This window comes from Venatoribacter cucullus (genome assembly GCF_016132445.1).
Taxonomy (GTDB): Bacteria; Pseudomonadota; Gammaproteobacteria; order Pseudomonadales; family Oceanobacteraceae; genus Venatoribacter; species Venatoribacter cucullus.
Map to the genome: position 1 here is coordinate 2,542,501 of NZ_CP046056.1, position 230,686 is coordinate 2,773,186.

Annotated in this window: 206 protein-coding genes and 1 riboswitch (2 of these 207 running past the window's edge); of the genes, 125 read left to right on the forward strand and 81 right to left on the reverse strand. The window is 57.1% G+C overall.

Going from position 1 to position 230,686, the window contains the following annotated elements; translation table 11 throughout:
* Window positions 1-6, reverse strand: partial view of a tyrosine--tRNA ligase gene (gene tyrS / locus GJQ55_RS12040; RefSeq protein ID WP_228345204.1) — the beginning only. Its footprint begins 1,296 nt before the window's first position; the window shows 6 of its 1,302 coding nt (coding positions 1-6); its start codon is at window positions 4-6; the stop codon falls past the left edge of the window.
* Between the two features lie 152 nt (window positions 7-158).
* On the opposite strand from tyrS, the gene GJQ55_RS12045 reads away from it, so the two are divergent.
* Both GJQ55_RS12045 and GJQ55_RS12050 read left to right on the forward strand, forming a co-directional pair.
* Window positions 159-1,448 (forward strand): OapA family protein, encoded by a 1,290-nt coding sequence (locus GJQ55_RS12045; RefSeq protein ID WP_228345205.1) that lies wholly within the window; start codon window positions 159-161, stop codon window positions 1,446-1,448.
* Complete coding sequence (locus GJQ55_RS12050; protein ID WP_228345206.1) at window positions 1,445-2,521, forward strand: anhydro-N-acetylmuramic acid kinase; 1,077 nt, start codon at window positions 1,445-1,447, stop codon at window positions 2,519-2,521. Before GJQ55_RS12045 ends, GJQ55_RS12050 begins: the two co-directional genes overlap by 4 nt.
* Before the next feature lie 21 nt (window positions 2,522-2,542).
* Here the strand turns inward: GJQ55_RS12050 and erpA are convergent, their stop codons facing one another.
* The 4 genes from erpA to argC are packed head-to-tail and all read right to left on the reverse strand — an operon-like array spanning window position 2,543 to window position 5,174.
* Window positions 2,543-2,890, reverse strand: coding sequence for an iron-sulfur cluster insertion protein ErpA (erpA, locus tag GJQ55_RS12055; RefSeq protein WP_228345207.1), 348 nt, complete (start codon window positions 2,888-2,890; stop codon window positions 2,543-2,545).
* A gap of 52 nt (window positions 2,891-2,942) precedes the next feature.
* Window positions 2,943-3,359, reverse strand: coding sequence for a bactofilin family protein (locus tag GJQ55_RS12060; RefSeq protein ID WP_228345208.1), 417 nt, complete (start codon window positions 3,357-3,359; stop codon window positions 2,943-2,945).
* A gap of 11 nt (window positions 3,360-3,370) precedes the next feature.
* Window positions 3,371-4,102 carry a DUF6776 family protein gene (locus GJQ55_RS12065; RefSeq protein ID WP_228345209.1) on the reverse strand — a complete coding sequence of 244 codons (732 nt, stop codon included), beginning with the start codon at window positions 4,100-4,102 and terminating at the stop codon, window positions 3,371-3,373.
* 37 nt (window positions 4,103-4,139) lie between these two features.
* Complete coding sequence (gene argC, locus GJQ55_RS12070) at window positions 4,140-5,174, reverse strand: N-acetyl-gamma-glutamyl-phosphate reductase (RefSeq protein WP_228345210.1); 1,035 nt, start codon at window positions 5,172-5,174, stop codon at window positions 4,140-4,142.
* Window positions 5,175-5,301: 127 nt separating this feature from the next.
* Here argC and GJQ55_RS12075 point away from each other — a divergent pair, with 127 nt between their 5' ends.
* The 5 genes from GJQ55_RS12075 to GJQ55_RS12095 are packed head-to-tail and all read left to right on the forward strand — an operon-like array spanning window position 5,302 to window position 10,880.
* Window positions 5,302-7,023: a chloride channel protein gene (locus GJQ55_RS12075; protein ID WP_228345211.1), complete on the forward strand. Its 1,722-nt coding sequence runs from the start codon at window positions 5,302-5,304 to the stop codon at window positions 7,021-7,023.
* Window positions 7,023-7,454 carry a protoporphyrinogen oxidase HemJ gene (gene hemJ, locus GJQ55_RS12080; protein ID WP_228345212.1) on the forward strand — a complete coding sequence of 144 codons (432 nt, stop codon included), beginning with the start codon at window positions 7,023-7,025 and terminating at the stop codon, window positions 7,452-7,454. The genes GJQ55_RS12075 and hemJ overlap by 1 nt, the downstream gene beginning before the upstream one ends.
* A gap of 22 nt (window positions 7,455-7,476) precedes the next feature.
* A complete protein-coding gene (hemL, locus tag GJQ55_RS12085) occupies window positions 7,477-8,775 on the forward strand; it encodes a glutamate-1-semialdehyde 2,1-aminomutase (protein WP_228345213.1) in 1,299 nt (432 codons plus the stop codon).
* Window positions 8,772-9,332 (forward strand): hypothetical protein, encoded by a 561-nt coding sequence (locus tag GJQ55_RS12090; RefSeq protein ID WP_228345214.1) that lies wholly within the window; start codon window positions 8,772-8,774, stop codon window positions 9,330-9,332. The genes hemL and GJQ55_RS12090 overlap by 4 nt, the downstream gene beginning before the upstream one ends.
* Window positions 9,333-9,386: 54 nt before the next feature.
* Window positions 9,387-10,880: a methyl-accepting chemotaxis protein gene (locus GJQ55_RS12095; protein ID WP_228345215.1), complete on the forward strand. Its 1,494-nt coding sequence runs from the start codon at window positions 9,387-9,389 to the stop codon at window positions 10,878-10,880.
* 30 nt (window positions 10,881-10,910) lie between these two features.
* Here the strand turns inward: GJQ55_RS12095 and GJQ55_RS12100 are convergent, their stop codons facing one another.
* Both GJQ55_RS12100 and mrcB read right to left on the reverse strand, forming a co-directional pair.
* A complete protein-coding gene (locus tag GJQ55_RS12100; RefSeq protein WP_228345216.1) occupies window positions 10,911-11,369 on the reverse strand; it encodes a hypothetical protein in 459 nt (152 codons plus the stop codon).
* A complete protein-coding gene (mrcB, locus tag GJQ55_RS12105) occupies window positions 11,348-13,657 on the reverse strand; it encodes a penicillin-binding protein 1B (protein WP_228345217.1) in 2,310 nt (769 codons plus the stop codon). The genes GJQ55_RS12100 and mrcB overlap by 22 nt, the downstream gene beginning before the upstream one ends.
* Before the next feature lie 227 nt (window positions 13,658-13,884).
* Here mrcB and GJQ55_RS12110 point away from each other — a divergent pair, with 227 nt between their 5' ends.
* The 4 genes from GJQ55_RS12110 (at window position 13,885) to GJQ55_RS12125 (ending at window position 20,236) form a co-directional block, all read left to right on the forward strand.
* Window positions 13,885-15,360: a Na+/H+ antiporter NhaC family protein gene (locus tag GJQ55_RS12110; protein WP_228345218.1), complete on the forward strand. Its 1,476-nt coding sequence runs from the start codon at window positions 13,885-13,887 to the stop codon at window positions 15,358-15,360.
* Window positions 15,361-15,446: 86 nt separating this feature from the next.
* Complete coding sequence (glnE, locus tag GJQ55_RS12115; protein ID WP_228345219.1) at window positions 15,447-18,356, forward strand: bifunctional [glutamate--ammonia ligase]-adenylyl-L-tyrosine phosphorylase/[glutamate--ammonia-ligase] adenylyltransferase; 2,910 nt, start codon at window positions 15,447-15,449, stop codon at window positions 18,354-18,356.
* Between the two features lie 69 nt (window positions 18,357-18,425).
* Window positions 18,426-19,355, forward strand: coding sequence for a branched-chain amino acid transaminase (locus tag GJQ55_RS12120; RefSeq protein ID WP_228345220.1), 930 nt, complete (start codon window positions 18,426-18,428; stop codon window positions 19,353-19,355).
* A 95-nt stretch (window positions 19,356-19,450) separates the two neighbouring features.
* Entirely contained in the window at window positions 19,451-20,236 is a 786-nt protein-coding gene (locus GJQ55_RS12125) for a class II glutamine amidotransferase (RefSeq protein WP_228345221.1), read from the forward strand.
* Here GJQ55_RS12125 and GJQ55_RS12130 read toward each other — a convergent pair.
* From GJQ55_RS12130 to GJQ55_RS12140, 3 genes are all read right to left on the reverse strand, one after another.
* Window positions 20,233-21,126: a metallophosphoesterase family protein gene (locus tag GJQ55_RS12130; RefSeq protein WP_228345222.1), complete on the reverse strand. Its 894-nt coding sequence runs from the start codon at window positions 21,124-21,126 to the stop codon at window positions 20,233-20,235. The genes GJQ55_RS12125 and GJQ55_RS12130 overlap by 4 nt on opposite strands.
* A gap of 22 nt (window positions 21,127-21,148) precedes the next feature.
* Window positions 21,149-23,137: a PhoX family protein gene (locus GJQ55_RS12135; RefSeq protein ID WP_228345223.1), complete on the reverse strand. Its 1,989-nt coding sequence runs from the start codon at window positions 23,135-23,137 to the stop codon at window positions 21,149-21,151.
* A gap of 116 nt (window positions 23,138-23,253) precedes the next feature.
* Window positions 23,254-24,513: a glycerophosphodiester phosphodiesterase family protein gene (locus GJQ55_RS12140; RefSeq protein WP_228345224.1), complete on the reverse strand. Its 1,260-nt coding sequence runs from the start codon at window positions 24,511-24,513 to the stop codon at window positions 23,254-23,256.
* Between the two features lie 91 nt (window positions 24,514-24,604).
* On the opposite strand from GJQ55_RS12140, the gene GJQ55_RS12145 reads away from it, so the two are divergent.
* Entirely contained in the window at window positions 24,605-26,179 is a 1,575-nt protein-coding gene (locus GJQ55_RS12145; RefSeq protein ID WP_228345225.1) for an alkaline phosphatase, read from the forward strand.
* 10 nt (window positions 26,180-26,189) lie between these two features.
* Here the strand turns inward: GJQ55_RS12145 and GJQ55_RS12150 are convergent, their stop codons facing one another.
* The 4 genes from GJQ55_RS12150 to GJQ55_RS12165 form a co-directional block, all read right to left on the reverse strand.
* A complete protein-coding gene (locus GJQ55_RS12150; protein ID WP_228345226.1) occupies window positions 26,190-28,124 on the reverse strand; it encodes a DNA topoisomerase III in 1,935 nt (644 codons plus the stop codon).
* 63 nt (window positions 28,125-28,187) lie between these two features.
* Window positions 28,188-30,407 (reverse strand): transglutaminase TgpA family protein, encoded by a 2,220-nt coding sequence (locus tag GJQ55_RS12155; protein WP_228345227.1) that lies wholly within the window; start codon window positions 30,405-30,407, stop codon window positions 28,188-28,190.
* Window positions 30,404-31,639 (reverse strand): DUF58 domain-containing protein, encoded by a 1,236-nt coding sequence (locus tag GJQ55_RS12160; RefSeq protein WP_228345228.1) that lies wholly within the window; start codon window positions 31,637-31,639, stop codon window positions 30,404-30,406. The genes GJQ55_RS12155 and GJQ55_RS12160 overlap by 4 nt, the downstream gene beginning before the upstream one ends.
* A 19-nt stretch (window positions 31,640-31,658) precedes the next feature.
* Window positions 31,659-32,630, reverse strand: coding sequence for an AAA family ATPase (locus tag GJQ55_RS12165; RefSeq protein WP_228345229.1), 972 nt, complete (start codon window positions 32,628-32,630; stop codon window positions 31,659-31,661).
* A 129-nt stretch (window positions 32,631-32,759) separates the two neighbouring features.
* On the opposite strand from GJQ55_RS12165, the gene GJQ55_RS12170 reads away from it, so the two are divergent.
* The 9 genes from GJQ55_RS12170 to GJQ55_RS12210 all read left to right on the forward strand — a co-directional run bounded on the left by GJQ55_RS12170 (window position 32,760) and on the right by GJQ55_RS12210 (window position 42,104).
* Entirely contained in the window at window positions 32,760-33,785 is a 1,026-nt protein-coding gene (locus tag GJQ55_RS12170) for a metalloregulator ArsR/SmtB family transcription factor (RefSeq protein WP_228345230.1), read from the forward strand.
* Window positions 33,786-33,821: 36 nt separating this feature from the next.
* Complete coding sequence (metK, locus tag GJQ55_RS12175; RefSeq protein ID WP_228345231.1) at window positions 33,822-35,033, forward strand: methionine adenosyltransferase; 1,212 nt, start codon at window positions 33,822-33,824, stop codon at window positions 35,031-35,033.
* Between the two features lie 95 nt (window positions 35,034-35,128).
* Window positions 35,129-35,488 (forward strand): four helix bundle protein, encoded by a 360-nt coding sequence (locus GJQ55_RS12180; protein ID WP_228345232.1) that lies wholly within the window; start codon window positions 35,129-35,131, stop codon window positions 35,486-35,488.
* Between the two features lie 62 nt (window positions 35,489-35,550).
* Window positions 35,551-36,930 carry an adenosylhomocysteinase gene (gene ahcY / locus GJQ55_RS12185; protein WP_228345233.1) on the forward strand — a complete coding sequence of 460 codons (1,380 nt, stop codon included), beginning with the start codon at window positions 35,551-35,553 and terminating at the stop codon, window positions 36,928-36,930.
* A 114-nt stretch (window positions 36,931-37,044) separates the two neighbouring features.
* A complete protein-coding gene (gene metF, locus GJQ55_RS12190; protein ID WP_228345234.1) occupies window positions 37,045-37,869 on the forward strand; it encodes a methylenetetrahydrofolate reductase [NAD(P)H] in 825 nt (274 codons plus the stop codon).
* Window positions 37,870-37,962: 93 nt separating this feature from the next.
* A complete protein-coding gene (locus GJQ55_RS12195) occupies window positions 37,963-38,169 on the forward strand; it encodes a glycogen/starch synthase (RefSeq protein WP_228345235.1) in 207 nt (68 codons plus the stop codon).
* Between the two features lie 148 nt (window positions 38,170-38,317).
* Window positions 38,318-39,763, forward strand: coding sequence for a mannose-1-phosphate guanylyltransferase/mannose-6-phosphate isomerase (locus tag GJQ55_RS12200; RefSeq protein WP_228345236.1), 1,446 nt, complete (start codon window positions 38,318-38,320; stop codon window positions 39,761-39,763).
* A gap of 22 nt (window positions 39,764-39,785) precedes the next feature.
* Window positions 39,786-41,156 (forward strand): phosphohexomutase domain-containing protein, encoded by a 1,371-nt coding sequence (locus GJQ55_RS12205; RefSeq protein WP_228345237.1) that lies wholly within the window; start codon window positions 39,786-39,788, stop codon window positions 41,154-41,156.
* Between the two features lie 27 nt (window positions 41,157-41,183).
* A complete protein-coding gene (locus GJQ55_RS12210; RefSeq protein ID WP_228345238.1) occupies window positions 41,184-42,104 on the forward strand; it encodes a DUF6492 family protein in 921 nt (306 codons plus the stop codon).
* 21 nt (window positions 42,105-42,125) lie between these two features.
* Here GJQ55_RS12210 and GJQ55_RS12215 read toward each other — a convergent pair whose 3' ends face one another.
* The 11 genes from GJQ55_RS12215 to pilG form a co-directional block, all read right to left on the reverse strand.
* Window positions 42,126-42,851 (reverse strand): glycosyltransferase family 2 protein, encoded by a 726-nt coding sequence (locus GJQ55_RS12215; RefSeq protein WP_229367417.1) that lies wholly within the window; start codon window positions 42,849-42,851, stop codon window positions 42,126-42,128.
* Window positions 42,852-42,959: 108 nt separating this feature from the next.
* Window positions 42,960-43,979 (reverse strand): glycosyltransferase family 4 protein, encoded by a 1,020-nt coding sequence (locus tag GJQ55_RS12220; protein WP_228345240.1) that lies wholly within the window; start codon window positions 43,977-43,979, stop codon window positions 42,960-42,962.
* Window positions 43,976-45,229: an O-antigen ligase family protein gene (locus GJQ55_RS12225; protein WP_228345241.1), complete on the reverse strand. Its 1,254-nt coding sequence runs from the start codon at window positions 45,227-45,229 to the stop codon at window positions 43,976-43,978. Before GJQ55_RS12225 ends, GJQ55_RS12220 begins: the two co-directional genes overlap by 4 nt.
* A 35-nt stretch (window positions 45,230-45,264) precedes the next feature.
* Window positions 45,265-45,744, reverse strand: a complete 480-nt coding sequence (locus tag GJQ55_RS12230; protein ID WP_228345242.1) for a chemotaxis protein CheW — start codon at window positions 45,742-45,744, stop codon at window positions 45,265-45,267.
* A complete protein-coding gene (locus GJQ55_RS12235; protein ID WP_228345243.1) occupies window positions 45,725-46,756 on the reverse strand; it encodes a chemotaxis protein CheB in 1,032 nt (343 codons plus the stop codon). Before GJQ55_RS12235 ends, GJQ55_RS12230 begins: the two co-directional genes overlap by 20 nt.
* 1 nt (window position 46,757) lies before the next feature.
* Window positions 46,758-53,228, reverse strand: coding sequence for an Hpt domain-containing protein (locus GJQ55_RS12240; protein WP_228345244.1), 6,471 nt, complete (start codon window positions 53,226-53,228; stop codon window positions 46,758-46,760).
* Window positions 53,225-54,115 (reverse strand): CheR family methyltransferase, encoded by an 891-nt coding sequence (locus GJQ55_RS12245; RefSeq protein WP_228345245.1) that lies wholly within the window; start codon window positions 54,113-54,115, stop codon window positions 53,225-53,227. Before GJQ55_RS12245 ends, GJQ55_RS12240 begins: the two co-directional genes overlap by 4 nt.
* 27 nt (window positions 54,116-54,142) lie before the next feature.
* Complete coding sequence (locus tag GJQ55_RS12250; protein ID WP_228345246.1) at window positions 54,143-56,194, reverse strand: methyl-accepting chemotaxis protein; 2,052 nt, start codon at window positions 56,192-56,194, stop codon at window positions 54,143-54,145.
* Window positions 56,195-56,267: 73 nt separating this feature from the next.
* The gene (locus GJQ55_RS12255) at window positions 56,268-56,792 is read right to left on the reverse strand and encodes a chemotaxis protein CheW (protein ID WP_228345247.1); all 525 of its coding nucleotides are present in this window, start codon (window positions 56,790-56,792) and stop codon (window positions 56,268-56,270) included.
* A 1-nt stretch (window position 56,793) separates the two neighbouring features.
* Window positions 56,794-57,159 carry a twitching motility response regulator PilH gene (gene pilH / locus GJQ55_RS12260; RefSeq protein WP_228345248.1) on the reverse strand — a complete coding sequence of 122 codons (366 nt, stop codon included), beginning with the start codon at window positions 57,157-57,159 and terminating at the stop codon, window positions 56,794-56,796.
* A gap of 42 nt (window positions 57,160-57,201) precedes the next feature.
* Window positions 57,202-57,585 (reverse strand): twitching motility response regulator PilG, encoded by a 384-nt coding sequence (gene pilG / locus GJQ55_RS12265; RefSeq protein ID WP_228345249.1) that lies wholly within the window; start codon window positions 57,583-57,585, stop codon window positions 57,202-57,204.
* Window positions 57,586-57,811: 226 nt separating this feature from the next.
* On the opposite strand from pilG, the gene gshB reads away from it, so the two are divergent.
* From gshB to GJQ55_RS12300, 7 genes are all read left to right on the forward strand, one after another.
* Window positions 57,812-58,756: a glutathione synthase gene (gene gshB, locus GJQ55_RS12270; protein ID WP_228345250.1), complete on the forward strand. Its 945-nt coding sequence runs from the start codon at window positions 57,812-57,814 to the stop codon at window positions 58,754-58,756.
* Window positions 58,757-58,926: 170 nt separating this feature from the next.
* The gene (locus tag GJQ55_RS12275) at window positions 58,927-59,802 is read left to right on the forward strand and encodes an energy transducer TonB (RefSeq protein WP_228345251.1); all 876 of its coding nucleotides are present in this window, start codon (window positions 58,927-58,929) and stop codon (window positions 59,800-59,802) included.
* Window position 59,803: 1 nt separating this feature from the next.
* Window positions 59,804-60,361, forward strand: a complete 558-nt coding sequence (locus GJQ55_RS12280) for a YqgE/AlgH family protein (protein ID WP_228345252.1) — start codon at window positions 59,804-59,806, stop codon at window positions 60,359-60,361.
* Entirely contained in the window at window positions 60,361-60,813 is a 453-nt protein-coding gene (gene ruvX / locus GJQ55_RS12285; RefSeq protein WP_228345253.1) for a Holliday junction resolvase RuvX, read from the forward strand. Before GJQ55_RS12280 ends, ruvX begins: the two co-directional genes overlap by 1 nt.
* Entirely contained in the window at window positions 60,810-61,304 is a 495-nt protein-coding gene (pyrR, locus tag GJQ55_RS12290) for a bifunctional pyr operon transcriptional regulator/uracil phosphoribosyltransferase PyrR (protein ID WP_228345254.1), read from the forward strand. The genes ruvX and pyrR overlap by 4 nt, the downstream gene beginning before the upstream one ends.
* Before the next feature lie 13 nt (window positions 61,305-61,317).
* The gene (locus GJQ55_RS12295) at window positions 61,318-62,352 is read left to right on the forward strand and encodes an aspartate carbamoyltransferase catalytic subunit (RefSeq protein WP_228345255.1); all 1,035 of its coding nucleotides are present in this window, start codon (window positions 61,318-61,320) and stop codon (window positions 62,350-62,352) included.
* A gap of 2 nt (window positions 62,353-62,354) precedes the next feature.
* Window positions 62,355-63,623 (forward strand): dihydroorotase, encoded by a 1,269-nt coding sequence (locus GJQ55_RS12300; protein WP_228345256.1) that lies wholly within the window; start codon window positions 62,355-62,357, stop codon window positions 63,621-63,623.
* Window positions 63,624-63,730: 107 nt separating this feature from the next.
* Here the strand turns inward: GJQ55_RS12300 and waaA are convergent, their stop codons facing one another.
* Window positions 63,731-65,038, reverse strand: a complete 1,308-nt coding sequence (waaA, locus tag GJQ55_RS12305; protein WP_228345257.1) for a lipid IV(A) 3-deoxy-D-manno-octulosonic acid transferase — start codon at window positions 65,036-65,038, stop codon at window positions 63,731-63,733.
* 86 nt (window positions 65,039-65,124) lie between these two features.
* On the opposite strand from waaA, the gene hldE reads away from it, so the two are divergent.
* Window positions 65,125-66,558, forward strand: a complete 1,434-nt coding sequence (hldE, locus tag GJQ55_RS12310; protein WP_228345258.1) for a bifunctional D-glycero-beta-D-manno-heptose-7-phosphate kinase/D-glycero-beta-D-manno-heptose 1-phosphate adenylyltransferase HldE — start codon at window positions 65,125-65,127, stop codon at window positions 66,556-66,558.
* A gap of 24 nt (window positions 66,559-66,582) precedes the next feature.
* Window positions 66,583-67,512 carry an LpxL/LpxP family Kdo(2)-lipid IV(A) lauroyl/palmitoleoyl acyltransferase gene (gene lpxL / locus GJQ55_RS12315; RefSeq protein WP_228345259.1) on the forward strand — a complete coding sequence of 310 codons (930 nt, stop codon included), beginning with the start codon at window positions 66,583-66,585 and terminating at the stop codon, window positions 67,510-67,512.
* A gap of 71 nt (window positions 67,513-67,583) precedes the next feature.
* On the opposite strand, the gene GJQ55_RS12320 is transcribed toward lpxL, so the two are convergent.
* The 3 genes from GJQ55_RS12320 to GJQ55_RS12330 form a co-directional block, all read right to left on the reverse strand.
* Entirely contained in the window at window positions 67,584-68,084 is a 501-nt protein-coding gene (locus GJQ55_RS12320; protein WP_228345260.1) for a 3'-5' exonuclease, read from the reverse strand.
* Window positions 68,085-68,201: 117 nt separating this feature from the next.
* Window positions 68,202-69,974: a type IV pilus assembly ATPase TfpB gene (tfpB, locus tag GJQ55_RS12325; RefSeq protein ID WP_228345261.1), complete on the reverse strand. Its 1,773-nt coding sequence runs from the start codon at window positions 69,972-69,974 to the stop codon at window positions 68,202-68,204.
* Between the two features lie 26 nt (window positions 69,975-70,000).
* A complete protein-coding gene (locus tag GJQ55_RS12330) occupies window positions 70,001-71,431 on the reverse strand; it encodes a CYTH domain-containing protein (RefSeq protein ID WP_228345262.1) in 1,431 nt (476 codons plus the stop codon).
* 58 nt (window positions 71,432-71,489) lie between these two features.
* Here GJQ55_RS12330 and argE point away from each other — a divergent pair, with 58 nt between their 5' ends.
* The 4 genes from argE (at window position 71,490) to GJQ55_RS12350 (ending at window position 75,763) form a co-directional block, all read left to right on the forward strand.
* Complete coding sequence (gene argE, locus GJQ55_RS12335) at window positions 71,490-72,659, forward strand: acetylornithine deacetylase (RefSeq protein ID WP_228345263.1); 1,170 nt, start codon at window positions 71,490-71,492, stop codon at window positions 72,657-72,659.
* Window positions 72,660-72,719: 60 nt separating this feature from the next.
* On the forward strand, window positions 72,720-74,024 hold the full coding sequence (argA, locus tag GJQ55_RS12340) for an amino-acid N-acetyltransferase (RefSeq protein ID WP_228345264.1): 1,305 nt from the start codon (window positions 72,720-72,722) through the stop codon (window positions 74,022-74,024).
* Between the two features lie 9 nt (window positions 74,025-74,033).
* Window positions 74,034-74,792: a spermidine synthase gene (locus GJQ55_RS12345; RefSeq protein ID WP_228345265.1), complete on the forward strand. Its 759-nt coding sequence runs from the start codon at window positions 74,034-74,036 to the stop codon at window positions 74,790-74,792.
* A gap of 83 nt (window positions 74,793-74,875) precedes the next feature.
* Entirely contained in the window at window positions 74,876-75,763 is an 888-nt protein-coding gene (locus GJQ55_RS12350) for a bile acid:sodium symporter family protein (protein ID WP_228345266.1), read from the forward strand.
* Window positions 75,764-75,782: 19 nt separating this feature from the next.
* Here the strand turns inward: GJQ55_RS12350 and GJQ55_RS12355 are convergent, their stop codons facing one another.
* The 5 genes from GJQ55_RS12355 to GJQ55_RS12375 all read right to left on the reverse strand — a co-directional run bounded on the left by GJQ55_RS12355 (window position 75,783) and on the right by GJQ55_RS12375 (window position 79,951).
* Window positions 75,783-76,853 carry a patatin-like phospholipase family protein gene (locus GJQ55_RS12355; RefSeq protein ID WP_228345267.1) on the reverse strand — a complete coding sequence of 357 codons (1,071 nt, stop codon included), beginning with the start codon at window positions 76,851-76,853 and terminating at the stop codon, window positions 75,783-75,785.
* A gap of 79 nt (window positions 76,854-76,932) precedes the next feature.
* Entirely contained in the window at window positions 76,933-77,451 is a 519-nt protein-coding gene (locus tag GJQ55_RS12360) for a dihydrofolate reductase (RefSeq protein ID WP_228345268.1), read from the reverse strand.
* Window positions 77,452-77,550: 99 nt separating this feature from the next.
* Complete coding sequence (gene thyA, locus GJQ55_RS12365) at window positions 77,551-78,345, reverse strand: thymidylate synthase (RefSeq protein ID WP_228345269.1); 795 nt, start codon at window positions 78,343-78,345, stop codon at window positions 77,551-77,553.
* Window positions 78,342-79,151 carry a prolipoprotein diacylglyceryl transferase gene (gene lgt / locus GJQ55_RS12370; protein ID WP_228345270.1) on the reverse strand — a complete coding sequence of 270 codons (810 nt, stop codon included), beginning with the start codon at window positions 79,149-79,151 and terminating at the stop codon, window positions 78,342-78,344. Before lgt ends, thyA begins: the two co-directional genes overlap by 4 nt.
* 14 nt (window positions 79,152-79,165) lie before the next feature.
* Window positions 79,166-79,951 carry a sulfite exporter TauE/SafE family protein gene (locus GJQ55_RS12375; RefSeq protein WP_228345271.1) on the reverse strand — a complete coding sequence of 262 codons (786 nt, stop codon included), beginning with the start codon at window positions 79,949-79,951 and terminating at the stop codon, window positions 79,166-79,168.
* A gap of 99 nt (window positions 79,952-80,050) precedes the next feature.
* Here GJQ55_RS12375 and GJQ55_RS12380 point away from each other — a divergent pair, with 99 nt between their 5' ends.
* The 3 genes from GJQ55_RS12380 to mepK all read left to right on the forward strand — a co-directional run bounded on the left by GJQ55_RS12380 (window position 80,051) and on the right by mepK (window position 83,506).
* Entirely contained in the window at window positions 80,051-80,797 is a 747-nt protein-coding gene (locus GJQ55_RS12380; RefSeq protein WP_228345272.1) for an NRDE family protein, read from the forward strand.
* A gap of 216 nt (window positions 80,798-81,013) precedes the next feature.
* Window positions 81,014-82,804 carry a L,D-transpeptidase family protein gene (locus GJQ55_RS12385; RefSeq protein WP_228345273.1) on the forward strand — a complete coding sequence of 597 codons (1,791 nt, stop codon included), beginning with the start codon at window positions 81,014-81,016 and terminating at the stop codon, window positions 82,802-82,804.
* A 138-nt stretch (window positions 82,805-82,942) separates the two neighbouring features.
* Window positions 82,943-83,506, forward strand: a complete 564-nt coding sequence (mepK, locus tag GJQ55_RS12390; RefSeq protein ID WP_228345274.1) for a peptidoglycan L,D-endopeptidase MepK — start codon at window positions 82,943-82,945, stop codon at window positions 83,504-83,506.
* Window positions 83,507-83,515: 9 nt separating this feature from the next.
* Here mepK and ptsP read toward each other — a convergent pair whose 3' ends face one another.
* The gene (gene ptsP, locus GJQ55_RS12395; RefSeq protein WP_228345275.1) at window positions 83,516-85,792 is read right to left on the reverse strand and encodes a phosphoenolpyruvate--protein phosphotransferase; all 2,277 of its coding nucleotides are present in this window, start codon (window positions 85,790-85,792) and stop codon (window positions 83,516-83,518) included.
* A 2-nt stretch (window positions 85,793-85,794) separates the two neighbouring features.
* Window positions 85,795-86,286 carry an RNA pyrophosphohydrolase gene (gene rppH, locus GJQ55_RS12400; protein ID WP_228345276.1) on the reverse strand — a complete coding sequence of 164 codons (492 nt, stop codon included), beginning with the start codon at window positions 86,284-86,286 and terminating at the stop codon, window positions 85,795-85,797.
* Window positions 86,287-86,490: 204 nt separating this feature from the next.
* On the opposite strand from rppH, the gene GJQ55_RS12405 reads away from it, so the two are divergent.
* Together GJQ55_RS12405 and GJQ55_RS12410 are read left to right on the forward strand one after the other, a co-directional pair.
* On the forward strand, window positions 86,491-87,147 hold the full coding sequence (locus tag GJQ55_RS12405) for a histidinol-phosphatase (protein ID WP_228345277.1): 657 nt from the start codon (window positions 86,491-86,493) through the stop codon (window positions 87,145-87,147).
* A 9-nt stretch (window positions 87,148-87,156) separates the two neighbouring features.
* A complete protein-coding gene (locus GJQ55_RS12410; protein ID WP_228345278.1) occupies window positions 87,157-88,380 on the forward strand; it encodes an imelysin family protein in 1,224 nt (407 codons plus the stop codon).
* A gap of 31 nt (window positions 88,381-88,411) precedes the next feature.
* Here the strand turns inward: GJQ55_RS12410 and GJQ55_RS12415 are convergent, their stop codons facing one another.
* Complete coding sequence (locus tag GJQ55_RS12415) at window positions 88,412-89,608, reverse strand: class I SAM-dependent rRNA methyltransferase (protein ID WP_228345279.1); 1,197 nt, start codon at window positions 89,606-89,608, stop codon at window positions 88,412-88,414.
* Window positions 89,609-89,725: 117 nt separating this feature from the next.
* Between GJQ55_RS12415 and GJQ55_RS12420 the strand changes: the two genes are divergently transcribed.
* Entirely contained in the window at window positions 89,726-90,604 is an 879-nt protein-coding gene (locus GJQ55_RS12420) for an HDOD domain-containing protein (RefSeq protein WP_228345280.1), read from the forward strand.
* An 84-nt stretch (window positions 90,605-90,688) separates the two neighbouring features.
* Here the strand turns inward: GJQ55_RS12420 and GJQ55_RS12425 are convergent, their stop codons facing one another.
* Window positions 90,689-91,780 carry a TRAP transporter substrate-binding protein gene (locus GJQ55_RS12425; RefSeq protein ID WP_228345281.1) on the reverse strand — a complete coding sequence of 364 codons (1,092 nt, stop codon included), beginning with the start codon at window positions 91,778-91,780 and terminating at the stop codon, window positions 90,689-90,691.
* A gap of 14 nt (window positions 91,781-91,794) precedes the next feature.
* Window positions 91,795-93,978, reverse strand: coding sequence for a DNA helicase II (gene uvrD / locus GJQ55_RS12430; protein ID WP_228345282.1), 2,184 nt, complete (start codon window positions 93,976-93,978; stop codon window positions 91,795-91,797).
* Between the two features lie 154 nt (window positions 93,979-94,132).
* Here uvrD and GJQ55_RS12435 point away from each other — a divergent pair, with 154 nt between their 5' ends.
* Both GJQ55_RS12435 and GJQ55_RS12440 read left to right on the forward strand, forming a co-directional pair.
* On the forward strand, window positions 94,133-94,987 hold the full coding sequence (locus GJQ55_RS12435; protein ID WP_228345283.1) for an SIS domain-containing protein: 855 nt from the start codon (window positions 94,133-94,135) through the stop codon (window positions 94,985-94,987).
* Between the two features lie 246 nt (window positions 94,988-95,233).
* Window positions 95,234-95,413: a PA3496 family putative envelope integrity protein gene (locus GJQ55_RS12440; RefSeq protein WP_228345284.1), complete on the forward strand. Its 180-nt coding sequence runs from the start codon at window positions 95,234-95,236 to the stop codon at window positions 95,411-95,413.
* Window positions 95,414-95,552: 139 nt separating this feature from the next.
* Here the strand turns inward: GJQ55_RS12440 and GJQ55_RS12445 are convergent, their stop codons facing one another.
* The 3 genes from GJQ55_RS12445 to GJQ55_RS12455 all read right to left on the reverse strand — a co-directional run bounded on the left by GJQ55_RS12445 (window position 95,553) and on the right by GJQ55_RS12455 (window position 97,927).
* A complete protein-coding gene (locus tag GJQ55_RS12445; protein ID WP_228345285.1) occupies window positions 95,553-96,818 on the reverse strand; it encodes an ammonium transporter in 1,266 nt (421 codons plus the stop codon).
* 49 nt (window positions 96,819-96,867) lie between these two features.
* Complete coding sequence (gene glnK / locus GJQ55_RS12450) at window positions 96,868-97,206, reverse strand: P-II family nitrogen regulator (RefSeq protein ID WP_228345286.1); 339 nt, start codon at window positions 97,204-97,206, stop codon at window positions 96,868-96,870.
* Window positions 97,207-97,279: 73 nt separating this feature from the next.
* The gene (locus GJQ55_RS12455) at window positions 97,280-97,927 is read right to left on the reverse strand and encodes a TorF family putative porin (RefSeq protein ID WP_228345287.1); all 648 of its coding nucleotides are present in this window, start codon (window positions 97,925-97,927) and stop codon (window positions 97,280-97,282) included.
* A 363-nt stretch (window positions 97,928-98,290) separates the two neighbouring features.
* Between GJQ55_RS12455 and GJQ55_RS12460 the strand changes: the two genes are divergently transcribed.
* Complete coding sequence (locus GJQ55_RS12460) at window positions 98,291-98,530, forward strand: accessory factor UbiK family protein (protein WP_228345288.1); 240 nt, start codon at window positions 98,291-98,293, stop codon at window positions 98,528-98,530.
* An 8-nt stretch (window positions 98,531-98,538) separates the two neighbouring features.
* Here the strand turns inward: GJQ55_RS12460 and GJQ55_RS12465 are convergent, their stop codons facing one another.
* Both GJQ55_RS12465 and GJQ55_RS12470 read right to left on the reverse strand, forming a co-directional pair.
* Window positions 98,539-99,054 (reverse strand): DUF1569 domain-containing protein, encoded by a 516-nt coding sequence (locus GJQ55_RS12465; protein ID WP_228345289.1) that lies wholly within the window; start codon window positions 99,052-99,054, stop codon window positions 98,539-98,541.
* 21 nt (window positions 99,055-99,075) lie between these two features.
* A complete protein-coding gene (locus GJQ55_RS12470) occupies window positions 99,076-101,004 on the reverse strand; it encodes a putative bifunctional diguanylate cyclase/phosphodiesterase (protein WP_228345290.1) in 1,929 nt (642 codons plus the stop codon).
* A 271-nt stretch (window positions 101,005-101,275) separates the two neighbouring features.
* Here GJQ55_RS12470 and GJQ55_RS12475 point away from each other — a divergent pair, with 271 nt between their 5' ends.
* The 6 genes from GJQ55_RS12475 to GJQ55_RS12500 all read left to right on the forward strand — a co-directional run bounded on the left by GJQ55_RS12475 (window position 101,276) and on the right by GJQ55_RS12500 (window position 106,457).
* On the forward strand, window positions 101,276-101,506 hold the full coding sequence (locus tag GJQ55_RS12475) for a HAMP domain-containing protein (RefSeq protein ID WP_228345291.1): 231 nt from the start codon (window positions 101,276-101,278) through the stop codon (window positions 101,504-101,506).
* Between the two features lie 109 nt (window positions 101,507-101,615).
* Entirely contained in the window at window positions 101,616-102,839 is a 1,224-nt protein-coding gene (locus GJQ55_RS12480; protein ID WP_228345292.1) for an acyl-CoA dehydrogenase family protein, read from the forward strand.
* A 192-nt stretch (window positions 102,840-103,031) separates the two neighbouring features.
* Window positions 103,032-103,868 carry an SDR family oxidoreductase gene (locus GJQ55_RS12485; protein WP_228345293.1) on the forward strand — a complete coding sequence of 279 codons (837 nt, stop codon included), beginning with the start codon at window positions 103,032-103,034 and terminating at the stop codon, window positions 103,866-103,868.
* Between the two features lies 1 nt (window position 103,869).
* A complete protein-coding gene (locus GJQ55_RS12490; RefSeq protein ID WP_228345294.1) occupies window positions 103,870-104,967 on the forward strand; it encodes a phosphotransferase family protein in 1,098 nt (365 codons plus the stop codon).
* Window positions 104,967-105,659, forward strand: a complete 693-nt coding sequence (locus GJQ55_RS12495; protein WP_228345295.1) for a histidine phosphatase family protein — start codon at window positions 104,967-104,969, stop codon at window positions 105,657-105,659. The genes GJQ55_RS12490 and GJQ55_RS12495 overlap by 1 nt, the downstream gene beginning before the upstream one ends.
* Before the next feature lie 27 nt (window positions 105,660-105,686).
* A complete protein-coding gene (locus GJQ55_RS12500; protein ID WP_228345296.1) occupies window positions 105,687-106,457 on the forward strand; it encodes an SDR family oxidoreductase in 771 nt (256 codons plus the stop codon).
* A gap of 164 nt (window positions 106,458-106,621) precedes the next feature.
* On the opposite strand, the gene gdhA is transcribed toward GJQ55_RS12500, so the two are convergent.
* Both gdhA and GJQ55_RS12510 read right to left on the reverse strand, forming a co-directional pair.
* Window positions 106,622-107,965, reverse strand: coding sequence for an NADP-specific glutamate dehydrogenase (gdhA, locus tag GJQ55_RS12505; RefSeq protein ID WP_228345297.1), 1,344 nt, complete (start codon window positions 107,963-107,965; stop codon window positions 106,622-106,624).
* 407 nt (window positions 107,966-108,372) lie between these two features.
* Window positions 108,373-109,719 (reverse strand): TolC family outer membrane protein, encoded by a 1,347-nt coding sequence (locus tag GJQ55_RS12510; protein WP_228345298.1) that lies wholly within the window; start codon window positions 109,717-109,719, stop codon window positions 108,373-108,375.
* Between the two features lie 161 nt (window positions 109,720-109,880).
* On the opposite strand from GJQ55_RS12510, the gene GJQ55_RS12515 reads away from it, so the two are divergent.
* The 6 genes from GJQ55_RS12515 to GJQ55_RS12540 all read left to right on the forward strand — a co-directional run bounded on the left by GJQ55_RS12515 (window position 109,881) and on the right by GJQ55_RS12540 (window position 117,395).
* Window positions 109,881-110,510, forward strand: a complete 630-nt coding sequence (locus GJQ55_RS12515) for an NUDIX domain-containing protein (RefSeq protein WP_228345299.1) — start codon at window positions 109,881-109,883, stop codon at window positions 110,508-110,510.
* A 6-nt stretch (window positions 110,511-110,516) separates the two neighbouring features.
* Window positions 110,517-110,981, forward strand: coding sequence for a DUF1249 domain-containing protein (locus tag GJQ55_RS12520; RefSeq protein WP_228345300.1), 465 nt, complete (start codon window positions 110,517-110,519; stop codon window positions 110,979-110,981).
* A 177-nt stretch (window positions 110,982-111,158) separates the two neighbouring features.
* The gene (gene cpdA / locus GJQ55_RS12525; protein ID WP_228345301.1) at window positions 111,159-111,965 is read left to right on the forward strand and encodes a 3',5'-cyclic-AMP phosphodiesterase; all 807 of its coding nucleotides are present in this window, start codon (window positions 111,159-111,161) and stop codon (window positions 111,963-111,965) included.
* 3 nt (window positions 111,966-111,968) lie between these two features.
* Window positions 111,969-112,574: a YqiA/YcfP family alpha/beta fold hydrolase gene (locus GJQ55_RS12530; protein WP_228345302.1), complete on the forward strand. Its 606-nt coding sequence runs from the start codon at window positions 111,969-111,971 to the stop codon at window positions 112,572-112,574.
* A gap of 77 nt (window positions 112,575-112,651) precedes the next feature.
* Window positions 112,652-114,544, forward strand: coding sequence for a DNA topoisomerase IV subunit B (gene parE / locus GJQ55_RS12535; protein WP_228345303.1), 1,893 nt, complete (start codon window positions 112,652-112,654; stop codon window positions 114,542-114,544).
* 40 nt (window positions 114,545-114,584) lie between these two features.
* Complete coding sequence (locus GJQ55_RS12540; protein WP_228345304.1) at window positions 114,585-117,395, forward strand: EAL domain-containing protein; 2,811 nt, start codon at window positions 114,585-114,587, stop codon at window positions 117,393-117,395.
* Window positions 117,396-117,459: 64 nt separating this feature from the next.
* Here GJQ55_RS12540 and GJQ55_RS12545 read toward each other — a convergent pair whose 3' ends face one another.
* Complete coding sequence (locus GJQ55_RS12545; protein WP_228345305.1) at window positions 117,460-118,314, reverse strand: pirin family protein; 855 nt, start codon at window positions 118,312-118,314, stop codon at window positions 117,460-117,462.
* A gap of 191 nt (window positions 118,315-118,505) precedes the next feature.
* Between GJQ55_RS12545 and parC the strand changes: the two genes are divergently transcribed.
* The 8 genes from parC (at window position 118,506) to GJQ55_RS12585 (ending at window position 128,300) form a co-directional block, all read left to right on the forward strand.
* Entirely contained in the window at window positions 118,506-120,764 is a 2,259-nt protein-coding gene (parC, locus tag GJQ55_RS12550; protein WP_228345306.1) for a DNA topoisomerase IV subunit A, read from the forward strand.
* A gap of 84 nt (window positions 120,765-120,848) precedes the next feature.
* Window positions 120,849-121,703, forward strand: coding sequence for a polyamine aminopropyltransferase (gene speE, locus GJQ55_RS12555; protein ID WP_228345307.1), 855 nt, complete (start codon window positions 120,849-120,851; stop codon window positions 121,701-121,703).
* A gap of 121 nt (window positions 121,704-121,824) precedes the next feature.
* Window positions 121,825-124,602, forward strand: a complete 2,778-nt coding sequence (locus GJQ55_RS12560; RefSeq protein ID WP_228345308.1) for a class I adenylate cyclase — start codon at window positions 121,825-121,827, stop codon at window positions 124,600-124,602.
* A 71-nt stretch (window positions 124,603-124,673) separates the two neighbouring features.
* Window positions 124,674-124,805, forward strand: coding sequence for an LPS translocon maturation chaperone LptM (lptM, locus tag GJQ55_RS12565; RefSeq protein ID WP_228345309.1), 132 nt, complete (start codon window positions 124,674-124,676; stop codon window positions 124,803-124,805).
* Window position 124,806: 1 nt separating this feature from the next.
* Window positions 124,807-126,060 (forward strand): diaminopimelate decarboxylase, encoded by a 1,254-nt coding sequence (gene lysA / locus GJQ55_RS12570; RefSeq protein ID WP_228345310.1) that lies wholly within the window; start codon window positions 124,807-124,809, stop codon window positions 126,058-126,060.
* A gap of 11 nt (window positions 126,061-126,071) precedes the next feature.
* Window positions 126,072-126,902, forward strand: coding sequence for a diaminopimelate epimerase (gene dapF / locus GJQ55_RS12575; protein WP_228345311.1), 831 nt, complete (start codon window positions 126,072-126,074; stop codon window positions 126,900-126,902).
* 9 nt (window positions 126,903-126,911) lie between these two features.
* Window positions 126,912-127,583, forward strand: a complete 672-nt coding sequence (locus GJQ55_RS12580; protein WP_228345312.1) for a DUF484 family protein — start codon at window positions 126,912-126,914, stop codon at window positions 127,581-127,583.
* Window positions 127,584-127,586: 3 nt separating this feature from the next.
* Window positions 127,587-128,300, forward strand: a complete 714-nt coding sequence (locus tag GJQ55_RS12585) for an HAD family hydrolase (RefSeq protein ID WP_228345313.1) — start codon at window positions 127,587-127,589, stop codon at window positions 128,298-128,300.
* Between the two features lie 17 nt (window positions 128,301-128,317).
* Here the strand turns inward: GJQ55_RS12585 and GJQ55_RS12590 are convergent, their stop codons facing one another.
* Together GJQ55_RS12590 and GJQ55_RS12595 are read right to left on the reverse strand one after the other, a co-directional pair.
* Window positions 128,318-128,626: a hypothetical protein gene (locus GJQ55_RS12590; protein ID WP_228345314.1), complete on the reverse strand. Its 309-nt coding sequence runs from the start codon at window positions 128,624-128,626 to the stop codon at window positions 128,318-128,320.
* Window positions 128,627-128,827: 201 nt separating this feature from the next.
* Window positions 128,828-129,232: a c-type cytochrome gene (locus tag GJQ55_RS12595; protein WP_228345315.1), complete on the reverse strand. Its 405-nt coding sequence runs from the start codon at window positions 129,230-129,232 to the stop codon at window positions 128,828-128,830.
* A gap of 180 nt (window positions 129,233-129,412) precedes the next feature.
* On the opposite strand from GJQ55_RS12595, the gene GJQ55_RS12600 reads away from it, so the two are divergent.
* The 6 genes from GJQ55_RS12600 (at window position 129,413) to GJQ55_RS12625 (ending at window position 134,970) form a co-directional block, all read left to right on the forward strand.
* A complete protein-coding gene (locus tag GJQ55_RS12600; RefSeq protein ID WP_228345316.1) occupies window positions 129,413-130,522 on the forward strand; it encodes a transglycosylase SLT domain-containing protein in 1,110 nt (369 codons plus the stop codon).
* A 62-nt stretch (window positions 130,523-130,584) separates the two neighbouring features.
* On the forward strand, window positions 130,585-131,826 hold the full coding sequence (locus tag GJQ55_RS12605) for a DEAD/DEAH box helicase (RefSeq protein ID WP_228345317.1): 1,242 nt from the start codon (window positions 130,585-130,587) through the stop codon (window positions 131,824-131,826).
* A 70-nt stretch (window positions 131,827-131,896) separates the two neighbouring features.
* Entirely contained in the window at window positions 131,897-132,082 is a 186-nt protein-coding gene (locus tag GJQ55_RS12610) for a YnbE family lipoprotein (protein ID WP_228345318.1), read from the forward strand.
* A gap of 20 nt (window positions 132,083-132,102) precedes the next feature.
* Window positions 132,103-132,423, forward strand: a complete 321-nt coding sequence (locus GJQ55_RS12615) for a YdbL family probable chaperone protein (RefSeq protein WP_228345319.1) — start codon at window positions 132,103-132,105, stop codon at window positions 132,421-132,423.
* Window positions 132,424-132,435: 12 nt separating this feature from the next.
* Window positions 132,436-133,032, forward strand: coding sequence for a LemA family protein (locus GJQ55_RS12620; protein WP_228345320.1), 597 nt, complete (start codon window positions 132,436-132,438; stop codon window positions 133,030-133,032).
* 51 nt (window positions 133,033-133,083) lie between these two features.
* Window positions 133,084-134,970 (forward strand): M48 family metallopeptidase, encoded by a 1,887-nt coding sequence (locus tag GJQ55_RS12625; RefSeq protein WP_228345321.1) that lies wholly within the window; start codon window positions 133,084-133,086, stop codon window positions 134,968-134,970.
* 191 nt (window positions 134,971-135,161) lie between these two features.
* On the opposite strand, the gene rpoH is transcribed toward GJQ55_RS12625, so the two are convergent.
* From rpoH to ftsY, 4 genes are all read right to left on the reverse strand, one after another.
* Window positions 135,162-136,031 (reverse strand): RNA polymerase sigma factor RpoH, encoded by an 870-nt coding sequence (rpoH, locus tag GJQ55_RS12630; protein WP_228345322.1) that lies wholly within the window; start codon window positions 136,029-136,031, stop codon window positions 135,162-135,164.
* A 139-nt stretch (window positions 136,032-136,170) separates the two neighbouring features.
* Window positions 136,171-137,151: a permease-like cell division protein FtsX gene (gene ftsX / locus GJQ55_RS12635; RefSeq protein WP_228345323.1), complete on the reverse strand. Its 981-nt coding sequence runs from the start codon at window positions 137,149-137,151 to the stop codon at window positions 136,171-136,173.
* Window positions 137,141-137,824, reverse strand: a complete 684-nt coding sequence (gene ftsE, locus GJQ55_RS12640; RefSeq protein WP_420907167.1) for a cell division ATP-binding protein FtsE — start codon at window positions 137,822-137,824, stop codon at window positions 137,141-137,143. The genes ftsX and ftsE overlap by 11 nt, the downstream gene beginning before the upstream one ends.
* An 18-nt stretch (window positions 137,825-137,842) precedes the next feature.
* Window positions 137,843-139,072 (reverse strand): signal recognition particle-docking protein FtsY, encoded by a 1,230-nt coding sequence (ftsY, locus tag GJQ55_RS12645; protein WP_228345325.1) that lies wholly within the window; start codon window positions 139,070-139,072, stop codon window positions 137,843-137,845.
* Window positions 139,073-139,214: 142 nt separating this feature from the next.
* On the opposite strand from ftsY, the gene GJQ55_RS12650 reads away from it, so the two are divergent.
* Together GJQ55_RS12650 and rsmD are read left to right on the forward strand one after the other, a co-directional pair.
* On the forward strand, window positions 139,215-139,985 hold the full coding sequence (locus GJQ55_RS12650) for a hypothetical protein (protein WP_228345326.1): 771 nt from the start codon (window positions 139,215-139,217) through the stop codon (window positions 139,983-139,985).
* A gap of 10 nt (window positions 139,986-139,995) precedes the next feature.
* Entirely contained in the window at window positions 139,996-140,550 is a 555-nt protein-coding gene (gene rsmD / locus GJQ55_RS12655; protein WP_228345327.1) for a 16S rRNA (guanine(966)-N(2))-methyltransferase RsmD, read from the forward strand.
* 2 nt (window positions 140,551-140,552) lie between these two features.
* Here rsmD and GJQ55_RS12660 read toward each other — a convergent pair whose 3' ends face one another.
* Window positions 140,553-141,602, reverse strand: a complete 1,050-nt coding sequence (locus GJQ55_RS12660; protein WP_228345328.1) for a DUF3080 family protein — start codon at window positions 141,600-141,602, stop codon at window positions 140,553-140,555.
* Window positions 141,583-142,266: a TetR/AcrR family transcriptional regulator gene (locus GJQ55_RS12665; RefSeq protein ID WP_228345329.1), complete on the reverse strand. Its 684-nt coding sequence runs from the start codon at window positions 142,264-142,266 to the stop codon at window positions 141,583-141,585. Before GJQ55_RS12665 ends, GJQ55_RS12660 begins: the two co-directional genes overlap by 20 nt.
* 175 nt (window positions 142,267-142,441) lie before the next feature.
* Between GJQ55_RS12665 and GJQ55_RS12670 the strand changes: the two genes are divergently transcribed.
* From GJQ55_RS12670 to elyC, 7 genes are all read left to right on the forward strand, one after another.
* Window positions 142,442-143,890, forward strand: a complete 1,449-nt coding sequence (locus GJQ55_RS12670; RefSeq protein WP_228345330.1) for a coniferyl aldehyde dehydrogenase — start codon at window positions 142,442-142,444, stop codon at window positions 143,888-143,890.
* A 9-nt stretch (window positions 143,891-143,899) separates the two neighbouring features.
* Window positions 143,900-144,448, forward strand: coding sequence for a hypothetical protein (locus tag GJQ55_RS12675; RefSeq protein WP_228345331.1), 549 nt, complete (start codon window positions 143,900-143,902; stop codon window positions 144,446-144,448).
* Between the two features lie 32 nt (window positions 144,449-144,480).
* Window positions 144,481-146,112 carry a GMC family oxidoreductase gene (locus tag GJQ55_RS12680; protein ID WP_228345332.1) on the forward strand — a complete coding sequence of 544 codons (1,632 nt, stop codon included), beginning with the start codon at window positions 144,481-144,483 and terminating at the stop codon, window positions 146,110-146,112.
* A 186-nt stretch (window positions 146,113-146,298) separates the two neighbouring features.
* Window positions 146,299-146,778 (forward strand): pantetheine-phosphate adenylyltransferase, encoded by a 480-nt coding sequence (gene coaD / locus GJQ55_RS12685; RefSeq protein ID WP_228345333.1) that lies wholly within the window; start codon window positions 146,299-146,301, stop codon window positions 146,776-146,778.
* Between the two features lie 25 nt (window positions 146,779-146,803).
* The gene (locus GJQ55_RS12690) at window positions 146,804-147,061 is read left to right on the forward strand and encodes a YfhL family 4Fe-4S dicluster ferredoxin (RefSeq protein WP_228345334.1); all 258 of its coding nucleotides are present in this window, start codon (window positions 146,804-146,806) and stop codon (window positions 147,059-147,061) included.
* An 82-nt stretch (window positions 147,062-147,143) separates the two neighbouring features.
* A complete protein-coding gene (ggt, locus tag GJQ55_RS12695) occupies window positions 147,144-148,877 on the forward strand; it encodes a gamma-glutamyltransferase (protein WP_228345335.1) in 1,734 nt (577 codons plus the stop codon).
* Window positions 148,874-149,611 carry an envelope biogenesis factor ElyC gene (gene elyC / locus GJQ55_RS12700; RefSeq protein ID WP_228345336.1) on the forward strand — a complete coding sequence of 246 codons (738 nt, stop codon included), beginning with the start codon at window positions 148,874-148,876 and terminating at the stop codon, window positions 149,609-149,611. Before ggt ends, elyC begins: the two co-directional genes overlap by 4 nt.
* Before the next feature lie 71 nt (window positions 149,612-149,682).
* On the opposite strand, the gene GJQ55_RS12705 is transcribed toward elyC, so the two are convergent.
* From GJQ55_RS12705 to radC, 5 genes are all read right to left on the reverse strand, one after another.
* Entirely contained in the window at window positions 149,683-150,507 is an 825-nt protein-coding gene (locus GJQ55_RS12705; RefSeq protein ID WP_228345337.1) for an outer membrane beta-barrel protein, read from the reverse strand.
* An 85-nt stretch (window positions 150,508-150,592) separates the two neighbouring features.
* Window positions 150,593-151,402 carry a bifunctional DNA-formamidopyrimidine glycosylase/DNA-(apurinic or apyrimidinic site) lyase gene (gene mutM, locus GJQ55_RS12710; protein WP_228345338.1) on the reverse strand — a complete coding sequence of 270 codons (810 nt, stop codon included), beginning with the start codon at window positions 151,400-151,402 and terminating at the stop codon, window positions 150,593-150,595.
* Window positions 151,403-151,602: 200 nt separating this feature from the next.
* Window positions 151,603-151,761, reverse strand: a complete 159-nt coding sequence (gene rpmG / locus GJQ55_RS12715; protein ID WP_145467589.1) for a 50S ribosomal protein L33 — start codon at window positions 151,759-151,761, stop codon at window positions 151,603-151,605.
* Window positions 151,762-151,772: 11 nt separating this feature from the next.
* Window positions 151,773-152,009 carry a 50S ribosomal protein L28 gene (gene rpmB / locus GJQ55_RS12720; RefSeq protein ID WP_228345339.1) on the reverse strand — a complete coding sequence of 79 codons (237 nt, stop codon included), beginning with the start codon at window positions 152,007-152,009 and terminating at the stop codon, window positions 151,773-151,775.
* A 218-nt stretch (window positions 152,010-152,227) separates the two neighbouring features.
* Window positions 152,228-152,902 carry a RadC family protein gene (gene radC, locus GJQ55_RS12725; RefSeq protein ID WP_228345340.1) on the reverse strand — a complete coding sequence of 225 codons (675 nt, stop codon included), beginning with the start codon at window positions 152,900-152,902 and terminating at the stop codon, window positions 152,228-152,230.
* Between the two features lie 64 nt (window positions 152,903-152,966).
* On the opposite strand from radC, the gene coaBC reads away from it, so the two are divergent.
* From coaBC to slmA, 5 genes are all read left to right on the forward strand, one after another.
* Complete coding sequence (coaBC, locus tag GJQ55_RS12730) at window positions 152,967-154,187, forward strand: bifunctional phosphopantothenoylcysteine decarboxylase/phosphopantothenate--cysteine ligase CoaBC (RefSeq protein WP_228345341.1); 1,221 nt, start codon at window positions 152,967-152,969, stop codon at window positions 154,185-154,187.
* A gap of 29 nt (window positions 154,188-154,216) precedes the next feature.
* Window positions 154,217-154,672 (forward strand): dUTP diphosphatase, encoded by a 456-nt coding sequence (gene dut / locus GJQ55_RS12735; protein WP_228345342.1) that lies wholly within the window; start codon window positions 154,217-154,219, stop codon window positions 154,670-154,672.
* A gap of 70 nt (window positions 154,673-154,742) precedes the next feature.
* Entirely contained in the window at window positions 154,743-157,238 is a 2,496-nt protein-coding gene (locus tag GJQ55_RS12740; protein WP_228345343.1) for a phosphomannomutase/phosphoglucomutase, read from the forward strand.
* Window positions 157,239-157,355: 117 nt separating this feature from the next.
* Complete coding sequence (gene argB, locus GJQ55_RS12745) at window positions 157,356-158,258, forward strand: acetylglutamate kinase (RefSeq protein WP_228345344.1); 903 nt, start codon at window positions 157,356-157,358, stop codon at window positions 158,256-158,258.
* 10 nt (window positions 158,259-158,268) lie between these two features.
* Window positions 158,269-158,889, forward strand: coding sequence for a nucleoid occlusion factor SlmA (slmA, locus tag GJQ55_RS12750; protein WP_228345345.1), 621 nt, complete (start codon window positions 158,269-158,271; stop codon window positions 158,887-158,889).
* 53 nt (window positions 158,890-158,942) lie between these two features.
* On the opposite strand, the gene GJQ55_RS12755 is transcribed toward slmA, so the two are convergent.
* Both GJQ55_RS12755 and pyrE read right to left on the reverse strand, forming a co-directional pair.
* Entirely contained in the window at window positions 158,943-159,626 is a 684-nt protein-coding gene (locus tag GJQ55_RS12755) for a hypothetical protein (RefSeq protein WP_228345346.1), read from the reverse strand.
* A 2-nt stretch (window positions 159,627-159,628) separates the two neighbouring features.
* Window positions 159,629-160,276: an orotate phosphoribosyltransferase gene (pyrE, locus tag GJQ55_RS12760; protein ID WP_228345347.1), complete on the reverse strand. Its 648-nt coding sequence runs from the start codon at window positions 160,274-160,276 to the stop codon at window positions 159,629-159,631.
* Window positions 160,277-160,424: 148 nt separating this feature from the next.
* Here pyrE and GJQ55_RS12765 point away from each other — a divergent pair, with 148 nt between their 5' ends.
* The gene (locus GJQ55_RS12765) at window positions 160,425-161,198 is read left to right on the forward strand and encodes an exodeoxyribonuclease III (RefSeq protein WP_228345348.1); all 774 of its coding nucleotides are present in this window, start codon (window positions 160,425-160,427) and stop codon (window positions 161,196-161,198) included.
* A 111-nt stretch (window positions 161,199-161,309) separates the two neighbouring features.
* Here the strand turns inward: GJQ55_RS12765 and rph are convergent, their stop codons facing one another.
* Entirely contained in the window at window positions 161,310-162,026 is a 717-nt protein-coding gene (rph, locus tag GJQ55_RS12770; protein WP_228345349.1) for a ribonuclease PH, read from the reverse strand.
* Window positions 162,027-162,124: 98 nt separating this feature from the next.
* Between rph and GJQ55_RS12775 the strand changes: the two genes are divergently transcribed.
* From GJQ55_RS12775 to GJQ55_RS12795, 5 genes are all read left to right on the forward strand, one after another.
* Window positions 162,125-162,988 (forward strand): YicC/YloC family endoribonuclease, encoded by an 864-nt coding sequence (locus GJQ55_RS12775; RefSeq protein WP_228345350.1) that lies wholly within the window; start codon window positions 162,125-162,127, stop codon window positions 162,986-162,988.
* Between the two features lie 9 nt (window positions 162,989-162,997).
* On the forward strand, window positions 162,998-163,615 hold the full coding sequence (gene gmk / locus GJQ55_RS12780; RefSeq protein ID WP_228346794.1) for a guanylate kinase: 618 nt from the start codon (window positions 162,998-163,000) through the stop codon (window positions 163,613-163,615).
* A gap of 71 nt (window positions 163,616-163,686) precedes the next feature.
* Complete coding sequence (gene rpoZ / locus GJQ55_RS12785; protein WP_228345351.1) at window positions 163,687-163,917, forward strand: DNA-directed RNA polymerase subunit omega; 231 nt, start codon at window positions 163,687-163,689, stop codon at window positions 163,915-163,917.
* 21 nt (window positions 163,918-163,938) lie between these two features.
* Complete coding sequence (spoT, locus tag GJQ55_RS12790; RefSeq protein WP_228345352.1) at window positions 163,939-166,068, forward strand: bifunctional GTP diphosphokinase/guanosine-3',5'-bis pyrophosphate 3'-pyrophosphohydrolase; 2,130 nt, start codon at window positions 163,939-163,941, stop codon at window positions 166,066-166,068.
* Window positions 166,069-166,076: 8 nt separating this feature from the next.
* Window positions 166,077-166,460, forward strand: a complete 384-nt coding sequence (locus tag GJQ55_RS12795; RefSeq protein WP_228345353.1) for a RidA family protein — start codon at window positions 166,077-166,079, stop codon at window positions 166,458-166,460.
* Between the two features lie 33 nt (window positions 166,461-166,493).
* On the opposite strand, the gene GJQ55_RS12800 is transcribed toward GJQ55_RS12795, so the two are convergent.
* The gene (locus tag GJQ55_RS12800; RefSeq protein ID WP_228345354.1) at window positions 166,494-167,345 is read right to left on the reverse strand and encodes an SDR family oxidoreductase; all 852 of its coding nucleotides are present in this window, start codon (window positions 167,343-167,345) and stop codon (window positions 166,494-166,496) included.
* A gap of 152 nt (window positions 167,346-167,497) precedes the next feature.
* Between GJQ55_RS12800 and GJQ55_RS12805 the strand changes: the two genes are divergently transcribed.
* From GJQ55_RS12805 to GJQ55_RS12820, 4 genes are all read left to right on the forward strand, one after another.
* Window positions 167,498-168,415: a hydrogen peroxide-inducible genes activator gene (locus GJQ55_RS12805; protein WP_228345355.1), complete on the forward strand. Its 918-nt coding sequence runs from the start codon at window positions 167,498-167,500 to the stop codon at window positions 168,413-168,415.
* A gap of 9 nt (window positions 168,416-168,424) precedes the next feature.
* Window positions 168,425-170,524 (forward strand): ATP-dependent DNA helicase RecG, encoded by a 2,100-nt coding sequence (gene recG, locus GJQ55_RS12810; protein ID WP_228345356.1) that lies wholly within the window; start codon window positions 168,425-168,427, stop codon window positions 170,522-170,524.
* Between the two features lie 73 nt (window positions 170,525-170,597).
* The gene (locus tag GJQ55_RS12815) at window positions 170,598-171,992 is read left to right on the forward strand and encodes an HDOD domain-containing protein (protein WP_228345357.1); all 1,395 of its coding nucleotides are present in this window, start codon (window positions 170,598-170,600) and stop codon (window positions 171,990-171,992) included.
* 218 nt (window positions 171,993-172,210) lie between these two features.
* Window positions 172,211-172,837: a TetR/AcrR family transcriptional regulator gene (locus GJQ55_RS12820; protein ID WP_228345358.1), complete on the forward strand. Its 627-nt coding sequence runs from the start codon at window positions 172,211-172,213 to the stop codon at window positions 172,835-172,837.
* Window positions 172,838-172,843: 6 nt separating this feature from the next.
* Here GJQ55_RS12820 and htpX read toward each other — a convergent pair whose 3' ends face one another.
* Entirely contained in the window at window positions 172,844-173,731 is an 888-nt protein-coding gene (gene htpX / locus GJQ55_RS12825; protein WP_228345359.1) for a protease HtpX, read from the reverse strand.
* A gap of 167 nt (window positions 173,732-173,898) precedes the next feature.
* Window positions 173,899-174,037: riboswitch (TPP riboswitch) on the forward strand.
* A 123-nt stretch (window positions 174,038-174,160) separates the two neighbouring features.
* On the opposite strand from htpX, the gene GJQ55_RS12830 reads away from it, so the two are divergent.
* The 4 genes from GJQ55_RS12830 to GJQ55_RS12845 all read left to right on the forward strand — a co-directional run bounded on the left by GJQ55_RS12830 (window position 174,161) and on the right by GJQ55_RS12845 (window position 178,230).
* Complete coding sequence (locus GJQ55_RS12830) at window positions 174,161-176,248, forward strand: TonB-dependent receptor (protein ID WP_228345360.1); 2,088 nt, start codon at window positions 174,161-174,163, stop codon at window positions 176,246-176,248.
* A 113-nt stretch (window positions 176,249-176,361) separates the two neighbouring features.
* Window positions 176,362-176,628 (forward strand): YkoF family thiamine/hydroxymethylpyrimidine-binding protein, encoded by a 267-nt coding sequence (locus tag GJQ55_RS12835; RefSeq protein ID WP_228345361.1) that lies wholly within the window; start codon window positions 176,362-176,364, stop codon window positions 176,626-176,628.
* A 112-nt stretch (window positions 176,629-176,740) separates the two neighbouring features.
* A complete protein-coding gene (gene pnuC / locus GJQ55_RS12840; RefSeq protein WP_228345362.1) occupies window positions 176,741-177,421 on the forward strand; it encodes a nicotinamide riboside transporter PnuC in 681 nt (226 codons plus the stop codon).
* Complete coding sequence (locus tag GJQ55_RS12845; protein ID WP_228345363.1) at window positions 177,415-178,230, forward strand: choline/ethanolamine kinase family protein; 816 nt, start codon at window positions 177,415-177,417, stop codon at window positions 178,228-178,230. The genes pnuC and GJQ55_RS12845 overlap by 7 nt, the downstream gene beginning before the upstream one ends.
* Window positions 178,231-178,491: 261 nt before the next feature.
* On the opposite strand, the gene GJQ55_RS12850 is transcribed toward GJQ55_RS12845, so the two are convergent.
* Complete coding sequence (locus GJQ55_RS12850; RefSeq protein ID WP_228345364.1) at window positions 178,492-179,427, reverse strand: homoserine kinase; 936 nt, start codon at window positions 179,425-179,427, stop codon at window positions 178,492-178,494.
* 54 nt (window positions 179,428-179,481) lie between these two features.
* A complete protein-coding gene (locus tag GJQ55_RS12855) occupies window positions 179,482-179,763 on the reverse strand; it encodes a DUF2782 domain-containing protein (protein WP_228345365.1) in 282 nt (93 codons plus the stop codon).
* A gap of 120 nt (window positions 179,764-179,883) precedes the next feature.
* Here GJQ55_RS12855 and polA point away from each other — a divergent pair, with 120 nt between their 5' ends.
* Entirely contained in the window at window positions 179,884-182,667 is a 2,784-nt protein-coding gene (gene polA / locus GJQ55_RS12860) for a DNA polymerase I (RefSeq protein ID WP_228345366.1), read from the forward strand.
* Window positions 182,668-182,752: 85 nt separating this feature from the next.
* Window positions 182,753-183,514, forward strand: a complete 762-nt coding sequence (locus GJQ55_RS12865) for a S1/P1 nuclease (protein ID WP_228345367.1) — start codon at window positions 182,753-182,755, stop codon at window positions 183,512-183,514.
* Window positions 183,515-183,542: 28 nt separating this feature from the next.
* Here GJQ55_RS12865 and GJQ55_RS12870 read toward each other — a convergent pair whose 3' ends face one another.
* From GJQ55_RS12870 to GJQ55_RS12885, 4 genes are all read right to left on the reverse strand, one after another.
* Window positions 183,543-185,222: an acyl-CoA dehydrogenase family protein gene (locus GJQ55_RS12870; RefSeq protein ID WP_228345368.1), complete on the reverse strand. Its 1,680-nt coding sequence runs from the start codon at window positions 185,220-185,222 to the stop codon at window positions 183,543-183,545.
* A 92-nt stretch (window positions 185,223-185,314) separates the two neighbouring features.
* A complete protein-coding gene (locus GJQ55_RS12875) occupies window positions 185,315-185,986 on the reverse strand; it encodes an SLC13 family permease (RefSeq protein WP_228345369.1) in 672 nt (223 codons plus the stop codon).
* 27 nt (window positions 185,987-186,013) lie between these two features.
* Window positions 186,014-190,333, reverse strand: a complete 4,320-nt coding sequence (locus GJQ55_RS12880; protein WP_338149181.1) for an InlB B-repeat-containing protein — start codon at window positions 190,331-190,333, stop codon at window positions 186,014-186,016.
* A gap of 137 nt (window positions 190,334-190,470) precedes the next feature.
* Window positions 190,471-192,237: an SLC13 family permease gene (locus tag GJQ55_RS12885; protein WP_228345371.1), complete on the reverse strand. Its 1,767-nt coding sequence runs from the start codon at window positions 192,235-192,237 to the stop codon at window positions 190,471-190,473.
* Between the two features lie 191 nt (window positions 192,238-192,428).
* Here GJQ55_RS12885 and GJQ55_RS12890 point away from each other — a divergent pair, with 191 nt between their 5' ends.
* Window positions 192,429-193,334 (forward strand): prenyltransferase, encoded by a 906-nt coding sequence (locus GJQ55_RS12890; protein WP_228345372.1) that lies wholly within the window; start codon window positions 192,429-192,431, stop codon window positions 193,332-193,334.
* Window positions 193,335-193,337: 3 nt separating this feature from the next.
* On the opposite strand, the gene nudE is transcribed toward GJQ55_RS12890, so the two are convergent.
* Window positions 193,338-193,901 (reverse strand): ADP compounds hydrolase NudE, encoded by a 564-nt coding sequence (gene nudE / locus GJQ55_RS12895; RefSeq protein ID WP_228345373.1) that lies wholly within the window; start codon window positions 193,899-193,901, stop codon window positions 193,338-193,340.
* 45 nt (window positions 193,902-193,946) lie between these two features.
* Between nudE and yrfG the strand changes: the two genes are divergently transcribed.
* The 4 genes from yrfG (at window position 193,947) to GJQ55_RS12915 (ending at window position 198,040) form a co-directional block, all read left to right on the forward strand.
* Window positions 193,947-194,603, forward strand: coding sequence for a GMP/IMP nucleotidase (gene yrfG, locus GJQ55_RS12900; RefSeq protein WP_228345374.1), 657 nt, complete (start codon window positions 193,947-193,949; stop codon window positions 194,601-194,603).
* A 145-nt stretch (window positions 194,604-194,748) separates the two neighbouring features.
* On the forward strand, window positions 194,749-195,150 hold the full coding sequence (gene hslR, locus GJQ55_RS12905; protein WP_228345375.1) for a ribosome-associated heat shock protein Hsp15: 402 nt from the start codon (window positions 194,749-194,751) through the stop codon (window positions 195,148-195,150).
* 1 nt (window position 195,151) lies between these two features.
* A complete protein-coding gene (gene hslO, locus GJQ55_RS12910) occupies window positions 195,152-196,006 on the forward strand; it encodes an Hsp33 family molecular chaperone HslO (RefSeq protein ID WP_228345376.1) in 855 nt (284 codons plus the stop codon).
* Window positions 196,007-196,504: 498 nt separating this feature from the next.
* Window positions 196,505-198,040: a phosphoenolpyruvate carboxykinase gene (locus tag GJQ55_RS12915; RefSeq protein ID WP_228345377.1), complete on the forward strand. Its 1,536-nt coding sequence runs from the start codon at window positions 196,505-196,507 to the stop codon at window positions 198,038-198,040.
* 72 nt (window positions 198,041-198,112) lie between these two features.
* On the opposite strand, the gene GJQ55_RS12920 is transcribed toward GJQ55_RS12915, so the two are convergent.
* From GJQ55_RS12920 to GJQ55_RS12930, 3 genes are all read right to left on the reverse strand, one after another.
* Window positions 198,113-198,832 (reverse strand): fibro-slime domain-containing protein, encoded by a 720-nt coding sequence (locus tag GJQ55_RS12920; protein WP_228345378.1) that lies wholly within the window; start codon window positions 198,830-198,832, stop codon window positions 198,113-198,115.
* Window positions 198,833-198,922: 90 nt separating this feature from the next.
* Complete coding sequence (locus GJQ55_RS12925; protein WP_228345379.1) at window positions 198,923-199,591, reverse strand: outer membrane beta-barrel domain-containing protein; 669 nt, start codon at window positions 199,589-199,591, stop codon at window positions 198,923-198,925.
* On the reverse strand, window positions 199,561-200,325 hold the full coding sequence (locus tag GJQ55_RS12930; protein WP_228345380.1) for an SH3 domain-containing protein: 765 nt from the start codon (window positions 200,323-200,325) through the stop codon (window positions 199,561-199,563). Before GJQ55_RS12930 ends, GJQ55_RS12925 begins: the two co-directional genes overlap by 31 nt.
* A 252-nt stretch (window positions 200,326-200,577) precedes the next feature.
* Here GJQ55_RS12930 and GJQ55_RS12935 point away from each other — a divergent pair, with 252 nt between their 5' ends.
* The 13 genes from GJQ55_RS12935 (at window position 200,578) to gshA (ending at window position 216,899) form a co-directional block, all read left to right on the forward strand.
* Window positions 200,578-201,138 carry an AraC family transcriptional regulator gene (locus GJQ55_RS12935; RefSeq protein WP_228345381.1) on the forward strand — a complete coding sequence of 187 codons (561 nt, stop codon included), beginning with the start codon at window positions 200,578-200,580 and terminating at the stop codon, window positions 201,136-201,138.
* A 5-nt stretch (window positions 201,139-201,143) separates the two neighbouring features.
* Window positions 201,144-202,820: a tetratricopeptide repeat protein gene (locus GJQ55_RS12940; RefSeq protein ID WP_228345382.1), complete on the forward strand. Its 1,677-nt coding sequence runs from the start codon at window positions 201,144-201,146 to the stop codon at window positions 202,818-202,820.
* Window positions 202,817-205,615, forward strand: a complete 2,799-nt coding sequence (locus GJQ55_RS12945; RefSeq protein WP_228345383.1) for a tetratricopeptide repeat protein — start codon at window positions 202,817-202,819, stop codon at window positions 205,613-205,615. Before GJQ55_RS12940 ends, GJQ55_RS12945 begins: the two co-directional genes overlap by 4 nt.
* Entirely contained in the window at window positions 205,602-206,348 is a 747-nt protein-coding gene (locus GJQ55_RS12950) for a tetratricopeptide repeat protein (protein WP_228345384.1), read from the forward strand. Before GJQ55_RS12945 ends, GJQ55_RS12950 begins: the two co-directional genes overlap by 14 nt.
* A gap of 4 nt (window positions 206,349-206,352) precedes the next feature.
* Window positions 206,353-206,637 (forward strand): hypothetical protein, encoded by a 285-nt coding sequence (locus GJQ55_RS12955; RefSeq protein ID WP_228345385.1) that lies wholly within the window; start codon window positions 206,353-206,355, stop codon window positions 206,635-206,637.
* Between the two features lie 15 nt (window positions 206,638-206,652).
* A complete protein-coding gene (locus tag GJQ55_RS12960; protein ID WP_228345386.1) occupies window positions 206,653-207,327 on the forward strand; it encodes a MotA/TolQ/ExbB proton channel family protein in 675 nt (224 codons plus the stop codon).
* Window positions 207,327-207,815, forward strand: a complete 489-nt coding sequence (locus tag GJQ55_RS12965) for an ExbD/TolR family protein (protein WP_228345387.1) — start codon at window positions 207,327-207,329, stop codon at window positions 207,813-207,815. Before GJQ55_RS12960 ends, GJQ55_RS12965 begins: the two co-directional genes overlap by 1 nt.
* Window positions 207,816-207,822: 7 nt before the next feature.
* Window positions 207,823-208,323, forward strand: a complete 501-nt coding sequence (locus GJQ55_RS12970; RefSeq protein WP_228345389.1) for an ExbD/TolR family protein — start codon at window positions 207,823-207,825, stop codon at window positions 208,321-208,323.
* Window positions 208,323-209,234 (forward strand): AgmX/PglI C-terminal domain-containing protein, encoded by a 912-nt coding sequence (locus GJQ55_RS12975; protein ID WP_228345390.1) that lies wholly within the window; start codon window positions 208,323-208,325, stop codon window positions 209,232-209,234. The genes GJQ55_RS12970 and GJQ55_RS12975 overlap by 1 nt, the downstream gene beginning before the upstream one ends.
* A gap of 208 nt (window positions 209,235-209,442) precedes the next feature.
* Window positions 209,443-212,139 (forward strand): hypothetical protein, encoded by a 2,697-nt coding sequence (locus tag GJQ55_RS12980; RefSeq protein WP_228345391.1) that lies wholly within the window; start codon window positions 209,443-209,445, stop codon window positions 212,137-212,139.
* A 348-nt stretch (window positions 212,140-212,487) separates the two neighbouring features.
* Window positions 212,488-214,827, forward strand: a complete 2,340-nt coding sequence (locus tag GJQ55_RS12985; RefSeq protein ID WP_228345392.1) for a Tex family protein — start codon at window positions 212,488-212,490, stop codon at window positions 214,825-214,827.
* Between the two features lie 148 nt (window positions 214,828-214,975).
* Window positions 214,976-215,248: a hypothetical protein gene (locus tag GJQ55_RS12990; RefSeq protein ID WP_228345394.1), complete on the forward strand. Its 273-nt coding sequence runs from the start codon at window positions 214,976-214,978 to the stop codon at window positions 215,246-215,248.
* An 82-nt stretch (window positions 215,249-215,330) separates the two neighbouring features.
* Window positions 215,331-216,899: a glutamate--cysteine ligase gene (gene gshA, locus GJQ55_RS12995; RefSeq protein ID WP_228345395.1), complete on the forward strand. Its 1,569-nt coding sequence runs from the start codon at window positions 215,331-215,333 to the stop codon at window positions 216,897-216,899.
* A 59-nt stretch (window positions 216,900-216,958) separates the two neighbouring features.
* On the opposite strand, the gene GJQ55_RS13000 is transcribed toward gshA, so the two are convergent.
* Window positions 216,959-217,399: a flagellar basal body-associated FliL family protein gene (locus GJQ55_RS13000; RefSeq protein ID WP_228345396.1), complete on the reverse strand. Its 441-nt coding sequence runs from the start codon at window positions 217,397-217,399 to the stop codon at window positions 216,959-216,961.
* A 132-nt stretch (window positions 217,400-217,531) separates the two neighbouring features.
* Here GJQ55_RS13000 and GJQ55_RS13005 point away from each other — a divergent pair, with 132 nt between their 5' ends.
* The 3 genes from GJQ55_RS13005 (at window position 217,532) to GJQ55_RS13015 (ending at window position 219,645) form a co-directional block, all read left to right on the forward strand.
* Window positions 217,532-218,056 carry a disulfide bond formation protein B gene (locus tag GJQ55_RS13005; RefSeq protein WP_228345397.1) on the forward strand — a complete coding sequence of 175 codons (525 nt, stop codon included), beginning with the start codon at window positions 217,532-217,534 and terminating at the stop codon, window positions 218,054-218,056.
* A gap of 104 nt (window positions 218,057-218,160) precedes the next feature.
* Entirely contained in the window at window positions 218,161-218,634 is a 474-nt protein-coding gene (rsd, locus tag GJQ55_RS13010) for a sigma D regulator (protein WP_228345399.1), read from the forward strand.
* A gap of 54 nt (window positions 218,635-218,688) precedes the next feature.
* Window positions 218,689-219,645: a WD40 repeat domain-containing protein gene (locus GJQ55_RS13015; RefSeq protein WP_228345400.1), complete on the forward strand. Its 957-nt coding sequence runs from the start codon at window positions 218,689-218,691 to the stop codon at window positions 219,643-219,645.
* A gap of 12 nt (window positions 219,646-219,657) precedes the next feature.
* On the opposite strand, the gene GJQ55_RS13020 is transcribed toward GJQ55_RS13015, so the two are convergent.
* A complete protein-coding gene (locus GJQ55_RS13020) occupies window positions 219,658-220,113 on the reverse strand; it encodes a DUF4124 domain-containing protein (RefSeq protein WP_228345401.1) in 456 nt (151 codons plus the stop codon).
* A gap of 116 nt (window positions 220,114-220,229) precedes the next feature.
* Here GJQ55_RS13020 and GJQ55_RS13025 point away from each other — a divergent pair, with 116 nt between their 5' ends.
* Together GJQ55_RS13025 and GJQ55_RS13030 are read left to right on the forward strand one after the other, a co-directional pair.
* Window positions 220,230-220,991: a ParA family protein gene (locus GJQ55_RS13025; RefSeq protein WP_228345402.1), complete on the forward strand. Its 762-nt coding sequence runs from the start codon at window positions 220,230-220,232 to the stop codon at window positions 220,989-220,991.
* Between the two features lie 53 nt (window positions 220,992-221,044).
* Window positions 221,045-222,136 carry a hypothetical protein gene (locus GJQ55_RS13030; RefSeq protein WP_228345403.1) on the forward strand — a complete coding sequence of 364 codons (1,092 nt, stop codon included), beginning with the start codon at window positions 221,045-221,047 and terminating at the stop codon, window positions 222,134-222,136.
* Between the two features lie 18 nt (window positions 222,137-222,154).
* On the opposite strand, the gene GJQ55_RS13035 is transcribed toward GJQ55_RS13030, so the two are convergent.
* A complete protein-coding gene (locus GJQ55_RS13035) occupies window positions 222,155-222,655 on the reverse strand; it encodes a TIGR02444 family protein (protein ID WP_228345404.1) in 501 nt (166 codons plus the stop codon).
* Window positions 222,656-222,683: 28 nt separating this feature from the next.
* Between GJQ55_RS13035 and GJQ55_RS13040 the strand changes: the two genes are divergently transcribed.
* A complete protein-coding gene (locus GJQ55_RS13040; RefSeq protein ID WP_228346795.1) occupies window positions 222,684-224,597 on the forward strand; it encodes an ATP-binding cassette domain-containing protein in 1,914 nt (637 codons plus the stop codon).
* Between the two features lie 70 nt (window positions 224,598-224,667).
* Here GJQ55_RS13040 and GJQ55_RS13045 read toward each other — a convergent pair whose 3' ends face one another.
* Entirely contained in the window at window positions 224,668-224,865 is a 198-nt protein-coding gene (locus tag GJQ55_RS13045; RefSeq protein ID WP_228345405.1) for a hypothetical protein, read from the reverse strand.
* Between the two features lie 297 nt (window positions 224,866-225,162).
* Between GJQ55_RS13045 and paeA the strand changes: the two genes are divergently transcribed.
* A complete protein-coding gene (paeA, locus tag GJQ55_RS13050) occupies window positions 225,163-226,473 on the forward strand; it encodes a polyamine export protein PaeA (protein ID WP_228345406.1) in 1,311 nt (436 codons plus the stop codon).
* Window positions 226,474-226,497: 24 nt separating this feature from the next.
* On the opposite strand, the gene GJQ55_RS13055 is transcribed toward paeA, so the two are convergent.
* Both GJQ55_RS13055 and cydD read right to left on the reverse strand, forming a co-directional pair.
* The gene (locus GJQ55_RS13055; RefSeq protein ID WP_228345408.1) at window positions 226,498-228,117 is read right to left on the reverse strand and encodes an amino acid ABC transporter ATP-binding/permease protein; all 1,620 of its coding nucleotides are present in this window, start codon (window positions 228,115-228,117) and stop codon (window positions 226,498-226,500) included.
* On the reverse strand, window positions 228,114-229,805 hold the full coding sequence (gene cydD / locus GJQ55_RS13060; protein WP_228345409.1) for a thiol reductant ABC exporter subunit CydD: 1,692 nt from the start codon (window positions 229,803-229,805) through the stop codon (window positions 228,114-228,116). Before cydD ends, GJQ55_RS13055 begins: the two co-directional genes overlap by 4 nt.
* 174 nt (window positions 229,806-229,979) lie before the next feature.
* Between cydD and GJQ55_RS13065 the strand changes: the two genes are divergently transcribed.
* Window positions 229,980-230,686, forward strand: partial view of an FG-GAP repeat domain-containing protein gene (locus tag GJQ55_RS13065; protein ID WP_228345410.1) — the 5' portion only. It continues 658 nt past the right edge of the window; the window shows 707 of its 1,365 coding nt (coding positions 1-707); it begins with the start codon at window positions 229,980-229,982; the stop codon falls past the right edge of the window.

Consider the following 230,686-nt stretch of genomic DNA (forward strand, 5'->3'; position numbering starts at 1 on the left):
TGTCATGGTTCGCTCTTGATTATCGGGTTGTAAAGAAAGGTGGGTGAACATACCTGATCATTGGGCAAAATCAAGTTCAGGGGGTAAAATGCCGGCGTTTTGTTTACACTCGTACAGCATTTAAATGTTTCAAAAATAACAAGGACAAGCATCTGATTATGGCTTTGTCGGGACGCCTGCAGTATTTCCCTGCCACACATCTTGTTGGTTTAGCTCTGGCGGCCATAGTACTGACCTTAATCGCGTTATGGCCGGCCAGCACCGATCATGCACGACTGGAAGAAACCCGTTACGTTATTGAAATGCCGGAACCGGCAGAACTGATTCCGGAAGCGCCACCGGTGCGCTGGGAAACCGATGAAATACGTTCCGGTGACAGCCTCTCTACCCTGTTCAACCGCCATAACCTCAGTGCTGCCGATGTTATCGACATTGCCGCCATCGCCCCACGGGGTGCATTGACACTGCGGCCGGGGCAGAAAGTTCACTGGGTACGGACCCAAAACAACAGCGTGCAACAGCTACAGCTGGAAGTAACGGCACTGGCCCGGCATAGCTTCAGCCGCAATACGGAAGGGTCACTGGTATACGAACTGCAAGAACGTGATGCCGATTATCTGCCCCGCCACGCCAGCGTCGTGATTAAAAACTCCTTATTTCTGGATGGTAACCAGGCCGGTATTCCGGACCAGATCCTGATTGAAGTAGCGGCTATTTTTGGCTGGGATATCGACTTTGCGCTGGATATCCGCCAGGGCGACAGCATCAGCCTGATTTACGACGAAGTGTTTGTCGATGGCGAGCGCATCAGTAACGGCAACATCAAAATTGCCCGCTTCAATAATCAGGGCCGGGAAATCACCGCCATCCGCTTTACCGATGACAAAGGCAATACCGGCTATTACAACCCGGCCGGCCAAAGCATGCGTAAAGAGTTCCTGCGCAATCCCATCGACTTTGCCCGCATCAGTTCGCGCTTTAACCCTAACCGTCGGCATCCGGTACTGAATACCATCCGGGCCCATAAAGGCACTGACTACGCGGCGCCGACCGGCACACCGATTAAAGCCACCGGCGATGGCCGCATTATCCATGCCGGCAAAAAAGGCGGTTACGGTAACACCGTGATTATTCAGCACGGCAGCACTTATAAAACCATTTACGCCCATTTAAGCCGTTTTAACCGCAACACCCGGGTCGGCCGTAGCGTTAAACAAGGCCAGATCATTGGTTACGTAGGCAGTACCGGCCTGGCCACCGGCCCGCATTTGCATTACGAGTTTCTGGTTAATGGTGTGCACCGGGACTCGCTGCGCATTCAGCTGCCCAAAGCACAATCCATTCCGGCCAGTCAGAAAGACGCCTTCAACAAGCACAGTGACAGCCTGTTAACCATGCTGGACAGTTTTGGCGACGGCATCACCAATCCGGTCGGGGCACGTCAGTGACGCTGTATATCGGCCTGATGTCCGGCACCAGCGCCGATGGTATGGATGCCGCACTAATTGACTACGATGCTGGCGTCACCTTAAAAGCTGCGCTGTGCCTGCCTTACACCGATGATTTCCGCCAGCAGCTGCGCGATGCGGCCATCAGCGCCAGCGCCGACATCCGCTATCTTGCTCAACTTGATCGCCAGATTGCTGTGCATTCCGTGCGGGCCGTACAGACACTGCTGCAACAACAGCAACTGTCCGCCAGTGCCATTACAGCCATTGGTTCACACGGCCATACCCTGCGCCATCAACCACAACCGCAAGGCTTCAGCTGGCAAATCGGCGACCCGTCCTGGATTGCCGAACACACCTGTATTACTTGTGTGGCCGATTTTCGCCGCCGCGACATTGCCGCCGGCGGCCAGGGCGCGCCTCTGGTACCGGCCTTTCACCGGGCTTGTCTGCCGGCGGGCAGCATGGTGCTGAACATTGGCGGCATTGCCAACCTAAGCATTCTGCCGGCCACGGGGGGGCGGCTGATCGGTTTTGATACCGGCCCGGGCAACGCCCTGCTGGACGAATGGTGTCAGCAAGTGTTCCACCGCAGTTGTGATGCCGGCGGCCAGCTGGCCGCACAGGGGCAGGTTCTGCCGGATCAGCTGCTGCAATGGCTGGATCACCCTTACTTCCGCCAGCCGCCACCGAAGAGCACCGGGCGGGAAATGTTCCGCCTGGATGCGCTGGGTGACCTGACCGCACTGAATCCGCTGGATGTTCTGACCACGCTCACCGAACTGACTGCTGTGAGCATCCGTAACGCGGTGCAGCACTATGGCCACCGGCACGGGGAATTACTGATCTGCGGCGGCGGTATTCACAACCACTATTTATTACAACGGCTGCAGGCGTTATTGCCAGCGCTGCGCATCGGCAGCACCGCTGACTATGGTGTGGCTCCGGACTGGCTGGAAGCGATGGCATTCGGTTGGTTAGCCGCACGCACGCTGAACCAGCTGAGTGGCAATGCTCCGGATGTTACCGGCGCCAGCGGAGAGAGAATTCTGGGGGGAATTTATCCGGCCTGACGACCGGACAGATCCGCGGGATCAGATAGAAAAGGACGAACCACAACCACAGGTTGAACTGGCGGCCGGGTTGGTAACCACAAAACGAGAACCTTCCAGCCCTTCTTTATAGTCCAGTACCGAGCCGACCAGATAGCCATAACTCAGCACATCGACCAGCACCCGCACGCCATCGAGCTCAATCAGCGTATCGTCTTCGGCACGCTCATCATCGAAGGTAAAACCGTACTGAAACCCGGAGCAGCCGCCACCGGTGACAAAGACGCGCAAACACAGCTCGTCATCAGCCTCTTCCTGCAACAGCTCACGGATTTTTGTTTCAGCCGCCGCCGATAATTCGATCGGGCTGGCTTGTTGTACTGCACTCATACGGATTCCGGATTTAGTAAACCTGCGGCGATTATCTGTTTATCCGACTGTTTCAGTCAACTTTAGCCTCAGCGGCAACGTCAGACTCCGGCTTTTTCCGGGAATCGCCTTTGGCCTGATGATGCAGTTTGCCGTTAACCTCCGCACCCAGCACCATTTCCATGGCCAGGTAGTAAACATCACCACTGACCTGGGCTTTTTTCGCCAGCTCAATGTATTCACTGGCATGTACGTCGCCAATCACGCGACCATTAATAATCACGTTCGGTGCCGTAATCTGGCCCTCAACACGGCCTTTATCACTGATGCGCACCACCGCACCACTGCCGGGTTCTGCGACCAGATTCCCTTTAATGACACCATCCACATGCAGGCCACCGGTGAACTTCACATCGCCGACAATTTCAGTTTTTACTGAAATCAGTGTGTCGTAATGGGTATTCGCACCCTTATCTTTACTGCTGAACATGAAGCCTCTCCTTACTGGGGCCAATCGATGGTTTGTTCGACACGCTGTGCCTTGCCGCCCGTTGACTGCAAGACAACCTGCACTTGTTCCGGTACAAATTGTTCCGGCAGTTGCAGTTCTCCGGAAATTTCCTGGAAATAACGGAAACGGAATTTTACACCCAGATCGGTCACTGAACTGTCCAGATCACGCAGCGGCAGAATCACCCGCTCACCATTGCGCAAACCGACAAAATTCACCGCCGCCAGCCCGGAAATATACGAGCTGTTATCCGCCACCTGCGTAAGCATGATGGAATAACGGAAACTACCGACATTTTCCAGCGCGGCAATATCAATTTTACTGACCCGCAGGCCGCGATCATTGCTGCTGGGCGCCATGATTCCTTTATAGAAGGAAACCTCTTCCTCCAGTGTGGAAATCTGCGCTTTCAGTTCCTTGACCGTCTGCCGGATACCTTCGGTGGCTTTGCGATCAACCTCGCCACCTTTTTCCAGCACATTAACGCGCTGGGTGAAGCTGGCAATGCTGCGTTCGGCCGCCTGCAGTTCGGAACTCAGAGAGTCACGCTCCAGCGTCAGCTGCTGAATCCGGCTCATGCTGTCGTACAAACCGCCGTAATAGCCACCAACACCCACCAAAGCAATCAGCAGCAAGAAATAAACAGCGCGGCGAAATCGTTCCCAGGGCTGATACTGGCGTATCACCAGCCGTTCCTGTTGGCTTCCTTTTACCACCGCCATAAGCTGTTACTCTCCTCTGTTGTTGTCATTCAGTGAATCAGGGTAGCAAAGCTACCTGTTGCAGACCGGCATTTTCAGCCAGACCAAACATAATGTTCATATTCTGCACCGCCTGACCGGAAGCCCCTTTGACCAGGTTATCAATCACTGACAGCACAATAATTTGGCCAGTCGCGGCATGATAATGCACGGCGATACGGCAGACGTTGCTGCCCTTCACACTGCGGGTGGCCGGATGGCTGCCGGCCGGCATCACATCCACGAAAGGTTCGTTGGCATAACGCTGCTCGTACAATGCCTGCAGTTTTTCCTGGGTCAGGCCCGAAGCGCTGGCGTACAAGGTCGAGTGAATGCCCCGGATCATCGGCGTTAAATGCGGCACAAAGGTCAGCTGCACTTCTTTACCAGCCGCGCGCTTCAGGCCCTGACGGATTTCCGGCAAATGCCGGTGGCCTTTTACGGCATAGGCCATCATCGATTCACTGGCTTCACACAGCAGCGAACCAACACTGGCACCACGGCCGGCACCGGATACGCCGGACTTACAGTCGGCAATCAGCATCTGCTCACCGAGCAGATTGTTTTCCAGCAGCGGCAGCAAGCCCAGCTGCACCGAGGTCGGGTAGCAACCCGGCACCGCAATTAAGCGGGCCTGTTTGATCTGTTCACGGTTCACTTCCGGCAAACCATACACGGCCTGCGGCAGAATACCCGGCGCGCCGTGTGGCTGACCGTACCACTGCGCCCATTCATCGGCGTCCTGCAAGCGGAAGTCGGCAGACAAGTCGATAACCCGGGCGCCGGTATTCAGGATTTCTTCCGCCATGGCATGGGCAACACCGTGCGGGGTGGCAAAGAACACCACATCGCATTCGCCCAGCTTCTGCACATCCGGCACGCTGAATTGCAGATCGGTATGGCCGCGCAGGTTGGGGAACATATCGGCAACGCGCACGCCTTCTTCGCTGCGCGAGGTGATCACTTTCAGCTCCACGTCCGGATGATTGACCAGAATTCTGAGCAATTCGACCCCGGTATATCCGGTGCCACCAACGATACCGACTTTAATCACGCCCTGTTCCTCACTGATGTCTGGCCGCCGCAGCGGTTAAAAAAATTCAGATGGGTATAATACTGATTCGCGCACTCCGATGACACCATAGCAATCCGTTTTGCACCCGCTAAGGAAAAAATCACCCGTGAAGCTGCAACAGCACTGGCAAAACCTGATCGCTCTGTCGGACAACCAGATTGGCCTGGCGTTGCTGGCATTATTGGCCGGGCTGGCCAGTGCCCTGGTGATTACCCTGTTCCGGCTGGCCATCGAGTGGCCCCTGATTTACAGCTTTGGGCTGGATAATCCTGAACACCTCGAACAACTGAGCCAATGGACACGCGTTGCCTTATTGCTGAGCGGCGGCGTCCTGCTGATCGTTATTTTCCAACGCCTGCCACCGGCGCAACGCAGCGTAGGCGTTACCCATGTGCTACAACGTATGGAGCTGCATCAGGGCTATATGCCACGCAGCAATATGCTGCTGCAATGGCTGGCCGCCGTGATTGCCATTGTCAGTGGCCACAGCGGCGGCCGTGAAGGGCCGGCCATTCACCTGGGGGCCGGTACCGCCAGCCAACTGGGCCAGGCCGCCGGGCTGGCCCATCACCGCCTGCGCATTCTGGCCGGAGCCGGGGTCGCCAGTGCCATTTCGGCTTCTTTTAATACGCCCATGGCCGGGGTGATTTTTGCCATGGAAGTGGTGCTGCTGGAATACAGCATCCGGGGTTTTATCCCCATTATTCTGGCGTCGGTGGCTGGTGCCATTGTCAGCCGCGTCGTGTTTGGCAGCGCCACCGCCTTTGATGTGCCGGCGCTGGATATGCATTCACTGCTGGAAGTGCCCTTTATTCTGCTGCTGGGTTTATTAGCGGGTGTCGTGGCGGCCGGCTTTATCCGGCTGATGACACAACTGCAACGGCTGAACAGCTTGCCGCTGGTCGTTAAATGGGGCGGCTTAACCCTGACCACGGTGCTGCTCAGCCTGTATTTACCCGAAGTGCTGGGCATTGGTTACGACACCGTAAACGATGCGCTGGCCGGCAAAGTCGTTATCGGCATGCTGGCCGGCTTATTACTGGCGAAATTATTTCTCGGGGCCTGGGCTGCCGCCGTCGGTTTTCCGGTCGGGCTGATCGGCCCCACATTATTTATCGGCGCCGCGCTGGGCGGTTTATTCGGCCAGCTGCTGGCCAATTTGTTCAGTAGTCTGCCGCTGTCGGTCGGTTTTTACGCCATGCTCGGCATGGGCGCATTAATGGGCGCCACCCTGCGCGCACCGCTGGCGGCTCTGGTGGCGCTGCTGGAGTTAACCGCCAACCCCAACATTATTATGCCGGGCATGCTGGTGATCGTGGTTGCCGGCTTAGTGGTGAGTGAAGGCTTCCGCCTGCCGTCAGTATTTGAGGCGCAACTGGGTGGCGGCCACAATTACCAGTTGCCACAGCCGGTACAGCAGATGCTGCGCAATACCTGGGTGGCAGAAGTAATGCAGCAATCTTTTGTCAGCACGCCGGTGGAGATCACCACCGAAGCGGCCGGCTTTATGCTGCAACGGGAGCCGGACTGGTTACTGCTGGAACAGGAAAATCTGATCATGCCACCGTCGGCACTGGCCGAAGCCCTGCAACAGCAGGAGGCCGACAACAACAGTGACCGTATTAACCTGCTGAAAATTCCTGCCGACCGGGAACCGGTGGCGCGTATTTCTCTGAAAGCCAACCTGCAGGATGCCTTAGACCTGATGCAGCAGCATGACCTACAATGGCTGGCCGTTTACCGTGATAACGAACTGACCCGCTGCGCCGGACTGGTATCGCGTACGCACATTGACCACTTTTATCAATACCAACCGCGAGGCCGCTGATGACCTTCCTGTACGTCAAAGCTTTTCACATTATTGCCGTGGTTACCTGGTTTGCCGCTATTTTTTACCTGCCGCGCCTGTTTGTATACCACGCCAGTGCTGATGACCAGGTATCACGCGAGCGCTTTAAAATTATGGAGCGCAAACTCTACCGCGGCATTATGACTCCTTCGATGGTAGTGGTGGTGGCATTGGGCAGCTGGCTGATCAGTTTTAACCCGCAGTACTACCTGATCGAAAGCCACTGGCTGCACGCCAAATTAACTCTGGTTACTCTGCTGATTGTTTACCACTTTTATTGCGGCCACTTATTAAAAGTGTTCCGCGACGACAACAACCAGCGCAGCCATGTTTTTTATCGCTGGTTTAATGAAGTCCCCGTTTTTCTGCTGATCGCCATTGTTATTCTGGCCATCGTCAAACCCTTTTAATGCGTAAGAAAAAGAGAATTGTATGACCTATTCCATTACCCAATCCGAAGCTTTATTTGCCGCCGCTCAGAAACACATTCCCGGTGGCGTGAACTCGCCGGTCCGTGCCTTTAAAGGTGTGGGCGGCACCCCGATTTTCTTCGACCACGCCAAGGGCGCTTACGTATTTGATGCCGACGGCAACCGCTACATTGATTACGTCGGCAGCTGGGGGCCAATGATTCTGGGCCACAGTGCCGATGAAATCCTTGATGCCGTAAAAGCACGCATGGACAAAGGCCTGAGCTTCGGCGCACCGACCCATATCGAAATCGAAATGGCGGAAGAAGTGTGCAAATTAATTCCGTCCATGGACATGGTGCGCATGGTGAACTCCGGCACCGAAGCCACCATGAGTGCCATCCGTCTGGCGCGGGGTTTTACCGGCCGTGACAAACTGGTGAAATTCGAAGGCTGCTACCACGGCCACGCCGACTCCCTGCTGGTAAAAGCCGGCTCCGGCATGCTGACCTTAGGTGTGCCGACCTCGCCGGGCGTACCGGCTGCCGTGGCCGCCAACACCATTACCCTGGACTACAACAACCTCGACAGCGTCAAAGAATGCTTCGCGCAAATGGGCGATGAAATTGCCTGCGTGATCATTGAGCCGGTGGCCGGCAACATGAACTGCATTCCGCCAAATAAATCCTTCCTGCAGGGCCTGCGGGAGCTGTGCACCGTGCATGGCATCGTGCTGATTTTTGATGAAGTAATGAGTGGTTTCCGCGCCGCCCTGGGTGGCGCGCAGGAATATTACGGCATCGTGCCGGACATGACCTGCCTGGGCAAAGTCATCGGCGGCGGTCTTCCAGTCGGTGCCTTTGGTGGTAAGCGCGAAATTATGGAATATCTGGCGCCGCTGGGCCCGGTGTATCAGGCCGGGACCTTGTCCGGCAACCCGCTGGCCATGGCCGCCGGTCTGGCGATGCTGAAAGCCATTCAGAAGCCCGGTTTCTACGACCAGCTGAACGCCCGCGTGCAATTATTGCTGAACGGTCTGCAGGCGGCGGCCGATGCGCACGGTATTCCCTTTACCCACAACAGCGCCGGTTCCATGTTCGGTATTTTCTTCACCGAACTGCAAAAAGTGACCACCTACCGCGATGTGGCTGACCACTGCGACACCCAGCGTTTCAATCAGTTTTTCCACGGCATGCTGAAAGAAGGTGTGTATCTGGCACCGTCAGCGTTTGAAGCCGGCTTTATGTCCATCGCCCACAGCGAACAGGACATTCTGGAAACCATCGCCGCCGCCGACCGGGTAATGGCGACACTGAAATGATCTGGCTCGGTTCTGTATTACTGCTGAGCGCCAGTGCGTTATTGCTGTGGCTTAACCGCCCGGCCGCGCACTGGCCAGGCGCTGCCGCGGCTCGCTTTGCCGCGGCGCTGATCACAGCGCTGTACGCCCTGCTGGCTCCCTGGCCGGCCAGCGAACTGACCACCAGCCAGTTATTACTGCAACAACTCAGCCTCTATGCCGCGCTGCCGCTGCTGTTATCGGTGGCGGCCGCCACCGCGTTTGGCTATGACTGGTCGCGGATGATCTGGGGACGGGTGTTACTGGGCTGGTGCGTGGTGTTTGAATTGTGCCGGCGCAACGATGTGCTGGCAGCCTGTCTGCAGCTGGAAATTCTGGCGGGTCTGCTGATTACCCTGCTGCCGCTGATGATTAATCGTCGTGTTATTTATTCCGCGTTGCTCTGCAGCACTGGCTGGCTGATTCTGGTGGCTGGCGTCTGGCTGCAACCCGCCTGGCTGAGCCCGCTGATTATTCTCACAACAGCGCTTTTACTGATATTTATCAATCCGGCGCAACGACAGCAAACAACCCGTTAACTAAAATTAAACGGCTGCCGATAACGTCAGCAGGTTTAAGAGGTTGTTACGGGTATGAGCACACTGCGCGATGAATTTTATCAACAAGCCGACCGTTTTTTTCTGGGCGTTACCAGCGCCCTGTTTGGCGTGTCATTATTATTAGCCAACTGGTACAACACCTGGACCGTGGCCTTGGTTATCGGTCTGCCCGCCGTGTTAGTTCCATATCTGGTCAGTAAGCTATCCCCCGGCAGCCGACTATCACGCATCGCTTATGCTGCTGCGCTGATGATTTTAACCGGCCTGCACATCCATCAGGCGCACGGCCTGCTGGAAATGCACTTCGGTATTTTTGCCCTGCTGGCACTGCTGCTCTATTACCGCGATTCGCTGCCCATTCTGGTCGCTGCCGGCGTTATTGCGGTGCACCACCTGCTGTTTAATTATCTGCAGGAACAGGGCAGCAATGTGTGGGTGTTTGAGTCGCGCACCGGCATCGACATTGTGTTGCTGCACGCCGTGTTTGTGGTGGTGGAAGCTGCCGCCCTGGTGTATCTGGCGCGTAAAAGCTGGCAGGAGTTTCAGCAAAACATGGAACTGGCAGAAATCGGCCAGCACATTTCCCGTGAAGGCGAAGTGGATCTGACGTTCCGCATTAACAACCCGGAAGGCCGCTTCACCCGCTCGTTCAATGATTTTTTCGCCTTAATGGAACAACTGGTGCGCGAAGCCAACCAGATGTCGGCACGCCTGCAGGAACTGAGCGACACCTTCCGTACCTCCACTCAGGCCATGAACGATGGCGCACAACGGCAATTTCATGAAACCGATATGATTGCCACTGCCACGGAAGAAATGAATGCCGGCATGCAAACCATGCAGCAGCACGTTAATGAAGCCGCTCAGCATACTGAAACCGCCGAAACCCTAAGCCGCCGCAGCGGTGACAGCATGGCGCACAGCAGTCGCGATATTCAGCAACTGGCGGGCGATATTCAGCGCGCCAGCGAGGTTATTCATAACCTGCATGCCGAGAGCAATAACATCGGCACGGTATTGGCCGTGATCCGTGGTATTGCCGAGCAAACCAACCTGCTGGCGCTGAACGCCGCCATTGAAGCCGCCCGTGCCGGTGATCAGGGCCGGGGGTTTGCTGTGGTGGCGGATGAAGTCCGCACATTGGCATCGCGTACGCAAAACAGCACTGAAGAAATTCAGCGCATGATTGAACGCTTACAGAAAGGCTCCACCGAAGCGGTGAACGCCATGACCGCCAGCCGTGAGGGCGCGGAAAAAAGCGTGCAGCAAATTCACAGCAGCACCGAAGACCTTCAACAAATGGCGGCCGCCATGGCTGAGATTTATGCCATGAGCCATCAGATTGCCCGCGCCATGGACGAGCAGGGCCGTGCGATTGCGGAGGTAACCGGTAATCTGGCGGTGATCCGCGACATCAGCGAACAAACCTCCGGCCAGAGTGCCGCGGCGGCCACCGATTCCGGGCGTTTGTCGGCCATGGCCAAAGACTTACGCAGCCTGCTGAAACAGTTCCGCGTCAGCGGCTAGCGGTTAAACAGCGGCGTTTAACAGGACAGATTAATAGGATTGCTGACGGGCGGCATCGGCTTCTGCCGGTCGCCCCTGAGCGTCCAGCGCTTCCGCCAGCAGGGCATACAGGCGCCGCTTTAACGCTGCATCTTCACCGGCAAACACCAGCGCCCGGCGCAATAAGTGCTCGGCCTGTTGCGGTTCATTCTGCTGCAGTCGCACCCAGGCCTGACGATAAAAAATGGCCGGATTACGCGGCTGAATCTGGCGCGCCTGATCCAGGTACGTATGCACCCGGTCCCAGCGCCGTTGTTGCCGGGCCTGCTCGGCCTGCCGCAATAAACTGGCCACCGCCGGATGATGCTGGCCTTCGTCCAGTGCGGTTAAGGTGCCCGCCTGCCAGTCGGGCAAATCGTCGGCACCAGCCGGCTCTTCCAGTTGCCGCAGGGGCGAAGGCGCGCAACCGGCCAGGGCCAGTAACAGGCTCAGAACAACCAATCGAACCATGAACGTTTTTCCTTTATCGGATGGTCAGCAGCAGGTGCGCTGACGCAGGGCGTTACCCCGGCCGGCATGCGACTGGCGGGCATGGGGTAACGCGCTCCCCCACAACCTTCGCCCTGCACGCGGCCAAGATTATCCACCGTTATCCACGACCAGGGGATAGCTGGCAAGGGTTCACTGCCCATTTTCACAAAAGCATCCCGCCACACCGGCAGTGCCGCGCCGCTGCCGGCAAAGGGCATCGGCTCGTTATCATCACGCCCTACCCACACCACCCCCACATGCTGGTTATCGAAACCGGCAAACCAGGCGTCGCGCTGGTCATTACTGGTGCCGGTTTTGGCCGCCAGCGGCAAGGACAACGCCGGCGCCAGCGCTTTGGCGGTGCCGCGCTCAGCCACCTGCTCCAGCCCCCAGCGCAGCCAGCGCATCAGGCTGGCATCAAAGCGTTGCTCACCGCGCAAACCGTAGGACGACAGCGTCTGCCCCTGCAGATCGGTAACCGCTTCAATACTGCGCAACGGCATCACAAACCCCTGCGAGGCGATGCCCTGGTACAAACCCGCCACCTGCAGCGGCGACATCGGAATGGCACCCAGCAACATCGACGGATAAGGCGGTACCTCGTCTTCCAGCCCCAACCGGCGGAAGGTATCGGCTACTTTGCTCAACCCCACATTCATCCCCAGCCGGGCGGTGGACTGGTTCAGCGACAGCGCCAGCGAATCCACCAGCGGCACCGGCCCGTAAGAGCGGCGGTTATAGTTTTGCGGCTGCCACAGCTGACCACCGGGCCCGGATACCGTCACTTCTTTGTCTTCAATCAGCGTGCCCCAGTGCCAGCGGCCACTGTCCAGTGCCGCCAGAAACACCACGGGCTTAGACAGCGAACCAATCGCCCGCCGGGCATTCAGGGCCCGGTTGAAGCCAAAAAATTCAGCCTCGCGGCCACCCAGTAACGCCCGCACTTCGCCGCCATCGACACTGGTAATAACAGCCGCGGTCTGCAACTGGCCGCGTTGTTGCGGATGGCGTTGCTCCAGCCGTTGCAAATGGGCAGCGGCCGCGCCTTCCACCGCATGCTGGGCCCAGGGATCGAGGGTGGTGAAAATATGCAGGCCTTCGCTCTGCAGATCTTCCAGCCGGTAGTCGCGTTGTAATTGCCCCCGCGCCAGCTCCAGAAAGGCCGGATACTCACGCTGGCCAGCGCGGTTGGCATCGGCCGTCTGCAACGGCTGCGCCTGAGCACGGATGCGCTCGGCGCTGGTGATAATCTGCTGGTTTTCCATTAACGCCAGCACCAGATCACGGCGCTCTTTGGAGCGTTGCGGATTGCGGCGCGGGTTGTAATAAGAAGCCCCTTTCACCAGCCCCACCAGGGTGGCGATTTCGGCATGGTCGAGTTCGTTCAGCGGTTTACCGAAATAAAAGCGCGACGCCAGCCCGAAGCCATGAATGGCCCGGCGGCCGGCCTGGCCCAGATACACTTCATTTAAATAGGCCTGCAGAATCTCTTCTTTGCTGTAGTGCAGCTCCAGCAGCAAGGCCATTAAGGCTTCCTGACCTTTGCGGATAAGAGTGCGGTCACTGCTGAGGAAGAAGTTTTTTACCAGCTGCTGGGTCAGGGTGGAGCCGCCCTGCACCACACCGCCGGCCTGCAGGTTGGCCACCAGCGCGCGGGCAATACCGCGCAACGAAATACCAAAGTGGTCAAAAAAAGCTTTGTCTTCGGTGACGATCAGCGCCGCGACCAAAGCCGGCGGCACATCCTCCAGCCGCACCAGCTGACGGTCTTCGTTATGCGCCGGAAAAATCCCGCCAATGTATTGTGGTTCCAGCCGCACAATGGGCAGCGACTCTCCATTTTCACGGATCTCCGCCACCCGGTTATCCTGCAAGCGCACCGCTAACCGCCGCGCCGGCTCCGGGCCATCCCAGAACGGAAAGGCGCGGCGATGAATGCTGAACACCAGCCCTTCACGCCGATAAGTGCCGGCCCGCCCGGTATCGCTCACCGCCCGGTAATCGGCCCACTGCAGTTCGGCACTGAGCTGTTCCGGGCTTAACAAGCGCCCGGGGTACAGGGTTAGGGGGCGCGCGTACACCTTGGCCGGCAAGGTCCATTTATTGCCATCGAAGCGCGCCCGCACCTGGGCATCCAGCCATACCAGCCAGACACTCAGCAATACCAGCCCCAGCAGGGCAAGGCGCAGCAGCCACACCAGCCAGCGCGGCCAGCGGGTGGCCGCAGAGCGGGCAGGTTTCCGTGATACAGGTTGACGGCGTGGCACAGTGACTCCGGAACAATAAAAAACAGGGCGGCATCATAACAGCGACGTTATGACCGTGATAACCCGCGTATTACGCCCCGCAGACCAGCGCCTGTGGCGCAAAAACATTGATCGTGACAATCCAATCTATTGTCTGTATTTTTCGCCGGATATTGCCATTATTGCGCGCTGCAATTGCCCCCCAACGACCATCCGGCCTGCCGGTAGAACGATGAGAACAAACAAATATGACAACAGATGCCCTGGTTGAAAGCCTCGCCGAACCTGTTGCCGCGGTGGCAGAAGCCGCCGCCGTTGAGCCCACTGCCCTCAGTCTTATTCCGCCGGTATTGGTGTTGTTGTTTGCCGTGTGGCTGAAACGTCCGATTCTGGCACTGGTGCTGGGGTCGGCCGCTGGTCTGCTGCTGTTGGGTGGTTCACCGCTGGATTCCTTATTCAACCTGGGCGATACCTCGTTGCGGGTAATGCAGGACGAAACCATCGGCTGGCTGATTCTGGTCTGTGGTGGCTTTGGTGCCCTGATTGCCCTGCTGGTGCACACCGGTGGTGCCTTTGCCTTTGGCCGCATCGCCCAGCAATACGCCAGCGGCCGCAAGCCTTCGTTATTAATGACCTACTTCCTCGGTCTGCTGATTTTTATCGACGACTACCTGAATGCGCTGGCCGTGGGTGAAACCATGAAACGCATTACCGATAAATTCAAAGTATCGCGGGAAATGCTGGCCTATGTGGTGGATTCCACCGCCGCCCCAATGTGCGTACTGGTGCCTATTTCGACCTGGGCGATTTTCTTCGGTGGCTTACTGGTGGCCAATGGTATTGCGCCGGAAACCGACCCCAATGGCATTAAAACCTATATGTCGGCCATTCCTTATATGCTCTACGCCTGGCTGGCGCTGATTATCGTGCCGCTGGTTATTTTCGGCATTATTCCGTTGCTGGGCCCGATGAAAAAAGCCGAACTGGCGGCCCAGCAGGGTGGTGTTCTGCGCGATGCCTTACCGGCGGCCACCGCTGCCGATACCCCGGCCACCAGCGATGACTTTGCCGTGGAAGCCTTTGAAGAAGAGTTCGACGCCGCCAATAAAAAAACCGGCCGTCTGCATAACTTCCTGCTGCCGATGCTGATGCTGATTGGTTTTACCATCTGGTTTGATGCCGATATCTGGCCGGCCCTGATTCTGACCTTTATTGTGACCATTCCGATGTATATGGTGCAGCGCCTGATGCCCTTCACCGAAATGATGGAAACCATGATGCACGGTTTTAAAACCATGCTGCCGGCCATCTGCACGGTGATTGCGGCCTTTGTATTCAAAGATATTTCCGACCAGCTCGGTCTGCCACGTTACGTTATCGACAACATGGCCCCCTACATGACCCCGCAAATGCTGCCGGCACTGGTGTTCGTCGCCATGGCGGTGCTGGCCTTTACCACCGGTTCCAGCTGGGGCATTTTTGCGGTGTCTATTCCTATCGTGATGCCACTGGCGGTAGCGGTAGAAGCCGACATTCCGCTGGTAATCGGTGCGCTGCTGTCGGCCAGCTCGTTCGGTAGCCAGGCCTGTTTTTACAGTGACTCCACCATTCTGGCGGCGCAGGGTTCCGGCTGTGATCTGGTCAGCCATGCGGTTACCCAGCTGCCCTACGCATTAATCGGTGCAGTGCTGGCGTTCTTCGGCTTTATTGTTCTGGCGCTGTAATACCAACAGCGCTCGCCGGACGGGAAGCCCTGAACCCCACCGGCGTGCTAAATTAGCCCTTCTTTTCCGCACCGGAGCCCGGCCCTATGTTGCCCGCCAGCCTCGCTGCCCACTGGCAGCAGATTCAGACCCAACTGACCGACCACGGCGTACACCACGGGCTGGACTGGCCGGGATTATGGGCACAACTGCCGGAACAACAACAGCAACAGGCGCAGCGGGTACTGACCATCAGCCGCTATGTGGCCGATGCCCTGCCCCGTGAAGCCGCCTGGTTTACCAGCGCCCTGCTGGAAAACCGTTTTCTGCAACCCCTTACCCGTCCCACCATTGCCCGTTGGCTGGATGAACTGAGTGCCGGCGCCAGCAGCGAAGACGACTGGAGTAAAGCCCTGCGCAAACTGCGCCGCCGCGCCATGGTACAGATTATCTGGCGCGACCTGTTACGGCTGGCGCCTACTCTCGAAACCACCCGCGCGCTGTCCGACCTGGCCGATGAATGTGTGGTGCGCTCGCTGGATTTTTTAACCGACATTCTGGCCGCACGTCATGGCCGCCCCATGGGCCGCCAGAGCGGTGCCGAACAAAGCATGCTGGTGCTGGGCATGGGCAAACTGGGCGCCTATGAACTGAATTTAAGCTCTGATATCGACCTTATTTTCACCTACCCGGAAAGTGGCGATACCAGCGGCCCCAAGGTCATCAGCAATCAGGAATTTTTCGTTAAGCTCGGGCAAAAACTCATTCAGGCGCTGGATAAACCCACCGCCGATGGTTTTGTATTCCGCACCGATATGCGCCTGCGCCCCTACGGCCAGAGCGGCCCGCTGGTAATGAATTTCCGTTCGCTGGAAGAGTATTACCAGGACCAGGGCCGCGACTGGGAACGCTACGCCATGGTGAAGGCGAGGGTAATGAACGGCGAACACCAGCCGGCCGCGCGCGAATTACTGAATATTCTGCGCCCCTTTACCTATCGCGTGTACGTCGACTACAGCGCCTTCGATTCACTGCGTTCCATGAAAGCCATGATCAACGCCGAAGTGCGCCGGCGCGGGCTGGAAAATAACGTCAAACTCGGCTCCGGCGGCATCCGCGAAGTGGAATTTATTGTGCAGGCCTTCCAGCTGATTCGCGGCGGCCAGGATAAAAGTCTGCAAACCCGCGAAATTATCAAAGTGCTGGAAATACTGGCGGCGGAAGGTTACCTGCCGGCCGCGGCCTGCACCGAACTGCGTGACGCCTATTTATTCCTGCGCGACAGCGAACATGCCCTGCAGGCCTTAAACGACGAACAAACCCAGCTGCTGCCGGAAGAGGCTAGCGCCCAGGCGCGGGTAGCGCTGGCCATGGGCTGCGAAGACTGGCCACAGTACCTGCAGCAACTGGAACAGCACCGCGCGCGGGTACGCCACCATTTTGCCCAGATCGTTGCCAGCGACGAAGACGACCAGCACAACAGCGACGAACTGCTGCAATGGGCGGATATGTGGCTGGATGATCTGGACGAGCAGGAACAGCAGGCTTTTTTGCAGCAACATCCTTGCCCCTGCGATGGCTTTACGGACGTACAGGAACAACTGCATCAGTTTCGCGAATCCCGCGCGGTACTGGGTATGCAGCAAATCGGCCGCGAACGGCTGGATGCCTTAATGCCCCTGCTGCTGCGCGAACTTTGGCAACAACCGCAACCGGTGGTCACCTTGCAACGGGTGATGCCGCTGCTGGAAGCCGTGGTGCGCCGTACCGCCTATCTGGTGCTGCTGAAAGAAAACCCGCAGGCACTTACCCAATTACTGAAACTCTGCGGTGCCTCCAGCTGGGTGGCCGCCTATATTGCCCAGACCCCACTGCTGCTGGACGAACTGCTGAACACCAGCAGCCTCTACCACCTGCCCACTCGGCAGGAGCTGGCGGAAGAACTGCATCTGCGCCTGCTGCGCATTGATGAGGAAGATCTGGAACAGCAGATGGAACAGCTGCGCCAGTATGTGCGCGCGCACAAACTGCGCGCCGCCGCCTGCGAGGTAATGGACGCGCTGCCGTTAATGAAAGTAAGCGATTACCTCACCTGGCTGGCCGAAGTAACGCTGGAAACCGTGCTGAACCTGTCCTGGTCTCAGATGGTAGCCAAATACGGCTATCCCACCGATGAGCAGGGCGACCCCGTTACCGGCCCGGAAATGGTGGTGATTGGCTACGGCAAAGTCGGCGGACTGGAACTCAGCTACAGCTCTGACCTTGATCTGGTGCTGCTGCACAACAGCTACAGCATGGGCAGCACCACCGGCGAGCGCAGCCAGGAAAACGGCGTGTTCTACACCCGCATGGGCCAGCGCATGATCCACATTCTCACCACCCAGACCCGCGCCGGTGATTTATACGATGTGGATATGCGCCTGCGCCCGTCCGGCAACTCCGGCATGATCGTCGCCAGCGTCAAATCCTTCGGCGAATACCAGCAGCAACACGCCTGGACCTGGGAACATCAGGCGCTGGTGCGGGCCCGGGTACTGTGCGGCAGCGCCAATGCCGCGGAGCAATTTGAACAGATCCGCCGCGCCACCTTAAGCCGCCCGCGCGAGCTGCCCTCGCTGCGCGAAGAAGTGCGGGCGATGCGGCAGAAAATGGTGGATAATCTCGGCTCCAAAGATGCAAGCGGTCAACATTTTCACCTTAAGCAGGATGCCGGGGGTATTGTTGATATCGAGTTTCTGGTTCAATACGGCGTTCTGGCCTGGTCACACCACTATCCAGAGCTGCTCGACGTTACCGACAACATGAGGTTGCTGGATGCGTTCGAGGCAGCGGGCCTGATGGATCCACAAGATCGTCAGACCCTGCAGGAAACCTACCTGTCCTACCGTGCCGAAACTCACCGGCGTGCATTACAGAAACAAGATCTGCTGCTGGATGCAGAAACCCTGACCAGACTTGGCTTTGATGCGCGGCGCAATGATGTGACCCGACTGTGGAAATTGTGGCTGGAGGCGTAGACGGCGGCATCTGAAGCACCCGAAACGTCCCCTGAATTAATCTTGTCTGAAATTTTGAGTGAGGTCCTTATGCTACCTTCCATGTCCGACCGCGATGGTCTGATCTGGTTAGACGGTGAGTTGGTTGACTGGCGCGAAGCCAAGGTTCACGTACTGACTCACACACTGCACTACGGTATGGGCGTTTTTGAAGGCGTGCGCGCTTACGAAACTCCGCAGGGTGCGGCTATTTTCCGCCTGCAGGAACACACCGACCGGCTGTTCAATTCGGCGAAAATCCTGGGCATGAAAATGCCGTTCAGCAAAGACGAAATCAACGAAGCTCAGCGTGCCGCCGTGCGTGAAAACAACCTGAACAGCGCCTACCTGCGCCCGATGGTGTTTTTCGGTTCAGAAGGCATGGGTCTGCGTGCCGAAAACCTGAAAGTGCACGTGATGGTTGCGGCCTGGGAATGGCCGGCCTACATGGGCGAAGAAGCCAAAACCCAGGGCATTAAAATCCGTACCTCCAGCTTTACCCGCCACCATGTGAACATCACTATGTGTAAGGCCAAAGCCAACGGTAACTACATCAACTCCATGCTGGCGCTGCGCGAAGCCATCGACAGCGGTTGTGAAGAAGCGCTGCTGCTGGATCCGGAAGGCTACGTGGCCGAAGGCTCTGGTGAAAACTTCTTCATCGTCCGTGACGGCGTGATTTACACCCCGGAGCTGACCGCCTGTCTGGACGGCATTACCCGCCGCACCATCATCGAAATGGCCAAGTCACTGGGTTACGAAGTGCGCGAAAAACGCATCACCCGCGACGAAGTGTACATTGCTGATGAAGCCTTCTTTACCGGTACTGCCGCGGAAGTTCTGCCCATCCGCATGCTGGATGGCCGCGCCATCGGTATCGGCAGCCGTGGCCCGGTAACGGAAAAGCTGCAAACCATGTACTTCGACCAGGTTACCGGTAAAGCGCCGTACAAACCTGAGTGGCTGACGCTGGTTAAATAATTCAGGGTTTTTATAAATTCTGAACATAAAAAACCCCGGGATTCCGGGGTTTTTTATTTCTGGTTACACTGCGCCGAAACAGAAAGGGAAACAATATGTGCGAACTCCTGGGCATGAGCGCCAACACCCCCACCGACCTGTGCTTCAGCTTTACCGGCTTAACCCAGCGCGGTGGCAATACCGGCCCGCATAAAGACGGCTGGGGCGTGGCCTTTTATGAAGGCAAAGGCGTGCGTTTGTTTCTGGACCCGCAACCCAGTGTCAGTTCGCCGGTGGCGGAACTGGTGCAGAATTATCCGATTAAAAGCAAAACAGCCATCTGCCATATCCGCCAGGCCAATGTCGGGGATATTTGCTTAGCGAATACCCACCCCTTTGTGCGTGAACTCTGGGGCCGTAACTGGGTGTTCGCCCACAACGGCCAGCTGCCGCATTTTACCCGCCAGCCCGGCCCCTATGAGCCGGTGGGCGACACCGACAGCGAAACCATTTTCTGCGATTTAATGAACCGCATTCATCATGTCTTGCCCCGCGATGCCATGCCGCACCAACTGGCCGCCACCCTGGCGGAGTTAGCGGAAGAATACGCCGCACAAGGGGTATTTAATTGTTTACTAAGTAACGGCGACTGGCTGTTTACCTATTGCAGCACCAAACTGGCCAGCATCACCCGCCGCGCACCGTTTGGTGCCGCACAATTAAAAGACGCGGATGTCACCGTCGATTTCAGCGCCGTCACCACTCCCAACGATGTGGTCAGCATTATTGCCACCGAGCCGTTAACCACCGATGAGCAATGGGATATTTACCAGCCCGGCGAATGGAAACTCTGGTCGCAGGGTGAAGTGATTGCCCATGGTGGTGATGGCAGCCGCGCTTAGCGCGGCAACGTAAATTCATAGCGATGACGGGCAAGTGCTTCGCGCTTGCCTGTCTGATAGGTTTCGACCAACACATTGCCACCGGCGTCGATACTGAATACCCGGAACATCGGTACGTGGCGGTTTTCATCCGGAATTTTCGTGCGTTCAAGCGCCGGGATATGCAGATAATGCACATGACCGATTTGTTTTGAATGCTGAGTGCGGTTCATATCCATATGCAGATCACCGGAAATAACCGCTGCCAGGTTAGATTGTTCAATCACCGCAGAAAAGTTCGCATTATGAATGCCTTTTTCAGCATTTTCCGGATACACGCCGGCCTGAGCGCCATGCACAATCAGCAGTACCGGCTTAGGTGCCAGGCGCTGAATTTCCTGCTGTATCCAGGCCACACCGTCATCATTAAAATCACGGCCGAAATCCGGCGAGGCGTACACCAGCGCCACGCTGTCGTATTCCTGTATGTAACGCGGGCTGTTGATCATCGCTTTGCCGTTATTCCAGCGATTGGCGTATTCCAGAAAGCGCTCCACCGTACTGCCGTGTTCTTCATTGCCCATAATGGGGTAAAACGGCAGGCTTAACTGCTGCAGAACCGGGGTGACGTTGTCGTATTGCAGTAAAGTGCCTTTGTGCGCGATATCACCTACTCCCACCACAAAATCCAGCCGGCTTTTTTCTGCCATCGCATTAATATCCTGCACCGCCGCTGCAACACCGGGAAACTCAGCTTTGGGTTTTGGTTCGGCATCGCCCAGCACGGCAAAGCGCAACACCGTGCCTTGCTGCTGAGCAGCTGAAGCGGTATTTATTTTCTGTGTTGCGGACGTTCCACAAGCGGACAACACCACCGCCAGTAATACCGGCAATACGTTCATTAATTTCATTTTATAAGCTCCTTTAAAAAAATTACGCACCGATTTTTTTGCCATTTATACGGCGTATGGCCACCGTGGCTGAACGCGGACGCGAGCGGCCACCATCCGGCCAATGGCTGGTAAAATTCGTGGGGGTTGAGCCTTCGCCGGGGTGCTGGATATTCACAAACAGCGTGGTCTGATCGGGCGTGCTGACCACGCCGGTGACTTCACAGCCATTGGGTCCGGATAAAAACCGGCGTAATTCACCAGTGCTTGGATCGGCCGCGTACATGCCGTTATGGCCGAATGCGGCACTGCCCAATAAGGCACTGGAATTACTGATATCGGTCTGAATCCACAGACGGCCGTCGGCGTCGAACCATAAACCATCGGGGCAGGCAATTTCGCTGGCAGCGGACGTTGTGGTCTTGTGCTGCGGCTGTGCTGTGCCGGCAGGGCCGCCGAACCAGAATACATCCCACGCAAAATGTTGCGCCTGCGGTAAACCCTGCTCACGCCAGCGGATAATATGGCCGTATTGATTGCGCGCGCGCGGATTCACCGCATCGGTTTCATCAGAACGGCGTTTATCGTTATTGGTCAGAGTGAAATACACCTCGCCGCTGTGCGGATGCACCGCGCCCCACTCCGGCCGGTCCATTTTGGTGGCACCCATCACATCGGCCGCCAAACGGGTATTCAGCAACACATCCGCCTGATCGGCGAAGGTAACGCCCGCCTGCGCAGCACGCTGCTGGAATTCCGTATTATTAATATCCAGCGCCCGCCATTCGCCACGGCCGTCGTCATGAAATACCGCCACATACAGAGTACCGTTCTCGAGCAAATGCGGGCCGGCACTGGCCTGGAAATAGGCCTCGCGGCTGACAAATTTATAAATGTACTCAAAGCGGGAATCATCGCCCGAGTACGCCACCAGTGGCTGACCTTCCACGGCTTTATGGAAAATAATGCCCTCATGCGCGAAACGCCCTAGCGCCGTGTGTTTGCGTGGTGTGGAATCCGGATTAAACGGATCAATCTCCACCATCCAGCCAAACTGATGCGGTTCGTTGCGGTAATCCTGCATGGCAGTATCTGCCGTTGCGGTGGCATCAAAACGGCGCACAATATCGGCTTGTGGCTGTGCCGTATGCCAGTGATATTTGCTGTTATCGGCACGAATACCGTAACGGTAGTGGCTGCGTGGAATATCGGTATCGCGATTAATAAAACAATCGGCCCAGTTTTCTTCGCAGGTTAAATAAGTGCCCCAGGGCGTTACGCCCATCGAGCAGTTATTCAGCGTGCCACGGGCAGAAATACCTTCCGGACTGAACGCCGTCTGCATACAGATATGACCACGCAACGGCCCGGCAATGTCCATTTTCGTAGTACCGGTAATACGGCGATTAAACCGGCTGTTACGCACCAGTTGCCACTGGCCGGCATCATCCAGTTTGATGTGCGCCACACTGACGCCGTGGGCCGCCAGTTCTTTTTCCACCTGTGCCAGCGGCCGCGGTAAGCCCAATGCGCCTTGCGTATGCAACAGATCCGGATCGCAGTATTCGTGATTCATCACCAACAGCCCTTCCGCTGAGCTGTTTCCACCCGCCGGTAAATCAATCGGGAAAAAATGCATACCATCGTGATGCGAGCCAACCTGCAGTGCCTGCTCAGCCGCACTGTCCGATGCATCGGTTTTGAAATCGGCAGCACCCGGCAATAACGGCGTTCCCCAGGGCAGTAGCGTTTGCGTGGTGTAACCCGCGGGAACCGTTACCTTATCCAGCGTGAGTGCCGGTATGGCCTCAAACCCCAGTAAAGATTTAGCCGCTGCGACTCTGGTTGCGGCACAGGCCGTCAATAAACCCGGCAGTGTCAGCGCCGCAGCCAGTGCACCGCCACCGCCCAATAAACGCCGGCGACTGATGCGGGTGGCCAGTAAGTCACTGAAATGCGGATTATCCGAGGCGTTGGATAACGGCTCGTCTGCTGCCAGATCAATAAGAGGCACCGCTGGTTGCTTGTGCATAGAAACACCCTGAATTACCTGAATATCAGGGCGGTATCCTGAACTACGAATATGACAGGGCAATTACAGGAATGCCGAAAGACGTGAATCAGGCTGAGCTGATATCACCCCGGGGGTTACAGCATGCAATTGGCATAAAAGGTGGTGGTCGCCGGCCAGTCAGAAAATACGCCGATGACGCCGACATCCTGAGCCAGCACATGCAGCAGCTCCAGCGTCACCGCATCACTGCGGGTAATTTCCCCAATGCTCTGGTAATACCAACCTCCTCCCTTTTGCTCTGCGCCTGCAGGATATAGAGGACCAGAGCGTTCCAGTGACCAGCTGATGATCTGTAATCCGGCCTGCTTCGCCATAACCGCAAAATCCGATGGTGCGATGCGCCCATTCTGATTCTGCACCAGCATCCACTGCGCCGGAGCAATAATATTCAGACCCTTGGCTTTCCGTTGTTTTAATTCTTCAGGCCAGGTTTTCGGTTGCTGCGGATCAAAACCCGCCGCCGCGTAATCCTCCACCAGCCACACCGCCTGACGGCCAAATTCCGGTTCCCGGGTCAGCCAATATTCAATATCCGGCCACTCAAAGGACTGCAGCCAAACATCCGATGGTGACACACCAGCGGTGCGCAATTCATCCACCAACTGTTGGGCATTTTGCTCACGGCTATACGGCTGGGTGATCTGCGCCGAGGTGAACGGCATATTCACCTGCGGTGCTTTTAATTCCGGTGTCATTTTCCGGCCCAGCTGCTGAAACAGCGCCACACTTTCTTTATGCGACAGAACGGTGCCGCACTGGCTGTATAAATCGGTACGCCAGCCCGGTGTGCCCTGCAAAAATTCTTCTGCTGTTTTCGCTGCCGGGTTAAAGCCATCCATTTTGCCGCACAGGGTTTTGAATTCCGCCAGCGTAATGTCGCTGGTGCAGCATTGTGCCGATGCCGGCTGGTCACCCTCTGCCGGCACAAAAGGCTGACGGCATTTTTGTGCCAGTTCCGGTTTTAACAGAATATCGGTGGTCTGATGCAAATCGCATTGAGCATGGCGGCACACCAGTTCGCCATCGGCCGTGAACGTAACATCACATTCGAGAATACCAGCGCCCATAATGGCCGCCGCTTCATAGGATTCTTTGGTATGTTCCGGAAACTGCATCGGTGCACCGCGATGACCAATGGAAAAATCGTGCGCCACAAAGGGGCCTTTTGTGCAGGCCTCTAAACGGGATTTTAATTCCCCATCCGGCAAGGTATTCAACAAATAAAATGGCCGTGGCCCCAGCTGAGCCGTCTCGTTATCAACGGCTGGCACGGAGGCACAACCGGTCAGTAACAACACCAGAACGATGGCTGGTAATATGGGCAATGACGTCATAAGCAATATCCTTAACCGGGATGCAGACAGTATAGTAACGCGAATATAACCACCGACTATGACAAAGCGTCGTTCCAGCAGGTATCTGCCGATGAAATTAATACTACTGATCACCAGCCTGTTACTGCTGGGCTGCAGCCCGGCCCATGAGCCAGCAGCGCCAGCGAAAGTAAAAAATATTATTCTGCTGATTGGTGATGGCATGGGACCGGCGCAATTCGGCTTGCTGGAAACCTATGCCCGCCGAGCGCCCAACAGTATTTATGGCGAACGACCCACAGCCGTCAGCCAGTTAATGCAGCAGGGTAAAACGCTGCTGTCCGATACCGGCCCGCACAATGCGCTGGTGGTGGATTCGGCCTGCTCCGCCACCCAACTGGCCATTGGCGAAGCCTCTGGCAGTGAAATGATTGGCCTGAACGCACGCGGCGACCGGGTAGAAACGGTATTGCAGCAGGCTAAGCGCCTCGGCAAAGCCACCGGATTGGTGTCGGACACCCGCATCACTCACGCTACCCCCGCCAGCTTTGCAGCGCATCAAACTCACCGGCGCTTTGAAAATGCAATCGCCACCGATTTATTACACAGCGGCGTGGATGTGATGCTGTCCGGTGGGCTGCGTTATTTTTTACCGGATAATCCCGCGTTAATCAGTCCGCAACAGCAGAAGAACATTGTGGCGGCTGGCTTGCCAGTGCAGTCCAAACGCACCGACTCGCGCAATTTATTAACCGTCGCCCAACAACAGGGTTATCAACTGGCGTTTAACCGCGAGCAACTACAGACGGTAGACACATTTCCGGTGTTGGGATTATTCGCCAGTTCCGCCCTGCCGGATGCCCTGCTGGAAAATTCACAGCCACAACGCACGCAACCCAGCCTGACAGAAATGACCGAAGCGGCGCTGAATTTACTCAGCCAGCATGAGCAGGGATTTTTTCTGATGGTGGAAGGCGGCCAGATTGACTGGGCTGGCCACAATAATGATGCCGGCGGTTTATTGCATGAATTACTTCGCTTTGACGAAACCATTCAGGTGGTGGTGAACTGGGCTGAAAAGCGCAACGATACGCTGGTGATATTAACGGCCGACCATGAAACTGGCGGCTTCGGTTTCTCCTACAGCGCAGCGGATATTCCTGCACCCACAACCCTGCCTGGCGTAGCGTTTGCCGGGCAGGAATTTGCGCCCAACTTTAATTTTGGTGAACTCTCGTTGCTCGACCGTCTGTATAACCAGCAGCAGAGTTTTTACACGCTCTGGGCTGAAGCCAGCCGTAACGGTGAGCATGGTAAACCCACACCAGCGTCATTAATAAACGCGGTCAATAACAGCATGGATTTCCGCATTACCGAAGAACAGGCGCAGCGCATTCTGCGTCGCTCGCCCAACCGCTTTTATCGGGCGGGGCACAGCGATCTGAGCGCACAGGAATTTCCGCACATCCACGACTTTTCTGCTTTTTATGTGTATGGCGATGATGTGCATCTGAACCTGCTGGCACGTGAGCTGGCCGCTCAACAGAACGTGGTGTGGAGTACCGGCACCCATACCGCCAGTCCGGTGCCGGTGATTGTGGCCGGGCCCGATTATGCGCTGGAACAATTCAGTGGCTTTATGACCCACGCCCAGGTGGGGGCGCTAATGAAACAACTGCTGCATTGATGCCGCAGCATTATCCTTTGGCTGGGCGAGCCGCCTTTTTGCGCGCACCGCTATAACGCTTTTTACCCGCCGCCTTTCCGGCCGGCAACGCCACCGCCCGAATTTGTGTGGTCAGCGCCTGTTGCACCAACTGCTGTAATTGCTGCTGCATGGGCTGCATAAAATCGTCGTAACGGCACTCGCGCTGGGCAATATCGTTCAGCTGACGCTCCCACTGTGCAGTCATATCCGGGCGGCTGGTTTGCTCCGGCAGTGCGGTAATAAGTGCCCGGCCCAACTCGGTAGAGCGGATACTTTTGCCCTCGCGCTGTAAAAACCGGCGTTTGAATAATAATTCGATAATGCCGGCGCGGGTGGCTTCGGTACCCAGCCCGTCCGTTTCTTTCAGAATGGCGCGCAGAGCACTGTCCTGCACATAGCGGCCAATATTGGTCATGGCGGCTAACAGGGTGGCATCGGTAAAAGGCGCTGGCGGCTGGGTATGTTTTTCCTGCACCTGCGGCTCGCCGCTCCACAATATTTGACCGGCGTTTAATTCCGGCAAATTGACAGCCCCGCCCGCTTCGTCCTGCTGTTTTTTACCCAATATAACTTTCCAGCCCGGCGCGGTGGTTTGCCGCTGGCTGGCGGTGAATAAGCCACCGCTAATGGTCAGGCTGATTTTGTAGTCGGCGTACTGCCAGGGTGGAAAAAACTGCGCCGCGTACTGGCGTGCAATTAATTCATAGAGTTTCGCTTCATAGCCATTTAAGGCTGATTTTCCGGCCATTTTCTGCGTCGGAATAATGGCATGGTGAGCACCCACTTTGCTGTCATCAAAGGCGCGGCAACGGCCACTAACATTGGCCTGGGTTAATAACGGCTGCAACGCCGGGCAATGCGACGTTACCGCCTGCAGTACGGCGGCGGCATCGGCCTGATGTTCTTTGGGTAAATAACGACAGTCGGAACGCGGGTAGGTAATCAATTGGTGTTTTTCGTACAACGACTGCGCCGTATCCAGCACTTGCTGGGCGCTCATGCCCAATGCTTTGGCGGCATCAATCTGCAACGCCGACAAGCTGTACGGCAGCGGCGCCACCTGCTTGTGCGCTTTGCGCTCGGCACTCTCAACCTGGGCTGGCTGGTTGCGGATACGCGCCGCGACGTTGTGCGCCAGTTTCGGGTTCAGTACCCGGCCATCTTCGTCCTGATGGGCGGCACAGGCTTCGCTGGGTTGCCATTGCGCGTAAAAACTCAGCGGCTGTTGCTCGCTCAAATGAATGGCGGCCTGCACTTCATAAAATGGCCGGCTGACGAAGCGGTTAATCTCCTCGTCGCGGCGTACGACCAAGCCCAGCACCGGCGTTTGTACCCGCCCCACCGACAACACCGCATTCATCCCGCTGGCGCGACCACGTAAGGTAAAGGCGCGGGTTAAATTAATGCCGTACAACCAGTCGGCGCGTGAACGCGCCAGGGCCGATACCGATAAGGGAATAAACTCGCTGTTGGGGCGTAATTGCTGCAAGGCCCGGCGCACCGCCTCGGGGTTCAGGTCGCTGATCAGCAAGCGCTGCATACTGTCGCGCTTGGCGGCGGGTACTTTCAGATAGCTGATCACTTCATCCACCAGCAACTGACCTTCGCGGTCGGGGTCGCCGGCATGCACCAGCTGGCTGGCCTCTTTTACCAGCCCGCGCAATACGCTCAGTTGTTTGCGGGTTTGTGACTTGGGCTGCAGTTGCCACTGCGGCGGAATAATGGGCAGATGCTCAGCGCGCCATTGTTTAAACACCGGATCGTAGGCTTCAGGCTCTGCCTGCTCCAGCAAATGTCCGATGCACCAGCTCACCACATCGCCATTGGCCGCGCGCACAAAGCCTTCACCTTTGCTGTGCGGCTTCGGCAACACCTCGGCAATGGCCCGGCCCAGGCTGGGTTTTTCGGCAATGATTAAACGCATAGCAATCTGCAGACACTGTATTTACGTCCAGTATAGTGAACCATGCCGTTAATACAACGCTGCTCATCGCAGCAACGCTGACACCTGCAATACCAGTTGCTGCAATTCGCGCACATCTACCTCGTCGTTCTGATACACCAGCCGGTTTACGGCAGCGGCCAGCTGCTGAAATTCGGCATGGTCGCCGTATTGTTGCTGCAGCGCAGCGGTCCAGTGCTCGATCAGTTCATCCAGCTGGCGCGGCGGTAACCGCTGTTCCGCCATACGTTGTAAATGGTGCAGATAAAAATCCAGTGCCAGCCGGCTGTGCAGCGGCTGGTAGCGCTGAATGCGCCGGTTACTGAGCCAGGCACGAGCATGCACCTGCCAATAGGGACGGGTCAGCCAGGCAATGGCCACGACCACCAGCGCAGTAACCCATAGTGGCAACAGCGTGATCATCAGCCATTGAAGTCCGGCTAATACCAGCACCACGGCGGTATAAATCTGCAGCCATAACGCACTGATTAAACCAGTTAGCGTCCACTCGCCGTCGGCATTGCCCTGCTGATTGCGCTTAATAAAATCCTGCGCGTAACGGCTGATTTGTTCGGCGGTAAAACGCCCCTGATCCGGCGGCGGTAAATCGTAATAAGCCGTGGGTTCAAAGGTCACCCAGCGGCCATCAATCCAGGCTTCGGTCCAGGCATGGCCATCAATGGCGCGAATATCAAAATAGCCGGTCAACGGGTTGCGCGTGGTGGCGCTGAAACCGGTCACTAAGCGCGCCGGAATATTCAGTGTGCGCAGCATAATGGTCATGGCGCTGGCAAAGTATTCGCAATGCCCTTGTTTATCTTCAAACAAAAACTTCGCCAGCGGAGTTTGCCCCTGCGACTCGGTAATGGAGGCAAAACTGTAGGCGTACTGCGTGCGTAAATGCTGCTCCAGCAATTGCGCTTTCTGGTATGGATTCTGGCCCGTTTTGGTTACCTGCATAGCCAGGTTTTTAATACGCGGATCCTGATCGTCCGGTATCTGCAAATCGGCAGCGTCCGCCGCCGGTGCGCGCGACAGCGGCCGGTTATCCTGTAATTCCCGTGCTGACTGTACCGTATAGCGGGTGCCCGGCAGCAGCGGGCCCGGTAACAGTGGCTGAGCAAACATATCCAGCGCGATGGCACTGGCCGGTACCCATAAGGCGACCGGATCGGCCGCCGCCGGCAGCCAGGCCGGCATGGGTTGTTCAATGGTAATCACCTGCTGAAAAGCCCCATCCCGGCTGCTGTTCAGGCTGGCATGGCCACGACGGTCGGTGGTTAATTTGCGGGCGATATCCGCATTACTGACCGACCAGCTGACGCCATCGAAGGTATCGAAGGTGCGTATTTTTAAATAGGCGCCCTGCTCGGCCTGCAGCCGCGCCACAATGGCATTTAAATCGACGCCGCCACTGCGGTCGCTGCTGCGGATATCAAATTGATCGCCAAAGCCATCGTAACGATACGCACCGTCGCCGCTGCTGTTTAAATTGGTTAATTCCTGAAATTTCTGCTGCGCGCGCTGCGGATTAAAATCCGCTTCCTGTTGCGGTTTTTGCTGCAGATTATCGTGACGATCACGGCCCTGCTGCTGCCACTGTTCATTGTGATAAAAATCGCCGGCTGACGATTCCTGCCCACCCCAGTTCAAGGCATCCGGACGCGGCATCAGCACATAAATCATAAAGGCCACCAGCATGGTCAGCAGACCGGCCACTGCCCGCGCCCCGGCACCCGGGCCCTGCCGGGCAGCCCGGCTTTCGCCTCTTTCACCTCTGTCGCCAACAGAACGAATATCACCCTGATCCAGCCAGGCTTCACTGAGCGAGAACGCCGCCGCCAGACAGTACAGCGCCATCACCCATAAATAATGGCCACTGGTGGCGTCGCCGGCGCCGGCCAGCAATAAAACAAAGCTGATTAATTGCGCCACATAGAATTTTCGCCAGCGGTTTAATTGCGCATTCATCGCCAGGGTCGCCAGCAATAATAACGCCACCAGTGCCGGCATTAAACTGGCGCTGAGTAACAGCACTAAAAATAGCGCCAACCCGGCCACGGCAATGGCATCGGCCAGTGGTTTGTTGCGCTCAATCTGTTCCCGCGCCTGCCAGGCTTTGCGCAACACCATAAAATTGGCCGGCAAAAAAATCAGCCCGGCCAGCACACCCAGAGCGGGGGACAACATTGTGCCCAGCACCCCCGCCGCGGTAATAGCCAATTGCAGGCTTAACCAGAAAAACACCGCCGGCCGCCGGATCATAAGGCCCCCTTGCCGCTGGCAAATATCTGCGCCAACTGACTGCGCCGGTGTAACTGTAATTGCAGCACCCCCGGCTTCAGGGTGCGCCAGCCTTCCGGATAGTGCTGTAACGGATGCACAAAACTGTCGTCGGCGTACACCACATCCAGATGCCCGCCCCGGGGCGTTACGGCCAGCGGTTGACTGCTGCGCCGCACGGTCAGCAGCACCGGCTGCTCCTGCAATGCCGCCAGCTCCTGCTGAATAATCTGGGCGTAGGGCGTATCGCCATCATCAGTTACCCGCGCCAGCGCATCGAGGTGATCGCGCAGATCGCGGGTGCCCGGCTCCAGCGTTAACCGCAGGGGCTGCCGGCCACTGATCACCAGCGTCAGCCGCAAATGGTTTTCCTGTGCGTAATGCAGCAACGAAGCCGCTATTTGCAGCGCGTATTCAAAGGTAGTGTCGGCGCCCTGCCCCAGCGCATTACCAGCCTGCGCATCAACAATCATTAACCAGGACGGCGTGTCGTAACTGTGAAATTCCCGCACCACCAGTTGCTGCTGGCGGGCCGAAGCCGCCCAGTGCACCAGCCGCATGGAATCGCCATCGCGGTAGGGCCGCACGCCGGCAAATTCACTGTGCGCGCCCCGGCTTAAAAAGGAATCAGCGCCTTCCATCACCGGATTGTCGGTCGCCGGCTGCGGCAACTGACGCACCGGAAACCACTGCGGCCACACCAATAATTCCAGCCCGGGGCCAGTGGCGGGTAATTGCCGTTCAATAAACCCAAAAGGCCAGGCGCAACTGAGCTGCACCGGTGGCAGCGTGAACACACCGCGCTGCGGCGTGGTGTATGACAGCGTCAGTTCATCATCGGGACGAATCTGCGCCAGAAAATGACCATCCGCCTGCTCCGTTCCCGGCAGCTGTTCGCGGATATGCAGATAAAACACCGGCCGGCGGCCCGCAAAGCGGTAGCGCAGCCGTACCGCGCCCCCGGCCACCGCATTACCCAGCACCTGCCGCTGCACCTGCAAACCGCGCATCATCCAGCCGGGCAACACCCAGCTGACCAGCAACAAGGCCAGAATTAAGGCCAGCAGCCCGTACAGCAAGGCAATACCCCGGTTCCAGGCAATCAGAAAACACAGCAGCGCCAGCAGCCACAATAAACGCGGGGCGGTAATGTGCTGCGCCAGCCACTGCAGTAACGGATGTTGTGGGGCCTCCAGCCCCGGTGCACGATTCATCAGCAATTTATCCGTCTACTTATCCGGCTACAGCCGCCGGAAAATCCGGCACCGCAACGCTGGCAATAATCTGCTGCCAGAATTCAGCGCGGGCGGCCGGTTGCTGCAACATGGCATCGCGGAAGATCAGCCGGTGTGCCAGCACCGGCTCCAGTAATGGCCGCACAAATTCCGGCGTTACCGTTTTTTTGCCCGACAGAATCGCCATGGCCCGGGCCGCCCGCATCAGCGCCAGCGAACCACGCGGGCTGGCGCCCAGCCGCACCTGCTTGTGCTCACGGGTAGCCCGCACCAACTGGCTGATGTAGCGCACCATGGCTTCGTTCAGCGTTACTTTTTCGACCATGGCCTGTAACGCCAGCAGCTGCTGTTCGGTCATCACCGCCTGCAGCTTGTCGAGCGGATGGCCGGACTGCTGTGCCAGCAACATGGCCACTTCCTGCTGCTCATCGGGATAACCGAGGCTGATGCGCATAAAAAAGCGGTCGAGCTGCGCCTCCGGCAAGGGGTAAGTGCCGCTGAATTCCACCGGGTTCTGGGTGGCCAGCACCATAAAGGGATTGGGCAACTGGTAGGTTTTACGATCGGCCGTGACCGTGCCTTCGGCCATGGCTTCCAGCAACGCCGACTGCGTACGCGGCGTAGCGCGGTTGATTTCATCCGCCAGCAATACGTTGCTGAACACCGGCCCCGGCATGAAATGGAATTTATGCTCTTCGCTGTTGTACACGCTGATGCCGGTAATGTCGGACGGCATTAAATCTGGCGTGCACTGCAAGCGTTTCATCCGCAACTGCAGCGACTGCGCCAACGCCCGCGCCAGCGTGGTTTTGCCTAGCCCCGGCGCGTCTTCCAGCAATAAATGGCCACGGCACAGCAAGGTGACCAGCAGCAGTTTCAGGTTATGCGGCTGAGTCTGAATAACCCGGCTGAGGTTTTGCTGCAGGCGCTGCAGCGCCCCGATCAGTTCTTGTGTGGTGAGTTCTGACATGGTTCATCCCTGTAATCAAAGCGGCCCCGAGTATGCCGGTTCCGCGGGTTCTGTAAAGTGATGTAATTCCTGAAAATCTATATCGAAAAAAATTGATATACCCTGCGCACAGGGCTAAACTCCGCCCTTATGAATGCCAAGCAACCCTCTGTTACTGCCGCAATGCCCGCCCCGGCGCTGGGTATTGCCGAACTTGCCCAGGCCAGCAAAGCCGCTGGTGATCCGTTGCGCCTGCACATTCTGCAGCTGCTGGGGCAAGGTGCGTTCGGGGTGCTGGAGCTGTGCCAGGTGTTCGACATTAAGCAATCGAGCCTGAGCCATCATCTGAAGGTGCTGGCCCAGGCCGGGCTGGTGAGCACGCAGCGCGAAGGCAACAGCATTTTTTACCGCCGCCCGCTGCTCACCGCCGATGACGACCGCAGCCGTTGGCTGAAGGCGCTGTTTCAGGCCATTGATGCGGCTCAGGCTGAAACCGATATCGCGCCGGCGGTGGCGCAGGTGTTAAGCAGCCGCGCCGAAGCCTGCGCCGAATTTTTTGCCCGCCACGCGCACGAGTTTAAAGAACAGCAGGATTTAATTGCCTCGCACGACCAATACGGCGATGCCTTAACCGCTCTGCTGACCTCCCTGAGTGGTAAAGCCAAACGCTTAAGCGGCAGTGGCGAAGCGCTGGAAATCGGCCCCGGCGAAGGGGCGTTTTTACCGGTGCTGGCAAAACATTTTGCCGGCGTAACCGCGCTGGATATTTCCCCGGACATGCTGCAGAAAAGTGCTGCCCGGGTGGCGCAGGAACAATTAAATAATGTGCAGTGTGTGGCCGGCGATACCGCCAGCCTGCTGCCGCATCAGGCCGGCCGTTATGAATTTGCCGCCGCCAATATGGTGCTGCACCACGTACCGGCACCGAAAACCATTTTCACCGACGCGGCGCAATTACTGGCACCCGGCGGTACGCTGCTGATTACCGATTTATGTCACCACGATCAGGTGTGGGCGCGGGAATCCTGCGGTGATTTATGGCTGGGTTTTGAGCCGGCCGATTTATCGGCCTGGGCACAGGAAGCCGGCTTAGTGGAAGGCCAGAGCCAATACTCCGGTTTGCGTAACGGCTTTCAGATTCAGTTTCGTTTATTTCATCGTCCGCCGGTTCATTAACCCGGGCGTTTACTGTTTTTAAATAAGGAGTCAACCATGAGCGAATATTCGATTTTTACCTCTGAGTCGGTATCCGAAGGACACCCGGATAAAGTCGCCGACCAGATTTCTGATGCCGTCCTGGACGCCATTATTGCCCGCGACCCCTATGCCCGCGTGGCGGTAGAAACGCTGGTAAAAACCGGTATGGCCATCGTTGCCGGTGAAGTAACCACCTCCTGCTATGTCGACCTTGAAGACATCGTGCGTAACGTCATTACCGGTATTGGTTATAACAGCTCATTCGTGGGCTTCGACGGTGCCACCTGTGCGGTGCTGAACGGCATTGGCAAACAGTCTGTGGATATTAACCAAGGTGTTGACCGCGCCAAACCGGAAGATCAGGGCGCTGGCGACCAGGGCCTGATGTTCGGCTACGCCACCAACGAAACCCCCAACCTGATGCCGGCGCCGCTGTACTACTCGCACCTGCTGGTACAACGCCAGGCCGAACTGCGCCGCAACGGCACCCTGCCGTGGCTGCGTCCGGATGCCAAATCTCAGGTAACCATTAACTACGAAGGCGACCAGCCGAAAATCGACGCCGTGGTCCTGTCGACCCAGCACGACCCAAGCATCAGCCTGGAAGACCTGCGCTCTGCCGTGCTGGAAAATATTATCAAGCACGTCCTGCCGGCCGAAATGCTGCACGAAGGCACCCTGTACCACATTAACCCGACCGGCAATTTCGTGATTGGCGGCCCGGTGGGCGACTGCGGTTTAACCGGTCGTAAAATCATCGTCGACACTTACGGCGGTATGGCCCGTCATGGTGGCGGTGCCTTCTCCGGTAAAGACCCATCCAAAGTAGACCGTTCTGCTGCGTACATGGGCCGTTATGTGGCGAAAAATATCGTTGCTGCGGGTCTGGCTGACCGTTGTGAAATTCAGGTGTCTTACGCCATCGGCGTGGCCGAACCGACCTCGGTATCGGTGAACAGCTTCGGCACCGGCAAACTCAGTGATAAAGAACTGGCCAAAGTAATCCGCACTGTATTCGACCTGCGCCCGTACGCCATTCAGAACCAACTGGAACTGCTGAACCCGATGTACCAGGCCACCGCCGCCTACGGTCACTTCGGTCGCGAACCGTTCGAAATGACCTACGAATACAGCGAAAACGGCGAGAAAAAGAGCAAAACCTTTACCGCTTTCACCTGGGAACGGACGGATAAAGTGGAAGCGCTGAAAGCGGCGGCGGGAGTCTGAACGTTAGGGGTTGAGCGTTCAGCGTTCAGCGTGTCCGGTGGTAACTCCGGACTTTTGCTTAACCCTCACCCCGAATGTTAAACAAGGAGGTTGGCATGAGAAATTATCAGGAGTTAGAAGCCTGGCAGCATTCGATGATATTAACGGAATCTATTTATCGTATTACTGCCAGCTTCCCTGAGAATGAAAGATTTGGACTGACCAGCCAGATGCGACGGGCTGCAATAAGCATCCCCTCTAACATCGCGGAAGGCCACGGCCGTGAGTCCGGACAGGATTTTAAGCGTTTTCTGCTGATTGCACGCGGTTCATTATCAGAGCTAGAGACGCAACTAAAAATTGCACAAAGAATTGGATTGTATGTTGAGGATGAAACGGTTGAGACACAGATTCAGCGTGTATTCTCGCTGCTTAATGGCCTCATCAACTATCTGAAACGAAAATTTAATCCGTAACTTCGTTGGACTAAGGTGCACGCAAAACCTTGAACGCCCAACCCTTAACGACGAGAGATAACATGACCTTCACCGACTACAAAGTTGCCGATATGTCCCTGGCCGACTGGGGCCGTAAAGAAATTAAAATCGCCGAAAGCGAAATGCCGGCACTGATGGCGCTGCGCCGCAAATACAAAGAATCACAGCCGTTGGCCGGTGCCAAAATCATGGGCTGTATTCACATGACCATTCAGACCGCGGTGCTGATCGAAACCCTGGTCGATCTGGGTGCCGACGTGCGCTGGTCTTCCTGCAATATTTTCTCTACCCAGGACCATGCCGCTGCCGCTATTGCGGCCGCCGGTATTCCGGTATTTGCCTGGAAAGGCGAAACCGAAGAAGAATTCCTGTGGTGCATTGAGCAAACCATTCTGGCCGAAAAAGACGGCAGCGCAGTCTGGGATGCCAACATGATTCTGGACGACGGTGGCGACCTGACCGAAATGGTTCACGCCAAATATCCGGCCATGCTGAACAGCATTCACGGTATTTCGGAAGAAACCACCACCGGCGTGCACCGTTTGCTGGACATGCTGGCCAAAGGTGAGCTGAAAGTACCGGCGATTAACGTCAACGATTCTGTAACCAAATCCAAAAACGACAACAAATACGGTTGCCGCCATTCTCTGAACGACGCGATCAAGCGTGGTACTGACCACCTGCTGAGCGGTAAAAAAGCGCTGGTTATCGGTTACGGCGATGTGGGTAAAGGCTCTGCCGCGTCCCTGCGTCAGGAAGGCATGATCGTAAAAGTCACCGAAATTGACCCGATCTGCGCCATGCAGGCCTGCATGGACGGTTACGAAGTGGTTTCACCCTATATTAATGGTGAAAACCTCGGCACACTGGAATGCGTAGACGGCGACCTGCTGGGCAAAACCGACCTGCTGGTGACCACCACCGGCAACATCAACGTGTGCGACCAGTTTATGCTGCAAAAGCTGAAATCCGGCGCTGTGGTGTGCAACATCGGCCACTTCGATAACGAAATCGATACCGCCTTTATGCGCAAAAACTGGGAATGGGAAGAAATTAAACCCCAGGTACACAAGGTTTACCGCAACAAAGCGGCCGACGATCACCTGCTGCTTCTGTCTGAGGGCCGCTTAGTGAACCTGGGCAACGCCACTGGCCACCCATCCCGCATTATGGACGGTTCTTTCGCCAACCAGGTACTGGCGCAGATTTATCTGTACGAGCGTAAATTCGCCAACCTGATGGAAGCCGAAAAAGCCGAAAGCGTGTACGTAAAAGTACTGCCGAAAAAACTGGACGAAGAAGTCGCCAAAGACATGGTGGAAGGTTTCGGTGGCGTAATCACCAAACTGACGCCGACTCAGGCGAAATACATCAACGTAAAAGTGGATGGCCCGTTCAAGCCGGAAGCGTATAAATACTAATTGCGCGTACGGCGTTAAGCGTTCCGGGTTCAGCGTGCTGCGATCATCACCAAACATCGCAACACCTGGCTGCGGAGCGCGCCAAACGCTCAACGCCTAACGCGGAACGATAATATGACAACTTTAAGTTTTGAATTTTTCCCGACCAAAACCGACGAAGGTACAGGCAACCTGCTGAAAGTGCGCGATGAACTGGCGCCTTTTAATCCGGAGTTTTTTTCGGTGACTTACGGTGCCGGCGGTTCTACCCGCGACCGCACTTTTGCCATTGTAAAAGCCATTCAGGAACGAGGCATTGCCGCTGCCCCGCACTTGTCCTGCGTGGGCGACAGCAAAACCGATCTGCGCGACCTGCTTACCCGCTATAAAGAACTGGGCATTAACCGCATCGTTACCCTGCGCGGCGACCTGCCCAGCGGCTCTGGCCTGGCCAGCAGCGAACTGCGCTACGCCAACGAACTGGTGGAATTTATCCGGGAAGAAACCGGCGACCACTTCACCCTGGAAGTGGCGGCTTACCCGGAAATGCACCCGCAAGCGACCAGCTTTGAAAAAGACCTGCAGAACTTTGTCCGCAAAGTAAAAGCCGGTGCCGACAGCGCCATTACCCAGTACTTTTTCAACGCCGACAGCTACTTCCACTTTGTTGACCGTGTACGGGCCATGGGCGTGGATATTCCGATTATCCCGGGCATTATGCCGATTACTAACTACAGCAAGCTGGCGCGCTTTTCCGACAGCTGTGGTGCTGAAATTCCGCGCTGGATCCGCAAGCAGCTGGAAGCCTACGGCGACGACAGCGACAGCATCGTGAAGTTTGGCGAAGAAGTGGTGACCGATATGTGCCGTCGTCTGCTGGATGGCGGCGCACCGGGGCTGCATTTCTATACGCTGAACCAGTCTAAACCCAGCCTGGCGGTGTGGAAAAATCTGATCTGATGGGTGCGGCATACCTCTACCGGTATGCTGCGCACTTCTTTACAATACCTGCTGGTCGTTTACAGTAGCCCTTGTTACGGCGGCAGGTTATTCATGAAGATTCTGTTACAAACCCCAACCGCTATTCCGCCTTATAAATATGGCGGAACCAATCGGGTTGTCTGGAGCCTGGGTAAAGAACTGGTCAAGCAGGGCCATGATGTCACCTTTCTGGCACCAGTAGGATCAACCTGCGCATTTGCGCCGGTTGTGCACTTCACAACGGATATACCTTTGCAGCAGCAGATTCCGGATGGTTAGTCTTAAACCAACACGTAGACAACTGCCGTTAAGTAAATAAATGATCGATATATGTACTACAAAACAGATAAAAACTGATCCATTTGATACTTTCAAATCTTAGTTTCAAATAGTATGAACATCATTCACCATTAGAAAAGGAAGAATCATGATCCCGGTAATTATGGCTGGAGGCTCTGGAACTCGGTTATGGCCATTGTCACGAACTTCTTTTCCAAAACAATTCTTAAATCTCAACGGCGTCGATACCATGCTGCAAAGTACAGTATCCAGGCTAGACGGACTTCCAGTTGATGAACCCATTGTTATTTGCAATACCGAACATCGTTTTTTAGTTGCAGAACAGCTTCGACAAATACAAAAAAAAGCCAGCATCTTACTGGAACCCATTGGAAGAAATACTGCACCAGCCATCGCACTGGCCGCATTACACGCCTTACGCAACAATAAAGATCACAACCCAGTTTTGTTAATTTTAGCTGCAGATCACATTATAAATGATGGTGATGCATTCCGAGCCGCCGTAAAAAAGTTATTACCTGAAGTAGAAAATGGAAAATTTGGAACACTGGGTATTGTTCCAACAGAAGCTGCAACTGGTTATGGTTATATTAAAGCGAATACAACATCAACAGACGAATTATCTGATGTTGAACAGTTTGTTGAAAAACCTGACCTGAAAACAGCCCAGGAGTATCTAAAAGAAGGCGGGTACTTTTGGAATAGCGGAATATTCATGGTTCGTGCAGACCGGTACCTAGAAGCACTAAAAGAATACCGCCCAGATATTTTCAACATCTGCCAGCTTGCCATTGAAACAACAACAACCGATTGTGACTTTATCAGAGTTAATGAGGAAGTTTTTTCAAAATGCGCTGATGAATCCATTGATTACGCCATAATGGAACCTTTATCACAAATATCCGGTGATTCTCAAATTGTCGTTTCACCTCTAATTGCCGGCTGGAATGATATTGGAAGCTGGTCGGCATTATGGGAGATTGGCAACAAAGACAATGATGGCAATGTAATAATGACGGGAAATTCAACCAGCAAAAATGACATTATAATGAAGAACAGCCAAAACTGTCTGGTATCGGCTAATCACAAGCTGGTTGCAACTATTGGCATTAAAGATTTAGTTATTGTGGACACACCCGATGCTATCTTAGTGGCTGATAGATCAATGGTTCAGGATGTTAAATCCATCGTGGCGGAATTAAAAAAACGCGAAAGAACAGAACATTATAGTCACCGAGAAGTCTATCGACCCTGGGGAAAATACGACTCCATCGATAATGGTGAACGCTACCAAGTAAAACGAATTACCGTTAATCCAGGAGCCAAGCTCTCACTACAAATGCATCATCATAGAGCAGAGCACTGGATTGTCGTTTCAGGAACGGCAAAAGTCACAAATGGAGAAAAAACGTTTATAGTTACAGAAAATCAGTCGACTTATATTCCTATTGGCCAGATTCACTGCTTGGAAAATCCAGGGGTAATACCGCTGGAAATGGTGGAAGTACAATCTGGTTCATATTTAGGAGAAGACGACATTGTTCGCCTGAAAGATCAATACGGTCGAACCTGAGTTGTTACCAATGAGTAAAAATATGACAACACTCACATGCTTCAAGGCCTATGACATCCGCGGTCGTCTATATGAAGAATTAAACACTGAGATTGCATATCGAATTGGCCGCGCATATGCTCAGTTTTTAAATGCCAGAAAAATTGCCATTGGTGGCGACATCAGATCGACAAGTGAAGAACTAAAAGAAGCACTTGCAAATGGTATTATGGATGCAGGTTGTGACGTCATTGATTTAGGCATGACGGGTACAGAGCATGTTTATTTTGCTTCATTTCACATGGACGTTGATGGAGGCATTGAAGTTACTGCCAGTCATAATCCAATAGATTTTAATGGGATGAAGCTGGTAAAACGCAATGCTCAGCCGGTTAGCGGGGACAGCGGACTAAAAGATATCCAGAAGATTGCTGAAAGTAGTTCATTTAAAAATATTAAGAATAGAGGAACACTTACTAAACTTGATCTGATGGATGATTATATAAATCACATCCTAAGCTACATTCGTCTGGAAAATATCAAACCAATAAAATTAGTTGTGAATGCAGGAAATGGTTCCGCTGGACCTACCCTAGATGCTCTGGAGGAAATGTTTCATAGAAAGAAAATTCCTGTTGAATTTGTAAAGATACATCACACCCCAGATCCAACTTTTCCAAATGGTATCCCCAACCCTCTATTACCAGAAAATCGTTCAGCAACTTCAGATGCCGTGAGAACTTACAAGGCAGATATTGGGGTTGCTTGGGATGGTGATTTTGATCGTTGTTTTCTTTTTGATGAAAATGGAGATTTTATTGAAGGTTATTACATTGTTGGATTACTAGCGGAAGCTTTCCTCAAAAAAAAATCCGGGGAAAAAATCATTCATGACCCACGACTAACATGGAATACTATCGACATCGTAGAAAAGAATAATGGTATTTGCATACAGTCGAAAACCGGCCATGCCTTTATAAAAGAACGAATGCGTCTTGAAAATGCGGTCTACGGCGGAGAAATGAGTGCTCACCACTATTTTCGTGATTTTTCATATTGCGACAGCGGTATGATTCCGTGGCTACTAATTATCGAGCTGATCTCTGTTACCAACACCCCTCTATCTTCGATGGTACGCGAACGCATGCAAGCTTTTCCATGTAGTGGAGAAATCAATTTTAAAGTTCACAATACAGATTCTGTTATAAACGCAGTAAAGAGCCACTACAAATACCTTAATCCAGTTGAGGACTATACTGATGGGCTTAGTTTAGAGTTCGACAGCTGGCGCTTAAACATACGGTCATCCAATACTGAACCTTTATTAAGGCTTAATGTAGAAAGCAAGAATAATGATCAGTTAGTTAAGGACGCTGTACACACCATTAAGCGAATTATTAAAAATTGCATGTAAAGCTTTATTTAATTCAGGAGACTAGCGATGTCAATTAGTGCGGTTTTACCATTAAAAGCCACAGGAAGCTATGGCGCTGACGACCTCAATCGTGCGCATATTCTTTTTAAATCATTAACAATTTTCGCTGAACCAAATCTTTTCTCAGAGTTTTATGTTGTTGTCCCGGATGACGAAGTTATTTTGGTAAAAGAGACTTTTTCTCGCTGGAATACACTACCAATCATTGTCATTCCTGAAAGTCAATTACTACCAGAACTTAAAAACTATCCAAAAATGCGAGGCTGGCGAAAGCAACAACTAATCAAAATTGCTGCATCCAAACTTATCAGTTCTGATTTTTATCTTACATTTGATGCTGACATTGTTGCTTTACGAAAATTTTCCGAGAAAGATCTTATTGTAAGTGGCAAGGCAATTCTTCAGTACGAGCCAAGAAATCGCCATCCTAAATGGTGGAAAGCATCTGCACGTCTTTTAAAAACATCACACAAAATCGGTGATAAAACTCGTGGAATGAGCGTAACACCAGCAATACTGGCCACCAAAATCTGCCAAAAATTGATGACTGATATTCAAAGCCAAAGTAAAAAGTACACCTGGGCTGAAATAATTTGCAACCTGCACATTCCTTCAAACCCAAGAAATTGGTGGATTGGAAATTACCTGAAATTAAAATGGACTGAATATTCGTTATATTATTTATGCTCACAAAAGCATGATTTATTTGACCGATATCATATTGAAGCAGGTACAGACTCATTACCACAACTATTGTTTGTTAACGACACTTTAGATTATGACAACTGGGATCCAGCTAACAGCTTCATCGACACCAATCCGGGATTATTTTGCATTATTGGCAGCAAAACAGCCACCAATCCCAAAAATGTCTGGGAAAAAATATATCCATTCCTCTCGCCAGATGATCCGCATCTTCTTCAATAAAAAAACCGCTCCTGCGGTTTTTTATTGTTGGTTAAACTCAAATAGTTTAGCTTCTTTTAAAAACGCATACATAGAATCTACGCATGAGTAAACCAGCCCACGAATACCAGACAAGAACATTCGCTTAAAAAAATAAACCTTAATAAAATTCATCGGAAATATTAACATTAACTTCAAAATCGAGGCTTTCTTGCCATGATCATATTTATCCAATGCCTTTAGGGTTGAATATCTATTTTGCTTAAGCATCAAGGTCTCAGTTGAATTGTAACCATAATGTTTCACCAGGCCAGAAATACTTCCAACTTTGGCTGATTTATTTAGGATCAGGTTTTCATGTACTTTCCTATCATGTGGATATCTAGCCACATGTTTTTTAAAAAGCCTTACAATAGATCTTTTTGAAGAGTAACGAGACATCGGTTTATTCCAGAAAAGATCTTCAAAGTGAAGCCTGTATGCCTCGAAATCATTGCTTACAACTGATTTTCTAATACTCTCAACAACAGCTTCATTCAGAACCTCATCACCATCAATATTAACAACCCATTCGTTTTTACATAAAGACATGGCATATTCTTTTTGCTTAGAAAACCCCATCCAATCCTTATGAAAAACTTTTGCTCCATTTTTCTTAGCAATATCAACTGTTGAATCTGTACTGCCAGAGTCTACAAGAATGATCTCATCAAATTGCTTCAATGGTTCCAGAACTTCCTGGAGATGCTCAGCTTCATTTAATGTCACCAGGTAAACACTTACAGGAATGTTTCTCTCCACGGCGAATACTCCAATTCAAATAATTTCTAGCCATTTCTTCATGACACTATCGATATCATATTGAGCAACCATTCTTTATGCTGAAATAGACATTTCAGAATAGTCATAATCATCCATATGTATTAAATGCAAGATACCCTTGCTGAGTTCAAAAACATTATCGGGCTCTATCAGAAGACCATTCTGACCGTTAGAGATCATTTCCGATGGGCCAGTTGGACAATCAAAGGCTACTACAGGAAGGCCGAACTGCTGGGCCTCCAAAAGAACCATAGGAAAGCCTTCATAGCGCGAACTAAGACAATATATTGATGCTGAGGAATAATGATCATCAATTGTCTTTGTTGCTGGCTCAAAAACCACCCTTTTATTTAATTGATTATCCTCAACATATTTCTTGAGTATATTCTCTTGACTACCACTTCCTACAATTTTCAACACCCAATCATTATTAACATTACACACCAGCTTCCAAGCCTTCAGGAGAAGATCGAATCCTTTTTGATCCTCTAGTCGGCCTACTGATAATACAGTTTTATTTTTTTTACTTGGTTTGGATTGAACAAGCTTTTTTTCTACTGGATTTGGTATGGGAAAAATTGAAGAATTGATTTCTTTTAGCCCCTTCCGCCAGTAATCAGCATCTGTATGTGTCAGCGTCACGACTACATCAGAGTATTTAGCTGCCAACTTTCTACCGAGCCCACGTCGTTTCGTAGAGGACCTCGAATTAAAATTAAAATGTTCCCAAGCAATTTTTTTTACGTTCAACCCCATGCAAGCCGTGGCAACATAACGAAACAAAGTAGTGTCAACAACAACCAAGGTTTCAAACTCCCCATTCCTTACTATTCGCCTAAGCTTCCATGCGACGGTGAGGAAATGCCGAGTAAATGAAACTCTTTTTTTTAACGGAAATAAACTGATAACCTTAACTTTTTCATCTAATTTAAAATACGGATGATCACCTTGCACTAAACTCAGAAATGTCACATCAAATCCAAGTGATGCAAACTTACTGGCTATAATACTAGAAACGCACTCTGTGCCCCCAGTACTATTAAGATTAGTGATACAAAACAAAATCTTCTTCAAGAAAGACCCCTAACATTATATTCATACATGGCATTATCATCAGAATCAAAGGTCAAAAGCATCACTATCAAAAATGAATAAATCATGACTCCGTTATTATGCGCAAAGAAAACCTGCGTAATACCAAAATCAATATAAGAAAAAACCAAAACCAGTCCAGCAACAGCTTTCGGAGAGCCTGGATTTCGTCTTAACATCCGATAAAAAATCAACGCAGGAATAAAATACAGAGCAAACAGACTGAGAATTCCTATCAGTCCTCTTCGGGCGCCAGCATCTAGAATCTCATTGTGTGAGTGACTGACGATGGATGGTGCAATAGCTCCCTCTTTACGTAACTCAGCTATGCGAGCCTCATAGCCAGAGCGCCCCATACCCCATAAAGGGCTTTCTGATATAACAATCATACTTCCACGCCATAGTTCAAAGCGGGTTCCGGTCGAAGTGCTACTCACTCCTTCAGAATACACTTCAATATCATGAAAAATCTCAAGAACACGCCCCTGCACCCCAGTGGCTGGTAAAAAATATATTGTCGTCAATAAGAGTGTGACGGATAAAACCACTACGGTAATGATTCTTTTTGACACAACCCCAAAGTATTGCTGGCCAATAAAAAACAATATCAACGGCAAGCCGATCCAGCCTCCTCTGCTCCCGGAAAGGAATGATGCAACAATACCCAGCAAGAATCCTATACTCATTACTGCAATCCATAACGACCTGAATTGCTGTTTGTGCATTGCCCAACGTATTCCAACCAGACACAGCAATCCGAATAGCATGGAGATATTTCCGAACTGAATAGCATTGGTAAAGCCATCAGCTCTGGGCACTCCTATAATCACTCGCTCATACAGCGCTATTGTACCGGCGGCAACAGCAGCAAAAGCGATACCAGACCAGAATGCTGTTTCCCTGGGTGGATATTTCAGGAAATAGAAAATGACGAATATTGCAGCAATAAACCGAAACGGTTTGTCATGCTCTCTCAGTGCCTGATCATGCCAGAAAACCTCCAGATGCCAGAGCAGTGAAAAAACCAAAAAGGTAGCGATGATTTTTTTAATGTCATCTGTTGTTTCAAAGAAACGCCTATTGGAGATTACAACGTATATTCCTGCTAAAAACATGATAATTGCCGGATAAACATACCCGGATGGATAAGTCAGAGACAGAGCGAAAAAAAGAAATACCAGCACGGACGAAATATTGTCTGAAAGAAAGGACATCCTGATGAATCGGGCCAAAATCAAATCCCTTAAATTTTAACAGGGTTAAAAAATCAAATAGTTGCCAGCAAAGCTTCTTCCACTTTATCCAGATCCGGAATCATGGCCGGGTCCTGCCCCAGCGTTACCGCGCGCGCATCGTAACCGCCCATATTCATGGCGTCCACATCCTGTATATCTTTTTCGTGGATGTGTACCAGTTTAGGAATACCCTGAATCAACAGGGCATAGAAAGGCATTTTCTTATTCGCACCGACACCGTTAATAATGGCAAAGCGGGCATTGGGGTTCGGGGCCGGGGCGGTCTGGCGGTTGAGCATTTCGTAGCACACCACAGGAACGGTGACGCCGCGCCAGTCAATACGGCCCAGAATCCAGTCCACGCTGGAGGCGGTGGTCAGCAGGTGTGAGAACGGAATAATCTCAGCCACCGACACGTTAGGCAGCAGCAGCTGTTTGTCTTTCAGCGGAATCAGCAGGCAATCCACCTGGTCTGGTGCGGCCGGTAAGGTTTTAGTGAGCGATTGATTCATGGTTTTGTATCCAGCTGTGTTTAACACGGTTTACCAGCTGTAAGGCCAGCTGGTAAGGATCGCCAATGTAATTTACGCGCCGGGTGGCGATAGCGCTTTCCGGCATGGAAGAGTTGCCGCAGGTGGCCGGGGTTTGTACCCACACCGGCACATCGGGGTCGGTCAGGGTAGCCAGCGCTTCGGCCCCGTCATTGCCCATACCACTGAACAAAATGTATCCGGCTTTGTGGCCATAGCTGCGGCTGATATTGAGTATGACCTGGTCAATGGATGGGCCATAGGGGCCAGGCCAGTCGGTGCCCAGGGTTTGCGGTAACCCCTTATCGTCAAAGCAGAATTCGTGCTGAATCGGTGCCACCAGCACTTCACCGCAACGCAGCGGTTCGCCGGCGCGGAAGTTTTTCAGGCTGTATGCAGCGTGCCGGCCGATGGTTTTGCACAGGCTTTGTTCAAAGCGCGGGTCAATGTGCTGGGCATACACAAAAGCCACCGGCAAGCCGGCGGGTAAGGCATCGAGAAAGGCTTTTACGGCTTCCGGGCCGCCCAGTGAGGCACCCAGCACCCATACGCAGCTTGCTACCTGCTGGCTGAAATCCTGCCCGGCTAAGCTGGCGGGTAGCGGTATGCGGGGGTTTTGCTGCCCCGGCAGCTGCTCCAGTGCCTGGCTGTTTTCGGCCAGCAAAGGGGTTACCTGGGTCAGTTCCAGCAGTTTGCTGTAGAGTTTTTTTTCCCATTTCGGAAAGGTCGGGCAGGTTTTTTGCGGGGCTTTTTCCAGCCCGATCAGCACCGGAATATCGCCATCCAGCAGGTTATCCAGCCAGTGCAGGTTTTCATCGTCTTCGTGGCGGATATCCACCACCCAGGCATCCAGCCTGAGTTCCGCCCCCAGCTCCGGCAAGCGCTCGGGGTCGGTGCTCAGCACCACGTCAAAACCAAAGTGCACTAAGGCGGTTTTGAGCAGGTGCTGCTGCAGCCGGTCGTCGGCCAGTATCCCGACCCGGGGCAGCGCCATATCAGTGCTCCCCGCGTCCCAGCAGGCGGTTCATGGTGCCCAGCAGAATATCTTCCTGGAACGGCTTACCGAGGTATTCGTTCACCCCAATCGACATCGCCCGTTCGCGGTGTTTATCACCGGTACGCGAGGTGATCATGATGATCGGAATGTCTTGTAAGCGTGAATCGTGGCGCACCAGCGAGGCCACTTCAAAGCCGTCCATGCGCGGCATTTCAATATCCAGCAGCATCAGGTCGGGTTTGTGGTCCTGCAGGGTGGCCATGGCATCCACACCGTCTTTGGCGGTGAATACTTCCATGCCGTTACGTTCCAGCAGGCGCGTGGTTACCTTCCGTACGGTTACCGAGTCATCCACCACCAGAATGCGTGGCAGGCGGCTTTCCAGTTCATGACGACGTTCCGCTTCCTGGTGATCCAGCAGTTTGGCCTGCTGGTATTCCAGGCTGGACTGGGTACGGATCATGGCCGGCAGGTCGAGAATGATGACCACCGAACCGTCACCCAGAATGGTACCGCCAGACACACCCATCACGCCGGCGAATTGCGGGCCGAGGGTTTTTACCACAATTTCCCGCGAGCCCAGCAGACTGTCGACCTGCAGGGCAAAGGGTGTGGTGCCCCGCACCAGCAAGACCGGCAATGGCATGGTCTGGGCACTGAACTTGGGTGAGGCTTCGTTTTCCAGCATCACGCCCAGGTATTCAATGCGGTAATCGGTGCTGGCGTAGTGGTACTTACGCTCAGCCTGCGGCTGTTCATACAGGGCCTGCATCTGGTTAACCGGCACCCGCACAATACCCTGAATGTTGTTCAGCGGTACGGCGTACAGGTCGTCGCCGACTTTCACCATCAGGGCGCGGTTGACCGATACGGTGAACGGCAGACGCACCACGAAGCGGGTACCCACACCGGCTTCGGACTGAATTTCGACCGAGCCGCCCATCTGTTTGATTTCGCTGGCCACCACGTCCATGCCGACGCCACGGCCGGAAATCTGGGTAATGGCTTCGGCGGTAGAGAAACCGGCCTGCAGAATAAACTGCAGCACTTCCTGATCCGGCAGCTCGTTCTCATCGCTCATCAAGCCACGTTCAATGGCTTTTTTGCGCACGGCGGCCAGGTTAATACCGCGACCGTCGTCGGTCATGGTGATCAGTACATCACCACCGTCACGGCTGATCTCGAGGTCAATGCTGCCCACGTCCGACTTGCCGGCACTGGCGCGCTGTTCGCGGGTTTCAATACCGTGGTCCACCGCGTTACGCACCATGTGCTCAAGCGGGGAGATCATGCGTTCCAGAATGGTGCGGTCCATTTCGCCGTCGGCGTTGTAGACGCGCAATTCCACCTGTTTATCCAGCTCCAGACTCACCTGCCGCACAATACGGCGCAGGCGCGGCACCAGCCGCTGGAACGGTACCATGCGGGTTTTCATCAACCCTTCCTGCAGTTCCGTGTTCACACGGCTTTGCTGCAGCAGCAGGGTTTCCGCATCGCGGGTCTTGTAGCTGAGGGTTTCTTTCAGATCGAGCAAGTCGGAAGCCGATTCCACCAGCGCCCGCGACAGCTGCTGAATGGTGGAGTAACGGTCCATTTCCAGCGGGTCGAAATCTTCGTATTCCGGGCCGTGACGTTCCTGGCGGAACAGTACCTGGGCTTCGGTTTCCATATCCAGACGGCGCAGCTGGTCGCGCAGACGATCCAGCGTCATGTCCATTTCGTCGAGGGTGTGGGCGAAGTCAGTCACCTGCTGTTCCAGACGGCCACGGCCAATGGAGGTTTCACCGGCCAGGTTCACCAGGCTGTCGAGCAGGTCGGCAGAAACTTTTACCAGTTCCTGCGGTGCTTTGTTGCGCGTCTGCTGTTGTACTTTTTGCTGCGCTTGCGGCTGCGGTTGCTGCGGTTTGTCTGCAACCGGTACCGGGCTTGTGGCCGCAGCAGCCGGACGCAGCGGCACCACATTGGTACCGGCAACAGGCTGTTCCTGTTCCGGTTCCTGCTCTTGCGGTTCGTCAGCCTCAGCAGCTGACGGTACGTCTGCCGGTGGTTGCGGTGCCAGTGTCAGCGAGGCTTCGCCCAGCACCACCAGGCCATCGCCCTGCAGCGCGGCAGCGACCTGATCAACCTCTTGCATCAGCTCATCCTGACGCTGGTAAGCGCCCTGGAAGAAAGCCGCATCGCGGTTAATCTGGCCCTGCTGGGCGCGCAGAATATGGGTTTCAAAATCGTGCGCGAGGTCACCAATCCGGCTGAGGCCAGCCAGCCGCGCCCCACCTTTCAGGGTATGCAATACACGCTGAGCCTCTTCCGGCCCGGCATGCTCGTCCGGTTCCTGTTCCCAGTCATGCAGCGCACGGTCGAGTGCTTCCTGCAGTTCATGAGCTTCTTCCAGGAAAATTTCCAGAATTTCGCGGTCCGATTCGTCCAGCGTTTCGGTATGAATGGCGGCAGAAATGGCCGGAACCGTTTCGGTGGCACTTTCATCGTCCACATAGTCCGGTACTTCGGCATAGGCCTGGCCACGCAGAAAACCACGGATTTCCGCCATCATGGCATCGGCCGGTTCCGGTACTTGCCCGCCACGCACGGCATCCAGCTGCACACCCAGTTCGTCATGGGCGCGGTCGAGCAATTCAAACAACGCTGGTTCGGTACTTAAGCGGCCATCACTGACGTTTTCGTACAGGGTTTCCAGCTCGTGACAGAGATCGGCCACGGCGGCAATTTCCGCCATGCGAGCGCCACCCTTTAAGGTGTGCAGCTCGCGCTGCAGCTGAGCTACCTGCAGTAAATCGTCCGGGTTTTCGCGCCAGCGCAGCAAAGCGGTTTCAACCGATTCACCAATTTCCTGGGCTTCTTCGAGGAAGATTTCCAGGATTTCATCGTCGATGCTGTCGTCGTCAGCGGCGGCCGGCGATTCAGCCAGGGTGATGTCTTCGGCCAGAACATCTTCAGCGAGAACATCTTCGGCCAGAGCATCTTCAGCAGTAAGCTCTTCAGCTTCCGGCGCAGCATTATCATCCGACAACCAATCAGGAACCGCCGCCGGCTCTGCTTCCAGAGTCAGCTCATCAGCGGCCCAGTCATCGGCCGGAATAACCTCTGTGCCTGCGGCCGTATCTTCTGCGGCGGTATCTTCTGCAGCCAGATCAAATGCACTGAAATCAATTTCTTCCGCATCATCACCGGCGTTGAAAGCATCGGCCAGCGTGGTGTGGTCGTCCGCTTCCGGAGCGGCAGCATCGATAAATTCCCAGGTCCGCAGACGTTCCAGCAGGGCTTCCGGGCGCTGGGTTTCCTGACCAGCGGCCAGACAATCCATCAGCGTCAGCATTTCTTCGTGCGCATCGGATGCCAGTGCCAGCAAGCCTTCTTCCGGGCTGGCCTGTTCATCTTCAATACGCTGATACAGTTCGTTCAGCACTTCGGCCAGCAGCTGAATGTGTGGCACTTCAGCTTCGGCGGCACCGGCGGCCACATCCTGCAGATCGCGCCGCAAACCCTGCAGCACGGCCGGATCCTGTTGCTGCTGCCATTGCTGCAGCAGTTCATCAGCATCCAGCAAGGAATCCATACCCTGCGCCAGGAAGCGGGAAATCGCCTGCGGATTCGGGCCGCGGCGTTCCTCATTGCTGCTCTGAATATGCTCCAGCAGTTCGTGTTCCAGCTCGGCCAGGTCGGCCAGATAATCAGCACTGCCGCGCAACGCCTCGGCCTGCATAGCGGCCCGGTCGCCCAGCGCATTACCAATTAACTGGGCGCCGGATGCCAGCATATCGACGACGTCGGCGCTGTTATTCACCTGATAAGAACGCAGCTCTTTAACCAGTTTTTCCAGGGGCGACGCGACTTCAGCAATGGCACCGATACCGGCCATATGGGCGCTGCCCTTTAGGGTATGCAGGGCGCGTTGCAGGTTATCGCTGAGCGGGTTCAGGTAATCCTGTTCGCGCGACGCCTGTACAAAGTCATCCATGGTTTGCAGATGCGAACGGGCTTCGCCTTCAAAGATGTCCAGCAGGCTGTCGTCTTCATCGGCTTCGTCGCTGAGGTTGTCGGCGGTGGCCGTTTCAGCGTCATCAGCGGCCGCGGAAGGCAGGGCTCCGGTAATATCACTCAACGGACCAACCGTTTCGCCCGCTGCCAGTGCAAAGGCGTAATCCATCAGCGGCTGGGTATTCACCCCGGCTGGCCGCTGGTTACGGAAATCGTCAATCAGACCCGGCAACAGGGTAATAACGTGGTCGACCAGGCCAATCAGTTCCGGAGTGATGACGATGGTGTTGTCGAGCACCCGGTTGAACATATTTTCAATTGACCAGGCCAGCTCGCCAATGGTCGCGGCCTTTACCATGCGGCCGCTGCCTTTCAGGGTATGGAAGGCACGCCGCACGGTGGTCATGGCTTCTTTATCGTCCTGATCGGCTTTGAATTGCGGCCAGTATTCATTCAGGGTTTCGGTAACTTCGTCGGCTTCTTCGAGGAAGATTTCGATGATTTCATCGTCGATAAGGTCATCATCGTCGTCTGCCGCGGCGGCCGGTTCAACTGCCGGCGCTGGCGCGGCATCAGACACCTGCCCGGATCCGGTTTCAGATGCGGTTTCCGGTTCTGCCTCAGGAGCGGCTTCAGGCCCATCTTCAGGCCCATCTTCCGGCATGGCGGCCGGTTCAGGAACCGCTGCCGTCAGCATTACTTCTTCTTCATCCGGGCCGGCGGCGGCATCGAATTCACCGGCTAATGGCAGGCCAAGGTGTTCGTCGCCGTCAAGGCTGATTTCTTCCGCCACCACGTCAGCAGGCGCGGCCGGCAGCGGCGCGGTCAGGGGCAGATCGCCCAGTGCCCGTTCGGACCGCTGCAATAAGTCATCACCGGCACTGCGCGGATTTTCGCTGTAGCGCTCGAGGAAATATTCCACCCCGCTGAGCACATCGGCAAAGGTGTCCAGTACCGACCACTGCGGTTTCAGACCCGCATCGATCAGTTGCTGCTGCACAAAGGCCGCGGCATGACGCAACACCGCCGCTACCCGTGGCAGCGGAATCATATTCAGCGAGCCTTCAATGCTGTGCAGCTGCCCCGGTACGTCCTGCAGCTCGGCGACGGCCCACTGGTTGGCGATGTACGCCACCACAGAGTCTTTAACCTGCTCCAGCACATTGCGGGCTTCACGCAGTACGGCTTTCTGGGCATCGGACAGCGCACTCTGGCCCACTTTCATGGTCAGATCGCCTTCGCGCTGCATGCCACTGAGCGTGGCTTCGATGTACAGCAAGGCACCGGCCACATCCAGCAGCGCTTCATCCGTGGCCTGGCCATTCGCCAGCATCTGTTCAACCGTGCTTTGTTGTTCCTGCATCACCTTGCGCGGCATGCCCAGACCGAGCATACCCATGGTGTCGCCGATTTGTTTCATGCTGCCGGTCAGATCACGCAGGGCATCGATGCGGTTGTCATCACTGCGCACCAGTAAATCAAAGCGGTCTTTCAGCGCGGCAATTTCTTCGACCAGCGCCCCCAGCACATGGCCAACAGTAGCGCGGTCAGGCCCGGCCAGCGCATGGCGTTCCTGTTCAATTTCTTCTTCGCTCGGCAGCGCCTGACGCAGACCAAACTGTTCTTGCACCTGGCGGATGGCTTCACCCTGGGCATCGGTCCGGGCTACATAAAACAGCAGATTTTTCAGCAGCTCAGCCGGTGCCGGCTGATTAATAGCGGCCACACCTTCTTCAATGGTGGCTTTCAGCAGGTGGTCCAGCTGCCGCAGCAATTGCTTGGCGCTGGAGGGCAGGTGCTGTTGTTTCTGCAACCATTCGCTGAACGCCAGCGCCGGCAGCCAGACAATCCCCTGCGGCGTATGGCCGAGGGTTTTGTGCAGGCGGGCAAAGGCTTTGTTCAGGTATTGCTTGGCTACATCCGGTTGTTTGTTTTGCAGTAATTGCAGCGTGGCGGTCTGCAGCATCTGCCGCACTTTACGCGCCCACTGGGCAAAATCAGCCGAGCCAACGGCCTGCGCCTGCTGCGGACTGAGTGGGGCGTTATGGCGGATAACCGGGGCAAACAGTGAGGTTTCTGACAGGAAGGCTTCGCCCCGGGCGGAGCGCAGTTCGTTCAGAATAGGCAACAAGACCACCGGCAAATCGCGTCGGCCGACTTTGACGTGTTCCAGATAATGCGGCAGCTGAATAATGGCCTGCATGAGGATCTCCAGACCCTCACGCTCATTCTTCAGTGCAGCGGATGACAGGGCAGAGGCAACGGCTTCCATTTCTTCGGCCAATAAGGCCGCGCCATAGAATTCGACCATCTGCAGCGTACCGTGAATCTGGTGCAGGTAGCTCAGGCAAAACTTCAGCCGGCTTTTATCCTGGGGATTCTCCACATAGGCTTCCAGCGCTTGCTGTGCCTGTTGCAGGGTTTCTTCGATTTCCCCTTTTACCCACTCCAGAGCGATGTAATCCTGGCTCATCGCCTTGCGCTCTCCCCTTCAGAATTCGTTTTTTTCCGCACGAATGCGGATACCCGGCTGCTGTGAATCTGCTCCAGCAGCGGATGCTGGTAATCCACCATCTCGCCCAGACCAATCACCAGAATGCCACCCGGTGCCAGGCGCTCGGCCAGCACGTTCAGGATTTCCCGGCGCCGCCAGCGGCGGAAATAAATAAGCACGTTCTGGCAATAAATAACGTGCTGCGATTGCAGCGGACAAGCGGCCAGATTAAGAATATTGACCTGACTGAAACAGCTGCGCTGACGCAGCTCGTCGTTGATCTGCAGCGGCTCACCGGCCTGCTGCGGTTTAAAACCAATGGCCGCATAGGCCTGCGGCACCCATTGCAGCGCCCGGGGCAGATAACGGCCGGCCCGTGCTTTGCGCAATACAATGGTGGAAATATCCGTACCGGTTACCGCGTAACGTTTGCCGGCCGGGGTTAAGAAACGCTCACCCACCATGGCCAGACTGTAGGCTTCTTCACCGGACGAACAACCCACGCTCCAGAATTCCAGTGTTTCGTCGGCACCCAGCTCGGTGGCCTTTTGCTGCACATATTGTTCAACAAAGGCAAAAGCATCCGGGTCACGGAAAAACCGGGTTTCCTGCACGGTCAGGCGATCAACCAGCGTGGTCCACTCAATGGCACCGGACGGCCCGGCCGTAATGCGCTCGTAATACTGCTCGTAACTGTCGCAGCCCACTTCGCGCATCCGCAAACCCAGGCTGGTTTGCAGGAATGAACGGCGCTGGGAAGCCAGACACATACCCGTACGTTCTTCCAGCAGGCTCTGCCAGCGCAAGAACTGAGTATCGTCCAACTCCGGCACAGCGCTCATGGCAGCCCGTAACGGTTGGTTCATAAGTGGTTACCCGGCCAGCCGCTGTGCTTAAAGCACCTGCCGCTGGTCGCCCAGGCCGGATTCCGGCAGCTTAAAGCCGGCTACCGATTCACGCAGCTGGTTGGCCATTTCGGCCAGGTTACCAATCGACTTCGCCGTAGCCGTGGTACCGGCTGAGGTCTGCGAGGTAATTTCCTGAATAACGTTCATCGTGTTGGAAATATGACCCGCAGAAGAAGCCTGCTGACGGGCAGCGTTGGAAATGTTCTGAATCAATTCCGCCAGGTTTTTCGATACGTTTTCAATTTCTTCCAGGGCCACACCGGCGTCCTGCGCCAGACGGGCACCACGTACCACTTCAGAGGTGGTGGTTTCCATCGAAATAACCGCTTCGTTGGTGTCGTTCTGAATCGTTTTAACCAGCGCTTCAATCTGCTTGGTTGCCGCGGCTGAACGCTCCGCCAGACGCTGTACTTCGTCCGCAACCACCGCGAAGCCCCGGCCGGCGTCACCGGCCATGGACGCCTGAATGGCGGCGTTCAGCGACAGAATGTTGGTCTGGTCAGCAATGTCGGTAATCAGGGAGATGATGTCACCAATCTCCTGCGAGGATTCACCCAGACGTTTAATCCGCTTGGAGGTTTCCTGAATCTGTTCACGGATGTTATCCATGCCGTTAATGGTCGCCTGTACCACTTCCGCGCCTTTGTTGGCGATCGCTACCGACCGCTCCGCTACCGCAGACGATTCCGAGGCGTTGGCCGATACCTGGTCAATGGATACCGCCATTTCGTTAATCGCGGCAGAAGCACCGGCAATTTCCTGCGCCTGGTGCTCAGACGCTTCGGCCAGATGCATCGCTGTGGCCTGGGTTTCCTGGGCCGCCGAGGATACCTGTACCGCCGTATCGTTAATGGCAGATACCAGCGCGCGCATCTGGTCGATGGCGTAGTTGATAGAGTCGGCGATGGCGCCGGTAAAGTCTTCGGTTACCGTGGCTGAGGCGGTTAAGTCACCGTCCGCAAGGTCAGCAATTTCGTCCAGCAGACGCAGAATCGCCATCTGGTTCTGTTCGTTTTTGCTGGCGGTCTGGTCCAGGTCACGACGGGTTTCGCGGTAAGACAGCACCCCGAAGGCCACCATCATCACAATCGCCAGCAGCGCGGCAATATAGCCAACCGCCTGCAGCACGTTACGCTGCGTGGCACCGGCCTGAATGTTGCCGGTCAGAATAGAGGTTTGTTCCAGCAGGGCGCGGGAATCTACGAAAATCGCGTCAGATGCTTCCCGCACCTGGAACAGTTCCGGTGAGGTTTCCAGAATTTCATCGACGGAACCGGATACGAATTCGAACAGCTCAGCGACTTCTGCCAGCGCAAAGACCGCTTCTTCGTTGGTTACCTGGGAAATGTTCATGGCCACGTTGCCCTGAATCATACCGTTCAGAACCCGGCCAAACAGCGAGGCGTCACGACCGAAGGCGTCCGCCGCCATTACCGCGTCTTCGCCACCAGCCAGTACTTTAACAACAGACCGTACAATACGCTCCGCCAGCCATGACTGACGTTGTGCCACAGCGACCTGCTCCGCCGGAGCGCCACTGTCGAGCAGAATTTCTACAATTTCGTCGTATTCCACCTGCAGCTGCGGAATGGTTTCCGCCAGTGTCGCGGCTACTTCGTGCAGCGACAGAATTACGTCCTGAGTGCGGATAATCTGGTCAGCGTTGCCTTTTACTTTATTCCACAGCGTCTGTACGTCCGGCATGGCATCCAGCTTGGCGGCCGACAGGCCCGTTTCGGCATTACCTTTGGACAGGTAACCCCAGCGCTGCTCGAAGTTGTCACGGGCAGTACGCAGTTCGGCGAAGGCCTCGCGTTTACCACCGGCCGCTTCTACCGCGTTCTTTGCCACTTCCTGCGACAGCACGCGTAACTCACCGGCGTGTTCAAGGTACTGATCGTCGCGGTTTGCCAGGGCGTTCACATACACCGTAATACCGATGAACACCGCCAGAAACACAAACAGCAATCCGGCCAGAATACCGTTAAGGCGATTCCGGAAGACTGCTGATAAGACGCTTCCTGTATTTCTGCTCATGCCAATTTCTCCACACTCACTGCATGCAATTTATAGTTATCAGCTGCCCGTCGGCAGATTCGGTTGCGACTGCTTAAACAGCAATCTGCAGAAATTCCGGTGCCTGAATCAGCTCGCGCAGCTGAAACACCGGCCATTCCTTTCCGTCACGGTCAAACCCATCCGCAGCAAACTTGGCCAGCGCCGGGTCGGTCTCGTTCATTTCGCGCCGGGTATCCACAGCAAACTGCTGCATCCCCAGCACCGCATCCACCAGCAGGCCGGTAAGGTGGTCATCCTGCTCGACCACCAGCACCCGCCGGCTGCGCCAGCTGGCACGGGACGGCAGCCCCAGCAAACCGGCCAGATCCATTACCGGCACCAGCCGGCCACGTACGTTAGCAACACCCAGCACCCAGCTGCGCACACCGGGCACCTTGGTTAAACGGGGAGGTTGCAGAATTTCGGCGACATCATTCATATCGGCGGCAAAGACTTGCCCGGCCAGCATAAAGCCCACGCCCCGCCAATACGTAACGGCCTCTACCTGTTGTGGCAGAGCCGAGGCATTGCGGCGACTACGGTCAGCAATATCCAGCAGCAGGGCAAAAGGATGCATATCAGCCCGCCATAACCGAGGCGATTTCTGACAGCAGGGTCGCTTCCGGAACCGGCTTCACCAGGTAGCCACTGGCCCCCTGACGCTTGCCCCAGACGCGGTCAGTTTCCTGATCTTTGGTGGTCACAATAATCACCGGAATATGCTTGGTTTCCGGGTCTTTGGTCAGCTGACGGGTAGCCTGAAAGCCATTCAGGCCCGGCATTACGATGTCCATCAGAATGACATCGGGTTTTTCCTGCCGCGCCAGCGCCACACCATCAGCACCGTTCTCTGCGGTCAACACCTGATGCCCGTTTTTTTCCAGCATGGTACGGAATGCTTCGGTTTCTGTCGGGGAATCATCTACTACCAAAATGCGGGCCATGCCACTCTACCTCTTTAAAAATTCAAGTCTGTGCTGATTGGGTCAGGATTTTACATACTGACGGATGGATCCCAGCAGCTCTTCCTTGCTGAAGGGCTTGGTCAGATACTGATCTGACCCGACAATGCGTCCCTTAGCTTTATCGAACAGGCCGTCCTTACTGGACAGCATGATGACGGGTGTCGACTTGAACTTGGAATTATTTTTGATCAATGCGCAGGTCTGGTATCCGTCCAGACGGGGCATCATGATATCGACAAAGATGATGTCCGGGTGAGTATCAGCGATCTTGGCCAATGCGTCGAAACCATCGGTGGCAGTGATGACGTCACATCCGACTTTTTTAAGCAGCGTCTCGGCGGTACGACGAATGGTTTTACTGTCGTCGATGACCATGACTTTGACGTTCTGAAAGTTATCTTCCATAGGGTGGCCTAACCATCCGTTTCTTTTAATGGTGACAGCACCTTAGGTTCCATAAAAAAAGGAGGTGCCTTTGCGTGCGTTTGTATCACACATCATGCAACAAAGGCTAGGCTGCTGCCATGATGCACCGCACACAATTCCGATGCGCCTATAAAACAATGACTGAGGTACACTGCGCAACCAACACAACGCACCTTACAACGCACCTTGTTATGACGGAGTCGCTATGACCATCAAAGTCGGTGTGGTGATGGACCCTATCGCCACCATTCACTTCAAGAAAGACACCTCGCTGGCTCTGCTGCACGCAGCCCAGGAGCGCGGCTGCGAACTCTGGTACATGGAACAGGGCGACCTGTCGATTCAGAACGGTCGCGCCATGGGCCGCATGGCACCGCTTACCGTGGCCATGAACCCCGACCACTGGTTCGATCTGGGCGAGCGGCAGGAGCTGCCGCTGAACAGCCTGAACATTATCCTGATGCGCAAAGACCCGCCGTTCGACAGCGAGTTTATTTACAGCACCTATATATTGGAACGTGCCGAGCAGGAAGGCGTACTGGTCGCCAACAAGCCGCAGAGCCTGCGCGATTGTAACGAAAAAATCTTTGCCACCGCCTTCCCGGAGCTGATGACGCCCACCATCGTTACCCGCCGGGCCGACCTGCTGAAAGCCTTCCATAAAGAGCACAGCGATGTGATTTTCAAACCGCTGGACGGCATGGGCGGTTCGTCAATTTTTCGCCTGAAACAGGACGATCCGAACGTCAGCGTCATTATCGAAACCCTCACCAACCATGGTCAGCAACAGATCATGGCGCAGCGTTTTATTCCTGACATTGTGAAGGGCGACAAGCGCATTCTGATGATTGACGGCGAACCCGTGCCCTACTGCCTGGCGCGCATTCCGGCCAGCGGCGAAACCCGTGGCAACCTGGCCGCCGGCGGCAGCGGTGTAACCCTGCCGTTAAGCGACGAAAACCGCGCCATCGCTGAAAAAATCGGCCCGATTCTGAAAGAAAAAGGGCTGTATTTTGTCGGCCTCGACGTGATCGGCAACAACCTCACCGAAATCAACGTCACCAGCCCCACCTGCGTGCGCGAAATCAGCCGCGATTCCGGTATTGATGTGGCCGGGCAGCTGATTGAGTGTTTGTTGGGGAAGCTTTGACCATTGATCGTTAGGGGTTGAGCGTTCAAGGTTCAGCGCGCACGGCGATAATGACCGGAGCACGCCCAACCCTGAACGCCGAACGCCCAACGTGCTGTATGGACAAATCCCCCCCAAAAGCGCAGACTTGCTGCGCTTTTTTCAACTGCTGAACAGGTATTTTTAACCGCATGACTGCCACGGTTGTTACCAGCTCTGATCGCCTGTCGTTTGCGCTGTTTGTGGCGGTGTTGCTGCATGCTCTGGTGGTGTTTGGCGTGACCTTTCAGGCCAGTGACCGCGACAACCTGTCGAAAACCCTGGAAGTGACCTTAGCCACTTATAAAAGCGACCAGGCTCCGGAAAAAGCCGATTTTCTGGCTCAGGAAAATCAGCAAGGCAGTGGCACGCTGGATGAAGCGCGTATGCTGACCACTGATATGGAAGCTATTTTCCAGGCCAACACCATCAACGAAACCTCCCTGCAGGAACAGCAGGCCAGTGCGCCGCGCCGGCCGGAAGGTCAGCGTCAGCTGGTCACCACAACCGCCAGCAGCCGCAATAAAATTGACACCGAACAACGCCAGCAGACCATGCAGGTCGACCTGCCCGATGGGCCGCAAAAAACCCTGCTGGAGCGCAGCCTGGAAATGGCCAGCCTGGAAGCCAAACTGGATTCCCTGCGCCAGACCTACGCCAAACAACCACGCGTGCAGCGTTTAACCGCCGCCTCCACCATGAAAGCCAGCGATGCCTACTATGTGAACAGCTGGCGCCGCCGCATTGAAGACAACGGCGCACGCAATTACCCGCGTGAAGCAGAAAGCTGCTTCGACGACTGCCGCCTGCGTCTGCTGGTTGCTATTAATGCCGACGGCACCATTAACGAGCTGCGTATTCTGGAATCGTCCGGCCGCAAAGTGCTGGATGACGCCGCCCTGCGCATTGTGCGCATGTCGGCCCCCTTCGCCCCCTTCACCGAAGAGATGAAGAAAACCACCGACGTGCTGGAAATCATCCGCACCTGGCAGTTCAAGGGCAACCGTTACCTTTCTGACGCCAATTAATATGCAACAACTGACCAGCCTGAAAAATCACCTGCTGATCGCCATGCCGCAACTGGAAGATTCCTGGTTTGCCGGCAGCGTTACCTATTTATGCGAACACAGCGACGAAGGCGCCATGGGTCTGGTGCTGAACAAGCCGCTGCCGGTGCACTTCGATGAAATCTGTGAGCAGCTGGATATTCCGCGCGTTACCGGTATCGACCCTGAAATATACGCCGGTGGCCCGGTCAGCCCCGAGCACGGGTTTATTCTGCACCGCCAGCAGGGTAACTGGGGTTCCACCCTGAACATTACCGAACAAACCCACCTGACGTCGTCGAAAGACATTCTGAAAGCCATTGCCGCCGGCTCCGGTCCGCGCCATTTCCGTCTGGCGCTGGGCTATGCCGGCTGGGACGAAGGCCAGCTGGAAGCCGAACTGCGCGCCAACAGCTGGCTGACCGTGGAAGCCACCCCGGAACTGCTGTTCGATACCCCGAACGAACAACTGTACGACGCCGCCCTGAAAGTGCTGGGTGTCAGTGCTGAATTTCTCAGCAGCGACGCAGGACACGCCTGATGAGCCAGGCACCGGCCGCCAAAATCCGCAGCCTGATGGCCTTTGATTTCGGCACCCAGCGTATTGGCATTGCCATGGGTCAGCGCCTGACCGGTACCGCCCAGCCATTGAACCCCATGAAAGCCCGCGACGGCATTCCCGACTGGGAGGCGCTGCAGCGCATTGTCGATGAATGGCAACCGGATGCCTTTGTGGTGGGCTTACCGCTGAATATGGATGGCAGTGCCAGCGACATGAGCCGGCGCGCTAAGAAATTCGCCGGCCGCCTGGAAGGCCGTTATCATCGCCCGGCCTATACCCACGACGAACGCCTGACCAGCTACGAAGCCAAAGGCATGGTCATTGCTCAGGGTGGCAGCCGCGACTTCGGCGCCAACTCGGTCGATGGGCTGGCGGCACAACTGATTCTGGAAAGCTGGATGGCCGCCTGGCCGTTAAAGGACCCTCTATGAACCTGCCCGATATTGAACAAACCTGTCTTGAACTGGGCCAGCGACTGGCCGCTTACCTGCAGGACCAGCAACTGGAACAACCATTGTTGGTCGGCATCCGCACCGGCGGCGTGTGGGTAGCGGAACGGCTGCAGGAACAACTGCACACCGAAGACGGCGTCAGTTCATTGGACATCAGCTTTTACCGCGATGATTTTACCCGCCATGGCCTGCACCCGCAGGTAAAAGGCTCGGAACTGCCCGACAGCATCGAAGACCGGCACATTATTCTGGTCGATGACGTCATTATGAGTGGCCGCACCATCCGCGCCGCCATGAACGAACTCTTTGATTACGGCCGCCCGGCCAGCATCACCCTGGTGTGCCTGCTGGATATTGGCCGCCGCGAACTGCCGGTACAGCCGGATCTGTGCGGCGTACGCCTGCCGCTGGAAGAAGGCCAGCTGGTCAAACTGAGCGGCCCGCAACCGCTGGAACTCACCTTAGCCTGACGAGTCTGCCACCATGAATCACTTGCTCACCAGCACCGACCCCAGCCAGGTACAGCTGACCGCAGACGGCCGGCTGAAGCACTTCCTCACCACCGAAGGCTTAAGCCGCGAGCTGCTGACGGAAATCCTCGACACCGCCGACTCATTTATCAGCACCCAGGAACGCGACGTTAAAAAAGTGCCGTTGCTGCGCGGCAAAACCGTGGTGAACCTGTTCTTTGAAAACAGCACCCGCACCCGTTCCACCTTTGAGCTGGCGGCCAAGCGCCTGTCGGCGGATATCCTCAATCTGGACATCGCCAAATCGGCCACCGCCAAGGGCGAAACCCTGATGGATACGCTGTGGAACCTGGAAGCCATGTACTCGGATATGTTCGTGGTACGCCATGCCGATTCCGGCGCTGCGCACTTTATTGCCGAGCACGTAACGCCTAATGTCGCCATCATTAACGCCGGTGACGGCCGCCATGCCCACCCGACCCAGGCGATGCTGGATATGCTCACCATCCGCCGTCATCAGGGCAGCATTGAGGGCAAAATCGTCGCCATCGTCGGCGATATTCTGCACTCCCGCGTCGCCCGCTCGCAGATTTATGCCCTGAATACGCTGGGCGCCGCCGAAGTGCGGGTGATCGGCCCCGGCACCCTGCTGCCACGCGACATCGAAGCGCTGGGTTGCAAGGCGTACTACCGCATGGAAGACGGCCTCAAAGACTGTGATGTGGTGATCATGCTGCGGCTGCAGAAAGAGCGTATGCAGAACGCCCTGCTGCCGAGTGAAAGCGAATTTTTCAAACTCTACGGTTTAACCGAAGAAAAACTGCTGTGGGCCAAACCGGATGCCATCGTTATGCACCCCGGCCCGATCAACCGCGGTGTCGAGATTGAATCCAACGTCGCCGATGGCCCGCAATCGGTCATTCTGCATCAGGTCAGCTACGGCATTGCCGTGCGCATGGCGGTGATGGCTATGGCCATGAGCGGCCAGCAGCAGGAAAAAAATGAACTGGCCGAACAGGCCGCGGTGAACGATCAGGAGGAAGCATAAGCATGCGTTACTTGCACATTCACAATGCCCGTCTGATCGACCCGGCTCAGCAGCTGGATCAGGTGGCGGATATTTACGTGGCCGAAGGCCGTATCAAAGCCATTGGCCACAAACCGGCCAGCGGTGAAATTGAACACAGCGTCGATGGCAGTGGCCAGTGGCTGGTGCCGGGACTGGTCGATCTGGGTGGCCACCTGGCCGAACCCGGTTTTGCCCACAAAGGTTCCATCGCCAGCGAAACCCGCGCCGCCTGCGCCAGTGGTTTTACTCATGTGTGCTCGTTGCCGGATACCAAACCGGTGGCCGACAGCGGCGCCGTGGTGCAGCTGATTCTGGAAAAAGCCGCCAAAGCCGGTTACGCCAAAGTGCTGCCGCTGGGTGCCTTAACCCAGGGCCTGGCCGGCGAACAGCTGGCCGCCATGTTCAGCCTGCACGAAGCCGGTTGTGTGGCGTTAAGCAATGCCCGCGCACCGTTCAAAGACAGCTATGTGCTGCGCCGGGTGATGGAATACGCCGCCACCTACGACATTCCGGTATTCCTGAACCCGGACGATGCCGCCCTGTCCGCCGCCGGCTGCATGCACGAAGGCCCGGTCGCCACTCGCATGGGCTTAACCGGTATTCCGCGTACCGCCGAAACCATCGCGCTGGCGCAAATGCTGTTATTGATTGAACAGACCGGCGTGCGCGCCCACATCAGCCAGATCAGCTGTGGCCGCAGCCTCGATATGCTGCGCCAGGCCCGTGCCGGCGGCCTGAAGATTACCGCCGACACGCCACTGGCCAACCTGGTGTACACCGATGAAGCCGTGGCCGGTTACAACAGCCAGTTCAACGTGCGCCCGCCGCTGCGTGCCGAGGCTGACCGTCAGGCCTTACTGGCGGCGGTGAACGCCGGTGAGCTGGCGATCAGCTCTAACCATCGTCCGCACGAAGTGGCGGCGAAAAAATCGACCTTCTCCGACGCCGAACCGGGCATGAGCATCTACGATGCGTTCCTGCCGCTGGCACTGCAGCTGGTGGAACGCGGCGAACTGCAGCTAAACGCGCTGATCACCGCCGCCAGCCAGCTGCCGGCCGCCGTCACCGGCTTAAGCCAGAGCCTGCAGGAAGGCCAGTGGTTTAACGCCGCGCTGATCAACCCGGCCAGCGAACGCACCTTCCGCCGCTCGCAGCTGCTGTCGAAAGGCCGTAACACGCCGATTGCCGGCCAGACGCTGAAGGGCGCGGTCAGCGCGGTGTTTGTGGATGGCCGGAAGGTTTTTGGCTGAGCGCTTTTATCCGACAGCAAGGTGGCGCTGCATGCCGTAACGACACCGCCCGTTTTCGCCCTGTTCAGGAATTACTTCCTGAACGGCGACCGGGGCGCACAGCCCAATCAACGCAGCCGCATCAATTCTTCACAATGACCGACCAGGCGCGCCACGGCGCCGCGGTTCGCCTCGACCGCCGCCAGACCCGCAGCCCCCATGGCCTGCCGGCCAGCGTCATCCGCCAGCCACTCACGCAACGCCGCCAACAATTCCTGCGGTTCGGCCGGCACGGTTCGTAACGCGCCCAACTGCTGCAAATCGGCCACGATCTGAGCGAAATTATGATGATAAGGACCCATTAAGGTGGCCTTGCCCAGCGCCGCCGGCTCAATCGGATTATGGCCGCCACGCGGAATCAGGCTGCCGCCCATCAGCACCAGATCGGCCGCCGCCAGCAACGTGAGCATTTCGCCCATGCTGTCGGCCACATACACCTGTACCGCCAGACTGACGGCCCCTTTGCTGCGCCGCTGCACTTTCAGCTGGCGTGTCAGCGCGGCGTTGGTCACGGCTTCAAAACGCTCGGGGTGACGCGGGATTAACAGCAACAGCAAATCCGGGCAGGTTTCCAGCAGGGCCGGATACAAATCCAGCAGCTGCTCATCTTCATTGTCATGGCTGGACGCCAGCGCCAGCACTGGCCGCTGTGCGCCCCATTGTTCACGCAGGGCGGCACCCTGCTCGGCCAAGCCCTCGGGTACATCAATATCAAATTTGACCGAACCCGTGACTTCCAGCCGCTGTTCCGGCAAGCCCAACTGCAGATAACGCTCACCGTCGGTGGCATCCTGCACCGCCACCCGGGTCAGCTGTTGCAGCATTGGCAACGCCAGTTTGGGGTATTTCCGGTAAGTCAGTGCTGACTTTTCTGATAAACGCGCGTTGGCCAGCAGCACCGGTACGCCCTGCTCTTCGCAGGCGGCCAGCATATTCGGCCACAGCTCGCGTTCAATAATCACCAGCAAACCCGGCTGCAGAGTGCGCAGAAAACGCCGCACCATCCAGGGCAGATCCAGCGGCAGATACATGTGGTACACGCCGGTGCCAAACAGCCGCCGCACCTGCTCAGAGCCGGTCGGTGTAAAGGTCGTCATAATCAGCGGAATGGTCGGATGCTGACGGCGGAAGGCCCGCACCAGCGGTGCGGCGGCCAATACCTCGCCCACCGACGCCGCGTGAATCCACAGGCCACCGGGTTGCGGGCGATGCACCACCCGGCCAAAACGCTCGCTCCAGCGCTGGCGCCAGCCTTTATTTTTCCGCCCCTGCCAGGCCATAAACAGCAGAATCAGCGGCAGCAACAATGCGAATAACAAGGAATAGAAAAAACGGGCCACGGTGATCATTCCGCCATAAAAAAGGGCGCGCATCATACCACAGCAGACTTTACCGGCAGCACCCAGCGCGCCAAGCCTGTGATAAACTGCGGCCTTTTCCACCACCGAAGAAGCTCTGGTTTATGGATATTACCCTGCCGAATTTTCACAATGCCCGCGTCCTGGTCTTTGGCGACGTTATGCTCGACCGTTACTGGCAGGGTTCCACCTCGCGTATTTCGCCGGAAGCGCCGGTGCCGGTGGTCAAAATTCAGGATATCGAAAACCGCGCCGGCGGTGCCGGTAACGTGGCGCTGGGAATTTCCGTTCTGGGCGCCAAAGTGGATCTGATCGGCCTGACCGGGGCGGATGAGAATGGCAACATTCTGGAGCAGCTGCTCAGCCAGGCCGGAATCCGGACCCATCTGCAGCAGCACCCGGGCTTACCCACCATTACGAAATTACGGGTGTTAAGTCGTCATCAACAATTGATCCGGCTGGATTTTGAAGAGTCCTTTACCGGCGCAGATCTGCCGGCGCTGGAACAAGCCTTTGCCGGGCTGTTGGCTGATTGCGGCGTGGTCATTCTGTCGGATTATGGCAAGGGAACATTAACCGATCCTCAACCCCTTATTCGTGCTGCGGCCAGCGCCGGCGTTCCGGTTCTGATTGACCCCAAGGGTACCGATTTTGAACGCTACCGTGGCGCCACCCTGCTGACCCCGAACCTGAGCGAATTTGAAGCCGTGGTTGGCCATTGCGCCGATGACGACACCTTAATTGCCCGCGCCCAGCAGCTGATTAATACCTACGACCTGCAGGCCCTGCTGGTTACCCGCAGTGAAAAGGGCATGACCCTGATTCAGCGTGACCAGGAGCCTTTTCATCAGCCCACCCGGGCCCGCGAAGTGTTCGATGTTACCGGCGCCGGCGACACCGTAATTTCGGTACTGGCCGCCGCACTGGCCGCCGGCACGCCGCTGGTGCAGGCCACGGTGCTGGCCAATACCGCCGCCGGTGTGGTGGTGGGCAAACTGGGCACCGCCACCGTTACCACCGAAGAACTGCGCCATGAACTGCGCCAGGAAAACCATCTGGGTGCCGGTATTTTTGACGAAGACAGCCTGCTGCAACTGGTGCAGGAAGCCCGCGCCCGCGGTGAAACCCTGGTGATGACCAATGGCTGCTTCGACATTATTCACCCGGGCCATGTGCAGTATTTAAAAGAAGCCAAAGCGCTGGGCGACCGCTTACTGGTAGCGGTGAATTCCGATGCCTCAGTAGCGCGGTTGAAAGGCCCGACCCGCCCGATTAACCCGCTCGATCACCGCATGGCCGTGCTGGCCGGACTGGAAAGCGTGGACTGGGTGGTGCCGTTCGGCGAAGACACACCAGAACGCTTAATTTGCCGGGTATTGCCGGACATTCTGGTAAAAGGTGGTGATTACAGCATTGAACAAATCGCCGGCGGTCAGTGCGTGCAGGATAATGGTGGCGACGTCATTATTCTCAGCTTTAAAGATAATTGCTCAACCTCGGCAATTGTTAAAAAAATTCAGGCAACTGAAGCGAAATAACCGGGCAGAAGGTAATTAAAAAGCATGAATAAACCGCAATTTACCACCGCGATGCTGCATCCCCGTTATTGGATTCTGTGGTTTTTTATCGGCTGCGCCGCGGCAATTACCCGGCTGCCTTACCGCTGGCAAATCAGCATCGGAAAATATTTTGGTTTGCTGCTGCATAAAATCGCCCGCAGCCGCCGTCATGTAGCCGAAGTGAATATCCGCTTATGCTTTCCGGAGCAATCACCGGCGGAGCAGGCACAGCTGGTGCGGCAGATTTTTATTGATAACGGCATTGGGTTTATGGAAACCATGATCAGCTGGTTCCGGGCCCCTGATTATCTGCTGCCCATCTGCCGTATTAACGGCCTGGATAAACTGCAGGCTGCACATGCTACCGGCCGCGGCGTGCTGATTCTGGGCGGGCATTTTTCTATGCTCGATCTGGCCGGCACCCTGGTTGGTAATCACGCGACCGTCAGCATTACCTATAAGCCCCAAAAAAATGCCGTGCTGAATTTCATTATGAAACGCGGCCGCTCGCGCACTTATAAGAACCAGTTTGTCAGCAAAGATATCCGCGGCATGATGCGCGCCCTGAAACAAGGGGATGCCGTGTGGTACGCACCGGATCAGGATTTCGGCCCGGACAACAGTGTCTTTGCCCCGTTTTTTGGTGTGCCGACGGCAACCCTGACAGCCACCTCGCGCATAGCCAAAGCCGGTAATGCGGTGGTTATTCCCACCAGCTTTTTCCGCTTACCGGGAAACACCGGCTACGAAATCAATTTCTTTGATCCACTGCCGATTCCGGGAGAAAGTGACGAAGCCGATGCGGTGGTGGCGAATCAGTTTCTGGAGCAGCAAATACGCCGTTATCCGAGCCAGTATTTATGGCTGCATAAGCGCTTTAAAAGCCAGCCGGGGGAAGCGGGGGAGCGGGGAAGGTTGTATCAACGTCGTTGAGGGTTAGGCGTTCATGGTTCAGCGGGCTCGGAGAAAATATCAGTGCTCGCTGAACGCTGAACCCCCAACGCTCAACCTGCCGCCTGCATCACCCTTAAATAGGTTTCCTGCAGCACTTTCACATCATTAGCCGCGCGGTGGCGGTTAACGCCTTCCTGCTGTTGCCACAGCATTTCTTTGGTGTCGTGCCACACTTCCATTTGCTCCGGCGTCAGCAGTTTGTTGATGGTTTCTATGCGGAAGCGCTGCACTAATTCGGCTTCGTCGAACAGGCGCGCCAGCCACGAACTGTCGAAACTCCAGGCGTCTGAATACAGCACTTTTCCGTACAGTAATTCGTTCATAATCAGGGCGATTTCGCGCGGGGTTTTGCCTTCGCGCTGCAGCAGTTCACGGGAAATGCCGTGCACCTGTTCGGCGTCGTCACTCCAGTGATCCCAGCCCGCCGGGGGTTTGATCAGAAAGCTGTGTACCAGCCGGTCTTCCAGCGCAAAGCCTACCTCAATCGGGTAACTGCCACGGCCGAACCCTGAGGCTTCCAGATCAATAATGGCAGGTAGGCTGTTGCTCACCGGTTTTATCCCTTGCTGTTGTTTTTGCCCGCTCTGGCCGGTTTGTCCACTTTGGCCAGGCGCTGATTGTAACCGCAATTGACCGGTTTGTGTTGGCCACCGCGCTCAGCGCCCGGACTAGCCCTGCCCGCGAACCTGCGGCGCCACCCGCATGACTTCCGCCACCGTGGTCATGCCCGCAGCCACTTTATGCGCGCCGCTTAAACGCAGGCTGTGCATGCCTTCTTTCATCGCCGCCTGGCGCAGTTTGCTGTGGTCGGTGGTGTCGGTAATCAGGGTTTCGAGGCTGTCGTTCATTGGCATCACTTCGTAAATGCCCATGCGCCCCATATAACCGGTACCGCGACATTCCAGACAGCCTTTGGCACCGTACACAAACTCCGGCGTCTTCACCAGCCAGGGCGCTGTGAGTTGCTTCCAGCTTTGCTCATCCACCGGCTGTTTCACCTTGCAATGCGGACAAAGCGTCCGCACCAGCCGCTGCGCCATCACGCCCAGCACACTGGAGCGGATTAAATACGACGGCAGGCCCAGTTCCAGCAGACGGGTAATGGCCGAAGGCGCATCGTTGGTGTGCAGGGTGGATAACACCAGGTGGCCGGTTAAGGCCGCCTGCACCGCGATTTCGGCGGTTTCGAGGTCACGCACTTCGCCCACCATGATGATGTCGGGGTCTTGCCGCAATAAGGCCCGCACGCCACTGGCAAAGGTTAAATCAATACCCGGCTGGACCTGCATCTGGTTAAAGGCCGGCTCTACCATTTCTATCGGGTCTTCGATGGAAGAGACGTTTACTTCCGGTGTGGCCAGTTGTTTCAGGGTGGAATACAGGGTGGTGGTTTTACCCGAGCCGGTCGGGCCGGTAACGAAAATAATGCCGTGGTTATGGCGTGTCATCTGGTTCCAGCGGCGGTGATCTTCCTTACTGAAACCCAGCTCAGAAAAACTGCGCACCAATACCTGCGGGTCAAAAATCCGCATCACCAGCTTTTCGCCAAAAGCGGTCGGCAGCGTGGATAAACGCAATTCCACTTCCTGACCGGACGGGGTTTTGGTTTTTAAGCGGCTGTCCTGGGGTTTGCGCTTTTCCGCAATGTTCATGCGTCCCAGCGATTTGATGCGGGCGATGACCGCCAGCCCAACCTGCGCCGGCAGGTCGTAGACATTGTGCAGCACACCGTCGATGCGGAAGCGCACATGCCCTACTTCGCGGCGCGGTTCCAGATGAATATCACTGGCGCGCTGATCAAAGGCGTACTGCAGCAACCAGTCGACAATATTAACGATGTGTTCGTCATTGGCGTCCGGTGCTTTGGCTTTGCCCAGCTCCAGCATGGATTCCAGATTCTGCACCACACTGGCGCCCTTGTGGCTCTGGCGGGCGCGGTTAACGGAATTGGCCAGCTGGTAGAACTCCACCCGGTAGCGTTCGATATCACCCGGTGCCGCCAGTACCCGTTTAACCTGGCGGCGGGTAACGTGCTCAACGTCGGTTACCCAGCTGTTTACCAGCGGTTCGGCACTGGCCACCACCACGCTGTCGACGCTGACCTTTACCGCCAGAATGCCGTGGCGCTCAGCAAAGGCGTACGACATCACCTCAGTAACTGCCGGTACATCCACTTCCAGCGGGTCGATCTGCACACAATCCAGCTGGTACTTAGCCGCCAGCCATTCCACCAGCACCTGCTCACTCAGCAAGCGGCCGGGCTGGCGCGCATCGGCATAGCCCTGCCGGCCTAACAGGGTAATGGCATGCAGGCTCTGTTCATCGGCTTTACGCCGCAGACTTTGCGCCAGCGCATAATCATCCGGATTGAGCAGCTGTTCGCGGCGCAGTTCATCAATTAACGCCGGTAAAGTCAGCAATCGTTCGGCCTTGGCCTGCATAAATATCCCCGCTGGTGTTCAGTCGTTCAGAGTTCCCGCGCCAGCTGCGCCAGATGCTCCACCGCCCAGCCGGCATAATCAGCCAGCGGGCGCAGTTCCTGGCCATCCGGCCCGGTTAAGGGTGCCAGCGGCCAGGGTCTTTGTAGCAAAGTTTGCGCGTGCAGCATATCGACCAGTACCCGTAATGTACCTTCGCCGATGCCGGCGCCGTTAATCCCCAGCCCCTGCCCCAGTTCCGGCCGGCCGCGCAGGTAATCGCAGCTCTGACACAGCAGCGCCATATCGTGCTGACGGCCGCGCCATTGTTCTTCATCCTGCGGGCGCTGATCGTGCAGGCGCTGTAACAGCGGCGCCTGTTGCTGTAACGCATGGCGTAACCAGCGGGCGGCGGTGGCCCCCGTTGATTCTGGCCAGACCAGCGTATGCAGCGCACCGGCAGCAGCACTGCCGGCCTGTGCCAGCTGAGCGTCGTTGCGGATGGTCTGCAGTTGTTGCTGTACCTGCTGTTGCAGGGCTTTGCGCTCGGCGGCGGTCTGGCCAGGTTCATCGGCGCTGTTCAGATAAGCCAGCAGCTGTGCCCGGGCGGCCAGCTGCTGCAGCGGCGCCTGCCAGACATCCAGCGCCTCACGCAGCGCTTTGGTGTCGCGGCGTTTCAACACTTTGCCGGCCTGTTGCGGCAACTGGCGTAACGCCTGCCAATGTTGCAACGCGGTTAACGCCGCCGCGCTGTCGTTGTCCCACAGGCAGGCTTCCAGTGCCCGCTGCCATTGCTGCAACCCGGCACTCAGCCAGCGCGGCAGTACCTGCGCCAGATCCTCGTCACGGCTGAAGCTGACAGTCTCCTGCCAGCTGCGGCTTAACCCGGCCAGCCGGTAACCGCGCTCGGCTTTGCTGACATCACTCAGCCACAGCGGTACCTGTTCACTCAGCTGTTGCAGCAGTTGCCACAGCACAGCGGCGTCGCCCTGTTGCAGTTCCAGTTCCAGCTCACACAGCGGCACGCTTTTTTTACCGGTACTGACGGTGCCGGTATCAATCACAATTTCGACCTGCGCGTTATCCTGTTGCCACAGCCAGCGCTGACGGTTGAAATCGGTAGCAAAAATTTCCGCCAATTCGCTGGCCTGTACTCCGGCCGGCCAATGGGCGGTAACCTCATCCTGCTGCAGCAGGGTAAGATCCAGCGCGGCACCGGTTAAGGGCCAGTTCCATTCACCGCGTTGTTGTAAGCCGGCAACACTGGTGCCCCGGGTTTTCAGGGTTTGCTCACACTGGCCGTTATTGTCACGGATGCGCAGTGCGGCGCGGGCGTTGGCCAGCGCATTCTGTGGCGTATCGAAATAGCGGTTTTTCAGCGTAGAATGGCCTTGCGGCTGCGCCAGTGTGTCCAGCAGGGTGGCTAAGGCAGCAACCTGTTGCGGCTGCAGACGACATTTAATTTCGGTTTCTGTTGGCATAGTGACCTGATAATAACCGGCCGCGAACGGCCTGATGAATTGCAGTGCGGAGAATACTATGAGTGCGCCTGTTGTGCCCGATCTTGTCAGCTGTTTACGCACATTAGTGGCGCATAACAGCATCAGTTCCGTGTTGCCGGAATACGATCAGAGCAACAGGCCGGTGATCGACACGCTGGCGCAGTGGTTTGGGGCGCTGGGTTTCCGCTGTGATATCCAGCCCATTGCCAACTTTCCCGGCAAGGCCAATTTAATTGCCACCCTCGGCAGCGGCCCCGGCGGACTGGTATTCAGTGGCCATACCGACACCGTGCCCTGTAACCCGGAAAAATGGCAGTCGGATCCGTTCACCTTAACCGAACGCAACGGCCGTTATTACGGGCTGGGCACCTGCGATATGAAAGGCTTTTTTGCGCTGGTATTGGAAGCGGTTAAACATTACCGCGCTGCCGATTTTAAGCAGCCGCTAATTGTATTGGCCACCGCCGACGAAGAAAGCTCAATGTGCGGCGCGCGCGCCTTAGCCCGTGACGGCCAGCTGCAGGCCCGCTACGCGGTGGTGGGCGAACCCACGCGGCTGCAGCCCATCCGTATGCACAAGGGCATTATGATGGAGAGCATTCGCTTAACCGGCCGCAGCGGCCATTCGTCTGACCCCGCACTGGGCATTAACGCCCTGGACGCCATGCACAGCGTGATGGGCGAGCTGATGAACCTGCGCCGCGACCTGGCCAGCCGCTATACCAATGCGCATTTTGCCGTGCAAACGCCGACCATGAATTTCGGCTGTATTCACGGCGGCGATAACCCCAACCGTATTTGCGGCACCTGTGAACTGGCGTTCGATTTACGCACCCTGCCGGGCATGAGCAACGATGACCTGCGCGCCGAAATTCAGCGCCGCGTGCACCCCATTGCCGAACAAAACCGGGTGGAACTGAGCTACGAATCGCTGTTCCCCGGCATTCCGTCGTTTGAAACCCCGGCCACCAGCGCCTTGGTAGAAGCCGCCGAACGCTTAACCGGCAGCCACAGCGACGCCGTGAATTACGCCACCGAAGCGCCGTTCCTGCAGCAGCTGGGTATGGAAACCATTGTGCTGGGGCCAGGCAGTATTGATCAGGCGCATCAGCCGGACGAATATCTGGCCCAGGACCAGATTGAACCCTGCGTGCAGTTATTGCGCGGTTTGATTGAGCGCTTCTGCCTGACGCCGGCGCGTGCTTAAATCCCTGGCCAACCATCCTTAATACGAATAAACCGGCCACCGCCACAAGGAGCCAACCGCGTGCAACCCGACACCACCGCTTACGTTCAATGGTTCCGCCAGTCGTCGCCCTATATTAATGCGCACCGCGGCAAAACCTTCGTCATCATGCTGGAAGGCGATGCCATTGAGCATGAGAATTTCCCCACCGTGGTGCAGGATATTGCCCTGCTGAACAGCCTGGGCGTGCAACTGGTGCTGGTGCACGGCGCGCGGCCGCAAATTGATGCGGCGCTGCAATTACTGAACATTGAAAGCCGTTTTCATAATGACCTGCGCATTACCGATGCAGCCGCGTTAAACGCCGTGAAAGCCGCCGTGGGCATGGTCAAAGCCGATGTCGAATCGCGCTTATCCGTCGGTCTGCCGAACTCGCCCATGCACGGTGCCCGTATCCGTGTGGTCAGCGGCAATTTTGTTACTGCCAAACCGCTGGGCGTGATCGATGGCGTGGATTTTCAGCACACCGGTGAAGTGCGGCGTATTGAACATCAGGCCATTGCCGAGCTGCTGGCGCAGCGCAATATTGTGCTGCTGTCGTCGGCCGGTTATTCGCCCGCCGGCGATATGTTTAACCTCGCCGTGGAAGATGTGGCCCAGCATGCGGCGGTCAGTTTACGCGCCGACAAACTGATTATTCTCGGCCGCCATGCCGGCCTGCTGGATGCCGACGGCAATACTCTGGAAGACCTGACCTGCCTCGATCTGGAACAACTGCTGCCGGGCCTGAAAGGCGAGCCGCGTAATCATGCCGATGCCGCCTTAAAAGCGGTGCGCAAAGGCGTACCCCGGGTGCACCTGCTCAGCTACGCCGAGGACGGCGCGTTATTGCAGGAATTATTTACCCGCGCCGGCCACGGCACCTTAATCAGTCAGCACGCCTACGACCAGTTACGCGCGGCCCGCAGCGACGACGTCGCCGGCATTCTGGAATTATTACGGCCGCTGGAAGAACAGGGCATTCTGGTGCGGCGTTCACGCGAATTACTGGAAAGCGAAATTCAGCGCTTTTATGTGATTGAACGCGACGGCATGATTACCGCCTGTGCGGCACTCTACCCCTATTCCGACGATCAGGCCGAACTGGCCTGCGTGGCGGTGCACAGCGATTACCGGGGTACCAACCGCGGCGCCCAGCTGCTGGAGCAAATTGAACAGGAAGCGCGGCGGCGGCAGTACAAACAATTATTTGTGCTCACCACCCGCACCGCGCACTGGTTTATTGAGCACGGTTTTGTCGCCGGCAGCGTCAGCGAATTACCGCAGGAGCGCCAGCATCTGTATAACTGGCAACGTAATTCCAAGGTCTTTTTCAAAAGTCTGTAAATTGTGGAAATGATTACCCACCTGGGCCGGGAACTGCATCGTCGTTACGATGAGTTCGGCCCCATTCTGGTGTTCGACGACGGCAATAAACGCTATTTAAGTTTTGGCACTGCCGACGAACAGAGCTGCCAGCTGAACAGCGCGCCGCTGCAATTGCAGCACGAATACGCCCGCGCTATGGCAGCGGTGCTGGTGCAATTTTCGGATGCGGCGCTACCCACACAGATCACCCTGCTCGGTACCGGCGGCGGCACGCTGGCGGCGGCACTGCATCATGTATTACCCCAGGCGCAGATTCAGGCGGTGGATTTACGCACGGCGGTTTTGCAGGTGGCGTACCAGTATTTTTCCCTGCCGCGCGGCCCACGTTTAATTACCCACTGCTGCGATGCTGCGGATTTTTTACGTCAGTCCGACGCCGCAAGCTGTGAGTTATTAATTACCGATTTATATCAGGCCGGCGGCCTCGACCCCTTGGTATTACAGGCCGATTTTCTCGACGCCTGCCAGCGCCATCTGCAGCCCGACGGCTGGCTGGTGCTGAACCTGTGGAAAGAACACCGCGAACAAACGGATTGCCTGCTGCAATTAAAACAGCGTTTCACCACCGTCCTGCAAACCACCACCGCCGACGGTAACTGGATACTCTGGGCCAGCCGGGCCGCAGCCACCGATAAAAAAACCGCCCAGACCCGCAGCAAAGCCTTATCTCCGGCTGCCGGTTTTAACCTCTGGAACGCCGTGAAAGGCTTTTACCGGCACCGGTAACAAAGCCTCACCATTCAATTATTGAGGCCCGCCACCCTTTCCGGTACTTTCTGGGCACACAACAATAACAAGAGTAGGTTTCCATGTTCGAGGCTCTGACTCAGATCGGTCTGCCCATTGCGTTAATTCTGATTATGGCGGGGGTGGGGCTGGGCCTGACGCCGGCCGATTTCTGGCGGGTTTTCCGTGAACCACGGGCATTTCTGCTCGGTGCTTTTTGTCAGTTTTTATTGCTGCCGCTGATTGCTCTGGGGGTTATTGCGTTAACCGGTTTACAGGGCGAACTGGCCATCGGCTTGTTTATTCTGGCGCTCTGCCCCGGCGGCACCACCTCCAATTTATACAGCCTGCTGGCCCGTGCCGACGTTGGTTTATCGGTATCGCTGACCGCCGTTATTGGCTTTATTACCCCCTTCACCATTCCGCTGCTGGCGGTCTGGGCCATTGAGTTTTACGGCGATGGCCGCGCGCAGTTTGAACTGCCGATTGCCAAAACCTGGCTGCAGCTGATGATTATTACCGTGGTGCCAGTGGTGGTCGGTATGCTGATCCGGGGGCGTTGGGAGCGCTTCGCGCTGAAGATGGAACCCTTTATTACCCGCTTTTCGGCGCTGGTGTTGTTGCTGCTGATTATTTCCATCAGCGTTAATCTGGGCAGCCGTATTATTGATTTCGCCATTCAGGCCGGGCCGGCAGCGGTGCTGCTGAATTTAATCACCATGGCGCTGGGCTATTTTGCCGGCAAGGCGTTGCTGCACCGCGAGGCGCAGGCGCGCGCTATCAGTCTGGAAGTGGGCTTGCAGAACGGTACGCTGGCACTGCTGATTACCACCGGCATTCTGCAAAGCGCCGAAATGTCCGTCGCCCCCAGTATTTACAGTCTGGTGATGTTTATCAGTGCCACGCTGTTTACCCTGTGGGTATTACGCCAGGACCGCCGTCGCCGTTTCCGTGGCGCGGCACAAGCCTGAGAAACAATGCTGCCTGTGGTTACCAGGGCAGCGGTTCCGCCACTTCCGCCCAGCGCTGGCGCTGATCAATATCGGCCAGCGCATCCCCCAGCCGTTCACACTCGCCCACCGCTTTGTTCCAGCGCGCGCGGCGTTCGTTATAGTCGGTAAACTGGTAAAAATCCTGCAGGTCAGGAATGCGGCCACCCGGTAAGGTGGCGGCAAATTCCCACGACGGCGCCACAATAATGGTGCGGCGGTAATGCTCGCGCGCCGCTTGGCGCCAGCGCAGTTTTTTATCAAACCAGCCACCTTTCGGTGGGCTGGCAAAATAATGCGGATACAGCACAAAGCCCTGTTCCGGCAGCACGGGTAAATCAAACTGGTAGTCGGTAATACCGCCATCGCGGTATGTGCCGCGCGGGGCACCGGGAATATCCTGCACGCCGCTGATGGCCACCGGAATGGCACCGGTGGCGAGAATGGCCGGGGCAATATTCTCCGCTGTCAGGGTCACCTGCCGGGCCGGCAAATGCGGGAAATGCGTCACCGGTGGTTTATCCGGATGATGAAACAGCACCCGCTCAACAAAGGGCCGCATGGCACTGCGACTGACTAAGTTGGAAGCCATGGCGCCGGCCATGCCCAGTGTCTGCAGCCATTTCTGCTCCGACCCACCCAGGCCACGGCAACGCGCCACCAGCGTGTGATAGCGCACGACCGGGTTGGCAATAATTTCCTGCGCCCCGGTTTTACCCAGAATTTCCTGCAGAATCACCCGACAACCGGCACCCACTTCCTGCGCCGTGGGTTGCAGCGAATATTGCTGCGCCATATAGGCTTCCTGAAAACGGGCGTGCGCCGCCAGCGGATTATTCTGGGCGTAACAGGCCAGCCGCCAACCGCCGGCCGAGGTGCCCAGCAGGTGCAGGGGTTCGGTACGGCCGGCAAACCACTCACTGAGTAAATAGCGGTCAATGGCCGCCAGCGACAGCCATTTAGGGCCACCGGAAGCCCCCAGCACCATACGGATATCGGCAGCACTCAGGCCATGGTTGCGGATATGCGCCAGCGCCTCGGGGCCGGCAAAGATTTTCAGGGCAGATAACATACAAGCCTCAGCAAACGACAGCACGGCGGCCGTTGTACGCCGGCCGCGCGTTCAGGTTAAGGGGCATTCGTGCTGAACCTCAGGCGCGGCGCTGATACACCACAAAGCTGTAGTCGTAGGGGTTACCGCCTTCGGCGGCGAAGTCTTCGCGTGCCATTTCCTGCCACACGCTGCGGTCAAATTCCGGAAAAAAGGCATCGCCGTCCACCTCGGCGTGCACCTCGGTCAGGTACATACGATCCACCAGCGGCAGCGCCTGAGTGTAGATTTCCGCGCCGCCGATGATCATGGCCTCGTCCTGGCCGTTAATCAGCCCCAGCTGTTCTGCCAGCGCCTGCGCCGCGGCCAGCGAAGCAACCACTTTCACGCTGTCGTTGGCATTGGGCGGTACGTAATCCGGCTGGCGGGTAATCACAATATTGGTGCGGCCCGGCAGGGGCTTGCCGATGCTTTCATAGGTTTTGCGGCCCATGATGATGGTTTTGCCCATGGTCACCTGCTTGAAATACTTCAGGTCATTGGGCAGATACCAGGGTAATTTATTGTCGATGCCAATGGTGTGATTGCGGGCCAGCGCCACAATTAAAGACAGGCTCATAAGGAAAGACTCATAAGGAAAGCCTCACGGCAGATATTCGGTAACAAGAAAGCCGCGATGATAACGAATCAGCGCGGCAGAGGGCCAGCCGGCGCGGTGTCAGACCGCGACCGGCGCCTTGATATGCGGGTGATGCTGGTAGCCTTCGATGACAAAATCATCGAAGTGGTAATCGAACAGGCTGGCCGGTTTACGCTGGATTACCAGCTGCGGCAACGGCAGCGGTTCACGGCTCAGCTGCAGATCGGTCTGCTCCAGATGGTTGGCGTACAGATGCACGTCACCGCCGGTCCAGACAAAATCACCCACGTCCAGATCACATTGCTGCGCCACCATGTGCACCAGCAAGGCATAGCTGGCGATGTTAAACGGCACACCGAGAAAAATATCGGCACTGCGCTGATACAGCTGGCAGGACAATTTGCCATCGGCGACGTAGAACTGGAAAAACGCATGGCAGGGCGGCAGGGCCATGTTCTGAATTTCGCCCACGTTCCAGGCCGACACAATCAGCCGGCGGGAATCCGGGTTGTTTTTAATCTGCTCCACCACCTGGGTAATCTGGTCAATATGGCGGCCATCGGCGGTTGGCCAGCTGCGCCACTGCGAACCGTATACCGGGCCCAGATTGCCCTCGGCATCGGCCCATTCGTCCCAGATGGACACGCCATTTTCTTTCAGATAACGAATGTTGGTATCGCCGCTTAAAAACCACAGCAGCTCATGAATAATCGAACGCAGATGCAGTTTTTTGGTGGTGACCAGCGGAAAGCCCTGGCTCAGATCAAAGCGCATCTGGTAACCGAAACAGCTATAAGTGCCGGTGCCGGTGCGGTCTTCTTTAAAGGTGCCATGCTCACGCACATGACGCATCAGATCGAGATACTGTTTCATACCTGTTGTCCTTTCGGGTCAGCACTGCGGTAAGCGTGCACCAGCAGCACCGCACCAATAATAATCATCGGGATGCTCAGCAACTGGCCACGGCTGAGCCAACCAAACATATCAAAACCAATGTGCGCATCCGGCTCGCGGAAGAATTCGGCAATGGTACGGAATATCCCGTAGCCGAACAAAAATGCGGCCCCCACTGCCCGCTGCGGGCGCGGCCGCGACGAGTAAAACCACAAAATAACAAACAACAAAAAGCCTTCCAGTGCCGCCTGATACAACTGCGACGGGTGCCGGGGCAACTCACCGCCCCGCGGAAAGACCATGGCCCAGGGTACCGAAGCCGGGTCGGCCACGCGCCCCCACAGCTCGCCACCGATAAAGTTACCGATACGGCCGAACATCAGACCAATGGGCACAAAGGGCGCAACAAAATCGCCCACCGCAAAGAAATTCTTTTTATAACGGTGCCCGAACAGCGCCACAGCAATAAGCACGCCCAGCAAACCACCATGGAACGCCATACCACCTTCCCACACCCGGAACAGCCATAACGGGTCCTGCAGAAACTGCGGGAAGTTATAAAACAGAACGTAGCCTACACGGCCGCCCAGAATAATCCCCATGGCGCAGTAAAACAGCAAGTCGGATACCTGCGCCTCAGTCCAGCCGGAACCGGGCTTGCGCACCCGGTAAACCGCCAGCGCCCAGGCGGTGGCAAAGGCCAGCAGATACATCAGCCCGTACCAGTGAATTTTCAGCGGCCCGATGGCAATGGCCACCGGATCAATTGCAGGGTAAGTCAGCATCAGACAGTCCTTGCTTACAACAACAAAAAGTTAAGCCCCACCACCACCAGCAGCAAAGCAAAGAGTTTTTTCAGCAGTGCCTGATCCAGCCGGTGCGCTAAGCGCGCACCGATTTTGGCGCAGGGCATACTGGCCAGGCCGATACCGATAATGGCCGGCCAATACAAAAAGCCACTGCTCCAGGCTGGCAAATCCGCATGATTCCAGCCTGCCACCACGTTACTGATGGCACCGGTCAGCGCAATCGGAATGCCGCAGGCCGCCGACGTGGCCACCGCATGGCGCATCGGCACTTTCATCCAGGTTAAATAGGGCACCGTTAACGTACCACCACCAATACCAAACCAGGACGAGGCAAAGCCGATGACGCCGCCCGCACCCACCAGCCCCGCATTACCCGGACGCTGACCGGAACCCGGCGGCTCAATACCAAAGTACATTTTGGCCGCTACCAGCAGGGCAAACACCCCGATAATACTTTGCAGCACATGCCCGGACACCCCGGCAATCACCGTTACCCCCAGCGCCGTGCCGGCCAGAATGCCGACCGTCATAACGCCCACCAGCGACCAGTCGATGGCGCCGTGGCGATGATGCTCGCGCACCGAACTGGCCGAAGTCAGCACAATGGTCGCCAGCGAGGTCGCGACCGCCATATGGGTAAGTACTGACTCACTCACGCCCTGCGCGGCAAAGGTAACCACCAGTACCGGCACAATAATCAGACCGCCGCCGATGCCGAATAAACCGGCCAGCACCCCGGCCACGGCGCCGACCAGCAGAAATAACAGAAACAGCATAATCCGCATCACCCTCTACAAAGGCCGGGCATTATGACTTAGTCTGACAGCAGTAAGAACCCCATTAAAAGACGGCAGGCAAGACGGGAACTGAGCTTTATGTGTTTAATCGCCTTTGACTGGCAACCCGGCGAACGGCTGGTACTGACGGCCAATCGTGATGAGTTTTTTCAGCGCCCCAGCGCGCCACTGAGCGTTTGGGAGGAGCAGCCACAGATTATTGCCGGCCGCGACCTGCAACAGGGCGGCACCTGGCTGGGCCTCAGCCGCGACTACCGTGTTGCCGCTCTTACCAATGTGCGTGCCCCGGGTATTGGCCCGGCGCAGCCGCGTTCCCGCGGTCATCTGGTCAGCCAGTTTCTGTTACAGCCGCACAGCCCGGCCGCTTATGCCCGCACTCTGCAGCAACAGGCCCATGAATTTGCCCCCTTCAACCTGCTGCTGGGCGACCGGCAGCAGCTGTGGTACCTCAGTAATTATCCGCACTGGCGCTGTGAAGCCTTGCCGGCCGGTCTTTATGGTCTGAGTAATGCCAGCCTGAACACCCCTTGGCCGAAAACCCGGCTGGCGCAACAACAATTACAGCAATGGCTGCGCCAACCGGCGGATATCCGCTCGCTGGCCGGACTGCTTAACCGACGCCAACCCTTTGCGGACCATGAATTACCCGCCACCGGCGTACCGCTGGAGTGGGAGCGCCGGCTGTCGGCCCAGTTTATTCAGACACCCGGCTACGGCACCCGCTGTTCCACGGGCCTGTGGCTGGACAGCCGCGGGGCCGGCATCGCTGAAATCAGCTGGGATGAAACCGGCACCGCCCAGGCGGAACACAGCCTGCAGCTCTGAAATCCAGAGCGGGCAGCGGGTGATTCAGAGGCTCCCCCAGCAAAACGACAAGAAATCGTCATACTGACGCAAAGCATAAAAGATGAACGCTAATTCACTGTATTTTTTGACACATAAGTCAGAAAGAAAAATAAGGTTGCGATAACTTACAAAAAAGTTCCGTCAGAAGCGGTTTTTTTCATCACATTTTTGCCGGATGGCGTCCATAATTCAGTTATGAAACGAGTGACAGAAACCCGGAAACCGCATCGTGCAGTGGCACTCACCGGCATTATTGGTCTGGTGTGTATTGTCCTGTTGTTTGCGGCTCTGGCAGCCAGCCTCAACACCAAGCCCTATATGCCGCCCAAAGTGGCACAAAAGTATATGGAGCAATGGTTGATTGAATCCTCCCGCGAGGTGGCGGGCGTGGTGCGCCTGAAACATGCCAAAGCTCTGGAGCCCTTTTATCTGCGCCGTGACTACCAGCCGGTGTGGATGGACAGTTACGAATTAACCCCCGCCGCCATGGAATTACTGCAGGTGCTGCGCGAAACCGCCGCCGATGACTGGCGTAACTATGGTTACGAGCTGGCTACCCTGGAACGTGAAGCCAACCGTTTATCCAACATTCCCAAGCAAGCCACCGCCGTTGAAGTGCTGCTGACGGATGCCTTTATCACCTATGCGCAACAGTCACTGAACGCGCAGTTACTGCCCGACACCGGGGAGGGAGACCACCCCAGCATCCGCCGGGTAGCCGCCATCAGCCAGGAGCCGTTAGTCGGTGAAGAGCAGATTATTGATCTGCTGCACGATTCTGTCCGCCGCAATGATCTGAATGCTCTGGTTGCGCGCCTTACCCCCTCCCATCCGGGCTATCTGCGCCTGCGCAAAGAACTGAACCGTTATCTGGCCATTGCCAACTCCGGCCAATGGGTGCCGCTGCCGGATAAGCTCAGCCTGCAACTGCAGGATCGCCACGCCGCGGTTCCCCAGCTGCGCTGGCTGCTGACCCAGACCGGCGATATGCCCAAACCGGCGTTATCCTGGCTGTTCAAACAGGAAGAACAACAGCCCCGCGTGCCGGCTGCCGGCGCCGAGGCCGACCTGTCACTGAACGAATATCTGTTTGATAACGACCTGGCCAATGCGGTGAAATCTTTCCAGCGCCGGCATAACCTGCCCGATACCGGCCATGTTGATGCCCGCACACTGGTCTGGCTGCGGGTGCCGCCGCACCAGATGGCACAGAAAATTGCCCTGAATATGAAACGCTGGCGCCACCTGCCGGCCGAATTAGGCAACCGTTATGTGATGGTCAACATGGCCGATTACCGCCTGCAGATGATTAACGGCAACTCGGTTGAGCTGGATATGAAGGTGATTATCGGCAATCTGCAGCGCCGCACCCCGGTGATGGCGCAAACCATCAGTACGCTGGAGCTGGCGCCCACCTGGTCAGTGCCGAAGCGTATCGCCATTAACAGCCTGCTGCCGAAAATCCGCCGTAATCCCAATTATCTGGACGAAAAGGGTTACCAGATTATTGGCAAAGTAGACGGTATTGATCAGTTTATTTCCCCGCACGATATCGACTGGAACAAAGTGACACCGCAGAATTTTCCTTACCGCCTGATTCAGAAAGCCGGTGATGAAAATGCCCTGGGATCGATCAAATTCCTGCTGCCGAACGATAAAGACATTTACCTGCACGACACCTCACAGCCCGAGCTGTTCGGTCTGCACAACCGCGCTCTCAGCTCCGGTTGTGTACGGGTAGAACAGCCACGCCTGCTGGCTGAAAAATTATTACGCGGCCAGCAGGGCTGGACCCGCCGCCATATTGATTCGGCCATTGACCAGAACCGCACCACCCGTATCCGCCTGCAGGAAGAAGTACCGGTTTACCTGATGTACTGGACCACCTGGGTGGACGAAAAAGGCACCCTGCAGGTACGTGATGATGTGTACCAGCGCGACCTGATCGCCGGGCTGCCGCCCATCAACCCGGAAGTCAGCCTGTAAACCGGCTCAGCCGGTTACACTTCCGCGCCTGACAAATGTAACAAGCCTCTGAATGTGCGAATCATGACCGTTTATTTTCCGGTCGCTTTGGCATACTGCCGGCTGTTTTTAATCATCCAGCCGGAGAATTAACGGGTTATGCTGAACCGTCGTCATTTCCTGCGCCAGGCAGCCTGCCTGGGTGCGGCCGGGGTTGCCGGCCTGTCTTCCGCACCATTACTGGCTCAGCCCCAGAGCGGAATGACAGATCAGGCCGAACGCACGCTGCGGGTGTACAACATCCATACCGGCGAATACCTGACCACCACGTTCTGGGCCGACGGCCAGTATCAGGATGAGGAAATTCAGGCACTGGATTTATTATTGCGCGACCACCGTGCCAATCAGGCCATGGCCATGCAGCGCGAACTGTATGAAAAGATGTTCCATCTGCAGGAGCTGTTCAGCAGCCGCGAACCACTCTATGTTATTTCCGGCTACCGCTCACCAGGCACCAATTCCGGTTTGCGCCAGGTAAGTAACGGCGTGGCCGAAAACAGTCTGCATATGCAGGGCCGCGCGGTGGATATCCGTATTCCCGGCGTGTCGCACCGGCATCTGCACAAAGCCGCGCTGGCCATGCGTTCCGGTGGCGTGGGGTATTACCCGAAGAGTGGTTACATTCATCTGGATACCGGCCGCGTACGCAGCTGGACGATATAAGTTAGGCGTTCAGCGCGCCGGGCCGATAATGCGGCCAAAACCGGCTTTTTCCAGCGATAACTGCAGGGTAGCAGTAATCACCGGCGCGCTTTCCAGCGTCAGAACCTGTTGCATCAGATCTTTGGCCCACGCCATGTTCACGCCCCGGATAACGGATTTCACTTTCGGCAGGTTGGTGGCATTCATCGACAGCATGTCGTAGCCCATCGCCATCAGCAGCACCGCCCCCATCGGGTTACCCGCCAGTTCACCGCAGACACTTACCGGCTTACCAATGGCATGGGCGCCATCGGCGATTTGTTTCAGGGCATTGAGTACGGCCGGATGGAAGGCCTGATACAGATCAGCCACCCGGGGATTATTACGGTCCACCGCCAGCAAATACTGGGTCAGGTCGTTACTGCCAACCGACAGAAAATCGACCCGCTGCCCCAGCTCACGGATCTGGTACACAGCCGCCGGAATTTCAATCATCACCCCCACCTGCGGCATCTCGACATCGAAGCCTTCTTCCAATACTTCGGCATGGGCGCGGTAAATAAGGTGCAGCGCTTCATCGACTTCATTCACGCTGGAAATCATCGGCAGCATCACGCGCAGATTGTTCAGCCCTTCACTGGCTTTGATCATGGCGCGGATCTGCACCAGAAAAATTTCCGGGTGATCCAGGGTGACCCGGATACCGCGCCAACCGAGGAAGGGGTTAGCTTCGTTAATCGGAAAATAGGTCAGTGATTTATCACCACCAATATCCAGCGTGCGCATGGTAACCGGCGCCGGAGCAAAGGTTTCCAGCTGCTGGCGGTAAATTTTTTGTTGCTCGTTTTCGCTGGGGAAGCGGTCCTTCATCATAAAAGGCACTTCGGTGCGGTACAGGCCGACGCCTTCAGCACCGCGGTCGAGGCTGCGCACCGCATCGGTTATCAGGCCGGTATTTACCCACAACGGAATCCGATATCCATCCCGGGTTTCAGCGGGCAGATCACGCAGTATCTGCAGATCCTGTTGCAAGGCCTGTTCTTCATCGTAAATGGCCTGATACTGCTGGCGCAGTTCATCGGTCGGGGAAGAGAAAATCTGCCCGCGATAACCATCGACAATCAGCTCCAGCCCATGCAACTGGGTATAGGGCACATCCACCACACCCATCACGGTCGGAACCCCCATCGCCCGCGCCAGAATGGCCACGTGCGAGTTGGAAGACCCTTTTACCGACACCAGCCCGCGCAGCTTGCTGGCCGGTACTTCGCCCAACATAGCCGGTGTCAGTTCTTCGCTGACCAGAATGCAATCGGCGGGAAAATCACGCTCCTGCGCATGCGCATCACTGCCCTGTAAATGCGCCAGAATTCGGGTGCCGAGATCCAGAATATCGGTGGCCCGCTCCCGCAGATAAACGTCTTCCATTAACTGAAAATGGCCGACGTACTGCATAACGACCTGGCGCAACGCGCCTTGCGCCCAGTTATTGGTTTCGCGGATACGGGTGCGTACTTCGGCGCCCAGCGCATTGTCGTCGAGCATGCTCAGGTAGACATCGAACAGAGCCATTTCTTCCGGCCGCAATTCGCCACTGAGTTTCGCTGCCAAAGCCCGCACTTCGTCACGGGCAGCCTGTAAGGCGGCATCGAAGCGCTGCACTTCCTCATCAGCGGATTCAGCCTCACGATCCACCACGCCACTGAGATCGGCCGGTGGTGACAACACATAGACGGTACCGATACCAACACCGGGAGCGCCGGGGGCGCCGTTAAAACGGGTACTGCGGCGCTCTTTGGTATGGCCGGACATTTCCAGAATATTGCCGGTGGCTTCAGCATGGGCAATAACCCCGGCCAGCTGCGCCGACATGGTCACCAGGAAAGCCTCTTCGCTTTCATCAAACTGACGGCTGTCGCGCTGCTGCACCACCATCACGCCCATCAGGCGCTTATGGTGGATAATCGGCACGCCCAGGAAAGACAGAAACGGATCTTCACCGGTTTCGGACAGGAAATGAAACTTGGGGTGTGCAGGCGCGTTATCGACGTTGATGGGTTCTTCACGCGACCCCACCAGACCGACCAGGCCCTGCGACGAACTGAGGCTGACCCGGCCGACGGCTTCGGGGTTCAGGCCTTCGGTGGCCATCAGCACATAGCGTTTGCTGTCGGCATCGAACAGATACACCGAACACACCTCGGTGTGCATTGCCTCGCGGATGCGGGCAACCACCACATTCAGGGCGTCACTCAGATCGGTGGCTGAGCTGACTTCCTGAACGATGCGCCGGAGTATATCGAGCATGGTTAACCTGCCCTGCGCTGAAGTTTGGCAATGCGTGGCGCCAGCTCGGTCATGGCGCGACGGTAAACATCGCGTTTGAACGCCACCACATTACCCAGCGGGAACCAGTAACTGACCCAGCTCCAGCCGTCGAATTCGGGTTTATTAGTGGCACTGACGTTAATACTGGAATCATCGCTGATGAGTTTCAGCAAAAACCACTTTTGTTTCTGCCCCACACAGACCGGGCGACTGTCGTGACGAACCATGCGGCGCGGCAGCCGGTAACGCAGCCAGCCCCGGGTGCAGCCCAAAATCTGTACCTGCTGCGGGCTCAGGCCAACTTCTTCCTGCAGTTCACGGAATAAGGCTTTTTCTGGTGTTTCGCCTTCTTTAATACCGCCCTGAGGAAACTGCCAGGCATCCTGACCAATGCGCCGCGCCCACAGCACCTGGCCATGATCATTACAGAGGATAATGCCGACGTTCGGGCGGTAACCATATTCGTCTATCACAATGCGATCCGTAAGGTCGTAAAAATAAAAATTTGCTGATTTTCAGGCTCCGGTCAAGTGCTGCGGCCAGGGCAGACAGGGGGCTTTAAGAACCCGGAACAGCAGATTATTTTTTCATTCAGGAGCCATAATTATAGGGAAAGTATGCTCTGTTGCCCTTAGAATAGCGACTAATTTTATCACCCTGCGAAAAGGCTCAACCCCGTGGCACTGGCAATTTTTGATCTTGATCACACCCTGCTCGACGGCGACAGCGACCATGCTTTTGGTCAGTTCCTGGTTGATCAGGGCATGGTCGATCCTCAGGTTCACAAACACCGGAACGACCATTTTTACCAACAATACAAAGCCGGCACGCTGGACATTCACGAATATCTGGAATTTGCCCTGCGCCCGCTCACCGAATATTCGCTGCAAGAGATGCTGGACGCCCGCCAGACCTTTCTGCAGGAACGGGTAGTACCGCTGATTTCGCAGAAAAGCCGCGACCTGATCGCTCATCACAAGCGCCTCGGTGATACCTTGCTGATTATCACGGCCACCAACGGTTTTGTGACCTATCCCATAGCCGAGCTGCTGGGAATTGAGCATATTATTGCCCCGCATCCGGAATTTATTGACGGTGGCTATACCGGCAAAATTACCGGGACGCCCAGTTTTCAACACGGTAAGGTCATCCGTCTGCAGGACTGGCTGGCCGGGCAGGGTTTTGATCTGACCGGCAGCTGGTTCTACAGTGACTCGCATAACGATCTGCCGTTATTGGAAGTGGTCGATCACCCGGTCGCTGTCGATCCGGACGAACGCCTGGAAGCCATTGCCCGCCAACGCGGCTGGCCCATCATCAGTCTCAGGGATTAAGGAACTGTCATGCACCGCCTCCGCCTGCCGGCCCTTCTGCTTGCTGCATTACTGGCCGCCTGCGATCAGAACCCACCGACCACCAGCCTGCCGGCTGCACCGGAGCAGGAACAGCGCCTGCCCGACAGCAGTGGGTTTTCCGCTCATCTGGGCCTGACGGCTTACACCCGCATGTCGCTGGCCGCGCAAAGTGCCCAGGAACTGGACAGCAAACTGGCTGCGCTGCTCTATAACCCCGGTGAAGAATCGCTGGCGGCGGCACGCCATGCCTGGCGCACAGCTTATGATGCCTGGCTGGAAACCCTGCTGTACGCCTATCTGCCCATCAATGATCCGCCCGACTGGGCCAGCAAGGGCATTGATTACCAGCAAACCATCGCGCTGCTCGACAGCTGGCCGATTGAAGGCGGCTATATTGATTATCTGCCGGGTTATCCGTTCAGTGGCATCGTCAACGACCTGACCCTACCGCTGAATGAAGACAGCCTGCTGGCTCAGCACCGCTTCTCTGACCCCACCTACGCCAGCCTGGGCTATCACGCACTGGAATTTATGCTGTGGGGTGCCGATGGCGAACGACCGCCGCGGGATTTTCTGCCGCAGGAAAACACCGCCCCGGTGGTCGCCAGCAGCGATGAAGAAGGCACCGCTGCCAACCCGGAAACTGACAGTGGCGATGCCGACCTGCCGGTTTCCGTCAACACCGTGCAGAACCATAATCGCCGCCGGCAGTATGTGCAGCTGGTGAGTGAGCAATTACAAAAGCATCTGCATCGCCTGCAACGGCGCTGGGAACCCAGCAATGGTTACTACGCGGGCTTGCTGCAGCACGCCCGCCCGGAGCAGGTACTGAATGCCAGCCTGATGGCCATGCAACAATTATTGTCGGAAGAATTATTGGGTAAGCGCCTGAGTGGCAACAGCAGTGAATTCAGCAACAGCAGCTGGGCAGATGCCCGCGCCATTGTGAATGGTATCCGTCTTTTATTTGTACCGGACAGCAGCAACGAAGACCCCAACGGCCTGGCGACGGTGCTGCGCAACCGCGACCAGGCATTGCAACAAGCCTGGATACAGCAACTGGATTTGATTGATGCCAGCCTGAGCGACTGGCAACAACAGGGTGACAGCGAGCCGGTACGCCAGCTGTGCCGGCAACGCCTGATTGAACTGCTGTCGCTGCTGCAACGTACCGCCGATGCTCTGGGCATGCAGTTACCCGATACTCAGTAACACTAACCCCAAGCAACCGTAGCGCCAACCCTTAGCGGGTTGGCAGTACGCGGGCAAACACCGCTTTCAGATAACGGGTTTCCGGAATGGCCGGCACCACCGGGTGGTCGGCGCCCTGGCTGCCGACATGCTGAATCAGCACATCCCGGTCCAGTTCACGGCCCATGATCCGCAGCATATCCGGCAAGCGCTCTTCACCCAGATGCATGGAGCAGGAGGCCGCTACCAGCAGGCCGTCTTTGCTCAGCAGACGCATGGCCAGTGAGTTCAGACGATGGTAAGCCTGTTCGCCGGCTTTAATATCTTTGCGCTTAGGAATCAGCGCCGGCGGGTCCATTACCACCACATCAAAGCGTTCGCCGTTGTCTTTCAGCTGCCGCAGCGCGGCAAAGGCATCGCCTTCCCAGCACTGCACTTTTTCGGCCACACCGTTTAACGCCGCGTTCTGCTCTACCCAGTCCAGCGCCTGAGCTGAAGCATCGACACAATGCACTTCGGCCGCACCATGGTTAGCGGCCTGCACACCCCAGCCACCGATATAACTGAACACATCCAGCACCCGCTTGCCCTTCACCAGCCGGTTCAGCTGCGCACGGTTTTCACGGTGGTCATAAAACCAGCCGGTTTTCTGGCCGTGAATAACCGGCGCCATAAAGCGGGTATCGTTTTCAATTAACGGCGCACAGTCGTCTTCCAGCGCGCCCTGCACCACTTCCACGTATTCCGGCAGGCCTTCCACGGCGCGTAACTTGCCATCGTTTTTCAGCACAATGCAGTGCGGTTTAGCGACCTTGTTGACGGCATCAATAATGGCCTGACGGCGCTCTTCCATCGCCACCGAGGAAATCTGCACCACCACCACGCCACCAAAGCGGTCAATCACCAGGCCCGGCAGGCCATCGCTGTCGCCGTACACCCAGCGGTAACACTGATGCGGATACCAAAGTTCGCGGCCACTCTGCGCCACCTGCAGACGATGCACGATCATCGACTGATCCAATACCGCATTGGCATCACGGCTGAACAGGCGCGCGCAGATCAGCTGCTCCGGGCTGACCACCGCCGCCCCCAGCGCTTTGCCAGAGGCTGTTTCCACCACCACTTCAGTGCCCGCCGCCAAACCTTTCAGGGGCGTTACGGCGGTATCCACCTCGTTGCTGTAGACCCATAAATGGCCACCTTTTAAACGGCGTTCTGCTTTAGGATTCAGACGCAGGGTATGACGCATAGGGTTCTCCGCAGGCGGTTACAAAAATGGCGGGCATTATACCCCTGTTGCTACAAACTTCCTCTGTAACCGGTGCTATTCTTGAGCCTTATGTGATTAATCAATTGTGTGTGAACCATGGCCAAGGAACTTTCCGAAGAACAGATTCTGCGCATTATGCAGGGCATCAAAATCCCACCGCAGCCGCAGATTCTGGTGGATCTGCAAATGGAACAGGTCATGCCCGACCCGGATATGGGCCGTATTGCCAAACTCATCAGTCAGGATGTCGGGCTGTCGGGTACGGTACTGAAGGTGGTGAACTCGCCCTTTTATGGCCTGAGAAACCGCATTACCTCGGTGCAGCAGGCCGTGTGCCTGATCGGCCTCGACAGCGTGGTGAATATCATTAATGGCCTGTCCATCAAAAGCCAGATGAGCGATGAAACCATCGTTAACATGAACCGCTTCTGGGACACCGCCAACGACATTGCCCAGGTCGCCACCACCGTGGCCAAACAAGTGGGCTTCCCCAACCCCGATCTGGCTTATCTGCTGGGGTTATTCCACAACTGCGGTATTCCGCTGTTAATGAGCCGTTTCGATAATTATCTGCAGGTGATGGAAGAGTCTTACGCCCACCCGGAATTACGGGTGGTGGATGTGGAAAATCAGCATTTAAATACCAACCATGCGGTCATCGGTTATTACACCGCCAAGTCATGGAATTTACCGAAAGTATTGTGCGATGTTATTGCCGAACACCACAGCGCCACCCGCTATTTCACCAGCGACCATATTAAAGATTCGGAAGGCAAAACCCTGCTGGCTATTTTAAAACTGGCTGAGCATATCTGTGGTAATTACCACATTCTCGGGCGTCAGCAGGTGGATCTGGAATGGGAAAATATCGGCACCGAAGTGCTTACCTATCTGGGGCTGGGTGAATACGACATAGAACAAATGCAGCTGAACTTTTCAGAAATGGGCATTGGTTTCCAGAACTATCGTTATTAAACAATTTATCGTTATCAAACAATAAAAAAGCCGGAACCTGACACACAGATTCCGGCTTTTTTATTCGTGAGACGACGCCGGGCGTTAATCCCGGGCGTTCATATAGGCCTGTTCGGTTACCGCATGATAAGCGCGGATCTGGTCGGTGTAGGTGCTCATTGAATCGTAAACCTTCTGCGCCATCGGATCCGACGCAGCAATATCGTTCAGCACCTCGGCAGAAATGCCTTTTAAATGCTGCAGCACATCATCCGGTAATGGCCGTAATTGCACCCCATGTTTTTGCTGCATATCGTTCAGCGCCTGCATGCTGCGGGCCGTCATTTCTGCCAGCATTTTATCGTTCACGGCCTGCGCCGCAACGCGGACAATGGCCTGCAAATCGGCCGGTAAGCGTTCAAAGGCCGGTTTATTAATCATTAATTCAATCAGCGAACCGGGTTCGTGCCAGCCGGGGTAGTAATAATATTTGGCTGCCTTGTGCAGACCAAAGGCCAGATCGTTATAAGGGCCGACCCACTCGGTGGCGTCAATCGCACCGGTTTGCAGGGCGGTAAAGACTTCGCCACCCGGCAGCATCACCGGCGTACCACCAGCACGGGCCAGCACTTCGCCACCGAGACCGGGAATACGCATTTTCAGACCTTTCAGATCCGCCACGCTGTTAATTTCTTTATTAAACCAACCGGCCATCTGAATGCCGCTGTTACCCGCCGGAAACACCACCAGATTAAACGGCGCGTACAGCTCAGTCAGCAGCTCCTGGCCACCGCCGTATTGCATCCAGCTGTTCATTTCCAGCGCCGTCATACCAAAGGGCACGGTGGTAAAAAACTGCGCCGCGACGGCCTTGCCTTTCCAGTAATAAGGGCTGCTGTGGCCCATTTCAGCAGTGCCTTGCGACACCGCATCAAAGACCTCCAGCGCCGGTACCAGTTCGCCCGCCCCGTAAACTTTTATCTGCAAGCGGCCGGCTGACATCTCATTTACAACCTGAGCAAAATGCTCGGCTGAGGTGCCCAGACCGGGAAAGTTTTTCGGCCAGGAGGTGACCATTTTCCAGCGGAAGGTTTGTTGTTCAGCCTGCGTCTGGTTAGCGGCCTGTTCCTGCTGACAGGCACTGAGCAACAGCACCGACAGCATCGGCAACAAAAACCGGATAACTATTTTTTTCATTATTTTATCTCCCGTTATAACGGCTGTAATTTTGCAAAACTGACCACCAGCCATTTACTGCCGGCTTCTTCAAAATTCACCTGCACACGCAGGCCGTTACCCTGGCCTTCAAACTGCAGCACCGTCCCTTCACCAAATAATTCATGCCGCACCAGCTGACCCAGGGTGTAGGGTAAATCGCCATGTACGAACGACGGCTTACCCGTCACCGGGCTGCGTGCGGTTAACGGCCGGCTGACGGTATTTTTTAACCGCACTTCCTGAATTAAAGCGGCCGGAATTTCTTTAATAAAGCGTGACGGATTACTGAAGTTTTCCTGGCCATGCAAACGCCGGCTTTCGGCGTGGGTAATGACCAGTTTTTCCATGGCCCGGGTGATGCCGACATAAGCCAGCCGGCGTTCTTCTTCCAGACCGTCGGGGTCATCCATCGACATTTTATGCGGAAACAAGCCTTCCTCCAGACCGGCCAGCACCACCTGCGGAAATTCCAGACCCTTGGCCGAGTGCAGCGTCATCAGTTGTACGGCGTCTTCGTATTCATCGGCCTGACCATCGCCGGCATCCAGTGCCGCCCGGTCAAGAAACTGCGCCAGCTCACTGCGGGCGGCGTCTTCGGTTTCGTCCTCTTCTTCGGCAGCAAACTGGCGGGCGGCGTTAATTAATTCTTCCAGGTTGTCGATGCGGGCCTGACCTTTTTCACCCTTTTCTTTGCGGTGATGTTCAATCAGCCCACTCTGGGTAATCACCTGATCGACGATTTCATGCAGGGCCAGCCCCTGGGTCGCGGCTTCCAGTTCCGTCACCAGATCGACAAAACTCTGCACCGCGGCGGCGGCCCGTTTGGGCAACATATTGTGGGTTAAGGCCAGCGCCAGCGCTTCCCATAATGAACAGCCCTGATCACGGGCTACGGTGCGTAATAATTCGACGGTTTTTTCACCAATGGCCCGGGCCGGTACGTTAATAACGCGCTCCACCGACGGATCGTCCATGGGGTTCAGCAATAAGCGCAGATAAGCCAGCGCATTTTTAATTTCCAGCCGTTCATAGAACCGCTGGCCACCATAAATACGGTAGGGAATGCCGGCCTGTAAAAAGGCTTCTTCCAGGGTGCGTGACTGGGCGTTGGAGCGATAGAGAATCGCCATTTCGGTGCGCTGACGGCCGCTACGTGCCCAGCTATCCACCAGGTCGGCAATGTAACGCGCTTCATCCTGCTCATTAAAGGCGCTGTACAGGGCAATGGGCGCGCCTTCTTCGCCTTCGGTAATCAGGTTTTTACCCAACCGGCCGCTGTTGTTGGCAATAACCGCGTTGGCGGCATCCAGGATGGTGCGGGTGGAGCGATAATTCTGCTCCAGTTTAATTAATTCAGCGCCAGGAAAATCCTGCTGAAAATGGCGGATATTATCAATGTTGGCACCGCGCCAGCCGTAAATGGACTGGTCGTCATCGCCCACCGCCATCACCGAAATTTTGTCGCCGGCCAGCATGCGGATCCAGGCGCACTGAATGTTGTTGGTATCCTGAAATTCGTCGACCAGAATATGGCGGAAACGCTGCTGGTAATGCTGCAATAAATCCGGATGCTGCAGCCATAATTCATGCGCGCGCAGCAGAATTTCGCCAAAATCCACCAACCCGCCCTGCTGGCAGGTTTGTTCGTACAGGTGGTACACCTCAAGCATGGTGCGGCCGAAGGGATCGTTGGCGGGCATAACATGGGCAGCGCGGCGGCCTTCGTCTTTCTGGCCGTTAATAAACCACTGGATCTGCTTCGGCGGGTAGCGGCTGTCGTCGATATTGGCTTCTTTCATCACCCGTTTAATCAGCCGCAGCTGGTCATCGCTGTCGAGAATCTGAAAATTCTGCGGCAGCCTGGCTTCACGCCAGTGCAGTTTCAGAAAGCGGTGTGCCAGTCCGTGAAAGGTCCCCACCCACATGCCATTCGCCGGAATGCTCAGCAACTGCTCCAGGCGGTTGTTCATTTCCTTGGCGGCTTTATTGGTGAAGGTTACCGCCATTACCGCAAAGGGTGATACGCCCTCAACCTGCAGCAGCCAGGCAATGCGATGCACCAGCACCCGGGTTTTACCCGAGCCGGCGCCGGCCAGTACCAGCTGGTGCCGGGAGTTGGCAGCCACCGCATTACGCTGGCCGTCGTTAAGCTGATCGAGTAATAAAGAAATATCCATAGCGCGCCACTTCGTGTTGAGCGCGCAGTCTAGCAAAAGGCTGGATATCTATACACCCAGGCCAATGGACAATTTTCAGCCAACACCAAGGATTTGTTACGCGTCGCCACCGCCCGTGCTTATAATCCGGCCATCCCTGTAACGGAACCCGACTGTGAGCCATCGTCCGATCCTGACCGACATTACTGCCGCCATCCCTTCCCTGCGTAAATCCGAGGTGAAAGTGGCGGAGTACGTGCTGAAATACGCCCAGCAGGTGATCCACATGCGGATTGTCGACCTGGCGCAGGAAGCACAGGTGAGCGAGCCCACCATCGTGCGATTCTGCCGGGCCATTGGCTGCAACGGGTTTCAGGAATTCAAAGTCCGTATCGCTCAGGAGATGGCCGTCGCCAATAATATCGGCCAGTTTGCCATTGCCGAAGACGACAGCATCGGCGATATCTGCGACAAAATTGCCGATACCACCATCCAGCGTCTGCATCAGGTGAAAGCCCAGCTGCAAAGCCCGCAGGTGGCCGCTGCCGCCATTGCCCTGAGCAACGCCCGCCGGGTGGAGTTTTACGGTTTTGGCGCGTCCGGCGCCGTGGCCATTGACGCCCAGCATAAATTTTTCCGTCTGCAGGTGGCCACGGCGGCCTACAGCGATCCGCACATGCAGGCGATGTCGGCCGTTACCCTCAGCGAACAGGATGTGGTGGTGGCCATTTCCCAAAGTGGCCGCACCAAAGATTTGCTGCATTCGGTGCAGCTGGCGCAGCATTATGGCGCGCAGGTGGTCAGCCTGGCGCCGGCCAACACCCCGCTCAGTCAACTGGCTGACCTGCCCATTGATATCAATATTGAAGAAGACACCGAACAGTTCACGCCGATGACGTCGCGCATCGCCCACCTGATGGTGATTGATATGCTGGCCGTGGCGGTAACCCAGCGCCGCGGGCCGGAATTTATCACCCACCTGAATGCCATTAAGCGCAGCATTCATTCCCTGCGTATTGAGCCGGATTGATTCTTTTGAATAAGACTATTCGCGCCACAATCTGATATTGCCATTGAGTTTTTTCTTAAAAACGCCCTTTCCCTGACGGATGTAATCCGTACTTTTCCCGTCCTTTCTACGCTTCCGGCTCATTAACGCCGGATCTTATCGGTGCAAAAAATTTGGCGATTTAATGCTCTGCTGTCATGCTACTGCAACCAATAAGAAGAAAAATCGCAACCGGATCTGTTGTGATCAAAACCCGAGGAGTCGACGATGGAAGTTGCTGCAAAAATTGAAGCGCACGAAGAAGTGGTCTCATTTGACCAACAAGGAAATGTGGTTGTGAACAAAGACAGCTGCATGTCGAAAAAACTGATGGCCCGCCGGGCTATTGAAGCCCACCTCGAACGTAAACGCCTGGAGCAGAATATCGAAGATTATTATTTCGATTAAATGCTCTGAGAAAACCGCCAACCGGCGGTTTTTTTATGTCTGCTGAATATTCTCCGCCGTCACAACAATAAAAAAAACCGGTCAGCATGCTGACCGGCTTTCCCCTTATGCCCCGATACGCGGGACGCTTTTGCAGAACTTACTTGGTAGTGAATTCCGGGTACGCTTCCATGCCGCACTCGGTAATATCCACACCAGAATATTCCTGATCTTCGGTTACACGCAGACCAAACAGTGTTTTGATGATCAGCCATACGATCAGTGATGCACCAAATACCCAGACAAAGATGGTCAGTGCGCCGGCCAGCTGGCCGAAGAACGAAGTGCCATCGGCAGTGAACGGTACCACCAGCAAGCCATACAGACCCACCACACCGTGGACAGAAATCGCACCCACCGGATCATCGATTTTGACTTTATCCATCATCAGAATCGACAGGACTACCAGTAAACCACCACCAAAACCGATCAGGGTTGCTACCAGCGGCAGCGGAGTATCCGGGCTGGCAGTAATGGCAACCAGGCCAGCCAGAGCACCGTTCAGCGCCATGGTCAGATCCGCTTTGCGGAAGAACAGATAACCCAGCAGCAGAGCACCGATCAGACCACCGGCGGCAGCCGCGTTGGTGTTCAGGAATACCAGAGCTACAGAATGTGCATTGCCGATATCGCCGAGTTTCAGCACCGAACCACCGTTGAAACCGAACCAGCCCATCCACAGGATGAAGGTACCCAGAGTGGCCAGCGGCAGGTTAGCACCCGGGATGGCACGGATTTCACCGTTCGGGCCGTATTTGCCTTTACGGGCACCCAGCAGAATTACACCCGCCAAAGCCGCAGCAGCACCCGCCAGGTGAACGATGCCTGAACCGGCGAAGTCTTTGAAGCCCATATCGCCCAGATTGTACAGACCGAATACAGACTCACCGCCCCAGGTCCAGGAACCTTCCATCGGGTAAATAACAGCAGTCATCACCACCGCGAAGGCCAGGAAAGCCCACAGCTTCATCCGCTCAGCCACCGCGCCGGATACAATCGACATAGCGGTTGCTACGAATACCACCTGGAAGAAGAAGTCGGATGCACCGGAGTAGATAGAACCCCCCTGGAAACCGTCTTCACGGGCCGCAAATTCGCCCAGCACGGCTGCTGTATCCACTTCGGTAATACCCGACAGGAAGTAACCGCCGCCGTACATAATCTGATAACCGCACACCAGATACATGGTGCAGGCAATAGAAAAGAGAGCAACGTTTTTGGTAAGAATTTCAGTGGTGTTTTTAGAACGGACCAGGCCCGCTTCCAGCATGGCGAAACCTGCCGCCATCCACATTACTAACGCGCCACACACCAGAAAATAAAAGGTGTCCATGGCGTATTGAAGTTCATAGATATTGTTTTCCATGATAAGCCCCCCGCATAAGGCTCTGATTCATTCAAAAAGAAAAGATCGATCAGATCGCGTCTGCGCCGGTCTCGCCGGTACGGATACGGATAATCTGTTCCAGATTGGTAACAAAAATTTTGCCGTCGCCGATTTTGCCGGTGTTGGCCGCTTTGGTAATGGCTTCAATTACTTTGTCGGTGAGGTCATCAGAAACAGCCACATCGATTTTTACTTTGGGCAGAAAATCCACCACATATTCAGCACCACGATACAGTTCAGTGTGACCTTTCTGACGGCCGAAACCTTTCACTTCGGTCACTGTGATGCCCTGAACGCCGATTTCGGACAGTGCTTCACGCACATCGTCCAATTTGAACGGCTTAACCACAGCAGTAATGAGTTTCATAGAAAAACCCCTTTGTTAAATGCTTTAAAGTTGATTCACAGCCCGTGCGGGGGCACGGGCTATTGTAAGCGTTTTACAGTTCAATAGGCAGGCTGTAGCTCACCTGGAACAGGGCGCGTTGAGAAATATCGCCGTCTACAATCTTGCTGACACCAAAGGCAATGTTGTCGTTGTATTGGTAAGACAGATCAACGTGGGTGTACTCAGAGGCTGCATCAGCAGTCTGATTGCCGATAACAACACCAAACTTGTCATAGCCGTAAGAAAGCTTTGCATACAGGTAGTCTTCGCCGCCCATGGCATTTTTATCATCAGCAACAGGCACAGTCAGAGACAATCCCAACCCTGAAAAACCAACACTTGCGGTCAGCTCAACAAATTGGCCAAGATCGATTTTAGTGGTTGGGTATACATATCCCAGCACATTCACATCGTAGGAGAAGTCACCAGACTCACCACCAAAACCGAAATACACATTGTATTCATCACCAGCAGCGGTATCACCAGAAGTACCCCACACACCGGCGTAAGCACCGGAGTCATGTGCATAATCCAGAGCACCGGAAACAGCAGGAGTGCCTGACCCCATCAATAAGCCACGGAAGATGTAGTTATTGGCAACAGCAGCCGATGCCGACACTTCCGCCTGAACAGCCTGAACACCCACCAGACCTGCAGACATAACACCAGCCAGAGCGATTACTTGAGACAGTTTCTTCATGGTTCATTCCTTTATACAGTTAAGGATTTCTTTCGGTTAAACCCGTTTGGTGCGCACTGTTTTATTTCCGCGCTCACCACGTAACTGTCCTATAGCAGCCGCTGTGCCAACTTTTAAAAACAATCAGCCAGCCCGCATAAACACTGGCTTTAATAATTTAATTTCGGGATTTAAGACAGCGCAGCGGATCAAAAACGGACCACCAAAGAAATAAATGTGCACTTAAAGTGCATCGCTTTTTTCAGGCATGCACCAAAGCCGTGCAATTCTGCTGAGGGATTTGTCAGGGGTTCAGAAGAAGCGCCTAAACGGCTACCTGCATGCTAAGATCGCAGCCAGATTCACTGACTGAGACTCTTGACTATGATGAACCCGGAACAGATCCGCCAACGCATCCAGGACATGTTGCAACAAGGCCCGCTGGCCGGCTTGTCGGGTGAAATAAAACTGCTGCTGCAAAGCCAGCTGCAGGCGCTGCTGACCAGTGCGGATCTGGTCAGCCGGGAAGAGTTTGACGTGCAGAGTGAAGCGCTGCGCCGCACCCGGCAACGCCTGGAAGAGCTGGAAGCACGGCTGAGCGTACTGGAACAACAACAGCCGTAGCAGCCAGGTCAGACCGCTACCAGCGCATCCAGATGATTACGCACATGCAGCCAATGGGCGGCGGCATAGGCCTGTTTATCCAGCGCACCGTAAGCAAAGTGCGGCTTTAATGGCCCATCGTAACGCTGAAAATCCGCTAACGCCTGCAGCAACAGGTCACGCGCCTGCGTTACCGGCAGGCTGGCATCCAGTGCGGCGGCACCGGGAATGGCTTCGTTCAGATCATGGCGCATAGCACCCGCAGCACGGAATACGGTTGCTGCCGCGCGCCCGGCGGTATGCTGAAATAACGACGAAAAGGGCCGCGGATAACCATCCAGTGAATAACGCACACTCTGGGCGCAGTGCTGCAGCATCTGGCTCAGGTTCCAGCTGCCCGGATTCTGCAAACTCAAGGGTAAACGGGCTAATTCAGCCTGCAGGGCAGGCAGATCATAATGGCGCTGACGCGCAATAACGGCGGGCGCAGCCACCAGCGCCACGGGCAGCGCAGTGCCCAGCAGCAAAAATTGACGGCGGTTCATAAGTATCCTGTGGTGATGTTCTTATTGTAATAACGGTGGCCGTGAATAGGCCGGCTGACGATTGTTGGTATTCTGCTGTAAATAGTCCAGCCATTCCGGCATCGGTAACGCCTTCGACCATAACCAGCCCTGACCATCATCACAGCCCAGTAAACGCAGCTGCTGCAGGGTGTCTTCATCCTCCACGCCTTCCGCCACCACCTTCAGATCCAGGCTGTGGGCCATCTGAATCATGGCCCGCACCAGCGGTTTATCGCGGTCAGAGACACCCAGCGCCGACACAAAAGATTTATCAATTTTCAGCCGGCTGGCATTAAAGCGGCGCAAATACCCCAGGTTGGAATAACCGGTACCGAAATCATCGATGGCCAGCGTCACGCCCATAGCGTGCAGGCGGTCAAGCTGCTGCTGAATGCTGTTATCGTCACTGATCAGCAGCGACTCAGTCAGCTCCAGCTCCAGCAAGTGCGCCGGCAACCCGGTACGGCGCAAGATGGTTTCCACCAGCTCCGGCAGATTACCGCCCCGGAATTGCACCATGGAAATATTCACCGCTACGCCAACGTTGCCAAAGCCCTGGGTGCGCCAGTTCATACAATCGGTACAGGCCCGCTCCAGCACCCAGCGGCCGATTTCATGGATAATGCCACTGCTTTCTGCCAGCGGAATAAACTGATCCGGGTTAATAAATTGCCCGCCTTTCTGCGGCCAGCGCAACAAGGCTTCACAGCTGTGAATCCGGCCATCGCTCAGATCGTACTGGGGCTGGTAATAAAGGTGGAACTGCTCTTCTTTCAGGGCGTCCCGCATCAGCTTCAGCAGGTAAAATTTATCCACACTGATACGGTTAAGATCATCGTGGAAATAACTGAAGGTATTGCGCCCTTTTTCTTTGGCATCGTACATCGCCAGATCAGCCGAGCGACAGAGTTCAGCAAAGCTTTCACCGTGCTCCGGCGCCAGCGCAATACCCACCGAACCGGAAATATCAATATGCGTCTGCATAATAAAAAATGGCCGCGTGGCCGCTTCCAGTAATTGCTGTGCGCGCTGTTGTGCCTGCTGGGTAACCGGTTGTTTCCGGTCAGCCAGCACCAGCCATAAAAATTCATCACCACCAAAACGGCACAGCACTTCACCGGGCTGCTGTAATTCCTGCAACCGGGCCGATAATTCCTGCAGTAATAAATCGCCGGCCGCATGGCCAAGGGAGTCATTCACGGGCTTAAAATTGTCCAGATCCAGAAATAACAGCAACAGTGAGCGGTGTTGCTGTCTGGATTGTTCCAGCAATAAATCAAACTGCTGTTCGGCATAGCGACGGTTCGTTAAGCCGGTTAGCTGATCTTTATTGGCCAGCCGGGCAATCATCTGTTCGCGCTCGGTAACGCGCTGGTTTTCTTCGCGCAGCGAACCCATCAGGCGGCGCATATCCATCAACAGCAAATACACACTGAAGCCGGTCAGAATCAGAATAACGTTGGTAAAAATAAGGTGCGCCCAGGACAGCGGCGGAATCACCATAATGAAATGACCATTAATGGTCAGCACCGCCAGCAACGAACAATAAGCAACAATGGCGCTCAGCAGCGAGAAAAACAGCAACGGACTGCCCAGAATGGCGGCAAACACCAGCAACACCGGGTACCCCAGCACCGCCAGATCCCGCACACCGGCCGAGTGCCAGGCCAACGCCGACAGCATCACCATTAACGTCCACAGGAATACCGTTGCCGCCACGGAAACTTTTTTCTGCCAGGCAAAATAACCGGCCAGCGTCATGGCCAGCACCCCGACGAACAACGCTTTTTGGGTGTAGCCCTGCGCCACCAGCATCGCCAGGCCAAGGCCCAGCAGGGTAAAACCAATAATCTGTAACAGGCGCCGCGCCCGCACATCGGCTGAGGCAGCTGGCGCGGGGGCATGATTTATTGTTGTTTGCATACTCATGTCACCTCCCGGATGCATTCACTCTAGCGCACGCCCTGCCCCCCGTCATGTTTTTCAAATGGCAACTTTGCCGACCAAAGTTTCTTTGTCGCGCTGCGTGAGTCCGGCGCCTATTACCATAACAACGCCGCCAACGAATTTGCCGGTCAGGAGCTGCGCTACCGCTTACAGCCCGGCAACCCGGATGACTACTGGTTTTACCGCATCATTGAACAAAACCGTGACCTGCACCTGAATGTGAACCCCGACATTCCGCTGCTGGCGACCCCTGGTGATCTTCCACCTGGCCCTCAATCGCTATGTACTGAACCCGCTGAATCTGCTGGAACAAGCCATTGTGCGGCTGCGCGCCCAGCAGCCCAGCTTGCCCGATCTGCCACAACACAAAAACGGTGAAGTCGGCCGCCTGCTGCAGCATTTTCAGGCCATGGCCGATCAGGCGCTGTACCGCGCCAAAGCGACCGGGCGTCATCGCTATTGCCAGACCCAGGCGCCTGACTGACGCCACAATCATCCGCTGCATGAATATTAAAATATAAAAACCATGCAGTTCATTAATGCCAACATCTTCCGTAGAGTGTTGGCATTACTCAGACCCCAGGAGAGCCACGATGGATTTTCAGCATTCCCCCAAAGCGCAGGACTTCCTGAAGCGCGTTAAAGACTTCATGAAAAACGAAATCGAGCCGGTGGAAGAAGCCTACCTGCGCGAACTGCACAGCCTGGATAATAAATGGGTGGTACTGCCCATCATCGAAGAGCTGAAAGCCAAAGCCAAAGCCGCCGGCCTGTGGAATATGTTTCTGCCCGATGAACATTACGGTGCCGGCTTAAGCACGCTGGAATACGCCGCCGTCGCCGAGCTGACCGGCCGCTCCTTTATTGCCCCGGAAGTGTTTAACTGCAACGCACCGGATACCGGTAATATGGAAGTGCTGGAAAAATACGGCAGCCCGGAGCAACAGGAACAATGGCTGAAGCCACTGCTGGCCGGTGAGATCCGCTCCGCCTTCTGCATGACCGAACCGGGCGTAGCCTCCTCCGACGCCACCAATATGGAAGCCACCGCCATTGTTGAAGGTGACGAAGTGGTACTGAACGGCCGCAAATGGTGGAGCACCGGCGTCGGCCATCCGAACTGCAAAGTCGGCATCTTTATGGCCCTCACCAACCCGGACGCCCCGCGCCACCAGCAGCATTCCATGGTGCTGTTTCCGTTCGATGCCCCGGGCGTAAAAATTGAGCGCATGCTGCCGGTATTCGGTTACTACGACGAACCTTACGGCCACGGCGAAGTAAGCTTTACCAACGTGCGCGTACCAGTCTCCAACATCATCGCCGGCCCCGGCCGTGGGTTTGAAATCGCCCAGGGCCGCTTAGGGCCAGGCCGTATTCACCACTGCATGCGTTTAATCGGCATGGCCGAAAAAGCGCTGGAGCTGATGTGCATCCGCGCCGCCAGCCGCACGGCTTTCCACAAGCCGCTGATGAATTTAGGTGGCAACCGCGACATCATCGCCAACGCCCGCATGAACATCGAACAGGCGCGCCTGCTGGTATTCAAAGCGGCGTGGATGATCGACAAAGTCGGTGCCATGGGCGCCATGAGCGAAATTTCCCAGATCAAAGTCATCGCCCCCAACATGGCGCAGCAGATTATTGATGCTGCCATGCAGATGCACGGTGGTGGTGGTTTGTCTGACGACTTCCCCCTCACCGGCCTGTTCACCGCCGCCCGCGCCCTGCGCCTGGCCGACGGCCCGGACGAAGTGCACCGTGGCCTGATCGCCAAGCTCGAGATGATGAAATATAAGAAGTATATGAAAGAGGCGTGAGAGTCTGGGCAAGCTTTATCGTTCAGGGTTAGGCGTTCAGCGTTAGGCGTGCTTTGGAGTTTAACTCCGACCGCACTGAACCCCTAACCCCCAACCTATGATTTGGCACTATCGCCCCTTAACAGGCCATTCGTAACAGAATAATAATCAGCGGCAGACACACTGCCGCTTATGCATTTTTGAGGAGTCCCCATGAATAAGGTATTAATCACCGGTGCCGCCAGCGGCCTGGGCCGGGCACTGGCTTTACGCTACGCCCGCGAGGGCGCGGCTATCTGCATCGCCGACATCAACATGGGCGGCGCGGCTGAAACCCTGAACATGGTGGAAAGCGCCGGCGGCAGCGGCTGGATTTATGAGCTGGACGTGCGCAGCGAAGCCAACTGGAACGCACTGCGCGACGAAGTGATAAAGCGCTGGAATGGCATCGACCTGGTGATTAACAACGCCGGCGTGGCCACCGGCGACCGCATCGACGCCGGCGACTGGGAATGGTGGAACTGGATCATCGACATCAACCTGAAAGGCGTGGCGCTGGGTTGCCGCACCTTTACCCCACTGATGAAACAGCAGGGCAGCGGCGCGTTTATTAACGTGGCGTCACTGGCCGGATTATTGAAAGCGCCGTCCATGGCATCGTACAACGCCACCAAAGCCGCGGTGATTGCCATTTCTGAAACCATGCATTTTGAACTGCTGCCTTACGGCATTAACGTTACTGCGTTGTGTCCTGGTTTTTTCCGCACCAACCTGAATCACGGCATGAAAACCTCCGACCCGGATATGCTGAAATTCGTCGACAAAGTGTTTGAAGCCTCGGCACTGGATGCCGACGATATTGCCGATGCAGCTTATAAAGCGGTGCAAAAAAATCAGATGATCTGTAACCCGCACCCGGTCGGTCGCCGCACTTATTTTATTAAGCGTTATTTACCCTTCCTGTACCGTCAAGGCGTGCTCAAAATGGCTGAAGGCCTGAAAAAACGTGAAGACCAGCGCCGGGCATTTAAAGAAGAAAAGGACAGCTGATATGAGCGCTCAGTTTATTGACGAAGCCAAAGCGCTGCGCGACAGCGATGCCTTTGACATTCAGGCGGTACACAACTGGCTGAAAGCGCAGGGGCATGATTACGGTGATGAATTACCGCAGGTGAAACAATTTTCCGGCGGCGCGTCGAACCTCACCTATCACCTGCAATACCCTGACCAGTACGCGCACAACGATTTAATTCTGCGCCGCCCGCCCGCCGGCCATAAAGCCGCTGGCGCGCACGATATGAAACGCGAATACAGCATTATGCAGCGGCTGAAACCCGTGTATCCGTACGTGCCGGAAATGATCGCCTTCTGCGAAGACCAGAGCGTGATCGGCAGCGATTTTTACGTTATGGAACGCATGCGCGGTATTATTCCGCGTGGCAACCTGCCCCGTGGCATGACACTCAGCCAGGAGCAGGCGCGTGAGCTGTGTATTTCGGTATTCGACAAACTGATCGACCTGCATCAGGTCGATTATCAGGCCAATAAACTCGATGATTTAGGCAAAGGCGCGGGTTATGTGCAGCGTCAGGTAGAAGGCTGGAGCAGCCGTTATACCAAGTCGAAAACCTGGAACGTACCGTCCTTTAAAAACACCATGACCTGGCTGCAGCGCAATATGCCGGCGGATGTTAAAACCTGCATTATTCACAACGATTACCGCATGGATAACGTAGTGCTGAACCCGGATAATCCGGGCGAGATTATTGGTGTACTGGACTGGGAAATGGCCACTCTGGGCGATCCGTTAATGGACCTGGGTGGCGCACTGGCCTACTGGGTGCAGGCCGATGACGACGCCTTAATGCGCTCGATCCGCCGCCAGCCAAGTCATTTACCCGGCATGCTCACCCGTCAGGAAATTGTGGACTATTACTGCAATAAAATGGGCCTCGACGCGAAGCTGTGGCCGTTTTACGAAGTGTTCGGATTATTCCGTTTAGCCGTGATTGTGCAGCAGATTTATTACCGCTATCACCACAAACAAACCGACAACCCGGCGTTTAAAAATTTCTGGTTCTTTGTGCACTACCTGAACTGGCGCTGCAACCGCATTATTAAACATGCACGCAAAAACGGGTTTCAATAATGGCCAGTATTTATCTGGTGCGCCACGGCCAGGCTGGCTTCGGTAAACTGAATTACGATCAGCTGTCCGACACCGGCCACCAGCAGGCAGAACTGGTCGGCAAAGCACTGGCACAGCGCAACCTGGAGGCCGGCCTGCTGGTGCAGGGTGCTATGCAGCGCCACCGGGAAACCCGGCAGGGGGCACAGCAACACTGGCACAGTTACGGGCCGTTAACAGAAGCCGCCGGCTTTAACGAATTTGATTCTGACGATGTCATCGCCTGCGCCTTTCCGCAATTTAAAAACAAAGCGGTATTAGGCGCGTGGATTCTGGCCCAGCCGAATAAGCGTAAAGCCTTTCAGGAATTATTCGCCAAAGCGGTAGAGCGCTGGACCAGCGGTACACAGGATAACGACTATGCCGAATCCTGGCCGCACTTTACGCAACGGGTATTGCAGGCCCTGCACAATCTGGTGCAACAAGCGGACGGTAAGCATGCCGTGGTATTTACCTCAGGCGGGCCAATTACCGCGGTGGCGCAATACTGTCTGGGGCTAAGTAACAGCAAAGCCTTTGATATGAACTGGACTCTGCTGAACGGCGGCATTACCCAATTGCTGTATAACAGCAGCGGTAAAATCAGCCTGGCATCCTTTAATGAACATCAGCATCTGGCGCAAGCCGGGCAACATTTTCTGACGTACCGCTGAGCGGTAATAATAACCAGGGAGATCGTTATGAACCCACAAGAACTGTTTAATCTGTCCGGCCGTGTAGCACTGGTCACCGGCGCCAGCCGTGGTATCGGCGAAAGCATTGCCAAGCTGCTGGCCGCCAGCGGTGCGCACGTCATCGTTTCCAGCCGTAAAATTGATGGCTGTCAGCGCGTAGCGGATGAAATTACAGCAGCCGGCGGCAGCGCTGAAGCACTGGCCTGCCATATTGGCGAAATGGATCAGATCGACGCCTGTTTCAAAGCCATTGAAGAGAAACACGGCAAACTGAATATTCTGGTAAATAACGCTGCGGCCAACCCGTATTTCGGCCATGTGCTGGATACTGATTTAAACGCCTTCCAGAAAACCGTGGATGTGAATATCCGTGGTTATTTCTTTATGTCGTCCGCGGGCGCTAAATTAATGAAGAAAAGCGGTGGCGGTTCCATTATTAACGTGGCCTCGGTGAACGGCGTCATTCCCGGTGATATGCAGGGTATTTATTCCATCACCAAAGCGTCGGTTATTGCCATGACCAAAACCTTCGCCAAAGAATGTGCGCAACTGGGCATCCGTGTAAACGCCCTGCTGCCGGGTCTGACCGACACCAAATTCGCCAGCACCTTAACCAGCAACGAAGCCATTCTGAAAATGGCCATGATGCATATTCCGATGAAGCGCGTGGCGATGCCGGATGAAATGGCGGGTACCGTGCTGTATCTGGCCTCTGACGCCTCCAGCTACACCACCGGCGCAGCCATTAACGTCGATGGCGGTTATCTGCTGGTGTAATACTACACCTCGTTCCCACGCTCCCGCGTGGGAATGACCCCGCACAACTCGTTCCCACGCTCCGGCGTGGGAATGCCACCGCTCCCGCGTGGGAACGATCCGGTTGCCAGCCATTCAGGCAGGCATCAGGCAGCGGCCGGTAAACCAGCCACTACCAGGGTGGATCAGATCACACCCTGAGCCAGCATGGCTTCTGCCACTTTTACGAAACCGGCAATGTTGGCACCGTCGGTGTAGCTGACAGTACCGTCTTCGCGGGTGCCGTATTTCAGGCAGGAACGGTGGATACCCTGCATGATTTCCAGCAGACGCTCGTCCACTTCTTCAGCAGTCCAGGACATACGCATGGCGTTCTGGCTCATTTCCAGACCAGAAGTGGCCACACCACCGGCGTTGCTGGCTTTACCCGGTGCGTACAGCACGCCATTTTTCTCGAAAATGGTCACGGCTTCAGCAGTACAAGGCATGTTGGCGCCTTCGGCGACGGCTTGTACGCCGTTCTTCACCAGCATCAGCGCGTCTTCTTCGTTCAGTTCGTTCTGGGTGGCGCACGGCAGGGCCACGTCCATCGGCAGGTGCCACGGCGTTTTGCCTTCCAGATATTCCACACCGGCTTCTTCGGCGTACTGGGAAACACGGGCGTAATGCTCGTTTTTCACTTTCATCAGCAGTGCCAGTTTTTCCGGGGTGAAGCCATCCGCGTCGTACACAGTGCCGGAAGAATCGGAAACACAGATCACTTTGCCGCCCAGCTGCATCACTTTCTCGACCGCAAACTGCGCCACATTACCGGAACCGGATACACCCACGCGCAGACCTTTCATTGAACGGCCGCCGTGCAGCAGCATTTCCTGGGCGAAGTACACCGTGCCGTAACCGGTCGCTTCCGGACGGATCAGCGAGCCACCGTAGCTCAGACCTTTACCGGTCAGTACGCAATCCGAACGGTTGGTAATCTTTTTCAGCATGCCGTTCATAAAGCCAATTTCACGACCGCCGACACCGATATCGCCGGCCGGTACGTCGGTGTCAGAACCAATGTGACGGTACAGTTCGGTCATAAAGGCCTGACAGAAGCGCATGATTTCGCCACGGCTCTTACCTTTCGGATCAAAATCAGAACCGCCTTTACCACCGCCCATCGGCAGGGTGGTCAGGGCGTTTTTAAAGGTTTGTTCGAACGCCAGGAACTTCAGCACCGACTGGTTCACGGACGGGTGGAAACGCAGACCACCTTTGAACGGGCCAATGGCCGAGTTGTGCTGAATACGGTAGCCACGGTTTACGTGAACATCGCCCTGATCATCAACCCAGGATACACGGAACTGAATGATGCGCTCCGGCTCTACCAGACGATCCAGCAGACCATGCTCGGCATAGCGCGGATGTTGGGAGATGAAAGGCCATAAGCTTTCCATAACTTCGGCCACTGCCTGCAGGTACTCAGGCTGACCGGGATTACGCTGGGCAACAGTGTGAAGAAACTCGTGAACAGACTGATAACGCATAGGTAGGTCTCGCTTTGAATAACAAACCATCAGGGTGCGGACACCGCGGCATGGCAAAAAAGGGCCGACATTCTTGCCAAACGAGCGCAAAAAATCATCATTTTTTTGCCAAAAAAGCCAATTCATATCGGCAAAGAGTGCCAGAGTTGACAATTTTTACGCGTGTCGTTTTTTAATAACCTATTGATTTATAAAGGAAAATCGAAAGTCTGATCGTCAAGTGACGCAAAATATGTCAGCTGTATGAAAGTTCCACGAACAAACCCACACTTTGTCATGATTGCCAGCATCTTTCGCTCAATAGCCGTTATTTGCTGCCACAGGAGTCTGCGGGGAAAGCAGTGGCTGCAAATGCCAGGCATAAAAAAAGCAGCCCGGAGGCTGCTTGCAGCGGGTTACAAATCGGCTCAGGCGCCGTTGGCTAACCAGCCATTCAGTGCCTGCAGGTCACCCTCGTTCAGGGTACCGGCAAAGAACTTCAGATTGAGCAGATTCAGAATGTAGTCGTAACGGGCGTTGGCATAGTCACGCTGGGCACGGTACAGATTTTTCTGCGCATCCAGTACTTCCACAATGTTACGGGTACCCACCCGGTAACCGGTTTCGGTGGCTTCTACCGCACTCTGGGCCGAGGTGATGGCCTGCTTACGCGCCTTGATGTTCAGGGTATCGGTCTGCACCTGACGGAACAGACTGCGGATATTCTGGCGCACATCGCGGCGTTGTTTTTCCAGCTGGTAATCCGCAGCAGCAAAGTTCAGCGCCGCCTGCTTGCTCTGACCGTACAGCGAGCCACCGGCCAACAGCGGCACGGTTAACTGCACACCGACAACGGTTGCCTTAGAATCTGTCGGATCTTTAAACGTGCTGAAAGGAGCCTGTTCCGCATCGCTATACGCAGCAGTCAGCTGCACGGTCGGTAAGTGATTAGAACGGGCCGCATTACGCTGCAGACGCACACTGTCTTTACCGGCTTCGGCCAGTAACACACCAGCGTACTTGCTTAAACCCGACTGCACCCAGTCATCGGCATTGGCCGGCTCCGGCAATTCCATCGGTACTTCCGCTTTCAGCGGCACCACACGGTCAAAGCGCTGGCCGGTCAGTTGTTCCAGGGCTTCGTAGCTGATATCCAGCGCCGCTTCCTGGCCCAGCAGGTTCACGTAACTGAGGTCATACGCAGCCTGCGCTTCGTGCACATCGGTAATGGCAATCAGACCCACATCAAAACGCTGTTTGGTTTGCTCCAGCGAGCGCTTCACGGCTTTCTCCTCCGCCTGCGCAGTGGACAAATTATCCTGCGCCCGCAGCACGTTAAAATAAGCCTGCGCGGTGCGCAGCAACAGCTGTTGTTCGGCCAGCTGCAATTCCAGACCGGCAGCGCTGTCGCCGGTAACGGCAGCCTGATAGTTGTACCAGCTGTTCAGGTTAAACAACGTCTGGGACGCCTGAACCTGCAGTGCTTTCAGGTCATAATCCTTTTCAATATCGATATAACCGGCACCAGCACCACCGGCAAGATTGATTGACTCGGCTTCAGTATCGTACTTGTTAATGCCATAACTTAACTGCGCCTGCGGCAGCAGCGCCCCGCGGGCGATGGTCACGTTGTAGCTGTTGGCTTCACGGGTGGCACGGGCAGCAGCGATTTCCGCATCATTGCTCGCTGCCTGCTGATAAATGGTGCTCAGATCGGCAGCCTGCAGCGATGCAGAAGCCAGCAGAGCTGTGGTCAGAGAAAGCAGTTTGTTCATAGTGTTGCCTTTCGCAGCGGGTATGAAGTGGAATGTTGCCGGATTCTAACAGAAAACAATTGGTGTAATCCTTCGGGATTGTTCCATCAATAAGAACACAGCGTGCTGATGGCTCGCGCCAGTGCGGCATATTCTTGTTCAGTAATATAGGTAGGTCAAGCGTGAAACTCACCCCGTTATTTACCCGGCAGGATACCGAGGTTATCAGCCAGGAAGTGCTGTATCAGGGCTTCTTCCGGATGGAAAAACTGCAACTGCGGCACCGTACGTTTGCCGGCGACTGGACCCCGGTTTTTACCCGTGAGCTGTTCGAGCGTGGCCAGGCCGTGTGCGTCTTGCTGTATGATCCGGCACTGGATTGTGTGGTGCTGACCGAACAATTCCGTGCCGGCGCCCTGGGCGATGAGCGCTCCCCCTGGCTGCTGGAACTGGTGGCCGGCATGGTGGAACCCGGTGAACAATACGAACAGGTCGCACGGCGCGAAGCGCTGGAAGAAGCCGGCTGTGCGGTCGGGCAACTGCTGCCGATCTGCCATTACTGGGTGTCGCCGGGCGGCACCAGCGAGTGGGTGCAGCTATACTGCGCCCTGATCGACAGCGCCCCACTGGGCGGGTTACATGGCCTGGACGAAGAGCAGGAAGACATCCGCCTCGTAACCCTAAGCTTTACCGAAGCCTGGCAGGCCCTGCAGCAAGGCATCATCAATAACGCTGCTACTATCATGGCGCTGCAGTGGCTGAAAATTCAGCACCACAGCCTGCAAACCCACAATGCACCGGAAACCCCCTGAGAGCCTATGACCTTACGCCGCCGTTATGTCCCCGACCTGCAGGAAATGGCCGCCCTGTGTGACGCCAATTACCTGCGCCTGCTGAAGCTGCTGCCCGAGGGCCAGAGCGAGCGCGAGTTTCTGCTGGGCGATGGCGAACAACAGGCCAGTGTGCGTCTTTATATAGAAGAAGATCACCGTTACACCACCATGCTGCGGATTGAACAGCAGGGCTACAGCCCGGCCTGGCTGCAGCCACAGGCGATGCAGGTGCGCCTGTACCACGATGCCGACATGGCCGAAGTGCTCAGTTACCAGCAGTCACAGCGTTTTCATGGCCGTTATCCCTACCCGAATCCGGCCATGCGGCTGCCCGATGAAAAACTGCAACTGAACCGCTTCCTGGCCGAGTGGCTGACCCACTGCCTGCAGCACGGCCGGGCGGCGTCACCCTTGGTTTTTGGCCGGGAACAACCAGCCGGCAACCCATAATTGTGAACCCTGTCAAAGCAGCATTGCCATCGGAGCAGTAAAGTTAGAAACTGACGCAAAATAGCCAAACGTACCGGTTGACCGGCTGCCATAGTGCAAACTGCCTGTAACCGATTTTTTCACCGCAAACAGGCCTGCTTTCATCACCAAAACAGGCTCTAAGGACAGAGGTGCCGTTTGTATTCACTGGATACAACAACAACACTGCGGCTGGTACAGATCACGGATACCCACCTGAATGGCCCGGAAGATGGCCATTTGCTGGGTATGAAAACCCTGCACAGCATGAATTGTGTGCTGGATATCGTCCGCAGTGAACAACCCCGCATGGATGCCATACTGGTTAGCGGTGATCTGGCGCAGGATGGCAGCGTGCGCGCCTATCAGCACCTGCATCAAGCCCTGCAACCCTTTGCCTGCCCGGTATTCTGGTTTGAAGGTAACCACGACAACCCCGACAACCTGCAACAGGTGGCGGCCGGCACTGAACATCTGCAACGGGTTATACGCACCCCGCACTGGCAACTGATTCTGCTGAACTCACAGGTAATCGGCTCGGTACACGGCCATCTGGCCGCCGATCAGTTACAGCTGCTGGAACACACCCTGCAGGAACGCCCGGATCTGCACACACTGGTCAGTTTTCATCATCACCCGCTGTCCATGGGCAGCCGCTGGATTGATACCATTGGCCTGCACAATGCTGACGAATTGCTGGCCATCGTACGCCGCCACACCAATGTCCGCTGCGTACTCTGGGGCCATGTGCATCAGGAAAGTGACCAGATAATCGACGGCGTGCGGTATTTATCCACACCCTCAACCTGTGTGCAGTTTATGCCCGGCTCGGACGACTTTGCCATCGACACCCTGGCGCCGGGTTACCGCTGGCTGGATCTGCACCCCGATGGCCGCGTTGATACCGGCGTCAGCCGAGTGGAAGACATTGCCTTCGATATCGATTATTCCGTTAAAGGATACTGACGCTTGTACCCCAAGGATCTGGGCTGCCTGTACCTGCATGGTTTTTTAAGCTCGCCCCAATCACAGAAAGCCCGCGAACTGAGTGCGTTGTTTGAACGCCACGGCCACCCCGGGCAGCTGCGCATTCCGGCCCTGCCCTTTGCCCCGGCCGCCGCCATCGAACTGGCCCGCGAGGAACTGGCGCGGCTGCAGCAACAATTCCCCCGCGTCCTGGTCATTGGCAGTTCCCTGGGCGGCTTTTACGCCACCCATCTGGCCGAAACCTTTGGCGTGAAAGCGGCGCTGATCAATCCGGCGGTGCGGCCGTTTGCTTTGTTTGAACATTATTTAGGGCCAAACCGGCATTTTTATACCGGCGAAATCCACCAGCTGACCGTGGAACATATCCAGCAACTGCAACAGCTCGATTGCCCAACCATTCAGCACCCGGACAACCTGTTTCTGCTGTTGCAGACCGGCGATGAAACGCTGGATTACCGGCTGGCTGCCAGCCTGTACCGCCACTGCCCGGCCTGGCTGGAAGGCGGCGGCAACCACAGCTTTGCACACTTTACCGAACGCCTGCCCATGCTGCTGCACTGGGCCTGCCGCCAAGGAGCCTCTGAATAACTCTGCACGAGTAACTCAGAGGCTCCTTAAGTTATACTCGGCCGCATTACTGCACTACCGCCCAACCAGAGGTTTGAATGTCCAAACAATACACCGCGTCGTCGATTGAGGTTTTAAGCGGCCTCGACCCCGTCCGTAAACGTCCGGGCATGTACACCGACACCACCCGCCCCAACCATCTGGCGCAGGAAGTCATCGATAACTCGGTTGACGAAGCGCTGGCCGGCCACGCCAGCTTTGTCGAAGTTACCCTGCACGGCGACGGCTCTATGACCGTACTGGACGATGGCCGCGGCATGCCCACCGATATTCACCCGGAACATGGGGTATCCGGGGTAGAACTGATCCTCAGCCAGCTGCACGCCGGCGGTAAATTCTCCAACGACAACTACCAGTTTTCCGGTGGTCTGCACGGCGTGGGGGTGTCGGTAGTAAACGCACTGTCACAGGTGCTGGAAGTCACCATCTGGCGCGATGGCCAGGTCTCTCGCATCGGCTTCAAAGACGGCTACAAAGCCCTCGATCTGCAGGTGGTGGACAGCTGCGCCAAGAAGAAAACCGGTACCAGCGTGCGCTTCCTGCCCGATCCGAAATATTTTGATTCACCCAGGTTTTCCGTCCCACGCCTGAAACACGTCCTGCGCGCCAAAGCGGTGCTGTGCCCGGGCCTGCGCATCCGCTTTAACGCTCCCAATGCCGAAGACAGCGCCGAGTGGTACTACGAAGACGGCCTGAAGGATTACCTGAAAGTGGCCAGCACCGGTTACGAGGTATTACCGGCCGAGCCCTTTACCGGCTCCATGTCCGGCTCCACCGAAGGCGTCGACTGGGCCGTGCACTGGCTGCCAGACGGCGGCGAACTGCTGCAGGAAAGCTACGTTAACCTGATCCCCACCGCCCAGGGCGGTACCCACGTTAACGGTTTCCGCTCCGGCCTGCTGGATGCGCTGCGCGAGTTCTGCGAATTCCGCAACCTGCTGCCACGCGGCATCAAACTGACCCCGGAAGACGTCTGGGAACGCTGTTCCTATGTACTGTCAGCCAAGCTGGCCGACCCGCAGTTTGCCGGCCAGACCAAAGAGCGCTTGTCCTCCCGCGAAGCCTCCAGCTTTATTGCCGGCGTCGTAAAAGACTCGTTCGCGTTATGGCTGAACGAGCACACCGCCGAAGCGGAACTGATTGCCGAGCTGGCCATTTCCAGCGCCCAGACCCGGTTGCGTAAATCCAAAACCGTGGCGCGCAAAAAAATCACCCAGGGCCCGGCACTGCCCGGCAAACTGGCCGATTGTTCTGGCCAGGACAGCGAGCGCGGCGAACTGTTTCTGGTGGAAGGGGATTCCGCCGGTGGCTCCGCCAAGCAGGCGCGCGACCGTGAATTCCAGGCCATTCTGCCGCTGCGCGGTAAAATTCTGAACACCTGGGAAGTCGATTCCAACGAAATTCTGGCCTCGCAGGAAGTGCACGATATTGCCGTCGCCATGGGCATCGACCCCGGTTCCGATGACTTATCCGGCCTGCGCTACGGCAAAATCTGCATCCTCGCCGACGCCGACTCCGACGGCCTGCACATCGCCACGCTGCTGTGCGCCCTGTTTGTACGTCACTTTCCGAAACTGGTGCGCGAAGGCCATGTATACGTTGCCATGCCGCCGCTGTACCGTATCGACATTGGTAAAGACGTTTACTACGCCCTGGATGAAGCCGAAAAAGAAGGCGTGCTGGAACGCATCCGCGCCGAAAACAAGCGCGGCAAAGTGAACGTGCAGCGCTTCAAAGGGCTGGGTGAAATGAACCCGCTGCAACTGCGCGAAACCACCATGGACCCGAACACCCGCCGGCTGGTGCAGCTGGGATTGGAGCCGGACGATGGCACCAATGAAATGATGGATATGCTGCTGGCCAAGAAACGCGCCGGTGATCGCAAAAACTGGTTGGAAACCCGCGGCAACGAGGCTGATATCGCCCTCTGAACCGCAACACTGCGCCTTGGCGGCCGGAGAAGGAACGATGATGTGCAGCAAAAGACGGCCATTCTGGCTGGCCGTACTCTTACTGAGCTGGTCATCCTGGCTGCCGGCCGACACTACCCCACCGGCAGCGGCAAAAACCACCAGCATTCTGTTATTGCTGGCCTATGAGCCGCTCTATCCGGCCGCCCAGTCACTGGTACAGGCACTGTCCGGCCAGCTGCGCCAGCAGGTTAAGCAACCACTGCAGCTGCATGTGGAATATATGGACAGCGACCTGCTGAACAGCACCACCTACCTGCAGCAGTTCGGTAATCTGCTGCACAGCAAACAGCAACAGGGCGAACGCTACGATCTGGCCATTGTCGCCGGCAACAGCGCACTGCAACTGGCGGCGCAGGAACAGCAGCGGGTGCTGGCCGATACACCAGTCGTCTTTATGAACGTCAGCGACACCGCCCTTATCCGCCGCCTGCTGCCGGGCGGCAACCTCACCGGGGTGCCCGAACTGCCGTTCGTGTATGAATTTCTGGCCCTGTGCCGTTCCTTGTTTGCCGATAGACAAACCCTGCACGTTATTGTCGACAGCCGCTCTGGTCAGCGCGACTTCCTGCCGCTGCTGCAACAGGCCACCGACAGCCTGGGCAAAACCCTGCAGGTGCATTCCCTTACCGATCTCAGCTGGGACGAACTGGCCAGCGAACTGCAGCAATTGCGGCGCCAGCCGGTACTGCTGTTATCCGCTTATCAGGACCGCCTGCAGCAGCCCAAAGCCTTCCGCGATGCCATTGCCTTTCTCAGTGAACAATCCGCCAGCCCCCTGTGGCATTTATGGCCACAGGGTATTGGTGAGGGCCTGACCGGCGGCGTGGTCAGCGACCGCGATTTCAGTGTGCAACAGGTTGCCGCCATGGCCGGCCAGATTCTGCAGGGCACCCCCGCCGCCAGCCTGCCGGTACACTGGCAGCTGACGCCGGTAACACTGGCCGATGCCCGCCAGCTGGCGCGGTTTGATATCAGCGCCAGTGATCTGCCTGCAGCCGCACGACTGCTGCATCAGCAAAACAGCTTCTGGCAGCGGTATGGCTGGGTATTGCTGCTGATGGTCACCGCCTCCGGCCTGACCGGGCTGGTGTTATTCCTGATCTGGAGCGAAAGCCGCCGGCGTCAGCTCAGTGACGAACAACTGCGTGACCGCACCCGCCTGATCCGCAATATTCTGGACTCCATTCCCGACCTGATTTTCTACAAAGACAACCAGGGCGTGTATGTATTCTGCAACAAACCCTTTGTGCGGGTGATGGGCACCAACCCCGTCGGTAAAACCGATTTCGATGTCTTTGATCAGCAAACGGCGGAGTTTTTCCGCTCTAAAGACAGCGAAGCGGTGGCGCGTAAAAATATGAACGCCAACGAAGAATGGGTACACAGTGCCGATGGCCGGATCATCTTACTGGAAACGCAGAAAACCCCTATTTACGACCGCAAAGGCCGGCACATTGGTGTTTTTGGTTTAAGCCGTGACGTTACCGATCTGAAAAAAGCCCAGCAAAACCTCGAGCATATTGCGCATCACGATGCCTTAACCAACCTGCCCAATCGGTTGCTGCTGAATAAAAAACTGGAATATGCGCTCAATCTGGCCCGCCGCGCTGAAGAGCATCTGGGCATTCTGTATCTGGATCTGGACCGCTTCAAAGATATTAACGACACCATCGGCCACGATATCGGCGACCTGCTGCTGAAAGATGTGGCGCACCGCCTGCACAATAATATCCGCGATTCCGATATTTGTTCGCGCCTCGGTGGCGATGAATTTATTGTCGTACTGACCAACGTCAATGATGTACAGCGCATTCAGGAAAAGTGCGAACAATTACTGCAGTTAATTGCCCAGCCCTACAGTCTGCAGGGGCATTTACTCAGTGTGTTTGCCAGCGCCGGCATCAGTGTATTTCCGCAGCATGGAACCAGCGTCGATGAACTGATCCGCAACGCCGATGCCGCCCTGCACAAAGCCAAAGAACTGGGCCGCAACCGCAGTTATCAGTATGAGCGCCAGCTGACCGACAGTATTCATTCGCGCATGTCACTGGAACAGGATCTGCGCTCGGCCATGGAAACCCGGCAATTTACCCTGGCCTTCCAGCCACAATTTAAACTGGGCAGCCTACAACCCTTGCGTGCGGAAGCCTTATTACGCTGGCCACACCCGGCGCGCGGTATGATTTCCCCGCTGGAATTTATTCCGCTGGCGGAAACCAGTGGCATGATTATTGAGCTGGGTTATTGGGTATTGCGCAGCGCCTGCCAGCAGTTTTTATTCTGGCGCGAGCAGGGACTGAGGCTGGAAAAAATTGCCGTTAACGTCTCGCCGGTGCAGATTAATTCCAGCTTTGCCAACACCGTAGCCGATATTCTGCAGCAGCTGAATTTTGACCCGCACTGGCTGGAACTGGAAGTGACCGAAGGACTAATGATGTCAGGCACCACCGAAGTGTCGCAGCAAATAGAACAGCTGCGAGCACTGGGGGTGGAATTTGCCATCGACGATTTCGGCACCGGTTATTCCTCACTCAGCAAGCTGAAAAGCATGCCGGTGTCGGTACTGAAAATTGACCAGTCTTTTGTGCGCGATATTAACGACGATATTAACGACTTTGAAATTGTCCGCGCCATTGTCGCCATGGCCGGCAGCCTGGGGTTAACCGTAGTGGCCGAAGGCGTGGAAACCGCCGCCCACGAAAGCACATTGCAAGACCTTGGCTGTGAATGGATGCAGGGCTATTACTACGCCAAACCCATGGCGGCGGATGAGTTTTATCAGTGCTATCGGAACACGCCGGACGCTTAACGAACCGCAATGCGGTTCGTTAACGGGAGACGGGAGACGCCCGCCTTAAAACAACGCAACATAATTACCCCGGCAACGGCGTGTATTCGTCGCTATCACCCGGCACGGGTGGAAAGCGCTGTTCACGCCAGTCGTCTTCCGCCTGTTTAATGCGCTCACGGCTGTAAGCAACAAAATTCCAGCGAATATAGGGCACGCTGGCGTAAGCATCGCCGCCCAGCAACACCAGCCGGCTGTATTCGTTCACCTGAATGCGGTCGCTGTTATCCAGCAGCACAAAAGCGCCGGCCTTAAAATCTTCGCCGTTAATACGGATCGAGCCTTCCTGTAAATACAGCGCGGTTTCCTGCGTTGCCGAGGGCAGCTCAATGATTTCACCCTGCTGGCTGACCACATCAATAAAAAACATCGGCGCATGGCTGCGCACCGGCGAGGTCATACCATAAGCCTCGCCTGCCACCAGCCGCATCATGGTGTTGCCCTGGTAGCGGTGCGGCAGCTGGTGTTTTTTCACATGCTGAAAGGCCGGTTCTATTTCGGCTTTTTCCGGCGGCAAGGCCAGCCAGAATTGCAGACCGTTCAGCTCATGCTCGCGGGCGCGTACCTCAAGGGTTTCCCGTTCCGAATGCACAATGCCGCGGCCGGCGGTCATCCAGTTCACCTCACCGGGCAGAATTTCCTGCACATTCCCCAGGCTGTCGCGGTGCAGCATGCTGCCGCTGAATAAATAGGTGAGGGTCGCCAGGCCAATGTGCGGATGCGGCCGTACATTCACGCCCTCACCGGCGGCAAAATGCGCCGGGCCAATATGGTCGAGGAAGATAAATGGCCCCACCATTTTCTTCACCCGGCTGGGCAGAATGCGGGTAACGGTAAAACCATCCAGATCTTTGTCTTCACCCTGAATAAGACTGGCCATAACCATCTCCTGTAAGCGGTAACCACCCCAGTGTACGCAATCCGCCCAGAATTACTTTGGCAAAATCCGGCCGCTTTCTTTCGACTTTATCGAACCAATCGCCCATCGTGGCGCCGCTGCCCCATTGTTCAAAGCGGCCGGGTCGGTCACAATCAGGCCCATCTTTTGTCTGAGCCTGGCTTGCGGGAATTATGACCAATCAGATCATCTACACCGATGACGGCGTTGAACGTCAGTCGTTAAAGCAATACACCGAAAGCGCGTACCTGAATTACTCCATGTACGTGATTCTCGACCGCGCCCTGCCGCACGTTGGCGACGGCCTGAAACCGGTACAGCGCCGCATTGTCTACGCCATGAGCGAGCTGGGCCTGAAACACACCGCCAAATACAAGAAATCGGCCCGTACCGTGGGTGACGTGCTGGGTAAATACCACCCGCACGGCGACAGCGCCTGTTACGAAGCCATGGTATTAATGGCGCAACCGTTTTCTTACCGTTACCCGCTGGTCGATGGTCAGGGCAACTGGGGCGCGCCGGACGATCCGAAATCTTTCGCCGCCATGCGTTACACCGAATCGCGGCTGGCCCCTTACGCCGATGTGCTGCTCAGTGAACTGGGTCAGGGCACGGTGGAATGGCAGCCCAACTTCGACGGCACCATGGACGAGCCTTGCACCTTGCCGGCGCGACTGCCCAACGTGCTGCTGAATGGCACCACCGGTATTGCCGTGGGGATGGCCACCGACATTCCGCCGCACAATATCCGCGAAATCGCCAGCGCCTGTATTCACCTGCTGGACGACCCGGAGGCCAGCCTCGATGCTCTGTGCGAGCACGTTATCGCCCCGGATTTTCCCACCGAAGCGGAAATTATTACCCCGCGGGCCGACCTGCGTAAAATCTACCGCGATGGCCGTGGCAGCGTAAAAATGCGCGCCGTGTACACCATCGAAGACGGCGATATTGTGATTACCGCGCTGCCGCACCAGACCTCCGGTGCCAAGGTGCTGGAACAGATCGCCGCGCAGATGAACGCGAAAAAACTGCCGTTGGTTACCGACCTGCGCGACGAATCCGACCACGAAAATCCGACCCGGTTGGTGATCGTGCCGAAATCCAATCGTGTCGATACCGATGCCCTGATGGCGCACCTGTTCGCCACCACCGATCTGGAAAAGAATTACCGCGTTAATATGAACGTGATCGGTCTGGACGGCCGGCCGCAGGTAAAAGACCTGAAAACCATGCTCAGCGAATGGCTGACCTACCGCACCGAAACCGTGCGCCGGCGTCTGCAGTTCCGCCTCGATAAAGTGCTGGCGCGCCTGCACATTCTGGAAGGTTTATTGGTCGCCTTCCTGAATATTGATGAAGTGATCGAAATTATCCGCCGTGAAGAAGAACCGAAAGCCGTGCTGATGCAGCGCTTTGGTATTTCCGATATTCAGGCCGAAGCCATCCTCGAATTAAAACTGCGCCATCTGGCCAAACTCGAGGAAATGAAAATCCGTGGCGAGCAGGACGAGCTGGAAAAAGAACGCGATAACCTGGAAAAAACCCTGGGTTCTGAGCGTCGCCTGAAAACCCTGATTAAAAAAGAAATCAGCGCCGATGCTGAGCAATACGGCGATGACCGCCGCTCGCCGGTGGTGGTACGCGGTGAAGCCAAAGCCTTCAGCGAAACCGAACTGGTGGCCACCGAACCCGTTACCATAGTGCTGTCCGACAAAGGCTGGGTGCGCGCCGCCAAAGGCCATGATATTGATGGCGAAAACCTCAGCTATAAATCGGGCGATAAATTCCTGATGGCAGCCTGTGGTAAATCCAGCCAGAACGCGGTGTTTATCGACACCACGGGGCGCTCTTACAGCCTGGCAGCGCACAGTCTGCCGTCGGCGCGTGGTCAGGGCGAACCCTTAACCGGCCGCTTAACACCACCGGCCGGGGCCAATTTTATGGCCACCTTAATCGGTAACGATGACGAGCAATACCTGCTCAGCACCGACGCCGGCTACGGTTTTATCGGCACGCTGGCCGATATGCAGAGCAAAAACAAAGCCGGTAAAAACCTGATTACCGTGCCCGACAATGCCCGCATTCTGAACCCGGCGAAAATCACCGACCCGGACAACAGCTGGATTGCCGCAATCAGCAATCAGGGTCGGTTACTGGTGTTCCCGGCTGCCGACCTGCCGCAAATGGCGCGCGGCAAAGGCAACAAGATGATCGGAATTCCCACCGAAGCTGCCAGCAAACGTGAAGAGCTGATGATCGCCGCCGTGGCCTTCAGCAAAGACGACACTCTGCTGGTGTACAGCGGCAAACGCCACCTGAATATGAAGTTTGCCGATCTGGAACACTACCTGGGCGAACGGGGTCGCCGCGGTAATAAACTGCCGCGCGGTTTCCAGAATGTGGACGCCATGGAAGTGGTACGCAAAGACTGACCCGCCGGCCGGCGTCCCCATACCGGGACGCTGGCCCCCATCTCCGCTATAATCCCGCCAATTTTTTTGCTTACAGGCCTTGTTATGTCCGTTACCGCGACCGTCAGCGAAACGCTGTACCCGGGTTATGCCCAGACCTTTACCGTTGAAAAAGTGCTGTTTGAAATCAAAACTGAACACCAGCATCTGCAGATTATTGAAACCCCCTTTATGGGCCGCGTGATGCTGCTCGATGGCGTGGTGCAAACCACCGAACGCGATGAATTTATTTACCACGAAATGATGGTGCACGTGCCGCTGTTCGCCCACCCGAACCCTAAGCGCGTACTCATTATCGGCGGCGGTGACGGCGGCATTCTGCGCGAAGTGCTGAAGCACAAAAACGTTGAGCACGTTACCCAGGTCGAGATCGACGGCAGCGTGATTGACATGTGCAAAGAGTATTTCCCCAACCACTCCGCCGGTGCCTATGACGACCCGCGCGCCACCATCGTGATTGCCGATGGCAAAGAATTTGTGGCGCAGTGCCAGGACACTTTCGATGTGATCATTGCCGATTCCACCGACCCTATTGGCCCGGCCGAAGTGCTGTTTACCGCCGACTTTTATAAAGACGAAAAAACCTGCCTGAACCCTGGCGGCATTATGGTGGCGCAGAACGGCGTGCCCTTTATGCAGGGCCAGGAAGTCACCAACACCTTCCAGCGCCTGAGCAAGCTGTACCGTGATGCCAGCTTCTATGTGTCACCGGTGCCGACCTACATCGGCGGCCTGATGGCACTGGCCTGGGCCAGCGATGACGCCAGCCTGCGTCAACAAAGTGCAGACGTCATTCAGCAACGCATCGACCGCGCCGGCTTCCCTACCCGCTTCTACAACGCCGACGTTCATGTGGCCGCGTTTGCGCTGCCGAACTATATTCGCGCGTTGATGGTTTAGTTTTCTGGTTGAGGGTTGGGCGTTAAGCGTTGGGCGTGCTGCGGAAATGATCACCGGGCACGCAGAACCCTGAACGCCTAACCTTGAACGCAATCGTCCATACCGCGATATACTTCTCCCCATGACAACCGCATCCCGCACCAGCATCGCTCCACAGCAGGTCATTCAGTGGCACAGCAACTTTCTGCAACTGAATCAGGCCCGGCTGGATGCTGCCCGCAGTTTGCTGCTGCCACGTCAGCAACTGGTGCTGGACGTACTGCCGTTATTGCTGCACCTGAACCATCCGCGCCTGCCGGGCTTTGTCGATTTCCGCACCGCTGCCGGTATCCGTAATTACTCACCCACCCAGCAACAACTGCAAAGTTTGCAGGCGCTGGCCCGTGGCGTGCAGATTCCGCGTGGCAGTGGCGGTGGTGATATTCTGGGTCTGTACCTGATGGGCAGCATCGGCTCGCTGGCGCAGGCGCGCAGCAGCGATCTGGATATGTGGCTGTGCCACGATGAAACCCTGCCTCCCCAGGCACTGGCAGGCCTGCAGCAAAAATGCCAGTTGCTGGAGCGCTGGGCCGCCGAACAGGGCATCGAGCTGCACATTTTCCTGATGAATTTAACCGAGTTCCGCCAGGGCCAGAACCGCTCAGCGGAAGGTGAAGACTGCGGCACCACCCAACACCTGCTGCTGCTGGACGAGTTTTACCGCAGCGCCGTGTGGCTGGCCGGCTGTATGCCGCGCTGGTGGCTGATTCCCAATCAGGAAGAACGCAATGCCGACCGTTTCTGGCAACAGCTGGCCGACCAGCACCGCGTCAACCCGGTGCAATGGCTGGACTTCGGCGCCATTCCCGCCATTCCACCGGCTGAATTTATCGGCGCCGGTCTGTGGCAACTGAATAAAGGCCTGTCCGACCCCTACAAATCGCTGCTGAAGCTGCTGCTCACCCGCCATTACGCCAGCCAGTATCCGGTCATCCGGCCGCTGTGCTGGGACCTGAAAGAACAGGTTCACAACGGCAATATTGAGCTGCAACCCAACGACGCCTATTTGCTGCTGCTGCGGCGCATTACCCAGCAGCTGGAACAGGAAGGCAATCCGGAACGGGTACAGCTGGCACGGCGGGCGTTATACTTTAAAGCCCAACTGCCCCTCAGCCAGCTTGGCCCCAGCCAGCGCAGCAGCTGGCGCACCGCCGTGCTGCAGGCACTTTGTCACGACTGGGGCTGGCAGGATGCGCAACTGGCCGAGCTGGATGCCCGCCCGCACTGGAGCCCGCAGCGCATCGCCAGTGAGCGCAACTCGCTAATCAGCGAAATGCTCAGCAGCTACCGGTTTTTGTCGGCCTTCAGTCAGAAATACGCACCGCGCCTGCACATCAGTAAACAGGATATGCAAAGCCTGGGTAATCAGCTGTACGCCGCGTTCGACAACCGGCCCGGCAAAATTGTAAACATTAACCCCGGCATCAGCCCGTCGCTGGCACAGGAAAAAATCACCCTCAACCTGCAGCAGGATATCTGGCAGCTGATTCCGGGGCTGGTCAATCCAGTCACCGACAGCCTGCGGCCGGACCATATCCTGAAACAGTCGCCCAGCCTCACCGAGTTACTGTGCTTTGCCCGCCTTAACGGCCTACTGCAGGATCACACCCGCATCGCCCTGTACCCGCAGCACAACCCGCTCAGTGCCTACGAACTGAAACAGATTTTGCAGGTGGTACAGGGTATTCAGCCGCCACAACCCGACCACGCCGACTTCCTGCAACCGGCGCAGCCGCTGCAATGGCACCTGCTGGTAAACGTCGGCGTTGACCCCCAGCATCATCTCAGCCGGCTGGGCATGCAGAAAATCAGCAACCGTGACGATGCTCTGGGCTTCAGCGCCGCGCGGGAAAATCTGGTGCTGACCATTGACCTGGTTACCCTGAACAACTGGGGGGAATGGCAGGTAGAACGCTTTAGCGGCGATGCCTGCCTGCTGCATTGTCTGCAACATCTGCTGCAGCATTTACCCAAAGTCGCCGAGCAGGGCTGGCCGCAGTGGCAGGTGCATTGCCATTGCGCCAGCCGCGCTGCGGCCATTCGCCACCGGGTCGAACAGGTGCTGCAGGATGTGCTCGGTCATTTTGTCGAACAGCCACGCTCGCCTTACCTGCTGGAAGTGGCAGAATGCTATTACCTGCTGGAAAACACCCGTCGCGGCGTCGAACTGCGCATCGCCGATACGCCAATGAAACTGCTGGCGTTGCTGCAGCGGCCGGCGCGCTCGTTTATTCAGTACACCCTCGACCGCTCAGCGCTGCAGAACAGCCCGCTGCAGCTGATTTTTTCCCACAGCAAAGCTGGTCTGTGGCAACTGTTTTACTGGCGCAAAGACGGCCGGCTGTATTTTTATTTTCTCGATGAAAAGGGCGTATTGCTGCACCAGCAATGGCCAGACACCAGCTCCGACCCGCACAGCCTGCCGTGGTTATTACCGCTGCTGCGCTTTCTGCGCCAGCTAGACCAGCGCTGGCAACGCCTGAACGGCCGCAGCCAGGAACGCAAAATAATGCTGTGGGAACTGCGCCGCAAAGCGCAGAGTTTTGACTTTGAAATTGCCCGCCGGCGCCTGCCCGAACTGGCCGCCCAGACCACCAGCATCGACCTGCGCGCCGTCCTCAACAGCCAGCAACAGGCCACGCTGTACTGCAACGGCCAGGAATTTAACAGCTGGGAATACGGCAGCGACCTCTACCCGGCCGTTATCCGTACCGTACAGGCGTTGCGCAGCAGCCATGGTAATTACCCACTGGCACTCAGTGATCTGGAACTGCCCGACAACCAGAACATCATCACCCACCTGCAAATCCGTCAGCGCTTGGAAAACCGGCTGGCGCAGGCCCAGCAAGACGCCGGATAGCAGGCTCGGCACGGCGGAGACAGCCCGCCCGAATCTCCGTATAATGCCGGCCAACTGCGGAGAACCAGACCATGCTGAAACAGCCTTTATTCCTGCTGCTATTGTCGCTGCCCCTGTTACTGGCCGGTTGTGGCCAGAAAGGGCCGTTGTATCTGCCGGAAAGCTCTGCCGCGCCCACCGAATCTATGGAAACCCCGTCCTGATATGTCGATTTTCAGTTACCAGAATGGCGTGTTACACGCCGAACAGGTGTCACTGGCCGCGCTGGCTGAACACTATGGCACGCCGCTGTATGTGTATTCCCGCGCCGCGCTGGAACAGCATTTCCGCGCCTATACCGACGCGCTGGGCGACTGGCCGCATCTGGTGTGTTACGCGGTAAAAGCCAACTCCAATATTGCCGTGCTGAACGTGCTGGCCCGTCAGGGCGCCGGCTTCGATATCGTCAGCCTGGGCGAACTGGAGCGGGTGCTGGCCGCCGGCGGCGAGCCGCACAAAATCGTCTTTTCCGGCGTTGGTAAGCAAGCCGCGGAAATGGCCCGCGCGCTGGACGTGGGCGTGTACTGCTTTAACGTCGAGTCCGAAGCCGAACTGGAACGCCTGAGCAGCGTTGCCGTACAGCTGGGCAAAACCGCGCACATTTCCCTGCGCGTTAACCCGGACGTGGACGCCCAGACTCACCCGTACATTTCCACCGGCCTGAAAGAAAACAAATTCGGCATCGATATTAACGATGCCCCGCGCGTGTACGCCAAAGCCGCCAGCCTGCCGGGGCTGGTGATTAAAGGCGTGGACTGCCACATCGGCAGCCAGCTGACCGAAATCCGCCCGTTCCTTGATGCGCTGGAGCGCGTGCTGGCACTGGTCGACAACCTGGCCGCACAGGGTATCAGCATTGAGCATCTGGATCTGGGCGGTGGCCTGGGCGTGCAATACCGTGATGAACAACCGGCCAGCGCCGGCGACTACATTGCCGCCGTGAAAGCCCGCGTGGGCGAACGCCGCTTCAAACTGATTTTTGAGCCGGGCCGCTCCATTGCCGCCAACGCCGGTGTGTTCCTCACCCGGGTGGAATACCTGAAGCTGAACGAGCACAAAAATTTCGCCATCATCGACGGCGCCATGAACGACCTGATCCGCCCGGCCCTGTACAGCGCCTGGCAGGATATCCGCCCGCTGCAACAGCACAGCGATGCCCCGCGCCGCAGCTATGACCTGGTCGGCCCGGTGTGCGAAACCGGCGACTTCCTCGGCAAAAACCGCGAGCTGGCACTGGCCGAAGGCGATGTACTGGCGGTGATGTCGGCCGGTGCTTACGGTTTTGTGATGGCCTCCAATTACAACACCCGCGGCCGTGCCGCCGAGGTGATGGTGGATGGCGCGCAGCATCATCTGGTGCGCGAGCGCGAAAGCATCGCCAGCCTGTTCGCCAACGAAACCCTTCTGCCCTCTGACTGAGCATCCTGCACATGTGGTTAAAGTTCAGCAAAATGCACGGCCTGGGTAACGACTTTATGGTGCTGGATCTGGTGACCCAGAGCGGCATCATCCGCCCCGAACGGGTGCGTGAACTGGCCGACCGCCATTTTGGTATCGGTTTCGATCAGCTGCTGATCGTCGAACAACCCAGCCGGCCGGACGTGGATTTCCGCTACCGTATTTTCAATGCTGATGGCAGCGAAGTGGAAAACTGCGGCAACGGCGCGCGCTGTTTCGCCCGCTTTGTGTACGATCAGCATTTAACCGGCAAGCGTGATATCCGTGTCGAAACCGCCGCCGGCATTATGGAATTGCACCTCACCGACGACCGTCAGGTGGTGGTGGATATGGGCCGGCCCATTCTGGAACCGGCACAGGTGCCGTTTCTGGCCGACCAATTCGCACCGGAATACCGCATTCAGGTCGACGGCGTCGGTGACGTAGCGCTGGGCGCGGTGTCCATGGGCAACCCGCACGCCGTGATCCGGGTCGATAATATCGATACCGCACCGGTTGAACTCTGGGGCCCGAAAATCGAACCGCACCGTCTGTTCCCGCGCAAGGTCAACGTCGGTTTTATGCAGGTGGTGGATGAACACCATATTCGTCTGCGCGTGTACGAACGCGGTGCCGGCGAAACCCTGGCTTGCGGTACCGGCGCCTGCGCGGCAGTGGTATCCGGTCAGCTGCGTGGCTGGCTGCAGCCCGGCGTTACCGTGTCACTGCCCGGCGGTGATTTGTTTATTGAATGGGATGGCCAATCAAACGTGCGCATGACCGGTCCGGCGGTCACGGTGTTTGAAGGCCGGATTAATCTGTAAGGAACCTTTATGAGCCAGCAACCGCGTTTAACCGATGCCGATGTCATGCAATACCTGCAGGACCACCCGGATTTCTTTATCGGCAAAGACGATTTGCTGGCCGAGCTGCGCATTCCGCACAACACCGGTGCTGCCGCCAGTCTGGTAGAACGTCAGCTGGCGGTGCACCGCCAGCGCAATGTCGAGTTGCGCCAGCGCCTGTCCGACTTGCTGGAAAACGCCCGCCGCAACGATCAGCTGTTCGGCAAAAGCCGCCGTCTGGTGCTGGCGTTAACCGAAGCGGAAAACTGGCTGGCCATTCAGGCCGCACTGGATGATTCGCTGCGCAAAGATTTTGGCGTCGATGCCTGGGCCCTGCTGCACTTTACCGAACGCCAGCTGGAGCAGCCGCTGGTGGTGATCCGCAGCGGTGAGATGCAGCGTACCCTGCACCGCTTATTCAAAGGCCACCGCGCCCTGTGCGGCCAGCTGGCCAAAGACGATATTGCCCGCCTGCTGGGTACCAGCAGCACCGAAGCCCGCTCGGTGGCGGCGGCGCAGATCCGTGGCCAGAGCAACAGCGGTATCCTCACCGTCGCCAGCAATGACCCCGGCTATTATCGCAGCTCCATGGATACCCTGTTCCTCGACTACATTGCCGACGTTTTGGCACTACGTCTGGCCCAGATTCCGGTGTCCTGAGTTATGCCCATCCGCCTGCTTACCCTCGACCTCGACAATACGCTGTGGGACACCGACCCGGCCATTGCGCGGGCCGAACAGATCACCCACGACTGGATCAGCAGCCACTGTCCGCAAGCGGCGTCCTTTTATACTCTCGATGCCATCCGTGAATACCGTCAGCAAATTGCCGAGTGCTATCCCGAGCTGGCCTTCCGGGTATCTAAATTGCGCGAAGAAGTGCTGCGCCGGGTGTTTCTGCAAAGCGGACTGGAGCGCGAACAGGCGGCCTTAATGGCCCGGCAGGCGTTTCAGGTTTACTACCGCGAACGCAGCAACGTCAGCCTGTTTGAGGGGGCCCGCGAAGCGCTGGAAACCCTGGCCAGCCGCTATCCGTTAATGGCGGTCAGTAACGGCAATGCCGATCTGGATATTATTGGCATCCGTCATTTGTTTGCCGGCCATTTCAACGCCGAGCAGGTGGGTGCGCCCAAACCACAACCGGAAATTTTTCTCACCGCGGTACGCGCCGCCGGCGTGAATGCCACCGAGTGCCTGCACATTGGCGACCATCAGCAACAGGATATTGCCGCCGCGCACCGGCTGGGGATGAAAACCATCTGGGTGAATCTGGGCGATGCGCCCTGGACTGAAGAAAGTTGCCGGCCGGACCAGGAAATTACTCACCTGGCCCAGTTACCGGCGGCGGTACAGGTGCTGGCAGACCGCAACACCTGAACCACCCGGGCCGCGCCTCAGATCGGGCGGCTGCCATAGCTGGAAGTCGGTTTACGCGGTGGGTCAGCCATCACATTATCGTCAATGGTCTGAATCTTTCCGCCGCGGGCCAGGAAGGCTTCAATTTCCGCCTGCATGGATTCGCGTACTTTGTTGCGTGCCGCCAGCGACGCGCTGGCCGCGGCCGCAACCAGATCTTCTACCGATTCGGTTTCGGCTTCCGCCTCACCATCACTGTCACCCGTTACGTCGCTGTCATCAGCGTCTTCCATCTCCTCGTCTTCTTCGAGGTTATCGTCCTGCATATCCAGTTCTTCGTCTGCCATGGTCATTCTCCTGCTAAGGCGTTTTCAGGCATAACATATAGCCAAGCTTTGCCGTTATGCCAGATCGGTTAAAAAAATTTTGTTACCGTCTGAAACGACGGCGAAAGCAGGGCCGGAGCCGGCCACCGCAGCACCCGGCATAAACGCCGGGCACAAAAAAAGCCGCACCCGGAGATGCGGCTCGGGTCCTGCAATCCGGGCTCAGCGTCCGGACATAAACTTAATCGCAGCCAGCAGCTCGTCGTCAGAGCAGTTCAGGCAGTTGCCTTTTGGCGGCATGGCATTAATACCTTTGATAGCGTTCTGCAGGGAAGCGTCCAGACCTTTGGCCAGCTTGTCATCCCAGGCAGCCTTGTCGCCTTTTTTCGGGGCATCCAGTACGCCCACGGCGTGGCAAGCCATACAGGCGGTGTTGTAAACCTGTTCACCGGAACGCGGTTCGGCGGCGGCGGTTACCGCAGCGCCACCACAGTCAGCACCCACACACACGGTGCCAACCGGCTTGATGCGATCACGGATTTTATCGGCCTGCGCATCATCGGCAGCCCAGGCTTGTGCGGCTACCAGTGTGGCAGCAGCCAGAATCAAAGCTTTCAGTTGTTTCACAGATGTGTCCTCTCTATAAGCGTTCACGGCAGGCCGTCTTTTAATCGGCGGCGATTATAGCGACATTTTGTGTGGGGTTAAATTAAAACTCCGGACTGCCGGGCAAAAGACACTGGCCCGGTCTGCAGGGCTGGGCTACCCTGCGCCTTTACAATCGTCACCGGATAAGGAATACCGCCCATGCTGAAACGCCGTCTGTTTTTGCAATTGACCGCCAGCCTGCCGGCGCTGCTGTTGTCTGCCGGCAGCCGGGCCGAAACCGAATTTGAACGTTATCAGCGCGAGCAACGCGCCGGCGTGCAGAATATTAAAAACGCCTGGCAGGATTACCGCAGCAATTATCTGGCCGCCTATCGTGATTACCGCCAGCAGCTGGAAAAGGTGTGGAGCAAGCCGGAACTGTCCGACAAAAAAGTCTGGGTCGAATACAGCGATAACCTGCGTACCCGCCGCACCGTCGATTTTGAGCGCAACGAAGTACGTCTGTCGTTCACTGGCGAAGAAGCGGCACGTCTGAGCGATGCCCGTATCCGCGCTGAATTTGAAAAAGTCATTAACGCCAGTCTGGAGCAGGCCTACAAAGCCGACCCGGTGCTGGCCCGTACCGGCGGCGCACAACCACCGGCCAGCCGCCAGCCAGTGGCCGGCATTAAACCGGAACAGATTACCGAACTGTTGCAGCAGGCGCGCCAGCAACAGCAGCGCACCGGCAAAGGCGAGGTGGTGACCATCACCATTCCGCTGAACCGCGATGCCGTACCGCAACGGGCGCAAAACTTCCTGCCCATTGTGAAACAACAGGCGCAAAAATGGCGGGTTGATCCGGCGCTGGTGATGGCCATTATTCAGAATGAATCGTCGTTTAACCCCATGGCCCGCAGCCATATTCCGGCCTTTGGTTTAATGCAGATTGTGCCGGCCAGTGCCGGCCGCGACGCCACCCGCAAAGCCTGGGGCAAAGAAAAACTCCTCACCGGCGCCGAGCTGTTCCGCCCGGAAACCAATATTGAGCTGGGCTGCGCCTATCTGAACATTCTCGATACCCAATACCTGGCTGCCGTAAAAGACCCGCAGAGCCGGCTGTACTGCGTGATTGCCGCCTACAACACCGGCGCTGGTAACGTAGCCCGCTCTTTCACCGGCAATACATCGGTGCGCGATGCCGCTCCGCGCATTAATGCGTTAAGCCCAACTCAGGTATACGCGCATCTGCGCCGCCGCCTGCCCTACGAAGAGACCCGCAACTATCTGGAAAAAGTGAATAAGTCGCTGACCACCTACAAAGCCTGACCCCACCCCGCCATGCTAAACTGAGCGCCATTCCTTTCTGTGCTGGCGCGGAGTTTTACCCCATGACCTTTGCTTCTCTGGGATTGCACGAGCCGTTGCTCGCCACCCTGCATGCGCTTAATTATCAGCAACCCACTGCCGTGCAACAGGCGGCGATTCCGGCCATTCTGGCCGGGCGGGATGTGCTGGCCGGCGCCCAGACCGGCACCGGAAAAACCGCCGCGTTTCTGCTGCCCAAGTTGCAGCAGTTGTTAAATCAGCCGGCAGCCTCTGCCGGACAGCCTTTATTACTGGTGGTCGCACCCACCCGGGAACTGGCCCAGCAGGTCGCCGACAGTGCGCAACGCTACGGCGCTGGCAGCCGATTACGCACCGGCGTGGCCTATGGCGGCGTCAGCCTGCGGCCGCAAATTCAGGCATTACAGGAAGGGCTGGAAATTCTGATCGCCACCCCCGGTCGCTTGCTCGACTTAATCAACCAGCAGGCGCTGACCCTCAGTGCTGTGCAAACCCTGGTACTGGACGAAGCCGACCGTATGCTCGACCTGGGTTTCAGCGATGAAATCCGCGCCCTGCTGAAATTGCTGCCGGCCCAGCGACAAACGCTGTTTTTTTCCGCCACCTTTCCCAAAGCGGTGAAAGACCTGGCCTACAGCCTGCTGCGTGACCCGCAACTGATTGAAGTAACACCGGAAAACAGCACCGTCGACAGCATTAAACAAACGCTGTATCAGCTGGATAAAAAGCGCAAAGCCGCCGCACTGGCCTATCTGATCGGCGCCGGCAACTGGCAGCAGGTGCTGGTGTTTGTGCGCACCAAGCAAGGCGCCGATGCGCTGGTAAAAGAGCTGGCGCTGGACGGCATTAAAGCCGATTCATTGCACGGCGATAAAAGCCAGGGCGCCCGCCAGCGCGCGCTGGACGATTTCAAAGCCGGTGCCATCCGCGCCCTGATCGCCACCGATGTCGCCGCCCGCGGTATCGACATTGTGTCGCTGCCCCATGTGGTGAACTATGAACTGCCATTCAATGCCGAAGACTACGTGCACCGCATTGGCCGCACCGGCCGCGCCGGTAACGATGGTCACGCCATCAGCCTGGTCAGCCGCGATGAAGAAAACTTACTGGCCGGTATCGAACAGCTGATTAAACGGCCGCTGCCGATGATCTGGCTGACCGGTTTTGAACCAGCCTTCGACGAAGACCTGAGCCGTAACGGCAACCCGCGTAAAGCGCGCGCCAAAGCCAAAGCGAAGGCCAAAGCGCAGGCGGTGTACGGTATCCGCAAAACGAAAAAACAATAGGCCAACTGGCATTGCAATCAGCCGCGCGCCGGTTAGAGTAGAACGCACATTACCGAAGGAACGCCCATCCATGCTCCGAACTCACTCCCTGCTGCTGGCCGCGCTGCTGCTGCCACTGAGCGCCTGCACCCTTAAGGTGGCGGCGCCGGAAAAACCCATCACCATCAACCTGAACGTGAAAATCGAACACGAAGTCCGGGTCAAAGTCGAAAAAGACCTGGAAAACCTGTTCGAAGAAGAAAGCGATCTGTTCTGAACCCACGCAAGGAAACTGCCATGCATAAGTTAACCGTATTGCTCGCCGCCCTGCTGGTATCCTTCAGCAGCTGGGCTCTGGAACTGGATGCCGCCAAACAAATGGGGCTGGTCGGTGAACAAACCAACGGCTATCTGGGCCTGATTGCCAGCAGCCATAACGAAGCGGCGGTGCTGGTCAGCGACATCAACCAGCAGCGCAAACAGCGTTATCAGGACATTGCCAACCGCCAGAACACGGCGCTGGCCACCATTGAAAAGCTGGCCGGCGATAAGCTGGTACAAAAAGCCGCGGCCGATGGCCATTACTACCAGACTGCCAGCGGCAGCTGGGCACGTTAAGGAGCGCCCTGAATGGAAACCTCAACCATTGTTTTACTGGTCGTTGTGGCGTTGTTGCTGGTCTACGGCATCAGCATCTACAACACATTGGTAACCCTGAAAAACCGCTACGAAAACGCCTTTGCCCAGATCGAAGTGCAGCTGAAACGCCGTTACGACCTGATCCCGAATCTGGTCGAAACCGCCAAAGCCTACCTGAAGCACGAGCGTGAAACCCTGGAGGCCGTTATCAGCGCGCGTAATCAGGCCATGGCCGGATTGCAGGCAGCCGCCGGTCAGCCGGGTGCGGCCGGAGCCATGAAACAACTGGCCGGCGCCGAAGGCGCACTGGCGGGTGCGCTGGGCCGTCTGAACGTGGTGATGGAAGCTTATCCGGACCTGAAAGCCAACCAGAACATGATGCAGGTGTCGGAAGAACTGACCAGCACTGAAAATAAAGTGGCCTTCGCCCGTCAGGGTTTCAACGATGCCGTAACCGCCTACAACACCTACCGGCAGTCGTTCCCTCCGGTACTGCTGGCCGCTAAATTCGGTCATCCGACCGATGCTACGCTGCTGGAATTTGCCGACAGCGCGCAGATTCAGAGCGCCCCGAAAGTCAGTTTCTGATCGGCCGCCGGGCCACTGCGCCCGGCCACTCCCACCTGCAGGTTGCAGCCTATGGATTTTTTTTCGCATCAGGATCAGGCGCGTAAACGCACCACCCAACTGGTATTGCTGTTCGTTGCCGCCGTAGCGTCGCTGATTGTGGCGCTGAATCTGCTGATTGCGGCGTTGTTTATGGGAGCCGAAGGCAACCCGGACGCCAGTCTCTTTGATTATGTAACGCTGGAACAATGGCTGTGGATCAGCGCCGGCGTGATTGCGGTCATCGGCGGTGCCAGTCTGGTGAAATGGCTGCTGCTGCGCGGCGGCGGCCGGGTGGTGGCCGAATCGCTGGGCGGGCGGTTATTACTGCCCAATACACAGGATTTTTACGAGCGCCGGCTGCTGAACATTGTCGAAGAAATGGCCCTGGCGGCCGGTATGCCGGTACCGCCGGTGTATGTTCTCAGTGATAGCAGCATCAATGCCTTTGCGGCCGGTTATCAGCCCTCTGATGCGGTGATTGGCGTCACCCAGGGTTGCATGGAGCAGCTCAGCCGCGACCAGCTGCAGGGCGTGGTGGCGCATGAATTCAGCCACATTCTGAACGGCGATATGCGCCTGAATATCCGCCTGATGGCGGTGCTGTTCGGATTGCTGTTTATTGCCCTGATCGGGCGCTTCATGCTGGAAGCCTCAGCCCGGGGTTCGCGCGTACGCACCAGTAATAAAAATAATGGCGCCGCGGTATTTATGCTGCTGGGGCTGGGGTTGCTGATTATCGGTTACGGCGGCGTGCTGTTCGGCAACCTGATCAAAGCGGCGGTGTCGCGCCAGCGCGAATTTCTGGCCGACGCTTCGGCCGTGCAGTTTACCCGCAACCCCGCCAGCATCAGCGGTGCGCTGAAAGTGATCGGTTATGGCAGTGGCAGCGAAATCAGCAGCCCCGAGCGGGAAGAAACCGCGCATCTGTTTTTTGGCCAGGCCATTCCCTTTCATATCCGCCTGTTTGCCACTCACCCACCACTGGAAGAACGTATCCGCCGCGTCGATCCACGCTGGGATGGCCGCTATCTGCCGCCGCAAACCCGGCAGGCCGCCGAACAGGAAACTCCGGCCGCCGTGCCCGCCGGCACAGCCCAAAGCGCCGGGCTCAGTGCGCTGGCGGCCACCGCCGCCATTGCCGATGCCATCGGCACTTCTCAGTCAGCAGATACCACGCCGTCCAGCGCTGACGCCTGGCCCATGCTGCTGGAGACGGCCCACGACAGTTATCAGGTACGCGCCTTAATCTGCACGCTGCTGCTGGCCGATCCCAGGCGGCCGGTGCACGAACAACAGCTGGAGCTGCTGCGGGTACAGCAGGGGCAGGATTTTTACCGGCAGGTATTACGCCTGCTGCCGCCTACGCAAACACTGCGGCCAGAGCAACGCCTGCCTTTGGTGGAACGCGCCATGCCGGCGCTGAAACAACTGTCGGCGCCGCAGTATCAGGATTTCCGCCAGACCTTAATGCAACTGGCCAAAGCCGATGGCGAAATTGATATTTTTGAATGGTGCCTGTACCGGCTGATTCTGCAGTATCTGAACCCGCACTTCGGAGAAGTACGGCCGTTAGCGGCACGCTACAGCGCAGTGAAGGATATCCGTGACGAAACGGCCACGGTGTTATCCGTTCTGGTGCACTTCGGTCACGACACCGGCGAAGCCGCCGCCCAGGCTTTCGATAAAGCCTGCACCGCCGCAGGCTTTACCGGCCTGCAGCTGCAACCCCGCAGCAACAGCCTGAAACCGCTGAATCTGGCGCTCAGCAAACTGAGTGAAGCCTACCCACACCTGAAAGGCCGCCTGATCAAAGCCATGCAGGCCGCCATTCACAGCGATGGCGAGCTGCGAGCGGTGGAGCTGGATCTGGTCCGCACCATCGCGGCCATTATGGAAGTGCCGGTGACGCTGGATTGATGCGGCTTCCGGGGACGACTTAGTTTCGGATTACAGCTCACAGACACGCCGTAAATACTTCCCTGTAGGCTCGAATGCCGCATCCATGCGGCATACGGTCTGATCACTGTATTCCAAAACATCGCTGCGGAAGCCGCACCAATAAAAACGGCCTGCAGTGCAGGCCGTTGTCGTCAGAACCAAAAGCCCACTCAGGCAGGCAATAACGCGCCACCCATAGCGTCTTTCAGCTTCTTCATGGCGTTCTTTTCCAGCTGGCGGATACGCTCAGCCGAAACGTTATAAATGGCTGCCAGATCGTGCAGTGTGGACTTTTCATCCGCCAGCCAGCGCTGTTGCAGAATGGCACGGCTGCGTTCGTCCAGCTGGGCCAATGCCACATGCAGACGGTCGCTGGCGTCCTGCTCGAAATTATCGCTTTCCACCTGCAGTGCCGGGTCGGCGCTGTGGTCTTCCAGATAATAGGCCGGGGCTTTGTAGGCGGTTTCGTCGTCGTCATCAACACCGGCATCAAAGGCGGCATCGTGCGCGTGTAAACGACCTTCCATTTCAAACACGGTGCGGGTTTCCACGCCCAGATCATCGGCAATGGATTGCGCCTCAGCCTGGCTCAGCCAGCCTAAACGCTTTTTCTGACTGCGCAGGTTAAAGAACAGTTTGCGCTGCGCCTTGGTGGTGGCCACTTTCACGATGCGCCAGTTGCGCAGAATAAACTCGTGAATTTCGGCTTTGATCCAGTGCACCGCAAAAGACACCAGACGCACGCCCACTTCCGGGTTAAAGCGTTTCACCGCTTTCATCAGGCCGACGTTACCTTCCTGAATCAGGTCTGCCTGATTCAGGCCATAACCTGAGTAGCTGCGGGCAATGTGCACCACAAAACGCAGGTGTGACATAACCAATAAGCGGGCGGCTTCCAGATCCTGATGATAATGCAGACGATCAGCGAGTTCGCGCTCCTGCTCCGGAGTGAGAACCGGAATGGCGCTGACAGTGCTGATGTAAGACTCCAGATTGGCGCCGGGAGTCAGAGCATTGACCGCTTGCAAAGCTTTATTCATAGGGCTCTCCTGTAGTTGTTTGCCGGGCCTGTCATAACCACCGGCAATCAATGTGGCGACTGAGTTTAGCACTGCGCATTCAGACCGCCAACGGCCTTAACAGTTCAATTATGGAACAATCAGGCTCAAAAATTATTGATCAGGGTTCAATCTGATCTAAATGCCGGCTCACTGACCACCAGGCACCCAGCCACCCCAGCAGCATGGCGCTCAGCAGCAACACCATGGCGGCACCGGCATCCAGCGGCTGCAGCACAAAGGCCGAACCATACAGCTGCGCCAGGTCCGCCACCGGTCCACGCAGCACCAGCCAGCAGATAATCAGCAGCAACCAGGCCAGTAAGCCGCCCACCATGCCGTACCAGAGGCCGGTGTATAAAAACGGCCGCCGCACCCAGGCGTTGGTACCGCCCACCAGTTTGACCACGCGGATTTCATCGACCCGGGCGGCGATGGCCAGACGGATGGTATTACCCACCACCAGCAGAATGGCCAGCGCCAGCAATAAGCCCAGCACGCCAATCAGACGCTCGGCCAGCGCCAGCATGGCCAGCAGCCGTTCGACCCAGGCCATGTCCACCTGCACGCTGTCGACCAGATGGTAAGACTTCAGCTGCTCCAGCAGCTCTAATAACTGCGCCTGCTGCAAACCGAGCGGTGGCTCGACCAGAATGACCGATGGCAGCGGGTTTTGCGGCAGAAAATCCAGTGCCGCTTCCAGACCGCTGTTGGTGCGGAATTCATCCAGCACGGTATCGGCATCAATAAATTCGGTGGACGCTACCGACTCCAGCCCGGCAAGACGGTCGCTTAACGCTTGTCCGTCTGTGGCCGGGGTTTGCGGGGTTAAATAAAGGGTGATGCGCCCGGATTCCTGAAAGCGGCCACTCAGCTGTTCCATATTATCCAGCGCCATCCACAACGCGCCGGGCAGGGTCAGGGAAATCGCAATCACCAGCCAGGTGAGCAGACTGCCGAGCGGATTGGCGAGCAATTTCAGCAGAGTTTCCACGGCCACCAGCTGATGATGGGCCAGCCAGGCACTGAGGCGTTTGCTGAGGCCAATTTCCTGCAACGATGCACCACTGGGCGGGGTTTTCTGGGTACGGTTATCCGACATGCCAGTCTCCTGCGCCGCCGGCTTCGTGCATCTGGCCGTGGTCGAGAATAATGCGCCGGCTGCCCATGCGTTCAACTAAGGCAATATCGTGGGTGGCGATCAGTACCGTTACGCCGACCTGCTGAAAGCGGGCAAACAAATTCATGATTTCAGCGGAAAGTTCCGGGTCAAGGTTACCGGTTGGTTCATCCGCCAGCAGCAGCGCCGGCTTGTTCACCACCGCCCGGGCGATGCCGACCCGTTGCTGTTCGCCGCCCGATAATTCAATGGGGTTGCGCTTTTCCATACCCAGCAGACCGACCGAATCGAGGGCGGCACGCACCCGCCGGCCCGCTTCCGCCGGGGTGTAACCGGCAATCTGCAGTGGCAGGGCGACGTTTTCATACACCGAGCGGTCAAACAGCAACTGGTGATTCTGGAACACCACGCCGACTTTGCGGCGGTGGTAAGGGATCTGCCCGGATGACATACGGCCGAGGTTCTGGCCATCCACGAACACCTGCCCGCGCGACGGCCGCTCCATCAGCATCATCAGTTTCAGCAGCGTACTTTTACCGGCCCCGCTGTGGCCGGTTAAAAAAGCAAACTCGCCGCGCTGCAGTTCAAAGCTGACGCCGGTCAGCGCTTCCTTGCCGCCGGGGTAGCGTTTGCTGACCCGGTCGAACCTTACCATGGGCATAGGCGTTCCCGTTTAGCCGGCCTGTTCCTGCTGGAACAGGGCTTTGGTGAATTCTTCAGCGTTGAACGGGCGCAGGTCATCAATGCCTTCGCCAACGCCGATGTAACGCACCGGCAGTTCAAACTGCTGCGCCAGTGCAAAGATGATCCCGCCTTTGGCGGTGCCATCGAGTTTGGTCAGGGTTAAGCCGGTGACCCCAACAGCGGCCTGGAATTGTTTGGCCTGATTAATGGCGTTCTGACCGGTACCGGCATCCAGTACCAGCATCACTTCATGCGGGGCGGTCGGGTCGAGTTTTTTCATCACCCGCACCACTTTTTCCAGCTCCTGCATCAGGTTGTCTTTGGTGTGCAGACGGCCGGCGGTGTCGGCAATCAGTATATCGACCTTACGCGCCTGCGCCGCCTGCAGCGCATCGAACAGCACCGAGGCGGAATCGGCACCGGTGTGCTGGGCAATCACCGGCACGTTGTTGCGCTCGCCCCACACCTGCAGCTGCTCAACCGCGGCGGCCCGGAAGGTATCGCCGGCAGCCAGCATCACGCTTTTACCGGCCTGCTGAAATTGCTTGGCCAGCTTGCCGATGGTGGTGGTTTTGCCCACGCCGTTAATGCCGACCATCAGAATCACATAGGGTTTGTGGCCGGCGTTAATGTCCAGCGGCGCCTGTACTTTTTCGAGCGTTTCCTGCAGCTCAGCAATTAAAGCGTTGTACAGCGCGCCGGAATCCTTCAGCTCTTTGCGGCCAACCCGGGCGGTTAAACGGGCCATGATGGCGCGGGTGGTTTCCACGCCAACGTCCGCCATGATCAACTGGGTTTCCAGCTCTTCCAGCAGATCGTCATCAATTTCTTTTTTGCCCAGCAGCAGATTGGCCAACCCATCGGTAAAGCCGTGGCGGGTTTTGCTTAACCCGGCGCGGATACGGCTGAAAAAACCAGGCTTTTTCTGGTTATCCAGCGGTTTATCCTGCGGTTGCTCGGTCGGCTGTGCCGGTGCGTCAACCGGTTCGGGACTGGCGGCAGGTTCGGGGGCGGCTACCGGGGTAACCTTATATTCGGCACGATCTTCGGTATTTACCTGATTAGCGACATCTGCCCCGGTGGTTTCTGCAGCCTCGGCGGTTACCGTACCGGTATCGGTAGCAGACTGGCCGGATTCCGTCTCTGCCGGCGCCGCTTCAGGTTGCTTAGGCTCTGCTTCTGCGGCGGCCGCTTTTTTGCGTTTAAAAAAATCAAACATGCTCAAATCCGTACTCTTTGCGCTACTCGGTGCAACCCCATCAGGGGCAGATTCCGGCCGGCGGTGTCAGCGGATCATTCCACACCGGGCGGGCGGCCGTTATCCTACCATCATTCCCCCGGAATCCTAACGGCAGCACCCCATGTTTCACGGACTCAGCCGCACCACTCTGAACATTATTGTTTTTCTCTGCCTGCTGCTGATCAGCTGGATTCATCTTGGTGGCCGTGATGCCGAAGAGCAGCCACTGGAGGCCTTGCACCTGCCAGAGCTGAGCGCCGCCGGTTGGTCTTTCTGGCCGAATACCGAACAGGTCAGTGTCTGGTTACGTGCCGGCGGCACCCTCAGCGGTGGCCGGCTGCAGTTACGCAGCCAGCACGGGGCGCAGACATTGACGCTGCCCACGCAGAACTGGCTGCCGGCATTGCAACAGGCGTTACCAACACTGGCGCAGAATGAACCAGCCGTGATTGTTATCAGCGGCCCCTGGCCGGCCAGTGAACAACAGTTAATAGCGGCCTTTTTAATCCGTGAGCAGCATTTGCAGCCTTTAACCCGGACCGTTAACGACTGGCCGGCCTGTCTGCGTGAACACCCCGCCGGCGCACTGTGGCTGGGCCAGCAATATGGCTTAGCGTGGACGGCGCTGGCCCAGCTGCCGGAAACACTGACGAACCAGCCGCTGCCCATTCTGCCGACCCGCGACCAATGGGCGCAGTGGCGACTGCAGCACAGCCGGCAGCTGCGCCAACAATGGCAGGATGAGCAAGGCCAGATCGACATTCAGGCCGCACTTGCCTACCATCGCCTCCCCGCGGATACCTACCAGCTGCTGTACAACGCGCTGAGTGACGCGCAGAAAACCGCGCCGGCCACGACCCTGAATTGTTTGGCATCCCGGCCCCTGAATTGAGAACTTTCGTATGAGCAAAATTCCGTCGCAGCAATTACGCATTATCGGTGGCCAGTGGCGTTCGCGCCGGCTGCGTTTTCCCGCCATCGACGGTCTGCGCCCCACCCTCGACCGTATCCGTGAAACCGTCTTTAACTGGCTGCAGTTTGATGTCGAAGGTGCGCGCGTGCTGGATGCCTTCGCCGGCAGTGGCGCGCTGGGGTTTGAGGCGCTGTCACGCGGCGCCAAAGAAGTGATTTTTCTGGAAAAGCATCCGGCCGCGGCGTTGCAGTTAAAAGACAATCTGCAGTTACTGGAGGCACGCAACGCGCAGGTGTGGGCCGGCGATGCGCTCCTGTGGCTGGAACAGAATCCGGAGCCGTTCGATCTGGTCTTTCTCGACCCGCCGTTCCATAAAAACCTGCTGCAACCGGCCATTGATGCGCTACGCCTGCTGCCCGGCGCGCTGATTTATGTGGAACACGAAGCCAGCCTGCAACCGCAGTGGCCGGCCAACTGGCAGGAGCGCAAAAGCAAAGCCACCAAAGAATTCTGCTTCCGGCTGTTTGAAGTCGTGGCGGCTTAAGGTTATTGCCCCGGCATCATCCCGCACTGCCGCAGCTGCGCCTGCCAGGCTTTCACGTGGCGCTGGTTGGCCTGCGCCAGTTCGTGGCGGAGGCGTTGTAATTCTGCCAGCCAGTCAGAAAATCCCGCTGGCGCTTCCGGCATAAGCAACGCCATCTGTTCCAGCCGCGGCAACAGCTCCCGCCCCACCCGATCGGTCACCGCCAGGTAGGGCTGCACCTCACCGGCGTAAAACTTCACAAATACGTTCTGCAGTATTTTGGCACTGGCCGTTGGCTTGCCAGCCGGGCATAAGCCACCGCGCTGCAGCCGCTGTTCCAGCACGGCCGCACTCTGGTGCAACGCCGGAATCAGCGCATAGGTACTGCTGAGCCAGCGCCCCAGCAGCTTGCCCTGCCCCAGTTGCTGCAGATGCGCTTCTGACATTGTGCTGCCCTGCAGTGCCGCGGCCAGCTCGTCACGCTGCAGCTGACCAGCCTGCGCCAGAGCAAAATCGAGCGCCAGCAAGGTGCTTTCCAGCGCCGCCGGCTCCTGTGCCATCCAGTCCAGCGGCGTGTGGCTGCCGCTGAATTGCTGCCATTCGTCACTGCCGGGCCAGGCGTTCCACCAGTAATGCAGCCGCGCGGCCTGTTTCTGCGCCAGGGCCGTTGCTAGTTTCGCCGCCAAACGCTCATCGCCATCCTGCTGTAAGGCGGCCACACAGGCCGGGCCGTGAGTCAGGAGTTCCAGTTCCATCAATAATTGCTGGCTGGGCAGCGCCACGCGCCCCAGGCTGCTGTTTTTCTGCGCCACCGTCAGACCAATACGGCACTGATCCAGCCGCAGCAATTCCAGCAGATTGATATCGGCCTGCGGCAGCGCTAAACGGTTGTGTTGCACCGGGCGGCGCGCCACCCGGGTAACGCTCTGCGCCGTCGTTTGTTCATCCAGCACCCGGTTCAGGCGGGCCTGATAATCGTCCAGCTGGTCATTAACGCTGGTGCAGCCGCTGCTGGCAGCCACCAGCAGCAACAGACCGGCCAGGGCGTAATAACTAGACCGCAGCCGCTTCATCCTCAGCTCCGGGAGTCAGAAAATCCGGCCGCGGCATAAAGGTCGCCTGCAGCTCATTCATCACCTCGCGGTACTGCTCGGTCAGATAGGGGCGCTCCAGGGTAAACACCTGATAAATACCGGCCTGCAGCTGCGCCGGGGAAATACTGTCGCTGTCGTGACGCAACAAATTGCAGCGTAAAAACGAAAACCAGGAGGTCACCACAATCCAGGTGTTCAGCGCCAGCGCCACCACATCCTCTTCGCTGACGCGGATAATGCCGGCTTCGCCCAGGCCACGGAAAATGGCTTGTACGCGCAGCTGGCAGGTACGGAAAAACTGCCGGTAACGGGCGTGCAGCTGCGGGTCTTCCAGCAACAGATGCTCCATATCGCGGTGCATAAAACGGTAATCCCACAGGCCCCGGAAAATGGCCTGCAGGTAGTTGAGCTTATCCATGGGTTGCAGGGTACGGTTGGCCGGTACCTGCAGAATCCCCAGCACCCGCGCTTCGTAGCGTTCAAACAGGGCAAAAATAATCGCCTGCTTATTTTTGAAGTGGTAGTACAGATTACCCGGTGAAATCTGCAGATGGGCGGCGATGTGATTGGTGGTGACTTTGCGCTCGCCCAGTTCGTTAAACAGCGCCAGCGCCGCGTCCAGAATGCGTTCTTTGGTACTCATCGGGGTTCCGTTTCAAGGCCTGTTACCCATCTGCCGACGGGTCGGTTTTTATCTGCCGCCAGCCTCACACAATCTGGCCGCAAATGCCACGCTGCCACACTTGATCTTTTAGAGCAATGGCTCTAATAATGCCGGAAACCATAATAATCATCTGCCCAACGCTCAGGAGCCCGCCATGGTTGCCACCGTTACGTCCTTGCAGACCCCGCAACAGGATCAGGAACTGCAACGTCTGCAGCATATTTTTGCCGAGCAACGCCAGGCGTTCCGCCAGCAACCGATGCCGGATGCCGCCAGCCGTATTGCCGACCTGCAACGTTTGAAGGCCGTGGTGCTGAAGTACCAGGACGAGCTGGCCAGCGCCGTGAATCAGGATTTCAGCTGCCGCTCCAAAGACGAAACCCTGATCGCCGAAATCATGACCAGCGTGCAGGGTATTAACTACGCCTGCCGCCGGCTGCGTGGCTGGATGAAACCCTCGAAGCGCCATGTGCACATGTTGTTTGCACCATCGCATAACCAGGTGGTGTACCAGCCACTGGGCGTGATCGGCATCATGGTGCCCTGGAACTACCCGGTGCAGCTGACCCTGCTGCCACTGATGACCGCGCTGGCGGCGGGCAACCGCGCCATGATCAAGCTGTCGGAATTCACCCCGGCCACCAATAAAGCCCTGAAAGCCATGCTGGCCGAAGTATTCAGCGAGCAGCAGGTCGCCGTTATTGAAGGCGAAGTGGACGTCTCTTCGGCCTTTGCCGAAACCCCCTGGGATCATCTGATATTTACCGGCTCCACCGCGGTGGGCAAAATTGTGATGAGCGCGGCGGCGAAAAACCTGACCCCGGTCACGCTGGAGCTGGGCGGCAAATCTCCTGCCATTATCGCCCCCGGCGCCAATATGAAAGATGCCGTCGAGCGCATCTGTTTCGGCAAATCCCTGAACGCCGGCCAGACCTGTATTGCCCCCGATTACGTCCTGCTGCCGGCCGGTCAGGAACAGGCTTTTATCGACACCTATCAGGCTACTTTTGCGCGCATGTACCCGACCCTGCGTGACAACAATGATTACACCGCCATCATCAACGAACGCCAGCAGCAGCGTCTGCAAGCCTGGGTAAAAGAGGCCGCCGACAAAGGCGCCAACATCACCGTAATAAACCCGGCCAACGAAGATTTCAGCGGTACGCGCAAAATGCCGCTGCACATTGTTCAGAACGGCACCGCCGACATGAAAGTGATGCAGGAAGAACTGTTCGGCCCGATCCTGCCCATCGTGCCGTACCGCTCGCTGGATGACGCCATCGGCTATGTCAACGACCGCGACCGGCCGCTGGCGCTGTATTTCTTCAGCTACAACAAAGCCGAGCAGCAGCAGATTCTGCAACGCACCCACGCCGGCGGTGTGACCATCAACGACACCTTAATGCACATCGCCCAGGACGATATGCCCTTTGGCGGCATCGGCCCTTCCGGCATGGGTCACTACCACGGTAAAGAAGGCTTTGTGGCGCTGTCGAAGGCCAAAGCGGTGCACCGCAAAGGCCGGTTTAACAGTGGCATGTTCATCTACCCGCCTTACGGCGGCGCGATTCAGGCCCTGATCCGTAAGCTCTTTATCCGCTGAGATTTTTGTATGCTGAAAACAATAACAACAACCCGGCGTGGTTTTATGCAGCTGAGCGCCAGCTCAGCAGCGGTTCTCACCCTCGGCGCCTCCATCGCCGGTCTGACCGGCTGCAGCAAAGCACCGGTGGCCAGCGGCTATAAGGTGTTGCGCCCGGGTGATATTGAGATTCTGCGCGCCCTGGCACCGGTGATTCTGGGCGGCAGCTACCCGGGCAGCCTGCAGGACAAAGCGCCGGACACCCTGCTGCATGCACTGGATTCACTGGTACTGACCCTGCAGGACTACGCCCGCAGCCAGCTGGTGATGCTGTTTGATGCCCTTCAGGTTGCACCGGTGCGTGCCCTGATGGGCGCGCCCTGGACAGGCTGGAACGAGATGCCGGCGGACGATATTGAAGCCTTCCTGCACAGCTGGAAAACCAGCCGCATTCAGCTGAAACGTATGGGTTATGGCTCATTGTGCAAACTGCTGACCATGTGCTGGTACAGCCAGCCGGCCACCTTTGCGCTGACCGGCTACCCCGGTATGCCGCAGAAAATTCCGGCCCACAGCTGATTCCGGCCCCCAGAATAATAAGAGAATCCGATATGCAGAATCACACCCCCCGCCAACCCCATATTCCCGTGGTGGCCGGCATTAAAGACCCGATCCGTGACGGCATCCGCAGCGGCTGGAACGTGCGCGCCTCCACCAGCATCGCCGATGGCACGGTGCTGGAAGCCGATGTCATTATTATTGGTACCGGTGCCGGTGGCGGCACCACGGCGGAAATTCTCGCCAACGCCGGCCTGAAGGTGCTGATGCTGGAAGAAGGCCCACTGAAAAGCAGCGACGACTTCCGCATGGACGAACGCGAAGCCTACCGCGATCTGTATCAGGAAAGCGCCGGGCGCATGAGCAAAGACGGCGCCATGTCGATCCTGCAGGGCCGCTGCGTGGGCGGCACCACAGTGATTAACTGGACCTCCAGCTTCCGCACCCCGGAGCCGACGCTGCAACACTGGGCCAGCGAGTTCGGCGTGCAGGGCATGAGCAGTGCGGAAATGGCGCCCTGGTTTGAAACCATGGAACAGCGCCTGAGTGTGGCCCCCTGGCAGATTCCGGCCAACCCCAATAACGCCGTCCTCAGTCGTGGTGCTACCTCACTGGGCATCGACTGGCAGACGATTCCGCGTAACGTCTCGGCCTGCTGGAACCTGGGTTACTGCGGTACCGGCTGCCCCACCAACGCCAAACAGTCCATGCTGGTCACCACCATTCCGGCGGCGCTGCAGCAGGGTTCTGAACTGGTGTACAGCGCCCGTGCCGAGCGCCTGATTATGGACGGCCGCAAAGTGCTGGGCGTGGACATCACCGCCCTGAACGACGACTACCAGCCCAGCGGCAGCCGTCTGGTGGCCAAAGCGCCGCACGTCATCATGGCCTGTGGCGCCATAAATGGCCCGGCACTGCTGCTGCGCTCAAAAGCCCCCGATCCGCACCAGCGCATCGGCAAGCGCACGTTCTTCCACCCCACCACCTTCTGCTTTGCCGAGTTCGATGAACTGATCGATCCGTACTACGGTGCGCCGCAGTCGATTTACTCCGATCATTTTCAGTGGCCGTCAGTTACCGGTCCGGTTGGTTACAAACTGGAAGTACCACCACTGCAGCCGGGCTTAACCTCGGTGTTGCTGCTGGGGCATGGGCATCAACATTTTTCGGATATTCAGAAACTGCCCAACCTGCACGCCATGATTGCCCTGCTGCGCGATGGCTTCCACCCGCACAGCGAAGGCGGCAGCATTGAACTGGCCGGCGATGGCACGCCGATTATCGACTACGTCATCAACGATTACCTGTGGGATGGCGTGCGCCGCTCCTGGCTGAGCATGGCGGAAATCCAGTTCGCCGCCGGTGCCAAATCGGTGCGGGTCTCGCACGTGGATTCGCCCTGGTTTACCAGCTGGGAAGAAGCCAAAGCCGGCATTAACGCGCTGGAATTCCGTTCCAATGCCTTTACCGCCGGCTCCGCTCACTGCATGGGCGGGCTGGCCATGGGCGAAGACACCACCCGCTGCGTGGTCGACAGCGATGGCAAATACCACCACCTCGACAACCTCTACGTATTCGACGGTTCGGTATTCCCCACCAGCATTGGTGCCAACCCGCAGCTGTCGATTTACGGCATGGCCTGCAAGCAGGCCAACAAGTTGCTGGAGAAATTGCAGCAAGGTTGAGGGTGGGTGTTGAGGGTTAGGCGTTCAGGGTTCAGCGAGCCCGGAGCCAAACACCCAGGCGCGCCTAACGCTGAACGCCCAACCTTGAACGATATAGCCTCTCGTCAACGCCCCGCATCTGGCGCTATCTGCGCCTTTTGTTTACTATGCGCCGCATTTACTGCCCCTAAAACAGGCTGCTCTGTTATGAATACTGTGGTTTACCCCGGCACTTTTGATCCGATTACCAATGGCCATACTGATCTGGTTGAACGCGCCGCGCGCCTGTTCGACCACATTATTATTGCCGTGGCCGATAACCCGAAAAAGCGTCCGCTGCTGGATCTGGAAACCCGGGTGGATCTGGCCAAAAGCGTGCTGGGCCATCTGGCCAATGTCGAAGTCGTCGGTTTTAACAACCTGTTGGCCGACTTCGTCAAAGAACGCAACGCCAAAGTGATTTTGCGCGGCCTGCGTGCGGTGTCGGATTTTGAGTACGAATTCCAGCTGGCCAATATGAACCGGGTACTGGCCCCCAATGTGGAAAGCCTGTTTCTGACCCCGTCCGAACAGTATTCCTATATTTCATCTACCATAGTGCGGGAAGTGTCTGCACTGGGCGGCGATGTCAGCAATTTTGTGCATCCGCTGGTAGCCAAAACCCTGAAAAAATACGCGACCCTCTAATAAACGCCCCTGACGGAGGTATGTCATGGCACTGATTATTACAGACGAATGCATCAACTGTGATGTGTGTGAACCGGAATGCCCGAACGAGGCCATTTCCGCCGGCGAAGAAATCTATGTGATTGATCCGTCCAAGTGCACCGAATGCGTTGGCCATTACGATGAACCGCAATGTCAGCTGGTGTGCCCGGTCGATTGCATTCCGCAAGACCCGGAGCGCATGGAAACCCAGGAAGAACTGGAAGCCAAATACGAAAAACTGACCGGCAAGAAAATCGCCTGATTTTCACCGTCCCGGCCCGGCAGGCTTGAACTGCACCGTTAACCTGCCCAGACTAAGGCCTCCCGAACCGGAGGCCTTTTTTATGCTTGCTTCTCTGCGCCGGCAGCGCGGCTTACTGCGTACTGCTGTGTCTTTTTTTCTGCTGCTGAGTCTCAGCAGCTGCACGCTGTTTGATCCATGGTTTTCCCCATCGACTGATACCAGCGCCCGCATTCCGGCCGCGGTGGCCAGTGCCCATCCGCTCGCCACTCAGGCTGGGCTGGATATTCTCGCTGCCGGTGGCAACGCCGTGGATGCCGCCATTGCGGTGGCCGCCAGTCTTGGGGTGGTAGAACCCTACAGCGCCGGCATCGGCGGCGGCGGTTTCTGGTTGCTGTATGACGCCGGCGAAGATCGCTACCGCTTTATCGATGCCCGGGAAACCGCACCGGCGGCCGCCCACCGTGATTACTATCTGGATGCCGATGGCCGCGTTAATCGTGATCGCGCCATCAACGGCCCCAGCGCCGCAGGTATTCCCGGCCAACCAGCCGCCTTTGCTCACCTGAGCGAACACTATGGCCAGCTGCCGCTGACCCAAACCCTGGCCGCCGCCATTCAGCAAGCCCGCGATGGCTTTGCCGTGGATGAAAAATACCGCAGCTGGCTGGGCTTCCGGCTGGAAACCCTGCGCCGCTATCCGGAGTCGGCCCGTATTTTTCTGCAACAAAATGAGATTCCCGCCGTTGGCCATATCATCCGCCAGCCGGATTTAGCCGACACACTGACCGCCCTGGCCCGTCAGGGCCATGCCGGCTTTTATCAGGGGCCGGTGGCCGAACGCCTGTTGACCGAGGTGCGCCGCCATGGCGGTGACTGGAGCGCCGCGGATCTGGCAGATTACCGTGTTATTGAACGCCAGCCGCTGCAAGTGCAGTACGGCGAGCTGAAGGTGATCAGTGCGCCACCGCCGTCGTCCGGGGGCATAGCCCTGATTCAGATGCTGAATATGCTTAACCATTACACCTGGCAACAACTGCCGGCAGTGCCACAGACCCACCTGCTCACCGAAGTGATGCGCCGCGCTTACCGCGACCGGGCGGAATTTCTGGGTGACCCCGACTTTACCAAGGTACCGGTGTCCATGCTGCTGGCCGAACAACGGGCTGCCGACTGGGTAAAAAGCATCAATATGGACAGCGCCACGCCAAGCCTGAGCCTGAGCGGCAGCAAAACCCACGATGGTGGCTTCCACACCACTCACCTGTCGGTCATCGACCACCAGGGCAATATGGTGTCGGCCACCCTCAGCATTAACCTGCCGTTCGGCTCGGCCTTTACTGCCGCCGGCACCGGCGTGCTGCTGAACAATGAAATGGATGATTTCTCTGCCAAGCCGGGCGAACCCAATGCCTATGGACTGGTCGGTAACGAAGCCAATGCCATTGCGCCGGGCAAACGGCCGTTATCCAGCATGACCCCGACCATCATCAACAGCCCGCAACAGGCCGCGATTCTGGGCACGCCCGGTGGCAGCCGCATTATCAGCATGGTGTTCCTCGGCGCCCTGGAGCACCTGCAGGGCAAACCGGTGGAAGATTGGGTCAGCCGGCCACGTTTCCATCACCAATACCTGCCCGACCGCATTGAGCACGAACCCGATACTTTCAGTGCCGATGAGCAGGAAGCCCTGCAGGCGCTGGGCCACCAATTGCATAATGTCGGTCGCGATTACGGCAATATGCAGGCGATTTTATGGAACAAAGCCACTAATAGGGTCAGCGCCGCCGCCGACCCGCGCGGCCTTGGCCATGCTGAAGTAAAACCCCTGCCATGATCGCGTTTTATCTGAAAAAAGTGCTGGGCATGCTGCTGATGCCCATTCCGCTGACGCTGATCCTGATGCTGGCCGGGCTGGCGTTACTGCGTCGCCGGCCACGGCTCGGTCGCGGGCTGATCGGTGGTGCAGCTCTGTGGCTGGCACTGACCAGCTGGCATCCGGTTGCCGACCGGCTGCTGGCGCCCTTCGAGGATAACTACCCGGTCTTTGATCTTAGCCAGCCGGTCGAGGTGGTGGTGGTACTGGGCGGTTGTCATGCCACCGACAACTCGGTGCCACCGGCAGGCCAGCTCTGTTCCAGCTCGCTGTTCCGCCTGACCGAAGGCTTACGCATTCTGGCCGCCAACCCGCAGGCGCTGCTGACGGTTTCGGGTTACGCCGGCCCGGATGCGCGCCCGCATGCTGAGGTGATGCAGGAGATTGCCATCAGCATGGGCGTTGCCGCCGGGCGTATCCACGCCTTCCCACAAGTACGGGATACCGCCGAAGAAGCCGCCTTACTGGCGCCGCTGCTGCAGGGCAAAGCCTTTGCGCTGGTCAGCGAAGCCTCGCACCTGCCCCGGGCGCTGCCGTTTTTTACCGCCCGGGGCTTAGCGCCGCTGCCGGCGCCGGCCATGAAGATGAGCAGCCCCGATTCTGACTGGCGACTGGAAGCCCGGGCGGCACTGAAAAGTGAGCGGGCATTTTACGAAGGGCTGGGGCGGCTGTGGCAATGGCTGCGGCACGGCTAAGTCTGATACAACCGGCATAAAAAAACGGCCGCGGGTAAAACCGGCGGCCGTTTTTTTTGCACAGTATCAGATCAGAACATAATGCTCAGATTCAGGTCAGCCGCATCAATAACGCTGTCGTAACCTTTATCGCTGTCCTGCATATCATAGCGGGTGTAATCCAGCCCCAGACGAACGGAATCCGTCAGCCAGGCATCCAGACCAACGCCATATAAGAAATCCAGACCGCTGGCTTCACCTTTGGCTGCACCCACCTCACGATCGGTGTTCCAGTAGTGACCACCCAGCTTGAACATCAGGTCGAAAGCACCCAGATCCCGACCGAAGCGGGTCACAATCTGATACGACAGGGTGGAATCATTAACCTTGGTGCCGCCAACGGTCAGATCAGCGTCACCCAACTGTTTGGCACCCAGCATCACATCAAACCGGCTCTTGTCGCTGAGCGCAAAATGCGTACCCAGATACAGACCATAAGACGGGCCAGATTCGCTCTCACCAAGTGTATCGACAAACCCCATACCGCCACTGAGGGTGACGAAATGCTGAATCCGCTTGCTGCCATCGCTGTCACTCAAACGACTGACCTGGTTATCCACCTGACGGCAGCCCAGACAGCGGATAAAACCCGCCTGCAGCGGTGTGACCACCAGCGTCTCAGCGGCCTGGTCGGCGTTACCGCCCAGCAGGGTAAACGGCAACGTGACGGCATAGACGGCGGCCCCTACCTGCGACAACAGGAAATACACCGGGCGCACCACCACGGCATCGGCAACCATGGCACCGGCACTGGGGGTTTCTTCAATCCGCTGGGCATTGGCCAGCGGGCTCAACGCCAGCAGTGCGCTGACCGTTGCAATGGATACTGTATTCCGTAAGGTCACCATCGGTTGCATTGTTATTCCTCTTCAGATGCAGGTGCTGATACAGGGCGACTATAACAGCCGCCGCTAACGCCGTCACGACTGACAAACAGGCGCCTCAGCGCTGACAGCGCGGGCAATAGACCGTGCTGCGCTGGCCCAGCCGTATTTCTTTCAGGGTTGTGGCGCAGTCCTTACAAGCCTCACCGCCACGCCCGTACACCAGCAACTGCTGGGCAAAGTAACCGGGCTTGCCATCGCCACCGACAAAGTCGCGCAAGGTCGTGCCGCCCTGGGTAATGGAGCGGTCCAGTACGGTTTTAATTTCCGTTACCAGCCGTTCATATCGGGCCAGGCTGATTTTACCGGCTGGGGTCTGAGGGCGGATACCGGCGCTGAACAGGCTTTCGTTGGCGTAGATATTCCCCACCCCCACCACCACACTGCCGTCCATCACAAAGGTTTTAACCGCCTGTTTTTTACCCCGTGACTGCTGGTACAGATACTCTGCTGTAAACGCTTCCGACAGTGGCTCCGGCCCCAGATGGGCCAGATGGCTGCTGAATTGGCCCGGCGGCACATACAGCAACGCACCAAACCGGCGCGGGTCGTGGTAACGCAGCACCTTGCCGTTCGCCATTACCCAATCAATATGGTCATGCTTACCCGGCTCGCTGCCCGGTTCCACCAGCCGCAACGAACCCGACATGCCCAGATGCCAGATGGCCGTGCCGGCGGCGGTTTCCACCAGAATATACTTAGCGCGGCGGGTAACCGCTTTAATGGTCTGGCCAGTTAAGGTCTGAATGGCATCCTCCACCGGCCAGCGTAAGTGTGGCTGGCGGATAACAATCTGCTCAATACGTTGCTGCTGCAGCCAGGGTTCTATACCACGACGGGTGGTTTCGACTTCGGGGAGTTCGGGCATGGCGGATGATGTCGTTTGAAGATGAAAGACTCAGCGGCTTTTGTCGTTCAGCGTTGGGCGTTGGGCGTTGGGATTTTCTGCTGAGCACGCCGAACCCTTAACCCTGAACGCTCAACATTGTTGCAAGCTGAACCCTCAACCTTGAACAAAGCCTATAAAAAAACCCGGCCGAAGCCGGGTTTTTTCAGAGCCAGTATCAATTACTTGATCTTGGCTTCTTTGTACATAACGTGCTGACGGATCACGGGATCAAATTTTTTGATCTCCATTTTTTCCGGCATAGTACGCTTGTTTTTGTCAGTAGTGTAGAAGTGGCCGGTACCGGCACTGGACACCAGACGGATTTTATCGCGTGGCATAGCAGGTCTCCTTAGACTTTTTCGCCGCGGGCGCGCAGTTCAGCCAGGACAACATCGATACCTTTCTTATCGATGATGCGCATACCCTTGGTTGAAATACGCAGACGCACAAAACGGTTTTCACTCTCTACCCAGAAACGGTGATGTTGCAGGTTAGGCAGAAAACGGCGCTTGGTTTTAATTTGGGAGTGGGAAACTTTGTTTCCGACTGCAGGACCCTTTCCTGTTACTTGGCAAACCTTAGACATTGATCTTAGCCCCGATTTTAACTGTATCGAACAAACTCAAATTCGTTACCAACCGTGGGCATTCGCCATCCTGTGGATGACAATTTACGGCCCTGGCTGAAATGAGCTGCGCTTTATACCAAAACGACCAGAGGGTAGCAAGCGAAAGCTTATTTTTTCGCCAACGTCGCCAACAACTGAATCCGGCATCCCCGTCTCCCGCCCGGCGTTCAGCGCGGCTACATCCAGCCGCGCTCAGCAAACGACTCACAGTACCCGTCACCAACAATCAGATGATCCAGCACCCGCACATCCACCAGCGCCAGCGCCTGCTGCAACCGTTCGGTAATGGCGCGGTCGGCCTGGCTGGGTTCGGCAATGCCGGACGGGTGGTTATGCACCAGAATCACGGCGGCGGCGCTGTGCGCCAGCACCAGCTTCACCACTTCGCGTGGGTATACGGCGGCGCCGTCGATGGTGCCGCGGAACAGTTCGCTGTATTTCAGCACCCGGTGCTGGTTATCCAGCATTAATAGGGCAAAGACTTCGTAGTCACGGTCACGCAGCTGTGCCTGCAGATAACGGCGGGTCAGTTCCGGGCTGGTCAGCGCTTCGCTGCGGTTCAGTTGTTCCGCCAGATGACGACGGGCCATTTCCAGCACCGCCTGCAACTGGGCAAACTTGGCGGCCCCCAGTCCCAATGGCTGACAGAACGCTTGTTGATCAGCGGTTAACAGACTGCGTAAGCCACCGAACTCCTGCAGCAGCTCGCGGGCCAGGTCAACAGCGCTTTTTCCTTTCACGCCGGTGCGCAGAAAAATCGCCAGCAATTCGGCATCCGACAGGCTGCCGGCACCCTGTAATAACAGCTTTTCCCGTGGTCGTTCCTGTTCCGGCCAGTCACTGATTGCCATGCCTACCTCCCTGCAGGTCTGTGTTATATACTTGCCGGCCATTCTAGGCAGCCCGGATCCGACCATGCAACAACTCTGCAACAAGCGCATTCTGCTTGGCGTAACGGGTGGTATTGCCGCCTATAAATCAGCCGAACTGATCCGTTTGCTGAAGAAAGCCGGAGCGGATGTGCAGGTGGTGATGACCGCTGGCGCCATGGAGTTTATAACCCCTCTTACCCTGCAGGCGCTGTCCGGCAATCCGGTGCACCACGCCCTGCTCGACCCGGAAGCCGAAGCCGGCATGGGCCATATTGAGCTGGCGCGCTGGGCCGATCTGGTACTGGTGGCACCGGCGACCGCCAATTTTATTGCCCGTCTGACCCAGGGTCTGGGCAACGACCTGCTCACGACCCTGTGCCTGGCGACCGAAGCCCCGCTGGTATTGGCACCGGCGATGAATCAGGCCATGTGGCGTGATCCGATGACGCAGGCCAATCTCGAACGTCTGCAGGATCTGAAAGGCCCGCAAGTGTCACTGCTCGGCCCGGCCGATGGCGTACAGGCCTGTGGCGATACCGGCCCCGGCCGCATGCTGGAGCCGGAGCTGATTGCCGAAGGGATCGCCGGCCTGTTCCAGAGCGATATTCTCAGTGGCGTGCGGGTGGTGATTACCGCCGGCCCGACCCGCGAAGCCATCGACCCGGTGCGTTATATCTCCAATCACAGCTCCGGCAAAATGGGCTTTGCGCTGGCCACCGCCGCCATGGAAGCCGGCGCCCGCGTCACCCTGATCCGGGGCCCGGTTAACCTGCCCGACCCGGATCGTATTCAATGCCTGCGGGTCGAGTCGGCCCGCGATATGCTCGAAGCCTCGCTGCAGCAGCTGGGCGAGTGCGATATTTTTATCGCCGCCGCCGCCGTCGCCGATTACCGCCCGCTGCAAACCGCCGACCAGAAAATTAAAAAGTCCGCCGCCTCCGACACCCTGGAGCTGACGCTGGTGAAAAACCCCGACATTGTGGCCACCGTCGCCGGTCACGAACAGCGTCCTTTTACCGTTGGTTTTGCCGCTGAAACTCAGGATGTGGAAAACTACGCCCGCCACAAACTGCAGCAGAAAAATCTGGATATAATCGTCGCCAACGACGTCTCGCGCAGCGATATCGGCTTTAACAGTGATGAAAACGCCGTTACCGTATTCTGGCAGCAAAGCCAGCAGGCGTTTGGCCAAATGAGCAAAACCACGCTGGCGCGCGAGCTGGTGCGGCTGATTGCTCAACGCTACCGGGCGGCTACCGAATAATACCTACCATTACGACACAGGGATTTTCCATGCATAAGTTACAGGTCAAACTGCTCGATCCACGGCTGGGCAACAGCATCCCGCTGCCGCAGTACGCCACCGCCGGTTCGGCCGGGCTGGATCTGCGCGCCTGCCTGGACGCACCCATGACATTGCACCCGGGTGATACCCAGCTGATCCGCACCGGCATGGCCATTTATATTGAAGACCCGTCGCTGGCCGCGGTTATTCTGCCGCGCTCCGGCTTAGGGCATAAACACGGTATTGTGCTGGGCAATCTGGTTGGCCTGATTGACTCTGATTATCAGGGTGAGCTGATGGTCAGCTGCTGGAACCGTGGCCAGCAAAGCTTCACCATTGATGTGGGCGAACGTCTGGCCCAGCTGGTGCTGGTACCGGTGGTGCAGGCCGCCTTTGAAGTGGTGGATGAATTTGTCGCTACCGAACGCGGCACCGGCGGCTTTGGCCATTCCGGCCGCGGCTGAAAGGCCAGATCACCACGATGAATAATAAGGCTCCGCACACTGACGGAGCCATGTGCAGGAAGGGATATCTATGAGCAAAGCCGCATCCGGGCCACAGCGCACCATTATTTTTTACAGCCGCATCACCATCTGGCTGGCCTTGTTATTCATTGCCGGCGGCATGGCCGTGCAAAGCCTGCAGGTGAACCTGTTTACCCAATCCGACGTTGACCGCGCGTTTGCCAACGCCATGGCCGAGCAGATGTCGCACGCGCTCAGTATCCGTCTGCAGGACACCCGCCGCCTGCAGCAGGCCGCCAGCAATCACCCACAAACCCTGCAGGCGCTGCGCGAAGACAACCCGGCCTGGCGCGCTACCCTGCGTCAGTTTCTGGCCGGTGCCAGCCAGCTGCGTCTGATCCGCCGCGACGATGCCATGGGCCTGCACACCACCCTCGGTTATGCGGTACAGGATCTGGTCAGCCGTACTCTGAACGGCGCCGATATGCGGCTGGAAGCGGTACAGCGTAATGGTGATCTGCACTTCTACTGGGCCTCGCCGGTGCGCGACGAACAACAGCGCATCGCCGGTGTGCTGCTGGCCGAATACGGCCCGGCCTGGCTCAGCCAGTTTCAGTCCGGCGCCAGCCAGACCCTCGGCCAGGTGGTGGTAACCCAGTACGTCGATAACGACCGCTCGCGCGGGCTGGAAATTTTCCGCACCGGTAAAGATGCTCCGCGCACCGGTACGCTGGTGACCTTGCCGATCAATGACTTCTGGTACCTTACCTACATTCCGGCCGAAGAGCGGCCGCAGCTCAGTCTGATGCCGATGGTCACGCCCTGGGTGGTGGTATTGCTGGCAACCCTGGTTGGTCTGTTTATTCTGGTGGGCCTGCAGAAACGTGAAATTCTGCGTAATCAATTGCAACTGCTGACCTATGTGCGCGGGTTAAGCCGCCGCGGCGTGGACGAACAACCCACCTTTACCCTGCGCCTGTTTCATGAACTGGCCGGCAGCATGCAGCACCTGATTCACACCCTGCGCCCCTCAGTCAGCACCAGCGTCACCAGCAGTCGCGACAACAGCCGCAACAAGCCGGATATTGTCTTTGAACCGGTACGAAAAACCCCGGTCAGCGCCCGCTTGGCGGCCACAGATAAAGGCTTGCCGGAACTGATGGTGGAAGAAATGGAGCATGAAGAACCGGCGTCGGTCAGCCAGAGCATCTTCCGTGCTTATGACATCCGCGGCATTGTCGGCCAGGATTTAACCCCGGAAATCACCTATTGGATTGGCCGGGCACTGGGGGCGGAAGTGCGCGAACGCGGTTTCAGCAAACTGGCGCTGGCCTGGGATGGCCGCCTGTCCAGCCCGTCACTCAGCAGTGAGCTGCAGCGCGGTGTGCTGGAAGCCGGCTGTCATGTCATCAGCCTCGGCGCCCAGCCCACCGGCCTGCTGTATTTTGCCACCCACGAACTCGATACCCCTTGCGGTGCCATGATTACCGGCAGCCATAATCCGGCCGAGTTTAACGGTATTAAAATCGTTATCGACCGCCATACGCTGGCGCAGGAAGAACTGATGGGGCTGTATCACCGCATCAAACGTGGAGACCTGCCGCGGGGTGAAGGCCAGCTGGAACAGCGGGATTTAAGCCCCGCTTACCTGCAGCGTATTGATGACGACATTCAGCTGGCCCGGCCGCTGAACATTGTGGTGGATGCCGGTAACGGTATCGCCGGCCCGCTGGCCGAACAATTACTGCAGCGACTGGGGGTTAACGCCACCTGCCTGTTCTGCGATGTCGATGGCAGCTTCCCCAACCATCACCCTGACCCGGGCGTACCGCACAATCTGCAAAGCCTGCAGCAAACCGTACTGGCCAACAAAGCCGATCTGGGCCTGGCCTTTGACGGTGACGGTGATCGGGTCGCGCTGGTCGACAACCATGGCAAAATCATCTGGCCAGACCGCCTGCTGATGCTGCTGGTGGAAGATATTCTGCCGCGCCATCCGGGCCGGGATGTGATTTACGACATAAAATCTTCGCGCCATCTGGCCACCTTAATCAGCCGTCACGGCGGCCGCCCGGCGATGTGGAAAACCGGCCATTCGCTGATGAAGCGCAAGATGCAGGAAACCCAGGCGGTAGTGGGTGGTGAATTCAGCGGCCACCTGTATATTCAGGATCGCTGGTACGGCTTCGACGACGGTCTGTACGCCGCCGCCCGCCTGCTGGAAATTCTCAGTCAGCGCAGCCAGAGCTGTGCCGAAGTGTTTGCTGCTCTGCCGGAAGATGTCAGCACCCCGGAAATCACCATCAACACCGATGATGTGCGCAAATTCAGCATTCTGAAAACACTGTCGGAAGATGCCCAGCTGACCGATGGCGCCCGGGTGTTCACCATGGACGGCCTGCGTATCGAATTCCCCGATGGCTGGGGTCTGGTGCGGCCGTCCAACACCACACCCAAACTGACGCTGCGCTTTGCCGGTAATAACGAAGCGGCGGTGGCGCGCCTGCAACAGCGGATGAAAGAAGCCCTGCAGCGCCACGCGCCGGAACTGCAGATTCCGTTCTGACCCGGGGCAACGCCGGCCGATTTCCGGTTGGCGGGCACAGCCCGGCTGACGCTATAATGCCGGGCCGGCACTCTCTGCCGGTCTGTTGTTTTTTTCTGCTCATCAAGGAGCCTGCCCATGCCGCTGTCGCGTGAAAACGCCGTTAATGCTTCCAAAGTTCTGAGCGAAGCCCTGCCCTATCTGCAGCGCTTTGTCGGCAAAACCATCGTCGTCAAATACGGCGGCAACGCCATGATCGACAACGATCTGGAGCGCAGCTTCGCCCGCGACATGGTGATGCTGAAACTGGTTGGCATTAACCCCATCGTGGTGCATGGCGGCGGCCCGCAAATCGGTGAGCTGCTGGAAAAACTGAATATTGAAAGCCGCTTCGTTAACGGTATGCGCGTCACCACCAGCGAAACCATGGACGTGGTGGAAATGGTCCTGGGCGGCCAGGTGAACAAGCAGATTGTGAACCTGATTAACCAGAACGGTGGCAAAGCCATCGGTTTAACCGGTACCGATGGCCAGCTGCTGAAAGCGCGCAAGCTGCACGTTACCCGTATGTCGCCTGAGCTGCAGAAGCCGGAAATCATCGACATCGGCCACGTCGGTGAAGTGGAATCGGTGAATACCGAAGTGCTGGATATGCTCACCAAGAGCAACTTTATTCCGGTGATTGCGCCCATTGGCGTGGGTGAAGACGGCACTTCCTACAACATCAACGCTGACCTGGTGGCGGGCAAAGTGGCCGAATTCCTGAAAGCGGAAAAACTGCTGCTGCTGACCAACATTGCCGGCCTGATGGATAAAGAAGGCAAGGTATTAACCGGCCTGACCACCCAGCAGGTGAATGACCTGATTGCCGACGGCACCATTTACGGCGGTATGCTGCCGAAAATTCAGTGTGCCCTGGATGCCGTACACGCCGGCGTTACCAGTGCCCATATTATCGACGGCCGTGTGGCCCACGCCACGCTGCTCGAGCTGTTCACCGATGAGGGTGTGGGTACCCTGATCACCAACAGCCGTCGCTGAGAGGCTTTTCATGACCGAAACAGGCGACAAACTGTCCCGCCGCGATCAGATTCTGCAGGCGCTGGTCACCATGCTGGAAAACAACCCCGGTGCGCGCATTACCACCGCCAACCTGGCGAAAGAAGTGGGCGTATCGGAAGCCGCGTTGTACCGGCATTTTCCCAGCAAAGCCAAGATGTTTGAGGGGCTGATCGCTTTTATTGAAGAGACGGTATTCTCGCGCATTACCCGCATCATGCAGGATTTCGAGCGTGCCGATGATCGCTGCGAAAAAACCTTAACACTGGTGCTGACCTTTGCGGAAAAAAATCCGGGCCTGTGCCGGCTGTTATCCGGTGATGCACTGGCCGGTGAGACCGAACGCCTGCGCGATCGCATGCAGCAGTTCTTCGACCGCATTGAAGCTCAGCTGAAACAGATTTTGCGTGAAGCCGAAATGCGCGAAGGAAAAGTACCGGTACAAACCGCCAGTGCCGCCGCCAACCTGCTGACGGCGCTGCTGGAAGGCCGTATCCGCCAGTATGTGCGCAGTGAATTCAAAGCACTGCCGACGACCTACTGGGACGAACAATGGCCAATGCTGCGCGTCTCTCTGCTGCGCGATAAAGACCTGAGCCGGATGCCGGTTTAACCCCATAAAAAACGGCGCCACGGCGCCGTTTTTTATGTCTGTTGTCTGCCGGTTCAGGGATTTTCCCGACCCGCTAACGTGCGGTCGACATGGTCCAGATCAACATCTTCGTCCAGCGTACCCGGTGCATACACCCGCAGAATCCGCACCCGTTCGTACTGATCGGCCATATCACGCGTCATTGCCTGCATCTCTTGCTGGCGCTGGCGAATATTGTTTTCACTGTCGCGGATACCATTCTGTAACTGCACCACTTCCAGGCGCAGGTCTGCCGGTACTTCCTGACCACGACGCTCGAAATTAGCGGCCGCATTCTGTGCCTGCCCGAGCTTCTGCTCCAGGTCGACAATACGCCGGCGCTGCAGCTGAATATAAGAGTCAATTTCATCCGCCTTGCGCTGCCGCGCGCGCTCCACATCGGCCGGACTGGCGTACAACCTTAATAAATCCAGGTCCTGCCGGCGCTGTTCGGCAATGGCTTCTTTGCGTGCTTTGGCAGCTGCTTCTGCGGCACGACGCTGCTCCAGTTCTTCTTTGGTAGGCGCTGGTTCCACCGTGCGCACCACCATGCCCTGACTGTTCAGTACCTGATACCCCAGATGGCTGTATTCAGCCGGAACGTGATCTTTCAGAACCACAGCACCATCGACGGTAAAACGATACAACTGGCGGGCCTGAGCGTGACTGGCCAGCAGTACACCCGACAACAGCACCGTTAACAGCAGGCTTGCTTTCATACTTATGAAACCCCGTATTGATCCCGGTAGGCGCGAATAGCAGCCGCATATTGCTGCAGCTCCGGCTGTTCCGATACATAATCCAGCACCTGATTCAGGCCCACGATACTGATGACTTTCATACCGAAGTCGCGTTCGACTTCCTGAATGGCCGACAGTTCACCCTGGCCTTTTTCCTGCCGGTCCAGCGCAATCAGCGCCGCCGCTGGCACCGCACCGTCGGCGCCCTGAATAATGGCCATGACTTCACGAATGGCGGTGCCGGCGGTAATGACATCATCGACAATCAGCACCCGACCCTGCAGCGGTGCCCCCACCAGCGAACCACCTTCGCCATGGGTTTTGGCTTCTTTGCGGTTAAACACATAGGGCACATCTTTGTGGTACTGATCAGCCAGCGCCACGGTTAATACCGCCGCCAGCGGAATACCTTTATAAGCCGGGCCAAACACCACATCGTAAGCCACGCCGGAATCTTCCAGAGCCGCAGCATAGAAGCGGCCTAACTGTGCCAGCGCTTTACCGCTGTTAAATAACCCGGCATTAAAAAAATAAGGACTGACACGACCGGATTTAAGGGTAAATTCACCGAATTTCAGCACGCCCTGAGCAATGGCAAATTCAATAAAGTCTTTCTGATAACTCTGCATAACAGATCCGCAACCGATGGCCGCAACCGGCCGGATTAAGGGGATAACGGCGCATCGCCTGACGCACAAAAACACAACATTCAGTGCCAATGTTAGCGACCCGCTCAAGATGGGTTATCATACACACAACGCCTGTCTGGAACCATGTATGAGGATTATCAGTTTACACGTCAACGGCCTGCAGCAAGCGGTCGAAAAAGGGTTGTATGCCTGGCTGAAAACCGCCGATGCGGATGTGGTTGCTATTCAGAACCTGAAAGCCAAAGAGTACCAGCTGCCCGATGCCGTGCTGTACCCGGAAGGCTTCAACGCCTACTTCTTTGATGCCGAAGCCGAAGGTTATTCCGGTGTGGCGATTCTGACCAAAGAAGTACCCAAGGCCATTATGACCGGCCTGGCCTTCCCGCAGTGCGATATGCAGGGCCGCTTTATTCAGGCCGATTTTCCGCACGTCAGTGTCGGCTCCGTGCTGTTTCCGGCGGTGGATGAATACAACAGCCTGGAAGACAAACTGGCCTTCCAGAAAGCCTTCCTTGACCATCTGAATAAAACCCGGCGTAAGCGCCGCGAGTTTATTTTCTGCGGTAACTTTGAAGCGGCGCATAAAACCGTGGATCTGGATAACTGGCAGGAACAACAGAGTACGCCCGGTTTTTTACCGGAAGAGCGCGCTTTCTTTGATCAGATGTTTGGCCCGGTCGGTTATGTCGATGCCTTCCGCGAAGCCAACTTCGGCGAAAACCAGTACACCTGGTGGCCGGACGCCGACAGCGCCCGGCGCAACCAGAATGGCTGGCGTAAGGATTATCAGATCTGCACGCCGTCCATTCGCCAGTTTGTGGTGGATGCCAAACTCGACACCAGCCTGCGCTTCGGCGATCACGCCGCGGTGATGGTGGAGTACGAGTTTGATGAGGACTGAGGCTCGCTGAGCGAGCCTTATCGTTCAAGGTTGAGGGTTAAGCGTTGAGCGAGCTTTTGTATCGAATACCGAGCCCGCAGAACCCTTAACCCTGAACGCTCACCCCAGAAACTAACCCGCCAACGCCGCCTTCTGCGCCGCACTCAGTTCCACAATGGCCTTCTGGGCCAGCGCCAGCATGGCGTTCAGTTCGTCCGGTGTGAAGGCTTCGCCTTCCGCCGTGCCCTGAATTTCCACAAAACCGCCGGTCTCGGTCATGATCACGTTCAGGTCGGTTTCGGCACTGGAATCTTCGGCGTAATCCAGATCCAGCACGGCTTCGCCCTTATAGATACCCACGGATACCGCCGCGATCATCTGCTTCAGCGGCTCGCCTTTGACTTTACCATTGGCTTTCAGCCAGTTAATGGCATCGGCCAGCGCCACACAAGCACCGGTAATAGATGCGGTGCGGGTGCCGCCGTCAGCCTGAATCACATCGCAGTCGATGGCGATGGTGTTTTCACCCAGTGCCGTCAGGTCAATGGCGGCGCGCAGGCTGCGGCCGATCAGGCGGGAAATTTCCACCGTACGGCCCTGCTGTTTGCCTTTGGCCGCTTCACGCTGCATGCGGGAACCGGTGGAGCGCGGCAGCATGCCGTACTCTGCAGTTACCCAGCCCTGGCCCTTGCCGCGCAGGAATGGCGGTACACTGGTTTCCACCGAGGCGGTACAGATCACTTTGGTATCACCGAATTCCACCAGCACGGAGCCTTCCGCGTGTTTGGTGTAGTTGCGGGTAATGCGGACGTCGCGCAACTGATCGGGGGTGCGACCACTGGGTCTCATACGGGAATCCTCTGGTTAACAATCGTATCGGGCCGGCATTATAGCGGCAAAAGCCCCCAGCCCTTACAATGAGCGGCAGTTTTTACGGAGTTCAGTGCATGGTATTCAGCATGACCGCCTTTGCCCGGGCCAGCAGCGAATGTCCGCAAGGGCGTTTCACCTGGGAAATCCGCTCGGTCAACAGCCGCTATCTGGAGCTGCATTTCCGCCTGCCGGATGCCTTCCGCGATCTGGAGCCGGCCCTGCGCGAACGGCTGCGCCAGCAGCTCAGCCGTGGCAAAGTCGAATGCGGGCTGCGTTTCCAGCCTATTCAGAGCAGCGAACGCCTGCAGGTAAACAGCGCCATGGTGCATGAACTGGTGCGGGCGGCTGATGAAGTGCAGGCGATTATTGGCCCCGGCAATGCCATGGATGTATTGGACGTGCTGCAATGGCCCGGCGTGCTCAGCAGCGAAGACGCCGACAGCAAAGCCCTGCAGGCAACGGCGTTACAGTCTTTTGATGACTGCCTGCAACAAAGCAAAACCGCCCGCGCCCGCGAAGGCACTGAACTGGCCGCCCTGATTCAGCAACGGCTGGCGACCATGCGCAGCCTGGTAGCCGGGGTACAGGAACAAATGCCCGCCGCACTGGCCGCGCAGCGCCAGCAGCTAGCCGATAAACTGGCCGCGCTGCAGGTACAGGCCGACCCGCAACGGCTGGAGACCGAACTGGTGTTACTGGCCCAGAAAGCCGATATTGCCGAAGAACTGGATCGCCTGAACACCCACCTGCAGGAAGTGGAACGAATTTTACAGGCCGGCGAACCCATCGGCCGCCGGCTCGATTTTATGATGCAGGAGCTCAACCGCGAGGCCAACACACTGTCGTCCAAATCCATTACTACCGGCATCACGCAGACCGCGGTCGATCTGAAAGTCCTGATCGAACAAATGCGCGAGCAGGTACAAAACATTGAATAACCGGACCTTATTATGATCGGCACCCTGTTTATCTTTTCTGCGCCCTCCGGCGCCGGCAAAACCAGCCTGGTAAAAGCCCTGCTGGAATGCACCCATCACATTGGCGTGTCGGTTTCCCACACCACCCGGGCGCCGCGCCCCGGTGAAGAAAATGGCAAGGACTATCACTTTGTCAGCACCGCCGAATTTCAGCGCATGATCGGCGAGGCCGCCTTTCTGGAGCACGCACAGGTGTTCGATAACTACTACGGCACCTCGCAGGCCTGGGTTGAAGCCGAGTTAGCCGCCGGCCGTGATGTGATTCTGGAAATCGACTGGCAGGGCGCGCAGCAGGTACGTCACTTAATGCCGGAGGCGGTCAGTGTCTTTATCGCCCCGCCATCCATTCAGACTCTGCGCGAACGCCTGGAGCGCCGGGGTCAGGACAGCGCTGACGTGATCGAGCGGCGGATGCGTGATGCCCGCACGGAAATGAGCCATTACGGCGAATATGACTACCTGATTATTAACGATAATTTCGACAACAGCCTGCAGGAATTGCGCTCAGTGGTGGTCGCCCGCCGGCACCGGCTGGCCGCCCAGCAACAACGCCATGCGGATATTCTGCAGGCTTTACTCAACGGCTGACTTCCCTTATGGCAGCATTCCGTTAAAATACCCGGTTCCACCGAATTCATCTGTCCACAGGATCACCCTCCATGGCACGCGTAACCGTAGAAGATTGCTTAACCAACGTTGATAACCGTTTCGAGCTGGTCATGCTGGCCACCAAGCGCGCCCGTCAGATCGCCGTTCAGGGCGCCGAGCCCCTGGTAGCGGAAGAAAACGACAAGCCCACCGTGCTGGCACTGCGTGAAATTGCCGAAAACCTGGTAACTCCGGCCACCATGGCGGCGCAGGAAGAAGCGGCGCGGGCCGAGCAGTACTGAGCAGAACGGGGTTCTGCTTAAGTGCCCACCATTGATACGCTGTCGGAGCGGCTGAACCAGTATCTGAGCCCGGCTCAGATTCAACAGGTTTGCCGCGCCTACTTCTATGCCGAACAGGCACACGAAGGACAGCGCCGCCGCAGCGGTGAACCCTACATTATTCACCCGCTGGCCGTGGCCAACATTCTGGCCGACATGCACTTAGACCATCAGAGCCTGATGGCCGCCATGCTGCATGATGTGATTGAAGACACAGGGGTACCCAAAACCGCCCTGGCCAGTCAGTTCGGTGATGTCGTCACCGACCTGGTTGACGGTGTTTCCAAGCTCACCAACATCAATTTCGAAAGCAAAGAACACCAGCAGGCGGAAAACTTCCAGAAGATGGCCATGGCCATGGCCAAAGACATCCGTGTGATTCTGGTAAAACTGGCCGACCGCCTGCACAACCTGCGCACCCTGGGCTCACTGAAACCCGAAAAGCGCCGCCGCATCGCCAAAGAAACTCTCGATATCTACGCCCCTATCGCCAACCGCCTGGGCCTGAACAGCATCCGTGTAGAAATGGAAGAACTGTGCTTTGAGGCCATGTATCCGATGCGCTCGGACATGATCCGCAAAGCGGTTAAGGCGGCGCGCGGCCATCGCTCAGAGATGGTGAACAGTATTCAGGCCGCCATCCGTAACCGCCTGAATGAAGTAAGCATCAGCGCCCGCGTTATTGGCCGCGAAAAGCACCTGTTCAGCATCTACACCAAGATGAAAGAAAAGCGGAAATCCCTCACCGATATTATGGATGTGTACGGGTTCCGCATTATCACCGACAGCGTCGACACCTGTTACCGCGTGCTGGGCCTGATGCACAGTCTGTATAAACCGGTACCGGGACGCTTCAAAGATTACATCGCCATCCCGAAAACCAACGGTTATCAGTCGCTGCATACCACCTTAATCGGCATCGGTGGCGTACCGATTGAAATTCAGATCCGTACCGAAGAAATGGAATCCATGGCCAACCACGGCATTGCCGCGCACTGGCTGTACAAATCAGAAAGCGACCAGCTCAGCGGCACCCAGCGGGCGCGCCAGTGGGTACAAAACCTGCTGGAACTGCAGAAAAACGCCGGCAGCCCACTGGAATTTGTTGAGCACGTTAAAGTCGATCTGTTCCCGGATGAAATCTATGTATTTACGCCGAAAGGCAAAATCATGGAATTACCGGCCGGCTCCACCGCCATCGATTTTGCTTACGCCGTACACACCGATGTCGGCAACCACTGCATTGCCTGCCGCATTAACCGCCAGCTGGCGCCGTTAAGCGCGCGCCTGCAGAATGGCCAGACGGTGCAGATCGTCACCGCACCGGGCGGCCAGCCGAACCCGGCCTGGCTCAATTTTGTTGTTACCGGCAAGGCCCGCTCCAATATCCGTAATTACCTGAAAAGTCAGCGCCGCTCTGAATCGGTGGCGCTGGGCGAGCGGCTGCTGAACAAAGCCCTGGATGTGCTGGGCAAAACCATTACCGATATCGACGACCAGCACATTGAGCTGGTGCTGAAAGAAACCGGGCTGCCCTCGTTTGAAGACCTTCTGGAAGACATCGGTTGTGGCAACCGTATGGCGCCGCTGCTGGCACGACGCTTACTGGTGGCCAATAAAGGCTCGGAGATTCAGCTGGAAGCCGGCGACCAATCGCCACTGGCAATCAAAGGCACCGAAGGCCTGATGGTGAATTTTGCCAAGTGCTGCAGCCCCATTCCCGGCGATCCAATTATTGGCTATGTCAGCTCCGGCCGCGGCCTGGTGATTCATACGGAAAATTGCCGCAACGTGGAAGAATTCCGCGACAACCCGGAAAAGTGTGTGATCCTCAGCTGGGATAAAGACATCGACAGCGAGTTCACCCTGGACCTGAAACTCTATCTGGAAAATCGCCGCGGCATTGTCGCCGAGCTGGCCGGCGCCATTACCCAGGCGGAAGCCAATATCGAAAAAATCAGCGTGGAAGAGCGCGATGCCCGCTTAAGCGTTACCTACTTAACCCTGAGCGTGCATGGCCGCAAACATCTGGCGCGGGTGATCCGTCGTCTGCGTACCATTCGCGGCGTCAATAAAATCGTCCGCAGTAAAAATCAGCAATCCGCATCTTAAGGAAATTTATGAGCCGCGAAATTATCTCTACCGCCAATGCACCGGCGGCCATCGGTACTTATTCACAGGCCGTTAAAGTGGGCAACACCGTGTATCTGTCCGGCCAGATTCCGCTGGTACCGGAGACCATGGAAATTATTGAAGGTGGCATTGAAGCGCGCATTCATCAGGTGTTCAAAAACCTGAGTGCTGTGTGTGAAGCCGCCGGTGGTTCGCTGCAGGACATCGTGAAGCTGAATATCTTCCTCACCGACCTGGGCAACTTCGCCACCGTAAACAAGATTATGGCGGAATACTTTGAACAGCCTTACCCGGCCCGCGCTGCGGTGGGTGTGGCCCAGCTGCCGCGCGATGCGCAGGTCGAAATGGATGGCGTACTGGTGCTGGGCTAACGCCGCAGCAGCCAATACCAGCATGGGGCTGGCTTACACCAGCCCCATCTCGGTCAGCAATAAGTCATACCCTTCGCGGTAATTCCGGTACTGCAATTCATACCCCAGCTCATGCAGGCGTTTATTCGAGCAACGACGGTTGGCGCGGCGGGTTGCCTCGGGCAAATCATGGTCCGGCTCCACATCGCCGATACGGTCTTTCATCCATTCCAGCACATCAAACAGGGTGGCCGGTTCATCGTCGGTGGCCAGATACACAGGTTCCAGTGCTTTCCCGGCCAGTGTCTGTTCAATCATAAACTTCAGCACGCCTACGCAATCATCGCGGTGAATGCGGTTGGTCCATACCGGCGGTTCCGGGTCGCAATGACCGCCCTGACGGGCCTGTTCAATCATGCGCGTACGGCCGGGGCCATAAATACCGGTAAAGCGCACCACCGTGCCCGGCACATCGGCTTTCAATAGAGCTTCTTCCGCGGCCAGCATTTCTTTGCCGGCAAAACTGCTGGGCCGGGTTTCGGACGTTTCATCCACCCATTCGCCATCCATCTGGTGATACACACTGGAACTGGACACAAAGAAGGCGCGCTGCAGCTTCTGGCCCTTCAGGGCTTTCAGAATATGGCGCAAGCCACGGTAGTAGTAAGCGTGATAGCCCTCTTTGGAAAACACCGGCGAGGCCACGCAATACACCAGAATATCGAGATTATCCGGCAGATTTTGCAGGGTTTCGGTATCGGCCACATCGGCCTGAATCAGGGTAACGCCATCGCCCACCGGTTTGTCCGAGCGGCGTAAGCCCCATACGCTATGGCCAGCCGCCGCCAGCTGTACGGCCAGATGCCCGCCGATATCCCCGGCTCCGACAATAAGAATCCGCGCCATGCTGTACTCCTCCGCGCTTTTTTATTCTGTTACCGCTGCAAGACACACGCCCTGCTTTGCGGCCGGCCTCAGGTAAGCTACCTTATAGGCCTTATAAATCAACTCAGCCTGCCCCATACAGGCGAGCAATCAACGACCGCCCGGGAACAACCATGACCCTGACTGAACTCAAGTACATCGTGACCCTGGCTCAGGAGCGGCATTTCGGCCGTGCCGCTGAAAAATGCTTCGTCAGCCAACCGACCCTGAGCGTAGCGATAAAGAAACTGGAAAGCGAGTTAGACATTGCGATATTTGAGCGCTCGAAAAGCTCGGTATCCGTCACCCCGCTGGGCGAGCGTATTGTGCAGCAGGCCCAGCGCGTGCTGGAAGAAGCCCGGGTGATTAAAGAACTGGCCAGCTCAGGGAAAGATCAGCTGAGCACGCCGTTGAAACTGGGCGCCATTTTCACCATTGGCCCGTATCTGTTTCCGCATCTGGTGCCGCAGATTCACCAGCAGGCGCCGGCTATGCCGCTGTACCTGGAAGAAAACTACACCGGCGTACTGCGCCGCCAGCTGCGTGACGGTGAACTGGACGCTATCATCGTGGCCCTGCCATTCACCGAGCCGGATGTCTTAACCCGGCCGCTGTACGATGAAAACTTTGTGGTGGTATTGCCAAAAAATCACCCCTGGAGCAAACAGGACGCCATCGATCCGGAACAGCTGGCTGACGAAGACTTACTGATGCTGGGCGAAGGCCACTGCTTCCGCGACCAGGTGTTTGAACATTGCCCGGCGCTGGCGCGCAAGCACCATACGCGGCTGGGCAGCGTGCTGGAAGGCAGCTCGCTGGAAACCCTGAAACACATGGTCGCCACCGGGCTGGGCATTACCGTATTGCCGGAATCGGCGGTCAGCAACCTGGATCAGACCCTGGTGACCACCCGCCCGTTCCGCTCACCGGCGCCGTTCCGTACTGTGGCGCTGGCCTGGCGGGCCAGTTTCCCGCGCGGTCAGGCGATTGACCTGTTGCTGAGCACGGCGCGCCAGTGCCGGCTGCAACCCAAACCCGACAGCAAACATTAAGGCAGGGGCGTGGCCAAAGTCAGCCGCATTACCGAACTGAAAGGCGTCGGCCCCAAGCTGGCCGAACAGCTGGAGCAAAAGCTGCAGATCCGCACCCTGACGGATCTGTTCTTTCACCTGCCGTTCCGTTACGAAGACCGCAGCCGCATTACCCCCATCGGTATGGTGCAGCCAATGCGGCCGGCGGTGATTCAGGGCGAAGTGCGCGGCGCCAGCGTCTTATTCGGCAAACGCCGCAGCCTGCTGGTAAAAGTGCAGGATCACACCGGGCTGGTGAACCTGCGTTTCTACCACTTCAACGCCGCGCAAAAGAATCAGTTCCGCACCGGCGCCATGGTGCGCTGCTACGGCGAACCGCGCCGCGGCGCCAGCGGGCTGGAGCTCTATCATCCGGAATACAGCATTATTGACGAAGGGCTGGATGCCGACCTCGAACCCAGCCTCACGCCGGTGTACCCGGCCACCGACGGCATCAGTCAGCAACGCTTGCGGCTGCTGCACGAACAGGCACTCACGCTGCTGGCCGCTGACCAGGTCGAACTGACCGATCTGCTGCCGCCACAATGGCTGCAACAGTGGCGGCTGCCTACGTTAAAAGACGCGCTGCTGTTTCTGCATAACCCGCCCCGCGATACCCGGCTGGAACTGATGGAAAGTGGTCAGCATCCGGCCCAGCGGCGGCTGATTCTGGAAGAGCTGCTTGCGCATCAGTTGTCGCTGCACAAATTACGCGCCCAGGTACAGGCCGATGCCGCGCCGGCCATTCACAGCGCCAAACAGCTGCAACAAGCTCTGCTGGCCAATCTGCCCTTCACGCCCACCAACGCACAGAGCCGGGTAGTGGCGGAAATTGAACAGGACCTGCAGCAACCCTACCCCATGCTGCGGCTGGTGCAGGGCGATGTCGGCTCCGGCAAAACCTTAGTGGCGGCACTGGCGGCCTGTGATGCACTGGAAGCCGGCCATCAGGTGGCGCTGATGGCCCCCACCGAAATTCTGGCCGAGCAACATTTCAATAACCTCAGCGGCTGGTTTAACCCACTCGGGGTGCAGGTCGGCTGGCTGGCCGGCAAAGTAAAAGGCAAGGCCCGCACACAGGCACTGGCGGATATTGCCGCCGGCAGCGCACAACTGGTGGTCGGCACCCACGCGCTGTTTCAGGACGAGGTGCACTTTGCCCGACTGGGGTTGGTGATTATCGACGAACAGCATCGCTTCGGTGTGCACCAGCGCCTCGCCCTGCGCGAAAAAGGCGCGCACCGTAATCTGGCACCGCATCAGCTAATCATGACCGCCACGCCCATTCCGCGTACCCTGGCCATGAGCGCTTACGCCGATCTGGACACTTCGGTGATTGATGAATTACCGCCTGGCCGCAGCCCCATTACCACGGTGGCCATTTCTGACCAGCGCCGTCACGAAGTTATTGAGCGGGTTAACCGCGCCTGTGCCCGGCCAGAACAAGGCGGCGAAAACGCCCAGGCCTATTGGGTCTGCACCCTGATTGAAGAAAGCGAAGCGCTGCAATGTCAGGCCGCCGAAAATACCGCGCAGGAACTCACCGCCGCGCTGCCGCATCTGCGCGTCGGGTTGGTGCATGGCCGCATGAAAGCCGCAGAAAAAGCCGACGTGATGGCGCGCTTCAAAGCGCACGAGCTGGATTTACTGGTCGCCACCACGGTCATTGAAGTGGGCGTGGATGTGCCCAACGCCAGCCTGATGATCATCGAAAACCCCGAGCGCCTCGGGCTGGCTCAGCTGCACCAATTGCGTGGCCGGGTAGGACGCGGCGCGGCCAAAAGCCATTGTGTGCTGCTGTACAAGTCGCCGCTGTCCTTCACCAGCAAACAACGGCTGCAGGTGCTACGCGACAGCCAGGATGGTTTTTACATCGCCGAGCAGGACCTGGCCATTCGTGGCCCGGGCGAATTACTGGGCACCCGCCAGACCGGGCTGCAGATGCTGCGCGTGGCCGATCTGCAGCGCGATGGCGAGCTGCTGCCGCAGGTGCGCGATATGGCGCAGCAGCTGTGGACGCAGCATCCGCACACGGTCGAACCCCTGATTCAGCGCTGGCTGGGTGACGCCGAACGCTTTGCCAGTGTGTGATGTAAATCTGCGCAAGCCGCTGTCGCATACGGCTATAATCGGCCCACCTGAATAAATGCAAATGGATGTCACCATGGCCATTCCCGCCACCGTACTGAAAGTGCTGGATGACTGGCACATCAACTATCAACTGACCGACGATCAGGAACTGTTCCAGCTTATGCAGAGTAATCCTCCGGCCTCCTATTCCGCCAAGGTCGCCAACGTCGTCTTTCTGAAAGACACCATCGGCCAGGTGCAGGTGGTTATTCCCGGTAACCGGCTGCTGGATCTGAACCAGCTGGCGCATCAGCTGGGGCGGCAGTTCACCGCGCTGTCCGGAGCGGAGCTGGAAAAACTGAAGCGTCAGCACGGCCTGACGGCGTTTCCGGCACTGCCACAGGTAACCGGCATTGAAAGCCTGATCGACAGTCACCTGCTGGAGCAGGAAGAGCTGTTTATTGTGTCTGGTGGTGGTGAAGAATGGCTGAAACTGCCGATGGAGCAGTTCCGCACCTTAATTACCCGCTCCCGCATCGGTGACTACACCGCCACGCTGCACACCGACATTCATTATCAGGACGCCCATCAGGATCTGGATGATGTGCACGCCGCGCTGAAGCAGTTCACCCCGCTGCGCATCAGACAACGCCTGAACGAAACGCTGGATTTACCGCCGCTGCCGGAAACGGCCCGCCGGATTATTGAACTGCGGATCGATCCCAACGCCGATACCACCTCGCTGGCACAGGTGATCGAGCTGGACCCGGGTATGTCCGCCCAGGTCATGAGCTGGGCCCGCTCGCCCTATTACGGCACCCGCACCGAAATCAAAAGCATTGAAGAAGCCGTGATCCGGGTACTGGGGTTTGATCTGACCATCAACCTGGCACTGGGGTTATCGCTGGGCCGCAGTTTGTCGGTACCGAAAGAAGGCCCTCACGGTTACGCCCCTTACTGGCAGCAATCGGTGGTCACCGCCAGCCTGTGTGCCGAACTGGTACGGCAGATTCCCACCCGCCTGCGTCCGAATCAGAGTCTGGCGTATCTCTGTGGCCTGCTGCATAACTTCGGCTATCTGGTGCTGGGGCATGTATTCCCACCGCAATTTACGCTGGTAAACCGCCATATTGAAGCCAACCCACACGTTAACCGCATGTATGTGGAACGGCACCTGCTGGGGCTGACCCGGGAACAGATTTCTGCCTGCCTGCTGCAACAATGGCGGATGCCGGACGAACTGATCGCCGCGGTGCGTCAGCAGCACAATCCGTTTTATGAAGGCGAGCACGCCGAATACGCGCGCCTGCTCTACATTGCCACGCGCAGCCTGCGCCGGCATGGATTTGGGGATGGCCCGTCCGAGCAAACAGAAGACTATCTGCTGGATACGCTGGGTCTGACCGCCGACAAGGTAGAGGAAGCCACCACCAACCTGATCGCCCGCATGGACGATCTGCAGGTACTGGTGCAGATGCTGAATCGTTAACCGCTGTCTGCCGCGCAGCAGAACAACCTGTTGCGCCGCCGGCGTACTGCCGGGGCTGCATGCGCTGTGCTAGAATCGCCGCTCTTTCCGCCGGGGTAACCAGCCCCGGCTGCCAACAAACCGCCCCTGAGGCGGTGTCATAAGAAACTGTCTGCAGGTCACCTTAACCCCCATCCACTGCATGTGGCGGGCCCCGTATTGCCGGTGAGGAGCGAACCATGACACAACCCGGTTTAACCCCGGCGCAGCGCCGTATTTATCGCGCCGCGCTGTATTTGTTTGCCGAAAAAGGCGTTACCCAGGTCAGCGTGCGGGAACTGGCCGAACAGGCCGGCGTGGCCCGCGGCACGGTGTACAACCATGTAGATTCGGTTGAAACCCTGTTCGAGCAGGTGTCCGAAGCCCTGACCCGGGAAATGAACCAGCGCATTGTGCAAAGCTTCCGCCACTGTCACGACAGCGACAGCCGGCTGGCCACCGCTATCCGCCTGTACATTAAACGCGCCCATGAAGAACCGGCCTGGGGACAATTTATCAGCCGCTTTGGCTTTACCAGCCCAGCGTTACGCCGGTTGGGTGCCGGAGCGCCGGTGCAGCTGTTGCTGGACGGCATTCAGCGCGGCCATTATCAGGTGCGCACCGATCAGCTGTCGGGCGTTATCACCATGATCGGCAGCTCGGTGCTGGGGGCGATTTATCTGGTGCGGCAAGGGCTGCGTACCTGGCGCGATGCCGGCAGCGATTGTGCAGAGCTGGTATTGCGCTCGCTGGGCGTCGCGCCGGAACGGGCGCAACAACTGGCGCAGGGAGAATTGCCAGCGCTGCCGGAGCCGCGCTGGCAATAACCTTACTTAACGGCTGTAACGCTCACGCAGCGCCTGAATACGACGCTCCAGCGGCGGGTGGGTGGAGAACAGCGCCGAGAATTTACCCTCACCGCCAATACCGAAAGCCACCAGCTCACCGTTCAGCTCACTGGGCTGATCGTAGGTTTGCTGCAGAGCCGCCAGCGCACTGATCATAGCGGCCGGGCTGACCAGCTCGGCACCGGCCTGATCGGCACGGAACTCACGGCGACGGCTGAACCAGGCGACGATGGTGGACGCCAGAATGCCCAGCACAATTTCCGCCGCAATGGTCGCTACATAGAAGGCAATACCGGGGCTGTCGCTTTCGTTTTTCAGAATGGCGCGGTCAACAAAGTTACCGATGATACGGGCGAAGAACATCACAAAGGCGTTTACCACGCCCTGAATCAGGGTCAGGGTAATCATATCGCCGTTGGCGACGTGGCCGATTTCATGGCCCAGTACCGCCTTCACCTGATCTTTATCCATACGCTGCAGCAAGCCGGTCGACACGGCGACCAGCGCGTTATTGCGGTTCCAGCCGGTGGCAAACGCGTTGGGCGATGCCGAGCTGAAAATACCCACTTCCGGCATACCGATACCGGCCTTTTCCGACAGTTCTTTTACCGTGCTTAACAGCCATTGCTCACCGGCATTATGCGGGCGGTCGATGATCTGCACGTTCATGGATTTCTTCGCCATCCACTTGGACAGGAACAGCGACACCAGCGAGCCGGCCATACCGAACACCAGACAGAACACCATCAGATTGGCCATATCCAGCTGGCCGCCCTGGGCGTGATAACTGCCCACGCCCAGCAGCGACAGCGTAATACTGGCCACCAGCACCACCGCCAGGTTAGTGGCCAGGAATAAAATAATCCGCATCATCTGCGTTACCTCGTTTGTGTGATTCAGGAGTGGGTTTTTTGCCCATTTTTCTGAGTGCAAGAATGGTGATTTTTACGCCATTTTCAAGCGCTTTTATTGTCAGGAAGGGTAATTCCTGCTGCCACTTTCGGCGTGGGTTTCCTTCACCGCAAAAAAGCGTATTATGGCCGCGTCCCAGGGGGTGGCCGGTGCTGTTAAACCCGGCCTGAGATACCAGAGTTGCTGTCGGCCGAATGGCCGCACAACGGTGAACCCCTAGAACCTGATCCGGTTAGTACCGGCGTAGGAATGGGGGCGCAGTCCGGCTGTTATTCCGCGCACAATGCTGCCGAAAAACCGCTGGCTGGGCATCACAATCGAGAGGCGGCGCAGTCCGCCCCTACGCACGTAACCGGGTTTTTCTTTAGTATTTTTTAAGGATTAACCCCAATGAAAAAAACCTCTGCCGCCTTGCTGGCACTGCTCACACCACTGGCCACCCATGCCGCTGACGCCGTCAATCTGGGCACTCAGACCGTAACCGCCGACTTCCGCAACACCGATGTGCAGCAACTGCCCGAAGCCGTTACCGTGGTGGACCGTGAGCAGATCGAAGCCCGTTCGGCCGAGCATCTGGAACAGATTTTAAGCTTTGCTCCCAACGTGAACTTTTCTTCCGGTTCCTCGCGTGGCCGTTATTACCAGATCCGTGGCATTGGTGAACGCAGCCAGTTTATCGACCCGGTGAACCCGTCGGTGGGTTTGCTGATTGATGGCATCGACATGACCGGCCTCGGTGCCGCCGCCACCTTATTCGATGTGCAGCAGGTGGAAATTCTGCGCGGCCCGCAAGGCACCCGCTTTGGTGCCAACGCCCTGGCCGGCATGATCAACATTACCACCGCCGCGCCCACCACAGAGACCGAAGGCTATGTGCGCGGCAAGTTGGGTAATTACAACAGCTACGGCCTCGGCGGTGCCTTATCAGGCAGCCTCAGCCATAACCTGCAGGGCCGCATTGCGGTGCAGGGTTTTCAGTCCGACGGCTACATGGATAACGCGTTCCTGAACCGCGATGACACCCAGAACATCGACGAACAGCTAGTGCGCGCCAAACTGGCCTGGCAACCCGATGCCCTGACCGACATCGGCCTGACCTACCTGTACGCCAATATTAACAACGGTTACGACGCCTTTACCGTGGATAATTCCCGTACCTCGCTGGCCGACGAACCGGGAAAAGACACCCAGGAAACCCATGCCTTAGCGCTCAATTTACAACGCCGGCTGAACAACGCCGTAACGCTGGAAACCACCGTTACCGGCAGCCGCAATGATGCGCTGTACAGCTATGATGATGACTGGGTAAACCCGGGGTATGGCGAACTCTGGGGCGCTGGTTTCGATGAATATCAGCGTGAATTCCGCCGTCACAGCCTGGATGTGCGGTTACTCTCCGGCACTGACGGTCGCCTGTTTAACAACAGCACCGACTGGGCCGTTGGCGCCTATCTGCTGCAACGCGAAGAAGATCTGCAGCGTAACTACAGCTGGGACCCGGCACCTTACCTCAGCGACCTGAACACCGATTCCGTTTCGGTTTACGCCGAACTGCAAACCCAGTTCAGCGCCACTACACGGGTTATTTACGGCATCCGTGCCGAGCAATGGCAAAACGATTTTACCGATAATGCCAACGCGCTGAATCCGGCCGACAATAACATTGCCGAAAATACCGATGAGACGCTGTACGGTGGAAAATTGGTGCTGGAACATCAGCTGCACACCGATCATCTGCTGTATGGCTCCGTCGCGCGCGGCTACAAAGCCGGCGGCATTAATACCGACCCGGATATCAGCGCCGCCCGCCGCACCTTCGATGCGGAATACAACAATACTGCCGAGCTGGGGCTGAAATCGTCCCTGCAGGACGATCGTCTGCAAACCCGCCTGGCACTGTTTTATATTCAGCGCAAAGACCAGCAGGTTAAAAGCTCTTACCCCATTCCGAACTCCAGCAACTTTATGGACTATCTGGCCAACGCCGCCGAAGGCCGTAATTACGGTCTGGAACTGGAAAGTAACTGGCAACTGAGCAACCGCCTGCACTGGGAACTGAGTTACGGTTATCTGAATACGGAATTTGTCGATTACCGTTACACCAACGAAGACGGTGACCTGGTGGATAAAACCGGGCGTTCGCAGGCGCACGCACCGGAACACAGTCTGGCGACTGCGATCACCTGGAACTTCACCAGCGCGCTGGCCTTACGGGTGGAAACTGAAGCCAAATCCGGTTTTTATTTTTCCGACAGCCATGATGAAAAATCCTCCGGCTATGCGTTATGGCATGCCCGTTTAAGTTACCAGCGGGCCGCCTATGAAATTGCCCTCAGCGGCCGCAACCTGGCCGACCGCGATGTCGCTACCCGCGGCTTTGGTGGTTTTAATAATGACAGTAAAAACCCGGCTTCCAGCCGCTATGTGCAGCTGGGCGAACCGCGTTTAATTATGCTGGAAGGAAAATATTCCTTTTAAACTTCATTGGTTCAGAGTTGGGCGTTCAGGGTTCGGTGTGCACGGGCATTAATTGCAGCGCACGCCCAACGCTCAACCCCATACTCTGAACCCCAACCTGTTAAGGAAAAACCATGCAAATCTCCGTTGAAATCAGCAGCTACCCATTAGCCGATGACTATATTCCGGCCATCAAAACCTTTATCGACATGATGAATCAGGTGCCGGGTTTAACCGTGGTTACCAACACCATGAGCACGCAGGTGTTCGGCGAACTGGAACTGGTGATGAACACCTTAAAAGAGGCCATGGCCTACAGCTGGCAAACCTTTGGCAAAAATATTTTCGTGTGCAAATTTATTGGTACCAATCTGGATCCGGCGTTAAAGCCGCATGGCTGAAGCGTTGGGCGTTGGGATTTTCTGCGGTGCACGCCGAACCCTCAACCCTGAACGCTCAACCCCTAATCCTCAGCGAAAATAATCGATCCTCTGAAATCTCCGGAGTCATGCCATGACTGAACTCACCAGCAACATCCAACACGCCATCGCCGCCATGAGCGGCTGGGAAGTGCTGGCCGTTATTTCAGGGGTTGCGTATCTGTTGCTGGCCATGCGCAACAATATTCTCTGTTGGTATGCGGCGCTGGTCAGCAGCACAATTTATGTTTTTTTATTCTGGGATGTCAGCCTGCCAATGGAATCGGCGCTCAGTGTGTATTATGTGGTGATGGCCTTCTATGGCTGGTGGCAATGGCGCGGCGGAGCGGCACCGGCGGCGACCGATCTGCACAGCCATCAACCCATTGTGCGCTGGAGCCTGCCGCGCCATGCAGTGATGATCAGCGCCGTATTATTGCTGAGTTCAGTCAGCGGTTATTTACTGGAAAAAAACACCGCAGCCGCGCTGCCCTATCTGGATTCTTTTACCACCTGGGGCGCGCTGCTCACCACCTGGATGGTGGCCAAACGGGTGCTGGAAAACTGGCTGTACTGGATTGTGGTCGACAGCGCCGCCATTGTTTTGTACCTCGACCGTGAGCTCTATTTAACCGCGTTATTAATGGCGGTGTATGTGGTGCTGGTAATTATCGGCTGGTTCCAGTGGTTGCCGCTGTATCGTCAACAGCAGCAAAAAAAACAACAGCTACAAAATACCAGCCAAAATGCAGCTGTGGACAACGCCTTATGCTGAGCATTTTAAATGACTGGGAACAGTGGCCCTTTTGTGCCGAACAGCCACGCCCGGAACACATCCGGCCGTTACCCGGCGGTTTAACCAACCAGTGTTTTTTACTGCAGCTGGACGGTGGCCAATATGTGTTGCGGCTGGAAGGCCATAACAGCCAGGCACTGGATATTAACCGCGATGCCGAATTCCGTATCCATCGCTTACTGGCCAGCAAAGGCCTGACGCCAACCATCCGTTACCGAGCGCCGCAGCAGCACTACTGGATTCGTGATTACATTCCCGGCCGCACACTGCAGCCGCAGGATTTAACCCTGCCAAGGCTGCAGAATATGGCACTGCAATTACGTCAGATACACCAGCTGCCAACCCCCGCCGACATACCGGTATTAAGCATTGGCGATAAAGCCGCCCATTACTGGGACAGCATTGCCGCGCAAACCAACCACAGCCCGCTGCTGGATTTACGCCCGCTGCTGCAAAGCCGGCTGCAGGGCGCACCGGATGCCCGCCGCACGCTCTGCCACATGGACCCGACGCCGGCCAACTGGATTGAAACGGCCGACGGCAAACTGGTGCTGCTGGATTGGGAATACGCCGCTCTGGGCCACCCGCTGTGGGATTTGGCCGCGCTGCTGCAACAAACGACACTCAGCCCGCCGGAAGAAGCACAGCTGCTGCACAGTTACGGTGTCAGCAACCCGCAGCACTGGCAATTTGCCCAGGCACAAATGCGCTACCTTGCAGCCCTGTGGTACCGGGCGCAGGGGTACTGGAGTGATGAAGAATTATTACCGGTGTTAAGGAGCCTCTGAATAACTCGGTGCCCGCTCTGGATTACAGGAAAGTTCTGAATCACGAAGCCGGGTTGCAGGCATAGCGGGTTCTGTCAAAACCCGGCGACACCGAGTCAGGGCTTTCCTGCAATCCCCGTAGGGCGCGGCTTTCCGGGCCGTATAGCGGCGTTGGCGAACTTGAAAAGGGCTCGCCATTCTCTGCGCTCACCGCCTTGCTCTACAGCCCGGAAAGACTCGCGCAGAGCTGTGCAGAGTTATTCAGAGGCTCCTTAATTCAGCTTACTGAGCCCGCCGGCGCAGCAATTTTTGCATAAACTCAGCCGGGTCTTTTTGCAGCGCCAGCTCACCAGCCTGTTGCTGTTGCAGCCGGCGGGTTAATAAGCGGCTCAGCCAGAAACGCAGCGCAGCGCCCCGCAACACCAGATTCCAGCCGGCCTGCTCGGCAGCGGTTAACGGCCGCACAGTCTGGTAGCCACTCAGCAGCGCCTCAACACAGCCGTCTTTCCACACACCATTCACATCACAGCACCAGTCGTTGGCCACCACCGCCAGGTCGTACAGCAACGCGCCGGCGCTGGCGTTGTATAAATCCAGAATGGCAACCTGGCCGTCATCGCTGAACAGCGCATTGTCGTGAAATAAATCGCCGTGAATCCAGCCCTGGGGTAACGCCAGCCAATCGGCCCGGTGCGCGGTCTGATAAGCCAATTCATCTTCCAGCAAGCCACGTTCCTGCTCATTCAGCGCGCTCACCAGCTGCGGGCCGGTGCTGAGCCACCAATGGTAATCACGGTTATCCGGCCGCATGGGCGATAAATCGGCCGCTGCTATGTGCAGCTGCGCCAGTGCGCTGCCAATGGCGGCGCAATGCTCAGGCTGGGGATTGGAAATATGCTCACCGGGTAAGCGCGGGCACAGAATGGCCGGTTTGTGTTTCAGCTGGTGCAGCCACTCACCCTGGCGGTCAGCCACCGGCGCCGGCACCCGCAGGCCCTGTTGGCCCAGATGCCGCGCCAGCCGCACAAAATCCTGCACTTCGTCAGCAGTATGATGCTCAAAAATTGTAAGCACATACTCACCAGCGCCGGTGCTCACAAAGAAATTGCTGTTTTCAATACCGGCAGTAATGCCACGAAAGCTCTGTAGCGAACCAAGGGCAAAGCGGCTGAGGAAATGCTCAAGCTCAGCGGTGCTGAGCGGGGTATAGACCGACATAAAGATTACGACCGTTGCTGGCAGCCGCACGGACGCTGCCGCCTGAAGACGCTGTTACCAGCGGAAGATGACCCACTTGGGTACGCGCATTTCCGGCTGGTCTTTGCGCACAAACTCACCGTCTTCCTGAGCAGAGGGCACCAGATAATACGCCGGGCCTTTTTTCGGCACGACTTTGATTTCGGTAATTTCGCCATTCACACGGTATTCGTAATAGGTGTTATCGCCATCGTTGCGAATAATCACCGTTTCGTCCGCCGGGTTGGCCGCAAAGACAGAGGCAGACCACAACAGGCTCGGCAACAGCAGCATGGAAGCAAAAGAACGGAGTTTCATAGCGGGCGCCCCGGTTGGCTGAAAGTGGCTGTATTGTACGCCGGCAGGGTCGAAATGCCTATGCAGCGCCTGTAAACTGCGCCTTTGCTGTTCCATTCACCACCCGCCGGGGAATTCCTTATGTCCAGGCCTGTCGTTCTTGTAGACGGTTCTTCTTACCTGTTCCGCGCCTTTCATGCCATTCCGTTGCTGACCAACTCCAAAGGTCTGCACACCAATGCGGTGAAGGGCGTGATCAGCATGATCCGCAAACTGCAGAAAGACTTTACCGATTCCCAACTGGTGGTGGTATTCGATGCCAAGGGCAAAACCTTCCGCAACGATATTTACCCGGAATACAAAGCGCATCGTCCGCCCATGCCGGACGAACTGCGCGAACAGATTGAACCCATTCACGACATTATCCGCGCCATGGGTTTACCGCTGCTGATTATCGACGGCGTGGAAGCTGATGACGTAATCGGCACGCTGGCCAATCAGGCGATTCAGCACAATCAGGAAGTGGTGATTTCCACCGGCGATAAAGACATGGCACAGCTGGTGAATTCCCATGTATCACTGATCAATACCATGACCGATACCCGTCTGGACGAGGCTGGCGTACAGGAAAAATTCGGCGTGCCACCGCAGCACATCGTCGATTATTTAGCCTTAATGGGCGACAAGGTCGATAACATTCCCGGCGTGCCGAAAGTGGGTGAAAAAACCGCCGTCGGGTTAGTGGCGGGCTTAGGCAGTCTTGAGGATATTTACGCCAATCTGGATAAGGTGGCGACGCTGGATTTCCGTGGCGCCAAAACCCTTGCGCCGCGATTGGAAGAACATAAAGACGACGCCTTTTTATCCAAAACCCTGGCAACGATTAAATGCGATGTGACATTGGATTTTTCCCTGCCGGATATTAAAAGCAGCGCGGCCGACAACGACCAGCTGCTGGCCTTATTTCAGGCGATGGAATTCAAAGCCTGGATTGCCGAGCTCAGTAACCCGACTGACAGCAGTAAAGACAGCGCCCCGGCGTTTGAATTAACCGCCTCCGCCGGCCCTGCCAGTGCCGCCGCAAAACCGGCCCCGGCCGCTCCTGCCGTAAGCGATGTTCAGTACGATATTATTCTCGAACAGGCTGGGCTGGAGCGCTGGATCAGTGTGCTGAAAAAAGCTGAACTCTTCGCGTTCGATACCGAAACCACCGCGCTCAATTACAAAGAAGCGCTTCTGGTGGGTTTATCCTTTGCCGTTGAACCGGGCAAAGCCGCCTATGTGCCGTTGGCGCATGATTACGACGGTGCCCCGGCGCAATTAAACCGCGAAGCCGTGCTGGAACAACTGCGGCCGTTGCTGGAAAGTGAGCAGCACAAAAAAGTCGGTCAGCACATGAAATACGACATGCACATTCTGGCCAACCATGGCATTGCCCTGCGCGGCGTGCAGTTCGACACCATGCTGGAATCCTATGTGCTCGATTCCGTTGCCAGCCGTCACGACATGGACAGCTTAGCGCTGAAATATCTGGGCCATAAAACCACCAGTTTTGAAGACATTGCCGGCAAAGGTGCCAAGCAACTGACCTTCAATAAAATCACCGTTGAGGTGGCCGGCCCCTACGCCGCCGAAGATGCCGATATCACCCTGCGTCTGCATCAGCATTTATGGCCGCAATTACAGCAAACGCCGGAACTGGCCGGGGTGTTTACCGAGATTGAAATGCCGGTAATGCCCATTTTGTGCGCCATGGAAGAACAGGGCGCCTTAATTGATGCCGATTTACTGCACGAGCAAAGCCAGCAGATTGAACAGCGCCTGCAACAATTAGAGCAGGAAGCGCACAATGTGGCCGGCCAGGTATTTAATCTGGGTTCACCCAAACAACTAGGCGAAATTCTGTTTGAAAAACTGCAGCTGCCGGTACGCAAAAAAACCCCGAAAGGCGTGCCTTCTACCGCTGAAGAAGTGTTGCAGGAACTGGCCGATGAAGGCCATGAATTACCCAGCCTGTTAATGGAACATCGTGGTCTGGCGAAATTAAAAAATACCTACACCGATAAGCTGCCGACCATGATCGCCGCCAGCACTGGCCGCGTACACACCTCGTACCATCAGGCCGTGGCAGCGACGGGCCGCTTGTCGTCTACCGATCCGAATTTACAGAATATTCCCATCCGCTCGGAAGAAGGCCGCAAGATCCGGCAGGCCTTTATTGCCGCCCCCGGCTGCAAACTGGTGGCTGCCGACTACAGCCAGATTGAGCTGCGGATTATGGCGCATTTATCCGGCGACCAGAGCTTATTAACCGCCTTTGCTGAAGGCCGCGATATTCATCGTCATACCGCCGCCGAAGTTTTCGGCGTACCAGAGCAGGACGTTACCGATAACCAGCGCCGCGCTGCCAAAGCCATTAACTTCGGTCTGATTTATGGCATGTCGGCCTTTGGTCTGGCCAAACAAATTGGCTGCAGCCGGAGTGAGGCGCAGGAATATGTGAACCTGTATTTCCAGCGCTACCCGGGCGTACGCGACTATATGGACAACACCCGCGAGCAGGCCAAAGACAAAGGCTATGTCGAAACCATTTTCGGCCGCCGCTTGTATTTACCGGAAATCCGCAGCAGCAATGCCCCGCGTCGTCAGCACGCCGAACGCACGGCCATTAACGCGCCCATGCAGGGCACGGCGGCCGATATTATTAAGCGCGCGATGATCCGTGTGCAGGGCTGGCTGCAAACCGCCGGTTATGATGCGCGCATGCTGATGCAGGTACACGACGAACTGGTGTTTGAAGTGGCCGCCGCTCAAGCCGAAGATTTTGCCACAGCGGTACGCACTGAAATGGAACAAGCCGCCACGCTCAATGTACCCTTGGTGGTGGAAGCAGGCATTGGTGATAACTGGGAGCAAGCTCACTAAGGTTGAGCGTTCAGGGTTGAGGGTTTGGCGTGCACCGTAGAAAACTCTAACGCCTAACGCGCAACGCCCAACAAGGAAAATGGTTATGCGATTTTTATTGGTAATGACTCTGACATTGATGGCTCACACCACCCAGGCCTTTGATTTTCAGGGCCATGCGCTGGTGTGCCAGATGGCCTATGCTCAGCTCAGCGCAGCCACGCAGAAAAAAGTCGACGCGCTGGTGGCCAAAAGTCCGGAAAAACACTTTTCTGTGGCTTGTGCCTGGCCGGATAATGTCCGCGATCAGAAGCGCTATGAACACACCAAGCCCTGGCATTTTGTGAATGTTCCACGCAGCGCTACCAGTGTGTCGACCAGCGATTGCCCCAAACAGGGTTGCCTGTTGTCGGCGATTACGACGATGCAGCAACGCCTGCACAACAAACCCGACACAGACTGGCAGGCGTTGTTATTTCTGAGTCATTTTATAGCTGACCTGCATCAGCCGATGCACGTCAGTTATTTCGATGACCGCGGTGGCAATCGCACCAGCGTACGTTTTCTGGGGGATAAAACCAATCTGCATCACCTGTTCGACGGCGACATTCTGGGTAAACGCAATTTCCGTAAACAAGCACCGCAATGGCTGACAACGATTTCAGGGCAGAAACAGCAGTGGCAGCAGGGCGATGCGCTGAGCTGGGCCAATGAGTCGCTGCAGATCACCCGCGCGGTTTATGCACAACTGCCGGCCAGCCATAACATTGGCCCGGATTACCGCGACACCTTTGCCCCGCAACTGGAGCTGCAACTGAAAAAGGCCAGCGTGCGGCTGGCCTTGGTGTTGGAAAAAGCACTGAAATAAATACGCTGTCATCACAGCGCCATTACGCTTACAACTTCGGCTGTGCGCGCTGCATGATGGCGCGGCAGTCGATGCCCGGCTCCAGGGTGCCGTAATTAAACGCACCGTTACGGGCAATGCGTGAGCGCACAAAGGCATCGGCAATTAAAGCATCGCCTTTCTGAATCAACACACTGGCCTGCAACGCCACGGCGAGCTTATCCACCACCGTACGCGAGCGGTATTCCAGCGTCGCCAGATCGGAAAATTCGCCCTGTAAATCCTGCAAAAACTGATCGTAAACCGGGTAGTGTCCCAGACCATTTTTCAGTTCATTAAAGAAAGCCTCGACGACTGCCGGTTCTTTCTGCATGGCGCGCAGCACATCTAAACACTGCACATTGCCCGAGCCTTCCCAGATGGCATTGACCGGCGCTTCGCGGTAAATGCGCGGCAGAATATTGTCTTCCACATAGCCCACGCCGCCGATGCATTCCATGGCTTCGTAAGCAAAATGCGGTGCACGTTTGCAGATCCAGTATTTGCCCACGGCGGTGGCTAAGCGGGCGAATAAATTCTGTTGTTCATCCTGCAGATTATCCAGCGCATGACCCACGCGCATGGTGATGGCCAGCGCGGCTTCGCTTTCCAGCGCTAAATCGGCCAGTACGTTCTGCATCAGCGGCTGATCGTGCAGATTGTTGCCAAAGGCACTGCGGCCGGCGGTGTGGTGTATGGCTTGTGCCAGCGCGCCGCGCATCAGTGCCGCCGAGCCGATCATGCAGTCGAAGCGGGTCATCGACACCATTTCAATAATGGTGCGCACACCACGGCCTTCGTCGCCGATCATCCAGGCAAAGGCACCGCGGAATTCCACTTCCGACGAGGCGTTGGAAATATTACCGAGTTTATTTTTCAGACGCTGAATAAACAGAGCATTTTTACTGCCATCCGGACACCAGCGCGGCAGCAGAAAACAGCTTAAGCCGTTGTCGGTATGCGCCAGCACCAGAAAGGCATCGCACATGGGCGCGGAGCAGAACCATTTATGGCCGATCAGTTCGTATTCCGCCCCGTTACCGGTTTGTTCACCCAGCGGATAAGCGCGGGTGGTGTTGGCGCGCACATCGGAGCCGCCCTGCTTTTCGGTCATCGCCATACCGATGGTGACGCCCTGTTTGTCAAAATACGGTACGTTGCGTTCGTCATACACCGGGGCGAAGATTTTCGGCAGCCAGTCTTTGGCAATGGCCGGTGCGTGTTGCAGCGCCGGAACCGCCGCGAAGGTCATGGTGAGCGGGCAACCGGAACCGGCATCGGCGTTCATGTGCTGATACACCAGCCCGGCGCGGGCGACGTGCGCGCCTTTATTTGACTGCAACCAGGGCAGCGAATGCATCCCGGCCTCAATCGCGGTGCGCATCAGCTCGTGATAGGCCGGATGGAATTTCGCTAAATCGACGCGGTTGCCAAAACGGTCGTGCGGGTAAAACACCGGCTTGTTTTCGTTGGCCTGAAAACCCGCCTCAATTAAATCGCCGCCACAGCGTTGGCCGTAAGCCATTAATTGTTCATTGGCCCAATCGCCACCGTAAGCCGCCACCCAATATTGCAGCGTGGTATCGCTCAGATAGGTGTTGAAATTTTCCAGCGCCGTCGGCTGGTTGAACACCGGATGGGTATCGGCCTGCGCCATGTGTTCGGCGCGGTTCGGTCCGCTGTTGCTCATTCTTGTTATCCTCTGGCTACAACATCAGTGCCGGCAGTGAAGCATGCTCACTGCAGCAGAACAAGCCAGGGGAAATTCACCAGACAGGCCGCTTACAGCGGCCACAGCACCAGCAGCACCGCGATGGTAGCGGCGCCGATAAGGATATTCATGGGCACGCCCACGCGCAGGAAGTCGCTGAATTTATAACCGCCCGGGCCGTACACCATCAGGTTGGTCTGATAGCCCAGCGGCGTGGCGAAGCTGGCCGAGGCTGCCATCATAATGGCGAAAATAAAGGGCTCCGGTGTGACGCCGGCTTTTTCGGTAATTTCAATCACAATGGGCACCATAATCACGGCGGCGGCATTGTTGGTAATCACTTCAGTCAGCAGGGAAACCGCTACATAGGTCAGCACCAGCATCAGCCAGGGGCGGTAATCGCTCAGGTGCACAATGTTGCCGGCAATCCAGGCCGCCACACCGGTTTTTTGCAGCGCAGCTCCTAAGGCAAAAGAGGCAGCAATGGTAATAATCACGGTCAGATCGAGGCTGCGCTCGGCCTGGTTTACATTCAGACAGCCGGTGATCAGCATCAGGCCGGCACCCACCAGCGCGGCATTGAGCATGGAAATCACATTGCAGCCGGCCAGCCCCACCACCGTCAGCAGAATAAACCAGGCCAGATCCCGGCGGCTGCTCAGGGGGCCGCGCTGGTAACGGGCATTACACCGTGTGCGGGTATAAAAAAACCCCGCTGGAGCGGGGTTGGGAGCAATCAGCAAGGTGGCCGGGTGCGGTATTTCCGCCCGTCAGGGCAGGTACTCGCCCTCCGGAGTGATGGTGAACAGGGGATTGCCGTCACTAGATTCCTCTCGCCCTCCCAGAATCTGCCCATTGTCAATGATCAGGGAACGAACAGTTGAGCCGCTGCCCGGGTTCCAGTTCAGCACAGTGCCGGTATCTCCGGAGGTTGCCCCATTCGCCACCGTAAACGCGGCTAAGTAGTAACGCGTCTGGCCGCCGGCCTGAGTAAAGTAGCCGCCGGCGTAGAGCACATTATCGTGCACTGCGAGGGTTTCTACCCAGTTATTGGCGCCCGGGTTCCAGTCCAGCAGGGTGCCCGGGGTGGCGACATTCGCCACCGTAAACGCGGCTAAGCGGTTACGCGTCTGGCCGCCGGCCTGAGTAAACCAGCCGCCGGCGTAGAGCACGTTATTGTGCACAGCGAGGGTGCGTACCTCGTCATTGGTGCCCGGGTTCCAGTCCAGCAGGGTGGCGGGGTTGCCCGGAGTTGCCCCATTCGCCACCGTAAACGCGGCTAAGCGCTCACGCGGCTGGCCGCCGGCCTCAGTAAACCTGCCACCGGCGTAGAGCACGTTATTGTGCACGGCAAGGGTGTTTACCGAGCCATTGGCGCCCGGGTTCCAGTTCAGCAGTGCCCCATCAGCCAGCGAAAACGCGGCTAAGGTGTTACGCGTCTGGCGCGTCGGGCCGCCGGCCCGAGTAAACTCGCCGCCGGCGTAGAGCACGTTATTGTGCACGGCGAGGGTGCGAACAGTGCCACTGACACCCGAGTTCCAGTCCAGCAGGGTGGCGGTTTCCCCGGGGGTTGTTCCATTAGGCACACTAAACGCGACTAAGAACGCACGCGTCTGGCCGCCGACCATAGAAAACCAGCCGCCGGCGTAGAGCACGTTATTGTGCACGGCAAGGGTGCTTACCGCGCTGTTGGGGCCCGGGTTCCAGGGCAACAAATTACCCTGACGATCGAATGCCGCCAGATAAGGCTGGGCCTGATGGCGCCCACGACCGACTAAACCACCATCGCCGCCGGCCAGAATGGCTCCGGGGCTGACCGCCAGTGCCGCAATCCGACCGTCAACACCCGGGTTCCAGTCCAGCAGGGTGCCGGGGGTTGCCCCATTCGCCACCGTAAACGCGGCTAAGCGGTTACGCGTCTGGCCGCCGGCCAGAGTAAACTGGCCGCCGACGTAGAGCACGTTATCGTGCACGGCGATGGTTTCTACAGAGCGATTGGCGCCCGGGTTCCAGTCCAGCAGGGTGCCCGGGGTGGCGACATTCGCCACCGTAAACGCGGCTAAGCGCTCACGTGGCTGGCCGCCGGCCTGAGTAAACCCGCCGCCGGCGTAGAGCACGTTATTGTGCACGGCGAGGGTGCGTACCTCGCCATTGGCGCCCGGGTTCCAGTCCAGCAGGGTGGCGGTATTCCCAGAAGTTGCCCCATTCGCCACCGTAAACGCGGCTAAGTAGTTACGCGTCTGGCCGCCGACCTGAGTAAACCAGCCGCCGGCGTAGAGCACGTTATTGTGCACGGCGAGGGTGTTTACCCGGCCACTGGCGCCCGGGTTCCAGTCCAGCAGGGTGGCGGCATCTCCGGGGGTTGCCACCGTAAACGCGGCTAAGCGGTTACGCGGCTGGCCGCCGGCCTGAGAAAAGCTGCCGCCGGCGTAGAGCACGTTATTGTGCACGGCGAGGGTGTTTACCCAGTAATTGGCGCCCGGGTTCCAGTCCAGCAGGGTGGCGCTATTCCCAGAAGTTGACCCATTCGCCACCGTAAACGCGGCTAAGTAGTTACGCGGTTGGCCGCCGGCCTGAGTAAACTCGCCGCCGGCGTAGAGCACGTTATTGTGCACGGCGAGGGTGAGCACCGTGCGATTGGCACCCGGGTTCCAGTCGGTCAGTTGCCCCAGTGCGTTGACATGCGCCAGCCGGGCGCGTGGCTGACCATCCACTTCGGTAAAGTTGCCACCCAAATACCACCCCCCCTGTCCATCACTTGCAATGGCGAGTGCTGTTCCATTCACCAGCGGAAACGCCAGCGCATGCTCATTACCTGAGCCTGCCGGTGGTAATGCCGTGGCATTCCCTGTAGGCGCTGCAATGTGGGTAAAAGAGCCGCCCACATAGCGCACGTCGTTCAGCATGGCCTGGGTGAGCACCTCTCCGTTGAGTTGGGGCTCTGTTGGGGTTGAACTGGTCCAGCCGATCAGATGGCCATTTTTTTCCAGCGCCAGATACAGCGGTTTATTTTTGATCACATCGGGCAACACGAAGGGCGGCTGAACATTCAGGTGCAACGTTGCGCCATCGGCGGCGTAATGATCCAGATTGGTGGTCGGCTGAGTGGCAACATAAAGGGCATAATCGGCATCCGGTTCTTCCGGCCAGCTCAGTTGCAGATGCCGGAAAGGATCGCCGCTTGGCTCATCGGTGAAATAGGCCACACTGAGGTTGCCATAATGCAGTCGGGTGGCCCAGGGCGTTGCTGGTATGGGGGTGGCGCTGCGCTCATGGCTGATGAGCACCAGGCCTCTTCTTGGCAGTTCTGCAGTAACGGCCACATAGTATGTGGTCATATTGTTCAGGTTATCAAGGCGGTATTGCGTGAGCGGGGCGTTGAAACAGGTGCGCCCGCCCGTTTCATAGCTTGCAGGAACCTTGGGATCGATGTCCGGGCTGGTGGCGTGATAAATGCAATACCTCGAGACATCTGTATCTAGCACCGCCTGCCAGCTCAGATCGATCAGTGCGTCGCCGGCGCTGGCTGTAAACTGCTGCAATAGGTTGGTAAAGGTGGCGTTGATCTGACACGGCCCGGTCACAGGCCCGATGGTAAAAGTGTTGCCGCTCAGAGTGCCGTTACAGCCGGATACGGATGCAATGGCATAACCGGCATCCGGTGTCAGAATCAGCGTGCCAGTGCTGCCATATCCGATGCTCTGGCTGGCCGGGGTAACAGAGCCACCATTGCCGGCGGTTGCGGTTACGCTGTACTGGTTCTGGCTGAACGTGGCCGTTACTACACAGGCGGCCGTCACCGGCCCGGTGGTAAAGGTGTTGCCGCTCAGAGTGCCGTTACAGCCGGAGACCTGATCAATGGCATAACCAGTATCCGGTATCACACTCAGCGTGGTGGTGCTGCCATGTCCGATGCTTTGGCTGGTCGGGGTAACAGAGCCACCGTTACCGGCGGCTGCGGTTACCTCATATTGATTCAGGCTGAACGTGGCCGTTACAGCACAGGCGGCTGTCATCGGCCCGGTGGTAAAGGTGTTGCCGCTCAGGGTGCCGTTACAGCCGGAGACCTGATCAATGGTATAGCCAGTATCCGGTGTTACGGTTATGACGCCGGTAGCACCCTGTTGCACTTGTTGCCCGGAAGGTGATACCGACCCACCAACGCTGGCGTTGGCGTTGATGGTGTATTGCACATCATCGGTTCGGGTGCTGAAGGTTGCAGTAATGTTGCATGCTTCGGTCACCGGCCCGGTGATAAAGGTGTTGCCGTTCAAAGTGCCGTTACAGCCAGATACGGATTCAATGGCATAACCGGTATCCGGTGTCAGAATCAGCGTGCCAGTGCTGCCATGACGGATGGTCTGGCTGGTCGGCGTCACAGAGCCGCCATTACCGGCGGTTGCGGTAACGCTGTACTGGTTCTGGCGGAACGTGGCCACAACCTCACAGTTCCCAGTAGCCGGACTGGTGGTATAGGTGTTGCCGCTCAGGGTGCCGTTACAGCCGATGACCTGATCAATGGTATAGCCAGTATCCGGTGTTACGGTTATGACACCGGTAGTCCCCTGTTGCACTTTTTGCCCGGAAGGTGACACTGATCCGCCACCGATTGCGCTGGCGTTGACGGTATAGCGCTGATCTCCTGTCTGAGCGACGAAGGTGGCAGTAATGCTGCAGTCATTGTTAACCGGTGCGGTGATAAACAGATTGCCGTTGAGTGTGCCGCTGCAGCCATCAACCGAGCCAATATCGTACCCCGTTGAAGGCATAATGTGGATTTGGCCCTGCTGGCCCTGATCAAGGCTCTGTAACGGTGGGAAAACAGTGCCTCCAGCACCCGCAGTGGCGCTGACGGTGTACCGCGGCTGAGCATCGTTGCTGCTGTCGCTATCACTGCCGCCGCCTCCGCCACCGCACGCGGTTAATAACAGTAGCGATGAGAGTATAACAATGGCCGATTTCATTCCTTTCTCCTGACCAGGGCTTATTCCGGACGCAATAACGCCAATACCAGAAGCCGGTTCGTGGTGCCGGTCGTATCTGGTGAGCGAGATATTGCTGCGAGTGTTATGACAAAAGACTGCATCCATTCAGTTGCCGCAGGCGGCATGATGGGGGTGTAATCCTTTACGGGGGCGGAATGTAAACGAGCAATGGCAGTGATGCAAGAATGAATGGCACCGGTTGCTGTCATTGTGAACCGGTGCACAGCGGAGTGTTGCTGATATTACAGCGGCCACAGCACCAGCAGCACCGCGATGGTGGCAGCACCAATAAGGATATTCATGGGCACGCCCACGCGCAGGAAGTCGCTGAATTTATAACCGCCCGGGCCGTACACCATCAGGTTGGTCTGATAGCCCAGCGGCGTGGCGAAGCTGGCCGAGGCGGCCATCATAATGGCGAAAATAAAGGGCTCCGGTGTGACGCCGGCTTTTTCGGTAATTTCAATCACAATGGGCACCATAATCACGGCGGCGGCATTGTTGGTAATCACTTCAGTCAGCAGGGAAACCGCTACATAGGTCAGCACCAGCATCAGCCAGGGGCGGTAATCGCTCAGGTGCACAATGTTGCCGGCAATCCAGGCCGCCACACCGGTTTTTTGCAGCGCAGCTCCTAAGGCAAAAGAGGCAGCAATGGTAATAATCACGGTCAGATCGAGGCTGCGCTCGGCCTGGTTTACATTCAGACAGCCGGTGATCAGCATCAGGCCGGCACCCACCAGCGCGGCATTGAGCATGGAAATCACATTGCAGCCGGCCAGCCCCACCACCGTCAGCAGAATAAACCAGGCCAGATAGGCGCGGTTATGGCGCGGGGTTTCTTTGCCCAGGTCATTCACCAGCAAAAAGTCTTTGTTAAAGCGCTGACGACTGACGAACGCCGGCCGCGCTTCCAGCAATAAGGTATCGCCGGCCTGCAACTTAATAGAACGCAGATTGCCCTGCACCCGTTCGCCGTTACGCGCTACCGCCAGCACCACCGCACCGTAACGGTCGCGGAACTGGGCATCACGAATGGCCTGACCAATGGCCGCACAGTGCGGTGACACCACGGCCTCCACCAGGCAACGCTCGGCGCGCTGTTTACTGAGGGCGTTATCGTTTTCCAGCGCCGACGGCACAATGCCGTTAATGCGCAGCAGTTCAGAAATGGCTTCGGTATCACCGGCGAACACCAGCCGGTCACCGCCCTGCAAAGGTTGCTCAGAGGCCACCGCCGTCAGTACCGTTTCGCAGCGCTCAATCTCCACCAGATACACCCGCTCCAGCTCGCGCAGGCCGGCTTCTTCAACGGTTTTGCCCACCAGCGGGCCATCGCTGGCCACCGACACTTCGAGGGTAAATTCGCGCAGGTTGGTAAAGGCTTTCTTATTGCTGCGGTCGGGCAGCAGACGCGGAAATACCAGCCACATAAACAGCAGGCCAACCAGTGCCACCGGCAAACCGACGGCGGTAATGGAAAACAGCGACAACCCATCACGGCCGGTGAGCGCCTGATACTGGCCATTCACCACCAGGTTGGTGCTGGTGCCGATTAAGGTCAGGGTGCCGCCGAGAATGGCGGTATAGCTGAGGGGAATCATCAGCTTGGATGGGGCAATGCCGATTTTCTGCGACCAGCTGTTAATGGCCGGAATCATGGTCGCCACCACCGGGGTGTTGTTCAGAAAGGCGCTGAGAAACACCACCGGGCCGAAAATCCGCAGCATGGCCGAACGCAGAGTACCGGGCGACCCCAGTAAACGGTTGACCAGAATATCGATACCGCCCGAGCTGTGCAGACCGGCGGCCACCACAAACATCGCCGCCACGGTAATGAGGCCGCTGTTGCTGAAACCCGCCAAAGCCTCAGCGCTGGTCAGAATACCGGTGGCACTGAGCAGGGTCAGGGCCGCCATCATGGCAATATGCGGCTGCACGCGGGTAAAAATCAGCGTCAGTAACACACCAGCAGTCAGAGTAAGAGCAAACCAGCCTTGCCAATCCACGGCCAAATCCTCGGGGTTTTTGCAGGCTGGCATAGTAGAGCAGGCTTAAGATTACAAAAAAGAATATAAATTTATTAAATTAGACCCCAATGGAATAAAAAATAGCTTTGCCAGTCCGCCTACTGGCGCTTTTTACAAATTCGGCCAAGATAGCGCCCTTATTAAGATTCTCTGCAAGCAAGGAAGTCATTGTGAACAGCATCGCCCTCTCCCGGCCACTGGCCGTGGTGAAAACCATGCGCGGCAACTTTTTACTGCTGCCGCCGGTGTGCATTGCCCTGGGGTTGGCCACCAGCCTGCAGGCCGGGGCGGGTATGGACTGGCTGATGCTGGGGCTGATTATGCTGGGCGGCGTACTGGCGCACGTCAGTGTAAACATGCTCAACGAGTATCAGGACTTCAGCAGCGGGCTGGATTTCAACACCCGCCGCACTCCCTTCAGCGGAGGCACCGGCGCCTTACCGGCGCAACCGACCGCGGCCCGCCTGGTGCTGGCCGGCGGCATTGTTACCCTGCTGTTGGTGATTGCTATTGGTCTGTTTTTTATTGTCCGCAGCGGCTGGAGCATTCTGCCCTTCGGCCTGCTCGGTGCCGCGTTGATTGTGCTGTACACCGGGCCGATTAACCGCAACCCGCTGCTGTGTCTGATTGCTCCGGGGCTGGGTTTTGGCGTACTGATGGTCGCCGGTAGCCATTTATTGCTGGCCGGCAGCGTCGACAGCCGTGCCTGGCTGGCGTCCTTACTGCCGTTCTTTCTGGTGAATAACCTGCTGCTGCTGAACCAGTTTCCGGATATCGACGCCGACCGTCAGGCCGGCCGCTACCATGCCCTGATCGCCTGGGGCGTTAAGCGCTCAGCACAGATCTTTACCGGCTTCTGGCTGGCCGCGATTGCGGTGGTGGTGGGGGGGATTCTGGCTGGTTTATTCCCGGCCGCATCCTGGCTGACCCTGATCGGTCTGGCACCGGGCGTGGTGGCGGTGCGCGGGGCGTTCGTGCAGGGCGCGGCACTGGGTGAGCACCCGCCCTATCTGGCCGCCAACGTAATCTGTACGCTGCTCAGCCCGCTGATTCTGGCGTTAACGCTGTTGTTGTGACACTTACAGCGGCGTGCCGCTGAAGCGGCCGGCCAGAAACTCCTGGGTTAAGGCCAGCGCCGCAATGGCGCGGCCTTCGGTGCAGTCTTCCTGGGCGTACAGTTCGTGCAGACGCTCCAGCGACCAGGGCACCAGTTCCAGCGGCTCGGGTTCATCCCCTTCCAGCTGCGACGGGTACAGATCACGCACCAGCACCACATCAATGCCGCTTTTCATATAGCTTGGCGACAGGCTGAGTTTTTTCAGCCAGATAAACTCGCGTCCGGCGTAGCCGATTTCTTCCTGCAGCTCACGGTTGCAGGCATCGCGCAGGCTCTCACCCAGATCAATGGCGCCTTTCGGCAGGGTTAAGGTGTAATCCTCGATGCCGCCGCCGTACTCACGGATCAGAGCCACCGTCTTATCGTCCAGCAGCGCCACCAGCATCACCGCGCCGGAACCACCGGGCACCAAACGCTCATAAGTCCGCTCAACCCCGTTGCTGAAACGCAGATCAAAAGACTCCACCCGGAACAGGCGGCTCTGGGCTACAACATGCCGTTGCAGAATTTCAGGTTTTTTATGCATGGCTACCCTGCTTACAATGTCGGTCTCGCACCGGAGTATAACCCTATGAGTCTGCCTGACTGGCAACAAATTGATACCGTGCTGCTGGATATGGACGGCACCTTGCTCGACCTGCATTTTGACAACTATTTCTGGCTGGAGCACCTGCCGGCCCGCTATGCCGAGCACCACGGCCTGAGCGAAGAAGAGGCCCTGAGCGAGCTGAACAAAAGCTTCGTTGGCCTGCGCGGCACCCTCAACTGGTACTGCCTGGATTTCTGGACCGACCTCACCGGCCTGCCGGTGGCCGAACTGAAACGCGATGTGCAGCATAAAATCGGCTTCCGGCCGCACGTCCATGATTTTCTCGCCCGTCTGCGCGAGCTGGGCAAGCGCACGGTGATTGTTACCAACGCCCACCGCGACAGCGTGCAATTAAAAATGGAGCGCACCGGCCTCGATAAACTGGTCGACCGGGTGATCAGCTCGCACGATTACCGTGAACCGAAAGAAAGCGCCGGCTTCTGGGACCATCTGCACCGTGACGAAGCCTTCGACCCGGCCCGCACGCTGCTGATTGACGACAGTCAGGCTGTGCTAGAATCCGCCGCCCGCTGGGGCATCGGCTGGTTGCTGACCATTTTCCATCCGGACAGCCAGAAAACCCCGCAGCGCGGCGGGCAATTTCCGGGCATTGATCATTTTGATGAGTTGGAATGGTAGTTTTTTGAAGGTTAAGCGTTCAGGGTTGAGGGTTTGGCGTGCTCCGCAGAAAATCTTAACGCTTAACGCTTAACGCTTAACGCTTAACGCTTAACGCTTAACGCCGAACGCCGAACGCCGAACGCCGAACGCCGAACGAGGCACTATGACCGACAGCAACAACAAAATCCGCCTCGATAAATGGCTGTGGGCGGCACGCTTTTTCAAAACCCGGGCGCTGGCCAAAGACGCTATCGAGGGCGGCAAGGTGCATTACGAAGGCCAGCGCTGCAAGGTCAGCAAAACCCCGGAACTGGGTGCCAAACTGACCATCCGCCAGGGTTTCGATGAAAAAACCGTCATTATCAAAGCCCTGTCCGGTCAGCGCCGCGGAGCCGCCGAAGCGCAGCTGTTATATGAAGAAACACCCGCCAGCATTAAGGCCCGTATGGACGCCGCCGAGCACCGCCGTATTATCCGCGCCAGCCAGCTGGTGCCCGACCACAAACCGAACAAAAAAGAGCGCCGCGACCAGCGCCGCTTTGAACAGATGAACCAGGATTACTGATATGAGCCACACCGACCAACTGCAGCGCTTCAGCTTCGACAACACCGATATCCGTGGCGAAATCGCCCATCTGGAAACCGCTTATCAGGAAGTGGTGCGCCGCCATAATTACCCGCCGCTGATCGCCGGCGTGGTCGGCCAGCTGATGGCCGCTACCGCTATTTTAAGTGCCAACCTGAAATTTGCCGGTCGCCTGACCTTACAGATGCGGATGCCGGGCAACATCACCTTGCTGCAGGCGGAAACCAACGAAAAAGGCCAGCTGCGCGCCATCGCCCGTTACGACGAAAACGCCACCACCGCCGACCTTAACTTTACCGACGGTTCGCTGGTCATCACCATGGAACCGGATCAGGGACAGCGTTATCAGGGCATTACTGCCATCGCCGGCGGCAATATTGCCAGCGCCCTGGAAGACTATTTTGCCCAGTCAGAACAACTGGCCAGCCGCTTCTGGCTGGCCGCCGATGGTGAGCGCTTTGCCGCTGGCCTGATGCTGCAGAAACTGCCAACCCCGGCCGGTAAAGAAGCCGACCTTGATGCCTGGGACCGGGTCAACCACCTGGCCGGCACGATTAAAGAAGAAGAACTGCTGCACCTGCCGGCCGCCACCGTTCTGCACCGGCTGTTCCATGAAGAACAAACCCGCATCTACCCGGCCTCGGAACTCAGCTTTTTCTGCACCTGCTCCAAACCGCGCATCGCTGCCGCCATCGCCCAGCTGGGCCAGGACGAACTGAACAGCATGGTGCAGGAACAGGGCAAAATCGACATCACCTGCGAATTCTGCCAGCAGCATTACAGCTTTGATCAGGCGCAGGTGGATGCGCTGTTCAGTTCGCAGCCGTTGCACTGACGCTGGACGCTGGACGCTGGACGCTGGACGCTGGACGCTGGACGCTGGACGCTGGACGCTGGACGCTGGACGCTGGACGCTGGACGCTGGACGCTGGACGCTGGACGCTGGACGCTGGACGCTGGACGCTGGACGCTGGACGCTGGACGCTGGACGCTGGACGCTGGACGCTGGACGCTGGACGCTGGACGCTGGACGCTGGACGCTGGACGCTGGACGCTGGACGCTGGACGCTGGACGCTGGACGATTTTTGGCTTCTCCCGTCTCCCGTCAAGCGCAGCGAGCGTTTTTTGCTTCAAGCCTCAAGCCTCAAGCTTCCGGCCCCAAACGCAGCGAGCGTTTAGCCGCCAAAAGACACTGTTTAGCATTTAGCCAACCTCTGCTATACTCGCGCGCCTTCACTGAGACCTCTGCCCCAGCTCCATCCGGGCATAGGCAGAAATCAAAGCCTGGCCCTATGTCAGGCGAGACTGACGAGGATCCCACTGGGCACCGATATGAGTACTGTTTACACCGATTTGTCGACTCCTTTCCTGGTAGAACAAGCCATCCTGCGTGGCGAAGGCACACTGCAGGACAATGGCGCACTGGTTGTTGAAACCGGTGTCCGTACCGGCCGTTCTCCGATGGACCGTTTCATCGTTGAAGAGCCAAGCAGCAAAGACGCCATCGACTGGGGCAACATCAACCGCCCGTTCGATGCCGACAAATTTGATGCACTGTGGGATCGCGTGGAAGAGTACCTGGCCCAGCACGACAGCTTTGTATCGCACGTGCACGTTGGCTCCGACCCGCAGCATTACCTGCCGGTTAAAATGGTTACCCAGACTGCCTGGCAAAACCTGTTCGGCCGTAACCTGTTTATCCTGCCGGAAACCTACAACCCGTCTGCCAAAGAAGAGTGGACCATCCTCAACGTACCGGGCTTTGAATGCGTACCGGAACGCGATGGCACCCGTTCTGACGGCACCGTAATTCTGAACTTTGCCCAGCGCAAAGTGCTGCTGGCAGGCATGCGCTACGCCGGTGAAATGAAGAAAGCCATGTTTGGCGTGCAGAACTTCCTGCTGCCGGAAAAAGACGTGCTGCCGATGCACTGCTCTGCCAACGTCGGTGAAGACGGTGATGTGTGCCTGTTCTTCGGCCTGTCCGGTACCGGTAAAACCACCCTGTCCGCCGATCCGGAGCGTTACCTGATTGGTGACGACGAGCACGGCTGGGGCAAAGGCACTGTGTTCAATATCGAAGGCGGCTGCTACGCCAAGACCATCGATCTGTCCCAGAAAAACGAACCCATCATCTGGAACGCCATCCGTTTTGGCGCCCTGGTTGAAAACGTGGTGATCGATCCGGTTACCCGCGCGGCCGATTACACCGACGTGTCCAAAACCGAAAACACCCGTTGTGCTTACCCGCTGAGCCACGTGGAAAAGCGCGTGCTGGAAAACATGGCCGGTGAACCGAAGGCTGTAATCTTCCTGACCTGTGACATGACCGGCGTTCTGCCTCCGGTGTCTATCCTCACCAAAGAACAGGCGGCTTACCACTTCCTGTCCGGTTACACCGCTCTGGTCGGTTCTACCGAAATGGGCGGCAGCAAAGGCCTGAAGTCTACCTTCTCTACCTGCTTTGGCGCGCCGTTCTTCCCGCGTCCGGCCGGCGAATACGCTGAGCTGCTGATGAAGCGCGTCACTGAATTTGACTCCCAGGTGTACCTGGTCAACACCGGCTGGACCGGCGGCCCGAACGGTGGCGGCGGTCAGCGTTTCAGCATCCCGGTTACCCGTGCCGTTATCGCTGCCATTCAGAATGGCAAGCTGCGTGGCGTGGAAACCGAAACCGTACCGGTGTTCAACCTGCTGGTACCGAAGACTCTGGAAGGCGTCGACAGCGTGCTGCTGAACCCGCGCAACACCTGGGCTGACCCGGCCAAGTACGACGAAGCGGCCCGCAGCCTGGCCGCTCAGTTCGTGGAAAACTTCAAGAAGTACGACGTATCCGACGCCATTCTGGCTGCCGGTCCGCAGCTGTAATACAGCAGCGCGTCATAAAAAACGGGAGCTTCGGCTCCCGTTTTTTTTACCTGAATAAAACCGCCGGATGCTTTACAGACATTCCAGCTGCATGGTGGTCTGGAACTGGAAGTTGGATTCCACGGTATGGCGTTCGGCGAAGAACAGATCGAAATTGTAGGTTTCCCCCACCTCAATGCCCAGTTGCTCTGCCATCTCATCCAGATGAATGGTGCGGGTCAGTGCATCGTGCACACCGCCAATATTCACCGCCAGTTTGTTATTAATGTATAAAAACAAATCATCATCACCAGTAAAGGTGAAGCTGGTACCCGGCACATAGGTAAATTTCAGGTGCATTTCCAGCGTAAAGTGGTAATTTCGGCCATTAAAGGAATTGCCAAAGCCTTCGTTATTAATGGGGAAAAAATGATCGCTGTGGTATTCCCACAACCCCGGCTCTACCTCGGTTAATTCCAGGTTTTTGGTAATGGCAATGTTCACGCCCGGCACATCGCGGTACCACTGATCGAAATTGGCTTTGCCGGTCGTGGTATAGCTTTTGGTCTTCGGCTTATAGACCGGGCGGCCATCGTTGCCGAGTGTATCGGTAACAATGTCGTAATCCTCACTGATGCGGTATTCAAAGTCCGGATGGGAGGAATGGAAATCGCGGATCAGCACCGGTACGGTAAGCTTCGGCGGTACAAATTTGCACTCGCACAGTTCGTCATACACATCATTGCTGTCGGTGGCCAGAGCCGCACCGCTCAGCAGCAACAGGGTTGCCAGGGTCAGGGATGGTCGCAACATAAAACGTCTCCGGCTTTTATTCAGGCGGCCAGCATAGAGCAGCGCCGCCCCCCGAAATGCGATGCGCTCCTCAAAGCAGCAGGCATGGCGTTAAAAGAACACTGTCAGCCCGGTGGTCAGCTCAATATTGTGGCTGTTTTTTTCCCGGCCGAGTAATTCGGTCTTAAAAATATGGTCGCGATAATCCAGGTTCCAGGTCAGCCAGTCGCTGAGTATCACGCGGTAACCACTGCCAATCACCAGGGTAAAATGATCATCACCGGCAAAGCGGGTATTGCCGGCACCGGCGACCAGATAAAAGGCGGTGTTCAGGGTTAAATTGCGGGTAATAAAGGCTTCACCGGGGAACAGGTTGTAACCCACCAGCAGGTCGTAATAACGGAATTCACGGTCACCGTCAGTCAGAATGTTTACGCCATTACCATTAATAGTTTCGTAACTGGTCCGACCCGCTTTGCTGACACCGTAATTGGCCTGCAGAAAAAAATCTTCGGTGGCATGAAACGAGGCTTTTACGCCATAGAGCGGTTGCGTACCGAAATCTTCAATACTGATAACCCCGGCAAAAACTCCCGCCTCAAACACTTCATCGTCTATTTTGGCCTGAGACGTTTTTCGTAGTGTTATATCCGGTTCAATAATCTGAATCGGCTTAATCACCACCGTGCCATCATTATTGCTGCTGTCCTGCTGCGCCTGCACCGGCAGCACGGTCAGCGCCGTCAAAATTAAAAAAAGCTGCTGAAACCAAGACGCCATAGGTCGTTACTCACCGTTTGATTATCCGAGAAAATATCCAGCGTGCGGTATTCGCCCCGCAGTACAAAATTAAAACCGATATACCAGTTCACACCAGCACCGATGCTGCGGAAGTTATCTTCCAGCGGGCGGTTGCCGGGCAATTTACTTTTTAATTCCAGTTCCTGACGGCCATAACCCAGCGACACAAAAGGGGTAACAGCCCAGCGGTCGGTCGGTTCCAGAATCAGGCTGGCGGAATACTGCTGGCCATTGGTGGTAGCAGAAAATAACTGGCCAATTTCGGCTTCGATACCGATATGGCGGCTTAAACGAAAGCCCGCCATGGCCGCTACCTGCTCGGCACTTTCCTGCCAGCCCAGGGTAAATCCAAGCCGCACCCGGTGCTGTAAAAAATCACTGTGGCGGGTTTCCGGTAACACCACCGGCACACCGGTATCCACCAGCGTGCGAGCCAGATTTTCGCGTTTTACCCAACCACTGTTGCCCTGCTTATCCACCACCAGATACCAGCTGGTACGACGGCTGACGATGCCGATGGTGGCGCCTTTTTCCACCACATAGATCACCGGATAACCACGCCCAGGCCCGGTGTGCAACTCCAGGTACGGATCAATAACCGTTGCCTGCAAGGCCTGGGCGGCGGCTTCCTCACTGACGGCAGGAACATGACTGTTGTCTGCCTGAGCCGGCAGCAGCCAGAGTGAAAAAAACAACAGAATAAAAACCGGCATAGGCTGCTCGTTATAAAAAAACGCGCCCAGCCTACCGAAAAGCCACCGCTGGAATACAGCAGCTTTTCCCCTTCCGGCCAAATGCATGCTCAGGCTGTGACGATCACAGCACAGAGAATGAGAACTGGGTCAAATCCTGTGTAAAAATGTAGCGGCGCGTAACAGAAGTTTGAACGGGTACCGCTCATAAGGATTTTTTAATGATGATAATGCCGCCCCTTTCGGTTACCGGTTTCTGTCGGGAGTTACGCCATGCGGGCCTGGTTATTGTCATTATTTTTGTTGTCGCTGCCGGCGCTGGCGGTTGCGGACGCTATTGATTTCGGCCACGACAAAACCCGCGCTCGCGCCGAGCAGGCCATGCAGGAAGTACAGCGGTTATCCAGTGATATTCAGCAATTAAAACAACGGGTTATCTCCCTGAATAAAGACCTGCAGACCACCGAAGAAGCCCTGCTGTTTCCCACCAACAGCCAATTCACCGTGTTTGTTTCGCAAACCGGCGGTGCCTTTTTTACGCTGGAAAGCGTGCGCCTGGTTATCAACGACCGCACCGTGGCCAGCCATTTGTATTCCGCCCGTCAGCGTGAAGCGCTGCAACGCGGTGGCGTACAGAAACTCTTTATGACCAACCTCGCCGAAGGCAAACATCAGGTGACCGCCTTTTTTACCGGCATCGGCCCCAATGGCCGCGCCACCAAGCGCGCTGCCGAGCTGACGCTGGAAAAAGGCAAGGCCAGCCAGTTTATTGAACTGGCCATCGCCGATAACAGTGCCCGGCAGGAACCGGTATTCAGCGTCCGCCCATGGTAACGCCCATGCGTAAGCTGTTATTGCTGTGGCTGCTGGCCACCAGCCTGCCGCTGCAGGCCGCGCTGGTACGCGAGCCGGAATACGGCGGCATTCTGTTTAATTACTTCCAGCAGGATTATTTTGCCGCGCTGGTGCAGTACCAATACGCGGCCGGTAAAAATGCCCTGCAGCATCATGGCGATGAAGCCCGCTTGCTGCAGGGCGGCATGGCCTTGTCCTACGGGCTGACGGAACAGGCCGGGCAGATTTTTAACGATCTGCTGACCCCCCAGGTAAACGCCAGCCAGCGCAACCGTGCCTGGTTTTATCTGGCCAAACTGCATTACCAGAAGGCCGATATCCCCCGTGCCGCCCATGCCCTGCAGCAAATTGATGGCTCCTTACCGGCAGATTTAGCGGCCGAATTTAACTATCTGGCCACCCTTATCAATATCCGCAACCAACAGCTGGACGCCGCGCAGCAAGGTCTGCAACAGGCCGGTGCAGACCAGTACCAGCCGTACCTGCTGTATAACCTGGCCATCACCCGGCTGCAGAATGGCGACCAGACAGGCGCTGCCGCCACCCTGAATCAGGTGATGGCGCTGGCCAGCAGCCGCAACAATGCTGAAATGGCCGCCCTGGCTGACCGCGCCCGTCACGCGCTGTCACAACTGGCCCTGCAACAGGGCGAACTGCTGACCGCCTGGAACCATCTGCAGCAGGTGCGCACCACCGGCCTGTACTCCAACCGCGCCCTGCTCACCTATGCCTGGGCGGCTATCCGCCTGCAGCGCTATGGCGATGCGGTGCCGGCGTTACAGCTGCAGGAGCAACGTTCCATTGCCATTCCGGAAACCCAGGAAGCCAAAGTGCTGCTGGCCCATGTGTATGAAACCCAGGGCGCCCACCGCAGCGCCTTGCGCCAGTATCTGGTCGCCGAAAATGCCTTTAAAGACGGCTTAGCCACCCTGCAGGACGCCCGCCGCATTATTGCCGCGCAGGAAATCCCGCAGGAATTTGTTATCAACCTTGAAGCCATGCTGGACGAATCCGACTGGTACGGCATGCAGCCCAGCCTTGATTACAACAAGCTCACCCCGTTCCTGACCGAACTGATGGCGTCCAACCATTTTTATTCCGTGATCAAAGAGCTGCGCGACCTGTATGGCATCCGCCGCAATCTGGAATTCTGGCAGATGCAGACCCGGCAGCACGCCCTCATTATCCGTCTGCGCCGTGAGCAAAGCGGCATGGAACAGCTGATGGCCGATGTGCAGCGCAGCGAACAGCAATTCCGTTTTTATAAAACCTCGTTACAGGAACTGCGCCTCACCACCCTGACCCTGCCGGAGTGGGATCAGGAACGCTTTGCCAGCCTGTGGAAAAACACAATGCGTGAACTGGATCTGGTCGACGACCGGGTCAGTCAGGTGGCCGCCATCCGCGCGCCGTACCGGCTCAGTCAGCAACTGGAACAGCAAAGCCAACAGATGACCGCCCGGGTAGAACAGGAACTGGCCGCCACCAATGGCCTGATCCGGGCCCTGGAAAACCGTATGCGGGCGGTGATTCAGGCCGAACTCGACCGCCATGAAGAACGCATCCGTTATTACTGGGCGCAGGCACGGCTGGGCAAAGCCCGCCTGTACGACAAAGCCCTGATCAATCTGGAAGAATCCGGCACAGGAGCAACACCATGAAATACTGGATCAGCCTCAGCCTGCTGGCGCTGTTAAGCGGCTGCAGCCTGTTCGGCGGCAACAACACCATTGGCGGCCTGAAGAGCAGCCAACCAGAACAGAGCGATCTGGATTTTGCCAACCTCGATCATCAGCAGGTGCGGCAGGAGTATCAGGAGCTGCTGGATCTGGTCGATGACCAGTTTCTGAAAGAACAGATTGAGCGCCGCATCGCCGGTGTCTCCATGGCCGGCGGCGACCAGCAGCAGGGCAGCCAGGCGCGGCCGCAGCGGGGCTATTACCGCGAAGCCATTAATTCCTACATCGACATTCTGGAAAAATACCCCAACTCGCCCGACAACGCCGAAGTGCTGTACCAGCTGTCGAAAGCCTATGAAATGGAAGGTGAGATCAACAACACCGAAGCCATGCTGAAACGCCTGATCACCCTGCATCCGGATTACAGCGGCGTGGCGGAAGCCCATTTCCGCCTCGGCGATATCCGCTTCAGCCATCAGGATTACCGCCAGGCCGAAGTGCATTACCGCGCCAGCACACGCACCGAATCCCCGCAGCTAAGCCTGAACGCCCACTACATGCTGGGCTGGGCGCTGTACAAGCGCGGCCTGTTCGATGATGCACTGGAATCCTTTGCGCTGGTGCTGAACCGCATTATGGACAGCGACGGCAGCGCCACCGACCAGCAGGGCAAACCCATGCTGCCGGACACCCTGCACTCCATCAGCCTGGCACTGGTTAACATCGGTGGCGCTGACAAAATTGATGACGTACGCGGCCTGCGCCATAAAGACTGGATCTGGCAGGTGTATGAAAATCTCGGCGCCTACTATCTGGAAAAAAACCGCTACGCCGACAGCGCCGCCACCTACCGGCATTTTGTCCGCCGCTTCCCGCTCGATCGCCGCGCACCGGACATGCAGAACCGGCTGATCGCCGCCTACACCAAGGGCGCCTTTGCCCGCGATGTGTTACTGGCCAAGCAGGATTATGTACAGGCCTATGGCATCGGCTCGGCCTACTGGCAGCAGGCTGACGCGCCTCAACAACAAATACTCCGTGCCAGTCTGCAGCCCTACCTGCGTGAACTGGCCGCGCACTATCACGCTCAGGCGCAGCAACAAACCAAACTCGGCAGCGACCAGCGCGACCGCGATCTGCAGAAAAAAGCCCGCCAGTCGTATCAGGACGCCACCGGTTATTACGCGCTGTATTTAAGCAGTTTTCCTGACAGCAGCGACCGTGCCCAGCAGCGCTTCCTGAAAGCCGAAGCGCATTTTGAAGCCGGCCAGTTCAGCGCCGCCGCCGCCGATTATGAGCAGGTCAGCTACCAGTATCAGGACACCAAATTCAACAACCGAGCCGGTTACGCCGCCATCATTGCCTGGCAACAGCGGGTCACTGAACTGGAGAAAAAACCGGCCGAAAAATCCGCCGCCCAGGAACAGGCCGTGGCCAGTATGCTGCGCTTTGCCGCCGCCTACGACAGCGATGAACGCTCGCCGGCGGTACTGACCAACGCCGCCAGCTATCTGTTCAGCCTGAATCGTTATCAGCAGGCCATCGACATTGCCGATGAGCTGCTGCAGAGCAAGCAGAAACTGGATAAAAAACTGCAGCAAACCGCCTACGGCATTATGGCGCACTCATATTTCCAGCTGCAGAACTACGCCGCCGCCGAAACCCACTACGACCGGCAACGGCAGCTGACCCCGGCCGGGCCGGAATACACCGACATCAGTAACCGCATGGCCATTGCCGTGTTCAAAAAGGCCGAAGGCCTGATCGCTGCCGGCCAGAAACCCGCCGCCGCCACCGAACTGCTGCGCATTAAACAGATCGCGCCCGGCAGCAGCATCCGCGTGGCCGCTCAGTACGATGCCGCCGTGCTGTTATTGGGTAACCAGCAATGGCAACCCGCCATCAGCGAACTGGAAGAGTTGCGCCGCCACTACCCACAGCATGAACTGGCCGCAGAATTTCCGCGCAAACTGGCCTTTGGTTACGAACAGGCCGGCCGCTTAAAAGACGCGGCGGCGCTGTATCTGTATCTGTACCGCAACGACCAGGACGAAACCGTAAAACGCGACGCCCTGTTTGCCACCGCCGGTCTGCACGAAAAAACCGGCCGCGCCGCTGAGGCGCTGGAATTCTACAAAACCTGGGCGCGCAATTACGAACAGCCGTTCGATAACCGTATGGAAGCGCGTTACCGCATCGCCGTTATTTATGACCAGCAACAAGACATGGCGCGCAAATTATTCTGGCTGCGCCGCATTATGGAAGGTGATGCCACCGCTGGCCCGCAACGCAGCGACCGCTCGCAATGGTTAGCGGCTTGGGCGGCGAATGAATACGGCGATTATTTTGCCAAAGAATTCAGCAGCCGCCGGCTGGCCAGCAACCTGGAGCGCAACCTGCCGTGGAAACAGCAAATGCTGCAGGATGCCGTCAGCCGTTATCAGCAGGCCGCTGATTATGGCCTGCTCGAATTCACCACCCGCAGCAGCTTCCGCATCGCCAGCCTGTACCAGCAATTTGCTGCCGAGCTGCGCGGGCTGCCGGTGCCGGCCGGCTTATCCGAGCAGGACGCCGCCACCTTCCGCAGCATTATTGCAGACCAGGCCACGCCCATGCAGGAACTGGCGGTGGCGGTGTACAGCAGCAATATCGAACAGGCCTGGCAAGGCCATTACAACGAATGGATCAGCAACAGCTACCAGCAATTAGCGCAGCTGCAGCCGGCCCGTTTCAACAAACACGAACAGCAGAAGAGGTACGGCGATGAAATCCGTTAATCCACTGGCACTTATCCTGCTGATGCTGCTGGGTGGCTGTGCCAGCCAGCCGCAGACCGCCACTCCGGACAGCCTGACGTTGCAGAACACCGCCCAGTTTCTGCCGCGCCAGCAGTACGACGAGCAAGGTCGCAAGCTGCCCTACCAGGCCAGTGAAAATCCCTATTTATTGCAAAGCGGCCGGCTGAATAAAGGCTCGGTCCTGTTGTTTACCGAAGCGCGCCGGGCGCTGGCGGCGGACGATGAAAAAACCGCCGTGCAAAAGTTAAAGGTGATTGTGCAAAACGATAAAACCCTGGCCGGGCCACTGGTGCTGCTGGGTGACATCGATATGCAGCATCAGCGCTTTGCGGAGGCCGCCGCGCACTATCAGCAGGCGCTCGATATTAATGCCGTTAACGTCAATGCCTGGCTCGGACTGGCGCAGGCGCAACGGCAACTGGGGCAATTTCTGGCGGCCCAGAACAGCTACCACCAGGCCCTTACGCAGTGGCCGGATTTTCCCGAAGCGCATCTGAACCTGGGCGTACTGTACGACCTGTATCTGAACAAACCAGAACAGGCGCAGGCGCATTACGAAGCTTTTTTATTCCTGACCCACTACCGCAGTCATGACGCTCATGACTGGCTGGCCGAAGTACGCAGCCGCACCGGCATTAAGCGCAGTTTTGTCGACGCCGGCAGCCCGGTCAGCCCCGGCAACACCGCCCTGACGGCGCAGGATGAGGGTTAATTCTATGCAAAAAATACTGCTGCTGGCACTGCCAGCCCTGCTGTTGGTTACCGCCGCCAGCGCCGAAGAGCCGATCAAACTGCAGAGCAAAATTGTCGGCGATAAAGAACAACCGGCCGTCAGTTACTTTGTGCCCTGGCAGGGGCCAGCGGGTAACGAACGGTTGTACCAGAACGTAGAAGAACGCTACGACAACAGCCTGGAAGCCATCGACCGGGAAGTATTACTGCGCTCCATGCGCATCTACGACGAACTGAACCTGGAAAATAATCCGGCGACGCAACAATAAAACGAGGACAAAAAAATGGCTGATTTTTACAGCATTATGGTTGGCTTTATGCAGCAGGGCGGCCTGTTTATGTACCCCATTGCGGTGGTACTGCTGATCGGTGCCGCCATCACCATCGAACGCTGGGTTTATCTGAAGCGGGAAAAAATCCGCAATCAGAAAGCCTTTGAAGATTTTCTGCCGCTGCTGCGCACCAATGACCATGAAAAAATGACCCTGTTCACCCGCGATAACCAGGCGCCGGTATCGCGCATTATCGGCTGTGGTCTGGACATGATGAAAGTCACCAAACAGCGGGCCGATGTCGAACAAGCGATGAACGAAGGCGTGATGGAAGTTATGCCGAAACTGGAAAACCGCACCGCCTATCTGGCCACTCTGGCCAACGTCGCCACCCTGCTGGGTCTGCTCGGTACCATTATTGGTCTGATCGCCGCCTTCGCCGCCGTGGCCAACGCCGATCCGGCGGAAAAATCGGCGCTGTTATCACAGTCTATTTCCATCGCCATGAACACCACGGCCTTTGGTCTGATTGCCGCCATTCCGCTGCTGATTGCCAACGCCGTGATTACCAAAAAAACCCGCGACATTATCGACAGCATCGAAATGGCCAGCATCAAGTTCCTGAACGTGATGACGCTGAACCGCGCCATTGAAGCCGGCGCACCGAAAATGCAGCAGGCCGCCTGATGACATTCCGCATAAAACGCCCGCAGGAGGATGAAGCCGATATCGACATCACCTCCTTCATGAACCTGATGATTGTACTGGTACCGGTGCTGCTGCTCAGCCTCACCTTCACTAAAGTGCGGGTGATCGATATTAATCTGCCGGAACTCAGCGGCGGCGCCTCGGCCGCTCAGCTCAGTCAGTCGCAGCTGGATATCGTGGTGGATGACAGCGGTTTTGCGGTGTTTTTCCCCGGTAGCAAATTAATCAGCAAAATTCCGCGTGCAGACGGCCAGTATAACTACCGGCAATTATCGCTGGTTATGCAGGACCTGAAAGAGCAGGTCAGCGATAAAAAAGACGCCACCATTGTGGCCGCCCGCGATGTCGATTATCAAACCCTGATTTCAACCATGGACGTGGTCAAATCCTATAAAACGGTATTGGCCGCCAGCCTGGTTGAAGTGGAATTATTTCCCGAGATTTCGCTCGGGGATAAAAAACGCTGAGGTGACTATGAGCCAGAGTTTTATCCAGCGCCGCACCACCAAAACCGCGACCTTAAATCTGGTGTCGCTGATGGATATTTTTACCATTCTGGTGTTTTTCCTGCTGATGAACACCGGCGACAGCCAGGAACTGGCCAAGGCCAACTTTGTTAAGCTGCCCGACTCCAACGCCGACGGTGCACTGCACGGCCAGCTGGTAATTAATGTCGGCGATGAATTTATTACCATCGACAATGAACAGGTGGTGGCCGTTAAAGACGTGAATCGCCAGCCCGGTGAAGTGAATAAACCACTGGCCGATAAGCTGCAGGCCTTCGCCGCCGACAGCGGTGAATTATCCGAAACCGAACAGAAAATCGGCCGTGCCGTCACCATCATGGGTGACCGCAGCGTGCCCTACGATTTATTAAAAGCGGTGATGACCACCTGCAGCGCCTACGGTTTCCGCAATGTGTCGCTGGCGGTCAATCAGGTAGCCGCCTCTGCCTTAACCGGGGAGGGCGCATAATGCAGGCCGCAACCAATTACATGGCGCTGGAACTGGCGCTGCCCTGGAGCGTTAACGCCGAACGTGACCGGCGCTTTTATAAACGCCTGCAACGGGCCGGGCTGGGGTTGCTGGTGCTGTTTATTGTGGTGCCGTTTCTGCCCACCTGGGACGTCAGTTTTTCTGAGCTGCAAATGGAACCGACGGTGCGTACCCAGGTGATCCTGACGCCGCCGAAAATGCCCGAACCGGCCAAGCCGGTGCAGGAAACACCACCGCCACCGCCGCCCAGCAAAACCCCGCCGCGCCCGCAGCCGGTGGAAGCTGCCAATAAACCGGCCAGCGGCAATCCGCCGCCACAGGCACTGGCGGCTTTGTCGTCGCTCAGCGCCATGCAGAATAAAGTGGACGTCAGCCGCCTGCAGAACCGTAATTTATCGGTCAAAGGCGGTGAAGCCCGCACCACCCAGAGCGCCAGCCTGGGGGCGGAAAATCTCAGCGGTAAACGCCTGAACGATGCCGACCTGAACGTGGCGGTGAAAGGCTCGGCGCTGGGCAGCCACAACGGCACCGCCATCGACAGCCCGATTGCCGCCATGGATTTACCGGATGAAAACGGCGAATGGAGCGAAGGCGGCGCCGGCCGGCGCGACATGGAAAGCATCCGCCGCACCATCGAAAACGCCAAAGGCCAGGTGTATGCACTGTACGCCAAAGCGCTGCGCCAGCACCCTGACCTGAACGGCAAATTTATTTTTGAACTGGTGGTGGAGCCGGACGGCCGCGTTACCCGGCTGAAACTGATCCAGAGCGACCTGCGCCTGCGCGATCTGGAACAGCAGATGCTGGCCAAAATCGCCGCCATTCATTTCGGCAAAGAAAAGGCTGCCCCCACCCGGGTGCAGTACACCTTCGTAATGATTCCCAGCTGATCCGTTCCGGACGCTTTGCCGCAATTTCGCAAATCGTCCGGACCGAATCCGACCGCTTTAACCGGGCAGGCCTGTACTGGTTCACGAAATTGGTCACTCAATTCATACCCGCTGTTACTTTGTGACTGTGTTCCCTCTTTCTGTTTCTGACCTTGCCACAATTCGCCCCCAACATGGCCTTTTCCGGGTATTTTCAATGAACACAGTCATGGTCAGATTCAACGCCCTGTGCGTCCTGTTCGGCAGCCTGCTGCTGACCGCCTGCGGTGGCGACATCGGCAACGGCAACGAGCAGCAACAAAGCGCCGGCCTGAACGATATTCCCTTTGCCTATGTGGCCCGGCCGCTCAACAAACAGCCGGCCATCGCCAGCAGCGACTTCCGCCCTGGCGCCCGCCTGATGGTGCGCGAACGGGTTGCCGCGGCCGCCAGCGAAAAAGAAATTCTGGCCACCGCCATTGGCAGCAGTCAGTACGATGTGAAAGACCTGAACCTGTCCAGCGATGGCAACTTGCTGCTGTTTTCTGCCCGCCGTGCCGGCACCACCTGGAACCTGTACGAATACGATTTCCGTAACCAGCAGGTGCGTGCCGTACTGCCCGCCGCACTGGCCGAAAGCGGCCACGACAGCGCCGCGTCTTACACCAGCGATGGCCGTATTGTGTTTGTGTCTGACCGTGGCCTGACCACCACCACCGCCTTATTCAGCATTAACCGCAACGGCACTGACCTGCAGCAACTGACTGACGGTATGCACCACGACAGCCAGCCGGTCAGCCTGCTGGATGGTGGTTTGGTATTTCTGCGCCGCAGCGCCTGCGCCACGGCGGCCGCTGACTGCCAGTTATTGCAACTGCTGCAACGGGATAGCGAAGGAAACAGCCGCGTACTCGCCAGCCAGACCCTGAGCAGCGCCAGCGCTGAACCGGTGCGGCTGCTGCAGGCCGAAGATGGCCGTTTACTGACACTGGTGCGCCACCCGCAGCACGGTTTCGCGGGTGGTGATATCCGCACCCTGGTGGGTTACAACACCGAAGGCCGCACCGGCACCGACCTCAGCAGTCAGTCATTAACCGGCAATAAAGTGAACCTGCAGCCGCAACAAATTTCTGCCGGCGGCTGGTACAGCAGCTTCTGGCCCTACCGCGACGGCAGTCAGCGTATGCTGATCGGCTGGAGCCAGTGTATGAGCGCGGAAGGCAGCCTGACCTTGCCCTGCGACAACAGCAGCACCACACCCGCCGCCCGTTATGGCATCTGGATGTACGACCCGGTGAACGGCATCCGCCAACCGGTGGTGACCGGTGAGGCCGGCACCCTCTATACCGATATGGCACTGGCGTTTCCCTACCAGAACGGCAACCTGAGCTTCCCACAAATTACCGTACCAACGCCGGTTGATCCTGTTGATCCTGTTGATCCTGTTGATCCAACTGATCCTACCGATCCTACCGATCCGACTGATCCAACCGATCCGACCGATCCAACTGATCCAACTGATCCAACTGATCCAACTGATCCAACTGATCCAACTGATCCAACTGATCCAACTGATCCAACTGATCCAACTGATCCTGTTGATCCTGTTGATCCAACTGATCCGACTGATCCGACTGATCCGACTGATCCGACTGATCCGACTGATCCAACTGATCCGACTGATCCAACTGATCCAACTGATCCAACTGATCCAACTGATCCGACCGATCCAACTGATCCTACCGATCCTACCGATCCTACCGATCCAACTGATCCAACCGATCCGACCGACCCGGTTGATCCGGCCAGCCTGTACGGCAGCGTGCATATCCGCAGCATCTACGACCATAACGGTGTGGATAAATCCGGCGTAGCCGGTGGCGTCGCCGCCCTGCGCAATCCGGAAGCCTACCCGCTGGAAAACCGCAGCGAACGCTTTATCCGCGTACTCAGCGGAGGCAGTGAACCCGCTCTGCTGGGTTACGCCGAAATCCATCCGGACGGCTCGGCGCTGTTTAACGTGCCTGCCAATACCGGTTTCCGGCTGGAAGTGGTGAACGCGCAACTGAAAGCCGTGGCCAGCAAGGACGAGGCGTCTGTTTATCTGCAGGATCTGAGTGTACCGGTATACAGCGTCAGCGCCGGTGAACGTCTGGACGTTCAGCCGCTGTCAGCGGTAAACCCCGGTGCCAGCGCTGCCGGTGCGGCGTTTACCGGCACCCGCAACGATATCCGCGCCACCGCCGCCGGCCAGACCATGGCTGAAGTAATCAGCCTGCATAACAACCGTATTGAAGTCATTTCCGCCCGTCTGCAGTATCAGGATCGCTGGAGTCTCAGCAACCCGGCGCCGGCGCTGGATTACGATTACCGCAACCTGCACACCGCTGTACCGACCGACAATAACTGCCTGAACGACTGGCAACCCGGCTGCAGCGCCCGCGCCAACTACCTGGACCATATTCAGCCATTGTGGGAAACCAGCGGCCGCGACCAACAGGGCAACAGCTGTTTAAGCTGTCACGGCAGTTTCAATACCAACGGCCTGAACCTCAGCGGAGATGGCGCCGGCAGCGGCACCGAGATCACCTCCTACCGCGAACTCTTTACGCCGCGCAGCTTTATGTTCCTGGCCAACGCCTTCCAGCCGGTGGCCGGCAGCAACTGCCGCCGTGAAGCCGACTGGCCATTCAGCAGCACCCCGGGCAATGACTGTTTTACCTGTTACCAGCGGGTCTTAATGTCGGGGCTGGGCGCACTGGAATCAGGCAACTTCTTCGGGCTGTTCCGGCCCGACCAGGATCACAACCACTTCCTGTTTAACCCACAGAGCGAAGCGCAACGGGTGGATCACAGCAATATGCTCAGTAACGAAGAGCTGCGCCTGCTCAGCGAGTGGCTGGATGCCGGTGCGGTGCGGTACTGATAAACAGTGTATGGCTTTAAAAACGGGAGCTGCGGCTCCCGTTTTTGCTTCTCTCAGCCGTATTGCGACGTTAGCGCCGGAATATTGCTGTACCTTCCACCTCCCGCCCGGACAAGCTCAGGTGCTTAACCAGCATCAGGCTTCACCGGACTATCCTGTTTATCTACTAATGTCAGCAAGCACCCAAAGCCAGTATCCACGGGCCTCAGGCCACGCAGAAAAAGAAACTTTGGATTTGCTACTAATTTTCTAAAAATTAGTAGCAAGGCTTTGCATCACCTTCTCTCCCTCAAGCCTGCTGGCTTCGTTATACTCCCGCCTCTGTTTTTCTGATTCACCAGGATTGTTATGAGTCACGACACCATTGGATTGCGCCTTGCCGAAGAACTGGGCATCCGCCCGCAACAGGTAGCGGCTACCGTTGCCCTGCTGGACGAAGGTGCCACCGTGCCCTTTATTGCCCGTTACCGCAAAGAGATCACCGGCGCGCTGGACGACACCCAGCTGCGTACCCTGGAAGAGCGGCTGCGTTACCTGCGCGAGATGGAAGACCGTCGTGCCGCCATCCTGAAAAGCATTGACGAGCAGGGCAAGCTGACCCCGCAGCTGCAGAGTGAACTGCTGGCCGCCGACAGCAAGACCCGCCTCGAAGACCTGTATCTGCCCTATAAGCCCAAGCGCCGCACCAAAGGCCAGATCGCCATTGAAGCCGGCCTCGAGCCGCTGGCCGATGCGCTGTTCAACCATCCGGACCTCGATCCGGACACCGAAGCCGCCAAGTTCCTCAACGCCGAGCAGGGCGTGGCAGACGCCAAAGCCGCCCTCGACGGTGCCAAATACATTCTGATGGAACGCTTCGCCGAAGACGCAAACCTGCTGGCCAGGCTGCGTCACTTTATGCAGCAGGAAGCCACCCTGTCGGTGCGAGTGGTGCCCGGACAGGAAGGCGCCGGCGCCAAATTTGCCGATTATTTCCAGCACGATGAAGCTCTGAAAGGCGTGCCCAGCCACCGCGCACTGGCCATTCTGCGCGGCCGCAACGAAGGCATTCTCAGCTTCTCACTGGTCACCGGCGACCCGGACGACAAACTGGCCGCCAGCCCCGGTGAGGGCATGATTGCCGGACATTTCGGCATTGAAAACAAAGGCCGCCCGGGCGACCGCTGGCTGGCCGAAGTGGTGAAGTGGACCTGGCGCATCAAACTGCTGACGCATCTGGAAACCGAACTGGTCGGCAACCTGCGTGAACGCGCCGAAGCGGACGCCATCAAAGTGTTCGCCGACAACCTGAAAGACCTGCTGCTGGCCGCACCGGCTGGCCGTAAAGCGACCATGGGCCTCGACCCCGGTCTGCGTACCGGCGTAAAAGTCGCGGTGGTGGATAACACCGGCAAAGTGGTCGATTACGCCACTATTTATCCGACCCCGCCGCAGAACCGTCTGGCCGAATCCGCCGCCGTGCTGACAGCGCTGATCGCCAAACACAACGTCGAGCTGATCTCCATCGGTAACGGTACCGGCTCGCGTGAAACCGACAAATTTGTCGGCGACATGATCAAAGCCCAGCCAGCCCTGAAGCATGTGCAGAAAGTGATGGTGAACGAAGCCGGCGCCTCGGTGTATTCGGCGTCGGAACTGGCGGCGAAAGAATTCCCCGATCTGGACGTGACCATTCGGGGCGCAGTCTCCATCGCCCGCCGCCTGCAGGACCCGCTGGCCGAGCTGGTGAAAATTGAGCCGAAATCCATTGGTGTCGGTCAGTACCAGCACGACGTCAACCAAAGCCAGCTGGCGCGCACCCTGGACGCGGTGGTGGAAGACTGTGTGAACTCCGTGGGCGTGGATCTGAACACCGCTTCGGTGCCGCTGCTGACCCGCGTCTCCGGTCTGAACCCGACGCTGGCGTCCAACATCATCGCCTTCCGCGACGCCAACGGTGCGTTCCAGTCGCGCAAAGACCTGCTGAAAGTCCCGCGTCTGGGCGACAAAACCTTTGAACAGGCGGCTGGCTTCCTGCGCATTATGAACGGCAAAAACCCGCTCGATGCCTCCGCGGTACACCCGGAGTCTTACGCCGTGGTGGAAAAAATCGCGCACCAGTTCTCCCGCGACGTGGCCAGCCTGATCGGTGACAGCGCGCTGTTGAAATCGGTGAATGCGGCGCAATTCGCCGATGAGAAAACCGGTGAAATCACCGTCAAAGACATCGTGAACGAACTGCAGAAACCCGGTCGCGACCCACGTCCGGAATTCAAATTCGCTAAGTTCAAAGAGGGCGTAGAAGACATCAAAGACCTGCAGCCAAACATGGTGCTAGAAGGTGTGATCACCAACGTCGCCGCCTTCGGTGCCTTTGTGGATATCGGCGTGCATCAGGACGGCTTAGTACACATTTCCGCGCTGTCGGACACCTTCGTCAAAGACCCACGCGACGTGGTAAAAGCCGGCGATATCGTCAAAGTGAAAGTGATGGAAGTGGACGTCGCGCGTAAGCGCATCGGCCTGTCCATGCGCATGAGCGACGATGCCAGCGAACAGGCGGCGGGCCGAGTGGCGGGTGAAAAACCGCAGCGCAACGGTCAGCGGGCAAACGGTGCCCCCAACCGCAACAGCTTCGGTGACAAAGCCCCGGCGCAGGGCGCGATGGCCGGCGCCTTAGCGGCGGCGTTTGCCAAAGCGAAGAAGTAGTTTGGGGGGGGCAGGGTTAGGGGTTGAGCGTTCAAGGTTCGGCGTGCCCGGGTATCCCCCGAAGGACGCTGGACGCTGGGCGCCCATTGACAGTCTCCCACCCCTCCTTAGAATGCGCGTTCCCATTCATTCTGACTAAGGAAAGACCATGAACGCGTTTCGTCTGTTCACCGCTACTGCCGCTCTGACTCTGCTGGCCGGCTGTTCAACCACCACTTACCGTAGCATCCAGGAAATGGAGTCTCACAACGGTAATCTGGTCATCAAATACGGTGAAACGGTTGTTAAAAAAGAGCTGTTTTCCGCCAAGATCACCAGCACCAACCAAAAAGTTGCCCAGTGCGATCAGAGCGATAACGATCTGAACTGCACCTCACTGAACATCACCATCGACGGACAGCCATTGGTTATCAAGAAGTAACTGTCCTTTGCTTACCGCGCTATTCCCGCAGCGCGGTTTGCCCCTATAATCCGGCCATTCTGTTTTATGCCCCGAGGCGATTTTGGCCACTTATTCCCACGCTTTGTCATTGTTTTCCGATCCGGCCCATCTGCCCCTGCTGAACCAGCTGCATCGCGGCCTGGAAAAAGAAGGTTTACGTTGCTCGCCGCAGGGTGTTATCAGCCAGAAAGCCCACCCACAGTGCGCCGGTTCCGCGCTGACGCATCCGTTTATTACCACCGATTATTCCGAAGCCCTGCTGGAATTTATTACCCCGGTATTCACCAGCGCTCATGAAGCCATGGCGCATCTGGATATTGCCCATCGGTTTGCCTATCAGCAGATGGACAACGAACTGATCTGGCCAAGCTCCATGCCCTGCATTCTGCAAGGGGAAATGAGCGTACCCATTGCGCAGTACGGCAGCTCCAATCTGGGCCAGCTGAAGCATGTTTACCGCCATGGTTTGTGGCACCGCTATGGCCGCATGATGCAGACCATCGCCGGCATTCATTACAATTTCTCGCTGCCGCAAGCGCTGTGGCCGCTGCTGCAGCAGCAAGACCCGCGTGGTGCCGAGTTCAGCCCGCAAAGCTATGTGTCGGCGCGTTATTTCGGCTTAATCCGCAACTTCCGCCGTTATTCCTGGCTGCTGATGTACCTGTTCGGCGCCTCGCCGGCGGTGTGCGCCAGCTTCCTGCAGGGCCGCGATCACAAACTCGAGCGCATGCACGAACATACCCTGTATGCGCCTTATGCCACCTCGTTGCGGATGAGTGATCTGGGCTACCAGAACAACGCCCAATCGGAACTGATGGTGTGCCACAACACCCTCGAACGCTACGTTCACACCCTGGGTAACGCCGTTACCAAACCGGTAGCGGCCTATGAAGCCATTGGCGTGCAGGACGAGCAGGGGCATTACAAGCAACTGAACACCAACCTGCTGCAGATCGAAAACGAGTATTACAGCGATATCCGCCCGAAACGCATCGCCCGTAGCGGTGAAAAACCACTGCAGGCGCTGGATAAATACGGTGTGGAATACATTGAAGTGCGCTGCACCGATGTAAACCCCTTTATGCCGCTGGGCATCGATGTGCCGCAGATGATGTTTATGGACGTATTCCTCACCTGGTGTCTGCTGCAGGACAGCCCGGAAATTGATGAAGACGAATACTGGCGCATCAAACGCAATCAGCACAAAACCGTGATGGAAGGCCGCCGGCCGGGACTGCAACTGGAGCAGGGCGATGCCGGTATCAGCCTGCAACAATGGGGCCTGCAGGTACTGGATGAAATGGCCGCGCTGGCGGAGCTGATGGACAACGCCAACGGCACCACCTTTCACCGCGACGCCCTGAATCAGCAACGCCTGAAACTGGCCGACAGCCGCTTAACACCCTCGGCACGGGTACTGCGGGAACTGCAGGAAAAAGGTCTGGAATTTGCCCAGCTGACGCTGCAGCAAGCCGAACAACACCGCAAAACCCTGGCCGAACCACTGGGCCGCGATGTACTGCAGCACTGGCAGCAACTGGCGGCGCAATCGTTACAGGAACAACGGGATCTGGAAGACAGCGATACGCTGCCGTTCGGGGATTATCTGCAGGCTTACCTGCACCGTTGAAACAAGGTGGGCAACGCTGAGACTGAGACCGCGTTGTCCGCCAGGACGTGGTACAGAACTCAGTTCTGTACCACGAAGTTACTGAAATACAGGTCGTCGATATCCGCCGTACCTTCCAGCTGTTCCATCACCGCCCGCACTTCGTCCAGTGCTACTTTGCGCAAAGATTCCCGGCCCTGCGGGCTGTTCATCACCTCGCCTTCCTGGGCACTGAACAGCATCACCAGATTATTGCGCAAATAAGGCTTGTGCTGGCTTACCCGCGCCGCAGCCTCCACCGACGACACCCGCAACACCACCTCGGTACGCAAATAACGCATACGCCCGGTGCTGCCGTAATTCACCACAAAGGCCGGCTCCATATAGATATATTTAGCCGGGCCGGCCGGAGCGGCAGCATCCGTAGCGGTGGTATCGGTAGCCGGTGCATCTTCAGCCTGCACGCCGGCAGGCAGCAACAAACTCAGCATTAAGGCCAGTAATTTCCAATGGCGGAGCATCCGCATTTCCTCCCGAATAATTTCGCCTGGCGGGCAACAGCACCACAGTGTACACCAGTGCTGCGATTGTAGCCGGATCAGCCCGCTGTGGTAGACTCCGGCACATTCTGCACCGCTGTTACGGACACTGTTATGCCTGCCATCTTCCAATCCCTCACCCTGCGCCATGGCTATCTGCTGGGGTTTATCAGTTGCGTCAGCCTGCTGGCTGCCGCGTATTATTTTGAGTACGTGATGTTTCTGGATCCCTGCCCGCTTTGCATGGTGCAACGGCTGGCCACTCTGCTGACCGGGCTGGGTTTCCTGGCGGCCTTTATCGCCGCACCGGCAGGCAATCGCCACTGGCTCACCGCCGCCTTGCTGTTTACCCTGGCCGCCGCACTGTTCGGCTGGTGGTCGGCTGACCATCATGTCTGGCTGCAGGGGCTGCCGGCTGAAGAAGTACCGGCCTGCGGCCCCAGCTTTGACTATATGCTGGAAACCCTGCCGCTCAGCGAGCTGCTCGGCATTATGCTGCAGGGCAATGGTAACTGCGCCGAAATCAGCTGGATGTTTCTGGGCCTGAGCATGCCGGAATGGCTGCGCCTGTGGTTTATCGGCTTTACCGCCGCCATTGTCTGGGCGCTGACCCGCACCCTGCGGCAGGCTGCACCGTAAAGACACTTGCCGCCCGGATTTTTACCGGCCTATAGTGGTTCGTCCCGGCCGCAAGGCCTATCAGAATAATGACGCGCCCCTATGCCGGGCACGAGGAGATCGACATGCTGGAAGGTTGCAAAAATGCCCGCGAACGCTGGGGCGGCGTACACAAACTGATTGATAACTGGCTGACTGCCCGGCAGGAACTGATTGTGCAATATTGCAATCTGCTGGCCAGCAAACCGCTGGCCGCCGATTATGCGCTGGGACAACAGGTACAGGATTTCTGCCAGAGCATGATGGACTACTGCTCCACCGGCCACTTTGAAATTTACGAACAACTGATCCGCGAAGCCAAAGAATTTGATGACGGCGGTCTGGAACTGGCGCGCCAGCTGGTGCCAAAACTGGACGCCCTCACCGGGCGCTGTGTCGATTTTAACGACAGCTACGATGAGCGCTGTGGTTTTGAACAACTGGCCCAGCTACCGGCAGCATTGTCCGCCATCGGTGAAGTACTGGAAGACCGGTTTGAACTGGAAGACCAGCTGATCGCCCGCCTGCATACCATTCACCGCGAGCTGGTCACTGGCTAACCCCCGTCCGGTCGCCCGCGGCGGTGGCCGGTTGCCCTGTCAGGTAGTGTTTTTATGCGTTTTATTGTTGTGTCCGCCCTGCTCACCAGCCTGTTTTTACTCACCGGCTGCGATGATGCCAAAGCTCCGCAAAGCCTGACCCGGGTGGCTCTGCAGGGCGCACATTCACAGAGTTTCTCCCCCGATGGCCGCGACCTGATGGTCGGCAGTTTGCATCATGGCGGCAGCCTGTGGACCACGACCCCGGCCGAACGCCTGTACGACTGGAACCATAAAGACGGCACCTACAGCAGCATCACCTCCTCAGCCTTTTCGCCGGATGGCGGTTTTGTGGTTACCACCGACACCCGCACCATTGTGCTGTGGCAGCGCGCCAGCGGCGAAGCGGTATGGTTCTGGAATGCCCCCGGCGATATTAAAGACATCGCGTTAACCAATAATGGCAACCTGGCTTTACTCGGTATGGCCGATTACACCGCTACGCTGTTCGACATTAAAAATGGTGGTATCCGCTTGCGGTTGCCGCACGACGGCATCGTCTACAGCGTCAGCATCAGCCCGGATGGCCTGCTGGCGGCCACCGGCAGCGACGATCTGCAGGTACGCCTGTGGAGCCTGAGTGATGGCCGGCTGCTGCAGCAACTGCCACAAAGCAACCAGGTCAGAACGGTGGAATTTTCGGCCGATGGCCGCCTGCTGTTTACCTCCGCCATGAACGATGCCGGCCGCATCTGGGATGTGGCTTCCGGACGCCTGTTGGCAGAAATCGGTAAAACCCGTGGTCATTACAGCGCCGCCCGTTTCAGCCGCGATGGCCGCCAGTTGTTAACCGGCAACAGCTCCGGTCGCATCGAGTTGTGGCAGGTGAATGATGGTATCCGTTTAGGCAGCTGGCGGGCGACAACCGAACAGACCCTCGGTAGCCGTGCGGTCCTGGTGGAAGACGTTGCCTTTAACGGGGAAGGTTATCTGGCCGCCGGCAGTAACGGCCTGTTATACCGGCTGCAATAAAGGGTATTTATCTCAGCGCACGGCATCGATCTGCTGCTGGCGCTGCCCCATCTGTTGCTGCAACTGTTTGGTTTTTTCCAGCAATTGCGGAATTTCCGTCGGATTCACCGTAAAGGGCACGCCCGGTAACGGTGCCGGCGGAGCGTTATCGTTAAGCGTTTCCTTGCTGATTACTGCGGTTGTCGGTTCCGCTGCTGGTGCCGGGGCTTTAACGCTCTGGATAATATTGGCAGCGGTATCGACATTAATGGCGACGGCCTGCACACCTTCTGGCACCTGCTCACCGAAGTGCCACTGACCGGACGCATCCTGCCATTTATAAAACGTCTGCCGGGTTGAAGCCGTGGACTCTGTACCCCGGTCCGGTGTCAGCGGCAGAAACCCGTTGCCGCCACGTTGCATCAGCAGCCAGGGCAGGGTTGCGATGATTAGCAAAAACACCGCCAAAAACAGGATTTTTCTTTTCACTACCCGCTCCATGTAATTCATTCCACCGCCGCGGATTATACCCTATGCTACACAGTCGCAGAGCATCTGATAGTCATGGCTGATAACAGCAGTAACCGGAAAGCAGGAGCGCCGGCGTGAGCGAACCCACAGTACCAACAACAACACCTGAACCCGTCACCGTACAGTCGCGCGTTACGCGGCACGATGTACCGGTGCGTATTATGGTGGCCAACGCCAAAGGCGGCTGTGGCAAAACCACCATGGCCACCAATCTGGCCAGCTATTTATCCTCCCGTGGCCATGGTACTGCGCTGATTGATTACGACCCGCAGGGTTCCTCCATGGACTGGTTACAGGTGCGCGACGAACATCTGCCCAAAATCAGTGGCGTGGCCGCGTTTCAGCGTCATGTCCCCAACGCCAGTACCCGCACCTGGAGTTTGCGCGTACCTGTGGGTACGACCCGGGTAATTATCGATACCCCGGCCGGCCTCAGCGGTAATGTATTATCCGATCTTATTCAGCAGTCAGACGTTATTGTTATTCCGGTTATTCCATCGGCTATTGATATCCGCGCCGCCACAGCCTTTATCCGCGATGTTTTATTATCCCGCGCCTATCGTATTAATCCGAAACCCATCGCTGTGGTAGCCAACCGGGTACGTAAAAACACCTTAATTTATGCCAAGCTGGAACGCTTTCTCAGCAGCCTGCAAATTCCCTTTGTTGCCGCCTTCCGCGACACGCAGTTTTATGTGCGTGCCAGCGAACACGGCCTGGGATTAATTGATATTGGTCAGACCGAAAGCAAAGATATGGAAGAATGGCTGGTGCTGATGGAGTGGCTGGAAAAAACCATTGAAAAAATACGCCCGGCAGATAATTCTGGCCAATAATTCCGTATAATCCGTTTTTTAAATGATCTGGTCTCAGCAGCGAGGAAACTCTTATGGCTACGCGCAAACCTGCAACTGCAAAAAAACCGGCAGCAAAATCCAGAACCACTGCCAAAGCTCCGGCCGTAAAAGCCGCCGCCAAAAAAACGCCGGCCCGTGCTGCCGTTAAAAAAGTGGCTGCCAAACCCGTTGCCCGTAAAACTGCCGTCAGCCGTGTCGCCAAACTGACCCCGGTACAACAACTGGAAAAAGAACTGGCCGCGTTGCAGAGCAAACTGGCCACTGCACGTAATAAAGAACTGACCGACGCAGAAAAAGCCGTTAATAAAGCCGTTGCCGCTCAGGCCAAAGCGACCGCCAAACTGGCCAAGGCCAATGAATCACGCAAAGCCGCCAACGAAAAAGTAAAAGCCAATAAAACCGCTGCTGCCGTACGTCAGCTGGAAGCGGCCCGCGTCCGTGTAGACGCAGTCAAAGAAGAACAGCAAGCCGCCAAAGAAACGGCCGTAGCCGCCAAAGCCGTGTTGGCCAACCTGACCCTGGAAACAAAATCCCGCGCCGCACTGGAAAAAGTGGTATCCGATTTTGAAAAAACCCAGGCTCGTCTCAGTGCCGGCAGCGTAAAAATTACCGCGCCCAAAATCACCCTGAGCAAACCAGCCGCCAGCAAGCCCGCCGCAAAAAAAGCAGCACCGGTAAAACCCGCCGCCAAAGCAGCTGCCAAACCTGCAGCTAAGACAACCGCAACCAAAGCGGCTGCCAAACCAGTTGCGGAAAAAGAAACCGTAAAAAAAGCACCGGCCAAAAAAGCGGCGGCGAAAAAGCCGGCTACCCGCACAGCAGCGGTAACCAAAGTGGCGGCGAAAAAAGCGCCGACACCCAAACCCGCCGTCAGCACCCCAGCGGTCACCGAAACCACAGCGCAGGACGCTGCGGAAAAAAAATCTGCCACTGACACAGCAACCACAGCCGCTACCGGAGCTGTAATTGCGCCGGTGGTTGTGAACGAACAGCCGGCTGCTACCCCGGCCGAAATGCCGGCACCGGTGGCACAACCGGAACCGGAAATCAGCGTACCGGACAGTGCCCCGGACAGCAGCGAAACCCTGAACGACCAGCCGTCCAGCCTGTTCGGCGACAACTGATCGATAAGTGGAAAAGCATTACTGGCTGGCCAATGTCAGCCAGTGTTGAAAAAGAGGCCTCACGGCCTCTTTTTTATTACCTGCGAGATCTGCTGCGGCATAAAAAGCCGGCGCAAAATCCAGCAGCCTGTTGTCCGTTATTACCTGCGCGCGGTTTTGCACAGCAGCGGATTGCAGCACGGTATACAACAGGTTCAGCCCCTGCCGCTCGGCACTCAGTTCCGCCTGCAATAACTGCCCGTACAACGGCTGCTGTTGCTGTCCACAGCGACGACGCAGCGCGCGCAGCGGCACAATCATGGCATCGCGCCAGCGCCGGTAATCCTCCAACGACTCCGCTGCCGGCCAGTTGAGTTGTTGTTGTGCCAGCCAGCGGTCGGCCAGCAGAATCAGCACATCCATATCCGCCTCATCCTGCAGGCGCAATAAAACGTCCTTTACTCCGAGCCTGTCATACAGGGCCAGAGCAAAGTCCCACAGTGGGTTATGCGGGGAATCTGTGGCACACTGCGCCGCCATTGCCGTTACCTTCTGTTTAGCTGCCAATATGATCGAATTTAATCAGGTTTCCCTGCAACGCGGAACGCAAACTCTGCTCAAAGATGCCAGCCTGCGCATTCACGACGGCCAAAAAATGGCCCTGATCGGCCCCAACGGCGCGGGTAAATCCAGCCTGTTTGCGTTGCTGAACGGCGAACTGCACGTCGATGGCGGCGACCTGTATATTCCGCCCAAATGGCGCATTGCCCATATGCGGCAGGAAGTGGAAGCCAGCGAGCGCAGCGCGCTGGATTACGCCATGGACGGGGATGCCATTTTCCGCACGATCGAACAACACATCGCGACGGCAGCCAACGACAACGATCTGGCCCACTGGCTCGACCAGATGGATCAGCATCAGGGCTATGGCGTACCGGTAAAAGCCGAACAACTGCTGCACGGTTTGGGCTTCAGCCAGGAAGAATTAACCCGCCCGGTAAAAAGCTTTTCCGGTGGCTGGCGTATTCGTCTGAACCTGGCCCAGGCACTGATGATGCCGTCGGATTTATTGCTGCTCGACGAACCGACCAACCACCTCGATTTAGAAGCAACGATGTGGCTCGAGCAGTACCTGAAAAATTACCCCGGCACGCTGCTGTTTATTTCCCACGACCGCGATTTTATCGACGGCGTCGCCAATAACATTGTGCATCTGCACCAACAAACGCTGACGCTTTATCCGGGCAACTACAGCGCCTACGAACGCATCCGCGCAGAAAAACTGGCGCAGCAGCAAAGCGTGTACGAGAAACAACAGGAACGGGTGGCCGAGATTGAAAAATTCGTCGCCCGTTTCCGCGCCAAAGCCAGCAAAGCCAAACAAGCGCAAAGCCGTTTGAAAGAATTGCAGCGCATGGAGCTGATCGCCCCGGCGCATGTGGATTCACCCTTTCAGTTTGAATTTCCCTGCTACGAAAAAATGTCGGCACCGTTGCTGGCTATCGACCATGCCGACCTCGGTTATGCCGGCAAGGTGATTCTGCCCAACGTTAAACTGAGTATTGTGCCGGGCCATCGCGTCGGCTTGCTTGGCCCTAACGGTGCGGGTAAATCCACGCTGTTAAAAACCCTGTGCGGTGATGTGCCCATGCTCAGCGGTGAACGCTCGCAAGGCGAACACCTGCGCGTTGGTTACTACGCCCAGCATCAGCTGGAATCGCTGGATGTAAAAGCCTCCGGCGCACTGATTCTGCAGCGCCTGAAGCCCAAAGCCAGCGATCAGGAAATCCGCAACTTCCTCGGCGGTTTTGGTTTTCATGGTGATAAAGCACTGGAAATTATCGAACCTTTTTCCGGTGGTGAAAAAGCCCGGCTGGCGCTGGCCTGTGTGGCCTGGATGAAACCCAACCTGCTGATTCTGGACGAACCCACCAACCATCTGGACATCGAAATGCGCGAAGCCTTAACGCTGGCGCTGCAGAACTTTCCCGGTGCCATTCTGGTGGTCAGCCACGACCGGCATTTATTAAAAGCCACCGTGGATGAATACTGGCTGGTCGATCACGGGCGGGTGCAGGAATTCGATGGTGATCTGGATGACTACCATCAGTATATGAACCAGCGCGAGGCCTCCGCGCAGCCGGGCAGCAGCACAACAGCCGGCAGCCCAGCACCTGCCAGCAATAACAGTGCAACGGCCGCCGCCCCGGTCGATCGCAAAGAACAGAAACGCCTGGAAGCCGAAAAACGCCAGCGTCTTGCCCCCATCCGCAAGCAACAGCAGGCCGCCGAGCAGCGCATGGAAAAACTGCAGGCTCAGCTCAGCAACATGGAAGAACAGCTGGGCGACAACGGCCTGTATGACGCCGCCCGCAAAGACGAGCTGAACAAACTGCTGCAACAGCAAGGGCAGTTAAAAGCCGAGCTGGAAGCGGTGGAAATGCAGTGGATGGAATTATCTGAGCAGCTGGAAGCTGAATAATCCAGGAGTCTCTGAACCGCTCTGCGTGTAGTGGTTCAGAGCGTTCCTGCAATCCGGAGCGGGCACCGGGTTATTCAGAGGCTCCCTGGCTCACCGTCGCGCGCAGCATAATGGCACTGGCCACCGGTGCCAGTTCGGCCAACGGCGCATCATCCATTAAGCGATACAGAATCAGCTCGTTAATTCCGGCCACCAGCACCAGCGCCATAGACTGATCCATCGCCTGTAATGCCTCTCCGCGCTGACGTCGTTCCTGTACTTGTTGCACCAGAAAACCGGCAAAGGTTTCTGCTCAGGCAACGCTTTCTGGGCGTGCCGGTATCCGCTCGTCTTTGCTCCGGGGAATGCGGCAGTGCAGACGCTGATCCGCCTCCTGCCCGGTGGTAAAGCATGGCTTACCCGGCGTGGCCGGGCAGCCCAGCAGTCGATGCTGACGATTCTGTTCGGAGAGCACACCCCGGACATTATCCGGGTGAACGGATGAACAAACGATTGTCATGATGACTGCGCTATACTGTCGGCACTCCGGACCGACTATCACTCTCTGCACCATAGTGGTGAATTCATGACCTCGTTAGAAACCGCATTATTTATGCTGGCCCTGGTGGTCAGCAGTTCATTTTTTTCTATTTCCGAAATTGCCCTGGCGGCCTCGCGCAAAACCCGCCTGCAGCGGCTGGGCAGTGAGGGCAACCACAAGGCCGAAAAAGTCTTGTTGTTGCAGGAGCACCCGGGCAACTTTTTTACCGTGGTACAAATCGGCCTGAACGCCGTGGCGATTCTGGGCGGTATTGTCGGTGAGTCCTTTTTTACACCCTACATCGCTGCCCTGCTGGGTGTATTTATCAGCGATCCGTGGCTGACGCCATTAGCCTTTGGCTGCTCGGTATTTTTTGTGACCGGTATTTTTATTCTGTTTGCTGACCTGATCCCCAAACGGCTGGCCATGATTGCGCCGGAAAGCATCGCTCTGCGCATTGTGCAGCCCATGCTGTTGCTCATTGTGCTGCTGAAGCCGCTGGTGTGGTTTTTTAATGGCCTGGCGAATCTGGTGTTCCGTTTATTCCGCCTGCCAACCATGCGGGAAAACGATATTACCTCGGGCGATATTATGGCCATGATGGAAGCCGGTGCCGAAGCCGGGGTGCTGCAGGAGCACGAACACCAGCTGCTGGAAAATGTGTTCGAAATGGAATCACGCACCGTGACCTCGGCCATGACCACCCGCGAAAGCCTGATTTTCTTTATGCAGGACGAACCCATCGACAGCATTAAAGAAAAACTGGCGCAGCATCCGCACACCAAATTTCTGGTCTGCAACGGCGTGCTGGATAACATTGTCGGCTACGTCGACAGCCGCGATTTACTGCTGCAGATTCTGCACAACCAGCCCATGTCGCTGACCACCGAAGGGGTGTTAAAAGCACCGCCGATTATTCCCGATACCCTCAGTCTGTACGAAGTGCTGGAACACTTTAAATCCGCCGGTTCGGACTTTGCCGTGGTAATGAATGAATACGCCCTGATCGTCGGCATTATTACCCTGAAAGATGTGATGAGCATTGTGATGGGCGAGCTGGTGTTCAACGAGGAAGAACAGATTGTCGCCCGTGACCAGAATTCCTGGCTGGTCGATGGCTCCACGCCGCTGGCCGATGTCATGCGGACCTTTGAAATCGACCATTTCCCACAGGCGGAAAACTACGAAACCATCGCCGGTTTTATGATGTTTATGCTGCGCAAAATCCCCAAGCGCACCGACTTTGTGCTGTACGGCGGCTACAAGTTTGAAGTGGTGGATATCGACAGCTACAAAATCGACCAGCTACTGGTGACCCGTATCGAACTGCCTGACGCGGCCATGCCTAACGCATAAATGCGTTGGCAGACCGTGCCGCCGTTACCCCAGGCGTAAGTGCTGCTGCCCCGGCTGCATTAACCCTTCATCGTGGGTATTGGCAATCACCAGCTTGTCGGCCCAATGCTCGGCCAGACGGCTGAAAATCCGCTGCGCCCGGGCGGCGTCCATGCCCGCGGCCGGCTCGTCCAGCAGCACAATGGCCGGGTTCTGCAATATCAGCCGCGCCAGCCCGATGCGCTTGGCTTCACCACCGGACGGCTGCCATTCACCATCGCCCAGCCAGGTATCCAGCCCGGCCGGCAGGCTGTGCGCCCAGCTATCCAGCTCCACCAGTTGCAGCGCCTGCTGAATATCCGCCTCGCTGCAGACATGATGCAGACACAGGTTATCGCGCAGGCTGGCGCGCAAAATATCAATGCGCTGTGGCATCAGCAGCGGGGCCTGTGCCCGCGGCGCTTCAATGCGCACCGCGCCACTGCCGGCCTGCAACTGGCCGGATAACAGCGCCATTAAGGTGCTTTTACCCGCGCCGCTGGGCCCAGTAATCCAGTGCCAGCCGGGGCCGGCAAAGGTATGGCTGAACTGCTGCAGCACCGGCTGTGGTTGCGCCGGGTAGCGATAATCCACCTGCTGTAACTGCACCGCCACCACCGGTGCCGCCACCCGCACGCGGGGCTCCGGCCATTCGCTGTCCGGGCGGTCGTCCAGCCGCTGCAGCGCCGCCAGCCCCAGCCGTAACGCCGCCAGCACCGGGCTGGCCGTAACCAGCACTTCGCCGGTACCCAGCGTCAGCAACAGCACCATAAACAGATTGGCACCGGCCAGCTCACCCGCGCCAAAGGCGCTGAAACCCAGCGCCAGCACCGCCACCGTCAGCCCCACCAACAGGATCTGCGTCAGCAGCAACATGGCTTGTTGCCGGTTCACCGCCTGCACTTCTTGCTGGTCCGCTTCAGCGGCTTCGCTGCGCAGCTGATCACCGGCCGCCGCCAGCCGCTGATGCAACGTAAGGGTGCGGCCATTGCTGAGAAGTGAGGCCGCGCTCTGCCATTGCTGCGTGCGCAGCCGGTGCAGGTTGTCCTGCGGTGCCAATACCTGGCGGCTGTACAGCCAGGGCATCAGTCCCACCGTCAGCAGCAGTACCGGCAAGGCGACCCAGAGTGCCGGCGGCAGTACCAGAGCCAGCACCAGCGCATAGCCCGCACTCACCGCCAGCACCACAGTGGCGGGTAGCAGCGCCGACAGATAAATGGACTCAATGTGCTGAATATCCTGCAGCAGGCGGCTGGAGGTAGCGTGGCGATTGAGCTGCTGTTCGTACCAGGGCCGTGCCGCCAGCTGGCGGAACACCAGCGCGCGCAGCTGCGATATCAGCCGGAAAGTGGCTTCATGGCTGGTGAGGCGTTCGCCGTAACGCCCGGCGGTGCGGGCGATGGAGAGGCCGCGCACCATCGCGCCGGGGGCAAAGAAATTAAACACCGCGGCCGTCGCCGCCGTTAACCCGGCCAGCGCCGCCGCCGAAATAAACCAGCCCGATACCGCCAGCAGGGCAATGCCGGCAAAAGCGGTAATAACCGCCAGCAAAATCCCCAGCAAGGCCATGCCTTTGTGTTGCCATAACAGACGCCAGTAGTGACGGTGCAGAGAATGATGGGTCATACCGCACCTCCGTTCAGCGTGATTTCAGCATCAAAGAACCCATGCTCGGCCAGCCGGTGACTGGCCATCACCAGCATGCCGCCGCCCTCGCACCATGCTTGAAGGCGCTGCAGAAACTCAGAGGCAGTGTCGGCATCCAGATTGGCGGTGGGTTCATCCAGCAACAGCAACGCCGGCCGGTGCAGAAACACCCGCGCCAGTGCGATCCGCTGCGCCTGGCCACCGGACAAATAACCGCCGCTGTCGCTGACTACATAATCGAGTTGCCCCGGCAACGCCTGCACCACCGCATCGGCGCGGGCGTGCTGCAGCGCCTCCCAGAGTTCAGCCTCGCTGAACTGGCCACCCAGGGTGAGGTTGTCGCGGATACTGGCAAACAGCAGTTCGGGTTGTTGCGATAAATAACCCACCTGCCGGTACCAGCCGGGCTGCTGCCATACCGACTGCGCCGTACCGTTAATCCGCACCTCGCCGGCGGCCGGTTCACGCAGGCCAGCCAGCGTATCCAGCAAGGTGGTTTTACCGGAACCGGACGGGCCATTGAGCAGCAGTTTCTGCCCCGGCCGCAGGGTAAAGCTGACCGGCTCGTGTACCGGACTGGCGGCGCTGCCACTGACCAGTTCTACCGCCTGCAACTGCTGCAGCGCTGGAATACTGGCCTCTTCCTCCTGCGGGCTGGCAGACAACTGCGCCAGCGCCTGCAGACGCAACAATTGCTCGGCCATGCTCATGGCGTTGGAGCGCTCGTGATACAGCGCCCCCATTTTACGCAGCGGCGCATAAAACTCCGGCGCCAGCATCAGCAGAAACACACCGTCGAATAACCCCAGCGGCGCCCAGCTGCCGGCTTCGTACATACCGAGGAAATGCAGCCCCAGATACACCGCCACCAGCGCCACACTGATGGCACTGAAAAACTCCAGCACCGTGCCGGACAAAAACGCCAGCCGCAACACCTGCATGGTGGATTTCCGGTACTGCTCCGACTGTTCATACAGAGCATCCGCCTCCGGGCCCGTGGTGCCGGCCAGCTGCAGCGCCTGCAGGTTTTTCAGACGGTCGGCGAGCAAATCACCCAGCCGGTTCAGCGCCTGCAGATTGGCGCGGCTGGCGTCGGCGGCTTTCCAGCCCACCAGCATCATAAACACCACTACCATGGGCGCGGTGAGCAGCAGAATCAGCGCCACCATCCAGTTCACCGTCAGCGCCGCCAGCAAAATGGCCAGCGGCATCAACAGCGCCAGCCGCTGCTGCGGAATGTAGTCGGCAAAATAGCCGCGCTGGTTATCAATTTCGCGGGTCAGCAGATTGCTGATTTCAGCCAGCTTAAAGGCCGGGAACAACCGGATATTGAGGGCAAAACACTGCTGCAGCGCCTGCTCACGCAGGGCATTCCGGATGGCCAGACTGGCGCGGTTGCCGGTGAGCGTCTGCGCGTACACCGCCAGCGTGCGCAGCAGCAGAATACCCGCCAGCTGCAACCAGCCGGCAATATCCGGCAACAATGGCTGCGGCTGATAAATGGCGTTATCCAGCGTCCGCGCCACCCACAGCGCCAGCAAAATGGTGGCCGCCACCTGCACCAACCCGAGCAGGGTCGACAGAGCATTCTCCAACCGCGCCGCCCCGGCAGCACGGCGTAATAGGGTTTTGGCGCTGGGTTCAGTACCCGTGGCTGACTCTGACATAAACACAACATCCGGCAACACAGAGGAAAAGCGAACCGCAGTGTACCGGCAGCGCTACCGGTGCGCACGGCCTGACTGCCAGCTGTGTCTTTTTGCCGCAGAGCGGAGCGGCCTCAAGCAACAGACGCTTATGCCGATACAGAAAACATCTGTTCGTTAAATGAGTGGTCAGTAATGCATATCCAACGCTCTGCCGTGCAACTCAGCAGTCTGCAGCAACAGGCCACGCTGGCCAGCCGGGTGCGTTCCGCCAGCGTGACGGAAACCACCAACGGCAATAACACCCGGGGCGCCGAGCTGCAGCTGAGCCGCGAAACCCGCGAACAACAGGCCCTGCAGAGCAGCAGCCAGGTGAGCCTTGGCGATGAGCAAACCCGCTACCACAGCCAGCAGTTTCTGGCCCAGCAACTGACTGAATCGGTCACCAATCTGAAAGTGGATATCAGCAAACTGCATTCCCAGGTACAGGAAGACCGTAATGGCGTGCGCGTGGAAATCCGCCAGATCACCGAAGTGGAAAGCGCCCAGCAACTGAGTTTTGAAGCCCTCGGGCAGGTGGAAACCAGCGATGGCCGGCGTATCGACTTTATGCTGGCACTGGATCTCAGCCGCTATCAGAAAGAAGAACAATCGGCGCTGTTTCGCGGCAACGTGAAACTGGTGGACCCGTTAATGATCAACCTGGACGGCGAGCCCATCGCCCTCAGCGACCAGACCTTTGATTTTGATCTGAACAGCGATGGCGACACCGAAGCCATTGCCCAGACCGCGCGCGGCACCGGCTACCTGGCCTTCGACCGCAACGGCAACGGCAAAATTGACGACGGCAGCGAACTGTTCGGCCCGCAAACCGGGCAGGGCTTTGCCGAACTGGCGGCCTA

What these genes read in the sequence shown, in the direction of transcription:
- GJQ55_RS12045 (WP_228345205.1), top strand. Translation starts at nt 159, where the DNA reads ATGGCTTTGTCGGGACGCCTGCAGTATTTCCCTGCCACACATCTTGTT.
- erpA (WP_228345207.1), bottom strand. Translation starts at nt 2,890, where the DNA reads ATGAGTGCAGTACAACAAGCCAGCCCGATCGAATTATCGGCGGCGGCT.
- GJQ55_RS12060 (WP_228345208.1), bottom strand. Translation starts at nt 3,359, where the DNA reads ATGTTCAGCAGTAAAGATAAGGGTGCGAATACCCATTACGACACACTG.
- GJQ55_RS12065 (WP_228345209.1), bottom strand. Translation starts at nt 4,102, where the DNA reads ATGGCGGTGGTAAAAGGAAGCCAACAGGAACGGCTGGTGATACGCCAG.
- hemJ (WP_228345212.1), top strand. Translation starts at nt 7,023, where the DNA reads ATGACCTTCCTGTACGTCAAAGCTTTTCACATTATTGCCGTGGTTACC.
- hemL (WP_228345213.1), top strand. Translation starts at nt 7,477, where the DNA reads ATGACCTATTCCATTACCCAATCCGAAGCTTTATTTGCCGCCGCTCAG.
- GJQ55_RS12090 (WP_228345214.1), top strand. Translation starts at nt 8,772, where the DNA reads ATGATCTGGCTCGGTTCTGTATTACTGCTGAGCGCCAGTGCGTTATTG.
- GJQ55_RS12095 (WP_228345215.1), top strand. Translation starts at nt 9,387, where the DNA reads ATGAGCACACTGCGCGATGAATTTTATCAACAAGCCGACCGTTTTTTT.
- GJQ55_RS12100 (WP_228345216.1), bottom strand. Translation starts at nt 11,369, where the DNA reads ATGGTTCGATTGGTTGTTCTGAGCCTGTTACTGGCCCTGGCCGGTTGC.
- GJQ55_RS12110 (WP_228345218.1), top strand. Translation starts at nt 13,885, where the DNA reads ATGACAACAGATGCCCTGGTTGAAAGCCTCGCCGAACCTGTTGCCGCG.
- glnE (WP_228345219.1), top strand. Translation starts at nt 15,447, where the DNA reads ATGTTGCCCGCCAGCCTCGCTGCCCACTGGCAGCAGATTCAGACCCAA.
- GJQ55_RS12120 (WP_228345220.1), top strand. Translation starts at nt 18,426, where the DNA reads ATGCTACCTTCCATGTCCGACCGCGATGGTCTGATCTGGTTAGACGGT.
- GJQ55_RS12125 (WP_228345221.1), top strand. Translation starts at nt 19,451, where the DNA reads ATGTGCGAACTCCTGGGCATGAGCGCCAACACCCCCACCGACCTGTGC.
- GJQ55_RS12130 (WP_228345222.1), bottom strand. Translation starts at nt 21,126, where the DNA reads ATGAAATTAATGAACGTATTGCCGGTATTACTGGCGGTGGTGTTGTCC.
- GJQ55_RS12135 (WP_228345223.1), bottom strand. Translation starts at nt 23,137, where the DNA reads ATGCACAAGCAACCAGCGGTGCCTCTTATTGATCTGGCAGCAGACGAG.
- GJQ55_RS12140 (WP_228345224.1), bottom strand. Translation starts at nt 24,513, where the DNA reads ATGACGTCATTGCCCATATTACCAGCCATCGTTCTGGTGTTGTTACTG.
- GJQ55_RS12145 (WP_228345225.1), top strand. Translation starts at nt 24,605, where the DNA reads ATGAAATTAATACTACTGATCACCAGCCTGTTACTGCTGGGCTGCAGC.
- GJQ55_RS12150 (WP_228345226.1), bottom strand. Translation starts at nt 28,124, where the DNA reads ATGCGTTTAATCATTGCCGAAAAACCCAGCCTGGGCCGGGCCATTGCC.
- GJQ55_RS12155 (WP_228345227.1), bottom strand. Translation starts at nt 30,407, where the DNA reads ATGATCCGGCGGCCGGCGGTGTTTTTCTGGTTAAGCCTGCAATTGGCT.
- GJQ55_RS12160 (WP_228345228.1), bottom strand. Translation starts at nt 31,639, where the DNA reads ATGAATCGTGCACCGGGGCTGGAGGCCCCACAACATCCGTTACTGCAG.
- GJQ55_RS12165 (WP_228345229.1), bottom strand. Translation starts at nt 32,630, where the DNA reads ATGTCAGAACTCACCACACAAGAACTGATCGGGGCGCTGCAGCGCCTG.
- GJQ55_RS12170 (WP_228345230.1), top strand. Translation starts at nt 32,760, where the DNA reads ATGAATGCCAAGCAACCCTCTGTTACTGCCGCAATGCCCGCCCCGGCG.
- metK (WP_228345231.1), top strand. Translation starts at nt 33,822, where the DNA reads ATGAGCGAATATTCGATTTTTACCTCTGAGTCGGTATCCGAAGGACAC.
- GJQ55_RS12180 (WP_228345232.1), top strand. Translation starts at nt 35,129, where the DNA reads ATGAGAAATTATCAGGAGTTAGAAGCCTGGCAGCATTCGATGATATTA.
- ahcY (WP_228345233.1), top strand. Translation starts at nt 35,551, where the DNA reads ATGACCTTCACCGACTACAAAGTTGCCGATATGTCCCTGGCCGACTGG.
- metF (WP_228345234.1), top strand. Translation starts at nt 37,045, where the DNA reads ATGACAACTTTAAGTTTTGAATTTTTCCCGACCAAAACCGACGAAGGT.
- GJQ55_RS12195 (WP_228345235.1), top strand. Translation starts at nt 37,963, where the DNA reads ATGAAGATTCTGTTACAAACCCCAACCGCTATTCCGCCTTATAAATAT.
- GJQ55_RS12200 (WP_228345236.1), top strand. Translation starts at nt 38,318, where the DNA reads ATGATCCCGGTAATTATGGCTGGAGGCTCTGGAACTCGGTTATGGCCA.
- GJQ55_RS12205 (WP_228345237.1), top strand. Translation starts at nt 39,786, where the DNA reads ATGACAACACTCACATGCTTCAAGGCCTATGACATCCGCGGTCGTCTA.
- GJQ55_RS12210 (WP_228345238.1), top strand. Translation starts at nt 41,184, where the DNA reads ATGTCAATTAGTGCGGTTTTACCATTAAAAGCCACAGGAAGCTATGGC.
- GJQ55_RS12230 (WP_228345242.1), bottom strand. Translation starts at nt 45,744, where the DNA reads ATGAATCAATCGCTCACTAAAACCTTACCGGCCGCACCAGACCAGGTG.
- GJQ55_RS12235 (WP_228345243.1), bottom strand. Translation starts at nt 46,756, where the DNA reads ATGGCGCTGCCCCGGGTCGGGATACTGGCCGACGACCGGCTGCAGCAG.
- GJQ55_RS12240 (WP_228345244.1), bottom strand. Translation starts at nt 53,228, where the DNA reads ATGAGCCAGGATTACATCGCTCTGGAGTGGGTAAAAGGGGAAATCGAA.
- GJQ55_RS12245 (WP_228345245.1), bottom strand. Translation starts at nt 54,115, where the DNA reads ATGAACCAACCGTTACGGGCTGCCATGAGCGCTGTGCCGGAGTTGGAC.
- GJQ55_RS12250 (WP_228345246.1), bottom strand. Translation starts at nt 56,194, where the DNA reads ATGAGCAGAAATACAGGAAGCGTCTTATCAGCAGTCTTCCGGAATCGC.
- GJQ55_RS12255 (WP_228345247.1), bottom strand. Translation starts at nt 56,792, where the DNA reads ATGCATCCTTTTGCCCTGCTGCTGGATATTGCTGACCGTAGTCGCCGC.
- pilH (WP_228345248.1), bottom strand. Translation starts at nt 57,159, where the DNA reads ATGGCCCGCATTTTGGTAGTAGATGATTCCCCGACAGAAACCGAAGCA.
- pilG (WP_228345249.1), bottom strand. Translation starts at nt 57,585, where the DNA reads ATGGAAGATAACTTTCAGAACGTCAAAGTCATGGTCATCGACGACAGT.
- gshB (WP_228345250.1), top strand. Translation starts at nt 57,812, where the DNA reads ATGACCATCAAAGTCGGTGTGGTGATGGACCCTATCGCCACCATTCAC.
- GJQ55_RS12275 (WP_228345251.1), top strand. Translation starts at nt 58,927, where the DNA reads ATGACTGCCACGGTTGTTACCAGCTCTGATCGCCTGTCGTTTGCGCTG.
- GJQ55_RS12280 (WP_228345252.1), top strand. Translation starts at nt 59,804, where the DNA reads ATGCAACAACTGACCAGCCTGAAAAATCACCTGCTGATCGCCATGCCG.
- ruvX (WP_228345253.1), top strand. Translation starts at nt 60,361, where the DNA reads ATGAGCCAGGCACCGGCCGCCAAAATCCGCAGCCTGATGGCCTTTGAT.
- pyrR (WP_228345254.1), top strand. Translation starts at nt 60,810, where the DNA reads ATGAACCTGCCCGATATTGAACAAACCTGTCTTGAACTGGGCCAGCGA.
- GJQ55_RS12295 (WP_228345255.1), top strand. Translation starts at nt 61,318, where the DNA reads ATGAATCACTTGCTCACCAGCACCGACCCCAGCCAGGTACAGCTGACC.
- GJQ55_RS12300 (WP_228345256.1), top strand. Translation starts at nt 62,355, where the DNA reads ATGCGTTACTTGCACATTCACAATGCCCGTCTGATCGACCCGGCTCAG.
- waaA (WP_228345257.1), bottom strand. Translation starts at nt 65,038, where the DNA reads ATGATGCGCGCCCTTTTTTATGGCGGAATGATCACCGTGGCCCGTTTT.
- hldE (WP_228345258.1), top strand. Translation starts at nt 65,125, where the DNA reads ATGGATATTACCCTGCCGAATTTTCACAATGCCCGCGTCCTGGTCTTT.
- lpxL (WP_228345259.1), top strand. Translation starts at nt 66,583, where the DNA reads ATGAATAAACCGCAATTTACCACCGCGATGCTGCATCCCCGTTATTGG.
- tfpB (WP_228345261.1), bottom strand. Translation starts at nt 69,974, where the DNA reads ATGCAGGCCAAGGCCGAACGATTGCTGACTTTACCGGCGTTAATTGAT.
- GJQ55_RS12330 (WP_228345262.1), bottom strand. Translation starts at nt 71,431, where the DNA reads ATGCCAACAGAAACCGAAATTAAATGTCGTCTGCAGCCGCAACAGGTT.
- argE (WP_228345263.1), top strand. Translation starts at nt 71,490, where the DNA reads ATGAGTGCGCCTGTTGTGCCCGATCTTGTCAGCTGTTTACGCACATTA.
- GJQ55_RS12345 (WP_228345265.1), top strand. Translation starts at nt 74,034, where the DNA reads ATGATTACCCACCTGGGCCGGGAACTGCATCGTCGTTACGATGAGTTC.
- GJQ55_RS12350 (WP_228345266.1), top strand. Translation starts at nt 74,876, where the DNA reads ATGTTCGAGGCTCTGACTCAGATCGGTCTGCCCATTGCGTTAATTCTG.
- GJQ55_RS12355 (WP_228345267.1), bottom strand. Translation starts at nt 76,853, where the DNA reads ATGTTATCTGCCCTGAAAATCTTTGCCGGCCCCGAGGCGCTGGCGCAT.
- GJQ55_RS12360 (WP_228345268.1), bottom strand. Translation starts at nt 77,451, where the DNA reads ATGAGCCTGTCTTTAATTGTGGCGCTGGCCCGCAATCACACCATTGGC.
- thyA (WP_228345269.1), bottom strand. Translation starts at nt 78,345, where the DNA reads ATGAAACAGTATCTCGATCTGATGCGTCATGTGCGTGAGCATGGCACC.
- lgt (WP_228345270.1), bottom strand. Translation starts at nt 79,151, where the DNA reads ATGCTGACTTACCCTGCAATTGATCCGGTGGCCATTGCCATCGGGCCG.
- GJQ55_RS12375 (WP_228345271.1), bottom strand. Translation starts at nt 79,951, where the DNA reads ATGCTGTTTCTGTTATTTCTGCTGGTCGGCGCCGTGGCCGGGGTGCTG.
- GJQ55_RS12380 (WP_228345272.1), top strand. Translation starts at nt 80,051, where the DNA reads ATGTGTTTAATCGCCTTTGACTGGCAACCCGGCGAACGGCTGGTACTG.
- GJQ55_RS12385 (WP_228345273.1), top strand. Translation starts at nt 81,014, where the DNA reads ATGAAACGAGTGACAGAAACCCGGAAACCGCATCGTGCAGTGGCACTC.
- mepK (WP_228345274.1), top strand. Translation starts at nt 82,943, where the DNA reads ATGCTGAACCGTCGTCATTTCCTGCGCCAGGCAGCCTGCCTGGGTGCG.
- ptsP (WP_228345275.1), bottom strand. Translation starts at nt 85,792, where the DNA reads ATGCTCGATATACTCCGGCGCATCGTTCAGGAAGTCAGCTCAGCCACC.
- GJQ55_RS12410 (WP_228345278.1), top strand. Translation starts at nt 87,157, where the DNA reads ATGCACCGCCTCCGCCTGCCGGCCCTTCTGCTTGCTGCATTACTGGCC.
- GJQ55_RS12415 (WP_228345279.1), bottom strand. Translation starts at nt 89,608, where the DNA reads ATGCGTCATACCCTGCGTCTGAATCCTAAAGCAGAACGCCGTTTAAAA.
- GJQ55_RS12420 (WP_228345280.1), top strand. Translation starts at nt 89,726, where the DNA reads ATGGCCAAGGAACTTTCCGAAGAACAGATTCTGCGCATTATGCAGGGC.
- GJQ55_RS12425 (WP_228345281.1), bottom strand. Translation starts at nt 91,780, where the DNA reads ATGAAAAAAATAGTTATCCGGTTTTTGTTGCCGATGCTGTCGGTGCTG.
- uvrD (WP_228345282.1), bottom strand. Translation starts at nt 93,978, where the DNA reads ATGGATATTTCTTTATTACTCGATCAGCTTAACGACGGCCAGCGTAAT.
- GJQ55_RS12440 (WP_228345284.1), top strand. Translation starts at nt 95,234, where the DNA reads ATGGAAGTTGCTGCAAAAATTGAAGCGCACGAAGAAGTGGTCTCATTT.
- GJQ55_RS12445 (WP_228345285.1), bottom strand. Translation starts at nt 96,818, where the DNA reads ATGGAAAACAATATCTATGAACTTCAATACGCCATGGACACCTTTTAT.
- glnK (WP_228345286.1), bottom strand. Translation starts at nt 97,206, where the DNA reads ATGAAACTCATTACTGCTGTGGTTAAGCCGTTCAAATTGGACGATGTG.
- GJQ55_RS12455 (WP_228345287.1), bottom strand. Translation starts at nt 97,927, where the DNA reads ATGAAGAAACTGTCTCAAGTAATCGCTCTGGCTGGTGTTATGTCTGCA.
- GJQ55_RS12460 (WP_228345288.1), top strand. Translation starts at nt 98,291, where the DNA reads ATGATGAACCCGGAACAGATCCGCCAACGCATCCAGGACATGTTGCAA.
- GJQ55_RS12465 (WP_228345289.1), bottom strand. Translation starts at nt 99,054, where the DNA reads ATGAACCGCCGTCAATTTTTGCTGCTGGGCACTGCGCTGCCCGTGGCG.
- GJQ55_RS12470 (WP_228345290.1), bottom strand. Translation starts at nt 101,004, where the DNA reads ATGAGTATGCAAACAACAATAAATCATGCCCCCGCGCCAGCTGCCTCA.
- GJQ55_RS12480 (WP_228345292.1), top strand. Translation starts at nt 101,616, where the DNA reads ATGGATTTTCAGCATTCCCCCAAAGCGCAGGACTTCCTGAAGCGCGTT.
- GJQ55_RS12485 (WP_228345293.1), top strand. Translation starts at nt 103,032, where the DNA reads ATGAATAAGGTATTAATCACCGGTGCCGCCAGCGGCCTGGGCCGGGCA.
- GJQ55_RS12490 (WP_228345294.1), top strand. Translation starts at nt 103,870, where the DNA reads ATGAGCGCTCAGTTTATTGACGAAGCCAAAGCGCTGCGCGACAGCGAT.
- GJQ55_RS12495 (WP_228345295.1), top strand. Translation starts at nt 104,967, where the DNA reads ATGGCCAGTATTTATCTGGTGCGCCACGGCCAGGCTGGCTTCGGTAAA.
- GJQ55_RS12500 (WP_228345296.1), top strand. Translation starts at nt 105,687, where the DNA reads ATGAACCCACAAGAACTGTTTAATCTGTCCGGCCGTGTAGCACTGGTC.
- gdhA (WP_228345297.1), bottom strand. Translation starts at nt 107,965, where the DNA reads ATGCGTTATCAGTCTGTTCACGAGTTTCTTCACACTGTTGCCCAGCGT.
- GJQ55_RS12510 (WP_228345298.1), bottom strand. Translation starts at nt 109,719, where the DNA reads ATGAACAAACTGCTTTCTCTGACCACAGCTCTGCTGGCTTCTGCATCG.
- GJQ55_RS12520 (WP_228345300.1), top strand. Translation starts at nt 110,517, where the DNA reads ATGACCTTACGCCGCCGTTATGTCCCCGACCTGCAGGAAATGGCCGCC.
- parE (WP_228345303.1), top strand. Translation starts at nt 112,652, where the DNA reads ATGTCCAAACAATACACCGCGTCGTCGATTGAGGTTTTAAGCGGCCTC.
- GJQ55_RS12540 (WP_228345304.1), top strand. Translation starts at nt 114,585, where the DNA reads ATGTGCAGCAAAAGACGGCCATTCTGGCTGGCCGTACTCTTACTGAGC.
- GJQ55_RS12545 (WP_228345305.1), bottom strand. Translation starts at nt 118,314, where the DNA reads ATGGCCAGTCTTATTCAGGGTGAAGACAAAGATCTGGATGGTTTTACC.
- parC (WP_228345306.1), top strand. Translation starts at nt 118,506, where the DNA reads ATGACCAATCAGATCATCTACACCGATGACGGCGTTGAACGTCAGTCG.
- speE (WP_228345307.1), top strand. Translation starts at nt 120,849, where the DNA reads ATGTCCGTTACCGCGACCGTCAGCGAAACGCTGTACCCGGGTTATGCC.
- GJQ55_RS12560 (WP_228345308.1), top strand. Translation starts at nt 121,825, where the DNA reads ATGACAACCGCATCCCGCACCAGCATCGCTCCACAGCAGGTCATTCAG.
- lptM (WP_228345309.1), top strand. Translation starts at nt 124,674, where the DNA reads ATGCTGAAACAGCCTTTATTCCTGCTGCTATTGTCGCTGCCCCTGTTA.
- lysA (WP_228345310.1), top strand. Translation starts at nt 124,807, where the DNA reads ATGTCGATTTTCAGTTACCAGAATGGCGTGTTACACGCCGAACAGGTG.
- dapF (WP_228345311.1), top strand. Translation starts at nt 126,072, where the DNA reads ATGTGGTTAAAGTTCAGCAAAATGCACGGCCTGGGTAACGACTTTATG.
- GJQ55_RS12580 (WP_228345312.1), top strand. Translation starts at nt 126,912, where the DNA reads ATGAGCCAGCAACCGCGTTTAACCGATGCCGATGTCATGCAATACCTG.
- GJQ55_RS12585 (WP_228345313.1), top strand. Translation starts at nt 127,587, where the DNA reads ATGCCCATCCGCCTGCTTACCCTCGACCTCGACAATACGCTGTGGGAC.
- GJQ55_RS12590 (WP_228345314.1), bottom strand. Translation starts at nt 128,626, where the DNA reads ATGGCAGACGAAGAACTGGATATGCAGGACGATAACCTCGAAGAAGAC.
- GJQ55_RS12600 (WP_228345316.1), top strand. Translation starts at nt 129,413, where the DNA reads ATGCTGAAACGCCGTCTGTTTTTGCAATTGACCGCCAGCCTGCCGGCG.
- GJQ55_RS12605 (WP_228345317.1), top strand. Translation starts at nt 130,585, where the DNA reads ATGACCTTTGCTTCTCTGGGATTGCACGAGCCGTTGCTCGCCACCCTG.
- GJQ55_RS12610 (WP_228345318.1), top strand. Translation starts at nt 131,897, where the DNA reads ATGCTCCGAACTCACTCCCTGCTGCTGGCCGCGCTGCTGCTGCCACTG.
- GJQ55_RS12615 (WP_228345319.1), top strand. Translation starts at nt 132,103, where the DNA reads ATGCATAAGTTAACCGTATTGCTCGCCGCCCTGCTGGTATCCTTCAGC.
- GJQ55_RS12620 (WP_228345320.1), top strand. Translation starts at nt 132,436, where the DNA reads ATGGAAACCTCAACCATTGTTTTACTGGTCGTTGTGGCGTTGTTGCTG.
- GJQ55_RS12625 (WP_228345321.1), top strand. Translation starts at nt 133,084, where the DNA reads ATGGATTTTTTTTCGCATCAGGATCAGGCGCGTAAACGCACCACCCAA.
- rpoH (WP_228345322.1), bottom strand. Translation starts at nt 136,031, where the DNA reads ATGAATAAAGCTTTGCAAGCGGTCAATGCTCTGACTCCCGGCGCCAAT.
- ftsX (WP_228345323.1), bottom strand. Translation starts at nt 137,151, where the DNA reads ATGTCGGATAACCGTACCCAGAAAACCCCGCCCAGTGGTGCATCGTTG.
- ftsE (WP_420907167.1), bottom strand. Translation starts at nt 137,824, where the DNA reads ATGGTAAGGTTCGACCGGGTCAGCAAACGCTACCCCGGCGGCAAGGAA.
- ftsY (WP_228345325.1), bottom strand. Translation starts at nt 139,072, where the DNA reads ATGTTTGATTTTTTTAAACGCAAAAAAGCGGCCGCCGCAGAAGCAGAG.
- GJQ55_RS12650 (WP_228345326.1), top strand. Translation starts at nt 139,215, where the DNA reads ATGTTTCACGGACTCAGCCGCACCACTCTGAACATTATTGTTTTTCTC.
- rsmD (WP_228345327.1), top strand. Translation starts at nt 139,996, where the DNA reads ATGAGCAAAATTCCGTCGCAGCAATTACGCATTATCGGTGGCCAGTGG.
- GJQ55_RS12660 (WP_228345328.1), bottom strand. Translation starts at nt 141,602, where the DNA reads ATGAAGCGGCTGCGGTCTAGTTATTACGCCCTGGCCGGTCTGTTGCTG.
- GJQ55_RS12665 (WP_228345329.1), bottom strand. Translation starts at nt 142,266, where the DNA reads ATGAGTACCAAAGAACGCATTCTGGACGCGGCGCTGGCGCTGTTTAAC.
- GJQ55_RS12670 (WP_228345330.1), top strand. Translation starts at nt 142,442, where the DNA reads ATGGTTGCCACCGTTACGTCCTTGCAGACCCCGCAACAGGATCAGGAA.
- GJQ55_RS12675 (WP_228345331.1), top strand. Translation starts at nt 143,900, where the DNA reads ATGCTGAAAACAATAACAACAACCCGGCGTGGTTTTATGCAGCTGAGC.
- GJQ55_RS12680 (WP_228345332.1), top strand. Translation starts at nt 144,481, where the DNA reads ATGCAGAATCACACCCCCCGCCAACCCCATATTCCCGTGGTGGCCGGC.
- coaD (WP_228345333.1), top strand. Translation starts at nt 146,299, where the DNA reads ATGAATACTGTGGTTTACCCCGGCACTTTTGATCCGATTACCAATGGC.
- GJQ55_RS12690 (WP_228345334.1), top strand. Translation starts at nt 146,804, where the DNA reads ATGGCACTGATTATTACAGACGAATGCATCAACTGTGATGTGTGTGAA.
- ggt (WP_228345335.1), top strand. Translation starts at nt 147,144, where the DNA reads ATGCTTGCTTCTCTGCGCCGGCAGCGCGGCTTACTGCGTACTGCTGTG.
- elyC (WP_228345336.1), top strand. Translation starts at nt 148,874, where the DNA reads ATGATCGCGTTTTATCTGAAAAAAGTGCTGGGCATGCTGCTGATGCCC.
- GJQ55_RS12705 (WP_228345337.1), bottom strand. Translation starts at nt 150,507, where the DNA reads ATGCAACCGATGGTGACCTTACGGAATACAGTATCCATTGCAACGGTC.
- mutM (WP_228345338.1), bottom strand. Translation starts at nt 151,402, where the DNA reads ATGCCCGAACTCCCCGAAGTCGAAACCACCCGTCGTGGTATAGAACCC.
- rpmG (WP_145467589.1), bottom strand. Translation starts at nt 151,761, where the DNA reads ATGCCACGCGATAAAATCCGTCTGGTGTCCAGTGCCGGTACCGGCCAC.
- rpmB (WP_228345339.1), bottom strand. Translation starts at nt 152,009, where the DNA reads ATGTCTAAGGTTTGCCAAGTAACAGGAAAGGGTCCTGCAGTCGGAAAC.
- radC (WP_228345340.1), bottom strand. Translation starts at nt 152,902, where the DNA reads ATGGCAATCAGTGACTGGCCGGAACAGGAACGACCACGGGAAAAGCTG.
- coaBC (WP_228345341.1), top strand. Translation starts at nt 152,967, where the DNA reads ATGCAACAACTCTGCAACAAGCGCATTCTGCTTGGCGTAACGGGTGGT.
- dut (WP_228345342.1), top strand. Translation starts at nt 154,217, where the DNA reads ATGCATAAGTTACAGGTCAAACTGCTCGATCCACGGCTGGGCAACAGC.
- GJQ55_RS12740 (WP_228345343.1), top strand. Translation starts at nt 154,743, where the DNA reads ATGAGCAAAGCCGCATCCGGGCCACAGCGCACCATTATTTTTTACAGC.
- argB (WP_228345344.1), top strand. Translation starts at nt 157,356, where the DNA reads ATGCCGCTGTCGCGTGAAAACGCCGTTAATGCTTCCAAAGTTCTGAGC.
- slmA (WP_228345345.1), top strand. Translation starts at nt 158,269, where the DNA reads ATGACCGAAACAGGCGACAAACTGTCCCGCCGCGATCAGATTCTGCAG.
- GJQ55_RS12755 (WP_228345346.1), bottom strand. Translation starts at nt 159,626, where the DNA reads ATGAAAGCAAGCCTGCTGTTAACGGTGCTGTTGTCGGGTGTACTGCTG.
- pyrE (WP_228345347.1), bottom strand. Translation starts at nt 160,276, where the DNA reads ATGCAGAGTTATCAGAAAGACTTTATTGAATTTGCCATTGCTCAGGGC.
- GJQ55_RS12765 (WP_228345348.1), top strand. Translation starts at nt 160,425, where the DNA reads ATGAGGATTATCAGTTTACACGTCAACGGCCTGCAGCAAGCGGTCGAA.
- rph (WP_228345349.1), bottom strand. Translation starts at nt 162,026, where the DNA reads ATGAGACCCAGTGGTCGCACCCCCGATCAGTTGCGCGACGTCCGCATT.
- GJQ55_RS12775 (WP_228345350.1), top strand. Translation starts at nt 162,125, where the DNA reads ATGGTATTCAGCATGACCGCCTTTGCCCGGGCCAGCAGCGAATGTCCG.
- rpoZ (WP_228345351.1), top strand. Translation starts at nt 163,687, where the DNA reads ATGGCACGCGTAACCGTAGAAGATTGCTTAACCAACGTTGATAACCGT.
- GJQ55_RS12795 (WP_228345353.1), top strand. Translation starts at nt 166,077, where the DNA reads ATGAGCCGCGAAATTATCTCTACCGCCAATGCACCGGCGGCCATCGGT.
- GJQ55_RS12800 (WP_228345354.1), bottom strand. Translation starts at nt 167,345, where the DNA reads ATGGCGCGGATTCTTATTGTCGGAGCCGGGGATATCGGCGGGCATCTG.
- GJQ55_RS12805 (WP_228345355.1), top strand. Translation starts at nt 167,498, where the DNA reads ATGACCCTGACTGAACTCAAGTACATCGTGACCCTGGCTCAGGAGCGG.
- GJQ55_RS12815 (WP_228345357.1), top strand. Translation starts at nt 170,598, where the DNA reads ATGGCCATTCCCGCCACCGTACTGAAAGTGCTGGATGACTGGCACATC.
- GJQ55_RS12820 (WP_228345358.1), top strand. Translation starts at nt 172,211, where the DNA reads ATGACACAACCCGGTTTAACCCCGGCGCAGCGCCGTATTTATCGCGCC.
- htpX (WP_228345359.1), bottom strand. Translation starts at nt 173,731, where the DNA reads ATGATGCGGATTATTTTATTCCTGGCCACTAACCTGGCGGTGGTGCTG.
- GJQ55_RS12830 (WP_228345360.1), top strand. Translation starts at nt 174,161, where the DNA reads ATGAAAAAAACCTCTGCCGCCTTGCTGGCACTGCTCACACCACTGGCC.
- GJQ55_RS12835 (WP_228345361.1), top strand. Translation starts at nt 176,362, where the DNA reads ATGCAAATCTCCGTTGAAATCAGCAGCTACCCATTAGCCGATGACTAT.
- pnuC (WP_228345362.1), top strand. Translation starts at nt 176,741, where the DNA reads ATGACTGAACTCACCAGCAACATCCAACACGCCATCGCCGCCATGAGC.
- GJQ55_RS12845 (WP_228345363.1), top strand. Translation starts at nt 177,415, where the DNA reads ATGCTGAGCATTTTAAATGACTGGGAACAGTGGCCCTTTTGTGCCGAA.
- GJQ55_RS12850 (WP_228345364.1), bottom strand. Translation starts at nt 179,427, where the DNA reads ATGTCGGTCTATACCCCGCTCAGCACCGCTGAGCTTGAGCATTTCCTC.
- GJQ55_RS12855 (WP_228345365.1), bottom strand. Translation starts at nt 179,763, where the DNA reads ATGAAACTCCGTTCTTTTGCTTCCATGCTGCTGTTGCCGAGCCTGTTG.
- polA (WP_228345366.1), top strand. Translation starts at nt 179,884, where the DNA reads ATGTCCAGGCCTGTCGTTCTTGTAGACGGTTCTTCTTACCTGTTCCGC.
- GJQ55_RS12865 (WP_228345367.1), top strand. Translation starts at nt 182,753, where the DNA reads ATGCGATTTTTATTGGTAATGACTCTGACATTGATGGCTCACACCACC.
- GJQ55_RS12870 (WP_228345368.1), bottom strand. Translation starts at nt 185,222, where the DNA reads ATGAGCAACAGCGGACCGAACCGCGCCGAACACATGGCGCAGGCCGAT.
- GJQ55_RS12880 (WP_338149181.1), bottom strand. Translation starts at nt 190,333, where the DNA reads ATGGATGCAGTCTTTTGTCATAACACTCGCAGCAATATCTCGCTCACC.
- nudE (WP_228345373.1), bottom strand. Translation starts at nt 193,901, where the DNA reads ATGCATAAAAAACCTGAAATTCTGCAACGGCATGTTGTAGCCCAGAGC.
- yrfG (WP_228345374.1), top strand. Translation starts at nt 193,947, where the DNA reads ATGAGTCTGCCTGACTGGCAACAAATTGATACCGTGCTGCTGGATATG.
- hslR (WP_228345375.1), top strand. Translation starts at nt 194,749, where the DNA reads ATGACCGACAGCAACAACAAAATCCGCCTCGATAAATGGCTGTGGGCG.
- hslO (WP_228345376.1), top strand. Translation starts at nt 195,152, where the DNA reads ATGAGCCACACCGACCAACTGCAGCGCTTCAGCTTCGACAACACCGAT.
- GJQ55_RS12915 (WP_228345377.1), top strand. Translation starts at nt 196,505, where the DNA reads ATGAGTACTGTTTACACCGATTTGTCGACTCCTTTCCTGGTAGAACAA.
- GJQ55_RS12920 (WP_228345378.1), bottom strand. Translation starts at nt 198,832, where the DNA reads ATGTTGCGACCATCCCTGACCCTGGCAACCCTGTTGCTGCTGAGCGGT.
- GJQ55_RS12925 (WP_228345379.1), bottom strand. Translation starts at nt 199,591, where the DNA reads ATGGCGTCTTGGTTTCAGCAGCTTTTTTTAATTTTGACGGCGCTGACC.
- GJQ55_RS12930 (WP_228345380.1), bottom strand. Translation starts at nt 200,325, where the DNA reads ATGCCGGTTTTTATTCTGTTGTTTTTTTCACTCTGGCTGCTGCCGGCT.
- GJQ55_RS12935 (WP_228345381.1), top strand. Translation starts at nt 200,578, where the DNA reads ATGCGGGCCTGGTTATTGTCATTATTTTTGTTGTCGCTGCCGGCGCTG.
- GJQ55_RS12940 (WP_228345382.1), top strand. Translation starts at nt 201,144, where the DNA reads ATGCGTAAGCTGTTATTGCTGTGGCTGCTGGCCACCAGCCTGCCGCTG.
- GJQ55_RS12945 (WP_228345383.1), top strand. Translation starts at nt 202,817, where the DNA reads ATGAAATACTGGATCAGCCTCAGCCTGCTGGCGCTGTTAAGCGGCTGC.
- GJQ55_RS12950 (WP_228345384.1), top strand. Translation starts at nt 205,602, where the DNA reads ATGAAATCCGTTAATCCACTGGCACTTATCCTGCTGATGCTGCTGGGT.
- GJQ55_RS12955 (WP_228345385.1), top strand. Translation starts at nt 206,353, where the DNA reads ATGCAAAAAATACTGCTGCTGGCACTGCCAGCCCTGCTGTTGGTTACC.
- GJQ55_RS12960 (WP_228345386.1), top strand. Translation starts at nt 206,653, where the DNA reads ATGGCTGATTTTTACAGCATTATGGTTGGCTTTATGCAGCAGGGCGGC.
- GJQ55_RS12965 (WP_228345387.1), top strand. Translation starts at nt 207,327, where the DNA reads ATGACATTCCGCATAAAACGCCCGCAGGAGGATGAAGCCGATATCGAC.
- GJQ55_RS12970 (WP_228345389.1), top strand. Translation starts at nt 207,823, where the DNA reads ATGAGCCAGAGTTTTATCCAGCGCCGCACCACCAAAACCGCGACCTTA.
- GJQ55_RS12975 (WP_228345390.1), top strand. Translation starts at nt 208,323, where the DNA reads ATGCAGGCCGCAACCAATTACATGGCGCTGGAACTGGCGCTGCCCTGG.
- GJQ55_RS12980 (WP_228345391.1), top strand. Translation starts at nt 209,443, where the DNA reads ATGGTCAGATTCAACGCCCTGTGCGTCCTGTTCGGCAGCCTGCTGCTG.
- GJQ55_RS12985 (WP_228345392.1), top strand. Translation starts at nt 212,488, where the DNA reads ATGAGTCACGACACCATTGGATTGCGCCTTGCCGAAGAACTGGGCATC.
- GJQ55_RS12990 (WP_228345394.1), top strand. Translation starts at nt 214,976, where the DNA reads ATGAACGCGTTTCGTCTGTTCACCGCTACTGCCGCTCTGACTCTGCTG.
- GJQ55_RS13000 (WP_228345396.1), bottom strand. Translation starts at nt 217,399, where the DNA reads ATGCTCCGCCATTGGAAATTACTGGCCTTAATGCTGAGTTTGTTGCTG.
- GJQ55_RS13005 (WP_228345397.1), top strand. Translation starts at nt 217,532, where the DNA reads ATGCCTGCCATCTTCCAATCCCTCACCCTGCGCCATGGCTATCTGCTG.
- rsd (WP_228345399.1), top strand. Translation starts at nt 218,161, where the DNA reads ATGCTGGAAGGTTGCAAAAATGCCCGCGAACGCTGGGGCGGCGTACAC.
- GJQ55_RS13015 (WP_228345400.1), top strand. Translation starts at nt 218,689, where the DNA reads ATGCGTTTTATTGTTGTGTCCGCCCTGCTCACCAGCCTGTTTTTACTC.
- GJQ55_RS13030 (WP_228345403.1), top strand. Translation starts at nt 221,045, where the DNA reads ATGGCTACGCGCAAACCTGCAACTGCAAAAAAACCGGCAGCAAAATCC.
- GJQ55_RS13035 (WP_228345404.1), bottom strand. Translation starts at nt 222,655, where the DNA reads ATGGCGGCGCAGTGTGCCACAGATTCCCCGCATAACCCACTGTGGGAC.
- GJQ55_RS13040 (WP_228346795.1), top strand. Translation starts at nt 222,684, where the DNA reads ATGATCGAATTTAATCAGGTTTCCCTGCAACGCGGAACGCAAACTCTG.
- paeA (WP_228345406.1), top strand. Translation starts at nt 225,163, where the DNA reads ATGACCTCGTTAGAAACCGCATTATTTATGCTGGCCCTGGTGGTCAGC.
- GJQ55_RS13055 (WP_228345408.1), bottom strand. Translation starts at nt 228,117, where the DNA reads ATGACCCATCATTCTCTGCACCGTCACTACTGGCGTCTGTTATGGCAA.
- cydD (WP_228345409.1), bottom strand. Translation starts at nt 229,805, where the DNA reads ATGTCAGAGTCAGCCACGGGTACTGAACCCAGCGCCAAAACCCTATTA.